The organism is Prevotella heparinolytica (assembly GCF_002998535.1).
In the GTDB taxonomy this organism is placed as follows: domain Bacteria; phylum Bacteroidota; class Bacteroidia; order Bacteroidales; family Bacteroidaceae; genus Bacteroides; species Bacteroides heparinolyticus.
This window is the reverse complement of record NZ_CP027234.1, coordinates 759,730-990,415: the sequence shown is the minus strand read 5'-3', so window position 1 is coordinate 990,415 and position 230,686 is coordinate 759,730. Positions and strand designations below refer to the sequence as shown.

Annotated in this window: 182 protein-coding genes, 6 tRNA genes and 5 pseudogenes (2 of these 193 running past the window's edge); 85 read left to right on the top strand and 108 right to left on the bottom strand. The window is 45.6% G+C overall.

Annotation, left to right across the window (positions count from 1 at the left end):
* From C3V43_RS04110 to C3V43_RS04085, 5 genes are all read right to left on the bottom strand, one after another.
* Positions 1 to 1,473, bottom strand: partial view of a fimbrillin family protein gene (locus C3V43_RS04110; protein ID WP_106068719.1) — the 5' portion only. The gene continues 1,227 nt to the left of window position 1, outside the view; the window shows 1,473 of its 2,700 coding nt (coding positions 1–1,473); the start codon lies at positions 1,471 to 1,473; the stop codon falls past the left edge of the window.
* A 297-nt stretch (positions 1,474 to 1,770) separates the two neighbouring features.
* Positions 1,771 to 2,904 carry a fimbrillin family protein gene (locus C3V43_RS04105; RefSeq protein ID WP_235655861.1) on the bottom strand — a complete coding sequence of 378 codons (1,134 nt, stop codon included), beginning with the start codon at positions 2,902 to 2,904 and terminating at the stop codon, positions 1,771 to 1,773.
* A gap of 89 nt (positions 2,905 to 2,993) precedes the next feature.
* Complete coding sequence (locus tag C3V43_RS04100; protein ID WP_106068717.1) at positions 2,994 to 3,983, bottom strand: DUF5119 domain-containing protein; 990 nt, start codon at positions 3,981 to 3,983, stop codon at positions 2,994 to 2,996.
* Positions 3,980 to 5,293 (bottom strand): DUF3575 domain-containing protein, encoded by a 1,314-nt coding sequence (locus C3V43_RS04095; protein ID WP_106068716.1) that lies wholly within the window; start codon positions 5,291 to 5,293, stop codon positions 3,980 to 3,982. The genes C3V43_RS04100 and C3V43_RS04095 overlap by 4 nt, the downstream gene beginning before the upstream one ends.
* 316 nt (positions 5,294 to 5,609) lie before the next feature.
* Positions 5,610 to 6,632, bottom strand: a complete 1,023-nt coding sequence (locus C3V43_RS04085) for a tyrosine-type recombinase/integrase (RefSeq protein ID WP_106068714.1) — start codon at positions 6,630 to 6,632, stop codon at positions 5,610 to 5,612.
* A gap of 163 nt (positions 6,633 to 6,795) precedes the next feature.
* Here C3V43_RS04085 and cobJ point away from each other — a divergent pair, with 163 nt between their 5' ends.
* Genes cobJ through C3V43_RS04060 form a run of 5 tightly spaced genes read left to right on the top strand, consistent with a single transcriptional unit; the run spans position 6,796 to position 13,984 of the window.
* Positions 6,796 to 8,226, top strand: a complete 1,431-nt coding sequence (gene cobJ / locus C3V43_RS04080; RefSeq protein ID WP_106068713.1) for a precorrin-3B C(17)-methyltransferase — start codon at positions 6,796 to 6,798, stop codon at positions 8,224 to 8,226.
* Positions 8,227 to 8,253: 27 nt separating this feature from the next.
* The gene (cbiE, locus tag C3V43_RS04075) at positions 8,254 to 9,504 is read left to right on the top strand and encodes a precorrin-6y C5,15-methyltransferase (decarboxylating) subunit CbiE (RefSeq protein WP_106068712.1); all 1,251 of its coding nucleotides are present in this window, start codon (positions 8,254 to 8,256) and stop codon (positions 9,502 to 9,504) included.
* 17 nt (positions 9,505 to 9,521) lie between these two features.
* Complete coding sequence (cobM, locus tag C3V43_RS04070; RefSeq protein WP_106068711.1) at positions 9,522 to 11,375, top strand: precorrin-4 C(11)-methyltransferase; 1,854 nt, start codon at positions 9,522 to 9,524, stop codon at positions 11,373 to 11,375.
* 15 nt (positions 11,376 to 11,390) lie between these two features.
* The gene (gene cbiD, locus C3V43_RS04065; protein WP_106068710.1) at positions 11,391 to 13,322 is read left to right on the top strand and encodes a cobalt-precorrin-5B (C(1))-methyltransferase CbiD; all 1,932 of its coding nucleotides are present in this window, start codon (positions 11,391 to 11,393) and stop codon (positions 13,320 to 13,322) included.
* Positions 13,319 to 13,984, top strand: a complete 666-nt coding sequence (locus C3V43_RS04060) for an outer membrane beta-barrel protein (protein ID WP_106068709.1) — start codon at positions 13,319 to 13,321, stop codon at positions 13,982 to 13,984. Before cbiD ends, C3V43_RS04060 begins: the two co-directional genes overlap by 4 nt.
* 381 nt (positions 13,985 to 14,365) lie before the next feature.
* On the opposite strand, the gene C3V43_RS04055 is transcribed toward C3V43_RS04060, so the two are convergent.
* The 11 genes from C3V43_RS04055 to C3V43_RS04000 all read right to left on the bottom strand — a co-directional run bounded on the left by C3V43_RS04055 (position 14,366) and on the right by C3V43_RS04000 (position 26,324).
* Positions 14,366 to 15,238 (bottom strand): fimbrillin family protein, encoded by an 873-nt coding sequence (locus C3V43_RS04055; protein WP_106068708.1) that lies wholly within the window; start codon positions 15,236 to 15,238, stop codon positions 14,366 to 14,368.
* Between the two features lie 13 nt (positions 15,239 to 15,251).
* Entirely contained in the window at positions 15,252 to 16,250 is a 999-nt protein-coding gene (locus C3V43_RS04050) for a fimbrillin family protein (RefSeq protein WP_106068707.1), read from the bottom strand.
* 72 nt (positions 16,251 to 16,322) lie between these two features.
* Positions 16,323 to 16,790, bottom strand: a complete 468-nt coding sequence (locus tag C3V43_RS04045; RefSeq protein WP_106068706.1) for an HU family DNA-binding protein — start codon at positions 16,788 to 16,790, stop codon at positions 16,323 to 16,325.
* Positions 16,791 to 17,043: 253 nt separating this feature from the next.
* Positions 17,044 to 17,919, bottom strand: a complete 876-nt coding sequence (locus tag C3V43_RS04040; protein ID WP_106068705.1) for a fimbrillin family protein — start codon at positions 17,917 to 17,919, stop codon at positions 17,044 to 17,046.
* A 44-nt stretch (positions 17,920 to 17,963) separates the two neighbouring features.
* Positions 17,964 to 18,857 carry a fimbrillin family protein gene (locus C3V43_RS04035; RefSeq protein WP_106068704.1) on the bottom strand — a complete coding sequence of 298 codons (894 nt, stop codon included), beginning with the start codon at positions 18,855 to 18,857 and terminating at the stop codon, positions 17,964 to 17,966.
* An 863-nt stretch (positions 18,858 to 19,720) separates the two neighbouring features.
* Positions 19,721 to 19,912: a hypothetical protein gene (locus C3V43_RS04025; protein WP_131926168.1), complete on the bottom strand. Its 192-nt coding sequence runs from the start codon at positions 19,910 to 19,912 to the stop codon at positions 19,721 to 19,723.
* Between the two features lie 180 nt (positions 19,913 to 20,092).
* Positions 20,093 to 21,808 carry a helix-turn-helix domain-containing protein gene (locus tag C3V43_RS04020; protein ID WP_106068702.1) on the bottom strand — a complete coding sequence of 572 codons (1,716 nt, stop codon included), beginning with the start codon at positions 21,806 to 21,808 and terminating at the stop codon, positions 20,093 to 20,095.
* Positions 21,809 to 21,816: 8 nt separating this feature from the next.
* On the bottom strand, positions 21,817 to 22,839 hold the full coding sequence (locus C3V43_RS04015; RefSeq protein WP_106068701.1) for an ABC transporter ATP-binding protein: 1,023 nt from the start codon (positions 22,837 to 22,839) through the stop codon (positions 21,817 to 21,819).
* Between the two features lie 58 nt (positions 22,840 to 22,897).
* Positions 22,898 to 23,935, bottom strand: a complete 1,038-nt coding sequence (locus tag C3V43_RS04010) for an iron ABC transporter permease (protein ID WP_106068700.1) — start codon at positions 23,933 to 23,935, stop codon at positions 22,898 to 22,900.
* Entirely contained in the window at positions 23,932 to 25,104 is a 1,173-nt protein-coding gene (locus tag C3V43_RS04005) for an ABC transporter substrate-binding protein (RefSeq protein WP_106070451.1), read from the bottom strand. Before C3V43_RS04005 ends, C3V43_RS04010 begins: the two co-directional genes overlap by 4 nt.
* A 623-nt stretch (positions 25,105 to 25,727) precedes the next feature.
* A complete protein-coding gene (locus C3V43_RS04000; RefSeq protein ID WP_106068699.1) occupies positions 25,728 to 26,324 on the bottom strand; it encodes a DUF417 family protein in 597 nt (198 codons plus the stop codon).
* 170 nt (positions 26,325 to 26,494) lie between these two features.
* Here C3V43_RS04000 and C3V43_RS03995 point away from each other — a divergent pair, with 170 nt between their 5' ends.
* From C3V43_RS03995 to C3V43_RS03975, 5 genes are all read left to right on the top strand, one after another.
* Positions 26,495 to 27,247, top strand: coding sequence for a precorrin-2 C(20)-methyltransferase (locus C3V43_RS03995; RefSeq protein ID WP_106068698.1), 753 nt, complete (start codon positions 26,495 to 26,497; stop codon positions 27,245 to 27,247).
* A 65-nt stretch (positions 27,248 to 27,312) separates the two neighbouring features.
* The gene (locus tag C3V43_RS03990) at positions 27,313 to 27,702 is read left to right on the top strand and encodes a DUF1573 domain-containing protein (RefSeq protein ID WP_106068697.1); all 390 of its coding nucleotides are present in this window, start codon (positions 27,313 to 27,315) and stop codon (positions 27,700 to 27,702) included.
* Between the two features lie 104 nt (positions 27,703 to 27,806).
* Positions 27,807 to 29,801 (top strand): OPT family oligopeptide transporter, encoded by a 1,995-nt coding sequence (locus C3V43_RS03985; protein ID WP_106068696.1) that lies wholly within the window; start codon positions 27,807 to 27,809, stop codon positions 29,799 to 29,801.
* A gap of 33 nt (positions 29,802 to 29,834) precedes the next feature.
* Entirely contained in the window at positions 29,835 to 33,056 is a 3,222-nt protein-coding gene (locus C3V43_RS03980; RefSeq protein WP_106068695.1) for a glycoside hydrolase family 2 TIM barrel-domain containing protein, read from the top strand.
* A 176-nt stretch (positions 33,057 to 33,232) separates the two neighbouring features.
* The gene (locus tag C3V43_RS03975; RefSeq protein ID WP_106068694.1) at positions 33,233 to 34,021 is read left to right on the top strand and encodes an N-acetylmuramoyl-L-alanine amidase-like domain-containing protein; all 789 of its coding nucleotides are present in this window, start codon (positions 33,233 to 33,235) and stop codon (positions 34,019 to 34,021) included.
* Positions 34,022 to 34,157: 136 nt separating this feature from the next.
* On the opposite strand, the gene C3V43_RS03970 is transcribed toward C3V43_RS03975, so the two are convergent.
* Together C3V43_RS03970 and C3V43_RS03965 are read right to left on the bottom strand one after the other, a co-directional pair.
* Positions 34,158 to 35,270: a PspC domain-containing protein gene (locus C3V43_RS03970; RefSeq protein WP_106068693.1), complete on the bottom strand. Its 1,113-nt coding sequence runs from the start codon at positions 35,268 to 35,270 to the stop codon at positions 34,158 to 34,160.
* A gap of 299 nt (positions 35,271 to 35,569) precedes the next feature.
* On the bottom strand, positions 35,570 to 35,896 hold the full coding sequence (locus tag C3V43_RS03965) for a PadR family transcriptional regulator (protein ID WP_106068692.1): 327 nt from the start codon (positions 35,894 to 35,896) through the stop codon (positions 35,570 to 35,572).
* A 284-nt stretch (positions 35,897 to 36,180) separates the two neighbouring features.
* Here C3V43_RS03965 and C3V43_RS03960 point away from each other — a divergent pair, with 284 nt between their 5' ends.
* The 3 genes from C3V43_RS03960 to nuoE are packed head-to-tail and all read left to right on the top strand — an operon-like array spanning position 36,181 to position 40,377.
* Positions 36,181 to 38,088 carry an NADH-quinone oxidoreductase subunit NuoF gene (locus tag C3V43_RS03960; protein WP_106068691.1) on the top strand — a complete coding sequence of 636 codons (1,908 nt, stop codon included), beginning with the start codon at positions 36,181 to 36,183 and terminating at the stop codon, positions 38,086 to 38,088.
* A 14-nt stretch (positions 38,089 to 38,102) separates the two neighbouring features.
* A complete protein-coding gene (locus tag C3V43_RS03955; RefSeq protein ID WP_106068690.1) occupies positions 38,103 to 39,869 on the top strand; it encodes an NADH-dependent [FeFe] hydrogenase, group A6 in 1,767 nt (588 codons plus the stop codon).
* A gap of 19 nt (positions 39,870 to 39,888) precedes the next feature.
* The gene (gene nuoE, locus C3V43_RS03950; RefSeq protein WP_106068689.1) at positions 39,889 to 40,377 is read left to right on the top strand and encodes an NADH-quinone oxidoreductase subunit NuoE; all 489 of its coding nucleotides are present in this window, start codon (positions 39,889 to 39,891) and stop codon (positions 40,375 to 40,377) included.
* Positions 40,378 to 40,757: 380 nt separating this feature from the next.
* On the opposite strand, the gene hydF is transcribed toward nuoE, so the two are convergent.
* The 4 genes from hydF to C3V43_RS03930 form a co-directional block, all read right to left on the bottom strand.
* Positions 40,758 to 41,957, bottom strand: a complete 1,200-nt coding sequence (gene hydF / locus C3V43_RS03945) for a [FeFe] hydrogenase H-cluster maturation GTPase HydF (RefSeq protein ID WP_106068688.1) — start codon at positions 41,955 to 41,957, stop codon at positions 40,758 to 40,760.
* 16 nt (positions 41,958 to 41,973) lie between these two features.
* Positions 41,974 to 43,383: a [FeFe] hydrogenase H-cluster radical SAM maturase HydG gene (gene hydG, locus C3V43_RS03940; protein ID WP_394336161.1), complete on the bottom strand. Its 1,410-nt coding sequence runs from the start codon at positions 43,381 to 43,383 to the stop codon at positions 41,974 to 41,976.
* A 19-nt stretch (positions 43,384 to 43,402) separates the two neighbouring features.
* Complete coding sequence (gene hydE / locus C3V43_RS03935) at positions 43,403 to 44,467, bottom strand: [FeFe] hydrogenase H-cluster radical SAM maturase HydE (RefSeq protein WP_106068687.1); 1,065 nt, start codon at positions 44,465 to 44,467, stop codon at positions 43,403 to 43,405.
* A gap of 64 nt (positions 44,468 to 44,531) precedes the next feature.
* The gene (locus C3V43_RS03930) at positions 44,532 to 45,992 is read right to left on the bottom strand and encodes a monomeric [FeFe] hydrogenase (protein WP_106068686.1); all 1,461 of its coding nucleotides are present in this window, start codon (positions 45,990 to 45,992) and stop codon (positions 44,532 to 44,534) included.
* Positions 45,993 to 46,577: 585 nt separating this feature from the next.
* Here C3V43_RS03930 and C3V43_RS03925 point away from each other — a divergent pair.
* Positions 46,578 to 47,075 (top strand): GNAT family N-acetyltransferase, encoded by a 498-nt coding sequence (locus tag C3V43_RS03925; protein ID WP_106068685.1) that lies wholly within the window; start codon positions 46,578 to 46,580, stop codon positions 47,073 to 47,075.
* A gap of 80 nt (positions 47,076 to 47,155) precedes the next feature.
* Here C3V43_RS03925 and C3V43_RS03920 read toward each other — a convergent pair whose 3' ends face one another.
* The 3 genes from C3V43_RS03920 to uvrA all read right to left on the bottom strand — a co-directional run bounded on the left by C3V43_RS03920 (position 47,156) and on the right by uvrA (position 52,177).
* Positions 47,156 to 48,718: a peptide MFS transporter gene (locus C3V43_RS03920; RefSeq protein WP_106068684.1), complete on the bottom strand. Its 1,563-nt coding sequence runs from the start codon at positions 48,716 to 48,718 to the stop codon at positions 47,156 to 47,158.
* 94 nt (positions 48,719 to 48,812) lie between these two features.
* The gene (ybaK, locus tag C3V43_RS03915) at positions 48,813 to 49,292 is read right to left on the bottom strand and encodes a Cys-tRNA(Pro) deacylase (protein ID WP_106068683.1); all 480 of its coding nucleotides are present in this window, start codon (positions 49,290 to 49,292) and stop codon (positions 48,813 to 48,815) included.
* Positions 49,293 to 49,351: 59 nt separating this feature from the next.
* Positions 49,352 to 52,177, bottom strand: a complete 2,826-nt coding sequence (gene uvrA / locus C3V43_RS03910) for an excinuclease ABC subunit UvrA (RefSeq protein ID WP_106068682.1) — start codon at positions 52,175 to 52,177, stop codon at positions 49,352 to 49,354.
* A gap of 463 nt (positions 52,178 to 52,640) precedes the next feature.
* Between uvrA and C3V43_RS03905 the strand changes: the two genes are divergently transcribed.
* A complete protein-coding gene (locus C3V43_RS03905) occupies positions 52,641 to 54,428 on the top strand; it encodes a muramidase family protein (RefSeq protein WP_106068681.1) in 1,788 nt (595 codons plus the stop codon).
* Positions 54,429 to 54,464: 36 nt separating this feature from the next.
* Positions 54,465 to 55,160 carry a porin family protein gene (locus C3V43_RS03900; RefSeq protein ID WP_106068680.1) on the top strand — a complete coding sequence of 232 codons (696 nt, stop codon included), beginning with the start codon at positions 54,465 to 54,467 and terminating at the stop codon, positions 55,158 to 55,160.
* 99 nt (positions 55,161 to 55,259) lie between these two features.
* Here the strand turns inward: C3V43_RS03900 and C3V43_RS03895 are convergent, their stop codons facing one another.
* The 5 genes from C3V43_RS03895 to C3V43_RS03875 form a co-directional block, all read right to left on the bottom strand.
* The gene (locus C3V43_RS03895) at positions 55,260 to 55,721 is read right to left on the bottom strand and encodes a DUF4293 domain-containing protein (RefSeq protein ID WP_106068679.1); all 462 of its coding nucleotides are present in this window, start codon (positions 55,719 to 55,721) and stop codon (positions 55,260 to 55,262) included.
* Positions 55,722 to 55,725: 4 nt separating this feature from the next.
* Positions 55,726 to 56,061 (bottom strand): DNA-directed RNA polymerase subunit omega, encoded by a 336-nt coding sequence (locus C3V43_RS03890; RefSeq protein ID WP_106068678.1) that lies wholly within the window; start codon positions 56,059 to 56,061, stop codon positions 55,726 to 55,728.
* 51 nt (positions 56,062 to 56,112) lie between these two features.
* On the bottom strand, positions 56,113 to 56,916 hold the full coding sequence (locus C3V43_RS03885) for an outer membrane protein assembly factor BamD (protein ID WP_106068677.1): 804 nt from the start codon (positions 56,914 to 56,916) through the stop codon (positions 56,113 to 56,115).
* Between the two features lie 178 nt (positions 56,917 to 57,094).
* Positions 57,095 to 57,520 carry an amino acid-binding protein gene (locus C3V43_RS03880; protein WP_057098070.1) on the bottom strand — a complete coding sequence of 142 codons (426 nt, stop codon included), beginning with the start codon at positions 57,518 to 57,520 and terminating at the stop codon, positions 57,095 to 57,097.
* Between the two features lie 26 nt (positions 57,521 to 57,546).
* Positions 57,547 to 58,845 (bottom strand): phenylacetate--CoA ligase family protein, encoded by a 1,299-nt coding sequence (locus C3V43_RS03875; protein WP_106070449.1) that lies wholly within the window; start codon positions 58,843 to 58,845, stop codon positions 57,547 to 57,549.
* Positions 58,846 to 58,958: 113 nt separating this feature from the next.
* On the opposite strand from C3V43_RS03875, the gene uvrB reads away from it, so the two are divergent.
* Positions 58,959 to 61,019, top strand: coding sequence for an excinuclease ABC subunit UvrB (uvrB, locus tag C3V43_RS03865; RefSeq protein ID WP_106068676.1), 2,061 nt, complete (start codon positions 58,959 to 58,961; stop codon positions 61,017 to 61,019).
* 625 nt (positions 61,020 to 61,644) lie between these two features.
* On the opposite strand, the gene C3V43_RS03860 is transcribed toward uvrB, so the two are convergent.
* The 6 genes from C3V43_RS03860 to C3V43_RS03835 all read right to left on the bottom strand — a co-directional run bounded on the left by C3V43_RS03860 (position 61,645) and on the right by C3V43_RS03835 (position 71,513).
* Positions 61,645 to 63,147, bottom strand: coding sequence for a glutamine synthetase family protein (locus C3V43_RS03860; RefSeq protein WP_106068675.1), 1,503 nt, complete (start codon positions 63,145 to 63,147; stop codon positions 61,645 to 61,647).
* A gap of 237 nt (positions 63,148 to 63,384) precedes the next feature.
* Positions 63,385 to 64,044, bottom strand: a complete 660-nt coding sequence (lipB, locus tag C3V43_RS03855) for a lipoyl(octanoyl) transferase LipB (protein WP_106068674.1) — start codon at positions 64,042 to 64,044, stop codon at positions 63,385 to 63,387.
* Positions 64,045 to 64,092: 48 nt separating this feature from the next.
* The gene (locus tag C3V43_RS03850) at positions 64,093 to 65,727 is read right to left on the bottom strand and encodes a RagB/SusD family nutrient uptake outer membrane protein (protein WP_106068673.1); all 1,635 of its coding nucleotides are present in this window, start codon (positions 65,725 to 65,727) and stop codon (positions 64,093 to 64,095) included.
* A gap of 12 nt (positions 65,728 to 65,739) precedes the next feature.
* A complete protein-coding gene (locus C3V43_RS03845; RefSeq protein ID WP_106070448.1) occupies positions 65,740 to 68,472 on the bottom strand; it encodes a SusC/RagA family TonB-linked outer membrane protein in 2,733 nt (910 codons plus the stop codon).
* Positions 68,473 to 68,600: 128 nt separating this feature from the next.
* Positions 68,601 to 68,912, bottom strand: coding sequence for a heavy-metal-associated domain-containing protein (locus C3V43_RS03840; RefSeq protein ID WP_106068672.1), 312 nt, complete (start codon positions 68,910 to 68,912; stop codon positions 68,601 to 68,603).
* A 405-nt stretch (positions 68,913 to 69,317) separates the two neighbouring features.
* Positions 69,318 to 71,513 (bottom strand): TonB-dependent receptor, encoded by a 2,196-nt coding sequence (locus C3V43_RS03835; protein ID WP_394336160.1) that lies wholly within the window; start codon positions 71,511 to 71,513, stop codon positions 69,318 to 69,320.
* A gap of 845 nt (positions 71,514 to 72,358) precedes the next feature.
* Between C3V43_RS03835 and C3V43_RS03825 the strand changes: the two genes are divergently transcribed.
* Genes C3V43_RS03825 through trhA form a run of 5 tightly spaced genes read left to right on the top strand, consistent with a single transcriptional unit; the run spans position 72,359 to position 78,083 of the window.
* Positions 72,359 to 73,216 (top strand): DUF3298 and DUF4163 domain-containing protein, encoded by an 858-nt coding sequence (locus C3V43_RS03825; RefSeq protein WP_106068670.1) that lies wholly within the window; start codon positions 72,359 to 72,361, stop codon positions 73,214 to 73,216.
* Positions 73,217 to 73,258: 42 nt separating this feature from the next.
* Positions 73,259 to 73,879 carry a 16S rRNA (guanine(527)-N(7))-methyltransferase RsmG gene (gene rsmG / locus C3V43_RS03820; RefSeq protein ID WP_106068669.1) on the top strand — a complete coding sequence of 207 codons (621 nt, stop codon included), beginning with the start codon at positions 73,259 to 73,261 and terminating at the stop codon, positions 73,877 to 73,879.
* Positions 73,880 to 73,914: 35 nt separating this feature from the next.
* Positions 73,915 to 74,556: an MBL fold metallo-hydrolase gene (locus tag C3V43_RS03815; RefSeq protein ID WP_106068668.1), complete on the top strand. Its 642-nt coding sequence runs from the start codon at positions 73,915 to 73,917 to the stop codon at positions 74,554 to 74,556.
* Positions 74,557 to 74,577: 21 nt separating this feature from the next.
* A complete protein-coding gene (gene gcvP / locus C3V43_RS03810) occupies positions 74,578 to 77,427 on the top strand; it encodes an aminomethyl-transferring glycine dehydrogenase (RefSeq protein ID WP_106068667.1) in 2,850 nt (949 codons plus the stop codon).
* A complete protein-coding gene (gene trhA / locus C3V43_RS03805) occupies positions 77,427 to 78,083 on the top strand; it encodes a PAQR family membrane homeostasis protein TrhA (RefSeq protein ID WP_106068666.1) in 657 nt (218 codons plus the stop codon). Before gcvP ends, trhA begins: the two co-directional genes overlap by 1 nt.
* Before the next feature lie 267 nt (positions 78,084 to 78,350).
* Here trhA and C3V43_RS03800 read toward each other — a convergent pair.
* The 3 genes and pseudogenes from C3V43_RS03800 to C3V43_RS03790 all read right to left on the bottom strand — a co-directional run.
* Positions 78,351 to 78,563 (bottom strand): annotated as a pseudogene (locus C3V43_RS03800) (CatA-like O-acetyltransferase); the annotation flags it as partial.
* A 146-nt stretch (positions 78,564 to 78,709) separates the two neighbouring features.
* Positions 78,710 to 80,746: a protein-disulfide reductase DsbD family protein gene (locus C3V43_RS03795; RefSeq protein WP_106068665.1), complete on the bottom strand. Its 2,037-nt coding sequence runs from the start codon at positions 80,744 to 80,746 to the stop codon at positions 78,710 to 78,712.
* Positions 80,747 to 80,786: 40 nt separating this feature from the next.
* Positions 80,787 to 81,086: a Dabb family protein gene (locus tag C3V43_RS03790; protein WP_106070446.1), complete on the bottom strand. Its 300-nt coding sequence runs from the start codon at positions 81,084 to 81,086 to the stop codon at positions 80,787 to 80,789.
* A 189-nt stretch (positions 81,087 to 81,275) separates the two neighbouring features.
* On the opposite strand from C3V43_RS03790, the gene udk reads away from it, so the two are divergent.
* Complete coding sequence (udk, locus tag C3V43_RS03785) at positions 81,276 to 81,884, top strand: uridine kinase (protein WP_106068664.1); 609 nt, start codon at positions 81,276 to 81,278, stop codon at positions 81,882 to 81,884.
* A gap of 93 nt (positions 81,885 to 81,977) precedes the next feature.
* Positions 81,978 to 83,387 carry an MltF family protein gene (locus tag C3V43_RS03780; protein WP_106068663.1) on the top strand — a complete coding sequence of 470 codons (1,410 nt, stop codon included), beginning with the start codon at positions 81,978 to 81,980 and terminating at the stop codon, positions 83,385 to 83,387.
* A 216-nt stretch (positions 83,388 to 83,603) separates the two neighbouring features.
* On the opposite strand, the gene metH is transcribed toward C3V43_RS03780, so the two are convergent.
* From metH to C3V43_RS03755, 5 genes are all read right to left on the bottom strand, one after another.
* Complete coding sequence (gene metH, locus C3V43_RS03775) at positions 83,604 to 86,369, bottom strand: methionine synthase (RefSeq protein ID WP_106068662.1); 2,766 nt, start codon at positions 86,367 to 86,369, stop codon at positions 83,604 to 83,606.
* A gap of 54 nt (positions 86,370 to 86,423) precedes the next feature.
* Complete coding sequence (smpB, locus tag C3V43_RS03770; protein ID WP_106040353.1) at positions 86,424 to 86,876, bottom strand: SsrA-binding protein; 453 nt, start codon at positions 86,874 to 86,876, stop codon at positions 86,424 to 86,426.
* Between the two features lie 59 nt (positions 86,877 to 86,935).
* A complete protein-coding gene (locus tag C3V43_RS03765) occupies positions 86,936 to 87,508 on the bottom strand; it encodes a Yip1 family protein (RefSeq protein ID WP_106068661.1) in 573 nt (190 codons plus the stop codon).
* Between the two features lies 1 nt (position 87,509).
* The gene (locus C3V43_RS03760; RefSeq protein ID WP_235655883.1) at positions 87,510 to 88,382 is read right to left on the bottom strand and encodes a hypothetical protein; all 873 of its coding nucleotides are present in this window, start codon (positions 88,380 to 88,382) and stop codon (positions 87,510 to 87,512) included.
* 148 nt (positions 88,383 to 88,530) lie between these two features.
* Positions 88,531 to 89,034 carry a DMP19 family protein gene (locus tag C3V43_RS03755; RefSeq protein WP_106068659.1) on the bottom strand — a complete coding sequence of 168 codons (504 nt, stop codon included), beginning with the start codon at positions 89,032 to 89,034 and terminating at the stop codon, positions 88,531 to 88,533.
* Between the two features lie 805 nt (positions 89,035 to 89,839).
* Between C3V43_RS03755 and C3V43_RS03750 the strand changes: the two genes are divergently transcribed.
* The 3 genes from C3V43_RS03750 (at position 89,840) to C3V43_RS03740 (ending at position 92,949) form a co-directional block, all read left to right on the top strand.
* Complete coding sequence (locus C3V43_RS03750) at positions 89,840 to 90,541, top strand: iron-sulfur cluster assembly scaffold protein (RefSeq protein ID WP_106068658.1); 702 nt, start codon at positions 89,840 to 89,842, stop codon at positions 90,539 to 90,541.
* A gap of 19 nt (positions 90,542 to 90,560) precedes the next feature.
* Positions 90,561 to 91,571, top strand: coding sequence for a GGGtGRT protein (locus C3V43_RS03745; protein ID WP_106068657.1), 1,011 nt, complete (start codon positions 90,561 to 90,563; stop codon positions 91,569 to 91,571).
* Between the two features lie 208 nt (positions 91,572 to 91,779).
* The gene (locus C3V43_RS03740; protein WP_106068085.1) at positions 91,780 to 92,949 is read left to right on the top strand and encodes an IS4 family transposase; all 1,170 of its coding nucleotides are present in this window, start codon (positions 91,780 to 91,782) and stop codon (positions 92,947 to 92,949) included.
* 54 nt (positions 92,950 to 93,003) lie between these two features.
* Here C3V43_RS03740 and C3V43_RS03735 read toward each other — a convergent pair whose 3' ends face one another.
* Together C3V43_RS03735 and yihA are read right to left on the bottom strand one after the other, a co-directional pair.
* The gene (locus C3V43_RS03735; RefSeq protein ID WP_106068656.1) at positions 93,004 to 93,594 is read right to left on the bottom strand and encodes a DUF4923 family protein; all 591 of its coding nucleotides are present in this window, start codon (positions 93,592 to 93,594) and stop codon (positions 93,004 to 93,006) included.
* 23 nt (positions 93,595 to 93,617) lie between these two features.
* Positions 93,618 to 94,220 carry a ribosome biogenesis GTP-binding protein YihA/YsxC gene (yihA, locus tag C3V43_RS03730; RefSeq protein ID WP_106068655.1) on the bottom strand — a complete coding sequence of 201 codons (603 nt, stop codon included), beginning with the start codon at positions 94,218 to 94,220 and terminating at the stop codon, positions 93,618 to 93,620.
* Positions 94,221 to 94,313: 93 nt separating this feature from the next.
* Between yihA and recR the strand changes: the two genes are divergently transcribed.
* Genes recR through C3V43_RS03715 form a run of 3 tightly spaced genes read left to right on the top strand, consistent with a single transcriptional unit; the run spans position 94,314 to position 95,970 of the window.
* The gene (recR, locus tag C3V43_RS03725) at positions 94,314 to 94,931 is read left to right on the top strand and encodes a recombination mediator RecR (protein ID WP_106068654.1); all 618 of its coding nucleotides are present in this window, start codon (positions 94,314 to 94,316) and stop codon (positions 94,929 to 94,931) included.
* 36 nt (positions 94,932 to 94,967) lie between these two features.
* Positions 94,968 to 95,414, top strand: a complete 447-nt coding sequence (locus C3V43_RS03720; RefSeq protein WP_106068653.1) for a hypothetical protein — start codon at positions 94,968 to 94,970, stop codon at positions 95,412 to 95,414.
* Between the two features lie 19 nt (positions 95,415 to 95,433).
* On the top strand, positions 95,434 to 95,970 hold the full coding sequence (locus C3V43_RS03715) for a GNAT family N-acetyltransferase (RefSeq protein ID WP_106068652.1): 537 nt from the start codon (positions 95,434 to 95,436) through the stop codon (positions 95,968 to 95,970).
* Here C3V43_RS03715 and C3V43_RS03710 read toward each other — a convergent pair.
* Both C3V43_RS03710 and C3V43_RS03705 read right to left on the bottom strand, forming a co-directional pair.
* A complete protein-coding gene (locus tag C3V43_RS03710) occupies positions 95,963 to 96,556 on the bottom strand; it encodes a YqgE/AlgH family protein (protein WP_106068651.1) in 594 nt (197 codons plus the stop codon). The two genes, C3V43_RS03715 and C3V43_RS03710, sit on opposite strands and share 8 nt — an antisense overlap.
* A 180-nt stretch (positions 96,557 to 96,736) precedes the next feature.
* Positions 96,737 to 98,053, bottom strand: coding sequence for an aminotransferase class I/II-fold pyridoxal phosphate-dependent enzyme (locus tag C3V43_RS03705; RefSeq protein WP_106068650.1), 1,317 nt, complete (start codon positions 98,051 to 98,053; stop codon positions 96,737 to 96,739).
* 160 nt (positions 98,054 to 98,213) lie between these two features.
* On the opposite strand from C3V43_RS03705, the gene C3V43_RS03700 reads away from it, so the two are divergent.
* Both C3V43_RS03700 and C3V43_RS03695 read left to right on the top strand, forming a co-directional pair.
* Positions 98,214 to 98,287: transfer RNA gene (locus tag C3V43_RS03700), tRNA-Asp, on the top strand.
* 106 nt (positions 98,288 to 98,393) lie between these two features.
* Positions 98,394 to 98,645 carry a hypothetical protein gene (locus C3V43_RS03695; protein ID WP_106068649.1) on the top strand — a complete coding sequence of 84 codons (252 nt, stop codon included), beginning with the start codon at positions 98,394 to 98,396 and terminating at the stop codon, positions 98,643 to 98,645.
* Positions 98,646 to 99,018: 373 nt separating this feature from the next.
* Here the strand turns inward: C3V43_RS03695 and C3V43_RS03690 are convergent.
* Both C3V43_RS03690 and C3V43_RS03680 read right to left on the bottom strand, forming a co-directional pair.
* Positions 99,019 to 99,270 (bottom strand): annotated as a pseudogene (locus tag C3V43_RS03690) (transposase); the annotation flags it as partial.
* A 225-nt stretch (positions 99,271 to 99,495) separates the two neighbouring features.
* Positions 99,496 to 99,568, bottom strand: a tRNA-Gly gene (locus C3V43_RS03680).
* 281 nt (positions 99,569 to 99,849) lie between these two features.
* Between C3V43_RS03680 and cobU the strand changes: the two genes are divergently transcribed.
* The 4 genes from cobU (at position 99,850) to cobC (ending at position 102,926) form a co-directional block, all read left to right on the top strand.
* Positions 99,850 to 100,362, top strand: coding sequence for a bifunctional adenosylcobinamide kinase/adenosylcobinamide-phosphate guanylyltransferase (gene cobU / locus C3V43_RS03675; RefSeq protein WP_106068648.1), 513 nt, complete (start codon positions 99,850 to 99,852; stop codon positions 100,360 to 100,362).
* 76 nt (positions 100,363 to 100,438) lie between these two features.
* Positions 100,439 to 101,476, top strand: coding sequence for a nicotinate-nucleotide--dimethylbenzimidazole phosphoribosyltransferase (cobT, locus tag C3V43_RS03670; RefSeq protein WP_106068647.1), 1,038 nt, complete (start codon positions 100,439 to 100,441; stop codon positions 101,474 to 101,476).
* 66 nt (positions 101,477 to 101,542) lie between these two features.
* Positions 101,543 to 102,301, top strand: coding sequence for an adenosylcobinamide-GDP ribazoletransferase (locus tag C3V43_RS03665; RefSeq protein ID WP_106068646.1), 759 nt, complete (start codon positions 101,543 to 101,545; stop codon positions 102,299 to 102,301).
* 85 nt (positions 102,302 to 102,386) lie between these two features.
* Positions 102,387 to 102,926, top strand: a complete 540-nt coding sequence (cobC, locus tag C3V43_RS03660; RefSeq protein WP_106068645.1) for an alpha-ribazole phosphatase — start codon at positions 102,387 to 102,389, stop codon at positions 102,924 to 102,926.
* Between the two features lie 93 nt (positions 102,927 to 103,019).
* On the opposite strand, the gene C3V43_RS03655 is transcribed toward cobC, so the two are convergent.
* The 4 genes from C3V43_RS03655 to C3V43_RS03640 form a co-directional block, all read right to left on the bottom strand.
* Positions 103,020 to 103,853, bottom strand: coding sequence for a zinc ribbon domain-containing protein (locus C3V43_RS03655; RefSeq protein WP_106068644.1), 834 nt, complete (start codon positions 103,851 to 103,853; stop codon positions 103,020 to 103,022).
* 5 nt (positions 103,854 to 103,858) lie between these two features.
* Positions 103,859 to 104,953, bottom strand: coding sequence for a Nif3-like dinuclear metal center hexameric protein (locus tag C3V43_RS03650; RefSeq protein WP_106068643.1), 1,095 nt, complete (start codon positions 104,951 to 104,953; stop codon positions 103,859 to 103,861).
* A gap of 100 nt (positions 104,954 to 105,053) precedes the next feature.
* Positions 105,054 to 105,854, bottom strand: a complete 801-nt coding sequence (locus tag C3V43_RS03645) for an ABC transporter permease (RefSeq protein WP_106068642.1) — start codon at positions 105,852 to 105,854, stop codon at positions 105,054 to 105,056.
* Positions 105,855 to 105,890: 36 nt separating this feature from the next.
* Positions 105,891 to 106,514, bottom strand: a complete 624-nt coding sequence (locus tag C3V43_RS03640; protein ID WP_106068641.1) for an ABC transporter ATP-binding protein — start codon at positions 106,512 to 106,514, stop codon at positions 105,891 to 105,893.
* Between the two features lie 93 nt (positions 106,515 to 106,607).
* Between C3V43_RS03640 and C3V43_RS03635 the strand changes: the two genes are divergently transcribed.
* The 3 genes from C3V43_RS03635 to C3V43_RS03625 all read left to right on the top strand — a co-directional run bounded on the left by C3V43_RS03635 (position 106,608) and on the right by C3V43_RS03625 (position 109,293).
* Positions 106,608 to 107,150, top strand: coding sequence for a ferredoxin domain-containing protein (locus C3V43_RS03635; RefSeq protein WP_106068640.1), 543 nt, complete (start codon positions 106,608 to 106,610; stop codon positions 107,148 to 107,150).
* 86 nt (positions 107,151 to 107,236) lie between these two features.
* Positions 107,237 to 108,346: an agmatine deiminase family protein gene (locus tag C3V43_RS03630; RefSeq protein WP_106068639.1), complete on the top strand. Its 1,110-nt coding sequence runs from the start codon at positions 107,237 to 107,239 to the stop codon at positions 108,344 to 108,346.
* Between the two features lie 62 nt (positions 108,347 to 108,408).
* Entirely contained in the window at positions 108,409 to 109,293 is an 885-nt protein-coding gene (locus C3V43_RS03625; RefSeq protein WP_106068638.1) for a carbon-nitrogen hydrolase, read from the top strand.
* 116 nt (positions 109,294 to 109,409) lie between these two features.
* On the opposite strand, the gene aspS is transcribed toward C3V43_RS03625, so the two are convergent.
* A complete protein-coding gene (gene aspS, locus C3V43_RS03620) occupies positions 109,410 to 111,167 on the bottom strand; it encodes an aspartate--tRNA ligase (RefSeq protein ID WP_106068637.1) in 1,758 nt (585 codons plus the stop codon).
* A 165-nt stretch (positions 111,168 to 111,332) separates the two neighbouring features.
* The gene (locus tag C3V43_RS03615) at positions 111,333 to 112,376 is read right to left on the bottom strand and encodes a diacylglycerol/lipid kinase family protein (RefSeq protein WP_106068636.1); all 1,044 of its coding nucleotides are present in this window, start codon (positions 112,374 to 112,376) and stop codon (positions 111,333 to 111,335) included.
* Between the two features lie 206 nt (positions 112,377 to 112,582).
* On the opposite strand from C3V43_RS03615, the gene spt reads away from it, so the two are divergent.
* On the top strand, positions 112,583 to 113,770 hold the full coding sequence (spt, locus tag C3V43_RS03605) for a serine palmitoyltransferase (RefSeq protein ID WP_106068634.1): 1,188 nt from the start codon (positions 112,583 to 112,585) through the stop codon (positions 113,768 to 113,770).
* A 236-nt stretch (positions 113,771 to 114,006) separates the two neighbouring features.
* On the opposite strand, the gene C3V43_RS03600 is transcribed toward spt, so the two are convergent.
* A complete protein-coding gene (locus C3V43_RS03600) occupies positions 114,007 to 116,895 on the bottom strand; it encodes a triple tyrosine motif-containing protein (protein ID WP_106068633.1) in 2,889 nt (962 codons plus the stop codon).
* Positions 116,896 to 117,654: 759 nt separating this feature from the next.
* On the opposite strand from C3V43_RS03600, the gene C3V43_RS03590 reads away from it, so the two are divergent.
* The 7 genes from C3V43_RS03590 to C3V43_RS03560 all read left to right on the top strand — a co-directional run bounded on the left by C3V43_RS03590 (position 117,655) and on the right by C3V43_RS03560 (position 122,280).
* Positions 117,655 to 117,728 (top strand) — tRNA-Thr (locus C3V43_RS03590).
* 145 nt (positions 117,729 to 117,873) lie between these two features.
* A complete protein-coding gene (locus tag C3V43_RS03585) occupies positions 117,874 to 118,410 on the top strand; it encodes a DUF4199 domain-containing protein (RefSeq protein WP_106068631.1) in 537 nt (178 codons plus the stop codon).
* Positions 118,411 to 118,481: 71 nt separating this feature from the next.
* Complete coding sequence (locus C3V43_RS03580; RefSeq protein WP_106068630.1) at positions 118,482 to 119,435, top strand: glycosyltransferase family 2 protein; 954 nt, start codon at positions 118,482 to 118,484, stop codon at positions 119,433 to 119,435.
* A 2-nt stretch (positions 119,436 to 119,437) separates the two neighbouring features.
* Complete coding sequence (locus C3V43_RS03575) at positions 119,438 to 119,923, top strand: DUF6452 family protein (protein WP_106068629.1); 486 nt, start codon at positions 119,438 to 119,440, stop codon at positions 119,921 to 119,923.
* Positions 119,892 to 120,653 carry a DUF6048 family protein gene (locus C3V43_RS03570; protein WP_106068628.1) on the top strand — a complete coding sequence of 254 codons (762 nt, stop codon included), beginning with the start codon at positions 119,892 to 119,894 and terminating at the stop codon, positions 120,651 to 120,653. The genes C3V43_RS03575 and C3V43_RS03570 overlap by 32 nt, the downstream gene beginning before the upstream one ends.
* Positions 120,654 to 120,658: 5 nt before the next feature.
* Positions 120,659 to 121,240 carry a manganese efflux pump MntP gene (locus C3V43_RS03565; protein ID WP_106068627.1) on the top strand — a complete coding sequence of 194 codons (582 nt, stop codon included), beginning with the start codon at positions 120,659 to 120,661 and terminating at the stop codon, positions 121,238 to 121,240.
* A gap of 26 nt (positions 121,241 to 121,266) precedes the next feature.
* Positions 121,267 to 122,280 (top strand): FAD:protein FMN transferase, encoded by a 1,014-nt coding sequence (locus tag C3V43_RS03560; RefSeq protein WP_106068626.1) that lies wholly within the window; start codon positions 121,267 to 121,269, stop codon positions 122,278 to 122,280.
* Positions 122,281 to 122,672: 392 nt separating this feature from the next.
* On the opposite strand, the gene C3V43_RS03555 is transcribed toward C3V43_RS03560, so the two are convergent.
* Both C3V43_RS03555 and C3V43_RS03550 read right to left on the bottom strand, forming a co-directional pair.
* Entirely contained in the window at positions 122,673 to 123,041 is a 369-nt protein-coding gene (locus tag C3V43_RS03555) for a DMT family protein (RefSeq protein ID WP_106068625.1), read from the bottom strand.
* Positions 123,042 to 123,054: 13 nt separating this feature from the next.
* Complete coding sequence (locus C3V43_RS03550; RefSeq protein ID WP_106068624.1) at positions 123,055 to 123,810, bottom strand: PP-loop family protein; 756 nt, start codon at positions 123,808 to 123,810, stop codon at positions 123,055 to 123,057.
* A gap of 159 nt (positions 123,811 to 123,969) precedes the next feature.
* Here C3V43_RS03550 and C3V43_RS03545 point away from each other — a divergent pair, with 159 nt between their 5' ends.
* The 5 genes from C3V43_RS03545 (at position 123,970) to mnmE (ending at position 129,585) form a co-directional block, all read left to right on the top strand.
* The gene (locus C3V43_RS03545) at positions 123,970 to 125,400 is read left to right on the top strand and encodes a tetratricopeptide repeat protein (protein WP_106068623.1); all 1,431 of its coding nucleotides are present in this window, start codon (positions 123,970 to 123,972) and stop codon (positions 125,398 to 125,400) included.
* Between the two features lie 10 nt (positions 125,401 to 125,410).
* Complete coding sequence (locus C3V43_RS03540) at positions 125,411 to 125,881, top strand: NfeD family protein (RefSeq protein WP_106068622.1); 471 nt, start codon at positions 125,411 to 125,413, stop codon at positions 125,879 to 125,881.
* A 24-nt stretch (positions 125,882 to 125,905) separates the two neighbouring features.
* Entirely contained in the window at positions 125,906 to 126,907 is a 1,002-nt protein-coding gene (gene floA, locus C3V43_RS03535; protein ID WP_106068621.1) for a flotillin-like protein FloA, read from the top strand.
* 34 nt (positions 126,908 to 126,941) lie between these two features.
* A complete protein-coding gene (locus C3V43_RS03530; RefSeq protein ID WP_106068620.1) occupies positions 126,942 to 127,820 on the top strand; it encodes a nucleoside phosphorylase in 879 nt (292 codons plus the stop codon).
* 376 nt (positions 127,821 to 128,196) lie between these two features.
* Positions 128,197 to 129,585: a tRNA uridine-5-carboxymethylaminomethyl(34) synthesis GTPase MnmE gene (gene mnmE / locus C3V43_RS03525; protein WP_106068619.1), complete on the top strand. Its 1,389-nt coding sequence runs from the start codon at positions 128,197 to 128,199 to the stop codon at positions 129,583 to 129,585.
* Positions 129,586 to 129,862: 277 nt separating this feature from the next.
* On the opposite strand, the gene C3V43_RS03520 is transcribed toward mnmE, so the two are convergent.
* From C3V43_RS03520 to C3V43_RS03510, 3 genes and pseudogenes are all read right to left on the bottom strand, one after another.
* The gene (locus C3V43_RS03520) at positions 129,863 to 130,771 is read right to left on the bottom strand and encodes a transposase (protein ID WP_234878149.1); all 909 of its coding nucleotides are present in this window, start codon (positions 130,769 to 130,771) and stop codon (positions 129,863 to 129,865) included.
* 170 nt (positions 130,772 to 130,941) lie between these two features.
* Positions 130,942 to 131,160 (bottom strand): annotated as a pseudogene (locus tag C3V43_RS03515) (hypothetical protein); the annotation flags it as partial.
* Positions 131,161 to 131,248: 88 nt separating this feature from the next.
* A complete protein-coding gene (locus C3V43_RS03510; RefSeq protein ID WP_106068618.1) occupies positions 131,249 to 131,458 on the bottom strand; it encodes a helix-turn-helix domain-containing protein in 210 nt (69 codons plus the stop codon).
* Positions 131,459 to 131,581: 123 nt separating this feature from the next.
* On the opposite strand from C3V43_RS03510, the gene C3V43_RS03505 reads away from it, so the two are divergent.
* A complete protein-coding gene (locus C3V43_RS03505) occupies positions 131,582 to 132,409 on the top strand; it encodes a GIY-YIG nuclease family protein (RefSeq protein WP_106068617.1) in 828 nt (275 codons plus the stop codon).
* Positions 132,410 to 132,500: 91 nt separating this feature from the next.
* Entirely contained in the window at positions 132,501 to 133,013 is a 513-nt protein-coding gene (locus C3V43_RS03500; protein ID WP_106068616.1) for a DUF6155 family protein, read from the top strand.
* Between the two features lie 124 nt (positions 133,014 to 133,137).
* Here C3V43_RS03500 and C3V43_RS03495 read toward each other — a convergent pair whose 3' ends face one another.
* Positions 133,138 to 134,451, bottom strand: coding sequence for a UDP-glucose dehydrogenase family protein (locus C3V43_RS03495; RefSeq protein WP_106068615.1), 1,314 nt, complete (start codon positions 134,449 to 134,451; stop codon positions 133,138 to 133,140).
* A gap of 3 nt (positions 134,452 to 134,454) precedes the next feature.
* On the bottom strand, positions 134,455 to 135,003 hold the full coding sequence (gene rfbC / locus C3V43_RS03490; protein ID WP_106068614.1) for a dTDP-4-dehydrorhamnose 3,5-epimerase: 549 nt from the start codon (positions 135,001 to 135,003) through the stop codon (positions 134,455 to 134,457).
* 263 nt (positions 135,004 to 135,266) lie between these two features.
* On the opposite strand from rfbC, the gene C3V43_RS03485 reads away from it, so the two are divergent.
* A complete protein-coding gene (locus tag C3V43_RS03485; RefSeq protein WP_106068613.1) occupies positions 135,267 to 136,319 on the top strand; it encodes an HU domain-containing protein in 1,053 nt (350 codons plus the stop codon).
* Between the two features lie 39 nt (positions 136,320 to 136,358).
* Complete coding sequence (locus C3V43_RS03480; RefSeq protein ID WP_106068612.1) at positions 136,359 to 136,880, top strand: FHA domain-containing protein; 522 nt, start codon at positions 136,359 to 136,361, stop codon at positions 136,878 to 136,880.
* A 46-nt stretch (positions 136,881 to 136,926) separates the two neighbouring features.
* On the opposite strand, the gene C3V43_RS03475 is transcribed toward C3V43_RS03480, so the two are convergent.
* Both C3V43_RS03475 and C3V43_RS03470 read right to left on the bottom strand, forming a co-directional pair.
* Positions 136,927 to 138,366 carry a tagaturonate reductase gene (locus C3V43_RS03475; protein ID WP_106068611.1) on the bottom strand — a complete coding sequence of 480 codons (1,440 nt, stop codon included), beginning with the start codon at positions 138,364 to 138,366 and terminating at the stop codon, positions 136,927 to 136,929.
* A 68-nt stretch (positions 138,367 to 138,434) separates the two neighbouring features.
* A complete protein-coding gene (locus C3V43_RS03470; RefSeq protein ID WP_106068610.1) occupies positions 138,435 to 139,496 on the bottom strand; it encodes a LacI family DNA-binding transcriptional regulator in 1,062 nt (353 codons plus the stop codon).
* A gap of 233 nt (positions 139,497 to 139,729) precedes the next feature.
* Here C3V43_RS03470 and uxaC point away from each other — a divergent pair, with 233 nt between their 5' ends.
* The 9 genes and pseudogenes from uxaC (at position 139,730) to C3V43_RS03425 (ending at position 149,286) form a co-directional block, all read left to right on the top strand.
* Positions 139,730 to 141,136, top strand: coding sequence for a glucuronate isomerase (gene uxaC, locus C3V43_RS03465; RefSeq protein WP_106068609.1), 1,407 nt, complete (start codon positions 139,730 to 139,732; stop codon positions 141,134 to 141,136).
* Positions 141,137 to 141,506: 370 nt separating this feature from the next.
* Entirely contained in the window at positions 141,507 to 142,889 is a 1,383-nt protein-coding gene (locus tag C3V43_RS03460) for a peptide MFS transporter (protein ID WP_106068608.1), read from the top strand.
* A gap of 105 nt (positions 142,890 to 142,994) precedes the next feature.
* A complete protein-coding gene (locus C3V43_RS03455; RefSeq protein ID WP_106068607.1) occupies positions 142,995 to 143,798 on the top strand; it encodes an MBL fold metallo-hydrolase in 804 nt (267 codons plus the stop codon).
* A 94-nt stretch (positions 143,799 to 143,892) separates the two neighbouring features.
* A tRNA-Lys gene (locus tag C3V43_RS03450) sits at positions 143,893 to 143,965 on the top strand.
* Positions 143,966 to 144,075: 110 nt separating this feature from the next.
* Positions 144,076 to 145,098 (top strand): sensor histidine kinase, encoded by a 1,023-nt coding sequence (locus C3V43_RS03445; protein ID WP_106068606.1) that lies wholly within the window; start codon positions 144,076 to 144,078, stop codon positions 145,096 to 145,098.
* A gap of 7 nt (positions 145,099 to 145,105) precedes the next feature.
* Positions 145,106 to 145,861, top strand: coding sequence for a LytR/AlgR family response regulator transcription factor (locus C3V43_RS03440; protein WP_106068605.1), 756 nt, complete (start codon positions 145,106 to 145,108; stop codon positions 145,859 to 145,861).
* A 32-nt stretch (positions 145,862 to 145,893) separates the two neighbouring features.
* Positions 145,894 to 147,441, top strand: a pseudogene (locus C3V43_RS03435) (4Fe-4S dicluster domain-containing protein).
* 20 nt (positions 147,442 to 147,461) lie between these two features.
* Positions 147,462 to 148,859, top strand: a complete 1,398-nt coding sequence (locus tag C3V43_RS03430; RefSeq protein WP_106068604.1) for an aldo/keto reductase — start codon at positions 147,462 to 147,464, stop codon at positions 148,857 to 148,859.
* A gap of 1 nt (position 148,860) precedes the next feature.
* Positions 148,861 to 149,286, top strand: coding sequence for a DUF1893 domain-containing protein (locus C3V43_RS03425; protein ID WP_106068603.1), 426 nt, complete (start codon positions 148,861 to 148,863; stop codon positions 149,284 to 149,286).
* Between the two features lie 1,548 nt (positions 149,287 to 150,834).
* On the opposite strand, the gene C3V43_RS03415 is transcribed toward C3V43_RS03425, so the two are convergent.
* Both C3V43_RS03415 and C3V43_RS03410 read right to left on the bottom strand, forming a co-directional pair.
* Positions 150,835 to 153,483, bottom strand: coding sequence for a hybrid sensor histidine kinase/response regulator transcription factor (locus C3V43_RS03415; protein WP_235655882.1), 2,649 nt, complete (start codon positions 153,481 to 153,483; stop codon positions 150,835 to 150,837).
* A gap of 517 nt (positions 153,484 to 154,000) precedes the next feature.
* On the bottom strand, positions 154,001 to 155,170 hold the full coding sequence (locus tag C3V43_RS03410) for an IS4 family transposase (RefSeq protein ID WP_106068085.1): 1,170 nt from the start codon (positions 155,168 to 155,170) through the stop codon (positions 154,001 to 154,003).
* A gap of 161 nt (positions 155,171 to 155,331) precedes the next feature.
* Here C3V43_RS03410 and C3V43_RS03405 point away from each other — a divergent pair, with 161 nt between their 5' ends.
* From C3V43_RS03405 to C3V43_RS03395, 3 genes are all read left to right on the top strand, one after another.
* Positions 155,332 to 155,766, top strand: coding sequence for a DoxX family protein (locus C3V43_RS03405; RefSeq protein ID WP_106068600.1), 435 nt, complete (start codon positions 155,332 to 155,334; stop codon positions 155,764 to 155,766).
* A 150-nt stretch (positions 155,767 to 155,916) separates the two neighbouring features.
* Positions 155,917 to 156,471, top strand: a complete 555-nt coding sequence (locus tag C3V43_RS03400; protein ID WP_106070445.1) for a DUF3332 domain-containing protein — start codon at positions 155,917 to 155,919, stop codon at positions 156,469 to 156,471.
* Positions 156,472 to 156,744: 273 nt separating this feature from the next.
* Entirely contained in the window at positions 156,745 to 158,409 is a 1,665-nt protein-coding gene (locus C3V43_RS03395; RefSeq protein WP_106068183.1) for an IS1182 family transposase, read from the top strand.
* A 252-nt stretch (positions 158,410 to 158,661) separates the two neighbouring features.
* Here the strand turns inward: C3V43_RS03395 and galE are convergent, their stop codons facing one another.
* From galE to C3V43_RS03350, 9 genes are all read right to left on the bottom strand, one after another.
* Positions 158,662 to 159,696: a UDP-glucose 4-epimerase GalE gene (gene galE, locus C3V43_RS03390; protein WP_106068599.1), complete on the bottom strand. Its 1,035-nt coding sequence runs from the start codon at positions 159,694 to 159,696 to the stop codon at positions 158,662 to 158,664.
* A 133-nt stretch (positions 159,697 to 159,829) separates the two neighbouring features.
* Positions 159,830 to 160,408: an electron transport complex subunit RsxA gene (rsxA, locus tag C3V43_RS03385; protein ID WP_106068598.1), complete on the bottom strand. Its 579-nt coding sequence runs from the start codon at positions 160,406 to 160,408 to the stop codon at positions 159,830 to 159,832.
* Between the two features lie 38 nt (positions 160,409 to 160,446).
* On the bottom strand, positions 160,447 to 161,034 hold the full coding sequence (gene rsxE / locus C3V43_RS03380) for an electron transport complex subunit RsxE (protein ID WP_106068597.1): 588 nt from the start codon (positions 161,032 to 161,034) through the stop codon (positions 160,447 to 160,449).
* Between the two features lie 15 nt (positions 161,035 to 161,049).
* Positions 161,050 to 161,715 carry an RnfABCDGE type electron transport complex subunit G gene (locus C3V43_RS03375; RefSeq protein WP_106068596.1) on the bottom strand — a complete coding sequence of 222 codons (666 nt, stop codon included), beginning with the start codon at positions 161,713 to 161,715 and terminating at the stop codon, positions 161,050 to 161,052.
* Entirely contained in the window at positions 161,712 to 162,704 is a 993-nt protein-coding gene (locus C3V43_RS03370) for an RnfABCDGE type electron transport complex subunit D (RefSeq protein WP_106068595.1), read from the bottom strand. The genes C3V43_RS03375 and C3V43_RS03370 overlap by 4 nt, the downstream gene beginning before the upstream one ends.
* Before the next feature lie 18 nt (positions 162,705 to 162,722).
* Entirely contained in the window at positions 162,723 to 164,060 is a 1,338-nt protein-coding gene (rsxC, locus tag C3V43_RS03365; RefSeq protein WP_106068594.1) for an electron transport complex subunit RsxC, read from the bottom strand.
* Between the two features lie 38 nt (positions 164,061 to 164,098).
* Positions 164,099 to 165,064 (bottom strand): Fe-S cluster domain-containing protein, encoded by a 966-nt coding sequence (locus C3V43_RS03360; RefSeq protein WP_106068593.1) that lies wholly within the window; start codon positions 165,062 to 165,064, stop codon positions 164,099 to 164,101.
* Between the two features lie 36 nt (positions 165,065 to 165,100).
* The gene (locus C3V43_RS03355) at positions 165,101 to 165,523 is read right to left on the bottom strand and encodes a SoxR reducing system RseC family protein (RefSeq protein WP_106068592.1); all 423 of its coding nucleotides are present in this window, start codon (positions 165,521 to 165,523) and stop codon (positions 165,101 to 165,103) included.
* A 583-nt stretch (positions 165,524 to 166,106) separates the two neighbouring features.
* Positions 166,107 to 167,546 (bottom strand): DUF3078 domain-containing protein, encoded by a 1,440-nt coding sequence (locus C3V43_RS03350; RefSeq protein ID WP_164996214.1) that lies wholly within the window; start codon positions 167,544 to 167,546, stop codon positions 166,107 to 166,109.
* A 351-nt stretch (positions 167,547 to 167,897) separates the two neighbouring features.
* On the opposite strand from C3V43_RS03350, the gene C3V43_RS03345 reads away from it, so the two are divergent.
* The 4 genes from C3V43_RS03345 (at position 167,898) to C3V43_RS03330 (ending at position 175,474) form a co-directional block, all read left to right on the top strand.
* Positions 167,898 to 169,526: a CTP synthase gene (locus C3V43_RS03345; RefSeq protein ID WP_106068591.1), complete on the top strand. Its 1,629-nt coding sequence runs from the start codon at positions 167,898 to 167,900 to the stop codon at positions 169,524 to 169,526.
* 53 nt (positions 169,527 to 169,579) lie between these two features.
* Positions 169,580 to 171,433 carry a membrane protein insertase YidC gene (gene yidC, locus C3V43_RS03340; protein ID WP_106068590.1) on the top strand — a complete coding sequence of 618 codons (1,854 nt, stop codon included), beginning with the start codon at positions 169,580 to 169,582 and terminating at the stop codon, positions 171,431 to 171,433.
* A 104-nt stretch (positions 171,434 to 171,537) separates the two neighbouring features.
* Positions 171,538 to 172,869: an MATE family efflux transporter gene (locus C3V43_RS03335; RefSeq protein WP_106068589.1), complete on the top strand. Its 1,332-nt coding sequence runs from the start codon at positions 171,538 to 171,540 to the stop codon at positions 172,867 to 172,869.
* Positions 172,870 to 173,353: 484 nt separating this feature from the next.
* Entirely contained in the window at positions 173,354 to 175,474 is a 2,121-nt protein-coding gene (locus C3V43_RS03330) for a dipeptidyl-peptidase Dpp5 (RefSeq protein ID WP_235655881.1), read from the top strand.
* A 226-nt stretch (positions 175,475 to 175,700) separates the two neighbouring features.
* On the opposite strand, the gene C3V43_RS03325 is transcribed toward C3V43_RS03330, so the two are convergent.
* A complete protein-coding gene (locus tag C3V43_RS03325) occupies positions 175,701 to 176,945 on the bottom strand; it encodes a tetratricopeptide repeat protein (protein ID WP_106068588.1) in 1,245 nt (414 codons plus the stop codon).
* Positions 176,946 to 176,975: 30 nt separating this feature from the next.
* Positions 176,976 to 179,501 (bottom strand): DNA gyrase subunit A, encoded by a 2,526-nt coding sequence (gyrA, locus tag C3V43_RS03320; RefSeq protein WP_106068587.1) that lies wholly within the window; start codon positions 179,499 to 179,501, stop codon positions 176,976 to 176,978.
* Between the two features lie 565 nt (positions 179,502 to 180,066).
* Between gyrA and C3V43_RS03315 the strand changes: the two genes are divergently transcribed.
* The 5 genes from C3V43_RS03315 to C3V43_RS03295 all read left to right on the top strand — a co-directional run bounded on the left by C3V43_RS03315 (position 180,067) and on the right by C3V43_RS03295 (position 187,466).
* A complete protein-coding gene (locus C3V43_RS03315) occupies positions 180,067 to 182,595 on the top strand; it encodes an ATP-dependent Clp protease ATP-binding subunit (protein WP_106068586.1) in 2,529 nt (842 codons plus the stop codon).
* Positions 182,596 to 182,709: 114 nt separating this feature from the next.
* On the top strand, positions 182,710 to 184,758 hold the full coding sequence (gene htpG / locus C3V43_RS03310) for a molecular chaperone HtpG (RefSeq protein ID WP_106068585.1): 2,049 nt from the start codon (positions 182,710 to 182,712) through the stop codon (positions 184,756 to 184,758).
* A 172-nt stretch (positions 184,759 to 184,930) separates the two neighbouring features.
* A complete protein-coding gene (locus C3V43_RS03305; protein WP_106070442.1) occupies positions 184,931 to 187,222 on the top strand; it encodes a patatin-like phospholipase family protein in 2,292 nt (763 codons plus the stop codon).
* Positions 187,223 to 187,296: 74 nt separating this feature from the next.
* Positions 187,297 to 187,370, top strand: a tRNA-Arg gene (locus C3V43_RS03300).
* Positions 187,371 to 187,392: 22 nt separating this feature from the next.
* A tRNA-Arg gene (locus tag C3V43_RS03295) sits at positions 187,393 to 187,466 on the top strand.
* 278 nt (positions 187,467 to 187,744) lie between these two features.
* Here C3V43_RS03295 and dapA read toward each other — a convergent pair.
* Together dapA and ligA are read right to left on the bottom strand one after the other, a co-directional pair.
* A complete protein-coding gene (dapA, locus tag C3V43_RS03290; protein ID WP_106070441.1) occupies positions 187,745 to 188,638 on the bottom strand; it encodes a 4-hydroxy-tetrahydrodipicolinate synthase in 894 nt (297 codons plus the stop codon).
* A gap of 103 nt (positions 188,639 to 188,741) precedes the next feature.
* Positions 188,742 to 190,739 carry an NAD-dependent DNA ligase LigA gene (gene ligA, locus C3V43_RS03285; protein ID WP_106068584.1) on the bottom strand — a complete coding sequence of 666 codons (1,998 nt, stop codon included), beginning with the start codon at positions 190,737 to 190,739 and terminating at the stop codon, positions 188,742 to 188,744.
* Positions 190,740 to 190,955: 216 nt separating this feature from the next.
* Between ligA and trmD the strand changes: the two genes are divergently transcribed.
* Entirely contained in the window at positions 190,956 to 191,633 is a 678-nt protein-coding gene (gene trmD / locus C3V43_RS03280) for a tRNA (guanosine(37)-N1)-methyltransferase TrmD (protein ID WP_106068583.1), read from the top strand.
* A 92-nt stretch (positions 191,634 to 191,725) separates the two neighbouring features.
* Here trmD and C3V43_RS03275 read toward each other — a convergent pair whose 3' ends face one another.
* The 5 genes from C3V43_RS03275 to C3V43_RS03255 form a co-directional block, all read right to left on the bottom strand.
* Positions 191,726 to 192,637 (bottom strand): dihydroorotate dehydrogenase, encoded by a 912-nt coding sequence (locus C3V43_RS03275; RefSeq protein ID WP_106068582.1) that lies wholly within the window; start codon positions 192,635 to 192,637, stop codon positions 191,726 to 191,728.
* On the bottom strand, positions 192,625 to 193,401 hold the full coding sequence (locus C3V43_RS03270) for a dihydroorotate dehydrogenase electron transfer subunit (protein WP_106068581.1): 777 nt from the start codon (positions 193,399 to 193,401) through the stop codon (positions 192,625 to 192,627). Before C3V43_RS03270 ends, C3V43_RS03275 begins: the two co-directional genes overlap by 13 nt.
* Positions 193,402 to 193,495: 94 nt before the next feature.
* Entirely contained in the window at positions 193,496 to 193,960 is a 465-nt protein-coding gene (locus tag C3V43_RS03265; protein ID WP_106068580.1) for a helix-turn-helix domain-containing protein, read from the bottom strand.
* A gap of 1,300 nt (positions 193,961 to 195,260) precedes the next feature.
* Entirely contained in the window at positions 195,261 to 196,280 is a 1,020-nt protein-coding gene (holA, locus tag C3V43_RS03260) for a DNA polymerase III subunit delta (RefSeq protein ID WP_106068579.1), read from the bottom strand.
* Between the two features lie 48 nt (positions 196,281 to 196,328).
* On the bottom strand, positions 196,329 to 197,105 hold the full coding sequence (locus tag C3V43_RS03255) for an AMP nucleosidase (protein WP_106068578.1): 777 nt from the start codon (positions 197,103 to 197,105) through the stop codon (positions 196,329 to 196,331).
* 128 nt (positions 197,106 to 197,233) lie between these two features.
* Between C3V43_RS03255 and C3V43_RS03250 the strand changes: the two genes are divergently transcribed.
* Positions 197,234 to 197,683 carry a type I restriction enzyme HsdR N-terminal domain-containing protein gene (locus tag C3V43_RS03250; RefSeq protein WP_106068577.1) on the top strand — a complete coding sequence of 150 codons (450 nt, stop codon included), beginning with the start codon at positions 197,234 to 197,236 and terminating at the stop codon, positions 197,681 to 197,683.
* Between the two features lie 48 nt (positions 197,684 to 197,731).
* Here the strand turns inward: C3V43_RS03250 and C3V43_RS03245 are convergent, their stop codons facing one another.
* Together C3V43_RS03245 and C3V43_RS03240 are read right to left on the bottom strand one after the other, a co-directional pair.
* Positions 197,732 to 198,994, bottom strand: a complete 1,263-nt coding sequence (locus C3V43_RS03245; protein ID WP_106068576.1) for an outer membrane beta-barrel protein — start codon at positions 198,992 to 198,994, stop codon at positions 197,732 to 197,734.
* An 11-nt stretch (positions 198,995 to 199,005) separates the two neighbouring features.
* Entirely contained in the window at positions 199,006 to 199,554 is a 549-nt protein-coding gene (locus C3V43_RS03240) for an RNA polymerase sigma factor (RefSeq protein ID WP_106068575.1), read from the bottom strand.
* A gap of 160 nt (positions 199,555 to 199,714) precedes the next feature.
* Between C3V43_RS03240 and C3V43_RS03235 the strand changes: the two genes are divergently transcribed.
* Positions 199,715 to 200,431, top strand: a complete 717-nt coding sequence (locus C3V43_RS03235; RefSeq protein WP_106068574.1) for a NigD1/NigD2 family lipoprotein — start codon at positions 199,715 to 199,717, stop codon at positions 200,429 to 200,431.
* A 79-nt stretch (positions 200,432 to 200,510) separates the two neighbouring features.
* Here the strand turns inward: C3V43_RS03235 and C3V43_RS03230 are convergent, their stop codons facing one another.
* The 3 genes from C3V43_RS03230 to C3V43_RS03220 form a co-directional block, all read right to left on the bottom strand.
* Positions 200,511 to 201,587, bottom strand: coding sequence for a YeiH family protein (locus C3V43_RS03230; RefSeq protein WP_106068573.1), 1,077 nt, complete (start codon positions 201,585 to 201,587; stop codon positions 200,511 to 200,513).
* 117 nt (positions 201,588 to 201,704) lie between these two features.
* A complete protein-coding gene (locus C3V43_RS03225; RefSeq protein ID WP_106070440.1) occupies positions 201,705 to 202,604 on the bottom strand; it encodes a LysR family transcriptional regulator in 900 nt (299 codons plus the stop codon).
* 4 nt (positions 202,605 to 202,608) lie between these two features.
* Positions 202,609 to 203,205, bottom strand: coding sequence for a DUF6621 family protein (locus C3V43_RS03220; protein ID WP_106068572.1), 597 nt, complete (start codon positions 203,203 to 203,205; stop codon positions 202,609 to 202,611).
* Positions 203,206 to 203,519: 314 nt separating this feature from the next.
* On the opposite strand from C3V43_RS03220, the gene clpB reads away from it, so the two are divergent.
* Positions 203,520 to 206,114, top strand: coding sequence for an ATP-dependent chaperone ClpB (gene clpB, locus C3V43_RS03215; RefSeq protein ID WP_106068571.1), 2,595 nt, complete (start codon positions 203,520 to 203,522; stop codon positions 206,112 to 206,114).
* Positions 206,115 to 206,547: 433 nt separating this feature from the next.
* Here clpB and C3V43_RS03210 read toward each other — a convergent pair.
* From C3V43_RS03210 to C3V43_RS03200, 3 genes and pseudogenes are all read right to left on the bottom strand, one after another.
* A pseudogene (locus C3V43_RS03210) lies at positions 206,548 to 207,090 on the bottom strand (DUF4738 domain-containing protein); the annotation flags it as partial.
* Between the two features lie 404 nt (positions 207,091 to 207,494).
* The gene (locus tag C3V43_RS03205) at positions 207,495 to 208,580 is read right to left on the bottom strand and encodes an IS110 family RNA-guided transposase (RefSeq protein ID WP_106039978.1); all 1,086 of its coding nucleotides are present in this window, start codon (positions 208,578 to 208,580) and stop codon (positions 207,495 to 207,497) included.
* A 209-nt stretch (positions 208,581 to 208,789) separates the two neighbouring features.
* A complete protein-coding gene (locus tag C3V43_RS03200) occupies positions 208,790 to 210,007 on the bottom strand; it encodes a dicarboxylate/amino acid:cation symporter (protein WP_106068570.1) in 1,218 nt (405 codons plus the stop codon).
* A gap of 133 nt (positions 210,008 to 210,140) precedes the next feature.
* Here C3V43_RS03200 and C3V43_RS03195 point away from each other — a divergent pair, with 133 nt between their 5' ends.
* On the top strand, positions 210,141 to 211,499 hold the full coding sequence (locus C3V43_RS03195; protein WP_106068569.1) for a TrpB-like pyridoxal phosphate-dependent enzyme: 1,359 nt from the start codon (positions 210,141 to 210,143) through the stop codon (positions 211,497 to 211,499).
* 89 nt (positions 211,500 to 211,588) lie between these two features.
* On the opposite strand, the gene C3V43_RS03190 is transcribed toward C3V43_RS03195, so the two are convergent.
* The 7 genes from C3V43_RS03190 to C3V43_RS03160 form a co-directional block, all read right to left on the bottom strand.
* Entirely contained in the window at positions 211,589 to 211,765 is a 177-nt protein-coding gene (locus C3V43_RS03190) for a DUF4250 domain-containing protein (RefSeq protein ID WP_106068568.1), read from the bottom strand.
* Positions 211,766 to 211,878: 113 nt separating this feature from the next.
* The gene (locus tag C3V43_RS03185; RefSeq protein ID WP_394336159.1) at positions 211,879 to 213,384 is read right to left on the bottom strand and encodes a carboxypeptidase-like regulatory domain-containing protein; all 1,506 of its coding nucleotides are present in this window, start codon (positions 213,382 to 213,384) and stop codon (positions 211,879 to 211,881) included.
* Between the two features lie 47 nt (positions 213,385 to 213,431).
* Positions 213,432 to 214,289, bottom strand: a complete 858-nt coding sequence (locus tag C3V43_RS03180; protein WP_106068567.1) for a FecR family protein — start codon at positions 214,287 to 214,289, stop codon at positions 213,432 to 213,434.
* Positions 214,286 to 214,837 carry an RNA polymerase sigma-70 factor gene (locus C3V43_RS03175; RefSeq protein WP_106068566.1) on the bottom strand — a complete coding sequence of 184 codons (552 nt, stop codon included), beginning with the start codon at positions 214,835 to 214,837 and terminating at the stop codon, positions 214,286 to 214,288. Before C3V43_RS03175 ends, C3V43_RS03180 begins: the two co-directional genes overlap by 4 nt.
* A gap of 102 nt (positions 214,838 to 214,939) precedes the next feature.
* On the bottom strand, positions 214,940 to 216,202 hold the full coding sequence (locus tag C3V43_RS03170) for a carboxypeptidase-like regulatory domain-containing protein (RefSeq protein ID WP_106068565.1): 1,263 nt from the start codon (positions 216,200 to 216,202) through the stop codon (positions 214,940 to 214,942).
* A gap of 418 nt (positions 216,203 to 216,620) precedes the next feature.
* Complete coding sequence (locus C3V43_RS03165; protein WP_106068564.1) at positions 216,621 to 217,385, bottom strand: nucleotidyltransferase family protein; 765 nt, start codon at positions 217,383 to 217,385, stop codon at positions 216,621 to 216,623.
* 5 nt (positions 217,386 to 217,390) lie between these two features.
* Positions 217,391 to 218,821: a RapZ C-terminal domain-containing protein gene (locus C3V43_RS03160; RefSeq protein WP_106068563.1), complete on the bottom strand. Its 1,431-nt coding sequence runs from the start codon at positions 218,819 to 218,821 to the stop codon at positions 217,391 to 217,393.
* Between the two features lie 113 nt (positions 218,822 to 218,934).
* On the opposite strand from C3V43_RS03160, the gene C3V43_RS03155 reads away from it, so the two are divergent.
* Complete coding sequence (locus C3V43_RS03155; RefSeq protein ID WP_106070437.1) at positions 218,935 to 220,338, top strand: cobyrinic acid a,c-diamide synthase CobB; 1,404 nt, start codon at positions 218,935 to 218,937, stop codon at positions 220,336 to 220,338.
* Between the two features lie 41 nt (positions 220,339 to 220,379).
* Positions 220,380 to 220,958 (top strand): cob(I)yrinic acid a,c-diamide adenosyltransferase, encoded by a 579-nt coding sequence (locus C3V43_RS03150; RefSeq protein ID WP_106068562.1) that lies wholly within the window; start codon positions 220,380 to 220,382, stop codon positions 220,956 to 220,958.
* An 8-nt stretch (positions 220,959 to 220,966) separates the two neighbouring features.
* Here C3V43_RS03150 and pncB read toward each other — a convergent pair whose 3' ends face one another.
* On the bottom strand, positions 220,967 to 222,136 hold the full coding sequence (gene pncB, locus C3V43_RS03145) for a nicotinate phosphoribosyltransferase (RefSeq protein ID WP_106068561.1): 1,170 nt from the start codon (positions 222,134 to 222,136) through the stop codon (positions 220,967 to 220,969).
* A 323-nt stretch (positions 222,137 to 222,459) separates the two neighbouring features.
* Positions 222,460 to 224,772, bottom strand: a complete 2,313-nt coding sequence (gene tamL / locus C3V43_RS03140; protein ID WP_106068560.1) for a translocation and assembly module lipoprotein TamL — start codon at positions 224,770 to 224,772, stop codon at positions 222,460 to 222,462.
* A 165-nt stretch (positions 224,773 to 224,937) separates the two neighbouring features.
* Between tamL and C3V43_RS03135 the strand changes: the two genes are divergently transcribed.
* Positions 224,938 to 225,699: an RNA methyltransferase gene (locus tag C3V43_RS03135; RefSeq protein ID WP_106070436.1), complete on the top strand. Its 762-nt coding sequence runs from the start codon at positions 224,938 to 224,940 to the stop codon at positions 225,697 to 225,699.
* Here the strand turns inward: C3V43_RS03135 and C3V43_RS03130 are convergent.
* The 5 genes from C3V43_RS03130 to ileS all read right to left on the bottom strand — a co-directional run.
* The gene (locus C3V43_RS03130; protein ID WP_106068559.1) at positions 225,650 to 225,976 is read right to left on the bottom strand and encodes a hypothetical protein; all 327 of its coding nucleotides are present in this window, start codon (positions 225,974 to 225,976) and stop codon (positions 225,650 to 225,652) included. The two genes, C3V43_RS03135 and C3V43_RS03130, sit on opposite strands and share 50 nt — an antisense overlap.
* Before the next feature lie 31 nt (positions 225,977 to 226,007).
* Entirely contained in the window at positions 226,008 to 226,979 is a 972-nt protein-coding gene (locus tag C3V43_RS03125; RefSeq protein WP_106068558.1) for a DUF4296 domain-containing protein, read from the bottom strand.
* Positions 226,976 to 227,608, bottom strand: coding sequence for a lipoprotein signal peptidase (locus C3V43_RS03120; protein WP_106068557.1), 633 nt, complete (start codon positions 227,606 to 227,608; stop codon positions 226,976 to 226,978). The genes C3V43_RS03125 and C3V43_RS03120 overlap by 4 nt, the downstream gene beginning before the upstream one ends.
* Before the next feature lie 2 nt (positions 227,609 to 227,610).
* Positions 227,611 to 227,991: a TraR/DksA family transcriptional regulator gene (locus C3V43_RS03115; protein WP_106068556.1), complete on the bottom strand. Its 381-nt coding sequence runs from the start codon at positions 227,989 to 227,991 to the stop codon at positions 227,611 to 227,613.
* A gap of 71 nt (positions 227,992 to 228,062) precedes the next feature.
* On the bottom strand, positions 228,063 to 230,686 hold the 3' portion of the coding sequence (gene ileS / locus C3V43_RS03110) for an isoleucine--tRNA ligase (RefSeq protein WP_106068555.1). The gene runs 862 nt beyond the window's last position; the window shows 2,624 of its 3,486 coding nt (coding positions 863–3,486); its start codon lies off the right edge, out of view; the stop codon is at positions 228,063 to 228,065.

The following is a 230,686-nucleotide window of genomic DNA, read 5'->3' as shown; positions in this document are numbered from 1 at the left end:
CCCGTCGTGGGTGGAGAGGTCGTATATGTTGGTGTTTGTCCCGTCGTTCACCGGTGAGGCATTCTTCAGTGCTTCGGTGTGCGGGTTGGCCGAGGCGCTGTTCACCTGTGCCGCCACGGTGGCGGTGTATGTAGAGGGCGAGGTTCCGCCCGCGCCGCTTTCGGTGAATGTCGTGAGCCATGTGGGCTTGGTGCTGTTCCAGCTCACCCCGTCTTCGGAGTATTCCACTTCCCAGGCTATGGGCACGTTCGCCGTGCTCCCTCCGCCCGACACGGAGGCGTAGCTCTTCACGGTGTAGCTGCCGTTTCCCCCTTGGTAGGTGTAGTCAGCCGGCGGTGTCACCTCCAATGTGGATGTAATCACGATGCTGCTCGTGCTGATGCGGTAGGTCACCGTCTTTCCCATGGGCCAGGTCTTTCCGGCAATATTCGCCGTAAGGGTGCGCTGCGTGTTGGTCAGGCCGTCGGTGTACCTCACCTCTATCTTCGCCCCGGCAGGCAGCGTTTGCGGCAGCATCATAAAAGTGGCCGTTTCGGGCGTCAGAGGCGTATCCGGCGCTTGCGGGTCGGGCGCCACGGCCTCGGGCGAGAACGTCTGTGCGAAGTCCCTCGCCCCGCCCAAATCATACCATGCGGCCGAAGCCTGCAGGGGCAGCCTGCCCGTACTATGCACGCCTTTCAGCGTGATCTTCGATACCGTTCCGGCCAGCATGTCGTCGCCCGTGACGAAGCGCACGGCCGTCAGCGCATGCTTCATCGTCAGCGGCTCGGCGGCGTTCGTGTTCCCCGGTTTGTCGGTCGAGGCAGCCACCAAGAGGTCTTTCTGGTCGGCAACATCGGCAGGCACAGCATAGCTCAGGTAGGGCAGCGTGCTTCCCGAGCCGTCGGTCAGCCTTGTCAGCCCCGGGCTGTCGTAGGGCGCCACGGCGAAGAAGGAGATTCTGCGCGCAGCTCCCGGCCAGCGGTACTCGGTGCTCCAGGCATCGCTCTTCTTCACCCTGACGGTGCGCATGTAGCTTGTGGCGCTGCCGCCCGTAAAGGCCGCCGGCCAGCTCTGCACCACCGGATAGACGAAGGCCGTGACGCACATCTCGTCGTACATCGTGGCATTGTCCACGGGTGCGGCCTTGGTACGTGCACCGCCGGTTTGCGGGGTTGCGTCGTCCCCGATGCCGTCCGTAGTCACGGCGTGCAGGTAGAGCGGCTCCATCTGCCCGGAGCCGTCATCTTCCAGGGCGATGACGCTCACGGCGGGCAGCGTGTCCGGCTGCGTTGCACCGCCTTTTGTCTGTGCACCCTTTGTCAGTGCGGCCTGCGCCGCATCCCCATCTTTCCGGAGGTCGACCGCAAACCCTATCCTCCCTCCCGGGGAGGGAATCTCATCCCGCCCGTCCGTGCAGCCGGCAGGAAGCGTCGAGAACAGCAATGCCGCCGCACCCGCGGCAAGCATACCCATGAAATGTTTCTTTTCCATATTATTTGGCGTTAATGATTAGTGATTAGTGATTAACGGTTAGTGATTAGTGGTTAGTGATTAACGGTTAGCAGTTAGTGATTAGTTGTTCACGGTTGGCAGGGCGCAGCCCGCCGGCCACTCATCGCTGACCACTAACCGCTATATTACGTGGACGGAAAGGTATGGAGGGCTTGCGCGCATTCCCTGCGCCGCGCCCTCCCCGGAAAGACTCACAAAGGTCATCGGATAAGAAGAAGTCCGTTCCGGTCCCGACCTTTCCGCCCGGTTTCGTGATGCGGGTTACTCACGCGGCCTTTACATGTTCACGCTCTCCGACTGGTCTGTCCAGTTATCCACGGTAACGGTGAACTTGATGGGCTTGTCCAGGATGGGGTCGCCCGGCGTGCTCGGGTTGGGAGGCGTCGGAGGCGTAGGAGGAGTAATCGTCGGGTCGTTCGGGTTTTCCTGGTTGGGCGGAACGATACCGCCGCCGTCGCCGAAGGTCAGCGTATAGATGTACTTCTTGCCCGGCAGCCACTCGGTGTCGATGCCCACGGCAGTAAAGGCGTAGGCGTTGGCATTTCCGCCCGGATAAATCTGCGTGAGGTTGCCCTCGCCGTCGTCGCTGGAGATCTGGCAGAACACACCGATGTACGCCCCTCCGAGCTTGGTCTTGCTGAAGGCCTCCAGCTGCTGGGGAATCATCAGGAAGTTGTCCGAACCGAACATGATGCTTTGTGCAGCAGCAGTCAGCGTCAATCCGGTGCCGGCAGCGTCTTCGGCCAGATAGTCCTTTGGAGTGGACAAGTTCGACCAATTGGCGCGAGGTACGACGTAAGCTGCGGCTGTCTCCGTCTGCGGGAAAGCGAAGTCCGCCTTCGAGTTGACCGCTCCCAGCTTCACGCCCATCACCTTCACCTTGAGGTTGCCGTTGGTACATTTGGCCTTCACCTCTATCTGCGAGAGGGCATGCTTGAAGTTCATCGGCACGCCCGTGGCTCCGTAGGTGGTCTTGCCTCCGGCGTTGAAGGCCACCACGATGTCCTTCTGGTCGGCCACTTTCTGCACGGGCGAGTAGGCGGCTATCTTCTGCCCGTCTTTGTCGATGGTCACCAGCGTTTTGATGTCGACCGGTGCGTAGGCCGTGAAGTTCAGTGTCCCTGCGGGCCAGTAGTAGGTAGCAGCGGTGTTCCAGGTGGTTCCGTTGTCGGGCGAGGCCACCTCCAAGTTGGTGAAGTAGTTGGTCCCTCCGGTGGGGAAGGCCGTCACGTTGAACTTACCCATGTTGGCCTTGGTGGTCACGGCACGGGTGGCTTTTCCCAGCATGGTGCGGAAGCCGATGGCACCGCTTCGATCCGCCCGGGTGGTTTCGTCCTGCGAGCAGGCGGCCAGCGCCAGAAGCGCGAGGCCCGCGCAGAACAGTTGTCTCATTGTCTTTATAGTTTTCATACTTTCATTCATTTAGAGTTAGTTGATTGATTATTTATTTATTCACTTATTATCGGGCCGGAGGCCCGCATCACGATCTTGTTTATCTTTTACATCTTCAGCTCTTCGTTTTCCGTCTCCCACTCGTCCACGTCGGGATGGAACCCTCCTCCGTTGACGATGGGCTTGGGCAGCGTGAGGCCCTCGAGCAGGATGTGCACGTTGCGTTTGTCGGGCGCATTGTTCACCCGGTCGCTCACGTCGAAGCGGTAGTAGTGCTTGCTGCCGTCGGCCAGGATGAAGACGAGGGTGAGGGCGCGCGAGGTGTCCGTACCCGTGGATGCCCCGAAGACGAACGTACGGCCCGTGACCGTCTCCTTGCCGTCCGATGCCGCGGGAAAAGGAACCATGCTCCGCCCTTCGGCGGGCTTATCCCCGCCAAGGAAGAGCGAGCCGGCCGTTCCGGAGAAGGCGGCGCTCACGGCAGAGGCGTATTTCAGGTTCTTTATCCCCTTCAGCTCGAAGCTGTAAGTGCACACCCGCGGGTAGACGGGCAGCACCAGCGTGTAGGTCTCCGCCCCGGGCTGCAGGTCGATGTCTGTGCGGCTCCCTCCCCACACGGCTTCGGGAGCCAGTACCACGGGTTCGCCCGCCGGGTTGGCACCCTCGGGCAGCGTCCCCGGGAGGTTGAGCGGTTCGAGCAGCCTGCTCGGGCGTGTGTACAGCTCGAAGGTGGCGTACTTCTCCGTCCCCCGCATCAGGATGGTCTCTGTGTCGTTGTTGATGTAGAGCGCCCGGTAGCGTCCCCACGGAACGGTGACGGTTCCGCCCTGCGGGTTGTCGAAGTCGTAGGGGATGGGCTTCCCGCCCTCTTCGGGGAAGAGCCAGAGGGCCATTCCCGAGACTTGGGCTCCCGTAGCCCCGCTCCAGTCGAAGCGTACGCTCACCTGCGCCCCTTCTGCGGCGGGTATGCCCAGCTCCTTGTGCTCGCACGAGCAGAGCGTGCAGGCAACGAATGCGGCGACGAGCGCCGCGCAGGCCGTCAGTATGGCGGCGGCAGCCACGGCCTTCATTGTTTCCATCATTTCCTTCGTTTTCATCGTTTGCCTCCTTTCTTTTTGTTTACGTTATCGTGCCCCAGCAGCCACACCAATGACACCTCGGCCTTGGTGGGGCCGAACCAGCGCCTCTTCTTGGTGGCTTTCCACACGTAATGCCCCTCCTGCGGGACGTACTCGTAATACTCCCCGTCCAGATAGCCGATGCCGAGGGTGAAGTCGAGGTTGAGACGGCGTCCGACAGGCGCGGAGTAGCCGTAGGAGATGCCGCCTCCGTAGCTCCAGCGGTCGCCTAAGTAGCCCTTGCCGCCCCATTCGAGGTCGTAGGTCAGCAGCAGGCCGTAGACGCCCATGTGGTGCCCCGTCAGCGGCTTGCGGCCGTAGCTCAGCCAGCGGCGCACCTCGAGGTCGCCGCCGTAGACGCGGTGGTAGCGGTAGCGGTTGTCATCCTTGAGCCATGTGTACATCCAGTTGCCCGCTACGGACCAGCCGCGGCCTAAGTAGAACTCCAGCCCGAGGTTGGGAACCACGACGGCGTCGTAGAGCAGGTTCGTCTTCACGGCCATGTGGAAAGGCTTGCGCGGGGCGGGGAGCGGGCTGTCCTGCGCGGCGGGCGCCGTGCCGTAGAAGCTGTTGTTGACGGCCGTGTTCCCCCCGGCGGGCACGGGCACGTACACCGTGTCACGCTGCCTCTCCGGCTCGCGGGCAGGCAGGGAGATATAGAGCGTGTCGCGCGCCGCGGCCGGCTGTCTGTCCGACTCGTACCACACGTGCAGGGTGGAGGCGCGCAGTTCGGGGAAGAACCACCTGTCGAGGTATCTCCACACGGAGCCTCCGTTCATCAGCATCAGGCGGTGCTTGCGACCGTCCGTCACGACGCCTCCCTGCGTGATCCACTCGGGCGTGTGGCGGAGCATTTCCAGCACCTCGTAGCGGTAGGGGATGGAGTGGTCGGCATCCACCAGCCGTTCCAGCCCTTCCCAGTCGATGCCTTTGGGAACGGTGGCAAGCCAGCCCACCTCACGGGGGAAGTAGTCGTACACCAACCTTCGGATGGCTTCCGCCCTCTCCTCGGAGAGACGGCGGTTGATGACCGTGCTCCCTTCAGGGGAAGCCCCGGCCGTGACGCGCAGGCCGAGGATGCGACGCGAGGGGTCCTGAAGCAGGGTTCGGAAACGTTCGGTGAAGGCATGCAGTCGCGTACCGTTCTCCCGGAAAAGCGGGTCGAGGGTCGATTCGCCCTGACGGAAATAGACACGGACGGAGTCCGTACCCCGGCGAGTGCCGGGCTCCTGACCATGGGAATGCCCCAGGGTAAGCAGGAGAAGCAGAAGAATAAAGGGTCTTTTCATTGCCTGTGAATAAAGGGTTAATACATGTATTACAGAGACTTGCCTCTTGCTAAGAGGTGTGGCAGGAAGGGCCAAAGCGGGAGAAGGAAGGCCTTACAGACAGGCGGAACAAGCCGGAACGATGGTGGAGAAAGCGGTCGGGCCTCCAAGGAAAGAAGGTCGGATGCACAGGCGAAAGGAGGGGAATGGAAAAGGGTATGGGGATACTCGGATATGGGTACCCGTGTGAAAGAATATACAAGTTTCTGTCAAAAAGCTTGCTTGTATGGAATAAAAGACGTTAATTTGCAGGCGCTTACAAAGATTGGTACACCTCTTAGCAAGAGGTGGCATCGGAAAGCCTGTTCAGCAGTTCACGGTTGGCCTCCGCCAGCCGTTCGTCTTTTATCCCTTCGATATATATGAGCGTGGTCTTGGTATCGGTATGTCCCAGCGCCTTGGAGATGACGGGCAGGTCGACGCCTTGTTCGTAGGCGATGCTCGCCCACGAGTGGCGCGCCACGTAGGAGGTGAGGTTGACCGTAATCCCCGCCCGGCGAGCCAGCTGCTTCAACGAGCGGTTGTAGCGGTTCAGGGCGCAGGGATAGGAGACGGGGCATATCCGTCCGTCCTTCACCTTATATAATATGGGGAAGAGATAGTCAGTGCCCTCCGCCTTGTACTTCTCCAATATGTCGAGCATGCACTTTTCAAGTTTCACCCTCACCTGCCGTCCCGTCTTGCAGCGCCGGTAGGTAAGCACCCCGTCCTTTACCTGCCGCTTCCTCAAGTGCGCCAGGTCGGTGAAGGGCATGCCCATGGCGTAGAAGGAGAAGAGGAAGAGGTCGAGGGCCGACGCCCCCGGAGCCGGTGCGGCCTCTTTCCCGGAGCCTCCCCCGCAGGGAGGGGGAAAGGAGGAAAGGACCAGCCTGCGCATCTCCTCCGCCCCGATGCTACGCTTGACGGTGCGCTCGTTGCCCGTGAACACGCCCTTGAACGGCGCCCTGTCCTTCACGAGCCGCTTTGCCGCCGCCTTGTTGTAGATGGCGCGCAGGGAGCGCAGGTAGCACGAGGAGGTGTTGGGGCATACGCCACCTTCGCGAAGCCAACGCTCGTAGCGGCGCAGGGTGTCGGCATCGAGTGCGGATAGCGGCAGGTCCCTGCCGCCGTTGAAGCGGACGAACGAGCGCACCGCCGTGCGGTAGTTCTCGGCAGTGGAACGGCTCACGCCACGGGATGCCGCACCGGTGAAACCCGAAAGCGTGGGGACGGCGTTCCGCTCTTTACTTGCTCTTGACTTTTTTGTACTGCTCTCCTTTGCAATCTCTGCTCTCTTGAATTTGAATAGGAATCCTAACATCTGTATTATGATTTATGTGATTAGCATGCAAAAATACGGATTATGCATAAAGGCATCTCGGATTAAAACTTTATCTTTGTCTGCCATAACGGGGTAAGAACGTGAAGGCGAGGATTACACCGCCAACCTGCACGATACCTCAATTAATAGAATACACATAGATATGAAACAACCTAAAATAATAGTTGCCGGTATCGGTCCGGGCAGCGAGGCAGACATAACGCCTGCCGTGATTTCGGCCTTGCAGGAATCGGATGCCGTAGTAGGGTATAAATATTATTTCCGCTTCGTAACTCCCCACCTCCGCCCCGGAACAGAATGTATAGACACCGGCATGAAGCGCGAACGCACCCGTGCCGAGCAGGCTTTCGAACTGGCTGAGCAGGGCAAAACGGTTTGCGTCATCAGTTCCGGCGATGCCGGCATCTACGGCATGACGCCCCTGATTTACGAGATGAAGCGCAAACGGAACAGCCGGGTAGAAGTGGTTTCGTTGCCGGGCATCAGCGCTTTTCAGAAAGCGGCGTCGCTGCTGGGTGCTCCGGTGGGGCACGACTTCTGCGTAATCTCCCTGTCCGACCTGATGACGCCGTGGGAACGCATTGAAAAGCGCATCCTCGCGGCAGCCACAGCCGACTTTGTCACAGCCGTCTATAATCCCAAAAGCGAAGGCCGCTACTGGCAGCTCTACCGCCTGAAAGAGCTTTTTCTGAAGGAAGGCCGCTCGCCCGAAACGCCCGTAGGCTATGTACGTCAGGCAGGACGTCCGGAACAAGAGGTGCACATCACCACACTTCAAGATTTCAATCCCGAAGAGGCGGACATGTTCACCGTGATACTGATAGGCAACTCGCAATCGTACGAGTGGAACGGCTGCTTCATCACTCCGCGAGGATATTATCCGGAGGAAAACGGAAAGGAAAGAACAGGAAATGAAGAGCCTGCGAACAAGGGGCAGGATATCATGATCCGCAGTTTCCGCACCATCGAGAAGGAACTGAAGAATAAAGAGATTACGCCCGACCATAAATGGGCGTTGCTGCATGCCATACACACCACGGCCGATTTTGATATGGAGCATCTGCTGCACACGGACAAGGGTGCTGTGGCGTCGCTCTATCAAAGCATAGAGGCAGGCAAAGTAAAAACCATCGTGACCGATGTGACAATGGCCGCCAGCGGCATCCGCAAGGGAGCCTTGCAACGTCTGGGCATAGAAGTGAAATGTTATCTCGGCGATCCCCGCACGGCGGAGATGGCAACGGAAAAAGGCATCACCCGCACACAGGCAGGCATCCGTCTGGCCGTAGAAGAGCACCCCGACGCAATGTTCGTATTCGGCAATGCACCGACAGCACTCATGGAGCTTTGCGAACTGATACGGAAGGACAAGGCACATCCGGCCGGCATCATCGCCGCGCCTGTAGGATTCGTGCACGTGCAGGAATCCAAACACATGGTGAAGCCTTTCGTGCATATCCCCAAGATAATCGTAGAAGGACGCAAAGGCGGAAGCAACCTCGCGGCAACGCTGGTCAACGCCGTGTTGTGCTATAACGATGCGGAGCAGTTGTGGCCGGGACGAGATGTCTGAATCTCCGCATTCAAACAATCAAACTGTATGGAACGAAAATTCATAATCATAGGAACGGACGACAACCGGAAACCTTTTTTCCCGCCGGAAGCATTGGCATGGATAAGGCAGGGAAAAGTGTTTTCGGGCGGCATACGCCATAAGGAGATTGTCAATGACTTGCTGCCGGAGCAAGCCGAGTGGATTTCCATCACCGTCCCTATAAATAATGTATTCGCGCAATATGAAGAGGCCTTCGCCCGTTTGGAAAATATGTCTTCAGACCGATTCATTGTTGTATTCGCTTCGGGTGACCCACTCTTCTTCGGTTTTGCCAATACTGTCAGAAGAAAGATTCCCGAAGCAGAGATACGCCTTTATCCGGCATTCAACTCGTTACAGACGCTGGCGCATCGGCTCGTCATACCCTACGACGATATGCGTACGGTTTCGCTTACGGGGCGGCCGTGGCAGGAGTTCGACCGCGCACTGATGGAGCGTGCTCCCAAGATAGGCGTCCTTACCGACCGCGAGCATACCCCGTCGGCCATTGCCGCCCGCATGCTGGAGTACGGTTATTCGTATTATACCATGTACGTAGGCGAACACCTCGGTCATCCCGAAAAGGAACGTGTGCGCAAGTTCTCTCTCGAGGAAGCCGTGCAAGAGACGTTCCGGCATCCCAATAACCTGTTGCTGCACTCCACTGTGCCCGCCGGCTCTTCGATGATCAGTACGCCCCGTCCTCCCCGCCCCTTCGGAATTCCGGACGAAGCCTTCGCACACCTTGACGGGCGCGCCCGGATGATAACCAAAGCCCCCATCCGCCTGCTCACCTTGCAGGCGCTGGAGCTGAATCGCCGGCGCGTGTTCTGGGACATCGGTTTCTGTACGGGTTCTGTCTCCATCGAAGCCCGATTACAGTTTCCCCATCTCACGGTCGTCTCGTTCGAGATACGTCCCGAAGGCGAAGACCTGATGAAGACAAACAGCCGTCGTTTCGGCGCTCCGGGCATTACGGCAGTGACAGGCGACTTCCTGCAAACCGATACTGCCTCTCTGCCCCGTCCCGATGCCGCGTTCATCGGGGGACACGGCGGACATCTGGAAGAGATGGTGGGCAAGCTGAAGGAGGTGTTACTGCCCGGGGGATGCATCGTATTCAATTCTGTTTCCGCAGAAAGCAAGGAGGCATTCAGCCAAGCCGTAAAAAGGCATGGAATGTTGCTCCAACCTTCCATCCGCATCACGCTGAACGAATATAATCCCATAGAAATAATGAAAGCCACGCTTTCTTAGAATAAATATCATTGATTATGAAGACAGCCATTATCCTGATTTCCGAAGCCGGTCTGCATGTGGCCCGAACGCTGCTTGCCGAACTTCCCGCATCCGGGGTTTTCACCCTCAGGCACGAAGAAGGATGTACTCATATAGATTCTGCCGCCGACTTTACGGCCGAGAACTTCAGCCGCTACGACGCTTTTATCTTTATCGGCGCCATGGGCATCTGCATCCGTTCCATCGCCCCCTGCATCAAGGACAAATATACCGACCCCGCCGTATTGTGTGTGGACAGCACAGGACGGTATGTCGTATCCGTACTGTCGGGACACATCGGAGGTGCCAACGAACTGACTCTCGAAACGGCCGGCATCCTCGGAGCCGAGCCGGTGGTGACCACACAGAGCGACCGTACCGGATTATGGGCCCTCGACACCCTGCCTCAACGCTTCGGATGGACGCCCGTGGTCATTGCGCCCGTCTCTTCCTCTTCTGTTCCGTCATCCCCCCTCCCCTCCGGTGAAAAAGAAAGAGCATGTATGAATAGACACATAAGTTTGTTTGTGTCCGGCAAACCCACAGCCCTGTTGCTCACCGTGCGCAATGAAGGTACCGACTGGATGGAGGCTCACCTGCCGTCGCACGTAACGGTGTTTTATCGTCTGGAAGAAATCGAGCCTTCGCGCTTCGAACTGATTCTGTGCGTATCTCCTCAAGTGCCCCGCTTCACGGAAACGCCCATGATATGCTACGTGCCCCGTGCGGTACACCTCGGCATCGGCCTTGCCCGCCAGGCCGGCCCCACGGAGGAAGTGCAGGCTGCCATCGAAGAGACGCTGAGAGAACATGGCATTGTGCCGGCAGCCATTGCCTCCATCTCCACCATCGACGCCAAGAGCGAAGAACCGGTGGTAAAAGCCTTTCAACGGGAGTATGCGGTAAACTTCCATACAGCCGAAGAGCTGGCCTCGATAGAAGTCCCCCACCCCAGCCCGACCGTGATGAAGCACATGGGTACGGCCAGTGTCTGCGAAGCCGCCGCACTGCTGGCGGCGGCAACCTCCCGATTGTTGCTGACCAAAGTGAAAGGAGAAAACTATACCGTAGCGGCTGCTATCGATAGTGGTGTACTGCGTCAAGGGCATATCGAAATAGTAGGAGCCGGGCCGGGCGACCCCGAACTGATTTCCGTGCGCGGACACCGATTATTAGAGAAAGCCGACCTCATTCTATATGCCGGCAGCCTCGTGCCCCGCGAACTGACACACTGCGCCAAACCGGGCGCCACCGTGCTTAGTTCGGCTTCCATGGATTTGGAAGAACAATTCCGGGTGATGAAAAGCTGCTATGACAAAGGGGGCTTCATCGTGCGCCTGCATACGGGCGACCCTTGCATCTACGGCGCCATTCAGGAACAGATGAATTATTTCGACAAGTACGGGATGAGCTATCGCATCACTCCCGGCATATCTTCTTTCCAAGCCGCCGCCGCCGCTTTGCGGTCGCAGTTCACCATCCCCGAGAAGGTGCAAAGCATCATCCTGACCCGCGGCGAAGGGCGTACCCCCATGCCCGAACGAGAAAAGCTGCACCTCATGGCACGCTCGCAAAGCACCATGTGCATCTTCCTCAGTGCCGGCATAGCCGAACAGGTGCAGGAAGAGCTGCTTCAGGAATATCCTGAAAACACGCCCGTGGCCGTCTGCTACCACCTGACGTGGAAAGACGAGCGGATTTTCCGCGGCGAGCTGAAAGACCTTGCCCGGATAGTGAAAGAGAATAAGCTGACGCTGACCACGATGATTGTAGTGGGTGAAGCCATCGGCAACCGCGAAGGACTGTCACGCCTCTATGCGCACGAGTTCAAGCATTTGTTCCGACAATAAAAAACACTGCGCGTTATGATATTGATATTTGGCGGAACCACCGAAGGACGCATCTCCATCCAAACGCTCGAAGAGGCCGGAAAACCCTTCTACTACTCCACCAAAGGAGATGAGCAGGAAGTGTTTCTGCACAACGGCATCCGCCTGCATGGAGCCATGGATGCGGAACAAATCGTCGCGTTCTGCCACCTCCAAGACATCAAACTGATAGTAGATGCCGCACATCCTTTTGCCACCCAACTGCACCATACGCTGGAGCAAGTCTCATCGGAAACCCGCATTCCCGTTATCCGTTTTGAACGCATCTTTCCCGAACGTGATGAACGGCACATCACTTGGTGCAGGGATTACGACGATGCCATGCAACGGATAGAGGCGGCAGGTGTCTCTACCCTGCTCGTGCTTAGCGGCGTGCAAAGCATCGGTAAGCTGAAACCGCTTTGGCAGAAACAGGATGGAGTCTGCTTCCGCATCCTCGACCGCGACAGTTCGCGTCGGCTGGCACGTGAACAAGGTTTTCCTTCGGAACGCCTCTTCTACTACCGTCAGGGCGAAGACGAGCGCATCTTGCTGCAACAACTTCGCCCCGAAGCCATCCTCACCAAAGAGAGCGGAATGTCCGGCGGATTCAGTGAGAAAGTAGAAGCTGCCCGCCAAATGGGCGTACGTGTCTTTGCTCTCTGTCGCCCCGATACATCCTCCAACTTTATCTATGTGAACGGCGAGCACGGACTGCGCCGCATCATCGAGAAACTCCTGCCTGACTTCTTCCCGCTGCACAGCGGACTGACCACCGGCACGTGTGCTACCGCTGCGGCTGTGGCCGCTACATGGCGTCTCTTCAACAGCAATACAGAAAAACGCCCGGAAGAGTTTCCGGTGGTCTTGCCCAACGGGGAAACCATTTATGTGCCCGTGGAACCTCAAGAAAATACTCCTCGACCGATATTGCAGGATAATGGGGAAAGTTATTGCGGAATAAGTGCTACCGTCGTCAAAGATGCCGGCGACGACCCAGACATCACCAACGGGATGAAAATCAGGGCTCATGTGGCCGTACCTCTACGGATAATGGATGCCTTGCAAAAAAACAGGCCTCAAGGAAACGTCTTGCCCAAAGGCGCTTCTCGGAAAGAGTATCATGACATCATCATCCGCGGCGGAGAAGGCATAGGCACAGTCACCCTGCCGGGCTTGGGACTGGAACCGGGTGCACCTGCCATCAACAGCACGCCGTGCGAAATGATAAAGCAGAACGTCCGGCTCTGCCTTGAGCGTCTTCATATGGCCGAACCGCCTCTTCCGTTGGTCGTCACCATTTCCATTCCCGGAGGAGAAGAGATAGCCCGACGTACCTTCAATCCTCGCCTCGGCATAGAAGGAGGCATCTCCATCATCGGCACATCAGGCATCGTGAAACCATTCTCTTCGGAAGCCTTCATCCACTCCATCCGCAAATCCATGGAGGTGGCCAAAGCAACGAAGAGCCCTCGCATCGTCATCACCTCCGGAGCAAAGAGCGAGCGATACATCAAAGCCCTCTACCCCGACCTCCCTCCTCAAGCATTTGTCCATTACGGCAACTTCATCGGCGAGACACTGAAGATTGCGGACGAGGAAGAGGTGACGTGCGTCTCCCTCGGCGTGATGATAGGCAAGGCCGTGAAACTGGCGGAAGGAAATCTGGACACCCACAGCAAGAAAGTGACCATGAACAAAACGTTCATTCAGAACATAGCCCGTCAAGCCGGATGCCGAAGCGAAACACTTGCCGCCATCGGACAAATGACGCTGGCACGCGAACTGTGGGACATCATACCCGAAGAATCATTAAACAAGTTCGGAAAGATACTGGTAGCACATTGCCATCGGCATTGCGCTCCTCTGTTGCCAAACGGAGAACTGACCGTATTACTTATAACCGAAAACGGAGAAATTTACTTATGAAGAAGCTAATATCCATTCTTTGCATGGCAGTCATTGCTTTGAACAGTACGGCACAAAGCCCCCTATCCTTTCATGCCAAGGCAGGGATAGGAACGTCGCGCTTCCACGGGAAAGGCGCAAACAGCGAAACCAAGATAGCCTGCAAGGCGGGCATCGGCGCGGAATATACCCTGAACAGGACATGGGTGATGCAGTCGGCATTGGAGTTTGTTTCCATTGGCGGACAAGACGAGATAGGACATATACATGACGCCCGGATGAACGAGTTGTACCTGCAAGTGCCCGTCACTTTGGCAGCCCGCCTCCACTTGGACAAGAACTATCATGCCTCCTTGGCTGCGGGGCCATATGCAGCCATCGGCGTGGGCGGTAAAACATCGGGCGAAATATACAATCCCAGCAGCAGTCGTCCCGCCTCTCGTTTCAAGGCAGAGACTTTCGGCAAGATGATAGACGGCAAGATAGGTAATAATCGTTTCGATGCCGGCATTGCCGTGAGCTTCGCACTGGAATGCAGGCGGCTGGTGTTCGGTGCGGAAGCGCAGGTGGGGCTGGTGACGGTGAACAGGCAGATGAACCGGCTGCCGGAACTGTCGGGAGCAAGGGAATACCTGCCCAAGAACTTCGCTTCTTTCTTCACGTTAGGATACCGGTTTCGGTAAACGGTAAGCGGTGACCGGCGACGGTCATGCGTACCGACTGACGGCAATCAGCACCATCGACCGGCGACGGGCATGCGTACCGACTGACGGCAATCAGCACCACCGACCGGCGACGGGCACCGTTTAACTGCAGATGATAACTGCAAAACCAAAGAAAGAGTCGTACCAAGCGCTGTTTCGAGCAATGGTACGACTCTTTCTTTTGGGGCCTTTAAGGAGGTTCAGGTTTCAAACCGGGAAGCGGGCTGAAGCGAGTTTTCTCCGGCCACGCTGCCTGTAACGCTGTTCCCGCCGGAAAGGGAGAGGAGCGCGGGGAACTCCGACCGAGGCCGCACTGCAACTCCGACCGAAGCCGCACGGCAACTCCGGCGCGAGGGTGCCTTAGTCCGCCTCGGCTTCTCCGCCCTGGATGACTGTGCTGCCTGTCCAGTCGGCCACGGTCACTTCGCCCGGCTCGAGTTTCTCCTTGCCCACGGTGAGGTGGTAGGTGTAGCTCTTGCCCCGATCAGGCGTATAATCCCGCAGCTTGGCGGTCATCGTCTTGTCGCCTACGGTAAGGGAAACCGTATGGTCCGAAGCATTATCGGGAACAAGCACCGTGTAGGTGCTGCCCGCCTCGCCCCGGCCCTCGGCATAGGGTGTGTATGTTACCAGAGGGCCGCTTGAGCCTATCTTGTTAAGGAACCTGACGTTATCCACCTTGGTTCCGGCAGGAAATTCGGAGTTGAAGCCGGCTATCTTGACAATAAGGCGTGCCATCCAGCGTTGCATCGTAAAGTGCAACGGTTCTTTCGTCTTTGCTTGGTGATTAAGATCCCCTACCATTAGGTCTGCTTTAGCGATGTTTTCTTCAGTACTCTGGTCTGTTTGATAATCATATGGCGCCCCACTTATATGTACCGAGCCCCATTCGGCGGGATAAAAGGCTCTGAAATCCTCCTGGTCGCTTTTCCAAAGGAGGTACTCGCCGTCTCTGGGCTTCCAGGCAGTGCCATCGAAACGATAGGTGGCATGCTGGTCGCTGTTGGGAGCGTACACTAAGATTTCGTCTCCCGCCTTGAACTTGGCTTGCTCGTCCTCCGTGCCTGTCGGCATGGAGCGGGTGGCGGCAAACGGGTTGTGGATACTTGCCGTAATCCGCACGGCATTTTCGGGAACTCGGTCTGCCTGCGGCTCGCCAAGTTCGTTGTTGCAGGCGGCCAGCCCCCCGAGGAGGGCAGCCGCTGCAAGTGTTATTGTTACTTTAAGTCTCATTGCATCAAAAAGTTTATTCCGTTTCGATATTCTCCGTGCCGCCCTCGGTCCATGGGGTGGCTGAGAAGCCGCCGACGATTACTACGTCCTTGCCCACGGTGAGGGTGAGTTCGTACTGCTTGTCGGACGCAAGGTTGACTTCGGCCAGGGACTTCCATGTATACGTTTTGCCTGCTATGGCAATCTTCACCTGGAAGCCGTTGGCTCCGATGGTCTGCGGCACGAGGATGCATTCGTACTTCGCCACGGCACTCTTCGTTTCGCCCTGGCCGGGGGTGTAGATACCCGTCAGGGGTTTGACGGGGGTCGCACTGCCCTGTTCGGTCATGGCATCTTCAATGAGTTTCCATGTGGCCTCGGTCTTCGTGCCTTCCACGCTCACTGCGGTGATGGGGTTGGCGGCGGTGCCGGCGCCGTTCAGGTTGAACTGCGTGCCGAGCTGCACGGTGAGGTTGAGCTTGGCCAGGCGGTGCTTGAGTTCCACTTTCATCTTGCCTTGCGGGGTCAGGTCGTTGGCAGGGTCTACCTCGTGGTTCTTCATCGCGAGGAGGTCGCTTTTGTTCAGCCGGTCGGCATTGCTCTGGTCGGCTTCTACCTTGATGTTCACGGGTACGATGCTGCCGGTGGCCAGCCAATTCTCGTCGAGCAGCGTGATGTCGGAGGGGATGCATACGGCGGCTACGTTCACCTTCTGGGTCTTGTTCTGCCAGAGCATCTTCAGTTTATCGGTGCCGGCGTTATCGTAACTCACCCATTCGCCGTTTTCCAGCTTCATCAGGGCGTTGTAGCAATAGTTGGCGTTGGCGGTGTTCTCTACCCGCAGCCGGAACGCCTGAAGGTTGGCTGTTTCCATTCCCGCACGGGTTTGCGGGCGGGTTACGTCGGTAGCTACGCGGATGATGCCGTCGGCCGGGAAGTGGTCGGCGGGAGCAACGATGTTTTCGTCGTGGCTGCACGAAGCAGCGGTCAGTGCGGCAACGGCAAGCATTGCCAGATTCTTTATTGTCTTCATTTTCTTTGTTATTTTATTGTTATTGAATGATTACTGTTGATGAACGAAAAATGTTTTCCCTCCTTCGGGGTTTCAACCCAAGGGGTTTTCGGGCGTGGGCGAAGGTGTTTCGCCGGGCGTGGGCGTGGTGCCGGGTTGTTCGGGTACGCTCTCGCCGCTGCGCAGCACGATGCGCTGTATGCTCTTGGTCTGATTGCGCATCTCCATTTTGGGGAAGAACTGTATGCGGGGCGCTTTCAGCGTGTCGGCTGTGACTTCTTTCTCCGTCATCACGCGTTTGCCTATCGAAACGACTTTGAACGAGCCGAGGTCGGCGAGGTCTACCGCCCGTCCTGCAAACATCTCTTCGCGCACGATTTCGGCAAGGGCGGTGATGGCACTGCGCACGTCGGCGCGCGACAGCGCCGTGGCGTTGATGATGCGGTCTTCCACCTGGCGGGTGGTAATCTTGTCCTGTACAATGGGGGCCGCGTAGTAAACGGTCTTACCCTTGTTCTTGCCTATATAGGCAGTCTCTTTTTTAATTTGATGAATCAACATAATTTTTACTGTTTTTTGGTGATTAATATAGTTGTTTTTCTTTACTGTAAGTTCGACTGTTGCCGTACTGTAAGTTCGACTGTTGCCGTACTGTAAGTTCGACCGTTGCCGTACTGTAAGTTCGACTGTTGCCGTACTGTAAGTTCGACTGTTGCCGTACTGTAAGTTCGACTGTTGCCGTACTGTAAGTTCGACCGTTGCCGTACTGTAAGTTCGACTGTAGCCGTACTGTAAGTGCCGGCGCGAGGGTGCCTTAATCCGCCTTGGCTTCTCCGCCCGTGATGACTGCGCTGCCGCTCCAGTCGGCCACCGTCACTTCGCCCACCTCGAGTTTCTCCTTGCCCACGGTGAGGCGGTAGGTGTAGCTCTTGCCGACATCATACGAATATTGGTACAGCTTGGCGGTCATCGTCTTGCCGTTTACGGTAAGGGAAACCGTATGGTTCGCAGCATCACTGGGAACAAGCACCGTGTAGGTGCTGCCCGCCTTGCCCTCGCCCTCGGCATAGGGTGTGTATGTTACTTGAGGGGCGCTTGCGTTGCTCTTGTTATGAAACTCGACGTTCTCCACCTTGGCATCGGCAGGAAATTCGGAGTTGAAGCCGGCTATCTTGACAATAAGGCGTGCCGTGAAGCGCCACATCGTAAAGTGCAACACCTCTTTCGTTTTTGTTTGGTTAAGATTCGTTTGCATCAGGTCTGCTTTAGCGATTTTGTCTTTACTGCTCTGGTCTGTTGGAAAAACATATAGTGCCCCACCAACACTTGCCAAGGCCCATTCGGCGGGATAAAAGGCTACGAAAGTCTCCGTCTGGTAGTCGTCTTGCCAAAGGAGGTACTTGCCGTCTTTGGGCGTCCAGGCAGAGCCATCGAAACGATAGGTGGCACGCTGGCTGCTGAAAGTGTGCACAAAGATTTCGTCTCCCGCCTTAAACTTGGTTTGCTCTTCGGCCGTGCCTAACGGCATGGAGCGGGTGGCGGCAAACGGGTTGTAGATACTTGCCGTAATCCGCACGGCATTTTCGGGAACTCGGTCTGCCTGCGGCTCGCCAAGTTCGTTGTTGCAGGCGGTCAGCCCCCCGAGGAGGGCCGCCGCTGCAAGCATCGAGATGAAAAAGAGTTTCTTCATGTTCTTTTCTTTGAAATTGGTTTCTTAATCGGCGCTTATCCCATTCAATCTACCGCTTCTCCGCCCGTGATGTCCTCGGCAGCTCCCCAGTCGTTTATCACCACTTGGTCCAGCTCTATGCGGTTGCGCCCCACAATGAGCTTCACGGTCTGCTTCTTTCCCTTTACGAGGGCGAGCGGTGCGGGATGGGTGTAGACGTAGTTCTTGCCGTCGATGGCTATCGTGAACTTCTGCACCTCCTGCGGCATGATGACGGAGGCGTATACCTCGTTGGCCTTCTGCGCCTGCAGGCCGAAGGTTTCGGCAGTCCCGCCGAGCGTAATCACACCCTTGAGGTAGTCGATGGTGCCTTCGTTCTTTGCCTCCGTGCTTACCGAAGCCACGGCGGGTGTTCCGTCGAACTCGTTGCGGTAGGTCAGTTCCAGAACGAGCTTGGACATCATGTGGTCGAAGCGGAGCTGCACGGGGTTATCGGTGGCTTTCAGTCCGGCTTTGCTCTCGCCGGTATTGACGGCCACGAGCAGGTCGCTCTCCATCTGCTTCGCAGGGTCTACCGTTACGGGGTCGGCCTTGAAGTCGGCCACGTTGCGTGCAGGATAAACGGAGAGGAAGAAGTGAGGCGTGGCCATGTCCACCCACTTCATGAGGGGCGTAGGCAGCCATTTGCCGCCTTTCAGCTCGTTGACGGAATTGTTCACTACGAGGTTGGTGGCGGCCACCTCGTCGGCAGTGCCCGTCCAGGCATAGACGCTGATTTTGTCGCCTTCGTCGAAGCGGGAGGCGTTTCCCGTGGTGGAAACGCGGGTCAGGTTGTCGATGGAGGTGCTCACGGTGATGTACTCAGGCTTGGTCTGCGACTGCGCCTGTTCGTTGTCGTTGTTGCAGCTTGTCAGTGCAACGGCTGCCAGTGCGGCAGCGAAAAGAGTCTTTTTCTTCATGTTCGTTAATTTTATAGGGTTGAATAACTAAAGTTGTTTCTTTATTGGTTTCATTGGTCTCATTGGGTAATCCCGAACCGTAGTCGGTTCTTTCAGAACCTCCTGTGCATAGGCTTGGAGAATCGCTCCTCCGAGCAGCACCGCCGGCATGATTCTTTTATAATTCATATCTTGTTTTAATTTAGAATGTTTGCTTCTCATGTTTGCTTCTCATCATAACTTAATTTAGAATGTTTGCTTCTCATCATAATTAATTAAAAGTCTGTCGCGACATCGCTTTGTCTCCGCCTGATAGGTTCGTATAAATCTCCTGATTGTTTTTAATGAGAGAGCCTCAAGCAGATGTTTATGTGCCAAAGCATCGAATGGAATGGAAAAGGAACGGAGATAGGAAAAGTTTCCTCCTCGCGCGGAAAGTTCAAAGAACGTCTTGTTCATTTCAGCAGAAAAACCAATGGTTATTTTGCCTTCGTTATCTTCCGTTATATATACCCAATACATTATCTTCATTCTTCTTCTCCTCCTCCATTGATGACGATATAAATCTGAAAATATCTCCCCTCCAAAGTATCGCCCGATTTTATGGGCAATACTATTAAAGGAGAGAACCTAACACCAGTTTTTCTGTAAAATCCGATTTTACAATCAGAAGTTCATTGAAGTTTCATGAAAACTTATTTCACAGGGCACATTGCCCTTTTATCAAAAGATATTATCAATTCCGGCCTGTCAGCATAGACCCCGCCAACGAATAAGCGATTAAACCATCCTCTCTCTGGCGTTGAAGAGGTTTGTAGTCTGCACAAATCATAAAAAAAGAGGGAGATGCAACCTTAAGCTATTAACTCAAACAAAACAAAACGTTATAAGGCCATCTCCCCCCACAAAAAAATCCACCTTCTCAGGCTTTCTAAAAGCGAAATGATATGTACACATCTTGCATGACTTTTTAAAGTCAGTGCAAGATGATTTATCTGTTGTTTTTGTGCTTCAACCATCAGCGGACAGAATACCATCATCACTAAGGATGCTTTGACTCGCTTTTTCATTTTCATATTATTAGTTACATCAAAATATCCCGACATGTTATTTTTCAATTCTTGTCTCGTTTGATGATGACGCAAAATTAGAGAACTAATTTACAGGAGATGTATCATATTTGAAAATAATGTGTATCATATATGGAAAACGCTGCAAAACAAGAAGATATAAGAAGATATAAGAAGATATAATTGTTACTTTTCTACCTTTTTTTCTTTGGCGATGGCTTTGTATTCGGAGGGCGACATGCCGTAACAGGCCCGGAAGCATCGGTTGAAGGTGGCACGGGAGTTGAATCCCGACTGGAATTCCACCTCATTGATGTTCAGATTGAGATTGCCGGTCAGCAAGGAGGCTGCACGGCGCAGGCGGTAGCTATTGATAAACTCGTTGACGGTGGCGCCGTCGGCATATTTGCGCACGGCATCGGCAAGGTAAACGGAGTTCGTGCCGAGTCGTTCGGCCAAAACGTCGCGATTCAAGGCTGCATCCTTGAAAACCTCCTCAGTCCTCATCAATTCGCACAATTGACGATAAATCCTGCCTTCTCGGTCGAGTTGTTCTTCGGGGATAGCTCTTGCCGAACTCTCCACTTCGTCCTGCACACGCCGGTATTGCAGAATGGAGTCGTACAAAGCTCTGTTCTTACGGCGCAGCCTGCGCGTATATACAATGTATAGAATGACGGCAAGCAACAACAACGCTCCGATGGCGAGGGACAGGTAAAAACGTGTGGTGATGACTTCGTTGCGCAGCGTGAGCTTATCCACCTCGAAGATGGTATGCAGTTCGTCAAGCTGATTGGCAAGTTCCGTGGTGCGCAGCCTGTCCTTGTGTGGAAGTATCTCATTGTAGAGTTCGGCAGCCTCTTTATAGCGCCCGGCTTTCAGGAGAAATTCCGCCTGCTGGGTCTGCACGGTGAGCAGGCTCACGGAGTCGCCCGAGGCAGCGATGATTTCCATGTTCTTGCGGTTGCAGGCTATCGCCTTGTCATATTGTCTTGTCGCCGCATAGTAGCGCGCCTTCACTTGCAGGAGCTTGAACCGTGCGACAGCCTTGCGTCCCTCGGCGTATATCTCTGCTTGTTTCAGCAGTTTGTCGGCCTTTGAATAATTTGCCGTCTCTATCTCGGCAACGGCGGCAGCCAGTGTGCAGTAGAGGTAACGCCCGTTCAGCGGCGGGGTATCGCCCTTGCGCAGTGCCTCCTCCCGATATTTGTCGATGACGGATTTCCATTTCCCGGCTGTTGCCCGCAGTCTGTCATACTCGCCCAATCCGTCGAGGGTTTCGCCCAAGGCATTGTAGGCGGAGAGCAGCTGCGTGATGTTTTCTTCCTTAGACAGCGCGGCAATACTTTCCGTTAAGGATTTTTCGGCCTCGCGAAAGCGTCCCATCGTCTGGTAGATGCTGCCCATATCGTATGAGGAAACGCCCAGTCCGTAGTTGCTATTGGCAGTGTGCGCATCGGCATACATCTTCCGTGCCTCGAGCAAGGCGGTCTGCAGTTTTTCCTCGTAAATATACCTCTCCACCAAGACGCTCCACGCATTGTAGTAATAGTCCCACGTCTTGTTTTTCTTCAGAGACTTGAGCGACTCCGGCAGGTAGAAGAGGATGCTGTCCGGTTCGTCGTAGTTGTAGTAGCAATACAGCTGCCTGACACGTGCCATCCCTTCGGCTTCCGCGTCCTTTTGTTTCAGGGCCTCCGCAAGATATTCGCGGATGCAGCGCAACTCATACTGCATATCGTCTTGGATGGCCGCCAAGCGGCAAAGGTCGCTGTGCGCCTGCAAGAGTTCTTTTCCCCCGAGGCGTTTCATCTCCCGGCGTATGGAGTCGGCGGGACTATCGGCACATACACTTCCTGCCGAAAGTATAAGAATAAACAAGATGGATGCGATTCTTTTCATCAGTATATCTATTTAATGTCTACAGTCTGTATCACGAGTTCAAGCAATTCTTCGATGGAACGTGCGGTGGCCGGCTCCTTGTCCGGTCTGTGCAACACAAAGCTGCCGTCGTCTTTCAAGTCTCCGGTTTCGATGTACGTTGCCGACTCCACGTTACGGTTTGCCAGGATGCCGTTTCGTTGCAGCGCCTTGCGCACCATGGCGTACTTCTGTCCGTGCCCCGCCAGACGTATCTCATCGGTGTATTCGTTGTCCACCCTGAAGAGTCCCGTCTCCAAATCGAACACGATGCCCTTGCGGGCGAAGAAATGGCTCAGGCTGCCGTTCAGCGAGAGGTCTTCGGGCGTGCCGATAGTCACTCCGTTCACCTTGTCCATCAGCCAGATTTTATCGGCAATCTGCAAGGCAAGCTCCAAGTCGTGCGTGGAGAGGAAGATGGTCTTATGAGTCTGCCGGCTGAGCCGGTGCAGCAGTTGCATCATCTCCACCTTGCTGGGGAAATCGAGGAAAGCCGTCGGTTCGTCCAGGTAGATGACGGGCGTCTGCTGTGCAAGCGCTTTGGCTATCATCACCTTCTGCCGCTCGCCGTCGCTCAGGGTGTGCACCATGCGGTGTGCCAGATGAGAAATGCCCACCAGCGAGACGGAGTCGCCCACCACCGCCTTGTCTTCTTTCGAGAGCGTTCCCCAGAAACCGGTATAAGGGCTTCGCCCCAAGCCTATCAGCTCGGTGACAGTCATATTGCGTATGTCGCATTTCTCCGTCAGTACCACACTGATGACACGCGAGAGTTGCTTGTCGGTATAAGTGTCTATCTCTTTTCCTTGGATGAATATCTCCCCGCCCAGCTTCGGCTGGAAGGCGGACAGCGTGCGCAGCAAGGTAGACTTCCCCACCCCGTTTGCACCCAACAGGCAGGTCAGCTCTCCGCTGTTGATTCCGGCGCAGATGCCCTCCGCCACCACCTTGACATCCCCTTTGCCGGAATAGCCAATCGAAAGCCTCTCTATCTGTATCGTCTCATTCTTCATTCTCATTTCCTTTTTTCCACTTATCCTAATTCATTCTTATTTCCTTTTTCCACTTATCCTATTCATGCTCCTCCCCTTTCCTCTTCCTGAACAACACGGAAGCCACAACCGGCGCCCCCACCAGTGCCGTAACCGAGTTTACCGGCAAAGCGCCCTCGAATCCCGGCATACGGGCTATCAGGTTGCAGGCCAGCGCCAGGGCTGCACCCGTCAATAGGCTGGCAGGCATCAGTATCCGATGGTCGGAAGAGTGAAAAATGGCACGGCACAGATGCGGCACAGCCAGCCCGATGAACATTATCGGACCGCAATAGGCCGTCACAATGGCCACCAGCACACCGGAGCACGAGATGACCAGCAACCGCGCCCGCTTGATGTTCAACCCCAGATTGCGCGCATAGCCGTCGCCCAGCAGCAACAGGTTCATGGTCTTTATCAGCAAGAACGACAGCGGGAGCAATGCCGCCATGATACATACGAACAGTATCATCTGGTCGCCCGAGACACGGGCAAAGCTGCCCAAGCCCCAGATGACATACGCACGGATGTCTTCCTCCACGCTGAAATATTTCAGCACGCCGATGACCGCATTCGCCACATAGCCTATCATCACGCCGATAATCAACAGTGTGACGTTTCCCTTCACTTTCCGGGATACGTAGACGATGAGCGCCATGACGGCCAGCGCACCGACAATGGCGGCAACGGACAATGCCACCTCGCCCATATATCCCAACCGGCTCAATGCCGCACCGCCCATGGCACCGGACAACAATACCACGCAAGCCACTCCCAGGCTGGCTCCCGAACTGATGCCCAGCACCGAAGGCCCTGCCAACGGATTGCGAAACACGGTCTGCATCTGCAACCCGCTGACCGAGAGCCCCGCCCCTGCCACCAAGGCCGTCAGCGCCTGCGGCACGCGCGACTTCCAGATGATGTTCTGCCAAACCACAGATTCGTCCGTGCTTCCACACAAAATTCTCCATATCGAGCGGAACGGGATGTGTACGGAACCCAACAACAGATTCAGCAGGAAAAACAGGAGAATCGACGCGAATATCAGCAGCATCGACAGCAGTACAGGTCTTTTCATTCTTTCAGCAGTTCGTAGTAGGCAGGTTTGTAATCGGGCAGCAAATGGGGATGGAAAGCATGTATCAAATCTTCGAGCACCACTTCGGGCTGCATGGGCATGCTCTCGTAGAAAGGTTTATCGCTCATGTTGCAGTAGACGACTTTTTTTTCGCGGAAGGCCCGGAAATCGGCATAGCGCGGATCGAGCGACTTCAAGGCATCGTAAGAGAACTTACCGTCGTAGCTGTTCACTATGCGCCAGAAGTCGGCACTTTCCGCTTGGCTGTACACCGTTTCAAAGTCCAATGTCACACCGCCCGAACGGGGGTCGTCTTTCAGGAAATAGTCCGCACCGGCATCACGAAACAACTCTGCAAGGAAGCTCTTCCCTCCCACGGCATACCAGTTTCCTCCCCTTATCTCTCCGCTGAACACCACCGGGCGTCTCTTCACGCCGGCAGCCAGTTGTTTCAATTCGGTATATCGTTTCTCTATCGCGGCGAACACCTCGTTCGCTTCCGCCTCCCTCCCGATAAACATGCCGATAAATTTAATCCATTCGGCTTGTCCCAACGGAGTCATCTCCTTATATCCCAAATGTGGAACGAGCGGAATGCCGGTTTCGCGCATGGCGTCATACCCTCCCCGTTTGAAGGGAGAGATAAAGATAACGTCCGGATTCATGCTTATTATCACCTCATTGTCAAAATTCCCCTCGATGCCGATTTTAGCAGTCTTGCCCGTCTTCAGGCGTTCGTTCATCTCTTTGTTGAAAAGATGCCGGGTACTGGTGATGCCTGCCACGCAATCGCAGGCATTCAGGCGGATGAAGTTGGAGAGTTGCAACGAGGTCATGCAGATGACGTGCCGCACCGGTGTTTCGATGACCGTATAGTCATCGGGAATGCCGGCAGGCTTCGTCCCTTTGGGCACCAAAGCATAGTGAAAAGTATTGCTGCTCTCTTTCTGAGGGTCGTGTATATCGACCAAACGCACATTTCCCGGAAGATGTTTCACCACATACCCCTTTGCATAAACGGGAGTAACAATGACTGCCGTGTCTGTCGCAGCAACGAGATAATCTGTAGCGGCGGTATCTTGTCCGGAAGCATGTTTTGATTTTGATCCACAGGAAGTTATACATAAAATACTGCAAAAAGCAATGCCTATGGCCGATATTCGCATCATGATTATGAGAGCTTTATAAAATTCGAGTACAATATTCGTCATTTTTGAGGAAATACGCAAGTGCTTTCCTTATAAAAACGACTAATATTCGGCTTTCTCCAGCAAAAGCCATTCCCGATGGAATGCGGGAAAAACGGGTAAAGAGATACCTTGAACCCACTATAAGCAACATGGGAAACAACCTACTACCTGTGCCTGTTTCGTGCATCCGGCAATGAGTTTTTGTCAATAAGAGCAATAAAGATTATGCCAAAAGAAAGAGATGATTATCTTTTCGGGAAATCCTACGAAAGAATCAATATTTTTCCGTAGAACTAAAGGATGCGGGCAGGCGCTTTTACGCATGTGAAATAGCACTTGTACAAGCGTAAAGTTACACTTGTACAAGTGAGAGGATACGCCTGTATGAGTGAAGGCTTACGGTTGTACAAGTGAGAAGCAACACTTGTACAAGTGTAAAACCCTCATTTTCAATGCAACTTTTTAAGGGCATTATCGTCTTGGGTTATTTTCTTCATAGGAGAACTCCATGTGATTTATAACTATTTCGTCCGAAAAAATCATCGATTTTCTCCGAACTCTAATGACATCATATCAATTTTACGATGGAGAAGCTGGACAAATCAACTGTTCCGCTTCATCTTACCCAACACGCTTTTTGCATTATCAGACAAGGCAACGATGGCGCCGGCAAGTATGGCTGTATCTTTAATGACCAGACGCCCTGCCCCGGTCAGCAAAGGAAAACCGTGCTCCCCGCTTCCCAAATCGGGCACCCATACTTCGGGGGTCGTAATCAGGAAAGAGAGCGTGCCGATGGTCATGACAATGGCTAATATGGCTCCTACCAAACCTATTTTAGGAAAGAATATTCCCAAGAAAGTTAAAACGCCGATAGTCATGATAAGAATACCCAAGCCATAAGAAAAACCGTAAGTGTTGTTTTCCACATGCCAATGGTATTTTACTTCGTCAAACTCACCTTCTCGCAATTTATAATTCTTGTATTCCGGCGCATCCTGCGTATAAAAGAAATTCATAAAGGGACTGTTGGCTACGAAAGGCACAATACCTTCCGCCTCATAATTCCAGAATTTCAGTCCGCCAATCCACACAAAGATGACCAAAATGGCCACACGAATCAAGTTGATACCTGTTTTTTGTGCCGAAGCAGCCCAAGTCAACGCAGTTACAAACAAATTTTGCAATTTTTCTTTCATCTTTCTTTTACTTTTAGTGATACATCTTTTTTATTTCCCCATCAAACAGCAAGTTAGCATATTTTGTTCATGATAACCATGCCACATTTTGTTTTCTATGAATTATTTCACCACTTTTGTAGCCGTTTTTAAGATTTCGTTTCATTTAATTTTCAATCCATCAAGACAAAATGTATCCTGTTCTATTCGTATCTCTCGGCCCCGGCGATCCGGAACTGATTACCGTAAAAGGGCTGAAAGCCTTGCAAGCCGCCGACAGCATCTTCTGTCCGGAGACAATGAATAAAAACTCCGCAACATCCCCGGCCAGCTCGCGTGCGGCCGCCATCCTTCACCGACTGGAAATCGAGGCAAAGTGTATCATCCGCTTTGATATTCCGATGAGCAGGCAGCGTGACAAAGCCTTATCGGCTTACGACAGTCTTTATGCGGAAATACTGAAACAGCATGCCGATGGAAAGAAAATATGCGTAGCCGCCGAAGGCGATGCGGGCTTCTACGCTTCTATACATTACGTGTACGAGCGACTGCGAAAAAGAGGCATCCCGGTAGAGCATATTGCCGGCGTGCCTGCATTTATTGCAGCCGGAGCACGGGCAGGAATCCACCTCGTGAGCAGAACTGAAACGCTGACCGTACTTCCCGGCACAGCCACAGCCGGTGAAGTGACCCGCTGCATAGAACGAGAAGGCGCCGTCGTCATCATGAAACTCTCCAAGTGCGCGCAAAACATGCACGAACTCATCAGGCTGCATCCGGAATACGATTATCACTATTTCGAAAACGTGGGCACTGCTGACGATGTGTATCTCAAATGCCCCGACCAGATTCTTTCTCGTCCGTTCCCCTACTTCTCCATGCTCATTGTCCGTCGATCGGAAAACACCGATAAGGAACAAGCTATTAATACATTTTCGCAATAATAAAAAACATTTTTCGAGAAAAAGGTTTACCTTTGCCGCGTATAATCATTAAAAGGAATAAGAATATGAAGAAAATCGCTTTTTATATAATGTTGTTAGTGATGAGTATCGGCCATGCTCATGCACAAGGTCAGGCAGACATCAAATTTGAGAAGACTGAACATAATTTCGGTACATTCTCCGAAAACAACCCGGTGGTAAACTATACTTTTAAATTCACCAACATAGGTGATGCACCATTGGTCATCCATCAAGCAGTAGCTTCCTGCGGATGCACGGTTCCCGAATATTCGCAAGAACCGATATTGCCCGGAAAAACAGGAACTGTAAAAGTGACGTACAACGGAGCCGGAAGATTCCCCGGACACTTCAAAAAGTCCATCACTTTGCGCACCAATGCCAAAACTGAAATCATGCGACTGTTTATTGAAGGAGACATGACCGCGAAAGAATGAGAAATAATACACTTTGCGACATTGAATGAAGGAGATTTTTTTAAATCTCCTTTTTTTTTGCTTTCTTTGGAGGCTTAAAAGAAAAACATCAAACTACAAAACCTATGAAACAAGAACAAGAAGAACCGATTACCGGATTGCCGGAAAATGCGTTCCGTGAATTGAAGCCGGGAGAAGTGTACAATCCGTTGATGAGTCCCGAAAAGAAGTATGCAGAAGTCAATGTATGGTCGGTGACGTGGGGCATCCTGATGGCAGTCCTCTTCTCGGCCGCAGCCGCTTATCTGGGATTAAAAGTGGGACAAGTATTTGAAGCAGCCATCCCCATTGCCATTATCGCCGTAGGCGTATCAGGCGCGGCCAAGCGCAAGAATGCTTTGGGCGAGAATGTGATCATACAGTCTATCGGTGCAAGTTCGGGTGTCATCGTAGCAGGAGCCATCTTCACCCTTCCGGCACTTTATATTCTCCAAGAGACATATCCCCAAGAGATTACAGTGACTTTTGCTCAAGTATTCGTCAGTTCTTTGCTGGGAGGTATACTGGGCATACTTTTTCTCATTCCGTTCCGTAAGTATTTCGTTAGCGACATGCACGGCAAATATCCTTTTCCGGAGGCCACGGCCACCACACAGGTACTTGTATCCGGCGAAAAAGGCGGCAACCAGGCCAAGCCATTGTTGATGGCAGGTATCATCGGAGGCTTGTACGACTTCGTAGTGGCCACTTTCGGTTGGTGGAACGAGAATTTCACCACCCGCGTATGCGGTTTCGGCGAAATGATGGCCGAAAAAGCCAAGCTGGTATTCAAAGTCAATACTGGTGCTGCCGTACTGGGTCTGGGTTACATCGTCGGACTGAAATATGCTTCCATCATCTGCGCCGGTTCGCTGGCTGTCTGGTGGATCATCATCCCTGGTATGTCTCTGCTTTGGGGAGACTCAGTGCTGAACCAATGGAATCCTGAAATCACGACTACCGTAGCTTCAATGTCTCCCGAAGAGATATTCAAGTATTACGCCAAGAGCATCGGCATCGGCGGCATTGTCATGGCGGGTATCATCGGCATCATCAAGTCGTGGGGCATCATCAAGAGTGCCGTAGGGTTGGCCGCAAAGGAAATGGGCGGAAAAGCAGATGCGGAGGCCGGAGTAAAACGCACGCAGCGAGATATTTCCATGAAGATTATTGCCATCGGCTCCATCATCACCTTGCTGCTGGTTGTTCTGTTCTTTTATTTCGACGTGATGCAAGGCAATCTGACACATACCGTCGTTGCCATCCTGCTTGTGGCAGGCATTGCATTCCTGTTCACCACCGTGGCAGCCAACGCCATTGCCATTGTGGGTACTAACCCCGTTTCCGGCATGACGCTGATGACACTTATTCTGGCATCGGTAGTAATGGTTTCCGTCGGACTGAAAGGACCTGAAGGAATGGTGGCAGCCCTTGTAATGGGCGGTGTTGTCTGTACGGCCCTGTCTATGGCGGGAGGTTTCATCACCGACCTGAAGATTGGTTACTGGCTGGGCAGCACACCTGCCAAGCAGGAGACATGGAAATTCCTCGGTACTCTTGTTTCAGCTGCTACCGTAGGCGGTGTGATGATTATTCTGAACAAGACATACGGCTTTACCAGCGGACAGTTGGCTGCTCCTCAAGCTAACGCCATGGCTGCCGTTATCGAACCGTTGATGAACGGTGTGGGCGCTCCATGGCTACTCTACGCCATCGGAGCCGTACTTGCCGTTATTTTGAACTTCTTCAAGATTCCGGCACTGGCCTTTGCATTAGGCATGTTCATCCCTCTGGAACTAAACGTTCCGCTTGTTGTGGGCGGTGCTGTCAACTGGTACGTGACCGGTCGCAGCAAAGACACTGCTCTCAATGCTGAACGTGGAGAAAAAGGAACATTGCTTGCCTCCGGCTTCATTGCAGGCGGTGCTCTGATGGGCGTGGTAAGTGCAGCCATGCGCTTCGGAGGAATCAATCTGGTGAATGAGGCATGGGTGCAGAACACATGGTCGGAAGTGCTGGCATTGGGCGCATACGCCATCCTGATATGCTACTTTATAAAATCTTCCATGAAAACCAAATAATAGTTTTTCCATTAACTTAACAACATTATTTCTATGAGAATGCATCATTTACTATTTGGTTTCCTCGCAGTAATTCCGCTTGCCTTATCAGCACAGAGCAGCAATCGCTACGACGACATAACCAATCCTAATCTGACAAGCATCAACAGAGAGCCTGCACGAAGCACATTCACTTCTTACATTACAGAAGCCGATGCTGTCATCAATGACCGTAAGAACGGTACATTCCGTTTATCTCTTAACGGAAAATGGAAATTCAACTATGTGGAGAACTTTACTGACCGTCCTACGGATTTTATGGCAGAACGGGCAGATGTAGGTCGCTGGCTCGAGATCAATGTTCCCGGTAACTGGGAACTGCAAGGTTTCGGCACTCCCATTTATGTGAACCTGCCTTATGAGTTTTGCTCGGCAGGCTATGCTCCTTATTGGGATAAACCCAATCCTCCTTATGTCCCCAAGGAATGGAATCCTACCGGAACTTATCGTCGTGAATTCACGCTGCCGAACGATTGGGAGAACAAATCCATTTTCCTGAGTGCCGATGGCGTACGTGGAGCCGCTTTCTATTACCTCAACGGCAAGTTCGTAGGCATGAGCAAAGATGCCAAGACACCGGCACGCTTCAATGTCAGCACCATTGTTAAAAAGGGGAAAAACACCATAGCCATACAAGTACATCGTTTTTCCGATGCCAATTACTTGGAATGTCAGGATTTTTGGCGCATCAGTGGTATAGAACGGGACATCTATCTCTATGCCCAGCCTCAAGTTCATCTTACGAATTTCAAAGTGGAAACTCCTTTGGACGAACACTATAAAAATGGAGTCCTGAAGGTTAAGGCACAGTTTACCAACGAAAGCGGACAAAACTCTCCTTTGATCGTATCCTACCGGTTGCTGGACAACAAAGACCAACAGGTAGCACAGTCTTCCATACAGACGGGCATCGGACAAACCGAAGTGGAGTTTGCCACAAAGAGTATTAAAGAGCCTTTGCAATGGACTGCCGAGACTCCCAATCTATACACTTTCATCATAAGCCTGAAGCGTCCGAACGGTGACGTGATTGAAGCCACCAGCTGCAAAGTGGGATTCCGCACCGTGGAAATAAAAAACAGGCAATTGTTGATAAACGGGCAGCCCATTCTCGTGAAAGGAGTGAACTATCATGAGCACAACGAGTATACAGGACATTATGTCACGGAGGATTTGATGAAAAAGGACTTTGAGCTTTGGAAGAGATATAACATCAATACCATACGTACCTGCCACTATCCACAACAAGAGCGCTTCTACGAGCTTTGCGACGAATATGGCATGTACGTAATCGACGAAGCCAACATTGAAAGTCACGGCATGGGTTACGACCTTCGTCTTGGAGGAACTCTGGGAAATAACTCACTCTTCATGAATGCGCACATCGATCGTACACTGAACATGTACGAACGAGACAAGAATCATCCGTCAGTCATCATCTGGTCATTAGGAAACGAAGCCGGAAACGGATTGAATTTCTACGTTACCTACAATACTTTGAAATCGCTCGACAGCCGTCCTATTCAGTATGAACGTGCGCTGATGGAGTGGAACACGGATATCTATTGCCCTATGTATGCTTCGCCCGCAGCTTTGGAGGAGTATGCTCTGAACAAGGACATGACACGCCCCCTTATTCTTTGCGAATATGCTCACGCCATGGGTAACAGTCTCGGCAACTTCCAAGATTATTGGGACATCATAGAGAAATATCCCATCCTGCAAGGGGGATGTATTTGGGACTGGGTAGATCAGGGATTGGCTGCTAAGACCACAGACGGACGTAAATACTGGAAATATGGAGGAGACTATGGAGAATACGGTACGCCTTCCGATGGAAATTTCTGTATCAACGGAGTGGTGTATCCCGATCGCAGCATCAAGCCACAAACGGAGGAGATGGGAAAAGTTTATCAGAACATCAAATTCATGGATTTCGATAAGCAGACCTGCACCGTGAAAATCCGCAATGATTTTTCCTTTACCAATCTGGAAAAATATGATTTTTATTACATCATTCGCGATGCCGGAAAGGAAATTTATCGTGGCAAGATAGAGAACATCAAAGCTGCACCGGGCAAGGCTGTAACTTCCGGATTCCTGAATGGCATTCCTAAGGAAAAAAAGACTACTGGAGACGTACGCATAGAATTCTATGCAGCCATAAAGACAGCCGAACCTTTCCTGCCGGTTGGTACAGTTATTGCACGCGAACAGACTTATATCCATACTTTCTTCAAGAAAGAAGCGCAGCTGGAGAAACTTGCAGCATCCAAAGACGAAGATGGCAAAATAGAATTCTCGGGTACCGATTTCAAGGCTACTTTCGATAAGACAAGTGGTCTGCTCACATCTTATTTGTATAAAAAACAAGAGTATATCCTGGATGGTCAAGGTCTCCGACCTTTCTTCTGGCGTGCCCCGACAGATAATGATTACGGAGCACAATTACCCCTCCACCTCAAAGCATGGAAAGATGCAAGCTATCAGGAGCCGAAAGCCGAAAGCTTCCGCGTATTGCAGGGCAACGACTCTACCACAGTAAAGGTGACTTATCGTTTTGCGCAGACAGATGCTCGCTGGGACATTACCTACCGGATATATGCCAACGGAATAATCAAAGTGGACAATCGTTTCGTGACTGAGAATGAGAAAGCGCCAATGATTCCGCGTGTAGGCTTGCGGATGCAGCTGCAGAACTCTTTCAAAAACTTGACTTATTATGGCCGGGGACCGAAAGAGAATTATCGCGACCGTCGAACCTCACAGTTCATCGGAGAATATACTACTCCGCTGAAAACGATGTACGAACCCTATATACGTCCGCAAGAGAACAATCACCGGACGGACATTTATTGGTGTGCACTCACTGACAAAGCTTACCGGGGCTTGCTGTTCATTGCCGACAGCACTTTCGAGATGAATGCTTCCAACTATCCGCTGGAGAGTTTGGATAGCGGTGACTCTATTGACAATGGTGCTCCGCGTACAGCGAAGAGCAATCATCGTCATCTCACCGACCCGCAACCCAAAGAGATGGTGGACTTATTCATCGACTACCGCATGATGGGGCTTGGAGGAGATGATAGCTGGGGAGCGATACCTCACGAGGCTTACTTGATTCGTCCGGGCAGAGCCAACGCTATCGAATATGGTTTCTCGATTGTTCCGTTCGACAAAAAAGAGGATTATAAATCATTAATCCTGCAATATTAAGAGGTCTTTTGAATTTTACTCCCTCCTGATGAGGCATTTATAAAAAGGATGTAGTACATTTGCTGCATCCTTTTTCACCTTTTTGCAAAAGGAGGGAAAAAGAGTTGGCCATTCGTCATCAAACGCAATGGCTTTCAATAAAACAAAAAGAATAACTAATCAAAAGACTTAAGAGTATGAAAACAATGAGTAAACTTATGTTCTGCATCCTTTGTGCCACAGGCGTGCTGACCTCGGCTTCTGCACAAGTAGGGAAAGAGATGTTGAGTAACGGAATAAAGTATCTGGATATTCCTTATGTGGCTCACACACTCGAAGCGGAAGGTCCGGAAGAACTTATCATCAATTGTGATGAAGTAGATTGCACCACTTTCGTGGAATATGTGCTAGCTGAAACCCTAACTCCGAAAATGGAAGATGGAGACGTATCTGAAACGGCATTCGGCGAGAAGTTGCAAAATATCCGTTATCGCAACGGCAAGATTGACGGATATGCCTCCAGACTGCACTACAATACAGACTGGGTAGACAACGGGATACGCAAAGGATTCCTCGAAGATATCACGGCGAAGATGAGTTCCGATACCGAGAAACTATCCATTTTCTATATGTCATCCCGCCCCCAGCAATACATGCATCTGGCCAATTCGGCAGAAAATGTAGCTAAAATAAAAGAAACGGAGCGCGCATTGTCAGGCAAAATCATCCATTACCTGCCTAAACAGAAACTTCCGGCTGAAGGATTGCCTTGGATTAAAGACGGCGATATCATTGCCATCACAACGAATATTCCGGGATTGGATGTAGTCCACATGGGCATTGCTTTCTATGCCGACGGAAAACTTACTCTGCTGCATGCCTCTTCTACCGAGAAAAAAGTGGTAGTATCTAAAGTCACCTTGTCACAATTGCTGAAAGAAAATGACAAGTGGACCGGAATCCGGGTGATAAGGGCAAAGAAATAAAGACTGAAGGCTTACAGCTGATATCGTTTCATAATGAATGAACGGAGGCGCATAGACTACCATCAGTAATGGTAGCTTATGCGCCTCCGTTCATTGGATGTCAGTGCAGGGCTCTTTATCTCGAACCTGCATCAGTTTATATGTTGTGCAACAAACCGATTTCAGGGAAAGTGCTCCCTTGCATCAGATAACAGATGCCGAAACAGGCCGCACTCACAATCCATAGAATGACCAGCGTCCACTTCAGACCTGTATTCATAGGTTGCCACTTGAACATCTGGCTGAAAATACCCCACACAAGGCTGATCAAAGGAATACCCACCACCAAAATTCCGGCAATGTACATCACAATAGCCACTAACGGAGAATCGGGTAATACCACATCGGCCATCGGAAAGAGAGCAATCAGAGCGGCACCACCACCTATGGCCACCATGACTGCGGCAAACAACAGTGTCACAAACAGCACTCCGAATACAAACAATATCGGACTGCAAATGATAGCAAAAATAACCAGACAAATCTTCAAAAACCAACCTGCAACCATTACCAATGCATCACCGATCTTTTGAAATAGAGTACGGGGCTTGTCCGACTTCATATAATCGTTCACACCATTAGCCATCTTTTCGAAACCGTCCGTCACAGTCTTACCTATATTCTCTACCGTCACGGCTTCGCCACGCATGTTCAGTTTCTCAGCTGCCGTATGGGCTTCGGGTATAAGCAGCCAACATACGATATAAACCGGAATCAACGTCCCTACCCCACACACCAGAACGACAAGCAGCAACAGGCGAAGCAAAGTTACATCCCATCCCAAATAGGCTGCCAATCCACCGACAACACCTCCCAGCATTTTATCGTCCGGATTTCGGTAAAGACGACGACGAGCAGCACCGTATGCCGCATCGCCGCTCCAAGCACCGGAGCCATAGCTCTTGCCGGCATTCGCAGCACCCGAATCGAAACTGCTGCTTTCTTTCTCGGTCTCCATATCTTCCGGTTTCCCCATACGGGCAATCACTTCTTCCACATCGGCAATCGTAATTACTTGCAAACCGGTTGACAGTTTCTCTGCAAAAAGCTCGGAAATGCGACGTTCAATATCATCTACAATTTCATCGGCACCTGCTTCTTTGCTAAAGTGCATCTTGAGATTACTCAGATAATTATCCAAAAGGCGGTATGCATCATCGTCTATGTTGAAAACGGTTCCACCCAAATTTACTGTTAATGTCTTTTTCATAAAACCTAATTCTATTTATTGTTTAACTATTTACTATTTTATTTATACGCCAATTCAGGTTCACTCCTCCACACAAGGGCCATTTGTATATATAAAATACTTCATGAAAACCCTCAATTTTATGCTTACTAAAAACTCTCCGGATTTTTACTAATTTTCCAGCGAATTTTTACTAAAAATCCGGTGAGTTTTTAGTAAAAATCGCCGTGCTGATTCTCAGAATGATTTGGGACGTTTTTCTTGTCAAATATTATTATCACGAACCCACATCTTTTATATCAGTCTTGGCATTTGCGACCTCAGGAGTTACTGATGTGGTTGACTGTATCATTGAGTTCTTTCCAAGATACTTCCAATTCGCCGAGAAAGACTTCACCCTCCGCCGTCAACCGGTAATACTTGCGAGGAGGACCTTGCGTAGATTCAATCCACTCATAACTCAAAAGATCGTCGTTCTTCAGACGGGTGAGCAACGGATAAAGCGTTCCTTCCACTACTATCAATCTGGCTTCTTTCAGCTTCTGAATGATGTCCGAAGCGTAAGCCGGTTCCTTGTGAAGCAGCAGCATGATACAATATTCAAGCATGCCCTTGCGCATTTGCGACTTTACATTGTTTACATCCATGATGACATTTATTATTTGACTATTTATTATTCTATTTTCCTCATTGTTTTTATCTTCCTCAGGTCGTTTTCTCGATAAACTGTCATTATACCAACCTTCTTTGTTTGGTACAAATATATGCATTGCATCAATACCATGTATTACATAGTACTATCTATTATTAATTATTAACAGACTAAAGAAGCATAATTACATATCAATGTAAGCGCTCTTCCTTTTTTCTCTTTATTTTTGCTATTTTTAAATATTTTCATATCTTTGTTTCCGACCTAATCCATTACGTAATGAAAATACTGACTAATCATGATCTGGAAGCTATCAGGAAGAGGGCGGAAAATGCGCTTCGGCTACGCAAGCAAAGCAATGAGTTGCGAACGGAACAATGCTGCGGACTGGCATCGGGCACAAAGCATCTGCAAATCCTGATTTGTGGCGGTACAGGATGCAAAGCCTCTGCCAGCCATGTCATTGCCGAGAGACTGCGGCAGGCACTCGAAAAAAACAAAATTACCGACAAGGTAGACGTGATTACAACCGGCTGCTTCGGCTTTTGCGAGAAAGGGCCTATTGTCAAGATTATCCCCGACAATACGTTCTATACACAAGTCGCTCCGGAAGATGCCGATGAAATCATCGGCAAGCATATCATCGGCGGGCAAAAAGTAGAACGACTGCTCTACGTAGACCCTAAGACGGAAAAGGCTGTCAGCGACTCCAAGCACATGGACTTCTATCGGAAGCAAATGCGCATAGCTTTACGCAACTGTGGCTTCATCGACCCTGAAAACATAGAAGAATACATCGCCCTGAATGGTTACAGAGCATTGGCAGAGAGTTTGCTTACCAAGAAACCGGAAGAAGTGATGGAAGTAATAAAGTGTTCCGGACTGCGCGGACGCGGCGGAGGCGGTTTCCCCACCGGAAAGAAATGGGAATTTGCCGCCCATCAGCAAGCGGATATAAAATATGTAGTGTGCAATGCCGATGAAGGCGACCCCGGCGCATTCATGGACCGCTCCATCATGGAAGGCGACCCGCACTCTATTGTAGAGGCGATGGCCATCTGCGGCTACTCCATAGGTTCGTCGAAAGGATTGGTTTACATCCGTGCCGAATACCCGCTTGCCATCCAACGCTTGAAGACAGCCATTGCGCAAGCTCGCGAATACGGGCTATTGGGCAACAACATTTTCTGTACAGACTTCTGTTTCGACATCGAAATCCGTTATGGCGCAGGAGCGTTTGTCTGTGGCGAAGAGACGGCGCTTATTCACTCCATGGAAGGAAAACGCGGCGAACCTACCCTGAAACCACCCTTCCCGGCAGAAACCGGATACTTGGGAAAGCCCACCAACGTGAACAATGTGGAGACACTTGCCAACATACCGATTATACTTACAAAAGGAGCCGAATGGTTTTCGTCCATCGGAACGGAACATTCTAAAGGAACCAAAGTTTTCGCCCTTGCCGGAAAAATCAATAACGTAGGGTTGATAGAGGTTCCTATGGGTACGACACTTCGCGAAGTCATCTACGAAATCGGCGGCGGCATAAAGGGGGGCAAGAAGTTCAAAGCCGTGCAGACAGGCGGCCCCTCCGGAGGCTGCCTGACAGAGAAGCATCTGGACACCCCGATAGACTTCGACAACCTGCTTGCAGAAGGCTCCATGATGGGTTCGGGCGGCATGATTGTGATGGATGAAGACGACTGCATGGTGTCAGTAGCCCGTTTCTACCTCGAATTCACCGTAGAAGAGTCTTGTGGGAAATGTACTCCATGCCGCATCGGCAACAAGCGGTTGCTTGAGATTCTGAACAAGATAACCCAAGGTTGCGGAACGGAAAAGGACTTGAAAAAACTCTCCACGCTGGGGCAGGTGATAAAGGATACCGCCCTCTGCGGATTAGGACAGACCTCACCCAATCCGGTGCTCTCCACGCTCAACAACTTCTACGATGAATATCTGGAACACGTAAAGGACAGAGTGTGCCGGGCACGGCAATGTAAGTCGCTGCTCACCTACACCATCAATCCGGAATTATGTATCGGGTGCCACCTCTGCTTCAAACATTGCCCGGCAGATGCTATCTTGGGAGATGTGCGCAAACCGCATGTCATCAATCCGGACAAATGTATCAAATGCGGCATGTGCATGGCGCGCTGCAAATTCAAAGCAATATCTGTATGCTAAAAACCTAACCCGTCATGGAAGAGAAACAAATAACCTTGCAAATAGACCGCCACTATATCACCGTACCTCAAGGAACCACCATTCTGGAAGCGGCACGGAAAACAGGCATCGACATCCCTACCCTTTGCCACATAAACCTGAAGGGTACTTGCATCAAGAATAATCCGGCATCGTGCCGCATCTGTGTGGTGGAAGTAGAAGGACGACGCAACCTTGCTCCTGCCTGTGCCACGCGTTGCACGGAAGGAATGGTGGTGCGCACCAGCACGTTGCGTGTAATGAATGCCCGTAAAGTGGTGGCCGAGCTGATATTATCCGACCATCCCAATGATTGCCTCACCTGCCCCAAATGCGGTGATTGCGAATTGCAGACATTGGCACTGCGCTTCAATATTCGTGCCATGCCGTTCAACGGAGGCGAACTCTCTCCCCGCAAACGTGAAGTAACTTCATCCATCGTGCGAAACATGGATAAATGTATCTTCTGCCGTCGTTGCGAAAGTGTATGCAACGAAGTGCAGACCGTGGGCGCATTGGGTGCCATCCGCCGCGGATTCAACACGACCATTGCTCCGGCCTTCGACAAGATGATGACGGACAGCGAATGTACCTATTGCGGACAATGCGTTGCCGTCTGCCCCGTAGGAGCACTGACCGAACGCGACCACACCAATCGTCTGCTCGAAGATTTGGAGAACCCCGACAAAGTGGTCATCGTGCAAACAGCCCCTGCCGTACGTGCCGCTTTGGGCGAAGAATTCGGATTGCCTCCCGGCACACTGGTGACGGGGAAAATGGTATATGCCTTGCGCGAACTGGGATTCGACTATGTGTTCGACACAGATTTTGCAGCCGACCTCACCATCATGGAAGAAGGGGCCGAAATTCTGAAACGACTGACCGCTTATCTGAACGGCGACAAGTCTGTACGCCTGCCCATTCTCACCTCCTGCTGCCCGGCATGGGTCAACTTCTTCGAGCATCATTTCCCCGATCTGCTCGATATCCCCTCCACAGCACGTTCGCCACAGCAAATGTTCGGCTCCATCGCCAAAACATACTGGGCGGAGAAGATGGGCATTCCGCGCGAAAAACTGGTGGTGGTATCCATCATGCCCTGTCTGGCCAAAAAATACGAATGTGACCGGGAGGAGTTCAAGACGAACGGTAATCCCGACGTAGACTACTCCATTTCAACCCGCGAACTGGCCCGTCTCACCAAACGTGCCAACATAGGCTTCACACTGCTGACCGATAAAGAGTTCGATCTGCCTATGGGAGCATCGACGGGTGCCGGTGTCATCTTCGGAACCACCGGAGGCGTGATGGAAGCCGCCTTGCGCTCGGTCTGCGAAATCTACACCGGAAACACATTGGAGAACGTGAACTTCGAGCAAGTACGCGGATTGGCAGGTGTGCGGCGGGCAACCATTGATCTGAACGGCTTTGAACTGAAAGTGGGCATTGCCCACGGGTTGGGAAACGCACGCCGGCTGCTGGAGGATATCCGCAACGGTCGGAACGAGTATCATGCCATTGAAATCATGGCATGCCCCGGCGGTTGCATAGGCGGTGGCGGACAACCGTTGCACCACGGCCATTCGGATGTGCTTTATGCACGTGCCAATGCTCTCTATCGTGAGGATGCCGCCAAGCCGTTGCGCAAATCGCACGAAAACCCATACATCAAGACATTGTATGAAGAGTATCTGGGCAAGCCTCTGAGTGAAACGGCAGAACATCTGCTGCATACACGTTATTTCAACAAATCCATTGATTAAACCGCTAAAAAGAAGAGCTATGTCAGAGATGAAACTGCCCTGCGACGTTGCCGAACAAGTACGTGCCATTTGCGACAAGCATGGCAATCGGCCGGGCGAACTTATCAACATATTGCACGAGGCCCAACACTTGCATGGATATCTGCCCGAAGAGATGCAACGCATCATCGCCTCCAAACTGAATATTCCGGTATCCCGCGTGTATGGGGTCGTGACTTTTTACACGTTTTTCACCATGCAACCCAAAGGCAAGCATCCCATTTCGGTATGTATGGGAACAGCTTGTTATGTACGAGGCTCGGAAAAACTGCTCGAAGAGTTCAAACGCGTATTGGGCATCGATGTGGGCGAAACAACTCCTGACGGGAAATATTCCCTCGACTGCCTCCGATGCGTGGGGGCCTGCGGATTAGCCCCCGTAGTAATGGTAGGAGATAAAGTTTACGGAAGGTTGCAACCGATAGACGTGAAGAAAATATTGGAAGAAGAGGATGAAAAGGGGGATTAGCGGTTAGTGGCAAGCAATCCGGGTTCGATATAAGGCTTTGGATATGGGTTTCATCCGTGCAAGAAAAACTCTTCATCAGCGGATAAAACCTGTCTCTGCCTTGTCTGAAACAGGAAGAGATTAGGAGGAAAGTTCTATCTTAGCGCTTGCGTTATATATCGCAGGCGCTAAGATATATATCGCAAGGCGCAAGATATATAACGCAAGCGCTAAGATAGAGTTTTCTCCCCTTGACGGTGAATGTTTTCAAGTGCGTCTCATCATCTTTCGGACGGCATCTCGTCTACTTCTTCTCTTAATATCGAATTCGGGTTAAGCAACAAGTGGTCAGCGATTGTGTGAAATCACGGCACAGCATGCCTTCCGCTTATCATTGACCGCTAACCGCCAATCACAACTTCTTTTCCGTGAATCTTCATTCCGCTCAAATAGGCGATTGCCACTCCGTAGTTCGTCATCGGAACTTGTTGCGAACGGGCATTTGCAATGCGGCCGAGCACATACTTCCGGTTAAACATGCAGGCACCGCAATGGATAATCAAATCATATCCGGAAAGGGAATCGGGAAAGTCATCTCCTGAGACAATATCAATCTGTAGATTCGGACCGACATGCCGACGCAACAGGCGGGGGAGTTTCACCCTTCCTATGTCTTCCGTAAGCGGAGCATGCGTACAGGCTTCCGCTATCAACACGCGCGATTGTTCCGTCAAACGATCAATGGCGGCCGCCCCTTCGACAAAACAGTCGATATCGCCTTTATATGCGGCAAAAAGTACGGAGAAAGAGGTCAGCCGGCTTTCCGCCGGCTTTTGCCGGCAGACTATGGGAAGCACCTGTGAGTCGGTAATAATCAGTTTCGGAGGATGTGCAAGCGTCCGCAAAGTGCCTGCAAGTTTGTCCGTGGTACAACATGTCACTATACATTTCTTGTCCAACAATTCACGGAGTGTCTGCACCTGCGGAAGGATAAGGCGGCCTTTAGGAGCTTGTATATCCTGCGGCATCACCAGAAGAACCGTATCTCCCTCTCGAACCAAATCTCCCGTGATACTTTCTCCACCAAAATCCTCCGGGATTTTCTTCAGGATAGCCTGATAGATTTCAGTTACACCGATACCCTCTTTGGCACAGACAATCAAAGGACGTTGGCCGCAATTATTCTCGATTTGAGAGGCCAGTGCGCCGGCATCCGGACGAAGGTCGGACTTGTTCAGAATAAGCACTGTCGGAATGTGATGCGCCTGCAGGCACTCCACCCACTGCTTCTCCTCCGCTCCGCCGTCTTCGCAAAGCAGCAGGGCGATATCTGCTTTCTCCACCACTTTTAAGGTTCGCTCCACGCGCATATTTCCCAGTTCATTTTCATTGTCGTCGAAACCGGGAGTGTCAATGAACAGGCATGCGCCGAGAGGATGTACTTCCATGGCCTTTGCCACAGGGTCGGTCGTAGTACCCGGTACGGCCGACACAAGTGCAATGTCCTGTCCGGTCAAAGCATTGATAAGACTGGATTTTCCACTGTTCCGCCTTCCGAAGAGAGCGATGTGCAGGCGGGTCGAACGAGGAATCTGATTCATCTTTTATTCTTTGTTTCTAAAACCTGAAGTCTCTTTTCCCTTTTTCTATCTCTTGCAGATTATTTAAAGCTATCCCCTTTATTTTCGGATTAGGAATGCGGTTTATTTCTTCTTGAATCACGCGTATTCCTTTCTCTCTTGTATCGGGCGAAGCATAATCTTCCAGATACTCTTTCAGCGTCATCAAAGCATTTGGTTGGCAGCAATTCGCTATCTGTCCGTTCTTCAGAAGCGACATAAAGCGGTCGCCGGTACGCCCTTCGCGATAGCAAGCGGTGCAGAAGCTGGGAATATGCCCCAGTTCGAGCAGCCAGTTCACCACTTCGTCCAACGTACGCCTGTCGCTCACATCAAACTGCGAAGCGCCTTGTTCTTCTTTTTCGGGTATGGCATATCCCCCTACACTGGTGCGCGAACCTCCGCTGATTTGCGAAATACCCAACTCAAGCACCCTGCGGCGCACAGCTTCCGTCTCGCGGGTAGAGATAATCATGCCGGTATAGGGCACCGCAATACGCGTAACCGCCACTATGCGGCAAAACACCTCATCCGAGATGGCATTCGGAAAATCTTCCGTCGAAATATCATCCGCCGGACAAATGCGCGGAACGCTGACGGTATGCGGCCCTACTCCGAAAGCGGCCTCCAGATGCTCGGCATGCATCAGCAGTCCCACGAAATCGTAACGATAGGTATTCAGTCCGAAAAGTACTCCCATACCCACATCATCTATACCACCTTCCATGGCACGGTCCATCGCTTCGGTATGATAGGCATAGTTGCTCTTAGGTCCTGTAGGATGCAACGCCTCATAGTTTTCCTTGTGATAAGTCTCCTGAAAAAGGATATAAGTACCGATGCCCGCCTCTTTCAGACGACGGTAATTCTCTACCGTGGTAGCAGCTATATTCACGTTGACCCTGCGGATGGCTCCGTTTTTATGACGGATGCCGTAAATCGTACGGATGGATTCAAGGATATAGTCGATAGGATTACGTAGCGGATCTTCTCCCGCCTCCAATGCCAGACGCTTGTGTCCCATATCCTGTAAAGCAATCACCTCTTGCCGTATCTCTTCCTGCGACAGCTTCTTGCGCAAAATAGTGCGATTCTTGGCATGATAGGGACAATATACGCAACCGTTCACACAATAATTGGACAGATACAGTGGAGCAAACATCACGATGCGATTGCCGTAGAACTTCTGCTTGATTTCCTTTGCCAGACGAAAAACACGCTCAGTCAAGTCGGGCTCGTCACACTCCAATAACACGGCAGCCTCCCGATGCGAGAGCCCCCCGCACAAACCCGCCTTTTCAATCAAGCTTTCTATCAGCCGGCGATTGTTTCGATTGGCCTGCGCATATTCCAGTGTATCCAATATCTCTTGATGATGGATAAACTCCTCCGCCCGTTTTGAGTTCATATTATACTTCACCGTACATTCATCCCTCATTTCCCACTTTCCTTTTTCCATTTTCATAATCTCCCCTTTCTCCCGACACTTCATACCCTATCCTTTCCAACCGTTCTTTCAATTCCCGTAATCCCTCGGCCGCTTCCGCCCCCGCAAACGCCTTATTGTCGTAAAGCAAATAGTCTGCCCGCCGCTTCTGCGGAGAGAGATTGGGCATCACCACATTCGCACCTGCCAGTATACCCCGTTCCCTCTCGTCCGGAGCAAGCGTTGCCAACGCAGTGGTAGCGGGTATTAATGCTGCCGGCAGCATCAGCCTGAAGATAGAAATAAGTTTCAGGCACAATCCGGCATTGCCCGGTGCAAAAGCAGCAAAAGGTGTGTCATGATGAGGAATAAAAGGACCAAGACCTATCATCTCCGGGCGAAACCGTTCGATGAAAAGAATATCTTCCACCAAATGGTGGATATTCTGATACGGACTTCCTACCATGATGCCCGTCCCCACCTGATAGCCAATCTCCTTCAGCCAATCCAGACACTGCAACCGATAAGCAAGCGACATGTCAGCAGGATGCAACTTACGATAGTGTTGTATATTGCAAGTTTCATGTCGAAGCAGATAGCGGTTAGCTCCTGCCCGGAAAAAACGTTCGTACGTTCCGTAAGACTTTTCGCCCAACGACAATGTTATGGCACATTCCGGAAAACTCCGGCGGATGCAAGCAACAATATTCTCCATCCATTCATCTTTTATATCCGGCATCTCACCACCTTGCAATACAAAAGTGCGAAAGCCCAACCTATATCCTTCGCAGCAACACTCAAGAATCTCCTCTTGTGTCAACTCATAGCGGTTTATACGGCTGTTTGACTTTCGTATTCCGCAATAATAGCAATTATTGCGACATCTGTTTGTAATTTCTATCAGTCCACGAATGAAAATCTTATTACCGAAACGGGCAAACGTCTCTTCCCGTGCCTGTCTATGCAGATAATCCGTCACCTCGGCATCACGGCAAAGCAATAGTTGTTTATATTCTTCAACGGTCAGCGTACGTCTGCAGCGCAATCTGTCAACCAAATTCTTCATTACGATTTCTTTGGAGAGAGGAATATCGGCTCTTGTTTCATCCGCTTCTAAAATATAAATATCATCAATAAGTCTTCTCTTGTTTGGCCAACTTCTGCACCAACTGCCGTTTGCCGGCCACTACCTCGTTGTGCGCACACGGTCCGGTAATACACCCTCCTTCGCATGCCATTACCTCGACAAACTGTCCCGGAACCTTGCCGGTCTTGGCATAAGCCCGCAGTGTTCCGATGTTTTTCTTATCCAGATTAGCCACCTGAATAGCATTGATATCGGCCGCTTCTTCTTTCAAATAAGATATTACAGCTCCCATCACGCCGCCTGCCTGTGCAAAACCATGCGCTTCGCGCACGGAAGCGAATGTCATCGGATAAGGTTTGGCTTCTTTAATACGAATGTCGAGACCGGCCAAGACAGAAGCCATTTCCTCAAAGGTCAGGACAAAATCCACCGCTTCGTCCCATTGAGCCTCTTTGCGCTTGGCCAAACAAGGACCAATGAATACGACACTCGCATCAGGATGCTTCTTCTTCGCGATACGTGCGGCATAATACATCGGCGACCCGGTGCCCGATACATAAGGCTTCATTGCAGGAATATGCTTGTTCACCAGTTCGATGTACGACGGGCAACAAGAAGTCGTCATAAACTTCTGCCCCTCCTCCAGTTTCTCAACCAGTTCGTGCGCCTCGTTGCTCATGGTATCCATTGCTCCTTGAGCCACCTCGATAACATCGGCGAAACCCACTTCCTTCAGTGCACCGTACACTTGCTCGATGGTTGTATCGAACTGACCTAAGATAGAAGGTGCCACAATAGCCACCATTTGTTCGCCCTTGCGGATGCGATGTAGCACATCGAATACTTGGGATATTTCAAAAATGGCGCCGAACGGACAGGCATTGAGACATTTTCCGCAATAGATACATTTGCTCTCGTCAATGTGCTCTATCCCTTCTTCGTCTTTACTGATTGCCTTTACCGGACAAGCCTCTTCGCAAGGTACGGGAATATATACGATGGCGTGGTAGGGACAGCTTTTGTGGCAAATGCCGCAACTGATACACACATCGTGGTCGATGCGTGCCTGACTGTTTTCTTTCAGCGACACCGCATTCTTGGGACAATTAGTCAAACAACTTCGTGCTATACATCCGCGACAAAGGTTTGTTATTTCGTAGTTTATCTGCACACAAGCCGAACAGGCTTCATCTATCACGCACATGATGCGCTCTTTCGGCCTGCCGTTCTCCGCCCTGTTCAGCGCACGAGCCGCATATTCCGACAACGGAGTCAACTCATTCGTTTCATCCTCCATATCCAGCCCCAGCAACGGCAATGATTTGTATTTCCATACAGCCCGCTCTTTGTGTATGCAACAGCGTCCTGCATGTTTCGACTTTTTCGGGGTCAGCTCAATAGGTAGACGATCTATTTTCTCTACGAGTTCATTGTTTTTCCACAGACTTACCAGCTCTTTCAGCAATCTGTGACGCACGATCATAGTGTTGTTGGTAAATGCCATAATAATTGTAAGGTTCAGAATCAGTTAGTTTGTGACGTTTGCAAAGATAATATTTTTAGCATAATTAGCATGGTTTTACAAATAAGTTTACGTAAATAAATCCGAGCAAACTCATCACATGAATTCTATATGCCGTCCACCAAAACTATTCTCGGATATTCAGGATTCGCTCTGCTTTATGCTTTCTATTGAGCCATCATCTCCATCCTTCCTATCTTCCAACGAATTTATTTACACACTTCAACTTGCGAGACTCTCTTCACTTTTACTTTCGAATCTTTGTTCGCAGTGCGCGAATATCTGTTCGCACGGCGCGAACGTTTGTCCGCAGCGTGCGGATTTGTATTCGCACGGTGCGAACAGAGATTTATTCAGGCTGAAAACAAGTTTACTCTACACCACACACGATTTTATTCTATGGATACACGAAGTTTATTCCATAGATGCAATACATCCGTGTTATCAACTATTTCTGCTAATATTTTATCTTGCTTTTGTCACATGAAAATAACCGTCGCCAATTCAGTCTTTACAAAAAAACATATAACTTTGTATCAAATAATGTTTTAAAGCATTTTATCCCTTATGTTCAGCATCAGAAAAGCAACGACTGCCGACTGTGAATTGATACACCGATTGGCACAACAAGTTTTCCCTGTAACGTACAAAGACATCCTCACTCATGAACAAACAGAATACATGATGGAATGGATGTACTCGACAGAGAACCTGCGTAAACAAATGGAAGAGGAAGGACACGTCTATCTCCTTGCCTGCGAGGGAGAAGAAACCGCAGGATATGCCTCCGTGGAACAGCAAGGTGAGGCACTGTTCCATCTGCAGAAAATCTACGTGCTGCCTCGTTATCAGGGTGCACATTGCGGTAGCTTTCTGTTTCGTGAGGCCATTCGGTATATCAAAGCTATCCATCCCTCTCCTTGTATGCTGGAGTTAAATGTGAATCGCAACAACAAAGCTGTGCACTTTTACGAGCACATGGGAATGCGTAAACTGCGCGAAGGAGATTTCCCGATAGGAAACGGGTACTATATGAATGATTATATCATGGGAATGGAAATATAAAAAAAGACTGTGCATTCTCTTCGCAAGCATCCCTACTTGTTCAGACTGCACAGTCCTTATATTTTATTATAACCTCAAGCTTATTTTGTCACCCGTTCCAGCCACTTCACCATGGCCAGCATCACGCCCATGGACACAAGGCAAACCACAAAGAACACGGTCCAGCATTGCCAAATAGGAATTTTGTTGTACATCAACGGGCCAACCCAAAGGAAGAGGTTTCCTATCGCCGTCGCACCAAGCCACAATCCCTGACATAAGCCCTGAATATGTTTCGGGGCTACCTTTGAAACAAAAGAGAGGCCAAGCGGTGAAATAAAGAGTTCCGCAACTGTCAAAAAGAAATAGATAACAATCAGCACCCAAGGTCCTGCCTTCATTCCTGCCTTGGCGGAATCTGCCATAGCCTTGAAGTCGGTAGCCGAAGGATAATCTTGCATAGCCGAATATAGGGCAAGGAACAAGAAGGCAATACCTGCGATTCCCATACCGATAGCTATCTTCTTCGGAGTAGAAATCTCCTTGCCGCGACGAGTGAGAGCACCGAAGAAAAGCATGATGAGCGGAGTAAGTGCAATGACAAAGAAAGGATTCACGGCCTGCCAGATTTCGGGCGCAATGCTGTCCGTAACAACAAAGTCACGCGCAAAGAGCGAGAGCGATTGTCCGTTCTGGTGGAATGAGAACCAGAAGAAAATCACGATACCCAGCACTGCGAACAAGGCATACAAGCGTTGCTTGATTTCCTTGGCCATAGCCACTTTCTCTTCGGGTGTATAATCTACGGATTCCTGTTTTGTCTTTTTACCCGGCGTGGGGAATACTTTCCGGCATACTACGAAAACAAGCAGAGAAATCAGCATGGCACCCACAGAAGCAATAAATGAGTAGTGGATACCTGTATTGAATACATCGAGATACTGTGTACAGAATGAAGTCATATCCGGAGTAACGGTTCCGCCTACTTTTACAACCAATTCCGTAAGATTCTGCAAATGATCGGAAGCCATCTTTCCACCTTCCTTGATGTATTGATGACACAGTGCCGGCAAGTCGGCATTATATGCCAAACTGTGGGCTTTCAGCCACCACTCTCTAAGCAGAGGAGCCACAAACGGGGCAATCAGACCACCAATATTAATGAATACATAGAATATCTGGAAACCTGAATCACGACGGCTTTTTGCCAACTTAACGGCTTCCGGCCCTTGTTTTTCAGCTTCCTTTTCAAAGTTGTCGTACATTTGCCCCACAATGGCTTGCAGATTTCCCTTAAAAAGTCCGTTGCCGAATGCTATAAGAAACAGAGCCATACAGGTCAGAGGAAGCAGCCAGCCGATATTTCCGGCAGTAGACAGGATGGGGATGGAAAGAATAATATAACCCAATGACATCACTATCAATCCGGACATGATTGTTCCTTTATAGTTTTGTGTCCTATCGGCAATGATACCGCCTACCAAACTTAATACATAAATTCCGCAGTAGAAAACCGAATAAATAATGGAACTACTCTCGTCGCTCAAACCGAATTTAGAGCAAAGGAACAACACCAGTACCGCATTCATGATGTAGTAGCCGAACCGTTCGCCCATGTTAGAGATAGCAGCCGCCAACAAACCTTTAGGGTGATTCTTGAACATAAAAATTAGTTTTTAAAGTTAGTAATAGAATTCATATCTTGAATAATTCCTGCAAATATATAATTTCTTCCGAATATTTTCTTAAAACAGGTTCTTATTCATTAAAAAGAATGCAAACTTCCGCCCGGATTTCCTTTATCAAATCTTTCGGATTCAATTTGAGCTGCAACCCGCGTTGTCCGGCACTGATATAGATATAGGGAAAGCAAAGGCATGTTTCGTGGATATAGGTAGGGAAAGATTTCTTCATGCCGATGGGCGAACAACCGCCACGGATATATCCCGTCAGAGGAAGGAGTTCCTTCATGGGAATCAAGTCGCATTTCTTATTGCCGGACACCTTGGCCGCTAACTTCAAGTCCACTTCATGCTCACCGGGAATCACGCAGACAAAATATCCGTTCTTGTCTCCATGGAGAATCAATGTTTTAAATACACAGTTGATGTCTTCGCCCAAACCGGCAGCCACATGAACCGCACTCAAATCGTGCTCGTCCACTTCATAGGGAATGAGTTCATAAGCTATTTTTGCTTTATCGAGCAGCCTCGCTGCATTTGTCTTATTTATTTTCATCGTCAGACGATTTGTGGATGGAATAAGCGATTTTATATTATTTCTCGTAAGATTCTCGGTTAGCCAAGCTCTGCACGCAGGAACTTAGGTGTGTATCCTTTCTCACTCCTTGCCACTTCTTCGGGTGTACCGCAGGAAAGGAGTTCTCCCCCGCCCTTTCCGCCTTCAGGTCCCATATCGATGATATAATCGGCCATCTTAATGACGTCGAGATTATGTTCGATGACTATAACGGTATTTCCTTTGTCAACAAGCCTGTTCAGAACATTCATCAGAACACGGATGTCTTCGAAATGAAGCCCGGTGGTAGGTTCGTCGAGGATATAAAGAGTTTTGCCCGTATCGCGTTTCGACAGTTCGGTGGCCAACTTCACGCGTTGGCTTTCTCCTCCGGAAAGCGTAGTGGATGACTGCCCCAGCTTGATATACCCCAATCCTACCTCCTGAATCACCTTAATCTTGTTCAATATTTGAGGAATATTTTCAAAGAACTCCACCGCACGGTTGATGGTCATGTCAAGCACATCGGCAATAGACTTTCCTTTAAAGCGCACCTCCAGCGTCTCGCGGTTATAGCGTTTACCGTGACACACTTCGCAAGGCACATACACATCGGGCAGGAAGTTCATTTCAATGGTTTTATAGCCGTTTCCCTGACAAGCTTCGCAACGTCCGCCACTGACGTTGAATGAGAAACGTCCCGGTTTATACCCGCGTATCTTCGCTTCGGGTAATCCGACAAACAAGTTGCGTATATCGGAGAAAACTCCTGTGTAGGTGGCCGGATTGGAGCGCGGTGTACGGCCTAAAGGCGATTGGTCTACATTCACCACTTTGTCAATGTATTCCAGCCCTTCTATACTGCCGTATTCCAAAGGGTCTTGAAGGGAGTGATAAAATCTTTGTGAAAGTATGGGCTGCAGTGTTTCGTTGATGAGCGTTGATTTGCCGCTGCCCGAAACTCCGGTAACACAAATCAGCTTGCCGAGCGGAAATTCCACATTTACATTTTTCAGGTTATTACCTTTTGCGCCACGCAACCACAAACTATGTCCGTTTCCCTCACGGCGTTTGGCAGGCACTTCAATGCCCCGTTCGCCATTCAGGTATTGAGAGGTCAGCGTGTGTGTCTGCAACATCTCGCGGGGAGTGCCAGCAAAAACCACCTCTCCTCCCATACGTCCGGCTGTCGGCCCCATGTCAATCACATAGTCGGCGGCCAGCATCATATCCTTGTCATGCTCCACAACAATGACAGAGTTGCCTATATCGCGCAGCTCTTTTAAAGAATGAATCAAGCGTTGGTTGTCACGCTGATGCAAACCAATACTTGGTTCGTCCAGAATATACAGCACATTCACCAGTTGAGAGCCTATTTGCGTAGCCAGGCGGATGCGCTGGCTCTCACCTCCGGAAAGACTGACGGCTGTACGGTTCAACGAAAGATAATCCAATCCCACATCGAGCAGAAATTTAAGACGCGTGCGGATTTCTTTCAGTATCTCCCCGGCAATTTGCCGTTGCTTGCTGCTGAGGAATGAATCTACATTTGTCAGCCAAGCATACAGCTCGCTGATATCCATAGTGGACAGTTCGTATATATTCTTGTCGTGAATGCGAAACGAAAGAGCCTCCTTGTTAAGTTTTGCTCCATGACACTCCGGACAAACCGCAGTCTTGGCAAACTGGTCGGCCCATTTTTGTGCCGTGGCCGAGAGATCCTTCTCCTGCAACATTTGAATATATTTCACGACCCCTTCAAACGTCACAAAATAATCGGAAGTAGTACCTATCAACGAGCTTTTTATCTTGATGCGTTCGTCCGAACCATACAGTATCTCGTCGAGTGCATCGTCCGGCAGTTCCTTGACCGGTGTTTTAAGTGTTGCTTCATACTTTTCTAACAGGGCATCAATCTGCCAGAAAATCATGCTGTTCTTATATTTCCCCAACGGAGCTATTGCACCTCCCGCGATGGACAGCTCGCGATCGGGAATTACTTTGTCCATATCGATTTGGCTGACGATTCCCAATCCTTTGCATTTGGGACATGCTCCCTGCGGCGAGTTGAATGAAAAGTTGTGCGGTGCCGGTTCCCGATAAGACAGCCCGGTGACGGGACACATCAACTGCTTGCTGTAATGTCGCAGGTCGTCGGTTTGGACATCGAGTATCATCAACAACCCATCTCCCTGCCGCATGGCGGCTGCCACGCTGTTCTTCAGACGCGTATCATCCTTATCAGCAACCACCAGTTTGTCTACCACCACTTCCACATCGTGATTTTTGTAGCGATCCAGCTTCATGCCCGGCAATGCCTCACGCACCTCTCCATCCACACGCACATATAGATAGCCTTTCTTGCGCACCTGTTCGAAAAGTTCCTTATAGTGCCCCTTACGGCTGCGCACCAACGGAGCAAGAATATAGATTCGTTTCCCTTTATAATCTTTCAAGATGAGTTCGAGTATCTGTTCTTCGGTATACTTCACCATCTTTTCTCCGGACAGATAGGAATAGGCTTCGCCGGCACGGGCATAGAGCAAACGAAGGTAGTCGTAAACTTCGGTCGTAGTCCCCACCGTGGAACGGGGATTCTTGTTCGTCGTCTTCTGTTCGATGGAAATAACGGGACTCAACCCGGTTATCTTATCCACATCCGGACGCTCCAGATTGCCCAGAAAGTTACGGGCATAAGCCGAAAAAGTCTCGATATAGCGCCGTTGCCCTTCGGCAAAAATCGTATCGAATGCCAACGATGATTTGCCGCTTCCGCTCAAACCGGTAATCACCGTAAGGCTGTTACGGGGAATTTCAACGTCGATATTCTTGAGATTGTGCACACGTGCACCATATACATTGATATATTCTGTTTCCTCCTGCATAATCTTTGGTTCTGTTTTGGTCTCTCCTTTTTCTTATCAAAGCCGTATCAGAACCGTGTCTACTCCGTATGTTCTTCGTACCTATAGATACGGACTTAATGCGGAGATGATACGGAACAGATACGAATTTTATCTGCCGAAAAAACGTCTTGTGTTTTCGGCTCCATGCTTCATAAGGGGACAAAAATAAGTTTTTTCCTCCGAATATCAACCTAAAAATAGTTAGAAACTACCCTGATTTTTATTTTATAGGCTGCTCGGACGCCTGTTCTGATATTAGTCACTATTATTGGAAGAGTTCTTTGTGAGAGACGGCATTCATAAAAAGTGAAAGGGTAAATTCAAGAACAGCTTCCAAAGAAGCAATATTATTTCTTAACGCAATCCGTTGGCTAATATAAGCCAATATTCTTATCTTTGCAACTACTTTGGGAAATTGTAAATATAAACCAACGATTACTGAATGAAAACTATAAACTGCATTATCTGCTCACTGCTGCTTGCCGGTGCATACAGTTTAGGAGCAATGGCACAAGAAAATCAGTCATATTTTCTGCATACCATCGAGAAAGGACAAAGTCTTTATTCCATAGCCAGCATGTATGGTGTCAGCCAATCGGACATTATCAAGCTGAATCCCGGAAGCGATGAGAAGATATATATCGGACGTACGATACGTATCCCTCGCAGTGTTGCCAATGTTCAAAAAGAAACCTATCATACCATCGAAGCTGGAGAAACGCTCTATCGCCTGACCATAAAATACAGTGTGTCAGCCAAAGCCATTTGTGATGCCAATCCTGGATTAAGTGCAGAGAACTTCCGTACCGGACAAGTTATACGCATCCCTTCTGCTTCCGAAGCCACCGTCGGTCTCTCCGAAACCAAAGGTAATACAACGATAACCGGAGTCACTATTCCGGGTCCTGTAGAATCTCGCTGTCGCGAAATGCATAAGGTGAAACGAAAAGAAACTATCTTCAGCATCAGCCGCGAATATGGAATCAGCGAAGCCGAACTGATCGCCGCTAACCCCGAACTGAAAGGTGAAAAACATATCAAGAAAGGTTCATTTCTTTGCATCCCATACGCAAAAGCACAGGCTGTTCAAGCGATTTCAAGCAATATGACTCCCACCGACAACGAATTGTTCAATGAGAACAGAAAAAAAGTCCAACGGTTCAATACCATCAAAGCAGCTTTGGTTCTTCCTTTCTTGGATGGCGTTTCAAAAAGCGAATCGTCTCGCATGGTGGAATATTATGAAGGGTTGCTCATGGCTGTAGATAGCTTGAAGCGCACCGGTACTTCCATAGATTTATATACCTACAACTCCGGCCCGGAAGACGCTTCATTGAATGCAGTGCTTGATAAAAGCGAAATGAAGGAAATGGATATCATCTTCGGTCCTTTATATCAACAGCACATCATGCCTTTGGCTGAATTTGCCAAGAAGCATAACACCCGTCTGGTGATACCCTTCACTTCAAAAGACAATACCGTATTCAGAAACCCTGCCGTGTATCAGATCAATACTCCTCAATCATACTTGTATTCCGAAGTGTACGATCATTTTGTACGCCAGTTTCTCAATGCCAACGTTATTTTTATCGAGGCGAGCCAAGGAACTAAAGATAAGGCAGAATTCATCAAAGGCTTGAAAGATGAATTGCGCAATCGCGCCATCCCCATGAAAAGCTTGAAAGAAGATGCCACGATAGAAACTTTGAAAACCGTATTGCGCGCTGATCGCGAAAACATCTTCATCCCGACCTCCGGTAGCAACCTGACGCTTATTAAAATTCTTCCTCAACTGACATTGTTGGTGCGTGAGCAGCCGGAAAGCCGTATCCACTTGTTCGGCTATCCGGAATGGCAGACCTATACCAAGGATCATCTGGATGCTTTCTTTGAATTAAGCACCTATTTCTATTCATCTTTCTATACCAACAACTTGTTGCCTGCTGCCATCAATTTCACAAAGAACTACCGCAAATGGTACAGTAAAGATATGGACGAACGTTATCCCAAATTCGGAATGCTGGGATTCGACACTGGCTACTTCTTCTTGAAAGGTCTGGTACGCTATGGTTCGGCATTTGAGGATAATATGCAACGGATGGACTTGACTCCGATACAAACCGGTTTTAAGTTTCAACGGGTAAACAACTGGGGCGGTTTCATCAACAAGAAGGTATTTTTTGTACACTTCACAAAAAATTATGAGTTGATGAAATTGGATTTCGACTGATAAGAGAAGTTGTACGGTCATTAAAGCTTGAAAAAAATGAAAATAAAAGCACTAATAGGAGTCGCCTTGCTTGCAGGCGCATGTGTATTGCCGGCAAATGCACAAGTGGGTGAACAACGTCATAATCTTGCCATCGGCATCAATGGAGGGATCAATCTGAACAAAGCCAGCTTCTCTCCTACCGTAAAACAAAAGAATCTGATGGGTATCAATGGCGGCATTACAGCTCGGTATATATCAGAAAGATACTTCAAAATGATTTGCGGTGCACAGCTTGAAATAAATCTCTCGCAACACGGATGGGACGAATACTACGAAGATTACCCCGCATTGAGCTATACACGCAACATGAATTATGTGGAAATACCTTTTCTAGCACATTTGGCTTTTGGTAAAGACCGTGGCATGCAACTTTTCATACATGCCGGCCCACAAATAGGCTTTTTGCTCAACAACAGCGAGAAAATAGATGGAGACTGGACAACCGCAGCTTCCGAGTCGTACATAACAGTAGAACAACATGGTAAACCTATTGATAATAAATTTGATTATGGTCTTACCGGAGGACTTGGTATAGAAGTGCGTACCAAGGCCGGCCATTTTTTAGTAGAAGGGAGATACTATTATGCTTTATCCGATTTCTATAACAGTGCCAAAAAAGACTTCTTTGCTCGCTCTGCACACGAAGTCATTACCGCCAAGATAACCTACCTGTTCGATTTGAAAAAATAAGATCCTACCAATAAATCGGAAACCTATAAAAAGAAAAGACAGACCAAGCATCCATTAAACACGTAGTCTGTCTTTATCATAAATCAGAATGTTATTTGCTTATCTTCTTAATCGATCTGCTGCCTTGACCATCAACTCATCTTTATAAATGGCGCGAAAAGCCAAATAGTTCAGTATTATAGAAACAGCAGGCAAACAAAGTGCCCACCCCAATCGGAAAGAAGCGGTCTCTGCACCATCTTTCAGCATAAAAGCGAACACGGTAAAAGCAATATAAAAACCTATCAGCAAAACACTGCTGAAAACAGTCATGCGTACTTGCAGCATCCGGTTGCGGAATAGAAAAATAGTGCCAAACACAATAATTGCACTCAGCAATAAAATACCGAACAATCCCCACGTAGAACGGAAACTTCCGTCGGCCATATACAGCCCTAAAGATTTAAAGGTACTTACAGTTACTCCATCCGCTCCGATGAAGTGTCCCATAGGCATGCACATGGCAACTACCAGCAATACAGTCACCAACAACAAATAAACGGATTGAATGCGCTGTATCATTATATTACTGCAATTTTTCTTTTTCCTTAGCCGGATTGCGATAATAAACCTTACCCTCAATATATTCTTGAGTAGCGATCAGAGTCGGTTTCGGCAATTTCTCATAATAACGGGAGATCTCGATTTGTTCCCGGTTCTCAAATACTTCTTCCAGATTGTCATTATAAGAGGCAAACTCAGCAAGTTTCTTGGAGAGGTCATTCTTGATCTCTACACTGATCTGGTTGGCACGCTTTCCAATGATTGCCACAGATTCGTATACATTATTGGTATCCTCACACAACTCCATCATATCACGAGTTACCGTACTGGCAGGAGCATTCGTTTTTCTGTAATCCATAATTTTATCCGTCTAATTTAAATTCTATATTGATATCTTTTTCCGGTTTCTTTAATCCTTTAATATTTTCTGCGCTTCCTTGAAGATACGGTCGGCCTCTTTCAGATATTTACTTTCAGGAAACTCATTCTTGAAAGCATAGTATTCATCTACCGCTTCACGGTAACGTTCAAGCTTTTTATCTTCCACGCTGTATATGGCCAATTCATGTTTGGCACGCAGTACGAGGATAGACAAATCTTCGCGTAGGTTAGTATATGGATAATCTTTCAAGGCGTTTTGTGCCGTAATGACACAAGCCTGATAGTTGTTACCCATGTAATTCCCCATATTATAATAAAGTTTAGCTGAAAGATATTCTTTCATCACCAGCTTGTCTTGCAATGCAAAAATCATATTCTGCGCTTCTTCTTTTCTGGTACTTTGGGGAAAGTATTCCATAAACATCTGCAATTGCTGAATGGCACTGTATGTTCCGGACTGATCCAAACGGGACTCAGGAGTATCCAAGAACAAAGCTTTACCGGCATGAAAACGAGCCAATTCAGCGAACGTACCACGGGGATAAACGTTGTAGTATTGAATAAAAGTCTGCGCCGCAGTCTGATAATCCTTCTGATTATAATAACTCATCCCCAACATGTAGAGAGATTCTTCAGCTTTATCAGTACCTTTAAGAATGGCAATCAGTTCGTTGAGAAGGGTTGCTGTACGGCTATACTGACCTTTTGCGAAGTAATTTTTTGCCGCTTCATACTTATATTCATAATCCGTGCTTTTCAGCAATTTGTTGTATTCTCCACACGAGGAGAGCAGCAAGGCTGCAAGCAGAGTTATCAGGGTATTTTTCTTCATTACTTTTATTCAAATAATGTGCAAAGATAGAGGTTCGCATCGAATTAAACAACGATACGGAACTTAAATTTTCAAAAACGGGTAATTAGATATTAGCGGTTAACGGTTAGTCGATTAGCAGATTGTGCTGTCATGCTGCATGCTCGCTAATCGCTAATCGTTACCCTCTAACCACTAATCAGAGTTTATATAAGTCGCTTGCCGCAAGCAAATCGACTTTCTTTTCTGTCAACACGCGAATGCAGTTGTCCATGTCATTCGGACGAATGATGACATTGGCTGTCTCACCGTTGGCAAAGGAATACATGTATTCGATAAACACGCCCTCGTCAGAAAGGAAACGAAGTACTTTGGCTAACGAACCGGGAATGTTGGGGCAACTAATACCCACCACATCGGTTACATTAACGGCAAAATGATTGTCCTTTAAAGCCTTGTATGCTTTATCCGGTTCAGATACAATGCCACGAAGAATACCGAAGTCGGCATTCTCTGCAATACACAGGGCAGAAAGGTTGACACCTTCCTTGGCAAGCACTTCCGTCACCTCCGTCAGGCGACCGGATTTGTTCTCTAAGAAAATGGAAAGTTGTTTTGCTACCATAGTAATATATTTACGGGGTATACTAATTATAATTTTCTGTTGTCGATGACACGCTTGGCCTTACCGACACTTCGCTCGATACTGCGAGGCTCAACCAAACGTACATCTACACCCAATCCGAGTACACTTTGCAAACGGACGACAAGTTTTTTCTTCAAATCCAACATCTTGTTGATTTCATCGGAATAATATTCCGGACGGACTTCAACCCGAAGTTCCATCGTATCGGTATTGTTCTTTCTATCGACCAGCAACAGATAGTGAGGTTCGAACTCAGGCATCTCAAGAACGACAGACTCGATTTGTGTCGGGAATACGTTCACTCCGTGAATAATCAGCATATCGTCACTGCGTCCGAGAATGCGATCCATACGCACCAATGTACGGCCACAGGTACATTTATCATAATGAAGAGCTGTGAGATCTTTGGTACGATAGCGCAGCAACGGCATTCCCTCTTTGGTGAGATGCGTAAACACCAATTCACCCGTCTCGCCGGGAGCAACCGGCTCAAGGGTTTTCGGGTCGACGATTTCGGGGAAATAATGGTCTTCATTAAGATGCGTGCCGTTTTGGCATTCACACTCATAGCCGACACCGGGACCGGCAATTTCACTCAAACCGTATATGTCGTATGCTTTGATGCCCAGTTTGGTTTCGATGTCACGACGCATGTTCTCAGTCCACGGTTCGGCACCGAAAGCACCGGCTTTCAACTTGAAGTCTTCGCGGGGAAAGCCGGAATCCTTGATGGCATCTGCCAGATAGAGCGCATAAGAAGGTGTGCAGCAAAGCACGGTCGAACCGAAATCGTGCATCAGCGTGATTTGCTTTTCGGTGTTACCGCTGGACATCGGAATAACGGATGCCCCGATATTCTCGGCACCGGCATGAGCGCCCAGACCACCGGTAAAAAGTCCGTAACCGTAAGATATCTGAAATACATCCGAACGTCCTGCTCCATAGGCCGTAAAAGCACGTGCAAGGCATTCGGCCCAAGCCGAGAGGTCTTTACGGGTGTAGCCCACCACAGTAGGCTTGCCTGTTGTCCCCGACGAAGCGTGGATACGTACAATCTGGCTCATCGGCACGGCACACAGGCCGAAAGGATAGTTGTCACGCAAATCATACTTTGTGGTAAAGGGAAGTTTCACGATATCGTCTATGCTGTTTATGTCATCGGGAGTGATGCCTAATTCCTGCATCTTCTTACGATAGAAAGGAGTGTCGTGATACACACGCTCCACGGTCTTTTTGAGACGAATGCTCTGGATTTTGCGAAGACTTTCGCGATCCATGCACTCGATGCTTTCATTCCAAATCATGTTCTTCGTTGTACTGTTCTTAGTGATTATTATCAAATAGCTGCAAAGTAAACAAAATATTTTGTTTATTTCGAAGATTTTGCCGAATATTGCCACTCATTAAGAAAAGAAAAATGAGCAAATTCGAGCTGACATCTGCCTATCGTCCCACGGGAGACCAACCTGAGGCCATCGCACAACTGACCGAAGGCATACGCGAGGGGCTTCCCGCACAAACTCTTCTCGGTGTCACCGGTTCGGGAAAGACATTCACCATAGCCAATGTTATTGCCAACATCAATAAACCGACCTTGATATTGAGCCACAATAAAACGTTGGCCGCACAACTATACAGTGAGTTCAAGAGCTTCTTCCCCAACAATGCGGTGGAGTATTATGTATCGTATTACGATTATTACCAACCGGAAGCCTACCTGCCTTCTTCGGACACCTATATAGAGAAGGACCTTGCCATCAACGACGAGATAGACAAACTGCGGCTTGCCGCCACCTCTGCCCTGCTTTCCGGCAGGAAAGACGTGGTGGTGGTATCGTCTGTTTCGTGCATCTACGGTATGGGAAATCCTGCCGACTTCTACAACAATGTCATTGAAGTGCAGCAAGGCAGAAATTTCAGCCGGAACGTATTCTTGCGACGCTTGGTGGATAGTCTCTATGTGCGCAACGACATAGACCTGAACCGTGGCAACTTCCGTGTGAAAGGAGATACCGTGGACATCTATCTGGCATACGCCGACAATCTGTTGCGCATTGTTTTTTGGGGCGATGAGATAGACAGCATCGAAGAGGTAGACCCCATCAGCGGTGTGACAGTCGGTAAATTCGATGCCTATAAGATTTATCCCGCCAACCTCTTCATGACAACCAAAGAAGCTACTTTGCGCGCCATCCACGAGATAGAGGACGACTTGCACAAACAGGTGCAATGGTTTGAAAGTGAAGGGCGTACCTTTGAAGCCAAACGCTTGCAGGAACGGGTGACTTATGATATGGAGATGATACGGGAGCTGGGACATTGTTCGGGCATAGAGAATTATTCGCGCTACTTCGACGGGCGGGCCGCCGGTACTCGCCCCTACTGCCTGCTGGACTTCTTTCCCGAAGATTTCCTGATAGTTATTGACGAAAGCCACGTCAGCGTTCCGCAGATACGTGCCATGTATGGAGGCGACCGTGCCCGCAAGGAGAATCTGGTGGAATACGGCTTCCGGCTGCCTGCTGCTAAAGATAACCGTCCGTTGAAGTTCGACGAGTTCGAAGAGATGGCCAAACAAGTGATTTACGTCAGCGCCACACCTGCCGATTATGAGCTGATGAAGTCGGAAGGCATTGTGGTAGAGCAGGTCATTCGTCCCACAGGATTGCTCGACCCTATCATTGAGGTGCGTCCCAGCCACAACCAGATAGACGACTTGATGGAAGAGATACAACTACGCATCGAGAAGAACGAACGCACTCTCGTAACCACCCTCACCAAACGAATGGCGGAGGAGCTGACCGAATATTTGCTGAACAATCAGGTGAGATGTAACTATATACACAGCGATGTAGATACGCTGGAACGAGTGAAAATCATGAGCGACCTTCGCGAAGGATTGTATGACGTACTGATTGGCGTGAATCTGTTGCGCGAAGGACTTGATTTGCCGGAGGTTTCTCTTGTGGCCATCCTTGATGCCGACAAAGAGGGCTTTCTCCGCTCCCACCGTTCGCTGACGCAGACTGCCGGCCGTGCTGCCCGCAACGTGAACGGAATGGTCATCATGTATGCCGACAAAATAACGGAAAGCATGCAAATGACTATTGATGAAACCAACCGACGCCGCGAGAAACAGTTGAAATACAACGAAGAGAACGGTATCACACCCCAGCAGATAAAAAAAGCGAAGAATCTCAATGTTTTTGCCACCGGCGAACCTTCTGCCCCGCCTGCTTCCGAGAATGAAAACCGGACCGGCAGTACTCCTCGTCCCTATGTGGAACAAGAACCAACGTCTTCTGTTGCCGCCGACCCGATTGTCCGGTACATGAACCGCGCGCAACTGGAAAAGAGCATCGAACGTACCAGAAAACTCATGCAGGAAGCAGCCAAGAAGCTCGACTTCATCGAAGCTGCCCAATATCGCGACGAGGTGTTGAAAATGGAAGAGTTGCTGAAAGAAAAAGCGAAATAGATCTCTAAAAAGGCTATAATATCAGAAGGAAAATCATAACAAGTGTTATAAAACTACAGTTTATTCCTCTTGCCTCTTGCAAGTTTCAAGAAAGTCCGTATATTTGCACTGTGTTTTTCATAGTATTAGATTTAAGGTTAACAAAGGTTGGAGTACAGCGGTACTCCTTTTTTTATGTCTAAAAGTTCTAAAAGTGAGAAAGGGAAGCCCTGTCTTCAAGAACAATCCTGAAAATCCGCTGAAGAGAATTCTCCATATCTACAATTCAAAGCAAATCAGTATTTTACGATTAAGCAATCGTAAGCTTACATCGGGGAAAACGTATGCCCACACTTTAGCAGTCACAAGCCCACACCTTAATGAACACAAGCCCACACTTTAAGAGGCGTAAGCCCACACTTCAGGAAGCATAACCCCACACCATAGGGAAGATGAGTCCACACTTTAGGGAAGTTATTCCCACACTTCAAGACAAGGTAAGTTTTAAAGGAGTTATAAGAAAAGCAAACACAGAGACAAGGAAGCACAAGAATACGGGAAATCAAATCCGCCTGAAACCATATTCAAACTATGATTTTCAGGCGCAATGTCCCTTGCACTTCAATGTCTCTGCGCTTCGCCGAATTTAGCCGCAGTGGAAGTACCGCTCCACCAGTTTCAGCATTTCATCCTGATTATTCTGTATCTCGCTACGCAAAGTTTTGTCTCCGTATGAACGCAGCTTGGCGACAATTCCGTCAATCATTGCAGGACTGAATACCTGATGTTGCTCGAATATGGCACGCTGTTTTTCCAAACAATCGGCAGAAGCCGAGCAACTATCCGGCAATTGTGCCAACTCTTTCAGTTTATCCTCATTTTCTTTCTGATGAATGTTCACGTTCACATAAGTCTTTTCCGCAACAGCCAACGCATCTTCCATCTCAAAACCATGACGACATGCCACGGCCAGCCCCGCTATCAATTGATACAAGTCGGCCGACCCGTCCGGTGAACGCATCTCTACCGTCTGTTTCTGCGTGGTGTCATAATGGCTCGGAGTCTCCAATGGGTTGGCCAGCATACACATGTCTGTTTTGGCAGACCATCCCAACGGGACACGTACCAACACGGAACGGTTTCTATCGCCCCAGCATACATTGGTAGGTGCTTCCTGATGAGGTACAAGACGGAAATAAGACGTAGGATTCGTATTGCCGAAAGCCGTAATGGAAGGTGCCAAAACCATCATTCCTGCAATGGCTTTGCGAGCCGTTTCAGAGAGTACACCATCTTTCAGCATCTGATTTTTCCCGTCTTTCATGATGCGCATATGGATATGCAGTCCCGAACCGGCTTTCCCGGCTGTTATTTTAGGCGCGAAAGTAATGTTGTAACCATATTGTGAAGCCAGATTGCGAATCACCCATTTGGCTATCATCAACTGGTCGGCAGCCTGCTCGGCAGGCACGGGCAAGAATTCTATCTCGTTTTGTTCGTATATTTTATTGTCGAGCGTGAAGTTTCCCACCTCGGAATGACCGTATTTTATCTGTCCCCCTGCCTGTGCTATACATGACATGCACTCCGTGCGGAATTCATTGAATTTGGCATACGGGGCCGATTCATGGTAGCCGCGCTGGTCGGTGGCGGGAAACATGCCGTCGTTTTCCGAAATCACATAATACTCCAATTCGCCCATAGCCTGAAATTCCATTCCCGTTACATCCTTGAATGCCTGACAAGCCTTGCGTAAAGTATATTCAGGCGAACTCTCCAACGGTTCTCCATCTTTATTGAAATAAGAGCATAGCATAGAGAGTGTGGGTAACTCTGCAAAAGGGTCGATAAAAGCGGTTCGGAAGCGGGGCACTACATACAAATCGCTACTGCCGGCCTCTATAAACGGGAAGAGACTCGACCCATCCACACGCTCCCCGCAAGTAAGGATTGCATCCAGATAAGTAGCGTCTTTAATAACGAAATTCAGTGTTTTCAATCGTCCGTCTGCAGCCGGATACATGAAATTTATCATACGGATATCATTCTTTTTAATATAAGAAATGATGTCTGCTTTCGTAAATTCAGAAGCCGGTTTCTGAAGCTCAGCAACCAACGAATTGGAGCTCATTGACAATTCTTGATTCATAATACGCCAATCTTTTTTTAGTTTATTATATGGTTAACAAAAAGGAAAGTGTGCCGCACACAGAATTCTGTTATTATTCCATTATCAGTATCTCGACACACTTCACTAACACAAAGATAGTAAAAATTACATTACCACAACCATATCCCTTGTTTTATTAACAATAAAACAAGCAAGACTTCTTATTTTAATAGAAAAAAGTCAAACCCTCCCTAACAAGGATGTATCTAATGACGCTTACGACAACCTATTCGTCAACTCCTCGCAAAGGCGCTCTTTTACCTCTGTCATGGATACTTCGTTTCCCAACTCTTTTTGCAGGGAAGTGACTCCTTTATCTATAAATCCGCAAGGATGGATATAACTGAAATAGCGCAAATCGGTGTTTACATTCAGGGCCAATCCGTGCATGGTGACAAAATGACTGCTGCGTACCCCGATAGCGCAGATTTTACGGGCACGGGGAGTATCGCCTTCCAGCCATACGCCGGTAGCCTTTTCCAAACGTCCGGCCGTGATACCATACGAAGCACATACACCGATTACCGCCTCTTCCAACAAATGCACATACTCTTTCAACCCTAAAGAATAATCTTCAAGGTTCAATATGGGATAGCAAACCAATTGCCCCTGACCATGATAAGTGATGTCTCCGCCACGGTCTATATGATAGAGTGTAGCTCCTATCCTATGAAGCTGTTCATCGCTTAGCAGCATATTCCCGTCTTTCCCGCTACGGCCCAAAGTATAGACATGAGGATGTTCGCAGAGCACAATATGGTTTACATACCCTATCCCCGCCTGTTTGGCTTGCACAAGTGCATCAAACCATTCCGTCTGCCGCTTCCATGCCTCGGCATAAGGAATTACATTCCAATCTGATATTTTCGGTTTCATGAGGGCAAATATAGCACTTTTCCGATAATAGCCAAGCATCCGTCTCTATCAATAGCCTTTGTTCTGCACCAATCTTCCATTCATCTTCAGCACATTTCCCGGAATGGGAAATACAGTGGTATATCCGTTTGCTTCCTCAGGCAATTGAGGGCGGCTGTCATAGGCACGGGTAAACCTCCCGAAGCGTATAAGATCTTGGCGTCTCCATCCCTCCCAAGCAAGCTCCAATTGCCGTTCATCCAGCAAAGTCGCTAATGTGGCCGGACGGAAAGCAGCCCCTACACGACTGCGGACTTTCGCCAGCTCTTCGTCTCCGCTTTCTCCGTTACGCACCTTTGCCTCGCTCTTCATCAGCAACACATCCGCATATCGAAACAATACGATATCATTCTCCATCAGTTTACCATCTTTGGTGGCATTCACATCTATCTCATACTTCTTCATACGTGCCCCCGCCGTCTTTTCATAAGGCGTATCGGATATGTCCACCGACACTTTCCACGGATGATATTCCAAAATCGTGCCATTATCCAACCTGACAACATTCCCTTGCAAGTCATATACCACATCGGCATAATAACATTTATCAAAACGCGGATCTACCTCATCCGTATCATAGCCGAACACGTGCAATGCATCTACCGTCGCACTGGAACCATTTTCACCGCCCAATCCGTAAGCCTTGGCATGATTATAGTGCCGGGAGCGGAACAAATATTGCATCTGGTTGGTATATAAAGTTTTGTTCATGGGAATAGTGAATATATTCTCCACCGATGATTCGTTATATACGGCAAAGTTTGTTTCATACCGGGCTTCCAATTGATAACCCAATGCAGTGATACTATCACAATAGGCCATCGCAGTTTGCCAAGCGTTCAACAACCGCCCGTCTACCGTAAAATAAAGGTTCTTTCCGTCAGGACGTACACCGTCAGTCCAATCATTGTCGGCATAAACTTCGGCGTTTAGTGCCAATTTCGCAAGCAAAAAATAGGCGACCGGACGCGTGATGCGTCCATAATAATCTCCCGGCAGGTTACTATGCGCCCCGGGCAATAAAGGAGCTGCCTGCTGTAATTCTTTCACCACGAAATCAAAAATTTCCTTCCGGTCCTTTTGTACCACTTTTTCCATAGTAACAGAAGAAGAAAGTACCAAAGGCACACGCCCGAACAAATCCATCAGATAATAGTAATACATGGCACGCAACGCACGCACCTCTGCATCATACTCCGCTAATTCCGGTTCATCATGAGTGGCCTGAAACTTTTCAATTCTCTCTACCGACCTGTTGCTCAGCATCACCACTTTATAGAGATACTCCCATGTGGCTTGAATGGCATCATTATTCACTCCCCATCGATGTAGAAACAATCCTTGCCAGAAACCTCCATCATACCAATCGCCGCCGCGAGTAGGCAGAATGGCTTCATCGGTGGTAAACGTGTTCAAGTCATAGACACCGCGTCCCGTTCCTTGCAACCCCTGACTGTCGGCACATCCACCCACATAATTATAAAGCGACGCCACCGCGTTCAAATATAAATCGGGAAGTGTACGATAAGCTTCCTCTTTATCTATCTTGTCACGAGGTTCTTCCTTTAAAAAAGTATCACAAGCCGCCAACAGAAAGAAACAGCAAGATGCCGTCAGCCAATATTGAATCCGATAGTTCTTCATAGCCTTTTCTCTTTAGAAATTAATACTCACCCCCAATGTATAGGTTCTGGCAAGCGGATAATTACGTTTATCATCCAGACCTAACGTTTTGTTGACCGTAGAACTGTTTATCATAGGCGAAACTCCAGAATAACCGGTAATCGTCGCCAAATTATTCACTGTGAAAGTAAGTCGCAGATTCTGAATATACTTTTTCGTCCCCCGCAAAGGCACGTTCCATCCGGCCGTCACATAATCGAAGTTCACATAATCTCCCCGTTCCAGCCAATAATCGGTAGCCGTCTGGTCCTTGATATTAGCCTGCGGAGCCTCCTTCATTACGTTATAATCGGGAAATATCCCCATATTCATGTAAGTCAGCGAAGTTCCATTGTAAATTTTATGCCCGAAAGCCCCATTGATTTGTACCGCCAGATCGAAATCCTTATAACGAAAACTGATATTGGAACCGACAATGGTTTTCGGCATGGCTTGTCCGGCTATGTAACGGTCTTCCCCATCCTCCAAGCTTATGCCTCCACCGTTCAAATCAACAACTCCATATTTATAACCGCCATTCCCGTCAGCCACCAATCCGGCATTGCGCGGAAGATAGAATACCCCCAGCGGTTGCCCCACAATCTGATATACAATGTGATTGTATCCTCCATGAAAGCCGGCTCCATCTAAACCGGAAATACTGTTATACGCTGCCGCACTGAGATATTCGCCATCATACATGCCGCTTAAAGAGAGCAGCTTGTTTTGTTGGAAAGAAACGTTGGCATTAACGTTAAGTTCCATGTCTTCGGTTTTCAGAGGAGTTACTCCCACAGCTATTTCCAAACCGCTGTTACGCATCGAGCCGATATTTGCCACTAATGTGCTATAAGTGAATGGTGGAACACTGACATTATAAGTATAAAGCATGTCGTTTGTTTTGGAAAGATAATAGTTGGCAGAAAGCAATAGGCGATTACCGAATAAAGCCAAATCGACCCCGGCATTCAGATTATGTTTTACTTCCCATTTCAGATTTGGATTTGTATTGCGTAATTCGGTAAGAGAAACTACTTGTGAGCTGCCTACGGGCACTACTCCGTTGGGCTGTGCCAACCGAAGGGTAGTATAGGAATCAATTCCGCTTTGGTTTCCCGCCAATCCATATCCGATACGGATTTTCAGATTATTCACCTGAGAGAGTTGCTTCATAAAGTTCTCCTGAGACACATTCCAAGCTGCTGAAATGGAAGGAAAAAATCCCCATTTATGATTATTTCCGAATTTAGAAGAAGCATCCGCACGGGCATTCACGGTCAGGATATAACGATCGGCATACGTATAATTGATGCGTCCCATACAGGAGACCAGACGAGGGCGCTCGTAATATGAGTTCGTGCCTTCCCAAGGGCGTAGAGCGCCGGCTTGCAGATTATCGTATCCGAACAGGTCGGAACTGAAGTTGGTGACCGTTGTATAAAAACCGGTATAGCATTCCTGTTGAACTTCAGCCAATGCCAACGCATCGATAAAATGGCGCTTCATATGCTTGCGATATGTCAGTATAGCATTTCCAACCAATGCCTCCGATTTACGTACACCGCGATAAGCCTGCCCATGTGCCCACACGCAGGTAGGAAGATATTGGGCGTTTTCAATCATATTATAAGAATAAGAACCGAAAAGCTGCAAACTCAAATCCGGCATAAGATTAAACTTCAGTTTGGCATAGGTACTGATATGTGAGGTCGATTCTTTATCTTTCACCTCCATCCAAGCCAAAGGATGGGTGATTTGGCTTGCATTGGTCACTCCATCCCACGCCCCTTCCTTATTTTTATGATTAGGATAAGTGGGGTTGAATGCGGCAGCCGAATAAAAAGTCTTTTGCCCGTCTACTATATTACGATTCTTCTGTACAGAACCGAACATTCCCACATCACACTGCACAAATCCATCGAACAGCTTCTGAGTCATATTCATGTTCGATGTGAAGTTGGTCATTTTCTCATTGATTATAACTCCTTCCCTACGCATAAAACCAAGAGACACGCGATAGCTGGATTCATCCCTTCCTCCATAGAAGGCCACATGATGATCTTGCTGCAAACCGGCTTGTTGTATCTCTTTCAAGAACTCGGTGTCATTGCCTAAATCTACGATGGATATGCCTTCCCTTTGCGCCACTTTGCGATATTCGTCGGCCGACAACATTTTAAGACTCTTATAAACAGCCGGAACGCCGAAATTGCCGTTATAGCTTACCTGCGTTCTACCCTTCATTCCCTTTTTCGTTGTGATTTCAATAACACCGGATGCACCACGCGAACCATATTGGGCAGTTTCCGAAGCATCTTTCAGAATGGTAAAGCTTTCTATATCCGTAGGATAAATGGAGGTAAGCAAAGAGATGTCTCCGAACACTCCGTCAATGATAATCAGTGGGTCATTGCCACTGGTCAGTGAAGTCGTTCCGCGAAGACGAACCGCATCCAAAGCTGCCGTTCCATTCGCCGCACGATGTATCGTCAATCCCGGCACTTTACCGTAAATGGCTTCCAAAGGATTGGTAATCTGGTCGACCTTCAGTTGCTTTCCGGTGACTTTTTCAACAAGGGAAGATACGTTTTTCTCATGCCCTACGGTATATCCGATGGTTATCAAGGAGTCGGGCACTGTATGCGGCGTTTCTTGCGCACGCATACATAATCCCGCTCCAAAAACACAAAAACATCCGGTGACGATAATTTTATGAAACTGTTTCATCATTCTGTCTATTAGATAAGGTTAACTCTTCTTTTCTTAATAACAACCAAAAGTAAGAAATTCCTTCCACTTTTCCAAGAAAGATTGAATAACAGATTCCTTTTACAAAAGGAATAAAACAGTGAAAATTACTTCTTGTCCCCCTGTTTGGCTTCTTTGATAAACTCTGCTTCGTAATTAAACTTCTTAAAACCTTCTTTCAACTTATCGACACTGGTTTTCTCGGCATCATATGTGATGGTGACCGTCTTTGTTTTCAGGTCTGTATGGAAGTTCTTCAGCCCTTTCTCAAAGCGAATGTTATTGTTTATCTTCCTGACACAATTATCGCACTTCATCTGCGCCACTTTAAACACAGCTGTACGAATATCTTTCGCCACCACAAAGGTGAAACTGAACAGCATTGCTGCCACAATCATCAAACATCTTTTTGTTTTCATTCTTTCCTGATTTTAACCTGAATTCGGTATAAAACAAGATGTTATATGCCTGTTAAATACTTGTATATATCTTGCCGTTTTCCTCGCATATATGAGGTGCCGAACGTCGCATATACGAGACTGCGCACGTCGCATATACGAGACCGTGCACGTCGCATATACGAGACCGCGCACGTCGCATATACGAGACTTGGCACCACTGATTGACCCCTCCGGGAATGCCTCCGGGAGCGTTTTTTTGTATAGGCGGAGTCTCTTTTTACATCGAACTCAGGTTGATTTTATTTACATATTAAAGTTATTAAATGTCCTATGATTGAAATATAGAGATACGGAAATCCGGTACATCTTCTCACAGGAAATACCGGACTTGTCTGAACGACATTCCATGTCTTTTATAAATCTTCATACTCCCGGCAGATTAAAACGAATACCTATATAGGCTTTCGCTCCATGCATCGGCCCCCAGATCATTGTTGCGTCAAAGCGATTGCCCCACGGATTGGCAGCGTCAATAATGGGACTCTTTTGTTTGAAATTCGTCAGATTTTCGCCGCCAATGTATACAGACCAATAACGGAAATAGCGGGTCACTTGCGCACTCAACTGTTCAAAACTACCGTAGCGATTCTCCCACGCCCAATCGCCGTTTTCCAATTTATATGGTGCAGGCATTCGTCCGCCCCCATTCATCTGCAATGTCACATCAAATTGCCATAATGCCAAAGGCGTCTGGTAAGATGCTGTCAGCAGCCCTTTATACTTACCCGTAAGAGGCTTTTCCATCAATCGACCATTGTAATTTGTCTGGACATCCGTCCAGCGATAGGCAGCCGTGAAAGTAAAGCCCGGGAAAAACGGATAGGTGGCTTCTATCTGGAAGACCTGCGAATATGAACGTCCGTTCAGATTATAAAACAGAACGGCATGCGGATCGGTATCCATATCTACTACCACTTGCTTGCGAAAGTCTGTATAATAGAATTCGGCATTCAGATTCAGTGTTTTGCCAAATACCGGTATATAGGCAGAAGTACTTGCCCCGTAATTCCAAGCCTCGTCTTGCTCAAGGTTTCGGGCGATATCCATCCTTCGGCTGCTTGCCAGCAAGTAATTGTTTTCAGCCAAGACGTGATTGGAACGATAGCCCTTCCCGGCAGAAAGACGGAAATGGATATATTCATTCGGATTGTATTTTACGTGGAAGCGAGGTGTGATAAAATAACCGTATTCACTGCTGTGATCTCCTCGAAGTCCTCCCATTAGGATAAGCCTATCGTTCCAATTATAAGTGTACTGTACATAAGCCCCGGGAACAGCTTCTTTTACAAAATCATTTACAAGAGGATATTCCACATCATTATACAGCCGATAAGCTTGACCGTAAGAGTCATAATTGAAGCTCAATCCTGCAGAAAGACTATGGCGTTTGCTAAATTCCGTTTCAAACAACAAAGAAGCATACATATTATGCTGGTCTACGTCATACCTTTTTCGTCCGTACACCGCATCCTGCTGATGCAAAGAGCCCGAAAGAATCAGTGCCAGATTGGTATTTTTATCTTTGTCGAATATATAGGCGTTTTTGGTAAATGCCTCGTAACGGTCTGTTCCGATATTTATTTTGTACGGATCGGAAGAATGATTTATCCCATGACCTACCTGACCACTATACCGGTCTTCGGAAAGAGCCTTGATGCCGGCCTGAAAAACATAGCGGTCGCCCATATATGCCCAACGGTTCCACAGATTATACTGCTCCACTTGAGGTATATCGGCAAAACCGTCATTGTTGCTGTCATGGGCTTTGGTCTCATTCTCGTAATGAGCCAACAGTGATGTACTCCAGCGTTTGGAAAGCTTTATGGTGACATCTGCATTGGCCTCATACCGATTGGTGCTGCTCACGAAGAGATTAGCCGATAACCTGTCCGCTTCGGAAAGTTGAGGTTTCTTGAACTCCACATTAATTTGCCCCGTAATAGCTTCGTAACCGTTCTTTACAGATGAGCTACCTTTACTCACTTGAATGCTTTGCATCCACGGGCCGGGCACGTATCCCAATCCATAAGCGGCAGCCGCACCACGATAATTCGGAATATTTTCCGTCAGCATCTGTACATACGTGCCTGACAAACCCAATAGTTTGATTTGTTTGGCACCGGTAGCCGCATCGGAATAGCTGACATCGACCGAAGGATTCGTCACAAAACTCTCTCCAAGATTGCAACATGCTGCACGACTCAACTCGGCACTGCTTATCATGTCTTCGTTCATCACGCTATTGCGCAACTTCATGGTGCCCAACTTACGACCTACCACATTCACTTCTCTGAGTTCAATTCCCTCGCGAAGAACGATGTCCAGCCGTTCGTGCCGTCCTTCCACGTTTATCGTATCATTTTCAAAGCCAATAAAGCTGACCACGAGACTGTGATTATTCCGGAGTTTAGCCAAAGAAAAAGTTCCGTCGGCCTTAGTCGTAGTACCTTGCGCGGTGCCCTGCCAGAATAGATTGGCTCCGGCAATGGGAACACCTGCATTATCTTTCACTATTCCCTCTATCTGCGCATGCAATATCGCAAAAGGGAACAACATCATCCATATGGTTATTGGTAGTATTTTATTTCTCATTTTCTTTTTTATTTTCAGGTAAAGCATTTCATGATCCGGAGTACTCCCTGTTTTCTCCGCAGTTGCCCCGTAAGAGGTTCGTATCAACTCCGTATATTATGGAGGAAGTACAGCCCAGATACGGTTCAGGTATAACCCAAATACAAATGCAACAGTATGAAATGATTTGTGAATATTTAAATATAGCACAGACTTAAAGACATGGAACGAACCGTTTTTTGCATCGCGAACCCATCGCCCAGCATAACCGAACCGTTTGTCTTTGCCTCGACTACTAAATGAGAAGTACTGAATAGAGTGCCAAATATTGGCGTGAGCCACCCGAGTGTGGTGGCACTTCGAAAACAAAATCTGAAAAAGAATCGGCTACGGACATCAAGTATCCCGGTAAGAACAGTTGTTCGCAAAGAAGCATGATGGGGGGTATGGCCGGAGAAGAATCCTGCGCATGTTTTACCATATCTACTTTATAATGAACAACTGTACAACCCGTATCCTTACATGTATTTTCGGACGTCCGATGCTTTTGCTCACATTTGGAACAATCGGAAGAGCAGCAACTTTGCATTGTCTCGCATCCGGTACAGCAATAATGGATAATAGAAACCCCTACTCCACTCACAATGATGAAAGAGGAAAAAAGTACCGCGAATATGTAACGTAGTTCCTTCATAAGTAAGGGTAAAGATAGAAAGTTTTAACCGTTCGTCGGATTTAATTTTCCTTTTTTTATGCCTACAGTTCGTTAATAAGTTCTATATTTGTCGATAAAGTATTTTGGTTGAAATATTGAATTATAAATAAAATCGAATATGAAAAAGCAAACTGTCAGCCTACTTGTCTTTCTACTTGCGACAAGCAGTTATTTCTCTTCCTGCAATAACACCGTGAACAAAAATACCGGCGCATTAGAGTTTGACAGTATACGAGTAAATGAAACCTCTCACCTTTTCGGAGATACTGCCAAACCAGCCTGCAACCTTATTGTAAGATTCACCTATGCTGCTAAATCATCTGACATAAAATTAAGGGATAGCCTCAATAGTTTTCTTGTTTCCGCTTTCTTCGGAGACAAATACATAAACATGAAGCCTGAAGAAGCCATCAAGAAGTACACGGAGAAATATATCAACGATTATCGCAATGATCTGGAACCGATGTATAAGAAAGACGAACAGGAACAGGAAGAAGGCATGAACTTGGAAGGATGGTATTCTTTTTATAGAAGTGTAGAAGGCCGTGTAAAAAACTACTTCAAGCATCTGTTGGTCTATCGCATCGACTATAACGAATATACCGGCGGCGCACACGGCATTTACATGGCCACATTCCTCAACATGGACTTACATACATTAAGCCCCGTCCGTCTGGACGACTTGTTTGCCAATGACTACAAAGAAGCACTGACCGACTTACTGTGGAACCAGTTGATGGCTGATAATAAGGTAAAGACCCGTCAAGAGCTGGAAGATATAGGCTATGCCACCACCGGAGAACTGGCACCAACAGAGAATTTCTACCTCACTCCTCAAGGCATCATATTTTATTATAATGTCTACGACATAGCTCCTTACGTAATGGGACCGATAGAAATAACTCTTCCATACGAAATAATGCAGCACTTACTGAAAGACGATTGTATGGTGCTGAATGAAATAAGAAACTCATAATTAAAAACAACCCGTCATACATTGTAATTAATTCATAATTAAATGGAACTAATCCTGAAGTATTTTCCTGATCTGACAGAGAAGCAGAAAGAGCAGTTCGCTGCCCTCTACGACCTCTATTTGGATTGGAACTCCAAGATAAACGTCATCTCACGTAAAGATATCGAGAATCTCTACGAACACCATGTACTCCATTCCTTGGGTATAGCTAAAGTGGTCTGTTTTAAACCGGGAACTCAGATCATGGATCTCGGGACAGGAGGAGGTTTTCCTGGCATACCATTGGCTATTCTTTTTCCTGAAGTGGAGTTTCATCTGGTGGACAGTATTGGCAAGAAAGTACGTGTGGCCACTGAAATAGCCAATAGCATCGGATTGGAAAATGTCACGTCCCGCCATGCCCGTGCAGAAGAGGAAAAAAGAATCTTTGATTTCGTAGTGAGTCGTGCTGTGATGCCGCTGTCCAACTTACTCAAGATCATCCGCAAGAATATTTCTGCCAAACAACAAAATGCCTTGCCCAACGGGCTGATTTGTCTTAAAGGAGGTGAATTGGAACAAGAATCGATGCCTTTTAAGAATAAAACTACCATGTGGGATTTGAAAGACATCTTTGAAGAAGATTTTTTCAGTACGAAGAAGGTAGTGCACGTAGCTGTCTGAAAAACGTAACAAATAACTTTGTAGTCTCATACAAAATGAAAATAAAGAAATTTGAATTCAACATGTTCCCGGAAAACAGCTATGTGCTGTGGGATGAAACCAATGAAGCAGTTGTCATTGATCCGGGCTGTTTCTACGAAGAAGAGAAACAGACATTGAAAAACTTCATTATAAAAAATGGACTGAACGTAAAACACTTGCTGAATACGCACCTACATCTGGATCATATATTCGGCAACCCGTTCATGCTGAAAGAGTTCGGACTGAAAGCTGAAGCTAATCAGGCAGATGAGTTCTGGATTGACGAGGCTCCCAAGCAAAGTCGCATGTTCGGCTTTCAGCTGCAAGAAGCCCCCGTGCCTTTGGGCACATATCTGCACGATGGAGACATTATCAGCTTCGGCAACACGAAGCTGGAAGCCATTCACGTACCGGGACATTCACCGGGCAGTTTGGTGTATTATTGTGCGGCAGACCATTGCATGTTTTCGGGTGACGTATTGTTTCAAGGCAGCATCGGTCGCGCCGACCTTGCCGGTGGGAACTTCGATGAACTGATAGAGCATATCTGCAGTCGTCTGTTTGTTTTGCCAAATGAAACCGTTGTCTATCCGGGACATGGCGCTCCCACAACAATTGGAATTGAAAAAGCAGAAAATCCTTTCTTCAGAAAATAAACTTTAAAATCACTATAAATTATGAAAAACGACGTATTCTCCTGCCGTCACATCGGTATCAGTGAACAAGATGAGGAACAAATGCTCCGAAAAATCGGAGTGAAAAGTCTGGACGAACTGATTGACAAGACCATTCCTGCCAATATTCGCCTAAAAGAGCAGTTGGCACTCCCAAAAGCCATGACGGAATATGAGTTTGGACAACACATTGCCGAACTGGCTGCAAAAAACAAGCTTTACACCACTTACATTGGTATGGGATGGTACAATACCATCACTCCTGCCGTTATCCAACGTAATGTATTCGAGAACCCCGTTTGGTACACCTCTTATACTCCTTATCAGGCTGAAGTATCACAAGGACGATTGGAAGCCTTGATGAACTTCCAGACTGCTGTGTGCGACCTTACAGGGATGCCCCTTTCCAACTGTTCCTTGCTGGACGAGGCTACCGCAGCCGCCGAGGCCGTGACAATGATGTATGCCCTGCGACCACGCGACATGCAAAAATCCGGAGCGAACATTGTATTCGTAGATGAAAACATATTCCCGCAAACCTTGGCAGTCATGACCACCCGCGCCCTTCCGCAAGGCATCGAACTGCGTACAGGCAAATGGAATGAAATGGAATTTACCCCGGGCATCTTTGCCTGCATACTTCAATATCCTGACACCAATGGTAATGTGGAAGATTATCGGGATTTTGTGGAAAAAGCACATGCGGCAAACTGCAAAGTGGCTGTTGCTGCCGACATCTTAAGCCTTGCTTTGCTTACTCCTCCGGGAGAATGGGGAGCAGACATTGTTTTCGGTACGACACAACGGTTGGGCACACCGATGTTCTACGGTGGACCGTCGGCTGCTTACTTTGCCACACGCGATGAATATAAACGCAATATGCCGGGACGTATCATCGGCTGGTCGAAAGACAAATATGGTAAACTCTGTTACCGCATGGCCTTGCAAACCCGCGAACAACACATCAAGAGGGAAAAGGCCACTTCCAACATCTGTACCGCACAAGCGTTGTTGGCCACAATGGCCGGATTCTATGCCGTATATCACGGCCCGAAAGGCATCCATACCATAGCAGAGCGTATCCACAGCATTGCCGTATTTTTGGAAAAGAGCATCTGCAAGCTGGGATACAAGCAAGTGAACACACAGTATTTCGACACTTTGCGTTTCGCACTGCCCGATACCATATCAGCGCAACAAATCCGCACCATTGCACTTAGCAAAGAAGTGAACCTACGCTACTTCAAGAACGGTGATGTGGGTATGAGTATTGATGAGACCACAGATGTGCCGGCCGTCAACATACTACTATCCATCTTTGCCATTGCTGCCGGAAAAGATTGGGAGAAGATCTGCGAAATTCCGATGGGCAACAATATCAATAAAAGCCTGAAGCGCCAAAGTGCCTATCTGACTCATGAAGTGTTCAACAAGTATCATACGGAAACGGAAATGATGCGCTATATCAAGCGCCTTGACCGCAAGGATGTCTCTTTGGCACATTCCATGATCTCACTCGGTTCGTGCACCATGAAGCTGAATGCAGCCGCAGAGATGCTGCCGCTCAGCCGTCCCGAATTCATGAACATACACCCTCTGGTACCCGAAGATCAGGCAGAAGGTTACCGGAAGCTGATTGACAATCTTAGCGACGAACTGAAAACGATAACCGGATTTGCAGGTGTCAGCCTACAACCGAACTCCGGTGCCGCAGGTGAGTATGCCGGATTGCGCGTCATCCGTGCTTATCTGGAGCATATCGGACAGGGACACCGCAACAAAGTGCTGATACCGGCATCTGCACACGGAACCAATCCGGCATCGGCCATACAGGCGGGCTTTGCCACCGTGACATGTGCTTGCGATGCACATGGTAATGTAGACATGGAGGATCTTCGCGCCAAAGCGGAAGAAAACAAGAACGAACTTGCCGCCCTGATGATCACCTATCCATCAACACACGGTATCTTTGAAACGGAAATCGTAGAGATCTGTAACATTATCCATGCTTGTGGGGCACAAGTGTATATGGACGGTGCCAACATGAATGCGCAGGTAGGCTTGACCAACCCCGGCTTTATCGGTGCCGACGTATGCCACCTGAACCTGCACAAGACATTCGCTTCACCCCACGGTGGAGGCGGTCCCGGCGTAGGCCCTATTTGTGTGGCCGAACATCTGGTTCCGTTCCTGCCGGGACACGTTTCATTTGGCAATGCCTCCAATGAAGTATCTGCCGCTCCATTCGGCAGCGCCGGCATCCTGCCCATCACGTATGGTTACATCCGCATGATGGGAGCGGAAGGACTGACACGCGCCACCAAAACAGCCATCCTCAGCGCCAACTATCTGGCTGCTTGCCTACAAGACACATACAGCACTGTTTATCGAGGAGTGAACGGCTACGTGGGACACGAAATGATATTGGAATGCCGCAATGTTCACGAGGAAACGGGCATCAGCGAGAATGATATCGCCAAACGTCTGATGGACTATGGTTATCATGCCCCCACCCTGTCCTTCCCCGTGCACGGCACATTGATGATTGAGCCCACAGAAAGCGAAAGTCTGGCCGAACTTGACAATTTCATCCATGTGATGCTGAATATCTGGAATGAAATTCAGGAAGTAAAAGAGGGTAAAGCCGACAAAACAGACAATGTACTGGTCAATGCACCGCATCCCGAATATGAGATTGTGTCCGACAAATGGGAACACAGCTATACACGCGAGAAAGCGGCCTATCCGATAGAAAGCGTACGGGACAACAAGTTCTGGGTAAACGTGGCACGTGTAGACAACACATTGGGCGACCGTAACCTGTTGCCTACCTGCTACGGATGTTTCGACTGATGAAAAACAAACGTAGCGGACTGTTCTACAGCCAAAAAGAAGAAACCGTCAATTCAATCTCCCATGGCATAGGCTTTGCCATGGGAGTGATTGTCGGAATCGTTTTCCTGATAAAAAGCTATCAAAGCGGCAATCTGCCGGCTATCTTCGGAGTATGGCTTTATCTCTTCGGCATGGGTGGTTCCTACCTTGCCTCTACCCTTTATCATGCACTGAAGCACCACAATCCATGGAAGCGACGCCTGCGTCATTGGGATCATGCAGCCATCTATTGGCATATTGCGGGAAGCTATTCGCCCATTACGCTCGTTGCACTGAAAGACGAGTCCGGATGGGGACTATTTGGTTTCGTATGGCTGTGCGCCCTCATCGGCACCGTTGTCAGCTTCCGAAAAATGAAAGAACACAGCCATGTGGAAACAGCATGCTACATTCTGATGGGGTTATCCGTGCTGGCAGTATTCAAGCAACTCTTTGCCATTTCTCCTGCAGCCTGCTACTGGATTATTGCCGAAGGGATATGCTATATAACGGGAGCCGCTTTCTACTCACTACACAAAGCGCGATATATGCACTCTGTCTTTCATTTCTTCGTGTTAGGCGGTTCGGCTTGTCACATGACAGCAATATGGAAGATACTGAATCTTTTACTCTAAAAGGGAGGTTGCGTTAAATAGCCGGATAATCCCCCTATTTTTCCATCGGTTTCCCTACACGCTTCAACTTACAGGAATCGCTTCACTTTTGTGCAAACCTTTGTTCGCAGTGCGCGGATGTCTGTTCGCACAGCGCGACCGTTTATCCGCAGGTTGCGATTTTGTATTCGCACGGCGCGAACAGAGAAACAAGTTTACTGTTTGCAACAAACGATTTTATTCTATGGATTCAAGAGGTTTATTCTATGAGTGGTGTTTAAGTGCATCTCATCCTTGTGCAATCTCTTTCAGATGCTCCTCTATTTTTCCGAAGAAAACCGATAAATGCGAACCATCCACAAAAGCATGGTTTACATATATGGAGAGAGGAAAATACAGCTTTCCTTCACGAGTGATAACTTTGCCGGAAGTCATCAACGGGTAGTTACAGCCATTCCCGATTTCGGCAAGCGTATACGTGGTAGCCGTGAAATACATTTGTAAATGGAATACCACGAATTTGCAAAGCCGCGGAAAAATACATAATTATCCCGTCGCTCCCATTTTTCGATGTCGATAATATGTTTCATCTTAAAAGAAAGTCAGCTTAACGAGCGGGTTTATTACTCAATTAAGCTGACTCATGTTTATTTTTTCGTTTTGTAATTCTCTAAACCGGTCTGCAAGAACTCGATGTATTTGGGTATATCCTCATTATAAGAATATGACTTCTCGAGAGGTTTCCCCTCGTTGTCAATCAGCACATAGAAAGGCTGCGCATTGGCACCGAACTTCACACGTTGCAGATAGCTCCACTTATCGCCCACTGTACGCAGAGTGCGTTCCGTACCGTTTTCCACGATCTTCACAGGTGCAGGAAGCGGTGTTTTATTGTCCACATAAAGGGTGATAAGTACGTATCCGTTATTGATGATATCGCTCACCTTCGGGTTTGTCCATACGGAAAGCTCCATCTTACGACAGTTTACGCAGCCATAACCGGTAAAATCGAGCATCACCGGTTTGCCATGCTGACGCGCATACTCCATACCAAGGTCATAATCATCGAACTTGGCATGTACTTCATTATTATAGAGATTGAAATCCTGCGTCTGCATGGGTGGCGCAAAAGCACTGACCGCTTTCAACGGTGCTCCCCACAAACCGGGAACCATGTAAACGGCAAATGCCAATGATGCCAGAGCCATGAAAAAGCGTGGTACGCTGACTTTCGTATCGTCGTCATCGTGCGGGAACTTGATTTTACCCAACAAATAAAAGCCAAGCAAGGCAAACAGCACAATCCACAATGCGAGGAATGTTTCACGGTCAAGAATACGCCAGCCATAAGCCAAATCAGCCACTGAGAGGAACTTCAAGGCAAACGCCAATTCCAGAAAACCAAGAGTCACCTTGATTATATTCATCCACCCTCCTGACTTGGGCATGGACTTCAGCCAAGACGGGAACAGTGCAAACAATGTAAATGGCAATGCCAAAGCTACTGCAAAGCCAAGCATGCCGATGGCCGGAGCCACCACACTGCCCGTAGTAGAAACTTGTACCAAAAGGAAGCCGATAATAGGCCCTGTGCAGGAGAAAGAAACCAATGAGAGCGTAAACGCCATCAAGAAAATGCTGAGCAGGCCACTCGTTGCTTCCGCCTTGCTGTCTACAGCCGTGCTCCACTTGGAAGGCAGAGTAATCTCGAAAGCCCCGAAAAAAGAAGCGGCAAACACAACCAACATCAAGCAGAACAGGATATTGAACACGGCATTGGTGGAAAGCGCATTCAGTGCACTGGCGCCGAAAATAAGCGTAATGGCCAGACCGAGCGTAACATAAATAACGACGATTGATGCACCATACGTCCAAGCGTCACGAATACCTTTCTTCTTGTCTTTGCTTCGCTTCAGGAAAAAGCTGACCGTCATCGGGATAATAGGCCATACGCATGGGGTGAACAATGCCAGAAGTCCTCCGACAAATCCGGTAATGAAAATGTAAAACCATGACATATCCTCGTGAGAAGTAGACTCCCCCAAGGCTTTCAATTCGTCGATTACCGGTTTCCACAAGTCAGACTTATTCGGCACATCCCCTCCTGCGAGGACTCCCACTCCATCAACATTTGCAGCAGAAACCGTATCGGCTGCAACGGCTTCTTGCGGTGCCGATACATCAGCAACGTTTGTTTCCGACACAGAAGCGACATTTTCCCTGGCAACACCCTCCGCTTCTCCGGAAAACTTAAAGGGCACTTGGGTGGGAGGTAAGCAATTCTCGTCATTGCAGGCACCATATTCCAAATAACCTTCCACTTGATAGGTACTGCTTGTGAGCTTTAATTTCTGCACAAACCGGGCAGTATGCTCAAAGTACCGCACCTTCATCTCGAACAAGCGGTCGAATGCGGAAATCTCCTTACCTGCCGGTCTCAATTTACCCACAGTTTCCACTCCCGAAAGTCTCTCCACATTGAAAGTAGCCGAAATAGGACCGCCATCGCCCAAATCGGTAGAATAAACGTGCCAGCCTTTATCAATGGATGCAGTGAACACAACCTCTGCCTCATCGCCCGGTAAAGTCTTCCATTCCGACTTAAACTTAACGGGGTCTTGTATCTGTGCTTGCGCCATCATGGCGAAGAGCAACAGAAAAAAAGAGAGCGATATATTCTTCATGTTTCGTCTAAAGCTTTTAATTAATTGAAAAGAGATTTGTTTACAATTCATAATCCACACAGGCGCGACTTTCCTTCACTGTGGCAAGGAGTCTCCCGGCGGCCACATGGTCGGGATGGACAGCATAGAACTTCACATCATCCAATGTATCGAACTCACTGTAAAGAGCAATGTTCCAAGTCTCGCCCGGATTCATGTTCAATCCGACTTCTATCTTACGGATAACAGGTATCTTTGCCGGAAGCGCTTCAATAGCTGCTTTAAAATTATTCATTGCCGCTAACTTTTCGTCAGCTGAAACCTCATCTTTCAATTTAAATAATACAATGTGCTTTACCATAAATTGTTGTTTTAATGATTTATGTCTATATTTGTCAGCCGAAACGGCTGTTTTTCTCAAGAACAGCAAAATTTATAACGACAGAGAACAAAAGAATGTTCATCTTCTTTTGCCGAAACGTTTGGCGGAATAATGCCGGTTTTCGTGCTACAAAAATACAGGTTTTGTTTTAAATATATACTTAAACGGATGTTAATAATAGGAATTGCAGGAGGAACCGGTTCGGGAAAAACCACCGTAGTACGTAAGATTATTGAAAGCCTACCGGCCGGTGAAGTGGTATTACTGCCACAAGACTCTTATTATAAAGACAGCAGCCACGTGCCTGTGGAAGAAAGGCAGAACATCAACTTCGACCATCCGGACGCATTTGAATGGAGTCTGCTTTCCAAACACGTAGCCATGCTGCGCGAAGGGAAGAGCATTGAACAGCCCACTTATTCTTACCTGACGTGTACCCGGCAGCCCGAAACCATCCATATCGAACCTCGCGAAGTCATCATCATCGAAGGAATCTTAGCCTTGTGCGACAAGAAATTGCGCAACATGATGGACCTCAAAATATTTGTAGACGCCGATCCCGACGAACGCTTGATTCGCGTAATACAACGTGACGTGGTGGAACGAGGACGTACAGCCGAAGCGGTAATGGAACGTTACACCCGTATTCTGAAACCGATGCACCAGCAATTCATCGAACCCTGCAAACGATATGCCGACCTCATTGTGCCCGAAGGTGGAAATAACCGGATAGCCATTGACATATTGACCATGTATATCAAGAAGCATTTGAAGTGATACGAGAAGATTGAGGTTCCAAAAACAGATTGACGATCAACACAATAACATAGTATGATTGACATAGTTTGCTTCCGGAAACTTTGGTCATTAATGAGCAATCATTCATTATCGGTCATTCTTGCACTGTTGCTTTGTTGCATTTCGGGATGCCGTGGAAGCCACGGTAAAGAAGAAAGACAATACGACGGCTTGCAACAGATAAAAGACAGTGGTGAACTGGTGGCGTTGACCTTATACAGCTCCACGTCCTATTTCATCTATCGCGGTCAGGATATGGGATTCCAGTATGAGTTGAGCGAACAGTTTGCCAAAAGCCTGGGAGTAAAGCTGAGGATAGAAGTTGTCCGGAGCGTGCACGAACTTATCGAACAATTGCAAGCCGGCAAGGGAGACCTTATAGCCTATAACCTGCCCATCACCAAGGAATGGAAAGACAGCCTGATTTATTGCGGCGAGGAAATCATCACCCACCAAGTCATCGTGCAACGGAACGGTGGAGGCAGCAAGCCCCTGAAAGACGTTACGGAACTCATCGGAAAAGACATATATGTGAAACCGGGGAAATATTATGAACGTCTGGTCAATCTGGACGACGAACTTGGAGGAGGCATTCGCATCCATCAGGTCACCAACGATAGCATCAGCACCGAAGACCTGATTACGCAAGTAGCGCAAGGAAAAATTCCCTATACGGTGGCCGATAATGATGTAGCACAACTGAATGCCACCTATTATCCTAACCTAAACATCGGATTATCCATCAGCTTCGATCAGCGTGCTTCATGGGCTGTACGCAAAGATAGTCCGCAATTGGCTGCCATTGCCGACAAGTGGCACGCAGAGAACGTGACCTCGCCTGCCTACACGGCGAGTATGAAGCGTTACTTTGAAATCAGCAAAATCTTTCCGCACTCCCCTATTCTCTCGTTACGCGAAGGCAAAATATCTCATTACGATGATTTGTTTAAGAAATATGCGCCCGATATTAATTGGGACTGGCGCCTGCTGGCTTCCTTGGCCTACACGGAGTCGAACTTTGACACCACTGCCGTGTCATGGGCAGGAGCCAAAGGGTTGATGCAGCTAATGCCGTCCACGGCAAGAGCAATGGGAGTACCTGCAGGCAAGGAACAAAATCCGGAGGAAAGCATCAAAGCAGCCACAAAATATATAGCTGCTATGGATAAAAGCTTTACACTGGTTCCCCAAGAGGAGCGCATCAACTTCATATTAGCTGCTTACAACTCAGGAATCGGACACGTACAAGACGCCATGGCTCTGGCCGAAAAGTACGGCAAAAACAAGTATGTGTGGAAAGACCATGTAGAGACTTTCATTCTGCTAAAAAGTAATGAAGAATACTTCACCGATCCCGTTTGTAAGAATGGATATTTCCGGGGTATCGAGACATATAATTTTGTGAGGGATATTACTTCACGATTTGATCAATATAAGAATAAGATACAGGATACTTCGCGCCCTTCTGCAAGGAAGAAATAATCATCCCCTAATCTGTAAATTGAGTGGTTATACTTATAGATGTGAGAGGCTACACTTGTGCAATCGCAAGCCCACACTTTACGAGAAGTATGCCCGCACTTGCCGAAGCGTATGCCCACACCTTAAGCAACATTAGCCCACACTTTGAGGAAGGTCTGCCCACACTATAGGAGCGACCAAGTGTGGGCTGACAACCGGAGAGATAAAAACTGCTGTTTAAAACAAATTCAGCTTATTCTTTTGCGCTTCTTCCAACGAAACGGTCTCTACTTTTCTTTCCTGATTCTTTTTGCACAATTGCGCATACTGCTCGTTAAGTTCCTTCTTTAGTTCCTCTTTTGTTGCAGGATTCATTAGTTTCACTGCTACCGTGGCATTCTGCGAAGCATCTTTCAGATGGACAACCGGAGCATGATACACCGGAGCAATCTTCAATGCCGTATGAAGCTGCGAAGTCGTAGCTCCCCCTATCAGCAAAGGAATATTCAGGCCCGCCTTCTCCAACTCGATGGCCACATGCACCATCTCATCCAAGGAAGGAGTTATCAGGCCGCTCAGTCCTATCATGTCGACTTGTTCCTCTACGGCACGCTGCACGATGGTTTCGGCAGGCACCATTACGCCAAGGTCTATGATTTCATATCCGTTGCAGGCCATAACCACCGAAACGATATTCTTGCCGATATCATGTACATCTCCTTTCACCGTGGCAAGCAATACCTTGCCGGCAGATACCGCCCCTTTTTCCTTTTCGGATTCAATCACCGGCTGAAGTATGGCCACCGCTTTCTTCATGGTGCGCGCCGTTTTCACCACTTGCGGCAAAAACATCTTACCAGCTCCGAACAAATCGCCTACATGATTCATACCTGCCATCAAAGGGCCTTCAATGATAGACACTGCTGTGGGATAGAGCTTTAACGCCTCGGCAAGGTCTTCCTCCAGATAATCGCTGATACCTTTGGTCAAAGCATATTTCAAGCGGTCTTCCACAACGGTTCCCTCTCTCCATGCCAGTTGCGAATGGGGGGAAGCCGTACTCTTACCACCTGCCCCCTTAGCTTCCTCGGCTTCTGCTTTCAGGCGTTCGGCTGTTTCTATCAGCCGCTCGGCAGCGTCAGGGCGCCTGTTCAGCACCACATCTTCAATGCGTTCCAAAATGTCGGCAGGAATATCCGTATAAAGAACAGAAGTTGCCGAATTCACAATACCCATATCCATCCCTTCGCGAATAGCATGATAAAGAAACACGGCATGCATTGCTTCACGGATATAATTATTGCCACGGAATGAGAAAGAGAGATTACTTACTCCTCCGCTGACATGCGCACCCGGCAGATTGTTCCTAATCCAACCGGTGGCACGAATAAAGTCCACGGCATAGTTGTTATGCTCGTCCATCCCCGTAGCTACGGCAAGCACATTCGGGTCGAAAATAATATCATGAGGATTGAAGTTGATCTTATCGACCAAAAGGCGATATGCACGTTCGCAAACTTCAATTTTGCGTTCAAAAGTATCAGCTTGCCCCTTCTCGTCGAAAGCCATCACTACGACTGCCGCTCCATATTGCTTGATGATGCGTGCATGCTCCAGAAACTTCTCCTCACCTTCTTTCAAAGAAATGGAGTTGACTACAGATTTACCTTGCAGGCATTTCAACCCCGCAACAATCACTTCCCACTTGGAAGAGTCTATCATCACGGGAACGCGCGCGATCTCAGGCTCGGAAGCTATCAGATTCAAAAAAGTAGTCATTTCTGCACAAGCATCCAGCAAGCCGTCATCCATATTGATGTCGATGAGTTGGGCGCCATCTTCCACTTGCCGACGGGCAATGCCAAGCGCCTCATCGTATTTCTTCTCGTTGATCAAGCGCAGGAACATACGCGAGCCCGCCACATTGCAACGCTCACCCACATTTACAAAGTTGTTCTCCGGTTTCACCTCCAGAAGTTCAAGTCCCGAAAGCCACAAGTTGGCAGGTTTCGGGGCGGGACGACGAGGCGACACACCTTCTATTAAAGCAGCATAACGAGCAATGTATTCGTCCGTGGTTCCGCAACATCCTCCAATAATGTTCACCAGGCCTTCATGAATATATTCTTTTATTTCATGTGCCATGTCGTCAGGGCTTTGGTCATATTTCCCCAGACTATTGGGTAAACCGGCATTGGGGTAGGCACTGATATAATAAGGAGCACGGGCGGCAAGTTGTTCCAGAAAAGGTTTCAATTGCCGGGCTCCGAAAGAACAGTTCAGCCCCACGGAGAAGAGGTCGGCATGTTGCACGGAAGCTAAGAAAGCGTCCAGCGTCTGCCCCGAAAGCGTACGTCCGGCTATATCAGAAACCGTGACGGAAAGCATCAGAGGAACGCGTATGCCGACAGTCTCCATAGCTTGCTCTGCGGCAAAAATAGCAGCCTTTGCATTCAGCGTATCAAAGATGGTTTCTATTAATAAGGCATCTACTCCACCTTCAAGCAAAGCCTCCATCTGCTCTTGATAGGCAGCGGCCAGTTGGTCGTAGGCCAGAGCACGGAAAGCCGGATTGTTGACATCGGGACTCATGGAGCACGTTTTGTTTGTAGGCCCCACGGCACCTGCCACAAAACGAGGTTTATCAGGAGTAAGAGCGGTAAACTCGTCGGCCACCTCGCGAGCCAGCCTTACAGCCGCAAGATTCATTTCACGCACATATTCCTGCACATGATAATCGGCCATACTGACGCAAGTGGAACTGAACGTGTTTGTCTCAATGATGTCTGCCCCTGCTTCCAGATATTTGCGATGGATATCTTGTATCACATCTGGCCTTGTCAGACAGAGTAAATCATTGTTGCCTCTCATCTGTCCGGCAATGTGTGCAAAACGTTCGCCCCGGAAATCTTTCTCCGTTAAGTTGTATTGTTGTATCATGGTACCCATGGCACCATCCAGAATAAGGATGTGCTCACGCACCAACTCGTTCAGCTGTTTCATAATGTTTGTAGAAAAAAAGAGCCTTGTAATCTGTGGTTCGCTGTTTGATAATTATCATCGTTTGAACATCCGCGCCATATCGCGTTTGTCCTCTTTTTCTTTCAAAGACTGGCGTTTGTCGAATTCTTTTTTACCCTTGGCAAGGGCCACCACTACTTTGGCCAAGCCTTTCTCGTTGATGAACAAACGAACCGGGACAATGGTAAAGCCGGGAGTTTTCGTGTCGCGTGCCAACTTATCCAGTTCTTTCTTGTTTAGCAGAAGCTTACGTTCCCTGCGTGCCGAATGATTGTTGTACGACCCGTAAAAATATTCGGCAATATGCATATTCTTCACCCATAGTTCGCCGTTTGCAAAATAACAAAAAGTATCGACCAGACTTGCTTTTCCCAAGCGAATGGACTTAATCTCCGTACCCGTAAGCACGATACCGGCCGTATAGGTGTCTATCAGTTCGTAATCGAATGTGGCACGTTTGTTCTTTATATTTACAGGAGCTTGTTTCATGATTCTATTCACCCTTTCAAATAACTCTTTACCTTAAAAACTCTACACATTGAAAGCGCTCAGTTCAGCACTGTCGTCAATTGATTGAATATCCACTCCACCATTGCCGGACAGACAATCAGCAAAACTGAAGAAAGAATGGTGAAACGCAAACGTTCTTTCTCAGCTACCCGCATCACTTTGTCGCTTCCTTCCCACACCACATACACGATGTAAAACTGAAGCAGCAAAGCTATGACATAGAAATCGGGCAGTATGCCGATAACCATTTTCATCAGAAACACTACCACTAAGGCATAGCCTGCAAATTGTTGTGCCAACGGAATGTCGCTCTCCATTCCAAGCATGCGGGCACGCAACCCGTTGATGAGATAAGCCGCCAGAAAGTATCCTCCGAACAAAGAAACAGCCACAGCGCAACATCGCGTCATGGCATATTGAAAACTTTGCGGCTCGCCCCACCCCATTCTTATCAACGAACCAATGAAGACGGACAACCCGCATAAACCAATCATAGGATAGACAAAGGCCGTAAAGACCTTTCGTCTATCCTCTAAACTAATTTCCTCCCACGTACGAGCCGGAGAGGTAATCAGTCGCAGAGCTATGTGAAATAAATCTTTATAGTTCAAATTATTTCAGTTTATTAAGTGCGCTGCTGTCTATCTCAAAATCCGTATAAGTATCAGGCATCGTCCCGCCATCGGCAGCAACTTTGGCTTTGATTATAATTTTCTCAGGATATTTTTGGGTACTGCTCTTGATGGCACTCATGATGCTTTTGATATCATAAGCCTTATTCCGGTAAGCATTCGCTTCTGTTTTGGTATCCGTTCCCTTATTATGTTGCAAATAAAGCACCAGCTCCGATGCACTCTTCTGCATATCTTTTACATATATCAATTCGAATGAATGTTGTGCCAATGCTTCCGTTTTATTTTCCATCTTCCAGTTGATAGGCAAAACCACCATTTCAGGACCATAAATAAACGGCTTGTAGGTATCACCGTACTGAGCAGCAGGATTCAAGGTCACAATAGGTGCATCCCCAAGAGGCATATCGGCCTCGGTAGCTACGGTTCGAGTTTCATAAGAATCTATAGCCACGGCTCCCACAAGTTGAATAGTGCGATTGGTAGTTTTAGCCGTTTCTTTCCCTGCCTGCGTTTCTACGTTTTTGTATTGAAGCAAGACTAAATCGCTTTTTGTTATATCAAAGCCATTGTTAGCCTTTACCGTGGCAAGTGAACTTTCAGTGGGGAAATATTTATTTCCTCCCAAATCTTCAAACCAAGAACTTCCTAAATAGTGTTTTACACGCATATAGCCATAGCCGTCAAAAGAACTTTCATTATCACCACTATTCAGACAAGAGGTTAACGAAACACCCAACAAGAGGGTAAAGGCAATCATCAAAAAATTCAAATGTTTCATTTTCTTTAATATTAGGGTTTGCAAATTTAGATAAAAGAATCGAGTAACGAGATACCCCACTCTTTTTTTCATTGTTTTTAAGAGTAAACGGAAAACACGCCCGAATACTGCAAATGCTTCTGCTTTTTTAACACTTCGTCATCCCAACCGGCACAACCAGCCTGCCCGTTTCGTGCTTTTTGCGAACGGCATTATCTGTCGGTGGGAAAACGCCCCGGAATCATACAATCGTGGCAAACAAATCGATATGCTCATCCACATATCCGGCCACGGCAGCGGTATATTCTTCTTCCTTTTCCAGGAATTCGTCTTCCAAATCGTCGAAAGCTTCGTATTCTTCGTACATTGCCATAAACTCTTCGTCTGTACGCTCGCGCTCCAAGTCCCCACGATGAGCATCATATATCTTCTTGGCGGCGTAAATCAACTTGCTCAAATCGCCAATTCCCCACAGACGCATCACCTTGGCAAACGGATTATCAAAGATATATCCGCCATAGCCATTCTGAATCAATTGGCAAAACCCTCCTTCCATCACTTCATCGCGAAAAATCCGATAGGCCAGCAATGAATGTTGTTCAGCTGTGAGCATACTCATCGTATCGGCTGCCAAATTGCCATTGCTTTCTATCTCTTGTTCATAAGCCTCGGTAAATACATGGATAAAGGCATCCATCCCGTCGGCAGCCGCTTGACGCAAAGCAGCATCTGTCACTTTTATCATATTGAGTAGTTTTTTTAGAAGCTTGTTTGAATTTAGCACTCCACTCTTTCCAATCTTCTTGATTTACAGAAGAATTCTTTCTGCTTTTGCAAGAAGCATAGCGGAACATGCGACGGCAAAGTTAAGAGTTTGATTCAATAATTACGCCTGAAAAGACAAAATATCGACAAAAACCAGCCTTGAAACAATCTCAATGGAGAAAATATGAGGAGATACAGTGACCCCACAATCAAGCAGTTTGAGCGGATAGCAATCATGAATAGATGTGTTGTACTTATGGAATAAACCTCTTAAATCCATGGAATAAAATTGTTTGCTGTAAACAGTAAACTTGTTCGCAACTTGGATAAATCTCTGTTCGCACGGTGCGAATACAAAAACGCAACCTGCGGACAGATGTTCACAACGTGCGAACAGACATCCGCGCAGTGCGAACAAAGCTTTGAGCATAAAAAAACTGCAGCGAATTCCATAAGTTGGAGTGTGTAGGTAAATCAGTAAAGGCAGAGGATTGAGGTGATGGCGCATCAGCAAGAACAGCAGTATAATATAATAAGGAGAGATGTCGGTCAAAAATGAAGAGGCCGTAGTGCCGACGTATGTTCTATCTCCGATTGAGGCTAGGAGTCCTAATACTTAATTGGGGAAAACAAAGAGGAAAAAACGAAAAAGGAGATTAAAACAAACTCTTAGTAAAAAAGTCAAATTGAAGAGTTGGCAAAAACGAAGAAAAGAACTAACTTTGCGCCGACTAATAAAAGTGGATTACATTTTTCTTAATTATATCACTTAAAAAGAGCTAATTATGACTTATTCACACGAAGTGGAACACATGTGTGTTGTGAAGAAAGGTCCTAACCACGGGCCGGCTCCTATTCCCGAAGAAGGTAAATGGGTAAAAGCTAAAGAATTTGTTGACATCTCTGGTTTGACACACGGCATCGGCTGGTGTGCTCCTCAGCAAGGTGCGTGTAAATTAACCCTCAACGTAAAAGAAGGTGTTATTCAGGAAGCTTTGGTTGAGACTATCGGTTGCTCCGGTATGACTCACTCTGCTGCCATGGCATCAGAAATTCTCCCGGGAAAGACTATTCTCGAAGCATTGAACACCGACCTCGTTTGCGACGCTATCAACACAGCCATGCGCGAACTCTTCCTGCAAATCGTTTACGGCCGCACACAATCTGCTTTCTCTGAAGGCGGTTTGATGATCGGTGCCGGTCTGGAAGACTTGGGTAAAGGTCTGCGTAGCCAGGTAGGTACATTGTATGGTACTCTGGCCAAAGGTTCTCGTTATCTTGAAATGGCAGAGGGTTACATCAAGACCATCGCTTTGGACAAGAACGATGAAATCTGCGGATACGAATTCGTTCACCTTGGCAAGTTCATGGATGAGATCAAGAAAGGTACGGACGCCAACGAAGCTTTGAAGAAAGTAACCGGCACATACGGTCGCTTCACTGCCGAGCAAGGTGCAGTTAAACACATTGACCCACGTCACGAATAATATAAGGAGGAAAGACATTATGATTAGAGAAGTAAAATTTGAAAGCCAAGACCGTCGTATCAAACAGATTCTTGCTGCTTTGAACGCTAACGGTATCAAAGACATCGAAGAAGCTAACGCTATCTGCGAAGCTCATGGTCTCGATCCTTATAAGACTTGTGAAGAAACCCAGCCCATCTGTTTCGAAAATGCGAAATGGGCTTATGTGGTAGGTTGTGCCATCGCCATTAAGAAAGGTTGTAAAAATGCAGCCGAAGCAGCCGAAGCAATCGGTATCGGTCTGCAAGCATTCTGTATTCCGGGTTCCGTAGCCGACGACCGTAAGGTTGGTATCGGTCATGGCAATCTGGCTGCGATGTTGTTGCGCGAAGAAACCAAATGTTTCGCATTTTTGGCCGGCCACGAATCATTCGCTGCCGCCGAAGGTGCCATCAAGATTGCAGCCAAAGCCGACAAGGTGCGCAAAGAACCTCTGCGCTGCATCCTGAACGGTTTGGGCAAAGATGCCGCACAGATCATCTCTCGTATCAACGGTTTCACTTACGTACAGACTCAATTCGATTACTATACAGGCGAACTGAAAGTTGTTCGCGAAATAGCATACAGCGACGGTCCTCGCGCCAAAGTAAAATGCTACGGTGCCGATGATGTTCGTGAAGGTGTTGCCATCATGTGGAAAGAAGGCGTAGATGTTTCCATTACCGGTAACTCTACCAACCCGACCCGCTTCCAACACCCCGTTGCAGGAACTTACAAGAAAGAACGCGTACTTGCCGGCAAGCCTTATTTTTCTGTAGCATCGGGTGGCGGTACAGGCCGTACACTCCATCCGGACAACATGGCGGCCGGCCCTGCATCTTACGGTATGACGGACACGATGGGCCGCATGCACAGCGATGCCCAATTCGCCGGTTCTTCATCCGTTCCCGCTCACGTGGAAATGATGGGATTCCTCGGTATCGGTAACAACCCGATGGTAGGATGTACAGTGGCTTGCGCTGTAGACGTGGCTCAGGCTTTGGGTAAATAAATTAAAGTTTCCCACATAAAAAACTCCCGTAACCAGATAAAATTACGGGAGTTTTTCTTTATGGCAACTTTGAATAATACCACTAGTGGGCACTTTAAATTAAACATCGTTCTTTGAAATCTTTGATAATCGCATAGTTATGTATCTTTTTGTAGCGTGACGATTTGAATTGAAAAGTTGTTTTAGCTTTGTCCAAAAGCTCAAAACAATGAATCAAGGCAAATATATCTTCGCTCAACTTACAGATTTTCTTCCCCGTCGTGTCTTTGACCGTTTGGTAGAGAAGTATTCCGGGAATAAGAAAATCAGAACATTCACCTGTTGGAATCAGATGCTGTGCATGATCTTCGGACAACTGACCGCCCGAGACAGTATGCGTGACCTTATGCTCAGCCTTGAGGCACACAAGAACAAGTATTATCACTTGGGATTCGGTCCAACAGTTAGCCGTACCAATCTGGGGAAAGCAAACCGGAATAGAGATTATCGTATCTACGAAGAATTTGCTTATACCCTGATTGCGGAAGCCCGTAATAGCTACAACAAAAATGACTTCGAGGTGAAAGTTGACGGTAATGTTTATGCCTTTGATTCCTCCACCATAGACCTTTGTCTGAATGTTTTTTGGTGGGCGGAATTTAAGAAACACAAAGGAGGCATCAAACTTCATACCTTGTATGATGTAAAGACTTCCATACCGACAATCGTACTGGTAACCAATGCTAAAGTACATGACGTAAACATGCTGGATGAGTTGAGTTATGAAAAGGGAAGTTTCTATATCATGGATAAAGGATATGTTGACTTCACCCGTTTGCATAAGCTTCACACCAGTGGTGCTTACTTCGTTACACGTGCAAAAGATAATATGAGATTCCGTAGAATGTATTCCCGTGAAGTCGATAAAACAACCGGAATAAAATGTGATCAGATTGGAATGCTTGAAACGTATAAATCGCTCAAAGCATATCCGGACAAACTCCGGCGGGTTAAATACTACGATGAAGAACTGGACAGAGAATTTGTGTTCATCACCAACAACATGGAACTATCAGCAGAGGAAATTGCTTTGCTATACAAGAACCGTTGGCAGGTGGAACTATTTTTCAAATGGATAAAGCAACACCTGAAAGTAAAATCTTTTTGGGGCACCACGATGAATGCAGTCAAGATACAAGTGTACTGTGCCATCATAACATACTGTCTGGTTGCCATTGTCGCTTACAGATTGAAAGTTAACCGTCCAATCTACGAAATTCTACAAATTTTGAGCTTTTCTCTACTGGATAAAACGTCTGTAAGAGAGATACTTACCGATTGCGATTACAAAAATGTCAAAGAACTAAATTATAAACAATTGAAAATCAGATGGGATTAAGTGCCCAGCAGTGGAATAATACCTAAGATTCAATGATAGAAAAAGGGGAGGTGATCAAGATTTCTTCTTCAAGGTAAATCCTGTCATCATACCATCATAGCTGCTTGCCAAAGAGCTGACACTTTTGATAGCTGTATTATTACTTTTACTTCCAAAGAAAATCAGTAACTTCAGCAATTTATCCGAGTCGAACAACAAATCCATGCCGGCAGAAGAATAATCTATTTTTGCATTCATACCTATCAATCTGGCAAATTTGAGATTTACTTTTTGTGTAGTACTGTTGTAAGAATAGGTTCCACTCATTTTTTTACGTCCTATTTGGGCATTGAAAGTACTATCGGCATTGAAAGTAAAACTCATCTGTCCTTCCTTGATGCCGACTTTGGCCAATTGCTCATCCAACTTACTTTCAGCAGCAGACGCAGCAACGAGGCCTCCAGCTTTTTTCAGTAAATTGTCTGATTTAAAGTCCACAGCTGCTCCTGTATAACTCCACGTTCCTACCATATCTACTATGGCGGTATTTTTCCCGGTCACTGTTTCTACAGCTTTATTGAACAGATCTGAAAGAGCTTGTGCCCGACCGCAAGTGGGCATGAACATAGCGGCAATAAGTAATTGCCCAAGAATAATTTTTTTCATTGTTTTGTTTGAGTTTATATTATTTACTTATTCAAATCTTTGTTAATACTTTCCATGTAATCTAATAATTCCTTCTTTCCCAATCGGTTTTCGGAAGAGGTCACGAAATAAGGTGGTAATTCCTCCCATTGTTCCTGCAATTTTTGAAGATACTGACTGATATTGTTATTCAGTCTGCCTCCTTTCAACTTATCGGCTTTGGTAAACACAATGGCAAAAGGAATGGCATTCTCACCCAGCCACTCTATGAATTGAAGGTCGATGGCCTGAGGTGCCAGCCTACTGTCTATCAGGACAAACAGATTGGTCATCTGTTGACGTTGCAAGATATAGCTTTCGATGATATTTCTTATTTGCTCCTTGCCTTTCTGTCCCCGCTTGGCATATCCATAACCCGGAAGGTCTACAATGTACCAGCTCTTATTGATAAGAAAATGATTGATGAGCATCGTCTTCCCGGGAGTAGCAGAGGTCATAGCAAGGCCTTTCCGCCCGGTGAGCATATTGATCAGGCTGGATTTTCCTACATTAGAACGTCCGATAAAAGCATATTCGGGGAAAGACCCTTCCGGACATTTTTGCACATCTGTATTACTGATGGTAAATTCCGCACTTGTAATATCCATGATTGTTTCTGCTTTTTTATGTTACAAGCGACAAAGGTAGCACTTATTTCATAAGATTACACTATCTTTGCGTCCAATAGGAAGATTTTAAGTATGAATGGACAATTTCCCTCGACATTATTGGAAAAGGCGGTAAGCGAGTTTGCCAAGTTGCCCGGAGTGGGACGTAAAACGGCTATGAGGCTGGTTCTTCATTTACTACGGCAGGATACGGCTACAGTAGAAGCGTTCGGTAACGCAATCGTCACATTAAAACACGAGGTAAAGTATTGCAAGGTCTGTCATAACATCTCTGATACGGAAACGTGCCGCATCTGTTCCAATCCTCAGCGAGATGCTTCGGTGATTTGTGTAGTGGAGAATATCCGTGATGTGATGGCAGTGGAAGCTACACAGCAGTTTCGTGGGCTGTATCATGTATTAGGAGGTGTCATCTCACCGATGGACGGTATAGGCCCCGGAGATTTGCAGATAGAAAGCCTGGTGCAGCGAGTACTTGCCGGTGGCATTGACGAAGTTATCCTGGCACTGAGCACAACGATGGAAGGAGATACAACCAACTTTTATATTTATCGTAAACTGGAGAAACTCGGAGTGAAGCTTTCTATCATAGCCCGTGGCATTTCGGTGGGCGATGAATTGGAGTATGCCGATGAGGTAACTTTAGGGCGTAGTATTGTAAACCGTACTCCATTTTCAGGAACTGTATAAAACTCTTTGAGAATCTATAAATTATCACAATCATATATGGAAAAAGAAATAAAAAAGACTACAGCACACGTCAAAGTAGCTTTTGCCTGTTTTTGGATGATTTCCATTCTGCTTGTCATATCCGGAGAGATGGGAAGTAGCTGGGTGGGACTGTATGTAGGGAATATTTCTGCAACTTATATGGCCGAAACGATAACCATTTTACTGACCGCATCTTGTGTGCCAATCTCCTTGAAACTTTTCTCGTGGGTTCTGACCCGAAAAATAGATATCGCAGCTCTTCCCAAAGCTCTTCGCCTCTATGCTTTGTGGAGTGATATTCGGTTGGTCTTGCTAAGTTTACCGGTTTTAACCGGTTTTTTCACCTACTATATGATGTTGAGCACCACAGGGGTACTCTGCGGTATGATAGGCTTGACTGCCTCCCTTTTCTGTTTACCCGGTGAAGAGCGTTTGCGTAAAGAACTGCATATTGACAAGTAAGAATGTGACTGATTTAGCAATGAATAAATCTTATTTTCGTAGTGAACGAGTATGTCTCCGAGCCATGGAGCCGGAAGATCTGGAAGTAATGTATGAAATGGAAAACGACCCAGAAATGTGGGATGTGACCAATTTCACCGTGCCCTACTCAAAGTTTATATTAAAGCAATATATAGAGCACTCCGAATGCGACATGTTTGCCGACCGTCAGCTACGCATGATGATTGTACGTATGGAAGACAATGCTGTGATGGGCACCATAGACATCACCGAGTTTGTTCCCATGCATGCCCGCGCAGAAGTGGGCATTGCGATGCGAAGAGAGTATAAAGGGAACGGCTATGCCAAAGAAGCATTGGAATTACTGTGTAATTATGTCTTTAACTTCCTGCACCTGAAGCAGCTGATTGCTCATATCACCACTGACAACAAAGCAAGTATACACCTTTTTGAGTCATGTGGTTTCGTGTCATGCGGACTTCTGAAAGAATGGTGGCGTGTTGGCGGCGTATACAAGGACGTAGTATTGCTGCAATGTCTTCGAAGAACTAATTGAATATGGGGATTTGCGGAAAACGTGACCAAATTTCATACTTCCCTCCCAACTTGCAGAGTGCTTTTTTCCAAAGTTCGTCACTGGCTTCTTCATCCATCAGTGAAGCGATATTCTCTTTGCTCACCAACCATGTGTTCTCGTGAATCTCTTGGCACAATTGTTTATGCTCCCATCCGGAGTATCCCAAGAAAAATCTGATTTTACCTTTTATGGGATATCCCTGCATAATATATGCCTTAATAGCTTCAAAATCGCCATTCAGATAAAAATTTTTGTCTATAGGAAGCGCACCCTTAATGCCGTCGAGAGTATGTAGATAAAATAAAGTATCCATACTGATCGGGCCACCTTTGTAAATCGGAATGTTTTCCCTACAATGAAATCCTTCGAGAATATCATTCAAGCATACGGGAAGCGGCTTATTCATGACAAGCCCCATTGTGCCATCGTGTGTATGGTCTACCAATAAAATAACAGAGCGACCAAATACATGATCACACAAAAAAGGTTCGGAAATTAAAACCTTTCCTTGCGCTGGAACAACGTGGTTTGTCTCTATTTTGAAAATATCGATATTAGTATACATGCCACTAATATACAAAATACTTCACAACGAGCAACCAAAATCAGTTATTTTTTTTAACCAAGCACGCTTTTCTTAACAGATTATTATTTTAAGAGCCTATTTTATTTTTACTCAAGATTCCTTGTAAGTAAATCCTAAATAGGCTCTGATATGACGGAAATATTCCTTGTGTCCTCCACCTTATTCAATGGGATGATTTGCTGCAAAAACAGCCATTCGCTCATCCAATAGAGCATATTGGTGATCGTATATAAAAGAAGTACATGCACGCAGTCCTTCCTGATTACTTCCTGTAGTGACCAAAGAGATGGCACTAACTCCGTAATACATCAATTCTTTGGCAAGTTCGCCACTGCTCATTCCCGGATAACCAATGGTAAAGTAGAATCCATCGGCAATAGGGTCACCAAGGTCATTATCGTATACCAAATGGAAACCATGGCGCAAAAAAATCTGTTTGAGACGGTTCGCACGGTCACCATATACTTTCACCTCATCAAGGAAATTATATTTCCCCTCATTGGCAGCCTTCAACATTGCGGCCAAGGCATATTGTGCCGAATGGCTGGTTCCTGAGGAGAGCGCATACAATACCCGGTGGATGAACACCGTACCGAAAGTACCGCCGCCATATCGTTTAGTCAGTCCGGGGTAGGTACGATTATAAAGTTTATCAGAAATACAACTCACTCCGATACGCTGCCCCGCATAGCTGAATGCCTTGGAACCAGAGATAAGCAGCACATAATAATCGGTATAGTGTGCCACAGAAAGTTGATAAGGTGCCTGGAAAGGTTGGCTCAGGTCTTGACGGAAGTCCATGGCAAAATACGCAAGATCTTCTAAAACAATGGTATCATACAAGGTGGCAAGTTCGCCAATGATACGCAATTCTTCTTCTTTTAGGCAGATCCAGCTGGGATTATTCGGATTGGAGTAAATAATCGCTGCAATATTACCTTTGCGGAGATAACTTTCAAGTTTATACTTTAGTTTATCTCCACGATATTCATACACATCGAAAGTCTCAAATTTATATCCCATTACTACCAATTGCTGCTTTTGTACCGGAAAGCCGGGATCAATGAAGAGAATGGTATCTTTCTTTTCGTCACACTGACAAGAAGTGAGGAACGAAGCAAAAGTCCCCTGCATAGAGCCGGTCACGGGTACGCACCCTTCGGCAGCTACATCTACATTGATAAAAGCTTTGATGAAGCGTGAGGCTTCTTCTTTCAAGGAAGGTAATCCATTAATATCCGGATAAAGACTGGCAATACCATTCTTTAAGGCCTCGATTTCAGCTTTCACTCCAACGCTGGAAGGTGGCAGGCCTGGTACTCCCATCTCCATTTTAATAAATTCCACCCCCGATGTGGCTTCCACTTTAGCAGCAATGGCTTTCACTTCGCGTATGGTTGCTTTTGCAAAATCTGCAATATGAAAATCTTCGATAGCTTTATCTACTAACTGACGTTCGATAGGAGTATTTTTCATAATTTTCAATATTAATTTAGCTTCGCAAAGGTAATATAAATCTCACATAATCAATCGATATAAAAAATAAAGATATTTTTTTCTTTCAAGCTATTGCAGATTTCAAAGAAATATCTACCTTTGCAACCGCAATCGAGAGAGATACCGAAAAGCAATAAATGGTGCGTTAGTTCAGTTGGTTAGAATACATGCCTGTCACGCATGGGGTCACGGGTTCGAGTCCCGTACGCACCGCAATAAATATTGAAAATCAATAATTTATAAAACAATACCCAATTTTACACCCTATATGTAAAGTTGGGTATTGTTTTTTATAAGATTCAAATAGCAGAAAGCGGAAGTGTCAAAGAAAAATACTGCCAAGAGAGAAGCGGAAGAAGAGGAGGTGATGACGGATAGGATGAAGGTTGCCGAAGAGACACAACCGATGCCCGAAGAAACAGGGCCGCTTGCCGAAAAAGCAAGCTCGCTTGTAGAAGAAGACGGGGATTTTCAGGCGGCAGCTTCCCCTGCCACTACTACGGAAGTGTCCGAAGCTTGCGCGGCGACTCCGGACAAACTTGTAGCCGACTGCTTGCCGACTGCGAGCTGACTCGCAGTCGGCAAGCAGCCCGAAAAGAGGCAAAAAGCGAGATAACAAGCAGTTCCTTAGCGAGTTACCACACCTATCTCCCCTCGCGCGCGCGAGAGAAGAAAAGAATAGAGAAGAAGAGAATAGAAAATACCTCCTCCATATAATTCCTCCTCTTAAGGTGGAGGAGGTGGAGAAACGCCACACCGCATGAGCCATAACGTGAGGGCGCAACGGGTGCGAGGTGTGAGATTGCAGACGGTGAAGTGCGGGGCTACGGAAGCCGAAGTGCGGGCTTACGGGTGACAAAGTGCGGAGTTGCGGACGATGAAGTGTGGAGGGGATGAGGGACATGGATGAACTTATACGCCGGTTCGGGATAAGAACCTCTCCTTCTCTTGCACAGCATGACCTTGTCATATATCGGCATTGGTTTGTTCTTCATCTTTGCTTTCAATCCGTGTAGAAGATGTATCCCCCGTTGAAAGAGTTCCTCAAAAAGTTCCTGTTTGATATAGCCCCTGTCGACAAAAACCTTTCCGTACAGGACTTTTGTAAAAACAGGCCACACCCGTTTGTCCCTGTCATCCACGCTGGCCGGTGTGAGACAGAAAGTTATGAGCTCTCCCGTGTTATTGCAGAGAACATCAAACGAATCGGCTTACTCGGGCGACCATCGTTCTGACAAGACAAAGGGCTGAAAGCCGTATCGAATTTCTCCCAATCTATTTTGTCGGCCAATTTGTAGAGTGGGTACGATGGGGTCAGCATATCTGATTAACTGCTGAATAATGAAGGGGTATTATGGGACTTTTTTTATTATGAAAGAGGTTGTGTCAAAACGTTGGCACAACCTCACATTCTCAGACAGAGCGGCAAGCGAGACTCGAACTCGTGACCCTCAGCTTGGGAAGCTGATGCTCTACCAACTGAGCTACTGCCGCATTCTTTATATCTACTTAAGTGGCTGCAAAGGTAATAAAATCTTCCCGAAAGAAACAAGCATTTTCTTAAATATTTCGTGTTTCTAAATTATCTTCCCCATAAGTTCCTATGTTTGTAATTGAAAAACAGGAACTAATATCATACAAGATAAAAACGAGAGTATTCTCTATAAAACCTACTCCTATCTTTAAAAGGTTAATTCCATAATATCATGAGACATCCTTGCCTTTGCCATAGAAATCATATATATTTGCTCCATAAATCAAGCAGATGCAGCATTATGAAGCGAATCATACTAATCACCGGAGGGTCCCGTTCCGGTAAAAGCACGTATGCCGAGAAATTGGCACTCAGCCTTTCGCCCACCCCTGTGTATATTGCCACGGCACGCATTTGGGATGACGATTTTAGGAAAAGAGTGGAACAGCATCAGAAACGGCGGGGAGCGGAATGGATCAATATTGAAGAAGAGAAAGAACTCAGTCGCCACCGATTGGCTGAAAAGGTGGTTTTGATAGACTGCGTCACTCTATGGTGCACCAACTTCTTTTTTGATATGAATTCCGATACCGAGCAGGCACTTGCCGCAGCTAAAGAGGAGTTCAACCGTTTCACCGAGCAAGAGGCTACTTTCATTTTCGTAACCAATGAGATTGGTATGGGTGGGGTTTCCGAGAACAAACTACAACAGAAGTTCACGGATATGCAGGGATGGATGAATCAATATATTGCCTCCCGCGCCGATGAGGTGATATTGATGGTGGCAGGCATTCCGATGCAAGTAAAAAAATGACGAGATAACCAACTGCAAATAGTAATCAAATAATGAATAAACAAACCTTATTAGGGTTTTAAACAAGAAAATACTAATGAAAACATTCCATATCACTCATCCGGACGAATCTATCCGTGCCGCATTGACAGACAAAATCAACAACCTTACCAAACCCAAAGGTTCTCTGGGCATGTTGGAGGAATTGGCACTGCAAATCGGTCTTATACAGCAAACCTTATCCCCTACCCTGAGACATCCACAGAACATTATCTTTGCGGCCGACCATGGCATTGTAGAAGAAGGAGTGAGCTTGTCGCCCAAAGAAATCACTTGGCAACAAATCAGCAACTTCCTACACGGAGGGGCAGGTGTAAACTTTCTTTGCCGGCAACATGGATTCGTATTGAAAATAGTAGATGCCGGCGTGGACTACGACCTGCCGTATGAAAAGGGCATTATCAATATGAAAGTGCGCAAAAGTTCGCGAAATTATCTACACGAAGCCGCTATGACCGAAGAAGAAATGGAACAATGTATGGAACGAGGCGCCGAGGTGGTGCGCCTATGTCACAACGAAGGCAGCAACATCCTCAGTTTCGGTGAAATGGGTATAGGAAATACCTCTTCGTCTTCTTTATGGATGAGTTGCTTTACCGACATTCCGTTAGAGCAATGTGTAGGAGCAGGCAGCGGCCTCGACCATATGGGCATCCGTCACAAATACGAAGTATTAAAGCAATCAATGGATAATTATAAAGGAAACGGCTCCGTACGCGACATCATGCGTCACTTCGGCGGTTTGGAAATGGTGATGGCCGTAGGTGCCATGCTGCAAGCGGCAGAATTGAAAATGATTATATTGGTGGACGGATTCATCATGACCAATTGCCTCCTTGCCGCTTCCATGCTCCATCCGGAAGTGAAAGACTATGCCATCTTCGGGCATTGCGGAAACGAAACAGGACACAGGCTTGTACTCGATTCTTTGCACGCCAAACCGTTACTGAATCTGGACTTGCGTTTGGGAGAAGGTACGGGAGCAATATGTGCATATCCCATTGTAGACTCCGCCGTAAGGATGATTAATGAAATGGATAATTTTGCACATGCTTCTATTACGAAATATTTTTAATCCGACACATCCTGGACAAACAATTTTTAATAAAGAATAGATTACCATAGATTCTCAACGTAAACCATGAACAACATTCTGGCAGCATTCATATTACTCACCCGATTACCTTTCTGGAGAATAAAAGAAGTACCGACCGATAGTTTCAAACACATAGTCCCCTATTGGCCGCTCGTGGGTTGGTTGACGGGTGGCATAATGGTGACAACATTATGGTTGACAGCTCAGGTTTTGCCGCTGCCGACAGCATGGGGAATAGCTATTGTGAGCCGCCTGCTCGTCAGCGGATGTTTGCACGAAGATGGTCTGGCCGATTTCTTCGATGGTTTTGGCGGAGGAAAGACACGCGAGCATACACTTTCCATCATGAAAGATTCTCATATTGGCAGTTACGGAGTCATCGGACTGATTTGCTATTTCCTGCTTTTATGGCAATTGCATCATCTTCCGCTCCACAGCCTTTGTATCCTTGTATTCTGCGGAGACTGCTGGAGCAAATGTTGCGCTTCTCAGATTGTCAACTTCTTACCTTACGCCCGCAATGAAGGAGAAAGTAAAACCGGAGTTTTATACAATCGTATGACTATCGGCGAATTATTCGTTTGTCTCATTGTCGGCCTGCTACCACTTGCGGTACTATTGCCTGCAAAGATATGGGTTGCCGCTTTCTTCCCCATATTCACCTTTGCCTTGTTATGCCTACTGATGAAACGACGCTTGCAAGGATATACGGGTGACTGTTGCGGAGCCACTTTTCTGCTTTGCGAACTATCGTTCTATATAGGAAGTCTGATACTGATAAACCTTACATATATAAATGGTTGATTGGTATGATTTGTCATTCTACATAAGGTAAAGTTCCTTTTATCAGTGACACAGTAACAATTCAACAATAGAAGCTACCTATACAATGGAAATAATCTTGATTCGCCACACTTCGGTAGATGTGCCGCCGGGTGTATGTTACGGGCAGACAGATGTACCCTTAAAAGCAACGTTTAAAGAAGAAGCCTCCGTGACAGCGGAAAATCTGAAGGAGTATTTTCCCTTCGAACATGTCTACACAAGTCCGTTGACACGGTGTGTCCGCCTCGCCTCATTTTGCGGTTATCCCGATGCCGAACACGACAATCGCCTCATGGAGATAAACTTCGGCAGTTGGGAAATGAAGCCTTTTGACCATAATAACGACCCTCGCTTGAAGGAGTGGTATGCTGACTATCTGAACGTGGCTGCCACAGGCGGAGAGTCATTTGCCATGCAATATCAACGCGTCAGTGGTTTTCTGGACGAACTTAAACAGAAACCATACAAGAAAGTAGCCATCTTTGCACATGGAGGCGTACTGATTTGCGCACAAATTTATGCCGGAATCATCCATGTAGAAGAGGCTTTCAGGGCATTAACTCCCTATGGAGGCATCATACGTATCCATCTGAATAAGAAATGAAGAAAATAATTGTCCTCCCAAACTTACGCCATCGAACAAAAAAGCGGCACAGAATTCTATCTGTCACCGCTTTTACATTATTTACAGGGGCAATTATTCTTCGGAGTTTGCCGCTTTCTTTCTTGTTCTTGTCGGCTTTTCCTTTGCTGTCTCAGTTTTTTGTTCGGAAGTTATGCCCGCCAATTCAGGGTCAATCATAATGCGTCCGCAGTATTCGCAAACGATGATTTTCTTGCGCGAACGAATATCCAATTGTCTCTGAGGTGGAATCTTGTTGAAGCAACCGCCGCAGGCATCGCGCTGTACATATACAATGCCAAGTCCGTTACGTGAGTTTTTACGAATGCGCTTGAATGACTGAAGCAACCTCGGTTCTATTCTGGTTTCAAGATCTTTGGCTTTGTCTCTCAACTTTTCTTCTTCCTGCTTCGTCTCAGAAATGATTTCGTCCAATTCGCTTTTCTTCACCTCAAGGTCTTTTTGTCTTTCCTCCAAAGCGGCAGAACTATCGGCCACTTCCTTGGATTTTTCCACTTCCTGTTCGGCAAACTCTTTGATACGCTTTTCGCATAACTCTATTTCCAAAGTCTGGAACTCAATTTCTTTACTCAAGAAATCATACTCCCGATTATTACGTACATTATCTTGCTGGTCTTTATATTTTGCAACAGAAGCCTTTGCTGCTTCAATTTCGACTTTTTTCCCGGCGATGGATGATTTCAGTTCGGAAACTTCTGCTTTGATTCTGTCAATACGTGTACTGAGACCGGCAATCTCATCTTCCAAGTCTTGCACCTCCAGCGGAAGCTCACCTCTCAACGTCTTTATTTCATCAATCTTAGACAACATAGTCTGCAATTGGAACAAAGCTTTCAGCTTTTGTTCCACGGTCAATTCCTGAGGATCTTTCTTTGCTTCTTTAGCCATTTTACTTATAAGTATTTTATGGGATTTGTATTTACTTTGGTTATTTGAATATCAAAATAAGGAAACGCATCCCTGATTATCGTATAAAAAATTTCTTTCGTATATTGTTCACTTTCATAATGTCCTATCTCTGCCAGCAGTATATCAGAATCATGCCCGAAGTAATCGTGATACATTATTTCGCCCGTAATAAAGACATCTGCCCCGTTGCGTATGGCAAGCGGCATTAAAAAGGCGCCCGCACCTCCACATAACGCAACTGTCCTGATTTCTCTTCCGAACAGTTTGTTATACCTCAGACATTCTACTTCAAAGGTTTTCTTGATTCGTTTCAGAAACTCTAGTTCCGTTTCCGATGCTTCAAGTTCTCCTATGACACCGGCTCCGGCTTGCGTCCACGAATTTTGAAGAGGATATAGATCGAAAGCCGGTTCTTCATATGGATGCACTGCCATCAAAGCCTTGACAACTTCCGTTTTTTTATAGACCGGAAGTATCGTTTCAATGCGCATTTCTTTCTCCGTATGCAATTTCCCTATCTCCCCACAATAAGGATGCGTACCCTCTTGTGCACGGAACGTTCCCTCTCCTTCCAAATTATAACTGCAAGAATCATAGTTGCCGATATGTCCGCATCCGGCCTCGAACAAGGCTTTTCGCACCGTTTCCGCCTGCGCCTCTGGAACAAATGTAACCAACTTTATCAAAGCGTTTTCCTTTGCCTCCAAAATTCGTACATTCTTCAATCCTATCTTCTCGGCCATTTTGAAATTCACCCCTCCCGGCGAATTATCCAAGTTGGTATGGGCTGCATAGATAACAATATCATTCTTGATAGCTTTCAAGATGCATCGCTCTACATAATCTCTGCCCGTGATGGATTTATACCCTTTAAAGATGAGGGGATGATGGGCGATGACAAAGTTGTATCCCAATGAAATCGCTTCATCCAATACGGCTTCGGTAACGTCAAGACACAACAAAGCCCCTGTTGCTTCCGCATCTGTCAATCCGATTTGCACGCCGGCATTATCAAATCCGTCTTGCAATGGCAGAGGCGCGAACCGTTCAAGGGCGCTTACTATTTCTTTAATTTTCATTGTAACCAGAAAACTTGGCCGCAAATATAGGAAAAATCAACGGATTAAAAAAAGTTCCGGATAAAAAAGTCATACCTATAAATATTTATGCAGTTTGCAACTATTTATGTTCTTTCTTTTCCACCATCACCGACAGCAGTTTGCCATAGGCGTCGAAAGACTTTCGAGAGGCCAAAGAGATGGTAATCATCAGAGAAAGCATGGATGCGGTGAAGGTGATGACCATAATCATCATTTGATATTTGATGGCTACATTCGGACTGCTGCCTCCCAATATCTGTCCTATCATGGTTCCGGGAAAAGCAACCAATCCCATTACAGAGATGTTGGCAATCAGTGGGCTGAAGGCTTTGATGATGGCTTGACGAATGAAGGGGGCTTGCGCTTCTGCTCTTGTAGCTCCATTCCCAAGAAGATAACGGTAAAGTTGCTGTTCGCGTTTCAAGCCACTATAATAGGCATTGAGAGCAATTACGTTGCTGGACAACATATTGCCCATAAGAATACCGAAAATGGGAATAAAATATCTGGCGCTGAACACTTTTTCTATCTGCAAAACAATTCCGATAAAAAATAATCCCACGCACACTACACTGCATAGAAATCCTGCGGAGATAGGAAGAAGCAGTATTTTTCGTTTCAACTGTGTGCGTGCCAATGCCGTTTGCGACGCGACGAATATCATGACAATCACCCACAGAAAATTTATCCACGGATTGTCCCACAGAAAAAGATAATTCAAATATACTCCTATAAAGAACAATTGTACAATCATACGAACCGTACCTATCACGGTAGCATGCAATAGTCCTGTCTTGAACTTCCAAATGTAAAACAGCGGTATCAACAACAGCAATAATCCGATGCCTAAACTGAGATATGAGATGTCTATTGTTTCCAATTTTTTATATACGTGCTGTTTGATAACAGTAATAAATTACATTATGATAATGTGCCGGTCGCATCCATCGGCAAATCTTTTGTCGTGAGACACTGTCAATACGGCACTTCCTTTTTCCGCTTGCTTTCGGAAAAAAGAAATCACCTTCTCCGAAGAACCTGAATCAAGAGCAGAAGTCGGTTCGTCGACAATAATCAAAGGCTTGCCAATCATGGAGGCCACGGCTATCATCATGCGTTGACGCTGTCCGCCGGATATTTCATTAACCCGTTTATCGTACAACTCCCGTTCCAACCCCAAGTCTTCAAAACAAGCAAACAATCGAGATTCGGAAAAAGGAGTACTTCGATTTGCCTTCAAGCCGAAAGGTAGTTGTACCATGTCTCTCACCCACTCCAACGGTAATGCCAGCTCTTGAGGAATCCAAGCTATCTGTTTACGCACCTTGTCAACACTTTCTTTATTCAGCAAAATGCCATTCAATATGATACGCCCTTCTTTCAACGGGACAAATCCGAGGATGGCATTGAGCAGTGAAGTCTTTCCACATCCCGACGGACCGGATATACTGACTATCTCTCCCTTGTTCAATAACAGATTAAATCCTGAAAAAAGCACGTTGTTACCATAAGCGATACCGGCATTTTCTATTTGCAACATGGGCCTTCTTTTTATCTTTCTATATTGCAAAGATAGTGCAAAAAAATATTTGTGCTATCTTTGACGCACTAATTAATTCAGGAAGGAAAGATTATGATACAGAATGAACGTGATTGTCGGCACGAGCACGTGCTTGATGTGGCTCGTCAAATGATGACTGCCGCACGTACCGCACCTAAAGGAAAAGGTATCGATGTGCTTGAAGCAGCCTTGGTGACGGGTGAAGACCTTAAAAAACTTTCGGCAAAAATGGTCGAAATGGCAGAAGAGCTTGGCATGAAATTCTTTCTTCGGGATGCAGAAAACATTTTGCAGGCCGAATGTACCATAATAATAGGTACGAACGAGCAAGCTCAAGGACTAAACTGCGGACATTGCGGCTTCCCCACTTGCGGAGAACGTATAAAAGGAATTCCATGCGCATTGAACACGATAGATGTAGGTATTGCCATAGGTTCGGCTTGTGCTATGGCGGCCGATATGCGTGTCGATACTCGTGTAATGTTTTCGGCCGGACTTGCCGTCCAACGTTTGGACTGGCTGAAGGGATGCAAAACGGTATTCGCCATTCCGATAAGCGCATCTTCAAAGAATCCGTTCTTCGACCGAAAGCCTAATGAGAAACCCGCTAAATGACAATGATTTACACTTGTACAAGTGTGAGCCTACGCTTGTATAACTGTATAAAGAGATAGATTTTAAAGACTTCAACAGACAAATAAATGGGAATTACAGTAGGCCTTCCAAATGGAAGTGCATCAGAAAAAGATTATCAAGTACGGTTTGCCCAAAACGCTGTTGTGGAGACTTACGCTCCTCTATTACCTGCCGAATGGGCACTTCAAAGCGGGGTTCAATTGACCTGGCCACACGCCGGAACCGACTGGGCATACATGCTCGAAGAGGTGAGGAAATGCTTCATGGAGATAGCCCGTGAGGTAGCCCGACGAGAAAAACTGCTGATTGTTACCCCCGAACCAGAGATCGTTGAAAAGCAAATAGCAGCCACGGTCAATATGGAAAACGTCCGCTTTCTGAAGTGTGAAACAAATGATACGTGGGCGCGCGACCACGGAGCCGTAAGCATGTTGGATACTGACGGCGTTTCCCTGCTCGACTTCAAGTTCAATGGTTGGGGACTGAAGTTTGCGTCTGACAAGGATAACTTGATTACACGCCATGCCGTAAAAGCCGGTATGCTGAAAGGAAGGTATGTCAATCGCTTAGGATTCGTGCTCGAAGGTGGTTCCTTTGAAAGTGACGGCATGGGCACTTTGCTCACAACTTCCGAATGTCTTCTTTCTCCCAACCGCAACGGACAGATGAACCGGACGGAAATAGAAGAATATCTCCGTTCCGTTTTTCATTTGCAACGTGTGCTTTGGCTGAATTATGGTTATCTTGCAGGTGACGATACAGACAGCCATATCGACACTTTGGCCCGTTTCTGTTCACCGGACACCATAGCCTATGTGAAGTGCGACGATACCGAAGACGAACATTACGAAGCACTTTACAAAATGGAAGAAGAATTGAAAGCCTTTCGTACTCTGAAAGGCGAGCCATATCGTCTGCTGGCATTGCCCATGGCCGATAAGATTGAAGAAGGGGGTGAGCGTCTTCCTGCCACATACGCCAACTTCTTGATTATAAACGAAGCTGTACTTTATCCTACCTATCGCCAACCGGAAAACGATATACGTGCCGGAGAGATACTGCAAGAAGCCTTTCCTGATCGTGAAATCATAGGTATAGATTGTCGAGCTTTGATTAAACAGCACGGATCTCTGCACTGCGTCACCATGCAATATCCTGCAAGCGTGTTAAAATAAACATAGACAGACGTGTTAGAATAATAGAGCAAGTTGAGTAATCATCTAAAAAATAAATATATATGAGAAAGATTAAAGTGGGTGTCATTCAGCAAAATAATGTTGCAGACCTGCGAACAAATCTGATGAATCTGGCCAAGAATATTGAAGAGTGCGTTGCACACGGTGCTCAAATGGTGGTATTGCAAGAGCTACACAACTCTTTATACTTCTGCCAGACAGAGGATACGAAACTATTTGACTTGGCAGAACCTATTCCGGGACCTTCTACGGGATTCTATTCGGAATTGGCTACCGCCAACCATATTGTGTTGGTGACCTCTTTGTTTGAGAAACGCGCCCCCGGTTTATACCACAATACAGCCGTTGTTTTCGACACCGACGGAAGCATCGCCGGCAAGTATCGGAAAATGCATATCCCCGACGATCCGGCTTATTACGAAAAATTCTATTTTACGTCCGGAGATATCGGATTCGAGCCTATACAGACCTCTTTGGGTAAACTCGGCGTATTGGTCTGCTGGGATCAATGGTATCCGGAAGCTGCCCGCATCATGGCACTGAAAGGTGCGGAGATATTGATATATCCCACCGCCATTGGCTGGGATAGTAATGATACGAAAGAAGAACAAGACCGCCAACTTAATGCATGGATTATATCGCAACGCGGCCATGCCGTAGCCAATGGTTTGCCGGTTGTTTCCGTGAATCGTGTTGGGCACGAACCCGATCTTTCCGGCGCAACGGGAGGAATTTTGTTTTGGGGAAACAGTTTCGTTGTAGGACCGCAAGGCGAGTTTCTGGCACAAGCAGGAAACGAACGTTCAGAAAACATGATTGTTGAAGTCGATTTGGAGCGTTCGGAAAACGTGCGTCGCTGGTGGCCGTTTTTGCGCGATCGCAGGATTGATGCCTACGAAGGGTTAACAAAAAGATTTTTAGATTAAAAAAGCATCTGAGTCAGAAAATATTTAGGCACGAATTACGTGGATCATGCATGGATAAAAACATGAAATTCCACATAATTCGTACCTAAAAGAAACATAAAATGCCTGACTCACTTTTATTCTTTGATTTCGACAATCAGGTTCAGTTCGTTCAATTGTTTTTGATCAATGACGGACGGAGCATCCAGCATGACATCGCGTCCGCTGTTGTTCTTCGGGAATGCAATACAGTCACGAATACTGTCAAGTCCGGCGAAAATGCTAACCCAACGGTCCAGACCATAAGCCAAACCACCATGGGGAGGTGCGCCATATTTAAAGGCATTCATCAAGAAGCCGAACTGTTCCTGAGCCTTTTCGGGTGTGAATCCCAAAATTTCGAACATCTTCGCTTGCAGCTGCGCATCATGAATACGAATAGATCCACCGCCTAATTCGATACCGTTGCACACCATATCGTATGCATCGGCACGAACAACAGCCGGATTAGTATCCAACAAAGGTATATCCTCATCTTTAGGATGTGTAAATGGGTGATGCATGGCCATCAACCTGCCTTCTTCTTCACTCCACTCAAACATCGGGAAATCTACTACCCACAAAAGAGAGAATTTATTCTTATCACGTAATCCAAGCTGGTTACCCATCTCAAGGCGCAATTCGTTCAGCTGCTTGCGCGTCTTCATTACATCATCGCCGCTCAAAATCAACATCAAGTCACCCGGTTTGGCACCGAAAGCGGCCTTCATTTCTTGTAATATATCTTGAGAATAGAATTTATCTACACTCGATTTCACATTGCCATCTGCCTCTACACGGGCATATACCATGCCTTTTGCTCCGATTTGCGGTCTTTTCACGAATTCGGTCAAGGCATCCAATTGCTTGCGTGTATAGTGCGCAGCTCCCTCTGCACAAATACCACCGATATAGGCAGCATCATCAAACACAGAGAAGCCATGTCCTTTCAAGATGTCCATCAACTCCACGAATTTCATACCGAAACGCAGGTCAGGCTTATCGCTACCATAATACTTCATGGCATCTGCCCACGGCATACGTACGAAAGGTTCGGTTATTTCCACATCACGGATTTCCTTAAACAGATATTTTGCCATACCTTCGAAAAGGTTGATAATGTCATCTTGCTCCACGAAAGACATCTCACAGTCTATTTGCGTAAATTCCGGCTGACGGTCGGCACGCAAATCTTCATCACGGAAACATTTGGCAATCTGGAAATAACGATCAAAACCGGAAACCATCAACAACTGTTTCAATGTTTGCGGGCTTTGCGGCAAAGCATAGAATTGCCCCGGATTCATGCGTGAAGGAACAACAAAGTCACGGGCACCTTCAGGAGTAGATCCTACCAAAATCGGAGTTTCAACTTCAATAAATCCCTGATTATCCAAGTATTTGCGAACTTCAATCGTCATCTTATGACGGAGTTCCAGGTTACTACGCACGTTGGCACGGCGAAGATCCAGATAGCGATACTTCATCCGAATATCATCGCCTCCATCAGTGTTTTCTTCAATAGTGAAAGGAGGAGTCAGAGATGAGTTCAGAACATTCAGTTCCGACACGATGATTTCGATGTCACCGGTGGGGATATTGCTGTTTTTACTGAAGCGTTCGTTTACAGTTCCTCTCACCTGAATCACAAATTCACGCCCCAAACGGTTGGCACGTTCACAAAGTTCAGCATTCACTTCTTCATTGAACACCAATTGAGTGATTCCGTAACGGTCGCGAAGATCGACAAAAGTCATACCGCCCATCTTACGACTACGCTGTACCCATCCTGCCAATATCACTTGGTTATTAACATCGGAGATACGAAGTTCTCCGCAGGTGTGTGATCTATACATCTTTATATACTATTATAGTTTACCAATCTTATTTCTTTCCGCATACCGGATTAAAGACGTTGCAAAAATATCGTGCAAAAATACACAAAACATCTTTCAAATGACTTATCGCAGCAGAAAAGTTTCTGAAAAACACTTCCTACAAAATGATAATATAAGAAAAATTCACTTTTTTGTCAGTTTCTTGAATTGTTCCTTTCCCTTATCCAATATCATTTTATTTTTATGTGCAATGTCTTCCACAAAAGCATCATTGATTTGTTTCAATCCGTTGATATAGTCTTGTGCTCGCTGCAACACGTTTGTCGTCTCTTTCTCCACATCCCGAGGAACAATGACTTGCAAGCCTTTCTTTACTATTTTCACATCAATGTTTTCTCCGGCCATCATCGGATCGCCATCGAAATGAACAACTCCCGGCTTGGAGCGATGGATTTGCAACGTTTGGCAACGAAAAGTTTTGATACGACTATTCTGATTGATGGTCTTGTTGAATAACTGGAAAGACAATGAAGGAACATCAAGGACCGTAAAAGGTTCAAGTATAGTTACATCCAGCAGTCCGTCATTTAATGTGGCCTGAGGAGTGATGTATGCGTTATTTCCATATTGCGAAGCGTTTCCGCAGGCTATTAAGAACGCCTTATAGCGTAAAGTGCTGCCATCCATTTCCAGCTCATAAGTTTCCGGCCGATACTTCAGGCTCTCAAGCAAAGTCTTCTCCAAATAAGTGAGCGGCCCCCTCTTTCCCGCTTTGGAGAATTGCAGGCTTACAAAAGCATCAAACCCTACACCGCAGGTACAGAAAAAGGGCAATTCATTGATTTTTCCATAATCAATGAGTTCTATCACCCCCTCATTGATGATGTCGACTGCTTTTTTAGCTTCCATCGGAATTTGCAGATGACGGGCAAGCCCATTACCGGAACCGCAAGGAATTATGCCCAACGCCGTTTTAGTATGTACCAATGAACGGGCGATTTCGTTTATCGTACCGTCTCCCCCGATTGCAATGACCGCATGCACTCCTTCTTTCGCCTTTTGCGCAGCTATCTCTACTGCATGCCCTGCCCGCTCAGTATAAAGAACCTCTTGTACATACTTCTCCTTATCCAGCTTCTCGCCAATCCATTTCAGAATCGCTTCTTTGTTTTGGGTACCAGATATAGGGTTTATAATAAATACTATTTTCTCTTTGTTTTCGCTCATGCAAGAGTTGTGCTATGCAGATTTTCTAACCGGCAAATGTACTACAAATATCTGAGAAAATAATAATATGACATGTCTTAAAATGAATACAAATAGTTTTTTGAAACAAATAGCACAATATACCGACATATTTTGCTATCTTTGCCCCCTGTTTTTTAAGACTCGTATTTAATCGGATTAAATATTCATAATATAAAAGATATTTCATGGGTTTATTACAAGACAAATTTGCGAAATACGACTTGCCGCAACAGTTTATGGCAAAAGGTGTATATCCTTATTTCCGCACTATTAACAGCCATCAGGATACAGAAGTTATGATGGATGGTAAAAAAGTCCTGATGTTTGGTTCTAATGCGTATATGGGACTGACATACGACAAACGTATTATTGACGCTTCAATAGCCGCTACGGAAAAATATGGCACAGGCTGTGCCGGTTCCCGCTTTCTTAACGGCACCCTTGATATTCATGTGGAACTGGAAAAAGAGTTAGCCGAGTTCGTTGGAAAAGATGAGGCACTTTGTTTCTCTACCGGATTTACCGTAAACGAAGGTATCATTCCTGCAGTTGTGGGACGTGGAGATTATATCATCTGTGATGACCGTGATCATGCCTCTATCGTGGATGGACGTCGTCTGACATTTGCCACACAGTTAAAATACAAGCATAATGATATGGAAGCTCTTGAGAAAGAACTTCAAAAATGTGAGCCCGATGCTGTAAAATTAATCGTTGTCGATGGAGTCTTTTCTATGGAAGGAGACTTGGCCAATTTACCTGAAATTGTTCGTTTGAAGAAAAAATATAATGCCAGTATTTATGTAGACGAGGCTCATGGTTTGGGAGTATTCGGAAGACAAGGTCGTGGCGTTTGCGACCATTTCGGCGTTACAGACGATGTTGACTTGATAATGGGTACATTCAGTAAGTCATTGGCTTCCATCGGCGGTTTTATTGCCGGAGACAAAGATGTTATCAATTGGCTACGCCACAATGCCCGCTCCTATATATTCCAAGCAAGCAGCACTCCGGCGGCAACCGCTGCCGCCCGTGAGGCTCTTCACATTATAAAATCCGAACCGGAACGTATTCAACGTTTGTGGGATATAACCAATTATGCCTTAAAGAAATTCCGTGATGCAGGTTTTGAAATCGGCGAAACAGAGTCTCCTATCATTCCTCTTTATGTACGTGATACGGAAAAAACCTTTATTGTGACAAAGTTAGCCTTTGATGAAGGTATATTCATTAATCCGGTTATTCCACCCGCATGTGCTCCTCAAGACACATTGGTGCGCGTAGCATTAATGGCTACCCACACAGTAGAACAAGTGGATTATGCCGTAGAAAAATTGACTAAATGTTTTAAGGCATTGGAGATCATCAAATAAGAACGAGCATAAAAAGCTTAATAATTTTAAAGAACCATATCATTACTCTAATGTCGAGTATGATATGGTTCTTTGTATTTCCTCATATAAGAAGCTATTTATTGAATGTCCCTAAATGTTCACATAGTAATTATTTTAATTCATTTTTAAACAGCTTCGGAAATACTTAAGGTTATAAAAAGGAGGAACACCGTTCGCGGAATTTCGGGACTGCCCCCGTCAAAAACGGCGATAGTCTACAATTGATTTTCCAGATAATCCGTCAGATTGTCTTCCCTTTCCAGGCCAAACTTCTTGCGCAGACGGTAGCGAATGGTCTCCACACCGCGCACGGAGAGGTTCAGTAAAGGCGCTATCTCTTTGGTGGAAAGGTTCATCTTCAAATAAGCACACATCATGCGTTCGTTATTCGAGAGTTCGGGATGCTTTTCGTGAAGACGTTTCATAAAATTGTTGTGTATCAAGTCGAACTGTTCTTCAATACGTTTCAAGACTTCATCGCTTTGAATGTTCGAATCTATCTTGCTATTGATAAGGATGAGTTGCTGCTTGCTTTCACGGACTCCTTCCCCCTTGAGCATGGCAGCCACCTTGATGATTTCCGACTTGATTTCAGTAAGCATTTCATTCTTGCGGACAAAGTTTATCATCAGATTGGCCATTTCCTGGCTCTTATGCTTGAGGTCATACTCCAACCTTTCTTTTTCCAGCTGCATGATTTGCTTTTCTTGGCGAGCTTTCTCTGCTTCGTACTCCTTCTCCATTTCATGAAGCTCCTTGTCTTTTTCCACAACAGCCTGCTGTTTCTTACGCTTCACGCGGACATCGTCCCAGCGATACACATAGAGCAAGACGAACAACAACAGGATGAAGTAACAGATGTAAGCAGTAACGCTGCGATACCACGGAGGAAGTATGCGAAACTCAATCATGTCCATGGCCGTTGTTCCATCCGGGAAAATAGCTTTCACCTCGAACACATAATCACCCTCGGACAAATTGCTATATTCTTTGGTATGTACCGTAGTAAAGTCCGACCAACTCCCTTTGTTCAAACGATACTGGAAGCGAACGTCATCACCCATTGCCATAAAAGGAAGTGCATACTCAAAACGGACGGAATTCAACGAATAGGTAATGACAGGAACGGTCTTCTCTCCTAAAAAATTAGCTGTATACACCAACGAGTCCTTAGGATAGGACAAATACATATTCTTTATATGTAGGGAGTGGCTGTGATCTTGCCGTTCTCTTGCCGTCGGAATACTGAACAGGGCGAACCCCTCTTCGGAAGGAATCACCATCAACGAATCGGACAGGGGGATCACCGCTTCATAACCGGGAACAAGCTCCATCAACGATTGACGAATGGGATTGATGCTTGTATTCGCTCCCCGTTTATACGTCCCCAGATTGGCAATGCAGATTTCATGTGGACTGAGACTTATCAACCGGTCATTATGCTCCAACAGCCGCAAATAAGAAGATGATCCGTTCAGCAGATTGTTCATGTCGGGCCAAGACTCCATGATATCCTTATGAGGATTGTATTTGTAGATGCCCTGCGACGTGGCAAAACAAATGCGTCCTTCAATCTTCGACACATACATGTCATGCCCTGCCGGAAAGCCGTCTTTAAATCCATACTCTCTTATGCTTATTGATTTTTTCAGTTCATTGTCCAGCTCCACACGGGTCACATGATCTGTGTTATATATCCAAATCACCTTTTCGCTCTCTTGCTCAAAAAGGCGACATGAGCCATTCACTCCTTCAATTCTGCAAACCACCTGCCACTCACCATTCTTTCTGGCAACTAAATAAAGACCATTGTACACCCCGATATACATCATGTCCTGATGCCCCTCTACAAGTTGACAACACCATGCGCCGGCAATGTCCGTGATACGCCTCATCGATGTTCCCTCAATCAGGAATATGCCCCGGTCGTGCAAGCAGAAAAGTTCACCACCTATACGACAAAGATTCCACACTTGTCCGCTGGACTGAGGTATAGAGCGAATATCAGGCAAATTCCCATTCATCTTCACCGGATAACGGGTGTAATACAACCCGCGATTGGTTCCCAAATAAAGAAACTCCTTATCGACAGCTGCCGTATAACCCGTTCCATATGAGTACGGATAAGAATAAAGATTGGTAAAGGGAGAACTGAGACAAACGTAGTCTATACCGCTATCAAGGCCCGCCCAAAGATTTCCGATGGCATCGAAAGAAACGGAAAGCACCGTATTGTTCCGAAGACCATTATTTTCATTGAAAAACTCCAATTGTCCGGTGCTGCAGTCTATCAGCAACAAACCTTTATGAATAGTCCCCAAAGCAATCCTATCATCTTTCTTGGCCACACAAAACACCTCATTCTCGCGCATAAAGTCTTCGACTCCGGTGACGAGCTGCTCCATGCTACGTCCGTCGCAATAATACAAGCCGCTATATGCCGTCACCACCAAAACTCCTTTTTTATATGGAATTATACCACGTATACGTTTAGAAGCCAATTCATCAGCACCCTGCAAAGGGAAAAAAGTGTTTCCCACCAAAAGCCATACTCCCCTATCCGTGCCAATATACAAAATGCCATTCACCATATTGGAGCAGTCTATCTTGGCATTCATCTCAATAACCGTGTACTTCCCGTTCAGATACTTCACCACGCATTCATCCCCTTGAAAATACAAGATATTATCCACCTCGTGTATCCCCCATACGTTTCCTAGCAGACGGACAGAACTATCCAGTGTATCGGACATGCAGTGATACTTCAAAGAACCGTCGACACTCGGCTCATAATATCCAAACTCATTGATTCCCCCTGCATAAATGCGTTTTTGGGTAGCCGAAGCCAGTACGGAACGTACATCCGAAGCATTATTCATGGGAAATACATTCCATACGTTACCGTCAAATTGCAGCATACCGTTTTTATTGGCAAAATAAGTCCAGTTCTCATTATAAGGAGCTATCTGCCACGTCTGGGCACCTTTACCGTAGACGTTTTTATCGAAATTGATGATGAAATTGTTCCATCTGGCGGCAACTCCCGCTAAAGGCAGAAAAAGTAAGAGCAGAAAGATATGATATGATAATGCTGAGTTTTTCATGAGTATTTTGTTTTCAAGTTTATTTGTACAAAAATAGTGTTTATTTTCAAGCTATTTCCCATCACTCTTCATTTTTTCATAGGTTTTCCGCCGCTTCCTTTTATCATCTCCGTGTCCGAGGTATACTAACTCCGTAGCTACTCCGTACATATAACATTATACCAGAATTCGGGATAGACGGTTTCTTCTTCTAAAGATGAGGGGCTGCATCCTATCGGGCGGATATTTCTTGAATGCACCGGTTTACAATGGTCAGGCAGAAGAGAAGAAAGCCTTTTACGTCGAGCGCCCCCTGTTTGACAGCTGCAAGCCTTTGTCATGACAGACACAAGTGTCCAAGCCGACAGACACAAGTTCCTGACGTGACAGACACTGGTGTTTGAGCCGTCAGACACTTGTGTCTGACAGGGCAGGAGTAAACATCTGTTAACCAATGGGATTCTACTTTAAAATACAAGTATCCGTGTGAGGTTATCGTCCTGCTTCTTATCCCGAACCCGGATATATTATAGTTACGGAGATGACAAGAAAAAGATAAGAAGCAAATATGTTCTCGACCCTACCTCCCCAGGAAAGCCCTTTTCCGAAAAATAAATGCAAAAAACACTCGAAGCCTATTGCTCATTTCAAAAAAAAGCGTACCTTTGCAACCGCAAAACGGGTAAGTCCTATACGGCCAGCTCCCTTCGAATCCTCCAGGGCTTGATCGCAGCAAAGGTAGTTGGTTGTAGCGGCGCGATATAGTAAGCTTACCCACCCGCCTCTTTAGCTCAGTTGGCCAGAGCACGTGATTTGTAATCTCGGGGTCGTTGGTTCGAATCCGACAAGAGGCTCAAAAGAAAGCAGGTGATACGAAAGTGTCGGCTGCTTTCTTTTTTTTCGTCCCTACCCCAATCCTCTAATTTATTAAAAAACTACACATTCGCTTGCTTTCGAATCCAACTATATTTATACCTTTGCATATTATTTCTAAAAAGAATGACAGAGAATAAAGGACACATGCAGAGATATGCAATGCTATTCGGTACCTATATAGGAATGTATTGGATATTGAAATTCATACTCTTTCCCATAGGATTGACAGTTCCCTTTTTAGCCCTTCTCTTCATGGGGCTTACGTTCTGCGTCCCTTTCATGGGGTACTACTATGTACGGATGTATCGCAATGTGGCGTGTGGAGGGAGCATCAGTTTTCTACATGCATGGGTATTTACCGTTTTCATGTACATGTTCGCCGCCCTACTTACTGCCGTGGCGCATTATATCTATTTCCGTTTCATTGATCATGGTTATATCATCACTGCCTGCGAGACAGTGATTGACGCACTTGCACAAAGCAATGCGCCGGGAATGGACGAGTATATCGCTACATACCGGGAAGCATTAGAGGCTGCCCGACTACTTACGCCTATAGACATCACGATGCAGTTGGTGTCATGGAATGTCTTTATAGGATCGATATTGGCTCTTCCCATTTCTTTATTCGTGATGAGACGGAAGAGAGGAGACAAATAGAGAAGATGAGAGTGAAACCTAAGCAGTAATGCTGCCTCAACCGTAAATTGTTAATATCAAAATAAAGAAAAATGGATATTTCAGTTGTCGTACCTCTATACAATGAGGAGGAATCCCTTCCGGAATTGTTCGCATGGATTGAACGGGTGATGAAAGCCAACGGTTTTTCGTATGAGGTGATTTTTGTGAACGATGGAAGCACCGACCACTCGTGGCAAGTGATAGAACAATTACAGGCACAAGCACCGGACAGAGTAAGAGGCATTAAGTTCCGCCGTAACTACGGAAAGTCTCCGGCACTGTTTTGTGGCTTCGAACAAGCATTGGGCGATGTAGTAATAACGATGGATGCAGACTTGCAAGACAGTCCGGACGAAATACCCGAACTCTACCGGATGATCACGGAAGAAGGATATGACCTTGTATCCGGCTGGAAACAAAAGCGCTACGACCCGCTGTCGAAAACGCTACCTACCAAACTTTTCAACGCCACTGCCCGCAGCGTATCAGGCATCAAGAACCTGCACGACTTTAATTGTGGATTGAAAGCATACCGCAAGGATGTAGTAAAGAACATAGAAGTATATGGTGAAATGCATCGCTATATCCCCTATTTGGCCAAAAATGCTGGTTTCCGGAAAATCGGCGAGAAGGTGGTACACCATCAGGCAAGAAAATATGGAAAGACCAAATTCGGACTGAATCGTTTCATAAACGGATATCTGGATTTGCTTTCTCTTTGGTTCCTCTCTACGTTTGGAATAAAACCAATGCACTTCTTCGGCTTGCTAGGTTCGTTGATGTTTATCTTTGGATTCATTGCCGTCATCATTGTAGGTGCCAGTAAGCTGTATTATATGCACAACGGCATGCCCTACCGCCTAGTGACAGACTCTCCCTACTTCTTCCTGTCGCTGACATTGATGATTATCGGCACCCAACTTTTTGTAGCAGGATTTCTCGGAGAACTGATTTCACGCAATGCACCCGAACGCAACAAGTATCAAATAGAAAAAACAATTTAACGATGAAAAATCTAGTCAGATTTATAATACTCGGTGGTATCCTATGTCCTTTACTTGGCATAGTGCTTTCCTGCTCGGAAGAAGCCGATTGCTCCATGGCAGCACGCAGCATGGTGCAATGCTATCTATATAAGATAGACAAGGATACCCAAATAGCACAAAACGACACGCTTGATTCCCTTACAGTAACTGCTTATGGAACAGACTCTATCATCATCAATAATCAAAAGAAAGTACACGATATTTCGTTGCCATTAAGATATACGGTCGATTCCACCAAACTGATATTCAAATACAGCAAAACAAAAAGGGATACCGTGGTCATCCGCCATACCAATACCCCCTATTTCTTGTCAATGGATTGTGGTTACCAGATGAAACAAGCCATCACAAGCGTGCATTATACCCGTACTTCTCTCGACTCGATCTTTATAGCAAATAATGAAGCAGGCATATATGGAAAGGAAAATCTTAAATTATTCTATTAGCCTTGTACTCTGCCTGCTGACAGTCTTTCCGCTATGGGCGCAGAATGCACCGGCATCCTCTAAAGGTAAAGCGCCTCGGAAAGAGAAAAAGGATAAAAAAGAAGAAGCTGTATATCCACTCTACAACGGTGTATCTATGGGGGTTGAACTATGGGGGCTCGGCAGTGCTGCCCTTGGAGGCGACTTCCTGAGTTCCGAAGTATCAGTGGACATCAATCTGAAAAACCGCTTTTTCCCCATTCTCGAACTTGGGTATGGAAGCACCGATTCTTGGAGCGAGAAAGGGATACATTATAAAAGTTCTTCTCCCTACCTTCGCATAGGAATGGACTATAATGCACTGTACAAGAAAAAACATGGGCACATGCTGCTTGTAGGCTTGCGTTATGGTGCAAGTAGCTTCAAATACGACATAGCAGCAGCACAACTGGACGACCCTGTATATGGCGGCACAGTGGGTAACCCGAACTTGGAAGATAATATCTGGGGAGGTAGCCACCCTTATGTGCATAAAGACATGAAAAGCGCCATGCAATGGGCGGAATTATGCGTAGGTATCAAGGCTCATATATGGAAGGCCTTCTATATGGGATGGTCCTTACGCTTCAAATTCAAATTATCTACCACACCCGATGAACATGGTGATCCATGGTATGTGCCGGGTTTTGGGAAATACGGTTCCAGCACAATGGGAGTATCTTATACGATAACTTATAAATTGCCTCTTTAAGATTTATGACAGGATTAGATATCTGGCTACTGGCTATAGGACTTGCAATGGATTGCTTTGCCGTTTCTATAGCCAGTGGAATAATATTGAAACGCACCCGACCGAAGCCCATGCTGATCATGGCATTCTTCTTCGGCTTCTTTCAGGCACTTATGCCACTGCTCGGCTGGATGGGAACCGGTTTTTTCAGCCATCTGATAGAGAGTGTAGATCATTGGATTGCTTTCGGCATCTTGTTTTTTCTGGGAGGAAGAATGGTGATAGAATCTTTTAAGGATGAAGATTGCAGGCAAGAATATGACCCCACCCGCCTGAAAGTTGTGTTGACATTGGCCTTGGCAACAAGTATCGATGCTTTGGCGGTAGGCATCTCGTTCGCTCTGCTGGATATCAAAAGTTTCCAGACACTGCTACCATCCATCAGCATCATAGGTTTTGTATCGTTCATCCTGTCGATGGTGGGTTTGATGTTTGGCATCCGTTTTGGTTGCGGCATAGCCCGCAAGCTGCGCGCCGAGCTTTTCGGTGGTTTTATTCTTATCGCCATCGGTGCCAAGATTCTGATTGAGCATTTGTTTTTCACTTAAAGAGTTCTTTTCAAACAACTACGACAATGGACAAAAGAGTACAACGAAATTTCTTATGGATTGCCTTGCTCTTATTAGGCACCATCTGGATATTGGCACGCCACAACCGCCCAATCCCCTATCAGACCGACAGCGGACTGATATTCGGTACAATATATAAGGTGACCTATCAACATGACAGAAGCCTGAAAGAGGAGATAGAAGCAGAACTTAAACGCTTCGACGGTTCGCTTTCACCCTTCAACGATACGGCAATCATCACCCGTATCAACCGAAACGAAGACATCATTGCCGACAGTTTTTTTATCAACGTATTTCATCGCAGCATGGAAATATCCAAAGAGACCAACGGCGCTTTCGACATCACCATTGCCCCATTGGCCAATGCATGGGGATTTGGATTCAAGAAAGGAGCATTCCCCGACTCTGTCGTGATAGACAGTCTGCTGGAAATTACAGGATATAATAAAGTGCAAATATCCACAAAAGGAAAAGTGGTGAAGCAAGACCCACGTATCATGCTTTCGTGTAGTGCCGTGGCCAAAGGTTATGCCGTAGACGTCGTAGCACATCTATTAGAAAAAAAAGGAATCGGCAACTTCATGGTAGATATCGGAGGAGAAGTGGTTGTCCGTGGAAAGAATCCGCAGGACGGGCTTTGGCGCATCGGCATAAACAAACCCGTAGACGATTCGTTAGCAGTAAACCAAGAATTGCAAACCATCTTGAAAGTCACGAACTTGGGCATAGCCACTTCCGGAAACTACCGTAACTACTATTACAAAGACGGGAAAAAATATGCACATACCATCGACCCGCGTACCGGCTATCCCGTACAGCACAATATCTTGTCGGCAACGGTCATTGCCAAAGATTGCATGAGCGCAGATGCCTATGCCACAGCATTCATGGTGATGGGGCTGGAAGAAGCGGAGCGTTTTGCGGACATGCACCCTGACATTGACGCATGTTTTATCTATGCAGATAAAAAAGGCAAACTGCAAATGTTCCTGACCAAGGGCATGAAGAAGTATATGTGAGCAACCTCTTCGTTGCTTACCGGAGCTTCTACTTATTGCATACCGCTTCTCGCTGATGTAACATCGCCTCGGTACTCCCTCTCTTCCTGCTGATTTCCCCACATACGTCAACTTACGGGAATCACCCCACGTTTTATACTCGAACCTTTATTCGCAGTGCGCGGATATTCGTTCGCACATTGCGGATATTTGTCCGCAGTGTGCGTTTTTGTATCCGCACGGTGCGAACAGAGATTTATCCAAGCATCGAACAAGTTTACTGTTTACCTCAAACGTTTTTATTCTGTACAGCCAACAGATTTTTTATATAGATACACCTTTGTTACTGCAAGCGTTCTTTCCACTCTCACAAAAAGGCCGAGACAAGACGACGAGGGTAAAACACCACGGAATCACTTATAGAACACGAAATACACTGCCAAAACCAAACAGATAAAAGCTGCAAAATGATTCCAATGCAACGTTTCTCCCTTGAAAAGGACTGTGGTGAATACAGTAAAAATAATCAAAGTAATCACTTCCTGAATCACTTTCAACTGCATCAGAGAAAACGGTCCCCCATTTCCCATGAAACCGATACGGTTGGCCGGCACTTGACAGGAATACTCTGCCAAAGCAATCGCCCATGAAAACAGGACGACAGCATACAGTGGCCAACTGGAAATAACTTTTGTTTCCTGCAATTTCAAATGGCCATACCAGGCAAACGTCATAAAAATGTTGGATACGATCAACAATAGAATGGTATAAAATGCTTTCATAAACGGTTAGGGGTTAGTGATCAGTGGTTCGTTTTTGGGGGAGCAATTCTTCCTGCACGTTCGCCATACTGCCCCACAAACTATAGCGCGCCTCGGGGTTCATTGCTTCCAATTGCTTCAGAATGCCTTTCATCGTACTACGGCTGGACTGCGACTCGTAAGGACAATTCTTCACTTGTTTACGATAGCCTCTGGCCTTTGACAATTCTATCAAATCTGCTTCATGAACCAGACACATCGGACGGATGATTGTCATATCAAATTTCTTCATGACAAGCCGGGGAGGCATTGTGCTGAATGCTCCTTGATAGGTGGCATTCATCAACAACGTCTCCAAGATGTCATCCATGTGATGCCCCAATGCTATTTTATTGCATCCCTGCTCTTTGGCCACAGTAAACAGCGCTTTGCGCCGATTCCAGGAACAAAGGAAACAAGGAGACTTACGAGTATCGGTAGAAGCATCGAATTCCGTTTCGCAAAAGACGAAAGGTATGCCCCATGACTCGACATATTCTTTCAGATAGGCCACATCACTCTGATATGGGATATTCTTCATCACCACATGAGCAGCAACGACAGAGAACCTCGGCTTGAACACCCGAGCACGTTTGGCCAAAAGTTCGACCAATGCCAAAGAGTCCTTGCCGCCGGAAAGACCGATGAGTATCTTATCTCCTTCCTCGATCAGGCCATACTCCACCACCCCTTTACTGAACCGCTTCTCTATGCGACGCAGCAGCTTTTCTTCTTCGGAAAATTGCGCCATAAATACAATGATTGTTTTTGGGTTGTTGAATAAACGGCTGCAAAAGTAAGAGAAAAGAACGATTTAAAGAAGAATTAACATAATAGAATTAAGGAAACAGGCTTTATTCCCGATAAATTTGTATTTTTGAAATCCTGAACAAATTCAGCAGACTACAAGATGAAAAAGATATATATATTTTTCTTTCTATTCGGCTTTCTGGACATGACAGTTTCGGCACAGACTTTGGCTGAAGCAAAAGCTCTATATGAAAAGAAAGAATACGAAAAAGCCAGACCGGCATTTAAGAAACTTGTAAGGACACAACCGGCAAACGGCAACTATAATTTGTGGTACGGCGTGTGTTGCCTGGAAACCGGAGAAGCAACCGAAGCCTTGAAATATCTGGAAACAGCTGTGAAGAAACGCATTCCGAGCGGACAACTGTATTTAGCACGGGCATACAATGACTTATATCGTTTTGAAGATGCCGTCGAAACCTACGAAACCTATATCTCGGACTTAAACAAGAGGAAACGCCCCACGCAAGAAGCCGAAAAGTTATTGGAAAAGAGCAGAAGCAACCTACGCATGCTGAAAGGCGTGGAGGAGGTCTGCTTTGTGGACAGTTTCGTCGTGGACAAAGAAAACTTTCTGGAAGCATACAAGCTCAGTCATGAATCAGGCAAACTTTTCATGTACAACAGTTACTTCAAAGACTCCGACACACAAGGGGGAACCGTATATGAAACAGAGTTGGGCAACAAGCTATACTACAGCGAACTGCAACCGGACGGTACGCTCAGCATACTTTCACGCAACAAACTGCTGGATGCGTGGAGCAACGGCAATCTCCTGCCCGAAAGCATCAATGAAGGTATAAATGCGAGTTATCCATACGTACTCACAGACGGAATTACCATCTATTATGCATCGGACGGTTTTCATTCGATGGGGGGCTATGACATCTTTGTCACACGATACAATACAAATACGGATTCCTATCTGACACCGGAAAATGTAGGCATGCCTTTCAACTCCCCCTATAATGATTATATGTACGTAATAGATGAATTCAACAATCTGGGATGGTTTGCCTCCGACAGATACCAACCGGAAGATAAAGTCTGCATTTATGTGTTTATCCCTAATACCTCAAAACAGGTGTACAATTATGAGGCTATGCAACAGGATAAATTAGTTGCATTGGCACAAATCCACTCCATAAAAGACACATGGACAAATACTGACGCCGTTACGGCTGCTCGGGAAAGATTGCAGAAGTCGGTCGATGAGAAACCGAAAACGTCCCAACAACACGAGTTCCGATTCATCATTGACGATAACAACACGTATTACCGGTCAGACGATTTCCGGTCTCCGCAGGCCAAAGCCCTGCACAACCAATACGTCCTATTGGAAAAAAGCTACAAGCAGCAACAGGAAAAGCTGGCAAAGATGCGCTCGGAATATGCCAATGCCGGTAAAAACGAAAAAGACGGAATGTCTGCCGCTATTCTCGATTTGGAGAAAAGGGTTCAACAATTGTCGGCAGAATTGGAGCAAGCCATCGTCAAAGTGAGAAATACCGAAAAACAAGTCATCAAATAAATAAAGAATCATGGACATATTAATCATCGCAGTATTGGTCATTGCAGCTATCATTCTGTTTTTAGTGGAGCTATTCATTGTTCCGGGCATCAGTATTGCCGGTTTCTTGGCAGGAGGATGCATTGTCGTTGCCAATTATTATGCTTTTGTACAAATGGGAACAACAGCAGGCTTCATAACACTGGCCATATCTGCCGTGGCCTGCATCGGCTCATTAATCGGATTTATGCGTTCAAAAACATTGGACAGGCTTTCGCTTAAAAAAGATATCACTTCCAAAGTAGACCGCACAGCCGAAGAACGGGTAAAGGTGGGCGACGTAGGCGTCACTACCACTCGCCTGGCTCTTATCGGTTATGCCGAAATCAACGGTGACATTGTAGAAGTTAAATCCATCGACGGTTTTCTGGATGAAAAGACTTCCATCGTAGTGAACCGCATTACGAACGGGGTACTTATGGTTGAAAAGCTAAAAAACTAATATTCACTTAATACTTGATAACTTATGGATCCAAACACAATGTATCTGACCGCCTTTCTTATCATAGGAGGCATTATTTTTCTGGTACTGTTCTTCCACTACGTACCGTTCTTCTTGTGGCTTTCTGCCAAGGTGTCGGGAGTCAACATTTCGCTAGTGCAGCTTTTCCTGATGCGTATTCGTAATGTTCCTCCCTATATCATTGTTCCGGGAATGATCGAAGCACATAAAGCCGGCCTAAAAGATATCACCCGAGACGAATTGGAAGCGCACTACCTTGCCGGAGGACATGTGGAAAGAGTAGTACATGCATTGGTTTCTGCCTCCAAAGCCAACATTGAGTTGCCATTTCAAATGGCCACTGCCATTGACCTTGCCGGTCGTGATGTGTTTGAAGCTGTGCAAATGTCAGTAAATCCCAAAGTGATAGATACACCTCCTGTAACTGCCGTTGCCAAAGATGGCATCCAATTGATAGCCAAAGCCCGCGTCACTGTACGCGCCAATATCCGCCAATTGGTGGGTGGAGCCGGAGAAGACACCATCTTGGCCCGTGTAGGCGAAGGTATCGTATCGTCCATTGGCTCGTCCGAGAACCATAAAACCGTATTAGAGAACCCCGATTCTATTTCCAAATTGGTATTGCGCAAAGGTCTGGATGCCGGAACAGCTTTCGAAATTCTTTCTATTGATATAGCCGATATCGATATAGGCAAGAACATTGGTGCCGCCCTGCAAATAGATCAGGCAAATGCTGACAAGAACATAGCTCAAGCCAAAGCTGAAGAACGCCGTGCCATGGCAGTGGCCAGCGAACAGGAAATGAAAGCCAAAGCACAGGAAGCCCGCGCCAAAGTAATCGAGGCCGAAGCTGAAGTGCCTAAAGCTATGGCCGAAGCATTCCGCAGCGGCAATCTCGGCATCATGGATTATTATCGCATGAAGAACATCGAAGCCGACACTTCCATGCGTGAAAATATAGCCAAGCCCGCAACCGGCAACAACAATCAACCGTTAAGTAAATAACCTCTAAAAGAGATAAGTTCAAGCATCTACGAAAATGAAAAAATATTTTGCTTCTTCCGAACTGATAATCAATGAAGATGGTTCAGTCTTCCATCTGCACGTAAAGCCGGAATGGCTGGCAGACAAAGTAATCCTGGTAGGCGACCCCGGGCGGGTGGCATTAGTAGCTTCTCATTTCGAGCACAAAGAATGCGAAGTGGAAAGCCGTGAGTTCAGAACCGCGACCGGTACTTATAAAGGAAAACGCATTACCGTAGTTTCCACCGGCATCGGTTGTGACAACATCGACATAGTAATGAACGAATTGGATGCTCTTGCCAACATCGATTTCCATACGCGCGAAGAGAAGCCTCAACTGCGTCAGCTTGAAGTAGTGCGCATCGGCACCTGTGGCGGTCTGCAACCCGACACGCCGGTAGGTACATTCGTATGTTCCGAGAAGTCCATCGGCTTTGATGGCCTGCTGAACTTTTATGCTGGACGCAACTCTGTTTGCGACCTGCCCTTTGAGCGTGCCTTCCTGAACCATATGGGATGGTCGGGCAATATCTGCGCACCTGCTCCTTATGTCATTGACGCAGACACCGAATTGATAAATCGTATTGCGCAAGACGACATGGTGCGCGGTGTAACCATTGCCGCCGGAGGCTTCTTCGGCCCGCAAGGCCGGGAGCTTCGTATTCCATTGGCCGACCCGCACCAAAATGAGAAAATTGAAAAATTTGAATACGACGGATATCGCATTACCAACTTCGAAATGGAGAGTTCTGCACTGGCCGGACTAAGCCGCCTGATGGGACACAAGGCGATGACCGTATGCATGGTCATTGCCAACCGGTTGATAAAAGAAGCCAATACCGGATACAAGAATACAATCGATACGCTCATCAAAACCGTACTCGATCGTATCTAACAAGTACGGCATTGGTTCAGCTTCAACGCCTCTCTCCATTCAACCGATAGCCGTTATAGCACACCCCTCTAAAAGGTCATTTCAAACTCTACATCGGAGTATTGATATGACCTTTCTTTGTTAAGCCCCACACTTCAGTGAGCCTATGCCCACACTTAACGAGCCGTAACCCCACACTTTAGGAAACGTATGCCCACACTTCAAAGGAGTTCTCCCCACACTTCAGGAGACACAATCCCACACTTTGGAAAGTATAAGCCCACACCTTAGGAACGATAAGTCGGGAGAAAAAATAAAACAAGTAACGGACTTTTCAGACGAACCTTTTTTGCAAAGAAAACATTATATTTGCAAAAGGTAAAATATACAGAACAAAATGAATCAAGATACTATTTGTGCCATAGCCACCGCCCAAGGAGGTGCCATAGGTTGCATCCGTGTTTCCGGACCGAAAGCAATAGAAATAACCTCGCTCATCTTCACCCCTGCCTCCCCCGGCAAGATATTGGAAGAAAGTAAACCATACACACTCACCTTCGGTCGTATTCACGAAGAAGAAACAATCATCGACGAAGTGTTGATCAGTTTATTCCGTGCTCCACATTCATACACCGGAGAGAATAGCACCGAAATCACCTGCCATGGTTCCGGCTATATCATGCAAAAGATACTGCAACTACTCATTAAAAAAGGTTGTCGCATGGCACAACCCGGAGAATATACCCAACGCGCATTCCTCAATGGCAAAATGGATTTAAGTCAAGCAGAAGCTGTAGCCGACCTGATAGCTTCCTCCTCCGCCTCAACCCATCGTCTTGCCATGAACCAGATGAGAGGTGGTTTCAGTAAAGAACTTACCGCATTGCGTAATCAGCTATTACATTTCACCTCCCTTATAGAACTGGAATTGGACTTCAGCGACCACGAAGAGCTGGAGTTTGCCGACCGATCCGAGCTCTGCCAACTGGCCGACGGCATAGAAAAAGTTATTTCCCGCCTAGTACACTCTTTTAGTGTGGGGAATGCTATAAAGAACGGTATCCCCGTAGCCATAATAGGTGAAACAAATGCCGGCAAGTCCACCCTACTGAACACACTGTTGAATGAAGAAAAGGCGATTGTCAGCGATATCCACGGAACGACACGCGATGTAATAGAAGATACAGTCAACATTGGTGGTATCACTTTCCGTTTCATTGATACGGCAGGCATCCGCGAGACAAGTGATACTATTGAAAGTATTGGTATCGAACGTACTTTCCAAAAACTAGAACAAGCAGAAATTGTTCTATGGATGATTGATGCAACTGACACTGCATCTCAGATATCACAGCTATCCCTGCAAATACTCCCTCGTTGCGAAGGAAAACAACTTATTCTTGTATTCAACAAAGCCGATTTAGTAGAAAACCCTTCGGACATTTCCTCTACCCTCCCCTTTCCGGAAAAGATACAATCCATTGCGATTTCCGCCAAAAAACAAACCAATATCGATGCCTTGAAACAGATGTTAGTTTCTACCGCCAATCTGCCGATCGTAACTCAGAACGATGTCATTGTCACAAACCTCCGCCACTACGAGGCCCTAACCCATGCTCTCGAAGCCATCCAACGAGTTCAGCAAGGTCTGACCGATAATCTTTCCGGAGATTTCATTTCACAAGATATCCGAGAGTGCATCTTCCACTTGAGCGACATTGCAGGAGAAGTCACAAACGATATGGTACTTAAGAATATCTTTGAGAACTTTTGCATCGGCAAGTAAAGTGGTGATTACCAACGATTAGCATATCTCATCAACGATTATCAAGGCGTTCATTTTGAGTGCCTTTCTTTTTAGCCTTATAAGCGATGGTTATCGTTTATAGGGCTTTTTCAGCTCATTTTTGTACCGCATTTGTTGCTCGCTTGTTACTCTCCGATTTTAGGTCGGAAAGGTCGTGGACACACTGGTACGTCATGGTACGTGGTGGTACGCGATGAAACAGATTTGGCGAAATAAACGGATAATGCGAATCAGTAGTTGGTCTCTGATTCTTGTTTTAAAAAATTAGATAAATGAATGCGATGGCAATTTTTCCCATCGTATGTACTAAAAGTCCGGATGTTGATCTGACTTTCATCGCTCTTTGAATATTTGTTTTCTCATTCAGCCAGTTGAAAAACGACTCTATGGGTTGTCTGACCTTTGAAACAGCAGTAGAGAACAGGTCTCTTCCGGCTTTCTCTCTTTGAGTAATAACCGGAGCCTCCCCTTTTATTGCTTTTACGGGAGTTAGCATAGTTACTCCTTGTTCTTGCTGCTTATTCCTCCAGTAAGAGAAATCCGAGTATATCTTATCAGCGAAGATTTTTCTTTTTATAAGGATGTCAGCAGCTTCTCTTTTAAGAACCGTCAGATCATTCTCTTCTGCCGATGATAAGATAATCATTTCAGGAAATGGAATAGTTCCTTCCCTACGAAAGGCTAAAGCATGGATTTTTAGACCGAAATAATAAATGTTCTTTGTAGAACAGTATCCTTTGGTTGCAATTTCAGTAGCTACCTTTCCTGTTTTATTCTTTCCTGCACAGGTAATAATGGGCATAGAGTCAATAAGTGATGTCATAGAATCGCAATCCTCCGGTTTAAAGAATGTAATGAGATGCTTTACAAGTTCACCAATTGCCTCACTCATCAGGTTTAACCGATAGTTGAATGTCTGATAAGAAGGTAGGTTGGGGAACCATGAGAGCAAATATTCTTCAGTGAATGTATGTATCTCTTTGATTTGGAAGTATCGCTGATAGGCTCCGCAAAACAGATATACGGTAAGCAGTTCCTGGTCTGTAAAGATAGGATTTGCATTATTACTGAATCTCTGGCAGTAAAACTTCAGTGAAGACTGGTAAATATCGCAGATGTACATATATATTTTTATAAGTTTTAGCTCTTTCTCCTTGGGAATCATAATTAGAACAATGAGTGGTTTTATTCTTCTAATATACTGATTTCCAAGGAGATTAAGAAACAAACAGACAAGATAATTAATTGAATAATAACATTTTAACTAACTGAATCAAGTAGGGATTTCAACTACTGATTCGCATGGATAAATAATGAGTAGTAAAATCGACATTCAGCAAATGCGTCTGTTTCTTCACGCTTAGCTTCAAGTACCCCTACTGCTTTTCCATTAATGAAAAGGAAATAATCTGCTTCAAGATTTCCTTTCAATAAACCTTCTCTTATGGCTACAGCTGTACAAGTAGGTTCATAATCCTCCCTGTTGACTACTTTCCAACCAGCATCGGCAAACCACTGGTCTATCTTTATTCTTGCTTTTTCTTCAGGAGTCATGTTCTTGATATTGTATATTATCGGAAGTTCATAGGCACATCTGCAACAGGTTACAAAAGAAACCTGAACCTCCTAACCGTATTAAATACTATTGTAATCTTTCTTTTTTATCGGTTATCAAATCCTTCAAATCGACTTGTAATATCTCCGCAATCTGTTGCAAGGTTTCCAAATTTGGCTGAATCCGATTACAAGCATAGGCATTTACCATACTGAAACTCTTGTCTAGTTTTTTTGCCAACCATGTTTGAGAGATACCTTTTTCAGATAATACAGCCTTTATTCTATTCAGTTTCATTCTTTGATATGATTTTATAATGCAAATATAGCGAATTATATTCTATAATAGTGTATATTTGCATTAAGAAAAGTCAGTTCTTAAATGAGTTATACCTCAAAGTAATTGAATTTTGACATATTTATGGGAAAGACTGTAACAACATATTTAATTGACGGAGATCCTAAAGGAACTCAATACGCATTCATTAGCAACAAAATTTGCCAAATGTTTGTCGTACCACGTTCTAATCTCTCCTATTTGAATACACAAGAGAAGTTACAAAAACCTGCATTCTATATATTACTGGGGGAAGATGAATCAACAAAACCGCAGGCATATATAGGTGAAACGGAAAATTTCAAAGAACGTGTAAAAGACCACGACAGCAAAAAAGCGTTTTGGCAAAAAGCACTCATATTCGTATCGAAAGACGCCGATATGACTAAAGTTGATGTGCAATACCTAGAACATAAAGCGATAGCCGAAGCCAAGAAAGCAAACGCTTTTGTTTTAAGCGATAATAAACAAATTTCTAAAGCACCGAATCTACCAGAGCATCAACAGGACTCAATGGATGAATTTTTCGAAGATGTGAAGTTTCTGGCATCATTTATCGGTTGCAATATTTTTGATGTATCACAACCCAAAGAAGAACATCTATTCTACACCAAAGGTAGAGGATGCAATGCAAAAGGCTTCTATAGTTCCGATGGCTTTACAGTCCTAAAAGGAAGTACTGTTGCCAAAACAATGGTTCCGTCTTTCAACTGGAAAGAAAAACGAGAAAAGATGCTTCAAGATTACACTTCTACTGAGAACGGAATATTGGTATTGACATCAGATAAAACTTTTTCAAGTCCCAGTACTGCTGCAGATTTCTGTATTGGTAGCAGTAATAATGGCTGGTTGATATGGAAAGACAAAGATGGAAACACATTGGATTCAGTTTATAGAAAACAGCTGGATTAATAACATATCAATTGGAAGCATATATGGAAGAAAAAGGATTGTTTGGAAATTAGCAAGAATGTAAAATACACAATTAATTGAAAATCAATCTATGTCAAAAGCAAAGCTAAAAAAACACTTGTTTTCACTTACAAAAGAACAGATAACCGATATTGTTCTTGAACTATACGATGCACGTAAAGAGGCAAAAGATTATCTGGAGTTTTATCTTGCCCCAGATTGCAACGCTGAATTAGAAAAGAGCAAGAAAGCTATCAGAAACGAGTTCTTCCCAACTCGTGGATTTTCCGAAAAGCCGTCATTTGCCAAATGTCGAAAAGTCATTTCCGATTTTCAAAAACTAAAACCGGAGCCAACCACTGTTGCCGATTTAATGTTGTTCTATATCGAACAAGGATGCGAATACACACTTGAATTTGGCGATATGTGGGAACAGTTCTATACAACACTGGAGGGAAATTTCAACAAGGCTATGCGCTTTATCTTTCTCAACGGATTGTTAGCCTGTTATTACGAACGGATTGAAAAGCTTATTGATAGCGTATCGAATTGTGGCTGGGGATTTTATTACACATTACAAGATATTTATTCTGAATATCGGTAGTGGTTTTTAAGCTTTGATAGGCAGTATCCATAATTTTGTGTAAAATAAAAATAAGAAAGACGGAGTGATTTCCACCTTTCTTATTTTTATATTTCCATCGACTCCAATAATCATATTCTGTAACTTATTTGCCGATACAGTGATATGTAAAGCCCTGTTCTTCCAGTTCTTTTTTGTCATAAATATTACGGCCATCCAGTATTAGCAACTGCTTCATAGCCTTCTTGATGACTGCCCATGATGGTAAACGAAACTCGTTCCATTCGGTAATCAGCATCAATGCGTCTGCATCCAATGTGGCATCATACATATCTGTTGCATAATATACGCTATCACCGATGCGGCGACGGCATTCATTGATGGCAGCGGGATCGTATGCCCGTATGCTGCATCCGGCTTTCGATAGCTTGTCGATCAAGACCAAAGCCGGCGCTTCACGCATATCATCTGTTTCCGGTTTAAACGATAATCCCCAAAGAGCAATGGTTTTTCCTTTCAGGTTGTTATTGAAATGCTTCTGGAGTTTCTCAAACAAGATGTTTTTTTGGTTTTCGTTGACTTCCTCTACTGCTCGAAGTACCCTCATTTTATACCCATTCAGTTCGGCAGTCTTTATCAAAGCCTTTACGTCTTTTGGAAAACAAGAGCCACCATAGCCGATGCCCGGATATAGGAACTTACGTCCAATACGAGTATCAGAGCCTATACCACTACGTACCATATTGACATCTGCTCCTACCAATTCGCACAAATTGGCAATGTCATTCATGAAGCTGATACGAGTGGCCAACATGGAATTAGCGGCATATTTGGTCATCTCGGCAGAAGGTATATCCATAAAAATGACACGGAAATTATTTAGCAAGAAAGGTTTGTAAAGTTTACTCATTATCACCTTTGCACGTTCCGATTCCACTCCCACTACCACACGGTCAGGACTCATAAAATCATTGATGGCATTGCCTTCCTTCAAAAATTCCGGATTTGAAGCCACATCAAATTCAAGGTCTGCTCCTCTCTTGTCCAACTCAGTCTGAATGGCTGCACGCACTTTCTGAGCAGTACCTACAGGTACGGTACTTTTTGTGACCACCAATACATACTTCTGCATATTTCGTCCAATAGTGCGAGCAACTTCCAATACATAACTCAGGTCAGCACTACCATCCTCATCGGGAGGTGTTCCTACGGCACTAAATACAACGTCCACTTCGTTTAGACAACTCTCTAAAGAAGTTGTGAATTGCAGGCGACCTGCCTTCACATTACGGCTTACCATTTCCTCCAGTCCATTTTCGTAGATGGGGATAATGCCTTTTTCCAGTGCTTTTATTTTTTCACTGTTAGTGTCTACGCAAATCACATTGACACCAATTTCTGCAAAACAGGTGCCGGTCACTAAACCGACGTACCCTGTACCAACGATGGCTATTTTCATAGTTTATTTATAATAAACCGCATCTTTGAATGATACGGCATGTCTGTCTTTTTCTGATAATATGAGTAACTCTTCAGCAATGGGCCATTCAATGCCGATCGTTTCGTCATTATAGCGAATAGATGCTTCGGATTGAGGGGTATAGGCATTGTCTACTTTATAAGTAAAAACAGCTTCATCGCTCAGTACCAAAAAACCATGTGCAAAGCCCCTCGGGATGAAAAACTGTCGTTTGTTTTCTTCACTTAACTCCATGCTGACGTGTTTTCCGAATGTAGAAGATGATTTCCTTAAGTCGACAGCGACATCCAAAACCTTTCCACTCAGAACGCGTACCAGCTTGGCCTGACTATATTCTGCTTTTTGATAATGCAAACCACGCAATACTCCGAAAGACGATTTAGATTCATTGTCCTGAATAAAGTGAACATCTCCTATATGGATACGAAACTCTTCTTCTTTAAATGCCTCCATGAAATATCCGCGTGTATCATGAAAAACTTTTGGTTCAATCAGCCATACACCATCAATCTCTGTCTGTATGTAGTTCATTCTTTCAAAATGATTTATGTATTTTCTTTTTTATTCTATATTATAGCTTGGTCTGGTTCTGATTTATAGAACACTAAGCTTCTATCTTTCTACATTGGAAATGTATATAAAACATTGCAAATGTATAAAAAAAAACTGATTCTTTCTCGTCTGGCTTGAAAAAGCTTTTCCTATACTATAAGAGGGGGTATTGTTTATAAATTGTTGATAAGAAAAAACGCCGGGAACTGGTTTATATCCGATATTTCAGTTATTTTTGTTGCATGATTGAGTTGTCACAACATATAGAAGCGTTATTATTGGAAAATGATTGTGTCATTGTTCCTGGATTAGGCGGCTTTGTTGCTCACTATACCTCAGCGACACGAATTGAAGAAGAGAATCTCTTCCTACCCCCTACCCGCATCATCGGTTTCAATCCTCAACTGAAGATGAATGATGGAGTGTTGGTGCAATCTTATATGGCTGTTTATAACACCAGTTTTGCAGATGCTACCCGGATGATAGAAAGAAAAGTGGAGGGGATTTTTGCTACTCTTCATGAAGAAGGAAAAGTGGGTTTGTCTAATGTAGGAGAACTTCGTTATTCTATTCATGGCACTTATGAATTTATCCCTTACGATGATAAAATCACCAGCCCTTATTTGTATGGCTTGGATAGTTTTGAAATGAAAGAACTATCTGTTTTGACGCAATTTACCGGAGGGAAGATTATCCCAATGATTCCTACAATAGAGAAGAATAAGAAAAAGAACTTTGAAATCAAGGTTAACCGTTCATACTTGTCGAATGCTGTAGCTATGATAGCGGTCATTGTTCTATTCTTCCTGCTATCCACTCCGCTGGAAAACACGGAAGTGTTAGAAGGAAACTATGCGCAGCTACTTCCTGAGGAGCTTTTTGAGAAGATAGAAAAGCAATCTCTGGCTTTTACTCCGGTTGTCGTTTCGAAGATAGCAGAAAACAAAAAGAATCCGGCGGCTTCTGTTGCGCCCGTAAAGCCCAAAGTCGTAGCAAATGTTCCTCGTCCGACAATAGCCGCTACGATGAAAGTGGATGTTCCAGAGGGTGTCAATCCCGTTTCTCCTACCCTACCCTATCATATCATTGTTGCAAGTGTGGGAACAGAAAACGATGCACATCTGATGGCAGAGCGCCTGATACAAAAAGGCTTCTCTGGCGCAAAAGCCATTATTGGCGACGGAAAGATGCGTGTCTGCATTCAGTCGTGCAGTACTGAAACAGAAGCTTATCAGGCTTTAAATGAAATTCGTAAGCATGAAGCTTATCAGAATGCGTGGGTACTGAAGAAATAAGTATACCTCTCCATATCAATTATAATATTTTGATAATCAATGAAACGAATCCGTTGTCCTAAATGTGAGAGTTATTTAACGTTCGATGAAACAAAGTATAGCGAAGGCCAGTCATTGGTCTTTGTTTGCGAGCAATGTAAAAAGCAATTCAGCATTCGCTTAGGCAAGACAAAAATGCAAGCTCCTCAAAAAGAGGAGCTACCCAATGAAGAAGAATACAAAAATGCTTTCGGTAGCATTACGGTTATAGAAAATGTATTCGGATTCAAACAGGTACTACCTCTCAAGGAGGGGGATAATGTGATAGGGCGTCGTTGTGTGGGAACAGTAATTCATGCGCCTATAGAAAGCTCGGACATGAGCATGGATCGCAGGCATTGCATTATCAATGTAAAACGCGGCAAGCAAGGCGGACTGGTATATACACTGCGCGATGCTCCCAGCCTGACAGGGACTTTCCTGAACAATGAACTTTTAGGTGACAAAGATCGTGTCCGCATTAAGGATGGAGCAATTGTAACTATTGGCGCCACCACATTTATTCTGCGTACGGCAGAATAGAAATAGGTAACCCCAAGGGCCTCATGACTCTTGGGGCTACTTATTTTTAAAGGATACCTTTCACTGTTTCCAGCATTCCCTTAGATAGAATCGAGTCCAAGTTAGCTTTCACAGCTGTGCTAAGTCCGGGAATGGAATTCAGGTTTTCTCCCCAAATAAACGTTGCACCCAATACCCCTTCTGTTACTTTTTGGGTATCGCCGGTTGCCCATAAATCTTTCAGAAGTTCTATGATTTCCGGAGCATCGTTTGGAACGATTTCAGCACCGTCTTCGCGAACACCACCTTTGTAATATGTAATGATGGCTGCAAGGCCGAGCACCAATCCTTTGGGCAGTTCGCCTTTGCGTTGCAAATAGGTCTTCAATCCCGGAAGATCTCGAGTCTGGTATTTGGGAAATGAATTCAGCATGATACTGGTTACGACATGATCGACAAACGGATTATTGAAACGCTCCAATACGTCTTCGGCAAACTTCTTCAGCTCGTTTTTAGGCAAGTTTAATGTTTCCATTAATTCGTCGAACATCACTTTATTGATGTATTTACCGATTACCGGATGTTGGCAAGCGTCACGAACGATATTGATTCCGGATAGGTAGGATACCGGAGACAGAACAGTGTGAGGACCATTCAGCAGTGTTACCTTTCTTTCGTGGTAAGGTTCTTCGGATGGAACAAACAGCACGTTCAGTCCGGCCTTGTCTGCGGGGAACTCTTTTGCCACTTCTTGCGGCGCTTCAATTACCCACAAATGGAAAATCTCAGCCTGAACCACGAGGTTGTCGTCGTATTGCAGTTTTTCTTTAATGGCGGCAATATCTTTACGGGGAAATCCCGGTACAATGCGGTCGACCAATGTAGCATACACACCACAAGCCTCTTCGAACCAGGCTTTGAACTCGTTGCCCAACTGCCATAATTCGATGTATTGATAAATCGTCTCTTTCAGTTTGTGCCCGTTCAGGAATATCAGTTCGCAGGGGAAGATGATAAGTCCCTTGCTCTTGTCGCCATTGAATGTTTTGAAACGATGATACAGCAATTGTGTCAGCTTGCCCGGATAGGAAGCAGCGGGGGCATCGGTAAGTTTGCACGAGGGATCGAAGGCAATACCGGCTTCCGTAGTGTTGGAGATAACAAAGCGCATTTCCGGCTGCTCTGCCAATTTCAGGAACTCCTCGTTTTGTGTATAAGGATTCAATGCGCGGCTGATTACGTCAATCAAAGTCAGACTGTTGACTGTTTCGCCTTTGTCCAGGCCTTGCAGGTTGACATGATAAAGATTATCTTGCGCATTCAGCATATCCACCATACCTTTGTCGATGGGTTGCACTACTACTACGCTGCTATCAAAATCTGTCTTTTGATTCATGTTGTAGATAATCCAATCCACAAACGCACGCAGGAAGTTTCCTTCACCAAACTGGATGATGCGTTCCGGACGTTGTACTTTGGTAGCTGTTTCTCTGTTTAATGCTTTCATTTCAAAAAAATGGTTTAAATGATTGATATGGTTATTTATGTTACTTGTCATTGAAGAAAAGACTGGCATTACTCGAACTCAAAATAAAAATCAATGTTTTCTTTCATCATCACATCAATAGGCATGTATTTCACGGCTGTGACCGTTTTCTTGAAGACAATATGATTACACAAGGCTTTTACGCCGCAATAACCTTGCAGGCCGGGACGTTGGCCGATGAGATAGTTCACTTCGCCTGTTCTCAGGTATTCCACGTTCTTTTGCAGAAGGTCGTAACCTAACAGATTCTTCAACTTCTGCCCTTTCTGCTGCAAATAGTGCGCCACTTGATATACGCGGGAATTGAATACCACTCCTAAAACAGCCTTTGGGTGTTCATTAAAGAACGCGTCTAATATTTGCAGATTGGTATCTGCGTCTTCTTTGTGCAGAACGATGTCGTGAATGGGCAGGTTGTAATGTCTCTCGGCAAGATATTGCATGAATCCTTCCAAGCGGCGCTGCATCTGTATCTCGGCCGGATTGTTCTTCTGGTTGTTGAGGAAAAGCACAAGCTCCTGCCCTGCTTCGTAGCTGCTCATCAGGATTTTGGCAGCAATGTATCCGCTGGTTCTGGAATCTTGCCCGATATAGCATAAGGCATGTGTGTGCTCAATGTTGAAATCGACAAATACATATGGAATATCGTTCTTTTCCAGATAAGATGTAAGCTTCAATGTCTCTTCCTCGAAGTTCGGTGCAATCAATACCGCATCGGCCGATTCTTGTTGGAGAAGCCGGCACGCTTCTTCGTATGACTGCTTGTCGGCATGCGAATAGTATAAATAATCCACCCCTACATTAATAAGATGGAGTTCTTGCGCAGCACGCCCAACCCCTTGAGCTACGGCATGCCAATAATCGTGCTCTATATAATAAGGTATAATGCAAACAATGCGATAGCGCTTCTTGGCAGCCAGCCCAATGGCAAACACGTTAGGTTGATAGTCTATCTCATCGAGTACTTTCTGAACCTTCTCCATACTGGCATGGGATACGTCTCCGCGATTGTGCAATACGCGATCCACGGTTCCGGCAGAGACGCCTGCCATACGTGCGATGTCTTTAATGGTATAGATTTTATTTTCCATTTTTAAGGTGTATTCCTGAGTCGATAAAGGTGTGACGTTTAATACTTAAATATTATAAATATTTGCCGCAAAGATACGAATTATTTTGTTTCTCCAAGTAAAAATTCTACTTTTGTGTTCGATAACGGTTAATAAAAATAAAAAGGGTAATCAGTCTTATATGCCTTACAATCAATGCTATATGCGTATTATGTCAGTCAAGTAATATTTTTAGATATTTAAAACACAGAAAGATGAAGAACTTTATGGATGAGAACTTCTTGTTGCAAACAGAAACTGCGCAGAAGTTATATCATGAGCATGCGGCTAAAATGCCGATTATCGACTATCACTGCCACTTGATTCCTCAAATGGTGGCAGATGACTATCAGTTTAAGTCCTTGACGGAAATCTGGTTGGGTGGAGACCATTATAAATGGCGTGCCATGCGTACCAATGGCGTAGATGAACGTTTCTGTACGGGCAAAGACACCACCGATTGGGAGAAATTCGAGAAATGGGCGGAAACCGTACCCTACACTTTCCGCAACCCGTTGTACCATTGGACTCATCTTGAACTGAAAACAGCTTTTGGCATTGACAAGATTCTGAATCCTAAAACCGCCCGTGAAATCTATGAGGAGTGCAACGAGAAACTGAAGCAGCCGGAATATTCGGCACGCGGCATGATGCGGCGTTATCATGTGGAAGTAGTTTGCACGACCGATGATCCGGTTGATTCTTTGGAGTATCACATCAAGACCCGCAAAAGCGGTTTTGAGATCAAGATGTTGCCTACTTGGCGTCCCGACAAGGCTATGGCAGTGGAAAGTCCTGCCGACTTTCGCGCTTACGTAGAAAAGCTGGCAGAGGTGAGCGGTGTTACCATTTCGGGTTTTGACGACATGATTGCCGCTTTGCGTAAGCGTCATGACTTCTTTGCCGAACAAGGTTGCAAATTGTCCGATCATGGCATCGAGGAGTTCTATGCCGAAGATTATACAGATGCGGAAATCAAAGCGATATTCAATAAAGTATATGGCGGTAAGATGCTGACCATAGAAGAGGCCTTGAAATTCAAGTCGGCCATGTTGGTAGTGTTTGGAGAGATGGATTGGGAAAAGGGCTGGACGCAACAGTTCCATTATGGAGCCATCCGCAACAACAACAGCAAGATGTTTAAATTGTTGGGGCCTGATACAGGCTTTGATTCCATCGGCGAATTTACTACGGCGAAGGCAATGGCTAAGTTCCTCGACCGTCTGAACTCGGAAGGAAAGCTTACAAAGACCATCCTCTACAACCTGAATCCATGCGCAAATGAGGTGATTGCTACTATGTTGGGTAACTTTCAGGATGGAACGGTTGCCGGTAAGATACAGTTCGGCTCCGGTTGGTGGTTCCTCGACCAAAAAGACGGTATGGAGAAACAGATGAACGCGCTTTCCGTGTTGGGATTACTGAGCCGTTTTGTGGGTATGCTGACCGATTCCCGCTCTTTCCTCTCCTATCCTCGTCATGAATACTTCCGTCGCACATTGTGCAACCTTGTGGGACGTGACGTGGAAAACGGTGAAATTCCCGCATCCGAAATGGAACGTGTAAATCAGATGATTGAAGATATCAGCTATCATAACGCTAAGAACTTCTTCCGATTCTGACAGTGGGCCAATCATAACCGCCGGGCAAAGCACCCGTAAGCCCACACCATATCGTTCCTGAAGTGTGGGATTACAGCTTCTGAAGTGTGGGCGGACGCTTGCTGAAGTGTGGGGTTACGGTTGTACAACTGCAAGCTTTCACTTGTACAAGCGCAAGCTCACACTTGTATAAGTGTAAAACACCTATTTTCAGTAAGTTACCAAACGCTTCCTTTTCCGGTAACTTTTGCATCCAAGCCCCGCTCCTCTTCTGATTAATAGCCTTGCCATAAATAATCAATCGGTAAGAATAAGAGGGATTTGCTTCTTTTATTCTAAAAATGTATTTTTGCGTTTATTTTTTTATCAACCCAACAAAATATACATTAGGATGATGCAATCACCTCAAGCCACCTCCAAAGGCTTCAGTAAAGCCTTTTGGGTAAGTACCACAGTCGAGCTTTTTGAACGTATGGCATATTATGCCGTATTTATTGTTCTCACCATTTATCTTTCCAGCATTTTAGGTTTCAATGATTTTGAAGCGAGTATGATTTCTGGTTTGTTTTCGGGCGGCCTCTATTTATTACCAATCTTTTCCGGAGCATATGCCGATAAAATAGGTTTCAGAAAATCGATGCTTATAGCTTTTTCGTTGCTTTCCGTAGGATATTTGGGACTGGGCTTGCTCCCTACTCTGCTGGAAGCTGCCGGATTGGTGGAATATGGTGAGGTGACTCGTTTCTCCGGATTACCGGAGAGTAACGACAAGTGGATGATTGTTCCCATTTTGTTTGTTATCATGGTAGGAGGCTCATTTATCAAATCCATCATATCAGGGTCGGTAGCCAAAGAAACAACAGAAGCTACCCGGGCACGGGGATATTCCATTTTCTATATGATGGTCAACATAGGAGCCTTCACCGGAAAAACCGTTGTCGACCCATTGCGGAATCTCATTGGCGAGCAAGCCTATATCTATATCAATTATTTCTCGGCTGCAATGACAATTCTGGCTTTATTGTCCGTCATCTTATTGTATAAATCGGCACATACGGCCGGCGAAGGAAAGAGTATGCGCGAAATAGGCCGGGGATTTATGCGCATCATCACTAACTGGCGTTTGCTGATTCTTATTCTTATCGTCACGGGCTTCTGGATGGTACAGCAGCAATTGTATGCCACCATGCCCAAATACGTGATTCGCATGGCAGGCGAAACCGCCAAGCCGGGATGGATAGCCAATGTGAATCCGTTTGTCGTGGTCTGCTGCGTAAGCTTCATCACCCGGCTGATGGCAAAACGTTCGGCCATCTTATCCATGAATATAGGCATGTTTCTGATTCCCATCTCGGCATTGCTGATGGCATGTGGCAATCTATTGGGTAATGAGGTGATCGGTGGCATGAGCAACATCACGCTGATGATGGTACTCGGCATCGTGGTGCAGGCTCTGGCAGAATGCTTCATCTCCCCCCGCTATCTCGAATATTTCTCTTTGCAAGCTCCTAAGGGAGAGGAGGGCATGTATCTCGGCTTCAGCCATCTCCACTCGTTCTTGTCATCCATTTTCGGATTCGGTATAGCCGGTGTGCTTCTGACAAAATACTGTCCCGACCCGGTTTTATTTGAAACACGCGAAGCGTGGGAGGCCGCCAGCACTAATGCGCATTATATCTGGTATTACTTTGCCGGCATCGGACTGGTTGCCGCGGTTGCACTGTCTGTTTTTGCCAAAACCACAGAATTCATTGACAAAAAGAAGAATGCATAAATTCCATATCGCATAGTTTTCGTATATTTGTTCCCTCAAAGCAAAGATGAGTTCAGAGCGACTTTTCTGAGATAACTCTCTATTTTTGCAATTAAGGAGATAAAAATGAAAATAAAATTCATAAGCCTTGCCAGCGGAAGTAGCGGCAACTGCTATTATATAGGAACAGAAAAATACGGAATACTCATTGATGCAGGTATTGCAGTACGAACCATTAAGAAAGGGCTGAAAGAAGCCGGCATCAGTATGGATATGGTACGTGCCGTATTCGTCACACACGACCATGCCGATCATATTAAGGCGGTAGGCGGATTGGGCGAAAAATTGAATATACCCATTTATACTACTGCACGGATTCATGAAGGCATCAACCGGAGCTATTGCATGACGGAAAAACTACATTCGTCTGCCCGTAACTTGGAGAAACAGCAACCCATGCAATTAGAAGATTTTACCATCGAGTCTTTCGAAGTGCCCCATGACGGCACGGACAATGTGGGCTATTGCATCCAAATAGACGGTAAGGTGTTTTCATTCCTCACCGACCTTGGCGAAATCACTCCTACTGCGGCGGAATATATTAAAAAGGCCAATTATCTCATACTGGAAGCCAATTATGATGATGAGATGTTGCGCATGGGCAGTTATCCTCCCTATCTAAAGGAGCGTATAACCAGCCGTACCGGACACATGAGCAACATAGCTACCGCCGAATTTATTTCGGAAAACATGACGGGACATTTGCAATACATTTGGCTTTGTCATTTGAGTAAGGACAATAATCATCCGGAATTGGCATACAAAACAGTGGAGTGGAAGTTAAAAGAAAAAGGAATTGTTGTAGGAAAAGACGTACATCTTTGTGCATTGAAACGTACAACACCTTCCGATTTGTATGAATTTGAGTAAAAACCACCCTCCTTTCGCAAAAACATAAACATTTGTTTGGCTAAATAAATTCAAAAGACTACTTTTGCACCCGCAAAATTAGAAAAAACAGAATGCACTCTTAGCTCAGTTGGTAGAGCAACTGACTCTTAATCAGTGGGTCCAGGGTTCGAATCCCTGAGGGTGTACAACGATTGAGTAAATTCGCTTTTATCCTCTTTTCTTTCGTTTTAATTCCCACCGAATCATAGCTTCCTCCTTTTTTTGTGTACATTTATGAAGAACTATCAGTTATTCCATGAATTCATTCGCAGCACACATTTCCCGGAGGATTTTACTTATCGGATTGATAGGGGCTATGCTCATTATCTATCCCAACGTAATATGTCTGCCATGGGAATTTTACTCTCCTGCTGCACAAAGTCATCGGATCGTTTTCAGCTTGTTTTTTATCTTCCGCTATCTTTATATCGCCGGTTTATTCACTTTATTACTTCGTTTCAATTTACGCAAGGCCACGTTATATCAACTCAAACGTAGGTTTTTCTACAATTTCATGATTGCAGTGGCAGCCTATGTCATTTTTGTTCCTATCTCGTTGAATTTTAAATTTTGTGGGGCACGCGATGCGATAGGAAGCATACTCATCTTTCAATTCTTTGTGGTTTGTTGTATATCCACTTTGTTGGGACATATCATTATGCTATACAAAACCCAGCAGGAAAAGGAAATAGAGATAGAACGCTTGCGCACGGAGAATCTGCAAAGCCGTTGTGACGCTTTGACTAATCAGATCAATCCTCACTTCTTTTTCAATTCACTCAGTGGAATCTCATCATTGATCCGTAAAAAGGACGATAAAAAAACACTGGAATATGTAGACCAGCTGTCGGACATGTTCCGGTATATTTTGCAGAGCGACCGTAAAGGAGTGGTCTCTCTTCGCGAAGAACTGGAATTTATTGAAGCCTTTCAATTTGTCGCCGAAGTACGTTTTGCCAATAAACTCGTTTTTTTAATCGACATAGATAATGCTGCGAAAGATTCCTTGACCTTGCCGGTCCTTTCCTTGCTCCCACTGGTAGATAATGTAATAGTACATAATAAAATAGATGCGGATCATAAAATGGAAATCTCCATATTTATGAATGAGTGCGACGAATTGATTGTTTCTAACCCGATACATCCCAAACTGTCCGTTCCATTGACAAACGGCACCGGTTTGAAAAACCTGGAAAACAGATTCCTATTGTTGGCCAATCGAAAAATCAGGGTTGAAATGACAGAGAAAAGGTTTACTGTTTATCTACCTCTAAAATGAAGTGGCAATGAAAGTATTGATTGTTGAGGATGAGACATCATCGTATGAAAATCTGAGGGAAATTCTGCGTGAAATAGATCCGGATATTGAAGTTGTGGGCAATACGGAAAGTGTGGTGCAGACCATCAATTGGTTAAAAACCGGAATTGCTCCCGATTTAATATTTATGGATATACATCTTTCCGATGATTCAGCCTTTGCCATATTTGATAAAATGGAGGTGGAAACTCCCATTATATTTACTACGGCTTATGACCAGTATGCCATTGAGGCCTTTAAAGTGAATAGTATAGATTATTTGCTGAAGCCTATCAAAGTCTGCGAAGTGAAACACGCCATTGATAAGTTCAAGAGACTAAGCCACACTGATGTTAGCCATTATTTATCGCAGTTGCTGCAACTTGCTCCCTCTTCAATGCATAAAAGCAAGATGCTGATACCTTATAAAGATAAATTGATTCCGATAGGTTTCAGCGATATTGCATTCTTTTATACTGCCGATAAGAATTCTTTTATATATTTGAAAAACGGTACTCATTATCCTTATTCCAAAACATTGGATCAAATAATGACAACACTTGATTCCAATAACTTTTTTCGTGCCAACAAGCAATTTATAATCAGACGAGACAATGTGGTCAATATAACAATCTGGTTTGATAATCGCTTGCTTGTCACTCTTGATACAGAAGTGCCTGAACGAATTTATATCAGTAAAAATAAAGCAGCAGAATTTAAGACATGGCTCACCGCCGGTTATTGATACCCTTGTAGAAACCCTAAAATCAAAATATCATGTTACGGAAGATTAGACTAACTCTTGCATTGATTTTCTTTGCACTTATCACCTTATTGTTCCTCGACTTTACAGGGACATTGCACGGGTGGTTCGGATGGCTGGCCAAAATTCAGTTCCTCCCCGCCGTATTGGCGTTAAACGTGGGAGTGATACTGTTGCTCGTTATCCTCACATTGGTATGCGGACGTATTTATTGCTCCGTCATTTGTCCTTAGGGTGTCCTTCAGGACGTCATGGCATGGCTGGGACGAAGAATCCCGAAACGCAGAAAACTCCCCTACTCTTACTCGCCCGCCTTGTCATGGTTGCGCTACGGTGTACTGGGAGTGTTTGTAATTGCATTGATTGCCGGTGTTGGCTCGTTCGTTGCCTTACTTGCACCTTACAGTTCGTATGGACGCATAGCCAATAACCTGTTCCAACCGATATGGCAATGGGCTAATAACGGATTAGCTTACTTGGCCGAGCGTGCAGACAGCTATGCCTTTTATGAAACAGAGGTCTGGATAAAGAGTTTGCCTACATTGCTCATTGCCGTTGCAACTTTCGTTTTACTCATCATTTTGGCCGTGCGCAACGGGAGAACCTATTGTAATACAATCTGTCCTGTGGGCACCGTCTTGGGATTTATTTCACGATATTCTCTTTTTCGTATCACGATAGATCCGGAGAAATGTAACAAGTGTAGTCTATGTTCCCGTCGTTGCAAGGCTGCATGCATTGATTTTAAATCATATCGCATAGACAACAGCCGTTGCGTGACGTGTATGGATTGCATCGGAACATGCAATCACGGTGCTATCTCTTATAAGTATCACCCCATAGGCAGCTATCATGCAGCCGGGAGTCAAAAAGGAGAAAGCATTGTAACGGCAGCTTCTTCTGCCACGAATATATCTTCAGATAATAATATGGATAATACTCGTCGCAGCTTCTTCACGGCTACAGCTTTGGTTGCCGCCACCTCTCTCGTAAAAGCTCAGGAGAAGAAAGTTGATGGCGGACTGGCTACAATTGAAGATAAAGCAATTCCCCATCGCAATACGCCCATCACTCCTCCGGGGGCGTTGAGTGCACATAATATGGCGCAGCATTGTACGGCCTGCCAACTCTGCGTATCAGTCTGTCCCAATCAAGTTCTTCGTCCTTCTACTGACTTGATGAAGTTGATGCAGCCGGAGATGTCGTATGAACGTGGTTATTGTAGGCCGGAGTGCGTGAAGTGCTCTGAAGTTTGTCCGGCAGGGGCTATATTACCCATTAGCAGGGTTGATAAATCGTCTGTTCAGATAGGCCATGCCGTATGGGTGAAGAGAAACTGCATCCCGCTGACGGATGGTGTGGAGTGTGGCAATTGTGCCCGTCATTGCCCCGTGGGAGCTATACAAATGGTGCCGAATGTGGCGGAAGACAGAAATTCCACGAAAATACCGGCGATTAATGTCGAGCGCTGTATTGGTTGTGGCGCATGCGAGAATCTTTGTCCGGCCCGTCCGTTCACAGCCATCTATGTGGAAGGGCATGAAAGACATCGGATTGTATAATCTTTAGAACTTTTATCGTTATGGAAGAACAGAACAAAAATATGAATCGTCGTGATTTCCTGAAAATCGTAGGTATTACGACCGTTAGCTCTACCGCCGCTCTCTATGGTTGCAAATCTGAAGAAGGAAGTAATAAAAGCAACAAAGTATTGGGACCCATCCCTACGGATAAAATGACCTACCGAAGCTTCTCGGGCTTGGGAGATGACAAAGTTTCCATCTTGGGATATGGATGCATGCGTTGGCCCACCGTTCCGGCTTCGGACGGTAAGGGTGATATGATAGATCAGGATGCTGTTAATGAACTGGTGGATTATGCCATTGCCCATGGTGTGAATTATTTTGATACATCTCCGGTATATGTACAGGGATGGAGCGAAAAGTCTACGGGAATTGCATTGAAACGTCATCCGCGGGAGTCTTTCTATATAGCAACCAAACTCTCCAATTTTCATCCCGACACTTGGAGCCGCGAGAACTCTATTGCCATGTATCGCAAGTCGTTCAAAGAATTGCAGGTGGATTATATTGACTATTACTTGCTGCACATGATTGGCGGTGGTGGAATGGAACAATTCAAAAAACGCTATATTGACAACGGCATGATTGATTTTCTTGTCAAAGAGCGTGAAGCAGGACGCATCCGTCGTTTGGGGTGGTCGTTTCATGGAGATATCAAGGCGTATGACTATGCTTTGCAAATGCACGACCGTGGAGAGGTGCATTGGGATTTTGTGCAAATCCAGTTGAATTATATAGACTGGAAACATGCTTCGGGCAGCAATTTCAAGGCCGAATACCTTTATAACGAATTGGCTAAACGCAATATCCCGGCTGTCGTAATGGAACCTCTATTGGGAGGACGGCTTTCCAAAGTGCCCGATCACATTGTGGCACGGCTGAAGCAACGCGAACCGGACAACAGTGTGGCTTCTTGGGCGTTCCGTTATGCCGGTTCGCCTGAAGATGTGCTTACGGTGTTGAGCGGGATGACCTATATGGAGCATCTGCAAGATAATATACGCACCTACTCGCCATTGGTGTCGCTGACTGACGAAGAAACCCAATTTCTGTATGATACGGCAGACTTGATGATGGAATATCCAACCATAACCTGCAATGACTGCAAGTATTGTATGCCTTGTCCGTATGGCATCGACATTCCGGCAGTACTGCTTCATTATAACAAATGCGTCAACGAAGGAAATATACCCGAAAGCAGTCAGGACGAAAACTATCGGCAAGCACGCCGGGCATTTCTTGTGGGCTACGACCGTAGTGTACCCAAACTGAGGCAGGCCAACCATTGCATTGGTTGCAATCAGTGCACCCCTCATTGTCCGCAAACAATTGACATTCCCAAGGAGTTACATCGCATAGACAGGTTTGTAGAACATTTGAAACAAGAAACGCTGTAAGATGGAATGCACCATCGACATGCTTCATAAAGGAGGATACTCTTGTGTGATGAGAAATGATAAGGAAATTCGCACCTTTACCCGACGAGGGGTGATGGATTTATACGATTTGTATCAGGCAGACCCTGCATTTATGCGTGGGGCTGCCATTGCCGACAAGATAATAGGAAAAGGGGCGGCTGCTCTGATAGTATTGGGAGGAATCAAAAAAGTTTATGCCGATGTCATCAGTAGCCCGGCATTGGGGCTGTTGCGCAAAGCAGATATAGATGTGGCTTTTGCAGAAGAAGTGCCGCATATTATAAACCGAATGGGTACAGGGCAATGTCCTTTGGAGGCTGCTTGCAGCGGGTTAAAATCTGCAGAAGAGATGTTTCCTGTGATACGAAGCTTTATATCCGGAATTCGCTCTATTCCTAATACCTAAAATATAATCTCTCCTCCAGAGCCATTGCTCAAAGTTGAGAAATGTTACTGAAGGAGAGAACCCAACACCAGTTTTCATTAAAAATCTGATTTCACAATCAGGAGTATCTTGAAGTCTTATGACTGTTTACTCTTCAGAATAAAGATATGCTTTTCTTACGCGAAGAAAAAGCTGTTTTTTTGATTGAGAGCCTGTTTAATAGTTTCTTCTATTTAATCGGAGTTTCTTTATATTTCATCAAGAGAGAGTGCCGGACAATATTAAACAGGCTCCATTCAATCAATACCTTTGAGAACATTTGAATTGAAGAATCTACCACTGATGTTGCCGCAGCGGCAGACCTTCATTCACAGAGCTTATGCCCTTATCGAGAGAATTAGAATAAAAGAACTCTCTGTTAACGTTATACCGAATGTCTAGTCTAGCTCACCAAGTTATATTTCAATTTCACTTTCTACTTCCCTTACGAAAAAATAAAGAGGGAGATGGAGCCTTAGTATATAACTCAAACAAAACAAAACGTTATAAGGACATCTCCCTCAAGAAAAAATGTTCACCTTCACAGGCTTCCTAAAAAGCAAGATGTGCTATACATCATTGCGAATATCTAATACCTAAAATTATAGTTCGCTTTTTTATTTAATAGAGGTTCTTTTTAGCTTTCGCCTATAACCTATCTTATTGTTGAGAACGATTCCTGAAGAATATTTTCCAAAACTGTCGTAGGCATAGGCGCAACCTCCTGCTCCACTTTCTTCTCATATTCTTATGTTCAAGTTCCTCCGCTGCTTTTTCAACCCGTACTATACGCTCATCACATGCATCGTCTTCATCACATGAAATGCGCTCGTCAATTATATCTACCACTTGTTCGTATGTCAGTAATGGTTTTTTCTTTTTATCCATATTCTGAATAACGGTTGAGTAAAACATCGGTTTTTCTGTTGGCAAAGGTAGCCTATAGCCCCTATCAATGTTTGCATCTGATACGCAATAATTGGTATCTACTGCGCATTTTTCATTGAAAGCATTTGACTAATATGCGCAATAATACAAGATAATCGTTTGATTTACAGACGTTGTTTTAAACAAAAATAAAAATACAATAAAAGTACCATCTATCATTTTTAGATTGCAATAATCAAGATGTCGTATGATTGCTGTCAACTAAAACTATTCTTGGATAATCCGCTTCATTCTATTTTATGCTTTCCATACAGAGTGTTTTTAACGTGCTTTCAAGCAGCCCGCAAGACCATGACATTCATAAATCACACATTGGCACTATGACCTCTTCGTGTTGACCGGGGTTTTGTTCGTTCGCAGCCTGCGGATATACGTTCGCACGGCGCGAACAGAGATTTGTTCAGGCTTCGAACAAGTTTACTGTTTGCCACAAACGGTTTTATTCTATGAATCCGGCAGATTTATCCTATAAGTACAATACACAACTCAATGATTACTGTTCACTCAAACTGCTTGATTTAGTATGCACAGTATTTATGAACAGGCATTGCGGATGCATTCATGAGAAAGGAAAATGGACTTTTATCCTCGACTGAGATATTCTTTGTTACTTTTGCGATACTGCGAAGGTGTCATTTGGAATGTCTGCTTGAATATACGTGAAAAGTAAGATATTTCCGGAAATCCACATTTCAAGGCAATGTCCCCTATCGGTGTTTCGGTGGAGGCCAATAGACGTTTCGATTTGTCCAACCGCATTTGAAGGACATACCCCGAAGTACTGAAACCTGTGATGATCTTTACCTTACGGTTTAGTTGTGAAAGACTCATACACATACGGTCTGCCACGATGTCCGAACTCAAATCGTGATTACTTAGCATGGAGTAGATCACATCATTCAAGCGCATTAAAAAGTTCTTGTCGTTAAGGCTTAGTTCTACAGCTTGTTTCTCGCATTCGTTTGTTGCGCGTGAATACTTTTCGCGCAGCATGCGGCGTTGTTCCAGCAGATGCTGAACATGAATGTGCAGTTCGTCGGGGTTGAAAGGCTTTTGCAAATAAGCGTCCGCTCCGGCATCAAGCCCTTCGATACGGTCGCTGTCATTATTTTTGGCAGTAACGATAATGATGGGAATATGGTTTAGCAGTTCCGATTTGCGCACTTCCCGGCATAATTCATAACCGTCTTTTTGGGGCATCATTAGGTCTGTAATTATCAAGTCGGGAATAAACTCATTTGCCTTTTCCAACCCTTCTTCGCCGTCGCGGGCATACAGCAGGCGATATTTCTCCTTTAGCAACCTTCCAATGTAGTAAGAGATATCTTCATTATCTTCCACTATCAGGACAAGCGGCGATTCCGAAGTTTCGGATGTGGCCTGTATATCAGAAAAATTGTTTGTATCAAAACACTCTGCCATACAACCTTTTTCTTCTGACAGTTCTTCTGTAGTCCATGCTTTCCAAGCTGTGCTTCCATGCCTCAAAGGCAGAGAAACTGTAAATGTAGTCCCTTTTCCAGGCATACTTTCCACGTTGATATCGCCGCCCATACTTTCTACTATCTGCCGTACCAATGGAAGACCTATTCCGGTACTAAGGCCTTCTTTGCTGTTCACTCCTTGGTAGAAAGGGTTGAATATATTAGGAATATCTTCTTTGCTGATTCCCATACCGGAATCTGTAACACATAGCATAAGCCGTTCTTCCTTTTGCTTCATAGTTACAAGAATGCTTCCTCCTTTGGGAGTGTACTTGAAGGCATTAGAAAGCAGGTTACGAGTTATTTTACAAAAATATTCGGGAACGAAATCCATCATAATCACGGTTTCGGCAGGAATAAAACGCAACTCTATCTGTTTTTGTCGCGAATAAGCACGATAGTTCTCCATAACCATACGCATATATGCTACCGAATCACCATTGCGCCATTCCGGAGTGCCTAATTCTGATTTTATTTTAGAGATATCCAATAATTGGTTCACCAGTTCAAGCAGGCTTTTGCCTTGACGTACAATGGTGGCCAACCCCTGCTTTTGCTCTTCCTGTGTCAGCTTTCCCTTCTGTAATTGTTCCGATAGCCCCAATATCACCGTCAATGGTGTGCGAAACTCGTGGGTAATATTAGTAAAAAAACTGTTACGTACGTTTTCCATGTGCCGCATAACCCGTTGGCTACGCGATTTCATGCGAAAAGCATACCACAAAAAGCCAAGTGCCACCAGCATAATGAACAAGATAAAGAACGTGCTATTCAAAATAATGTTTTTTGTGCGCTGTTCCATTCGATAGTTTTCACGAACCGACAATAATTCCCTGTTATTCTTCTCTCGTTCATAATCAATACGCAAATTCTGTATATGATTTTGGTTCTTGGCATTTTTTATACTATCAGCATAAGTCCTATTCAGGATATAGCTGTCTAGGGCACGACGGCAATCTCCCGTTTCTTCATGATAAAGATAATTCAACAGATACACTTCGGACAAATGTTCCCAGGAATTCATTTCTTTTGCTGCTTTCTTAGCACGTTCTAAGTAAGACCGTGCGTCCGGCAGATTCTTTTTCGACAGATTTACTCGCGCCAATGCCAAACAAGCTTCCAGCCAATGATAGAGGTCACTTTTATCCACCATCAGATTGTAAGCATTGCGATATTCACGCAAAGCGTCGTCCCAACGCTTCTCTTTCTCATACAAGCGTCCGAAATGATTGTGGCAAAGAGAAATCCCCACAATGGATTTGGCCATGCGGTTATGCTCCATTGAATGCTGATAATAAACCAATGCGGAGTCCAGCATCCCTTTCTGCTCAAAAATATACCCCAGATTGGCATAATTCATGGCCAGTCCGAGATTACTATTCAGCTTTTTTTCTTCCATCAATGCTACCCGGAAAATGCTGTCTGCCGTATCTCGATTATCTAATGTCAGGTGTATATTCCCAATGCCACTCAATGTGATAACCCTATTCTTTCTGGCTTGAACACTGCTTTTGTCTTTAAATTGTTCACATAGCAGCAACGCGTGATAATGATAAGTGGATGCTTCGTCCAGAATACCTAAACGGCGAAAGTTTGTACCAATATTATTCAAAGCTCGCACAATTGCAAATGTATCCTTAAGATGCATTGCTATTTGCAATCCTTTGCGATGGCATTCGATGGCTTCATTGAAACGTGCATGCTCGCGATAGCGCACACCTTGTACCTCTAAACTATCTATATCCAAATGTTCCTGAGTAATAAGCCTGCTTTTATCAGTATCCCAGCACGAAAGTAACAATAAACCTGTTATAGCTAGAATTGCTAGTTTATATATAGTCTTTTTCCTCATAACACAATCGGATATGAAATCAAAAGTGATTATTATAAGAGAACGTTGCAAATATACATTTTTTTCAATAAATTACACTTCCTATAGCTGTTTATTTATATTTACTTTCTGCTAACTACAATGAAACAGACATATTCTTCCGTGACAAGGTTCATTCATGAATCCTCCTCACGGATGCTGCTGCTAAGAATGTGCACTATGTATTCTGTATTTGGACCGAACATAATAATTCAAATGTACGACATTAACAGGAGAATCTATACCTTGTGGTTACAAAGCGAAAGACAAATAAGTCAAGGAAAGAGCAATTGCTGAAAACAAAAGAATACCGATTCGATTCATCTTTCATTTATTGAAACAGGAATAAACTTTTCAGAATTATTTTTTGTTACACTCTCTCACTGCTGGGCACTTAATCCCATCTGATTTTCAATTGTTTATAATTTAGTTCTTTGACATTTTTGTAATCGCAATCGGTAAGTATCTCTCTTACAGACGTTTTATCCAGTAGAGAAAAGCTCAAAATTTGTAGAATTTCGTAGATTGGACGGTTAACTTTCAATCTGTAAGCGACAATGGCAACCAGACAGTATGTTATGATGGCACAGTACACTTGTATCTTGACTGCATTCATCGTGGTGCCCCAAAAAGATTTTACTTTCAGGTGTTGCTTTATCCATTTGAAAAATAGTTCCACCTGCCAACGGTTCTTGTATAGCAAAGCAATTTCCTCTGCTGATAGTTCCATGTTGTTGGTGATGAACACAAATTCTCTGTCCAGTTCTTCATCGTAGTATTTAACCCGCCGGAGTTTGTCCGGATATGCTTTGAGCGATTTATACGTTTCAAGCATTCCAATCTGATCACATTTTATTCCGGTTGTTTTATCGACTTCACGGGAATACATTCTACGGAATCTCATATTATCTTTTGCACGTGTAACGAAGTAAGCACCACTGGTGTGAAGCTTATGCAAACGGGTGAAGTCAACATATCCTTTATCCATGATATAGAAACTTCCCTTTTCATAACTCAACTCATCCAGCATGTTTACGTCATGTACTTTAGCATTGGTTACCAGTACGATTGTCGGTATGGAAGTCTTTACATCATACAAGGTATGAAGTTTGATGCCTCCTTTGTGTTTCTTAAATTCCGCCCACCAAAAAACATTCAGACAAAGGTCTATGGTGGAGGAATCAAAGGCATAAACATTACCGTCAACTTTCACCTCGAAGTCATTTTTGTTGTAGCTATTACGGGCTTCCGCAATCAGGGTATAAGCAAATTCTTCGTAGATACGATAATCTCTATTCCGGTTTGCTTTCCCCAGATTGGTACGGCTAACTGTTGGACCGAATCCCAAGTGATAATACTTGTTCTTGTGTGCCTCAAGGCTGAGCATAAGGTCACGCATACTGTCTCGGGCGGTCAGTTGTCCGAAGATCATGCACAGCATCTGATTCCAACAGGTGAATGTTCTGATTTTCTTATTCCCGGAATACTTCTCTACCAAACGGTCAAAGACACGACGGGGAAGAAAATCTGTAAGTTGAGCGAAGATATATTTGCCTTGATTCATTGTTTTGAGCTTTTGGACAAAGCTAAAACAACTTTTCAATTCAAATCGTCACGCTACAAAAAGATACATAACTATGCGATTATCAAAGATTTCAAAGAACGATGTTTAATTTAAAGTGCCCACTAGTGACACTCTCTATATAAACCAAAAAAGAGAAAATTATGTTTAGACAATTATTATTTCCTACTCAACCGGATGGAAAAATCGTATCTGTTATACTGCTAATGGCAAGAATAGTGTTTGGTATATTAATGATGACTCATGGTATCCGGAAATGGACAGATTTTCAAGAGTTATCCGCAGTTTTTCCCGATCCCTTAAGGGTAGGCTCTTCCCTTTCTTTAAGTTTAGCCATTTTTGGAGAATTGGCATGTTCCATTGCTTTTATTTTAGGTTTCTTATACCGTTTGTCAATGATCCCCATGATATTCACAATGATAGTCGCTTTCTTCATCATTCATGCTAACGACCCTTTTGCCGCCAAAGAACTTGCTTTTATCTATTTGGCAGTATTTATCCTGATGTATATTGTGGGTTCGGGGAAGTATGCAATAGACAGTTGGCTTGAGAAGTTTATATATCAAAAAAAGAGATAAATAGTTGTTATTTATTTTTAATAAACAGTTTTTTTTCAAGAGTTATATACTTTTTATTTGAAAAAGTATATATTTGCAGGTAATTAACAATGGCTCTCTCAAAGAGCTATCCATAATAAAATATCATTAAACTTTAAAAAAAGAATGATTATGAAAAAGCTTAATTTCAAGATGGCTGCCACTGTAATGGTTTGTGGTGCTTTCCTTTTGAGTTCCTGCATTGGCTCTTTTGCTTTGCATGGTAAATTGGTAAATTGGAATCAAAATGTCAGCAACAAGTTTGTGAACGAATTGATTTTCCTTGCATTCAACATTGTTCCGGTATATGGTGTATGTTATGTAGCCGATGCTTTGGTTATCAACTCCATCGAATTCTGGAGTGGTAACAATCCTATAGCCAGTGTAGGTGATGTAAAAAAAGTAAAAGGTGAAAACGGCAATTACTTAGTACAAACTCTTGAGAATGGTTACTCTATCACAAAAGAAGGTGAAAGTACTTCTATGGAGTTGATATACAACAAAGAATTAAATACTTGGAATATTGTGACCGAAGGTGTCAGCACCGAACTTTTGCAGATGAACAATGACGGTACTGCACAGATCACTCTCCCTAACGGTGAAGAAATGACGGTTACATTGGATGCTAATGGTGTGGCAGCAGCTCATCAGGCAACAATGATCAACACTTATTATGCAGCAAGATAATTCCCGATAGGAAAGAGAGTAAGAATAAAAACTCTCATTTTTTTAAGTACAGATTGCACAGAAAACGCATGCTTCTATATAATTTTAAGCATGTCAATTCTGTGAGATCTGTATTTTTTATAGCCATACTTACAGAGCCTATTTCTCATATAAAAAATGAGGGTGTGTCAAAATAGACACATCCTCTTTTTTTGCACAAAGCCCCGACTTTCTCAAGCCAGGGCTTTGCTATTTCCTAAAGTTTTTGTAACTTTAGGCATACAAAATTACGTTATGTCAAAGTTACACTTTCGCCCTTACACTTGCAACCAAACGGTGCTTTTTCCACAACGGCTTGATGAAAATATTGCGGAGAACGACCCTGTCCGCATGGTCAACGCCATTGTTGACGGTCTTAATTTGGATAATTTCCGCAAGCTCTACAAGGAAAGCGGTCGTAGTCCATACCACCCGAAGATGATGCTCAAGGTTATCCTCTATGCCTATATGAATAATATCTATTCTTGCCGCAAGATAGAGCAATTGCTCCTGCGTGACATACACTTCATTTGGCTTGCAGGATATGAGAAACCTGATTTTATTACTATCAACCGATTCCGTAATCGTGTCAAGGACGAACTCAACAATGTATTTACCCGGTTGGTTCTTCTGCTCGCGGAGCGTGGCTTTGTAACGCTCGATGTGGAATATATCGATGGTACGAAGATAGAGTCAAAAGCCAACAAATACACTTTTGTATGGCGCAGGACAATAGAAAAGAATCGCACTAAACTGATAGAGAAGATACGCATCCTCCTGCAGCAGGTCGATGATACCATTGCGCAAGAGAAATCCTCGGAGAAAGAGCATGTGGAGTTCACGCCCGCAACATTGAGCGAACTGTCTGCCGAACTTAGAGAAGCCCTTGCCACGCCCCCTGCCGCTACCACCAAAGAAGAGAAAGCACAGTGCAAGAAAAAGGAGAAACAGATAAAGGAACTGGATAAGTACCGTGAGAAACTGCAGGAGTATGACAGCCGTCTTGAACAGATTGGCAGTCGCAATTCCATGTCCAAGACAGACCCTGACGCCACGTTCATGCACATGAAAGAGGATGCCATGAACAACGGGCAGACCAAGCCCGGCTATAATCTCCAGATAGCGACGGAGAACCAGTTCATCACCGACTTTGCCCTGTTTCCCAATCCCACCGACACGCTCACGTTTATCCCCTTTATGGATTCTTTCTTCCGGCGCTATCACCGTCATCCTTCCACCGCCGTTGCCGACTCGGGGTACGGCTCGGAGGAGAACTACCGTTTCATGGAGGATGCCGGCGTGGAGGCATACGTCAAGTACAACCGTTTCCACATGGAACAGCGTCCACATTATACACCGGCCCCGTTCCATCAGGACAGCCTGTACTATAATAAGGAGGAGGATTATTACGTCTGTCCCATGGGGCAGCACATGGAGCGCGTCGGGACAACCCGTGGAAAGACCGCAGGCGGATACCTCACCGAAAGCGCACGCTACCGGGCGCAGAACTGCAAAGGATGCCCGCTCAGATGCAGATGCTACGGGGCAAGGACGGACAGACGCATCATGGAGGTCAACCACAGGCTGAACGAATACAAGGGAAAGGCACGGGAAAGGCTCACTTCCCGGGAAGGCATCAGGCACAGGGGACGGCGGTGCATTGAACCTGAAGCCGTCTTCGGACAGATGAAGTTCGATATGGCATACCGACGCTTCCGGCACTTTGGAAAAGACAAGGTTTTGATGGACTTTGCCTTCTTCGCCATGGCCTTCAACATCAAGAAAATGTGCGCAAAGATGCTCAAGGGGGGGATATCGGGGCTGTCAGACGCATTTACAGCCTTGATTTGTGTCCTGATACGCCTTTTCCGGCCCAATGGAGGCCGTCATGGAAGAAAAACAGAGTTGATTGCGGCATAAGGGAAATCGAGCAGGGAAGACGCGAAAAAACAAAAAAAGAGGATGTGTCTATTTTGACACACCCTCACTCACAACACAAACACAAAATAAAACACGACAAAACTACTATGCAATCGCACCTGTCTATGTCGGGGAGACATACGTACTACCTTATGGATATTCACATATACATCGATAGCTTCAGGCGGATTGTCTCTTTATAAACAAATGTAGAGAACATTTGTTCATAGTCAGTTTAAACTATATATACATTTATTGTATTCCTCTTTCACGAAGCTTTAACTGCCACTTCCATGCGGAAAGCAATGTATCTTCGATTCCGGTTTCCGCTTTCCATCCCAATTCATTGTTGGCCAATTCCGGATTTGCCCATACCTTCTCTATATCACCGGCACGACGACCCACAATTTGATAGTTCAACTTCACTCCGGTAGCTTTTTCAAAAGCGTTTATCAATTCCAAAACTGAAAGTCCACGTCCCGTACCGATATTAAACACTTCTACTTTTTCTTTCTGTTTGTTCTCCAATATGCGGCGGATGGCCACTACGTGCGCCTTTGCCAAATCTACCACATTGATGAAGTCGCGGATGCAAGAACCATCGGGAGTATTGTAATCATCACCAAATACACTCAATTTCTCGCGAATGCCGATGGCCGTCTGGGTTAGATATGGTATCAGGTTCTGCGGCACACCGTTAGGTAACTCACCCAATAATGCAGTGGGGTGTGCACCAATCGGATTGAAGTAACGCAACAAGACAGCCTTGACAGGAGCGCCCGAAGCAACTGTGTCACGAACAATTTCTTCGTTTATCTGCTTCGTGTTGCCATAAGGAGACTCTGCTTTCTTGATAGGTGCTTTTTCCGTTACCGGAAGTTCGTCCGGCTGGCCATAGACCGTACAAGATGAGGAGAACACGATACCTTCTACTCCATATTTCGGCATTAATTCCAGCAGGTTTATCAATGACACCAAGTTATTGCGATAATACATCAACGGCTTTTGAACAGATTCGCCCACAGCCTTGCTGGCTGCGAAATGAATGATGGCCTTGATTCCTTTGTGCTTTGCAAACAAAGCATCGAGACCTTCAAAGTTCAGACAGTCCAGTTTCTCGAACACAGGACGTATGCCGGACACTTTTTCTATATTATCTACGACGTCTGCGGAAGAGTTCGACAGGTTATCGATGATAACCACTTCGTAACCGGCGCTCTGAAGCTCTACCACAGTATGTGAACCGATGTATCCGGTTCCTCCCGTAACTAATATCTTTTCTTTCATATTCAAATTAAGCGATTTAGCCTTTAGAGTTATGAATTACGATGCAAATGTACGAAAATATTTTAATATAAAAGATAGAAGAGGAGATAAAATTTTGTTTATCTCCTCTTCTATCTTTTATAGTTTCTGTTTCTCAGATTTTTACGACCCCAGAGAAACCCATGAATGCCATTGCCAGCAGACCGGCAGTTATCAGGGCTATGGGAGTGCCTCGCATGCCTTTGGGGATATCCACCAAGCTCATCTGCTCGCGCAAGCCGGCAAACAGGGTCAACGCCAACCCAAAGCCGAGCGCGGTAGAGAAAGCATAAACCACACCCGTAAGCAGGTCATAGTCTTTCTGGATAACGAGGATAGCCACACCGAGAATACAACAGTTGGTGGTTATCAACGGGAGGAATACACCCAATGCCTGATACAATGATGGAGAAACTTTCTTCAGAATGATTTCCACCATCTGTACCAAAGCGGCAATCACCAGAATGAAAGTAATTGTCTGCAAATATCCCAATCCGAAGGCATCGAGTACATACTTCTGAATAAGAAATGTGACAATAGTAGCAATGGTTAGCACAAATGCCACTGCCGCCGACATGCCCAATGCCGTCTCTACTTTCTTGGAAACGCCCAGAAACGGGCAGATTCCCAAAAATTGCGACAATACGATGTTGTTTACAAAGATTGCCGAGATAAATATCAATATATATTCCATAATTCTAATTGTTTATTTCGTTCTTTCAATCCTTCACTTTAATTGCTCTTCTTCAGGCTGTTAATCAAGGCTATCAGATATCCCAGAGCAATAAATGCACCCGGGGCAAGGACAAAAACCAACATACCGTATTCTTCGGGCAGAATGGAGAAGTTGAAAATTTTTCCGGTACCGAGGAATTCGCGAACGGCTCCCAGCAACGTCAGTGCAAGCGTAAAACCAAGTCCCATACCCAAACCATCGAACATGGATGCCACAGGACCGTTCTTCGCTGCAAAAGCTTCGGCACGCCCCAGCACAATGCAGTTCACCACAATCAGCGGAATGAAAAGCCCCAGTGTGGCATACAGTGCCGGCACATAGGCCTGCATCACCATTTGAAGCAATGTCACGAAAGAGGCGATTACCACAATGAAAGAAGGGATACGCACCATGTCGGGAATCAGATTCTTGATGGCAGAAATCACTATATTGGAACAAATCAGTACGAACATGGTGGCAAGTCCCATGCCCATACCATTGATGGCCGAGGAGGTAGTACCAAGTGTAGGACACATGCCCAACAGGAGCACAAATGTGGGATTTTCTTTCACAATCCCGTTCATCATCACTTTAAAATTATTCATATCTCTACTCCTTTCTTATTTAGCACCGAGCGTATCCGCAGCTTGGGTAGCTACGGTGTCGGCGGGTTGTTCAACATTCTTTTGAGTAGCGCTCGTAGTGCCGTCGGCCGTGTTTTGTCCGGCATAAGCGGCATAGGCAGCATTCACGGCTTTAAGGAAAGCACGCGAGGTTATGGTAGAAGCCGTGATTGCATCTACCTTACCTCCGTCTTTGCTGACTGTCAGCGGCGTTTCACCCGGATTCATACCGGTGATATCGCCCTTATTGCCTTTCTTGAACCAATCGGAGGCCTTGGAACCCAATCCCGGTGTCTCTACATGCGACAACAAGGAATAGTCTATAACCTTTCCATCGGCATCGAAGCCTACCAGTACCTTCAGCTCACCACCGAAGCCCATGCTTGTAGCTTCGATGGCCGCACCGATATATTGGCCGGCTTTAGTGGCCGGATATACGGCATATTCCACTCCATCCACTTCCTGCATTTTCTTTTCGGCTATGGGGTCGTTGTCGAATCCCGGCACTACTGCACTGACCGCATCGCTCAGGGTTTTGGCGTTGGCCTTCGCAATGGGTTCTTTGGTGAGTTCGTTCACATAAGCCAGCAACGCTACGGAGATGACAGTGACACCCGTAAGCACCAGCAACATATTCTTCAAGGATGATTCTAACTTTTTCATTTCTTCTTCGCTACCTCCCCAAAGCGTTTAGGTTTGACATACGTATTAATTAACGGAGTAAACGCATTCATTATCAGAATGGCGAACGACATACCTTCTGGATAAGCTCCGAAAAGACGGATAACGACTGTCAGCAAGCCGATGCATACACCATAAATCAACATTCCTTTGTGGCTCATCGGAGAAGTGACATAGTCCGTTGCCATGAAGACGGCTCCCAGCATCAAACCACCTGAGAGCAGCTGTACAAACGGAGATACATAAAGACCGGGATTCACCAAATGCATGATGCCGGAAAAAACAAACACTGTTGCAAGAATAGACACGGGAATATGCCAAGAAATAATTCTTTTCCATAACATATAGACCAGTCCTAACAGTAAGGCCAATGCGCTGACTTCGCCGAGGCAACCGCCATTGTTACCAATCAGCAGGTCGAAAGCTCCCGGAAGGTCGCTCAACGACATGCCCGGAGCACCATTGATGACTCCTTTCATTATGGCCAGAGGAGTGGCGGCCGTGGTGGCATCGGTATATGCGGTTAGTTGACCAACTACCGGCCAAGTAGTCATCTGCACGGGAAATGAGAGCAAGAGGAACACACGCCCGGCCAATGCGGGGTTGAACGGATTGGCTCCCAAACCGCCGAAAGACATCTTACCTACACCGATAGCAAACAGTGCACCTAAGATGATAATCCAGACAGGAAGATTGGAAGGTAGGTTGAATGCCAGCAATACACCAGTGATAACGGCAGACCCGTCGGTGATAGTTGCGGTTTCTTTCTTTAAAAGATATTTGCCGATGGCCCATTCAAAAAACAGGCAGGCTGCTACGGAAGTGGCCGTAACAATCAGCGCACCCAGTCCGAAAAAGTAGAGCGACACGAGGAAGGCCGGCATCAATGCCACGAGTACGCCGTACATATTCTTCTTCACGCTGTCGCCTCCATGAACGTGGGGCGAAAGGGATACGATTAATTTATTCATAAGGATAAAATTCTACTTTCATTTTTTTACTTGACGCGCGCGAATCATAGCTCCTACTTTGCCCTTGCCCAAACGGATATAGTCCAGCAACGGACGGTTGGAAGGACATGTAAACTGGCACGAACCGCATTCTATGCACGACATGACGTCTTCTTTCTCTACTTTCTCGAAATCTCCGTGAGCCGACACAGTGGCAAGCAGGTAAGGTTCCAGTCCCATAGGGCAGGCCGATACACACTTGGCACAACGAATACAGGGCTGCACTTCGCTTCGCTTGGCCTCCTTGTCGTTCATGATAAGGATGCCCGAACTGCCTTTTGCGGTGGGCACGTCTGTATTCACCAACGCTTTGCCCATCATGGGGCCGCCGCCGATAATCTTTCCCGTATCTTCGGGCAGACCTCCGCAGGCATCAATCAATTGCTTCATGGGCGTGCCGATACGGGCAAGGAAATTGGAAGGCTTTGAGAGAGATTTACCGGTGACAGTGATGACACGCTCAAACAATGGCTTATTCTTTTGGACGGCCTGATATACGGCAAATGCCGTACCCACGTTCTGCACAACGGCTCCGGTGGAAATGGGCAACGCTCCGGCTGCCACCTGACGACTGATGACGGCATCAATCAGTTGTTTTTCGCCTCCTTGCGGATACTGCACTTTTAAAGGTACTACTTCGATACCTGCATAGGCAGATGCCACTTTGCCCATCAACTGAATGGCATCAGGCTTGTTGTTCTCAATACCAATAAAGGCTTTGTTCACTTTCACGGCTTTCATCAGGATGGACACTCCCACCATGATTTCTTCGGCATGCTCCAGCATCAGCTGGTGGTCGGCAGTAAGATAAGGTTCGCACTCCACGGCATTGATGATGACGCAGTCGGCCTTGAATGCGGGAGGAGGACACAGCTTCACTTGCGTGGGAAAACAGGCTCCGCCCAATCCCACGATACCGGCATCGGTTATCTTCTTCACAATCTCCTCCGCACCGAGGGCGCATTCCTTTACCAGCGTCTCGCTACGGTCGATGGATTCTTCCCATTCATCTCCTTCCACATCGATGAAGATGGCGGGTTTGGCATAACCACTGGCATCGATAATCGTATCAATCTTAGCCACTTTTCCACTGACCGACGAGTGGATGGCTGCCGATACAAAACCGCCTGGTTCGGCAATCTTCGTACCTACTTTCACTGCATCGCCTTTGGCTACTATGGGCTTGGCAGGAGCGCCGATGTGTTGTCCAAGCAAGATGACGGCCTTTGCCGGGACATCTGCCTTGACAATGGGCTGATGAGCTGAAAGTTTATTTTCGTGTGGATGAACTCCACCGATTGAAAATGTCTTCAACATACAATTCTGTATTTTTAGTCGTTTATTTACTCATTAATTCATGCCTCCGGTTTCGGGGCTTCTACAACTTCGGTCACTTTTGCCGTTTTCGGAGTTTCGGCTGTTTCAAGAGCGGCTTCGGCAGCCTTAGGGGAAGTTTCGGCAACCTTCTCAACAGGTGGAGCAACCGATTCTGTTTTGGGTTTACGTGGCGGGAAGTTCAGCGCGATAATGGTGTCTTGCGGACATGCCTCTTCGCACTTGCGGCAGAGCTTGCACTTGTAAGGGTCGATGTAGGCCAGATTGTTTTCCAACGTGATGGCATCGAAAGCACACGCCTTGACACACTTGCCGCAGCCGATACATGCCACGGTGCAAGCCTTGCGCGCCACGGCACCCTTGTCTTTGTTTACGCACTGCACATAGATGCGGCGCGATTTTTTGCCTTGGGGACGTAGTTCGATGATGGTTTTGGGACATGCCTTGACGCATGCGCCACAAGCTGTACATTTCTCTTCGTCCACCTCAGGAAGTCCGGTTTCCGGATTCATGTGGATGGCATCGAACCGGCAGGCAGCTACACAGTCGCCACATCCCAAGCATCCATAGCTACAACCTGTTTCACCACCGTAAAGTGAAGCGGCGATGGCACAACTCATGACACCGTCGTATTGGTTCAGGCGGGGACGGTTGGCACATGTCCCGTTACACCTCACCACCGCAACCAAAGGTTCGGAAGCAACGGCGTCCAACCCTAAAATACCGGCAATCTTGTCCATGACAGGCTGTCCGCCTACGGGGCAAAACTTACCTTCCAGCGAACCAGCCTTCACACAAGCATCTGCAAATCCGCTACAACCGGGGTAACCACATCCACCGCAATTAGCCTGCGGAAGCACTTCGCCTACCCGGGCACTTCGCGGATCTTCATACACGGCGAATTTCTTGGAAGCAACGTAAAGGATAGCGGCTGACACCAGCGCTATGGCTCCCAGCGAAATCACTGCAATCAGAATTACATTCATAAATTAGTCATTTATTAATTATTGTTTTGTTATTAGTCAGTTCATAGGTTGCACCGAAAACGAGAATTTCTTCCCTATGCGTGCCTTGTTCAGCCACAGTATATAATAATAAGGTATAAGAAGAGCCAACGAGCCGAGCGCGGCAAACAGTTCGTCATTTCGGACAGCCATAAGGACGAATAGCGAGACGATTAAAACGAGGAAAGGAAGGATAAAGGCCAATAATACGGCCATTGCCCCCATAGAGAGTCGACCTGCCACCCATACTCGGTCTCCGGGGCTGTAGGATGCGGCGTTCACATCATACACATCGACAAGTTTCTCTTTTGTTTCGGCAGCGGTGCAATGTCCTTTGGCGCTACACGAAGCGCATGCCGAGGTTTGAACAATTCTCACTTGAAGATGAGAATCACTTATGTTTTCCACAATACCTTGATGTCTTATGATAGTATTCGCCATTTTGCAAAGTGTGCATTACAAATCGCGGCAAATTTACATATAATTTATGAACTACAAGGGAGAAAGGGATTTTTTATGTGTGCGATAACGTTCTTTTTTCATTTTTGCACATTTTTTCTGTCATATTTCCACTCGAAGAAATGAAGGGACAGTCTTGATACGCGGGCGGCGGGATAAATTATATTTCAGAACAGCTCCATGAATCCGTCCTTCTATTTAAGTACGGAAAAGTCTCCGGCCTGCACAAACATCCATGATAAAATTGTGTGACAGAAAGGTTGATATGTAATAATATTTCCAAGTCATATTTTCCCTCAATCCGACCGTCGGGCTATAAGTCGTCACCTACGCCAGAATACCTTCTGGCAAGGGGGTGGATCAGTATACGACTGATTCCACATCAGTATACGACAGAGGGTACATCAGTCGTATACTGATCTACCCTCTGTATAGGAGTGAGAAAAGACAACTCTGTTTTTGATCCCAAATGAAAAGGAATAAAGGCGTAGTTTGTAAAATTATTCTCCTGTATTCCATCCGCACATTGATTGCTATCCGCATATAAGACACCAACTTTTCGCTTCTACCACTTATAATTTATACCGAAGCTGAGTAATTCCTTTACTTGAAAGTAACTGTTGCCCGATTTCGGTTTGGAACTGTCGTCGTAGCGGGCATGCACATAGAGCTTGGTGGAGAGATAGCGGTTCAGCACGAAATTCACGGTGTTTTCCCATTCCACACGCGTCCACTCATAGCTAGTTTGGAAGTCCATGCGGGAATCCAATACGATGGATGGAATGATAATCCACGAGAGTGTGGGTTGCACCTGCGAACCGAAGTTATGCTTCAACCTCCGGCCCTTGTCCAAACCGAAACTTACCTCGTCCACCTTGTCGTTACCCACATAGCGCAGCATGTAGGTCAGCGGACCGATGAATACGGAAAGATTGAACCGTTTCTTTTTCAACTTATAGTCCATACCGATACTGGTAGTCCAGTCGAGCGGCGCAAGGAAAGACGTCACCAAATCATTGGTGTTTTTCTTGTAACTGCGGAAGAGCTGTGTCCGCATATCCGTAGACACCGTGTAATACCAATTGTGTGCGGCCTGGATACCCAGCTTACTGTAAAGACGAATCTGGTCGGTGCTCACCATATATTTATGGCAAGTGTCCGAAGGAGCCGAACTGAATCCCAGCTTCACGTCCAGCAGATTCTCCCACTGCAGCATCTCTTTGTCATTGTAGTTGGCAAAGAGCTGTAAATTGGCAAACAATGCGTTCGTGCTCTCGCCTCCTTTATACCAGTTATCGGAAATATAGTTCTGAGTGAATTGCAACGAGCCGTTTCCACCGAACAACCACCAATTGGGTTTATGTATAATCACGTCGGCCTCTTCCCTCACCCCTACCGCGTCTTCTTGAGCAAAGAGCTTCAGTACCGAAGGTTTCGAGGAGACTTCTTTTTCTATGTTATCTCGGAAAATCCGTCCTTTCATGACTTCGCGCTCGGTATTGACTACGAGTTCCGGACGATTCACATAGGTATTCAACAACGTATGGTCTACCAATCGGTTGACACGCTCCTTGGAAGTGAAACTCAAGGTATCGAACGGCAACAAAGCAGAAGCTTCCTCCCGTCCCGTATCGTCTGCTGAAAACTTCCAATCCACCTCGGAAAGCCGCCCCATAGGTGCGTAATAATAAGTAAGAGGAACGAATAGCCGGTAATAATCCGGATTAAAAGCTATATACCGTTCGGGCGTGGAAGGATCGTTCAAATAGTCCAGCACTCCGATGTACTTCTCGTATAAAATGGAAACCGTATCCATTTTATAACGTCCTTCCTCCGGTTTCAGCTTCAATATCATGTAATCCTTCATGATTCCCGTCAGCGTATCAATCGGAGCGGCTATCTCTTGCCGCATGTTTTTAGGAGCAACATCCCATGTGTTATGTGCCGCTATCGGCATTGAAAACAAGGCGGCAATCACCCCAACAGTGATATGTCTATTCTTCATAAGTCTCTAAAATCTCTGATTTGTGCGCAAAATTAGCCCAAAAACTCCAGAATACATAAAAAACACGCAAGAAAAAGCAATGTCCGGTTCTTCGATGAAATCGCATTTTTTTAGATTTGTTTCACCGAAACTTTCTCTACTTCTTCTTTTTTTCTTAATTTTGCGCTTTTTAAGGGGCGGCTCAAACAAAAAAGCACCATTTCTTTCGATGGTGTTTTTCCGGCAAACCGGTGTGCTCTCCGCGCATTTATAAAGAGAATGGACGTTTTACACATCTTTCTGAATGACTGAAAGTTGACAGTATAAAAACATTTTAATCACATACTTAACGATTAATAAAACAATATAGTTGTGGGAGAAACAAAGTATATTTTCGTCACCGGTGGCGTTGCCTCTTCATTAGGCAAGGGCATTATATCATCCTCCATCGGCAAATTGCTGCAAGCAAGAGGTTACAAAGTAACCATCCAGAAATTCGATCCGTATATCAACATCGACCCGGGCACGCTGAACCCTTATGAGCATGGCGAGTGCTACGTCACGGTAGACGGTCACGAGGCCGACCTCGATTTAGGACACTACGAGCGCTTTTTGGGTATTCAGACCACCAAAGCAAACAACATCACGACCGGACGCATATACAAAAGTGTCATCGACAAGGAACGCCGGGGCGACTATTTGGGAAAAACCATTCAGGTGATTCCTCACATCACGGATGAAATCAAGCGTAACGTGAAACTGTTGGGCAACAAACATAAGTTCGATTTCGTCATCACCGAAATAGGCGGTACGGTAGGAGACATCGAGTCGCTGCCTTATCTTGAAAGCATTCGTCAGCTCAAATGGGAGTTGGGCAAAGACGCCTTGTGCGTACACCTTACTTATGTGCCCTACCTTGCCGCAGCCGGCGAACTTAAAACCAAACCTACCCAGCATTCGGTGAAAGAGTTGCAGAGCGCCGGTATACAGCCCGACATTCTTGTGCTGCGCACCGAACACGAACTTGGTTCGGGATTGCGCAAGAAAGTGGCTCTTTTTTGTAATGTCGACGAAAACGCCGTGGTGCAAAGCATCGATGCGCCCACCATATACGAAGTACCCATTCTGATGCAGGCGCAAGGCCTTGATGTCACTATCCTGAAAAAGATGGGACTGCCCGTAGGCGAACTTCCGGCACTGGGGCCGTGGCACACTTTCCTCGAACGTCGGCACAAAGCTGAAAAGACAGCACCCTTGCACATCGCCCTCGTGGGAAAATACGATCTGCAAGATGCCTACAAATCCATCCGTGAAGCCCTTTCGCAGGCCGGAACCTACAACGACCGCAAGGTGTCGGTAGACTTCGTGAACAGCGAGAAACTGACCGAAGAGAATGTGGCCGAAGCCTTGAAAGGCATGTCGGGCGTACTCATCGGACCGGGATTCGGCGAAAGAGGCATCCCCGGAAAGTTTATCGCCATCAAATATGCCCGCACGCACGATATTCCTACTTTCGGCATCTGTCTGGGCATGCAATGCATCGCCATCGAGTTCGCGCGCAACGTGCTGAGCTATGCCGACGCCAACAGCCGCGAGATGGACGAGAAGACACCTCACAACGTTATCGACATCATGGAAGAGCAGAAATCTATCACCAACATGGGCGGAACCATGCGCCTGGGCGCTTACGAGTGTGTATTGCAGAAAGGCAGTAAAGCCTACGAGGCATACGGCACCGAGCACATTCAGGAACGACACCGGCATCGCTACGAGTTCAACAATGCCTATAAGGAACAATACGAAGCTGCCGGCATGAAATGTACAGGTATCAATCCCGAATCGGACTTGGTGGAAATCGTCGAGATACCGAAACTGAAATGGTTTGTCGGCACGCAGTTCCATCCCGAATACAGCAGCACGGTGCTCAATCCTCATCCGTTGTTCGTATCTTTCGTGAAGGCCGCCATCGAGAATGAGAAAAACGACAAAACGTCTGAATAGTAAACCGTAATCGAAACAGTTAAATCATAAATAGCCAAACAGTAAAAACTCTTATGGATAAAAATACCATCACAGGGCTCGTTCTGATAGCGATATTGTTAGTGGGATTCAGTTTCCTGAGCCGTCCCAGCCAAGAACAACTGGAGGCACAGCAGCGTTACTACGATTCCATCGCTCAAGTGCAGCAACGCCAAGAGGCGCTTAAAGCAAAGTCGGAAGCCGCACTGGCCAACGAGAAGGAAGCCGAAGCAAGCGTCGACTCCGCCGCCATCTTCTTCAATGCCCGCCAAGGCACCGACTCGCAAGTCATCATCAGCAACAATCTGGCGGAGATTGCCATTGACGCCAAGGGCGGACGCATTGCCTCGGCCACGCTGAAAGAGTATATGGGGCAAGACAAAACCACCCCCGTCACCCTCTTCAGCGGCAACGACGCCTCCATGAATTTCTTGTTTTATAATAAGAAAGAGACCATTCAGACGAAGGATTATTACTTCACGGCGGTTGAGCGCACGGATAGCAGCGTCACCATGCGTCTGTTGGCCGACAGCGCCGGATACATCGACTTCACCTACACCATGCGTCGCGACTCTTATCTGGTGGATTTTACCATTCAAGCCGTCGGCATGGGCGACAAGCTGGCATCTGCCAACAACTCGGTGGATATAGAGTGGTGGCAGCGTGCCCGTCAGATAGAAAAGGGATATACGTATGAAAATCGTCTGTCCGAGCTGACCTATAAAATCAGCGGCGATGGAGCCGACCACCTTTCAGCCAATAAAGACGACAGTAAGGATGTGCCCGAACGACTGGAATGGATAGCCTTCAAGAACCAGTTCTTCTCGTCCGTGTTCCTTGCCGATGCCGACTTTGAAAAGACGAAGCTGGTATCCAAGATGGATGCTCAAGGAAGCGGCTACATAAAAGACTATTCGGCCGAGATGAGCACCAAGTTCGACCCGAGCGGACAAGAACCCACCAAACTCTATTTCTACTTCGGCCCCAACCACTACAAGACACTCAGTGCCGCAGGCAACGAGCTTGACAAGGAATGGGAACTGAACCGGCTGGTTTATCTGGGTTGGCCTCTCATCCGCTGGATAAACAAGTGGTTCACCATCAACATTTTCGACTGGCTGTCGGGCTGGGGTTTGAGCATGGGCATCGTACTGCTGCTGATGACGCTGATTGTAAAAATCGTGGTATTCCCGGCAACGTGGAAGACCTATATTTCATCCGCCAGGATGCGAGTGCTGAAGCCTAAAATCGACGAGATAAACAAGAAATATCCCAAGCAGGAAGATGCCATGAAGAAGCAACAGGAGGTCATGGGGCTGTATAGCCAATACGGTGTCAGTCCGATGGGCGGCTGTTTGCCCATGCTGATACAGTTCCCTATCCTGATGGCGTTGTTCATGTTCGTACCGAGCGCCATCGAACTCCGTCAGCAGAGTTTCTTGTGGGCCGACGACCTCTCCACCTACGATGCCATAATAAACTTCCCGTTCCATATTCCGTTCATGGGAAGCCATCTCAGCTTGTTTTGCCTGCTGATGACGGTTACCAACATTCTGAACACGAAGTACATGATGCAGCAGCAAGACACGGGAGCCAATCCGCAAATGGCAGCCATGAAGTGGATGTCCTACCTGATGCCTGTCATGTTCCTGTTTATCTTGAACGACTATCCATCGGGGCTGAACTATTATTACTTCCTCTCTACGCTGATTAGCGTGGCAACCACGCTGGTTATGCGCAAGATGACCGATGAAGAAGCGCTTCTTGCCCAATTGGAAGCCAATAAGAAAGACCCGAAGAAAATGAAGAAGACAGGATTTGCCGCCCGTCTGGAAGCCATGCAGAAGCAACAGGAGCAGATGATGAAGGAACGGCAGAACAGGAAATAACAGTAAAGGACCGATAAATGAAGGGCTGCGCCATGAAGGAACAACAAAGCGCGGCCCTTCGTCGCCTCTATTATCATTGAAACATGCCGTCAACACCCCGCCGTATGCAAACCCAATACAGTTATAAGCAAATCTGGCTCATCGCCTACCCCATCCTAATCAGCCTGCTCATGGAGCAGATGATAGGAATGACGGACACCGCTTTTTTAGGACGTGTGGGAGAAGTGGAGTTGGGGGCATCCGCCATTGCCGGAATCTTCTATCTGGTCATTTTCATGTTGGCTTTCGGCTTCAGCATCGGCACTCAGATACTTATGGCCCGCCGCAACGGTGAAGGACAATACAAGGAGATAGGGAACTTGTTCTATCAGGGCATCTACTTTCAGGTGGGACTGGCGGCGGTTATTTTTCTACTGTCATATTGCTGTTCGCCTCTTATCCTGAAACGCATTGTGGCTTCCGAGCAGATTTACGAAGCCGCGGCCGACTATTTGCATTGGCGGGTGTTCGGCGCACTGTTCTCTTTCAGTGCGGTGATATTCCGCGCTTTCTTCTTGGGAACCACACAGACAAGAACGCTTACGCTGAACTCGGTTGTGATGGTGCTGGGCAATGTGGTGTTCAACTATATTCTCATCTTCGGCAAGTTGGGATTGCCTGCACTCGGCATCGCCGGAGCCGCCATAGGGTCGTCGCTGGCCGAAGCGGTTTCGCTGCTGTTCTTCGTTCTTTACACACGCAGTCGCATCGACTGCCGCAAGTACGGGCTGGACAGCATACCCCGGATAGACTTCGGGGTGCTGAAACGTATGTTGAACATCTCGCTTTGGACCATGATACAGAACTTTGTCTCACACTCCACTTGGTTTTTGTTCTTCCTTTATGTGGAACATTTGGGCGAACGTCCGCTGGCCGTCACCAACCTTGTGCGCAATGTATCCGGCATTTTGTTTATGGTGCTCATAGCTTTTGCCTCCACCTGCGGCTCGCTGGTAAGCAACCAGATTGGCGCAGGCCATTCCGACAGCGTCATACCCACTGTCCGCCGGCACATATACATAGCCTATCTCTTCGTCCTCCCTTTGGCTCTGTTTTTCGCCCTTTTCCCCCGGCTCATTCTGAGCATCTATACCGACATGCCCGACTTGCAGCAGGCTGCCGTGCATTCGTTGTGGGTGTTGTGTGCCTCCTATCTGGTGATGGTGCCTGCCAACGTCTATTTCCAAGCGGTATCCGGAACGGGAAATACGCGCACCGCCTTGGGTTTGGAAATGGCGGTACTGGTCATCTACGTGGGATACATCACCTACATTGTTCTCTATCTGCAACTCGATGTAGCCGTCTGCTGGACCGGGGAGATTCTCTACGCCTCTCTCATGTTGTTGTTTTCGCGGATATACATGAGGAGAGGAAACTGGAGAGAAAGAAAGATATAGCACTTCGGGCCGCCTTTGGCGGAATGTTGCCGCAAAGGAGGCTATAGTCTCACTGCGGTGTCATCACATGCTTCACTGCGGTGTCATCGCATGCCTCACTGCGGTGTCATCACACGCCTCACTGCGGTGTCATCACATGCTTCACTGCGGTGTCATCACATGCCTCACTGCGGTGTCATCACATGCCTCACTGCGGTGTCATCGCATGCCTCACTATGATGTCGTTGCGTGCCTCACTATGATGTCGTTGCGTGCCTCACTATGATGTCGTTGCCTGCCTCGTATATGCGACACCGCCTGCTTCGTATATGCGACACCACCTGCTTCGTATATGCGACACCACCAGCCTCGTATATGCGACACCGCCTGCCTCGTATATGCGACGCATGCCCCTCATCCGAAGATAACAAAGCCCCCCTCAACTTGTTTCAAACATTTCTTTATTATATCTTTGCGGTAAATAACCCTGAAACCAAAACTCAGTATGAAACAAGTAAATCTTTTGCTTATGTCAGCAGCAATGACATTGGCCTCCTGCGGAGGAACAAAGAATGCCGGAGGGCAAGACGCATCGACGCTTATCCGTCGCTCCGACATCAAGATTGAAGGCAGGCGCATGACGCCCGAAGCCCTGTGGGCAATGGGAAGAATCGGCAGTGTGGCCGTTTCGACCGATGAAAAGCAGATAGCCTACACGGTGTCTTATTACAGCGTGCCCCAGAACAAAAGCAACAGCGAAGTCTTCGTGATGGACGCCGACGGTAGCGCAAACACCCAAATCACCCAAAGCACATGGAAAGAAGCACAGCCCGTATGGTTCAAGGACGGCAAGAAACTGGCATTCCTGAGTAGCGAAAGCGGCAGCAACCAAGTATGGGAGATGAACCCAAATGGGACAGAGCGTAAGCAACTGACTCAATATGACGGCGACATCGAGGGATTCTCTTTCTCGCCCGACGGGAAGAAACTGCTTTTCATCGCTCAAGTGAAAACCGTGAAGAGCACCGCCGACAAACATCCCGACCTGCCTAAAGCAACCGGTATCATCGTCAACGACCTGATGTATAAACATTGGGATGAATGGGTGACCACCGCTCCCCACCCCTTTGTGGCCGACTTCGACGGAAACGGCATCAGCAATGTAACCGATATTCTCGAAGGCGAACCCTACGAAAGCCCGATGAAGCCTTGGGGCGGCATTGAGCAGTTGGCATGGAGTCCCGCTTCGGACAAAGTGGCCTATACCTGCCGCAAAAAAACAGGTCTGGCATACGCCATTTCTACCAACTCGGATATCTACATCTACGACCTCGCCACAAAGAAAACAATCAACATCACCGAAGAGAACAAGGGCTACGACACCAATCCCCAATACTCTCCCGACGGCAAATACATCGCTTGGCAAAGCATGGAGCGCGACGGTTACGAAGCCGACCTCAACCGTCTCTTCATCATGAACCTCGAAACCGGCGAGAAACGTTTTGTCAGCAAAGCCTTCGAATCCAACGTCGATGCCTTCTTGTGGAACAAGGATTCGCAAAGCATCTTCTTCATCGGCGTGTGGCACGGCGAGACACATATATATCGGCTTTCTCTGACCGATGGCGACAAGCTGACCCGGCTTACCGACGGTGTGTACGACTACGCCTCGCTTGCCCTCTGCGGCGACAAGCTCATAGCCAAACGCCACTCCATGAGCATGGCTGATGAAATATATGCAGTGAATACCAGTCGCAACGGTGCTGATTTTTCTGATGTCCGTCAACTGACTTTCGAGAACAAACACATCTACGACCAATTAGATATGGGTAAGGTGGAACCCCGTTGGATGACGACCACCGACGGAAAACAGATGCTGACGTGGGTCATTTATCCGCCCCGGTTCGACCCGAACAAGAAATACCCCACCCTGCTCTTCTGCGAAGGCGGCCCGCAAAGTCCCGTCAGCCAGTTCTGGAGCTATCGCTGGAACTTCCAGATTATGGCCGCCAACGATTACATCATCGTAGCTCCCAACCGTCGCGGATTGCCCGGCTTCGGTGTAGAGTGGAACGAAGCCATCAGCGGCGATTACGGCGGACAATGCATGAAAGACTACTTCACCGCCATCGACGAAATATCGAAAGAGCCTTTCGTAAACAAAGACCATCTTGGCTGTGTGGGTGCCAGCTTCGGAGGCTTCTCCGTCTATTGGCTTGCCGGACACCACGACAAACGTTTCAAAGCATTCATCGCCCACGACGGCATCTTCAATATGGAAATGCAGTATCTGGAAACAGAAGAGAAATGGTTTGCCAACTGGGACATGGGTGGCGCTTATTGGGAAAAAAACAATGCCACGGCACAACGGACTTTTGCCAATTCACCGCATCTCTTCGTCGATAAATGGGATACCCCCATCCTCTGTATCCACGGAGAAAAGGATTTCCGCATCCTTGCCAATCAGGCTATGGCCGCTTTCGATGCTGCCGTGATGCGCGGTGTACCTGCCGAACTGCTTATCTATCCCGATGAAAACCATTGGGTGCTGAAACCCCAAAACGGCGTGCTTTGGCAACGCACGTTCTTTGAATGGCTGGATAAATGGTTGAAAACGGACAAATAATGTGTTCTCTGTTCTCTTATAAAACAGGGAATAAGCCTAAAAAGATGTAAGCATAAAACAGCACTTTGAGCATCATACGGGGATGGTAGCTGCTGGTGCCTCCTCCTTTATATGCCCAGAGCAGACAACTAAACGGTAAGATACTACTTTCAACCGAAATAAACAATAGAAAAAGGGGCTGTCACACTTTTGGAACAGCCCCTTTGGTTTTGTATACGGATTTATATTATTGCATCAATTTCTCAATTTCTTCAAATTCAGAACCGAGTTGTAAGTTATAGTACACTCTGTATAAACCATTCAACCATAATTCTCTTTGGTCGGGTTTTAGTTCTCTTGCCTTCTCATAGTTGGGTCTTGCTTTTTCGTAGAAAGCCCTCAAAGTAACTTGATCAGCCTTATATTTGGAGTCGTTTACATCAGTTGTTGCTGTTTCGGAAAAATCTTGAGCTTGCAGACAATATATTAAACCAAGATTAGAATATGCTTCTGCATAATTGGGGTCTACTTCTATTGTCTTTGTATAGAACTCAATTGCTTTATCATAGTCCTTCATGTTATGATAAAGATAGCCTTTTACGTATAGATAGAATGTGTTATTGGGATTTTTAGCCAACATATCATCAGCAAATTGCATTGCTTCATCATATTTGTTGTTATTGCTATAATAATCAATCAAATGTCCAAAGAAGAAAGAATGATCAGGATATTTTTGAATACCCTCTTTTAAAGATGCAATCCAATTAATCGTGTCACCTTGAGCCTTCAATGCAGTGGAAATAAACTCCATGGCATATTTCCCAACTTCCTTGTCATTTTTTGCATACGGGGCGTATTTCAAGACATTAGGATAATCCTCCATCTTTGCTGCAGTTAAGCTTGCATAATAAGCTATTTGAGGCAATACAGTATCTGTTTGGAGTAAGTTTTCCTTCTCAAACATCTGATTTGTTGCTATATTGATGTATGTTGCAAAGAATTCCAGTGCCTTCTTATTATCTTCTGTGGCAGCAGCACCTTCTTTTTGTGAGGCCGAATTGAAATATTGAATACCGCCGTTGATTAAATTTCCACGTTCGGCCAAAATAGATGCGGCATTTGCCTTTCTATATTTATTTTTTATTTTACCTTTTTCGTTTGGAATTTGTGCCAATTCGTCACATTTGAAGTAATATTTGCACATGTTCAATGCGCTGTTGTAAACTTGAAGCGTGTCGTAAGGTTTTCTTAAATAAGCATTTTCCATTTCCTTTTCACTTCTGCGTCTCTGTATAAATCCCGCTACATCCCATGCATCGGCATTGTCTTTTGTTTCAGGATTAGTTAAGGCCTGATTAATCAATGACTCTGCTTTAGCAAAGTCCGGCTTTACTTCGTTAGCGATACTCTTGGCTTCCTTTATATTTTTTTCTTGAGCAAAAATAAAGCTTGCGGCAAGTAGTAAAACCATTGAAAATAGTACTCTTTTCATGATTGTTGAAAATTTAAATTAATATTATGTCTATTCTTCTATCTCGTTATTTATCTCATCATTGGTAGGATTATCAAGAAGATTCTCTTCTTCAATGAATTCTTCTTCATTTTCTGAGGTGACTTTACATACGGAACCTATTTCATCATTACGTTTTTCAAGGTTGATAAGGCGTACACCTTGTGTAGCACGTCCCATGATACGTACATCGGCAACTTTCAGACGGATGGTGATGCCGGACTTATTGATAATCATCAAATCGTTCTCGTCGGTCACAGATTTGATAGTTACTAATTTTCCGGTTTTATCAGTGATATTCATTGTCTTTACCCCCTTACCTCCACGATTGGTCTTGCGATAATCTTCAATATCAGAACGCTTACCGTATCCTTGTTCGGAAACTACCATAATTGTTTCTGTTTCGGGATCTGTTATGCATATCATACCAACGACTTCGTCTTGACCGTCTTCATCCAATGTCATACCACGTACACCGGTAGCAGTACGCCCCATAACACGCACTGCACTCTCATGGAAGCGAATGGCACGTCCATTACGATTGGCAATGATTATTTCATTGTCTCCGTTTGTCATACGTACTTCGATAACGCGGTCATCTTCTCGAATCGTAATGGCATTTACACCATTTTGACGGGGACGTGAGTATTGTTCGAGCAATGTCTTCTTGATAACGCCATTTTTGGTACAGAAAAGCACGTAATGACTGTTGATGAAGTCTTGGTCATTCAGATTTTTTACACGTAAATAAGCATTCACTGCGTCGTCAGAGTCGATATTCAGAAGATTCTGGATAGCGCGTCCTTTGGAGTTCTTTGTACCTTCAGGTATTTCGTATACTTTCAGCCAATAGCATTTACCTTTTTGTGTGAAGAACATCATGGTGTTATGCATAGTGGCGGGATAAATATGTTCTACGAAATCTTCATCACGGGTTTCTGTGCCTTTGGAGCCTACCCCACCCCGGTTTTGTGCACGGAACTCACTTAACGGAGTACGTTTGATATAGCCCAAATGAGAAATCGTGATGATCATTTCATCGTCTGCATAGAAGTCTTCAGGATTGAATTCTTCTGAAGAATAGACGATTTCCGAACGGCGTTCATCTCCATATTTATCTTTAACTTCGATCAATTCGTCTTTGATGACTTTGCGGCAAAGATCATCATTAACCAGAATTTCTTCCAAATACGCAATTTGCTTTTGGATTTCTTCGTATTCGGCATGAAGCTGATCTTGCATCAGTCCGGTGAGTTGACGTAAACGCATTTCAACAATGGCACGTGATTGTATTTCACTTAATTGGAAACGTTCCATCAAGTTTGCTATGGCATCGTTGGGTGTTTTCGCAGCACGAATAATCCTTATTACTTCGTCGATGTTATCAGATGCGATAATCAATCCTTCCAATATGTGCGCACGTTCTTTGGCTTTACGCAAATCATATTGTGTACGACGAATTACTACATCATGCCTATGCTCGATAAAGTACTTTATGAGTTCTTTTAAATTTAAAATACGAGGGCGTCCGTGCACCAATGCTACATTGTTGACACCAAATGATGTTTGCAGCATAGTCATCTTATAAAGCTTGTTAAGCACAATGCTTGCGTTGGCGTCACGCTTCACATCAATGACGATGCGCATGCCTTCACGGTCGGATTCATCGTTGGCATTAGAAATGCCTTCTATTCTTTTTTCATTGGCCAAATCTGCGATATTCTTTATCAGTTCGGCTTTATTAACCCCATATGGAATCTCTGTTACGACTATTTTATCGTGTGTTGCTCCAGATTCAATTTCCGCTCGGGCACGCATCACTACACGTCCGCGCCCCGTGAGATAGGCTTCACGAACCCCGCTCATACCATATATATATCCTCCGGTTGGGAAGTCGGGAGCTTTGACGTAGGTCATTAACTCTTCTATGTCGATGTCGTTGTTTTCGATGTATGCAATACAAGCATCAATTACCTCGGACAAGTTGTGAGTCGGCATATTGGTTGCCATACCTACCGCAATTCCTGATGCTCCGTTTACCAAAAGATTCGGAATACGGGTTGGCATGACTGTGGGCTCTTGCAAGGAGTCGTCGAAATTGTTCTGCATATCAACGGTTTCCTTATCAAGGTCTGTCATCATGTCTTCGCCAATTTTACGCAGGCGGCATTCCGTATAACGCATAGCAGCTGCACTGTCGCCATCGACGGAACCGTAGTTACCTTGTCCGTCTACCAACATGTAACGCATTGCCCAAGGCTGAGCCATGCGGACTAAGGCGCCATAAACAGATGAGTCGCCATGTGGGTGGTATTTTCCCAACACTTCACCTACAACTCTGGCTGATTTCTTATAGGGTTTATCTGAAGTATTTCCTAACCCCATCATTCCGAAAAGAATTCTTCGGTGAACGGGTTTAAAACCATCTCTAACATCCGGAAGGGCACGCGAAACAATGACTGACATAGAGTAGTCAATGTACGATGACTTCATTTCCTCCTCGATGTTAATCTTTATAATTCTGTCTTGTTCAAGCATTTAAAAAGATTATTAATTACACATTTTCGAGTTCGTGAAAAACCATGCTAAAGTACAGCTTTTTTATAACATACGAAAGTTTATGAACAAAAACTTTTGAGAACGCTTACTAAACTGACTTGTTTCGTGGATTCAGAATTAGTATAAAGAGTCCGTAGGCCATTTGTTTTCTCATGCCGATTTGCCTCCCCAAACTGTGGGCTAATGTCCCCTGAGGTGTGGGCTTATCCCTTACAAAGTGTGGAGTTACTTCCCTTCAAGTGTGGGGTTACTGCTCATTAAGTGTGGGCATGGGTTTGCTAAAGTGTGGACATACTTTGTGTTCTCTTCCTCTGTGTCTTTTATAAAAGGACTTTTGATGTGGAGATTATAGGAAAATAGGTGGCCACTTAATGTCATTGCAGGTTTGCCTTAATAATTAATGTGTAAACGGCATGGCTCATCGGATAAATCGTGGCACGAGATTTGTATATTGTTAAATCAGGTAACTGAATGATACGTTGAAAGATAATAATTACGTATATTTGTAGTGAATAACCTTATTTATAGAGGAGAATTATAGAATATGAACAGTCAATTTTCACAAAGAGTTTCTGATATTATTGCTTATAGTAAGGAGGAAGCTAATCGTTTGAGAAATAGATATATTGGTCCGGAGCACATTCTGCTCGGCATGTTGCGAGACGGAGGAGGAAAGGCTATTGAGATTTTAATCAGATTGGATATAGACTTGCAAAGGATAAAGAACCGTTTGGAGGGATTGCTGAAAGATGTCGAAGACGAAACTCTCTTACCGGACGGAGACATTCCCTTGTCTCCTATAGCTGCTAAAATCCTGAAAATGTGTATGCTGGAAGCGCGTCTACTAAAAAGCGCAACGGCGGATACAGAGCATGTCCTGTTGGCTATCCTAAAGGATGGAGATAATTTGGCTGCCACTATATTGGAAGAGAATCAGGTGGATTATCAAATTGTATTTGAGCAGATTTCGATGAAATCTCCTAACCCGAATGCAGGAATGGGGCTTCCTCAAGATGATGAAGAAGAGGAAGATGATATGAGTTTCTCTCGTGAATCTCATGGTGCCAAAAGCGCATCTTCGTCGACAACCCAGACTACTTCCAGAAAATCATCCAATAGCACCCCTGTATTGGATAACTTTGGTATGGATATGACTATGGCGGCCGAGGAAGGCAAGCTGGATCCGGTTGTGGGGCGTGAACGTGAGATTGAGCGCCTGGCTCAGATTTTGAGCCGCCGCAAAAAGAATAATCCGGTACTGATCGGTGAACCGGGTGTGGGAAAATCTGCCATTGTGGAAGGTCTGGCCTTACGCATTGTTCAGAAGAAAGTGTCGCGCATCTTGTTTGAGAAACGTGTTGTGATGCTTGATATGGCTTCGGTGGTGGCCGGAACGAAATATCGCGGTCAGTTCGAAGAGCGCCTTCGCTCTATTATCAATGAATTGCAGAAGAATCCGGATATCATTCTATTCATTGATGAAATCCATACCATTGTGGGAGCCGGTGCTGCTGCCGGTTCCATGGATGCGGCTAATATGTTGAAGCCGGCTTTGGCACGTGGCGAGATTCAATGCATCGGAGCCACTACGCTTGATGAGTATAGGAAGAACATTGAAAAGGACGGTGCTTTGGAACGTCGTTTCCAGAAGGTGGTGGTTGAGCCTACAACAGCAGAAGAGACACTGCAAATATTGAAAAATATCAAGGACAAATACGAAGATCATCATAACGTGACTTATACGGAAGAAGCGTTGGAAGCTTGTGTCAAGTTGTCGGGACGCTATATTACGGATCGTAATTTCCCTGATAAGGCCATTGATGCCATGGATGAAGCCGGTTCGCGTATGCATTTGACGAATATCAGCGTTCCCAAAGAAGTGGAGGAACAAGAGGAACTGATTGAGAAAGCGCGTAATCTGAAAGCCGAAGCGGTGAAATCGCAAAATTTTGAGTTGGCAGCAAGTTATCGTGACCGTGAGAAAGAACTTTCTGTCCGCTTGGATGAGATGAAAGCTGAGTGGGAAGCACGTTTGAAGGACGACCGACAGATGGTGGGAGAAGAGGAAATAGCGAATGTCATTTCCATGATGTCCGGTGTGCCCGTACAGCGTATGGCACAGGCCGAAGGACTTAAATTGGCGAATATGAAGGAGGAATTGCAGTCGAAAGTAATAGCTCAAGATGAAGCTATCGAGAAGCTGACCAAGGCCATTTTGCGTAGCCGCGTGGGTTTGAAAGATCCTAACCGTCCTATCGGAACATTCATGTTCCTTGGCCCTACAGGGGTTGGAAAAACGCACTTAGCCAAACAATTGGCCAAGTATATGTTCGGTTCCACCGATGCTTTGATACGTATCGACATGAGTGAATATATGGAGAAATACACCGTATCTCGTATGATTGGTGCGGCTCCGGGCTACGTTGGATATGAAGAAGGAGGACAATTGACAGAGAAAGTGCGCCGTAAACCATATTCTATAGTTTTGTTGGACGAGATTGAAAAAGCGCATTCGGATGTGTTCAATATCTTGTTGCAAGTATTGGATGAAGGACGCTTGACTGACAATTATGGCAGAACCGTTGATTTTAAGAATACCGTAATCATCATGACTTCTAATATCGGTACCCGCCAATTGAAGGAGTTCGGGCGTGGTGTTGGTTTCACTACCCAAAGCCGCATGAGCGACAACGAGCATTCTCGCAGTGTGATACAGAAAGCTTTAAATAAAACCTTTGCTCCGGAATTTCTGAATCGTTTGGACGAAATCATCACTTTTGACCAACTTTCATTGGAAGCCATAACCAAGATAGTGGATATTGAGCTGAAAAGCTTATATGAAAGGATTGAAGCAATAGAATATAAGTTGATGGTAGATGAGGATGCGAAGAAGTTTCTTGCTTCGAAAGGTTATGATGTTCAATTCGGAGCACGTCCGTTGAAGCGTGCCATCCAAAGTTATCTGGAAGATGGATTGTCCGAGTTGATCGTTTCTGCCGGTTTACAACCCGGAGATACGGTGAATGTTTCTGTAGATGCGGAAAAAGACGCATTGAGTATTAAAAAAGTATAGGTTGCTATTGAACGGCAACCGCCAAAATGTCAGTCTTCAAAGGCTGGCATTTTTTTTGTCCGCTCTCTGCCGAAACGATAAAAAATATAAAACCTCAAAATATAATTTATTAGTATGAAGAAAGGAAATATAGGGGTAACTACCGAGAATATCTTCCCCGTCATTAAAAAGTTTTTGTACAGTGATCATGAAATTTTTCTTCGTGAGTTGGTCTCTAATGCAGTTGATGCCACACAAAAGTTGAAGACTCTTTCCTCTATTGGGGAGTACAAAGGTGAAGTCGGCGATTTGACAGTGCACGTTTCATTGGGAAAAGATACAATTACCGTATCCGACCGTGGCATTGGACTTACGGCCGAAGAAATAGATAAATACATCAACCAAATAGCCTTTTCCGGTGCCAATGACTTTTTGGAGAAATACAAGAATGACGCAAATGCGATTATAGGTCATTTCGGACTTGGATTTTATTCGGCTTTCATGGTGGCCAAGAAAGTTGAGATTGTTACTAAATCCTATCAAGAAGGTGCTCAGGCGGTGAAGTGGACATGCGATGGCAGCCCTGAGTTCGTGATTGAAGAGGTGGATAAGCCAGAGCGCGGTACGGATATCATCCTCTATATCGACAATGATTGTAAAGAATTTCTTGAAGAAACGCGAATCTCTTCTTTGCTGAATAAATATTGCAGTTTCCTCCCTATTCCAGTTGCATTCGGCAAGAAAAAGGAGTGGAAAGACGGCAAGCAAGTTGAGACATCCGAAGACAACGTCGTTAATAATACAAATCCGCTGTGGACACTTAAACCCAGTGAACTGAAAGATGAAGACTATAAGAACTTCTATCGCAATCTATATCCGATGTCTGACGAGCCATTATTCTGGATTCATCTGAATGTAGATTACCCGTTCCATCTTACCGGTATCTTATACTTTCCCAAAGTGAAGAGCAATATTGAACTCAATAAGAATAAGATTCAACTCTATTGCAACCAAGTGTATGTGACGGATTCTGTGGAGGGTATTGTTCCCGACTTCTTGACCCTGCTACACGGTGTGCTCGATTCGCCTGATATCCCCTTAAATGTGTCTCGCTCCTATTTGCAAAGCGATGCTAATGTGAAAAAGATATCCACATATATCACTAAAAAAGTCTCTGATCGTTTGCAATCCATATTCAAGAATGACCGCAAACAGTTTGAAGAAAAGTGGAATGACTTGAAAATCTTCATCAATTATGGGATGCTTACGCAAGAAGATTTCTATGACAGAGCAAAAGAGTTCTCTCTTTTCAGCGACACCGACGGTAAGTACTATACCTTCGAAGAGTATAAAACTTTGGTCAAAGACAATCAGACGGATAAAGACGGCAACCTGATTTATCTGTATGCCAACAATAAAGACGAGCAATACAGCTACATCGAATCTGCCAAAAACAAGGGGTATAATGTATTGTTGATGGATGGGCAACTGGATATTGCTGTGGTAAGTATGCTGGAGCAGAAGCTGGAAAAGACGCGCTTTACTCGTGTGGATAGTGACGTGATTGATAATTTGATTCTTAAAGAAGACAAGAAACATGAAGCATTGGAAGCCGATAAGCAAGAGGCTCTTTCTGTTATCTTCAAAAGCCAGTTACCTAAACTTGAAAAAACCGAATTCAATATTATGACTCAGGCTTTGGGAGAACGTGCTTTCCCGGTGATGATTGTTCAAAGCGAGTATATGCGCCGCATGAAAGAAATGACCACTATCCAAGCAGGAATGAGTTTTTATGGTGAAATGCCGGATATGTATAGTTTGGTGCTGAATTCCGACCATGAATTGGTGAAAGAGATTGTGGCCGATGAAGACAAGGAATGCAATTCGCTTGTAACCCCGATTCAAAAAGAAATAGATGAGATCGGCAAGCAACGTAATGAATTGAAAAAGCAACAAGAAAGCAAGAAAGACGAGGATACTACAACGGCTGAAAAGGATAAAATAGCCGGGCTGGATAAGAAATGGAATGAACTGAAAACACAGAAAGAAGACGTTTATACCACCTATGCAGCCAAAAACAAGGTAGTTCGTCAGTTGATAGATCTGGCACTGCTTCAGAATGGAATGCTGAAAGGCGAAGCTTTGAATAATTTTGTCAAAAGAAGTATTGAGTTGATAAAATAACCCCTTTTCATTACTTATGTATGGTAGGGCATTACGATTTGAAAAAGAGTCGTGATGCCCTTATTTTGTTTTTATGGGTTTAGGGATGTTTTTTTCGTTGAATACGGCATTTTTGGAAACTATTTTTTATATTTGGAGCACGAATATTTGTCTTACCCGGAATGGCATAGCTATGAAAAGATTTTTATTATTTTGGTCGTTTCTTTTATGTATCCTTATGGCACAAGCTCAGAAAGTGGGACTTGTATTGAGTGGCGGTGGAGCAAAAGGTATGACTCATATAGGCGTCATCCGCGCTTTGGAAGAGAACAATATCCCCATTGACTATATAACAGGAACATCTATGGGAGCCATTATCGGCTCTTTGTATGCTATGGGCTATTCTCCTGACGATATGGAGGTCTTGCTGCGCTCGCCCGATTTCAAGCGTTGGTATTCGGGTAAGGTAGAATCCAAATATGAGTATTATTTTAAGAAGAACCGTCCTTCACCGGAGTTCTTCAATATTCGTTTTTCGTTTAGGGATTCTCTGAATATAAAGCCGCAGATACTTCCAGCGAGTATGGTTAATCCGATACAGATGAATCTGGTTTTTGTAGAATTGTTTGCACGTGCTACAGCTACTTGCAACGGCAATTTTAATAAACTGTTCGTCCCATTTCGTTGTATAGCTTCCGATGTATACAATAAAAAGCCGTTGGTGCTAAGTAAAGGGGACTTAGGAGATGCTGTGCGTGCTTCTATGAGTTTCCCTTTTGTCTTCAAGCCGATAGAGATAGACAGTGTACTTGCTTATGACGGTGGTATCTATAATAATTTTCCTACTGACGTGATGCGTGAGAATTTTCATCCAGATGTTATTATCGGTAGTGTGGTGGCCGGAAATCCCGGAAAGCCGAAGGAAAATGATTTGATGAGCCAGTTGGAAAATATGATAATGCAAAAGACCGACTATTCCATTCCCGATTCATTGGGCATTGTGATGACTTTCAAATATAATGATGTTAATCTATTGGATTTTGACCGTTTGCAGGAATTGCATGACATTGGCTATAACCGGACATTGAATATGATGGATTCCATCAAAAGTCGCATTCGCCGCAGGGTAAATGCGGATAACGTACGTTTGCGACGTTTGGTATTCAGGAGCAACCTACCTCAGTTCCGCTTTCGAGATATATTCATAGAAGGGGCTAACGAACGACAGCAATCCTATATAAAGAAAGAGTTTCATGATGAAAACTATGAGATTTTTACCTATGAAGACTTGAAGCGGGGCTATTTTCGCTTGCTGACAGATAATATGATATCAGAAATTGTTCCTCATGCGGTTTATAATCCTGACGCAGGACTGTATGAACTGCATTTGAGAGTGAAGATGGAGGATAATCTCTCTGCAAAATTAGGTGGAAGCGTGTCTACCACCAGTTCGAACCAGATCTATTTTGGAGTGGGATATCAAAATCTGAATTACTACTCCAAAGAAATAACTTTTGACGGTCAGCTGGGAAAAATTTATAATAATGCCCAATTGATGGCTAAGATAGACCTGCCCACCCGTATTCCTACCTCTTATCGCTTTATAGCTTCGGTGAGCACGTTTGATTACTACAAAAAGGATAAGTTGTTTTCGAAGAATGATAAGCCATCGTTTAACTCAAAAGAAGAGCGTTTTGCAAAGCTCATGGTTGCTGTGCCTTTTTTAGCGAATAAGCGTGCGGAATTTAGTTTCGGGTACGGCAAATTGGAGGATAATTATTTTCAGTCCAGCCTCATAGACTTTGATAAGGATCGTTCCGACAAGAGTACATATAAGCTTTGGGGAGGTTCCATCGGCTTTTATGGAAGCACTTTGAATACACGCCAATATGCAACAAAAGGATATTGGGAGAAATTGATAGCTCAGATTTTTACGGGTAGAGAAACCTTTCTGTCAGGCAATACACCGGAAAAAAATACTATAAAGGAACGTCAATCGTGGCTGCAAATCTCTTATATGAAAGAGGCTTATCACACAATGACGTCCAAGTTCACGTTAGGATGGATGGTGGAAGCGCTGTATTCATCGAAGAACTTTTCCGAAAATTATGCGGCAACAATGATGCAGGCCGGAGAATTTGCACCTACTCCACACAGCCAATTGATGTACAACGAGGCTTTCCGTGCCAATCAGTACATGGCAGCCGGCATCAAGCCTATTTATATTCTAAACGATATGTTTCAGTTTCGTGCCGAGTTTTATGGATTTTCTCCGATTTTCCCGATAAGGAAGAATGCCTTAAACAAGGCTTTTTATGGAAAAACGCTTTCTCGTTTTGAGTACATGGGAGAGATTTCTGTTATATGTCATTTACCTTTCGGTGCCATATCTGCCTATTTAAATCATTATAGCTCACCGAAAAGGGAGTGGAATGTGGGGATGACCATAGGTTGGCAACTGTTTAATTATCGTTTTGTCGAATAAAAATTCTTCAAAAAACTCCTTTATCGTTTGCTAATTCAGAAAAAGTGCGTATCTTTGCACCCGTTAAAACCAAAGGCCGCGTAGCTCAACTGAATAGAGTAGCTGACTACGGATCAGCCGGTTACAGGTTTGAATCCTGTCGCGGTCACAGTTTATACATTACAACAAAGGGTCGCGTAGCTCAACTGAATAGAGTAGCTGACTACGGATCAGCCGGTTACAGGTTTGAATCCTGTCGCGATCACAAAGAACCTCTGCAATTGCAGAGGTTCTTTTGTTTCTTCCCTTCTTTTCCGGAGCATCCCAGAGAAAATTTCAGGGAGTTTTCGAAACATTCTGAGAATGTGTAGACGGAATCTTTTTATAACATGTGGAATTTCAGGCTTTTACACTTGTACAAGTATCACCTCACACTTGTACAAGCGCAAGCTTACACATGTACAAGTAGATAAAACCAACTGACTGTCTGGTTTTGTTTTCTATCCATGCCTCTTGAAGATAACTCTTGTTCGTTATACGTTTTTAGCATTTGATGTTTAACTCATTAAGAATCTTACGCATGGCCTCAAAGGTTGTGATTCGGGTTGGGACTAATGGGAGTCGGAGCTTGTTCTCAATCATGCCCATGGCATTGAGCATTGCTTTTACGCCAGCCGGATTTCCATCGACAAACAAAAGTTTGAATAGTTCTGCAAATCTGTGATGAATGGTCAACGCATTTGCATAATCCCCTTGTAGTGCCAAACGTACCATACGACTGAATTCACGGGGAAATGCGTTTCCAATAACAGAAATGATGCCGACAGCCCCTAAGGTGATGAGGGGGAAAGTTATACCGTCGTCACCGGAGATGACATCAAAATTAGCGGGTTTATCCTTGATGATATCATCCATCTGCGTGATGTCTCCTGAGGCTTCTTTAATAGCTATTACATTTTTGAAGTCACGGGCAATGCGCAGAGTCGTTTCTGCTTTCATATTTACTCCGGTACGACCGGGGACATTATAGAGCACGATAGGCAGTTCCGTAGCTTCTGAGATGGCTTTGTAATGTTGGTAAATACCTTCTTGCGAGGGCTTGTTATAGTATGGCACAACAGAAAGGATGGCGTCTACCCCGGTGAAATCGTCTGTTTTCAGCGTTTCTACAATGGAACGGGTGTTATTCCCACCTACACCAAGCAGAATGGGTATCCTTCCGTTTACACGCTCGATGACCATTTTCTTGATTTTTTTCTTCTCCTCCTCTGTTAAAGTCGGGGTTTCTGCTGTGGTGCCAAGCACGCATAGGAAATCTGTATTGTTTTGAAGTTGATAGTCTACCAAACGCATTAATGCATCGTAATCAACGCTCTCATCCTCTTTAAACGGAGTAATCAGTGCTACCCCCATTCCTTTCAATTTGGCCTGTATCATGAGTATTATAAAGTAATCTCTAATTAAATGATACGCAAAAGTACGTTTTTTTTTCATTTAGCCTATAAATATAAGCTATAAAAAAACATTTTGTGGAAAATAGTTAGGAAATCAGCGTCAAAAACTCATCTTCGCTCACTATCCTTACTCCTAATTTCTGTGCTTTTTCTAATTTAGCAGGTCCCATATTGTCACCGGCCAATATGAAACTGGTCTTGGATGAGATGCTACCAACATTTTTCCCTCCATTTTTCTCAATCAGCTCTTTGTACTCGTCTCTTGAATGGTGAGTGAATACACCGCTGATTACAATGGATTGCCCGGACAGTTTATCAGTATGTTCGCTCATATCCTCTTCTTTTCGGCAGAACTGTAAGCCACTTTCTCTCAGGTGTTCTACCAGCTCTCTGTTTGATGGGCTGGAGAAGTAAGCAACAATGCTTCGGGCTATTTTTTCACCGATTTCATCGATGTTTTTCAGTTTTTCAAGATCGGCATTCTCCAATTCTTCAATGTCTGCAAACGATTTGGCTATTTTCTTGGCTACTGTTTCGCCCACAAACCGTATACCCAATGCAAAGAGTACTCTTTCAAAAGGAACTTCTTTGCTTGCCGCGATGCCATTGATGATGTTCTCTGCTGATTTCTCGCCCATCCGTTCGAGGTTCTTTATGTCGTCAATCCGAAGGCTGTATAGGTCGGCAGTATCTTTTATCAATCCCAATCGATAGAACGCATCTACGGTTTCCGGCCCTAACCCGTCTATATCCATGGCTTTACGACTGATAAAATGCTCTATTTTCCCTTTAATCTGTGGTAGGCAAGCTGTTTCATTAGGGCAATAGTGGGCAGCTTCGCCTTCATAGCGTATCAATTTGCTGCCACATTCGGGGCAATGGGTGATAAATTTCACTTTTTCACCGATAAGCATGCTGCGGGCATCTTTATCAACTCCGGTTATTTTGGGAATAATTTCACCGCCTTTTTCCACGTACACCATATCACCTATGTGTAAATCCAATCCATCAATAATGTCTGCATTATGTAGAGAAGCCCTTTTTACAATGGTGCCTGATAGCAGTACCGGGTCAAGATTGGCTACCGGAGTCACAGCACCGGTACGCCCCACCTGATAGCTGACTTTATTCAAGCGTGTCAGGGCGCGTTCTGCCTGGAATTTATAGGCTATGGCCCAACGGGGAGATTTTGCCGTGAAACCAAGATTTCTTTGTTGTCTCAAACTGTTGACCTTTAGCACAATACCATCCGTAGCTACAGGGAGGTTTTTACGTTCGGTGTTCCAATAATCGATGTATTCAAAGATTTCATTCAAGCTACGCACCTTTTTCGTGTGTTCAGACGTTTTAAATCCCCACTCAGATGCAGCTTGCAGATTTTCATAATGACCGTCGGAAGGCAGATCTTCTCCTAAGAGATAGTAAAGGTAGGCGTCCAGCTTACGAGAAGCCACAATGGTAGAGTTTTGTAGCTTCAGAGTGCCCGAAGCCGCATTGCGCGGATTGGCGAAAAGAGGTTCTTCGCGAGCTTCTTTCTCACGGTTTAATTCTTCAAAAACCATCCATGGCATTAGAATTTCCCCTCTGATTTCGAATGTTCTCGGATAATTGCCATGAAGAACCAACGGAATGGTGCGGATTGTTTTTACATTATCTGTCACATCATCGCCTTTTTCTCCGTCACCTCGGGTGACGGCACGTATCAACTTGCCATCTTCGTAGGTCAGCGAGATGGAAGTGCCGTCGTATTTCAATTCACAGCATATTTCGAAATCTTCGTTCAGCAACTTTTTCACTCTTTCGTAAAAATCGGTTACTTCACCTTTGGAGTATGTATTGCCTAATGAAAGCATAGGATATTTATGCACCACCTGCAAGAAGTTCTTGTTTAAGTCGCTCCCTACACGCATTGTAGGTGAGTTATCGTCTTGATATTCAGGATATCTTTGCTCCATATCTTGTAGCTCGCGCATCATATCATCAAACTCTTTATCTGAAATTTCCGGAGCATTGAGTACATAATAATTATAGTTATGCCGATGCAGTTCGGCACGAAGGCTGTCTATTTTTTCTTTTGCAGTCATAAGTGTACAATTCGTATTGTTTGAATGCAAAATTACGGGTTTCTCCTCGAATATTTGTGTTTTATTATTCAAAATCGGACTGTATTCCGGTAAAAACAACATTATTTTTGTTTTTACTTTCAACTTGCACTATTTTTGCATTCAAAATGATATATCGGTTTGAGCAATTGATTTGTCTTATCTACTTTTCGAGCTAAATTAATAGAAAAACAGTATATGCGTATCGACATTATTACAGTCTTGCCGGAGATGATTGAGGGATTTTTTAATTGCTCTATCATGAAACGTGCTCAAAATAAAGGTCTTGCCGAGATATATATCCACAATCTTCGCGATTATACGGATGATAAATACCGGCGTGTGGACGATTATCCGTTTGGAGGTTTTGCCGGAATGGTTATGAAAATAGAGCCTATTGAGCGTTGCATTAATGCGTTGAAGGCCGAACGGGATTATGATGAAGTAATCTTCACCACCCCTGATGGAGAGCAGTTTGATCAACCGATGGCCAATACATTGTCTCTTGCCCAAAATCTCATCATTCTTTGCGGGCATTTTAAGGGGATTGATTTCCGGATTCGCGAGCATCTGATAACGAAAGAAGTCAGTATCGGAGATTATGTATTGACCGGTGGAGAATTAGCGGCTGCTGTGATGGCAGACGCCATTGTGCGTATTATACCGGGGGTGATTTCCGATGAGCAGTCTGCACTTTCCGATTCTTTTCAGGACAATCTGCTGGCGGCGCCGGTGTATACACGTCCTGCTGATTACAAAGGATGGAAGGTTCCGGATATTTTACTATCAGGACACGAGGCCAAGATTAAGGAGTGGGAACTGCAACAGTCATTGGAAAGAACTCGCAGGTTACGTCCTGATTTATTGGAAGAATAATTTGTCAAGTGTAAATAAAAAGAAAAAGGGCATTCGGATGGAATGTCCTTTTTTATGAATAAGAAATGCGAATGGGCGCTATTTGTTATTATTCACACCTCAAGTGCGCCTATTATGTCTTTTACAGATGTATAATTATGCCTATTTAGATAATCATCGATACCCTCTGCAACCTTCACGGTTACTGTGGGATCTATGAAATTTGCCGTACCTATTTGAATAGCAGTGGCACCTGCAAGCATAAACTCCACCGCATCTTTCCAATTCATAATCCCCCCCATACCTATGACGGGTATTTTTACTGCTTTAGATACTTGCCATACCATGCGTAGAGCAATAGGTTTTACAGCAGCTCCGGACAATCCACCGGTCACGGTGGATAGTATAGGGCGCCTGTGTTCCGCATCAATAGCCATTCCTAGGAGGGTATTGATAAGAGAAACACTGTCTGCACCTCCATTTTCAACGGCACGGGCGATTTCTGTAATATCAGTGACATTGGGCGAAAGTTTCACAATAAGCGTCTTTTTATAAACTGAACGGACGGCCTTTACCACTTCTTCAGCTCCTTTGGCAGTGACACCAAATGCCATTCCTCCCTGCTTTACATTTGGGCAGGAAATGTTCAATTCTATGGCAGAAATTTTGTCAAGTTCATTAATGATTGCAGCAGTTTCAACATAATCTTCGATGGCAGATCCCGAAACATTCACAATCATATTGGTTTGTATGTCTTTAATAGATGGATAAATGTGCTCAACAAAGTGATGAACGCCCTTATTTTGCAGTCCTACAGCATTTAACATGCCCGAAGGAGTCTCTGCCATACGAGGATATGGATTACCTTCACGTTTGTGAAGGGTAGTACCCTTTACAATTATACCGCCTATTCGCGCTAATTCAATAAAATCGGCAAATTCCAAACCATAGCCAAATGTTCCGGATGCCGTCATGACCGGATTCTTCATTTGTAGTTCACCAATATTTACATTTAAATCTGCCATAATAGTTTGTTTATATTAAAAATAGGACCTTCTTTACATACGCATAAATGCCCCTCGGTGGTATTTTCCACGCAACATAAGCAGGCGCCTATGCCGCATGCCATCATATTTTCCAAAGACACTTCGCAATTGATTCCTTTACTCTTGGCATATTTTGCCACAGCTATCATCATGGGTTTTGGGCCACAAGTGTATATTTGTTCAAAATCCACCTTATTTAATATGGAGTGCTGGGTCACGTAGCCTCTTTCTCCATGGCTACCATCTTCTGTGGTAGTGTATACATCGCCGTACGTGGTAAACTGTTCTAATTGAAGCAGGTCTTTATCGCTTCTGGCACCTAACAAAAAGGTCGGTTTATGGCCTTTTGCCGCTAGCTGTTGGCCTAAATATAGCATCGGCGCTGTTCCTACGCCTCCGCCTACCAATAGAAGCTTATTTGAAGTCTTCTGAGGCATTGTGAAGCTATTTCCTAACGGCAGTATGACATTGATCTTATCGCCAATTTTAGCTTCTCCTAAATGCTTGGTTCCCTCGCCAACGAGTTGAATTAAGAACCAGACTTCATTACGCTCTTTGGCTATATAGTTGATAGAGATGGGGCGGCGTAAGAAAGTGGCTGGTGAGCCGTCCACGCGAATCTCGGCAAATTGTCCCGGCAGCATTTCCGGAAGTAAGGAAGAAGAAGTAAGCTTCAGCAATACATAATTGGCATGTAAGCGAAGGTTCTCTGTCACTGTCAGATCTAAAATGTATTTTTTCATATCTATAAAAGAGGAGTATTTCTTTCGAATGCAAAGATAGCACAAAACAAAATTATCCTTTTAAAAGGTCAGAAGAAACTTCGAGCTGTTTTGCTTACTTAATTTCAGGTTTGAAAGTCTCATATGTATTGTCATCGAAGAAAATTCTTATTTCGGTAATTTTTCTAGGAGGCCTTTCTTTATAGATAACTTCTTGTTTTACAGTTTCTTTATTTACTTTTTGAGGCATTCCTACTGGTGTTTCCTTGTGATTTTCGGATTCAATCGGCCTATCGGACGGATTTTCTCGATTCTCAGCAAATAATGGATAGTCAAATTGGTTGTCTGCTGATGCATTGGATTCATTGCTCATGCTGCCTTTTCCGGTAAGCAACCAATCCAGACTGATGTCACTATATCGTTCATGTAATCGGAGAATTATATCCATGCTTGGATATTTGTTCCGTGGACCTAAGATGTGAGAAATGGTAGATTGAGCTACACCTATACTTTCGGCAAAGGCAACTGCCGTTAGTTTCTCCCGATCCATAACCATCTTGAATCTGTCTTTTATGCTCATGACATAGCTGTTATTACAATTGTGCTTATTTTTTATCTGATTACAAAGGTAAACGAAATGGATCACAAAAGCAAATTTTCGACTCACATTGTGAAAGTTCACGAATGAAATGCGAAGCCTCGTGCGTATGACGAATGTAAATACCGGCGTGTCAGATTCGTAAATTTACACAGATGTTTTTGTTTAACAAATATCGTTATATATCTTATTTTCATATAATTATCATCTATATTATCGGCTTTGTGCTGTAGTATTACATTTGTTTGGATGATACTGTACCCCAATTATAACTCATAACTTTATTAGAATTAATTATTTATTTGATTAGCACTGTTTTATTTGGTTTAATTTTGCTGTTTAACTTATGGTAGAACACTTTTGTAAATATAAGGTTTACATTATTGAAGCTGTATATCTACAATTGTATTGGCAAATTTATATGTATTATTGCGATATTAATATTATGCGTTGATTACAATTGTGTACCCCTCTTATTTCAAAATTGTTATTATATAATTGCAATTTACAACTATATAGTTTAATTGAAAAGCGAGTAACTCCTCTTTGTTTGGGAGTACGGACGGACAGAGAGTATACGGGGAATTTTTATATAAAAGACTTGAGTTCGGTATAAAATATTAAAGGTAGATCATTCTGCTAAGCTCAGTTAGTTATTCTTCTATTTTGAAAAATATTATCATTTTTATCTTTTAAGGAACCGATAAAAAAGGTAAGTTATGTTCGTCTTCGTATTGAGGGTGCATTAGTCGTATACTGATGTAGGATCAGTCGTATACTGATGTAGGATCAGTCGTATACTGATGTAGGATCAGTCGTATACTGAAGGTACATCAGTCGTATACTGATCTTACCCCTCTCAGAAGTACTTCCTGCAGGGGTATATCTGCCTTCGAACTCGTTACTGAAAGTGAATTCTAAAAAGTAAGCGATTATTACATCCTTGTGTTTTTGCAATCAATATTCAATACATTTGCCTCTTTAAAAGACAAATGAGAAAAAGAGTTTATTATATAGAAACCGGTGCATAGTAGGAATTTTACTCTTTGTGAAAAGCTTATGAATTGCAGAATCCTTGCTATATTTATGTATAAGGGCACAGTTTGGTCTGAATAAAAGATTCTCAGAGATTTAAATTTATCATATATATTTGAATTACAGGCTATTATTGCTATTTTTTAGATATGTAAAAAGGATGCTAATAGAGAAAATGGAAAGGATATGGAGAAGATGGAATAATAGAAGCTGTTTCTGTATTTTTATGATTTTGAGCAAGCTTGGATTAATGTAGGATCTTAAAAACTAATTCCCGAAGAATATCTCCGTCGCTTAGAGAAGCATTTTTTACGCCTTTGGATTTCGCATCGGCATATCGAATCTCCCCGATTATTTGCATGGTCTTTACTCCACTGTAACGACGCATTGCTGTTAGATATTCACGAGATTGCCAGGGAGTTTTCAATCCGATGAAGCCGGCTATTCCTTGCTCTGACTTTTCCGGAGCATAATAGGCCAACATGAGGTTGGAGAAGAAACCAAAAAGTAAAGATAAAGTCATTTGAATCGGATTGGTCTTGGGATTTTCTTCAAAATATTTTACTGTTCTATTGGCCTTTAGTATGTCTTTCTCTACTATGGCACTGCGAAGTTCGAAATTATTATAATCTTTACTGATTCCGATATTACGCTCTATCTGTTCAGGAGTGACCCGTGTCTGATTTTTGGGAAGAGTTATTATTAGTTTTTCCAGTTCTCCGGTAAGGCGGCTAAGGTCGGTTCCAACAAAATCGGCAAGCATGGAGGTAGCTTTAGGTTCGAGATCTACTCCTTTGCTTTTCATATATGAGGTGATAAATGCAGGTAGTTGAGCCTCTTTGACCTTTTTTGATTCAAATAAAATGCCAACTTTTTCTATTTCGGCAGTCAGTTTCTTCCTTCTATCCAGTGCACCATGTTTATGGCACATGACCAGAATAGTAGAGTTTAATGGCTTCTGCAAGTAGTATGAAAGCTCCTCCATGTTACGGATGGCCTGTGCCTCTTTTACAACTACAACCTGCCGTTCGGACATCATTGGATACCGCTTAGCCGCATTGATGACCGTGGCAATATCTACGTCTGCTCCATAAACAATGCTCAGATTAAATTCTTTTTCGGTTTCTGTGAGAACATTGTCTATGATATAATCAGAGATAAGGTCTATATAATATGCTTCCTCACCCATTAGATAATAGATGGGGCGATATTGTCCGGCTCTTAATTCTTTTAAAATATCATCACAGGTTGTTTCTTGCTTTGCCATATATAGGGGGGGGATACTCCACCAAGAGAGGTGATTATTTTTTGGGGGTTACCAATCAAATTTCAGGTGCTTCACTGTTTTCTTTTCATCAAGAATCATACGCAGGGAGGCAATACCTATTTCAACGTGCTCGGTAACATAATTTTGAGTTACCATGCTGTCGCTTTTATCGGTTTTCACTCCTTCGGGAATCATGGGCTGATCGGATACCAATAAAAGGGCTCCGGTAGGAATGTGATTGGCAAAACCACAGCTGAACAAGGTTGCTGTCTCCATATCAACGGCCATGGCACGGGTTTTCTTGAGGTATTTTTTAAAGTCCTCGTCATGCTCCCATATTCTGCGGTTGGTCGTGTAGACAGTGCCCGTCCAATAGTCGCGGGCATAATCGCGAATAGCCGAAGAAACGGCACGCTGTAGCATAAATGCCGGCAATGAGGGAACCTCGGGGGGGAAATAGTCATTCGAAGTTCCTTCGCCCCGGATGGCAGCGATGGGAAGGATCAAGTCCCCTATTCTATTTTTCTTATCTATACCTCCGCATTTACCAAGAAACAGACATGCTTTGGGATGAATGGCGCTTAATAAATCCATGATAATGGCTGCATTAGGGCTGCCCATTCCAAAGTTGATGATCGTCATTCCTTCGGCACTGGCAGATATCATATTGGCATCTTTGCCTAGAATAGGAACATTGAATTTCTCTGCAAAGATCTCCACGTATTTATTGAAATTGGTCAACAAGATGTACTCTCCAAAATCCTCTAACGCACGTTTGGTATAGCGAGGGAGCCAGTTAGCTACTATTTCTTGCTTTGTTTTCATAAGATTTTATTAAATTTGTTCCCAAACAATGAGGAACGGGTTGTTTAACCCACAAAAATACAATAAAAAAGTAGATTAGAAAATTAAAATTAGATGAAACAACAATTACCGGTGTTCTCTTTTTAAATATGATGGTACTGAACTTGCCTCCTTTTGATATAAAAATAGCCGTTAAAGATGGAAAGAATACGGTTTTTGATGTGATACGCCGTCGGTATGTCGCTCTAACTCCCGAAGAATGGGTGCGCCAGCATTTTGTCCATTTTTTGTTGGAGCATAAGGGGTATCCGCAGGCGCTTATGGCAAACGAGGTACAGGTGCAACTGAATGGAACTAAAAAACGCTGTGACACCGTGCTTTACAGAAGAGACCTCACGGCCCGTATGATCGTGGAATATAAAGCTCCCGATATTGCCATTACGCAGAAAGTGTTCGATCAGATTACACGGTATAATATAGTATTGAAAGTTGATTACCTGATAGTGACGAATGGGCTTCAGCACTATTGTTGTCGTATGGATTATGAACGTGGTAGTTATAACTTCCTGCAAGATATCCCCGATTATCAATCACTATGAATCAAAAAGCAAAGAGTTCATGAGAAACGCCGGTGCTACTCCATAACGTTAATAAGTCAGGCGGATTCCTGCGTGTAGTGTAAAGTTACAAGGATTTTCTTTTCTTATGGTTTGTATCATAGAACCATCATCGAAGAAATAAGATATTCCCGGTTCCACATACAAACCAATTCTTCTGTTTACATTGTATTGCGCTCCCACGGCACCCGTCACAGATAGCTGTAAAGGCTCTACCGTTTCATTTTCACTTCCAATCTTGCCATAAACACACTTTTCTACACTGCCACCGGCTGAAATATATGCAGTGAAGTGCTTACTATTGACAAAGCTCCAGTTGGCTCGTATCGGGATGCCGATATAATGTAGCTTCTGCTTCAATTTATCCAAGCTTCCCTCGAAGGTTACGTCGGAAGAAAGATATGTATAAGTCACACCGCTTTCTACCGAAAAACCTTTGTAAAGTTCTTTCCTGACCGAAATGCCCAAACTAAGCGGTTGTTTGTGGTCAATGGATACTATGTTTCTTGCATTGTGCTGCAAGTAAGGCATTCCGTCCTTAAATATCAGACTTTGTCCTTTGGGAATAGCGAGCACATTAGTGGCAGTGAATGATAAGGCCATTCTGTCTGCATTAATGACATTGTGTGGATGAACCTGCATATAGTCTCTGCTATTTACCGAATTGTTTAGGGAGAGCCCTCCGGTATATAATCCTACTGCCCATCCTTTATTGCTTCTGCGCGATGCGGACTTTTTATCGGGCTGAATATGCATCTTATCTTTGCCTGACGGATGATAGCGTTCCGCTTTTTCTTCTTTTATCCTCGATTCGGGCATTTGCCCGTCGCTTATAGGGGTGTTATTTCTTTCAAAGGATACAGTTTCTTCTCTTTCTTTGCTATCGATTGAGTTTTTTATTTGTTGTGCCGATATGGCCGATTGCTCTGTTTGCTTCATCGTCATCAGGTTTTTAGCCATCCGATAAGCGGGTGTTGATGAACCGGTTTGAGTTGCAGGTTTTGTTTGTTTGGGCAAGAAATCAGGCCTGAAGGCTAAAGTCGGTGTCGATGTCTGCCGTATCTCCTCTCCCACAGAACTTCTCAACAGCCATAAACTGATAGAAGAAACCGTCAACAGTAATGCTGCCGCGGCTACCATAATCCAACGATGAACAAGAAACATCTTCTTCATTGGCGAACCGCTGTAGGCAGACAATTCTTTTTCCAACCGTTCCCACCCGGAAGCAGGCAGAGGCTCGGAATAATCATCCAGCCTGTCTTTTATCTTTTTTATCCATAAATCATCTTCCATATCTTTTTCCTTTATTTATTCGTTTTTATCCATTCGCGTACCTTGGTTGCCAAAGATGCTTTTGCACGGGCCAACTGCGAAGCAGAAGACTTTTCGTTAATACCCAAAAGCCGGGCTATCTCCTTATGAGACATTTCTTCAAAAATATATAGATTAAATACGGTGCGATAACCTGCAGGCAGCTCACTGATAAATTGCATCAATACTTTCTGAGGAATGGTATCTATTGATGAACTCTCCGGCTCTTCGTAAACCTCCGGAATATTTTCTAAGGCCGATGCCTGATTCATCACATCGTTTTTCCTTAGATATTGTAATACCGTATTTATCATAATACGCTCCATCCATGCTCTCAGAGAACCTTGTCCCCTATAGGAAAACTTGTCAAAAGAGTTGAATATTTTCAGAAAGCCGTCATGCATCAAATCTCTGGCTGTCTCTCGGTTGCCTGTATAACGAAGGCATATACCGAGCATACGTCCCGCAAACAACTCATATAGCTCTTTGCGGGCAGCGTTCTCTCCCAGCCTACACCGTTCTGCCAGTTCTTTTTCTTCCATTACATTTTCTTCAACACGTGTTTGTTCAGTAAATGATGTTGGTACAAAAATACTGCATATAGTAGAGAGAAAAACGCGTATTTCATTTCTTTTAACAGAACCTTGTGCAGTATTCTACTTTAGAGAGTGTTTCTTATAAAGAATAAAAATAAACTTATTTATGAAGAAAAAGCACAAAAAAATAATGGCGGCATGGATGCTCTTGTTTCTTTTCATCCCTGCCTTACAGTCTTGCATGAATGATTCGGATATGACTGACCGGCATCATTTGGGCAACGATGGAGGTGCTTCTTTATTGGCCATCGGTACAGTGAAAGTGATTGGGGGAAAAGAATACTATTTTGCGTTGGACGAAGGAAGCAAACTCTATCCGGGAGATACAACCTATATCCATAACTACGTTGTTGTGGATGGACAACGAGTTTTTGTGAACTTCAGCAAGTTGAATGAAACCATAAAAGGATATCATTACAACGGAAAGATTCATCGCATTGAGAATATCCTGACCAAGGATATTTATTTCATGCCTGCTGCGAAAGCTGACAGTATTGGCGACGATCGTATCAATATTACAGATTTATGGATTGCGGGGAATTATCTGAATATCAAATATCAGTTTTATCGTAGTAACCACGCGAATAAGCACATGCTGAGTTTGATTGTCAACGAAGTTTCTACCGATGAAAAAGAAAAGTCGGATTACGTTAATGTTGAATTTCGCCATAATGCGTACAAGGATAATCAACAGATTTTGGCCAGCGGATTAGTTTCTTTCAAGTTAGACAAAATATCCGGTTTACTAAAAGGCAAGAAAGGACTGAATATCCGAATAAACAGTCTGTATGATGGCGAGCGTTTCAGGACTATAAACTATTAGTTCAATGTCTTTCCTTGTTCAGTCTTTGAGTTGGACTGTGTGTGAGTTCATCCACAAAAAAGGGAATGAACTCATTTCTTTATGCTAAAAGCGGAATCAGATATTTTGCTTGCAGATATCCTCCAACCACTAACCAAATATAAAGCAAGAAGGCCAGAACGAATGGCTTTGCGCCGGCTTGCCTGAATTTATCGATACTGGTGTCAGTACCCAATGCAGTCATCGCCATTGTAAGCATAAAAGTATCAATATATTCAATGGCACCATTCAAAGGAATATCCTTTACGGTTTCCGCTCCGCAGAGATACTGTAAGAGTGAATTAAGACAAATTATTCCGATAAAGCCAAAGGCAAACCAAGGAATCATTATTTTACTCTTTACAATGCGCCCACCGGCTTCGGCTTTTTTACGCCCGGCCAACGCAAAACTCATGATAATCAATGCCGGAGCCAGCATCATCACACGAATCATTTTAGTTATAGTGGCCGGTCCGGCAATGCCAAGAGCATCCATGGGGTCCATTGCATTTCCCGCACCTGCCACATGCGCCACTTCATGTAAAGTGCTTCCTGTATAAATGGCAACTTCCATATTGCTCAGACCATTCAATAATCCCGCGTGATACATTATCGGGTAAAGAAACATGGATATTGTACCGAAGATGACAACAGTAGATACGGCAATGGCCGTCTTGTGTCCTTCGAATCTGATTACCGGCTCTGCAGCCAATACGGCAGCCGCTCCACAAATGGCACTGCCGGTAGATGTTATCAGTGCAGTATCTTTGTCTGTTTTCAGAAGTTTTCCCAAGCCAATGCCAATGAGAATGGTTCCGGCTACAATAATCGTATCGATGACCACTGCCGGTAATCCTACTTCTGCAACCTGTGTCAAAGTCAAACGGAAACCATACAGCACAATACCTGCGCGCAAAACCTGCTTGGAGCAGAATTTAATGCCGGGTACCCAAGTTTTCGGCAAACGGTTTCGCAAACTGTTGGCATAGCCCATACCCAAAATGATGCCCACAATGAGAGGGCTGAAAGAAAGGCTTTTCACAAAGGGAATTTCAGCAATATAAAAAGCTGAAAAAGAGAATAAAGCAATCAGCAAAATGCCATGCATCGTATTGCTTCTGTTTTCACGACTGAACATAGATTCTAATTTTGTTGTTTATACCTTCGCTTAAAAAACGTGGCAAAGGTACATTCTTCAAATGTTTCGTCCTATTTAATTTTTCTTATGCGTAATAACGAAAAGTAATAAGTCTTGTTATAGCCGATTGTTATGGTGCATGGCAAACTGCATAAATACTTGGGCCAATCCACTTTCCTGTCCTTGCGGCAAGACAAAACTGAAATCGCGGGTCATCGGCATTCCGTTTATATCCACAACACGTAATTGTCCGGAACTTAGTTCACGGATAACGGAGCGTATGGAAACAATGCCGAGACAATCCGTGTGTTCCAAAAACAGTTTGATGCTTTCCGTACTGCCCAAATACATCAGTACACGAAGTGACGATAGTTTTATATCATGTCGTTGCAGGGATTTCTCAAAAACATCCAATGTGCCGGAACCTCTCTCACGAAGTACCAAAGGATAATTCAACAATTCTTCCGGAGTAAGTTCATCTCCTATGGGTAGCTTGCTACCGGTACGGACTACGGCTACAAGTTCGTCCTCAAGCAAGGTAGTGTATCTCATGTTCGGAAGACGAGCTACACCTTCTACCAATCCTAAATCTATGCGATGTTCCTGCAAAGCTGCCTCTATTTCTCGGGAATTACCATTCATCAAGGATAGACTGACTTGTGGAAACTTCCCAATGAAGCTTCCCAACAGTGGAGGAAGTACATACTGGGCTATTGTGGTGCTGGCTCCAAGCTTCAGTTCACCGGTATATTCATTATGAAGCAGGTGCATCTCATATTCCAATCGCTTATAATCTTCCAGAATGCGCTCGCAATGTTCCAAAAGAATTTTTCCCGATTCTGTCAGACATATTCTATTCCCTTGACGACGGTCAAACAACCTTGTTTGATAGGTCGTTTCCAATTCTTGCACATGCTTGGTTATGGCAGGCTGGCTGATAAACAATTCTTGCGAGGCCTTTGTAAAACTCAGGTTCTTTGCTACCGACCGGAATACTTTTAGACGGAAGTCGCTCATGTTATTATAGGTCGTCAGAGTTAATGCCGAAAGCATGTGCCAAAGAATAAAATACCCGTTCGCACTGGCAACAGACGGATTTCAGAGGTTCCTCCATCGTGAAATATACGGCCTTTTTACGTTCTTCCTCATTTTTGCCTTTAAAAAAATCATATAACGTATCCTCCACCTTTTCACTATATGCCGGGTGAAAAGGCAATAGCATTAGGCATTTCACGTCAGCAGAGTCAAGTGCCAGATTCATTAAGTCAAGAAATAGATTTTCTGTGGAAACGAGCCCGGAAGAAGAAACGGAAGAGAATAAAAACTCACCAAGCGACGTACGGCAAGCCATGTTGTCCAAACTCTTCAAGTCAGACGGCTCACAGCTATTTAATATCTGCGAAATTGGTTCATGCACCAATATTACTTCCACTTCATTGTTTTTCCCTCTTAGTCCGGAATCCAATGCCAGATAGCTTAACCATGCCGGCAAATCAAGATGAGGTAATTTACGGTTCAGCTTCATTTCCAAAGCATTTTTTATACTATAAACGATTTCATTCAGAAATGTAACATCTACCAATATCACATTCTCTGAGAACTTTATGTTGTCTCCCATTGCTTATTAGTTTACAATTTAAATTGTAAAGGTAAGAAAAAGTTTTGTTCAGAGTCTTGATATACCACTCTTTTTTAACCTAAGCAAAAAGCCTTGTAGATAATAGGGTAAAGAAAATTAAACATATCATGCACATACACTCCAGATATAAATGGATGATATACCAATATATATTAAATCATAATTGGCAGATTATCAGACAATTTGTCAATCCTTTTATCAGATAACTGAAAAAATGTCCGGAATATGCCATTGGCAATTCTTTTGCATCTCCCCTTGTGTTATAAAACTGATAATAGAAAGGAGAACAATATATGAATTTCAACAATTTTACCATTAAAGCACAAGAAGCAGTACAAGAAGCTGTGAATCTGGTACAGAACCGTAGACAGCAATCCATTGAACCGGTACATTTGCTTCAGAGTGTGATGAAAGTTGGCGAAAACGTAACCAATTTCATTTTTCAGAAACTTAGTTTGAATGGGCAACAGATTGCACTCGTGGTCGACAAACAGATCGATTCTTTGCCCAAAGTATCAGGTGGAGAGCCATATTTGAGCCGTGAAGCTAACGAAGTATTACAAAAAGCTACACAATACTCAAAGGAAATGGGAGATGAATTCGTTTCTCTGGAACCGGTATTACTGGCATTGCTCAACGTAAAAAGTACCGCTTCTTCCATTTTGAAAGATGCCGGAATGACGGAAAAAGAATTGCGTGCAGCCATTAATGAGCTGAGGAAAGGAGAAAAAGTAACTTCACCATCTAGTGATGAGAACTATCAGTCGTTGGAAAAGTATGCTCTTAATCTGAATGAGGCTGCGCGTAGCGGCAAACTGGATCCTGTGATTGGCCGCGATGAAGAAATTCGTCGTGTATTGCAAATTCTGAGTCGACGTACTAAGAACAACCCTATTCTTATCGGAGAACCGGGTACAGGTAAAACGGCTATCGTAGAAGGGCTTGCCCACCGTATTCTCCGTGGTGACGTACCCGAAAACTTGAAAGACAAACAAGTCTATTCATTGGATATGGGGGCATTGGTTGCCGGTGCCAAGTATAAGGGAGAGTTTGAGGAACGTCTGAAAGCCGTCGTCAACGAAGTGAAAAAGTCAGAAGGGAATATTATCCTCTTTATTGATGAAATCCATACGTTGGTAGGAGCCGGAAAGAGTGAAGGAGCCATGGATGCCGCCAATATATTGAAGCCGGCTTTAGCTCGTGGTGAACTAAGAAGCATCGGAGCCACTACCCTTGATGAGTATCAAAAATATTTTGAAAAAGACAAAGCGTTGGAACGGCGTTTCCAAATAGTTATGGTGAACGAGCCGGACACACTCAGCACTATTTCCATTCTGCGTGGACTGAAAGAGCGTTACGAGAATCATCACCACGTACGAATTAAGGATGATGCCATCATTGCGGCTGTAGAACTAAGCAATCGTTATATTACCGACCGTTTTCTGCCGGATAAGGCCATCGACCTGATGGATGAAGCTGCCGCCAAGTTACGTATGGAGGTTGATTCCGTTCCGGAAGAATTGGATGAGATTACACGTAAAATCAAACAGTTGGAAATTGAGCGTGAAGCCATTAAGCGCGAGAACGACAAACCTAAACTGGAACAAATAGGTAAGGAACTTGCGGAACTGAAAGAACAGGAAAACTCTTACAAAGCTAAATGGCAGAGTGAAAAAACATTGGTCAACAAGATTCAGCAAAATAAAGTGGAAATTGAAAACTTGAAGTTTGAAGCTGACAAGGCAGAACGGGAAGGTGATTATGGAAAAGTTGCTGAAATTCGTTATGGCAAACTGCAGGCATTGAACAAAGAAATTGAGGAAACGCAACGGAAGCTGCACGAAATGCAAGGAGATAAGGCCATGATTAAAGAGGAAGTGGATGCAGAGGATATTGCTGACGTGGTATCGCGCTGGACAGGTATCCCGGTGAGCAAGATGCTGCAAAGCGAAAAAAACAAACTGTTGCATTTGGAGGCAGAATTGCATAAACGGGTCATCGGACAAGATGAAGGCATTGAAGCCGTGGCCGATGCTGTGCGTCGCAGTCGTGCAGGATTGCAAGACCCCAAACGCCCTATCGGTTCGTTCCTTTTCTTAGGTACCACAGGAGTCGGTAAGACCGAATTGGCAAAGGCTTTGGCTGAATTTCTGTTCGATGACGAAACGATGATGACACGCATTGACATGAGCGAGTATCAAGAAAAGCATAGTGTTTCTCGTCTGGTTGGAGCACCTCCGGGATATGTAGGTTACGATGAAGGCGGACAGTTGACTGAAGCTGTAAGACATAAGCCATATTCCGTGGTGCTGTTCGACGAAATAGAAAAAGCGCATCCGGACGTATTCAACATATTGTTGCAAGTGCTTGATGACGGTCGTCTGACAGATAATAAGGGGCGTACAGTGAATTTCAAGAATACGATTATCATCATGACTTCCAATATGGGTAGTGCTTACATTCAAAGTCAGATGGAAAGGCTTAACAGCACTAATAAGGAGGAAGTGATTGAGGAAACGAAGAAAGAAGTGATGAACATGCTGAAGAAGACCATTCGTCCTGAATTCCTGAATCGTATTGACGAAACAATCATGTTTATGCCTTTGACGGAGAAGGAAATTAAACAGATTGTCACTCTTCAAATCAAAAGCGTACAGAAGATGCTTTCCGATAATGGCGTCGGATTGATATTGACAGATGCCGGTATTGATTTTCTTGCTAACGTTGGGTATGATCCTGAATTTGGCGCTCGTCCGGTGAAACGTGCTATCCAGCATTACTTGCTGAACGATTTGTCGAAGAAGCTGTTGGCTCAGGAAGTGGATCGTAGCAAACCGATTATGGTAGATGTCAATCAGATGAGAACCGGCCTGGAATTCAGAAACTGATATCTGCCGGTTCCATAAAAAAAGACATACTTCTAAGCTAAAGCATATTTTTTAGAGATATTCTTTTGAACATATAACTCATGAAAGTTGGGGCAATAGCTCTTTCTTTCATGAGTTATTTTGGTTCAATCCTGAAAGTTCTATAATTTCCCCAAAGCCACTTTTCCTTAAAGTGAGGGCTCATCTTTCCTAAAGTGTGGGGGCAGCTTCCCTAAGGTGCGGGCATACGTCTCTTAAAGTGCGGACATACGCCTTCTAAGGTGTGGGCATACGCTCGTTGAAGTGTGGGCATACGCCTCCCCCAATGTGGGCTTATGATTGTACAAGCGTAAATGCCGGATTATTTTGAATTACAGACATGGAAGAATTCTTCCGTCGTATTTTCGGATTGTTCAGTTATGTCAGTAATTGCGGATACGAGCAATGTGTCAATTATACTGGTCGTTTGATAATCCTCCATCAGCTCCTCTTTTGTCATGGATATCTTTCCGTCGGTTGTGACGACTAACCGGGTGGGTACATACAAGTCTGATTGCGGATAACAGATGCTGGCCGCATATATCATTCCCTCCGGGGTGGTTTTGTCATAGACCAGTCCTTCGAGAATAGAGTTTTTCATAAACTCGGCATCTATCAATGATGCAAAACTTTCCTTTGTGAATGCTTTGTCTACCAATTGCTTACCTTCACAACTGATGCGTAACGTTATACGATTGTCCACAAACTTCTCTCCTTGCTCATTCTTCACAATAGGCAGTGTTTCGTCAGGGATACGAAGTACAGAAGATTGGTACTCTTTTCCTTTATATGTGAAAGTTGTTTTTATATCAGACACTTGCATACGTTGCGGTGCAGACACCTCTGTGCTGTCTTGTTGCAGTGTTTGCAAGTCTTCTTTCTTGTTCTTATCTTGCGACGAACATGCAGCGAGTGAGATTATTGATGCGCATGCCAGTGTATAAACTATCTTCTTCATCATTACTTTTTCCATTTAAAATCCAAACAAAGTTGGATAATTCATTAATAATTAACTTTAGTTTCATATCTTTTTGTCAGGATGTTAAGAGGAAGTAGGCTCTGCTGAGGAGCAACCTACCAGCAATAAGCATCCTAACGGTACGCAGTAATGCTACTTTGGGAGGCGGTTACACGCCTCTCTTTTTGTATTACTGATATCGTCTGATATGGCTAAGAAAACCTAACCATAATCCTATGGTAAAACAAACTTTCCACAGCAGACACCACACAAGGGGCTGCAAGTTCCTTTATCAGTCAAACCATTAATGAGGATTACAAACTTTTTTAAGCGGACTTCAAAGCCGCAAAGTAATGATAGTATTTTCCTCAAAAGAAAGTTGTTTTACCTTATAGGATTCTGTATCATTTGACAACACACGGTATATATTCCTTTTCATGTTTGAGTACATAATATATTCTGTTTACAAGCCGTCTGGCAATCTTTATGATTGACTTCTGGGGATTCATACGTTTACGGTATTCCGTATAGGCTACAGTCATTGCAGGATCCTTACGGATTGCAATCCATGCAGCTTCCACCAACAGGCAGCGGAGCATGAAATGGCGACGTACCGTTATATCCCCTGTGCCGTTACTCTCACCGCTCGAATGGCACATGGGTACCAGACCGATGAAAGAAGCCAGATGGTCCTCATTCCTGAAACGGACTATACCGTCAAGTTCAACCATCAGGGTAGCAGCTGTAGTAACGCCTATTCCGGGAACAGAAGTCAGAAGACGTATCGGCCTCTCAAAAGGTGCGTTACGTGATATCTCACGGATGGCACGTGTTTCCTGAAGAAGCATCTTACGCAAACGCACGAACTGCTCCAAGTGCAGTTCCAAAGTCTTCTTGCCATACTCTGTTGAGAGTTCGAGAGAATGAAGCCAAGTCAGGAAACGTTTTGACCAACATCCTATCGAGCATCGGGTAAACTCTTCGGGTATATCCACTCCATGAAAACGAAGCAATGACTTGATGCGGTTCTTCGCACGGGTGCTGTCTTTTACAATCAGGTTTCTCATCCTTATCAAAGAGCGCATTTCCAGGACATCCGCCTTGGGAACGTATATTCCTACCAGCGAACCGGAACGTAATTCACGAGCCAGCTTGTTACAATCCACGGCATCCGTCTTACGAAGTTTTTCCTTACTCATGGTCGGAACGTCGGCTGGATTGACCACGATGTTGGTTATTCCTAAATCCATCAGTTTCTCGTGTATCCAAAAGCCGCAGAATCCGGCTTCATACACAGAGAAGTAATTGGCGCCCGGATAATTGCTGACAAGATACTTGTGCAATGCTTCCGGTTCCGGAATTTGGCTGAATCGATTCAGAACACTATGCTCTGATAAAATTGCAACCGACCAACTCTTCAGGTGGACATCAATTCCTACATAAATATTTTGACCACTGAAATCTAATGTGTTACTTTGTACACGTTTCATAAGCTATATCGTTATGAGTTAATATTGTTGTTATCACTTACAAAGTTAACTATAATGGTATAGCTTTTTTAGGGCTATATTATGTTATCCGTCACTTCCGATTTTAAACATAGGAACTTTTTTAGATTGACGGAGCAAAAATAGCGTAAATTGTACGTAATATAAAATTTATTCTCTCTTTTGATAGTGGTTACCTCTAATTCAATTGATTAAGACAAGCATTGTTCATGCTTTCCTGCTATTCTGTCCACTATCACCGAAATGGCTCCGTCGCCCGTTACGTTGCAGGCTGTGCCAAAGCTGTCCATGGCTATGTAGAGCGCAATCATTAATGCCTGCAACTGTTCGTTGAAACCCAAAATACTGCTCAATAATCCCAAGGCAGCCATGATACTGCCACCGGGCACACCGGGAGCAGCCACCATCGTAATGCCCAACATGAAGATAAACCGGCTGATCGTCCCGAATTCAACAGGCATATTGCCCATATACATGATAGCCAACGCACAAGCTGTGATTTTCATGGTGCTTCCGGCCATATGAATCGTAGCACAAAGAGGCACGGTAAAACCGGCGATGTTTTCCTGCACTCCGTTTTTGATGGTTTGTTTCAGTGTCACGGGAATGGTGGCAGCCGAAGACGAAGTACCCAATGCCGTGGCATAAGCGGGCAACATGGTGCGCAAAAGCTTCAACGGATTCTTGCGCCCTATCACACCGGCTATCGTGAACTGAAGGAGAAGAAGCAAGATGTGAAGCGTGAATATTACGACAATCACCTTAGAAAATTGTGCCAATACAGCAAATGCCTCTCCATTTCGGATCATATTCAAGAAAATGCCGAAAATATAGAATGGAAGCAGTGGAATAATAACGTTTTCAATAACAATTGAGACTATGTCTCTGAAGTCATCGAATGTATTCTGCAAATACTTTGTTTTCAGTAAAGCCATGCCCAGCCCAAATGTGAAAGCAAGTACCAGGGCAGTCATCACCTGAAAGGCAGGGGGCATCTGCACCACAAAAAAAGGTTGCAGCCCCGTTACGGTTTCTTTGCCTATACCGTCCGGTATCGCTTCGCGGGAAATGATGTCTGGAAAAAGTTCCATACAAGAGAAATAGGTGAAATAGCCTGAGAATACAGTGGAGGCGTAGGCTATGGCAGCTGTAAGTACCAACAGTTTGCCTGCACCTCGTCCTAAATGAGCTATGGCAGGAGCCACAAGTCCCAAGATAATCAGCGGTATGGAGAAAGAAAGGAATTCTCCGAACAAAGAATTGAATGTGATGAACACGCGACCCACCGATTCGGGTAACAGTCGCCCCAGAATAAGCCCCAATATAATGGCTACAACCACTCGTAGAAGCAATGGAAATCTCTGAATCCGATAATTCTTATTCAATAGGAGTTTATGGTGGCTTTTCATAAAACATGGTTTAACAAATCGAGACAAACTTAGGCAAATCTTACGTCATATACAAAAAACAAAAAGAAAAAAAGGTGGGTGAAAAAAATAATGGCTACATTTGGGGCTTTGAATTATTAATCATAAAACCACTATGAGCAACAAAACAAAAAGATTTATCCTGCCTGAAGAGGAAATTCCACATTATTGGTATAACATACAGGCCGATATGGTGAATAAGCCCTTGCCTCCTCTTAACCCCCGGACGAAACAACCACTAAAAGCTGAAGACATGTATCCTATCTTTGCCGAGGAACTCTGTCGGCAGGAACTTAACCAGACGGACGCATGGATTGAGATTCCTGAAGAGGTGCGCGAGATGTACAAATACTACCGGAGTACTCCGTTGGTACGTGCCTACGGACTGGAGAAAGCGCTTGGCACACCGGCCCATATTTATTTTAAGAACGAAAGTGTCAGTCCGATGGGGTCGCATAAGCTGAATTCGGCCATTCCGCAAGCATACTATTGCAAGAAAGAAGGGGTCACCAATGTCACCACTGAGACCGGTGCGGGACAATGGGGAGCTTCCTTGGCCTATGCAGCACGTCTTTTCGGTTTGGAAGCCGCTGTTTATCAAGTGAAAATCAGCTATGAGCAGAAACCATATCGACGCAGCATCATGCAGACATTCGGCGCACAAGTCACGCCGTCACCGTCTATGTCAACTCGTGCCGGAAAAGACATCCTGACGGCTCATCCCAATCATCAAGGCTCATTGGGGACTGCTATCTCCGAAGCTATCGAATTGGCACAAACCACTCCCAACTGCAAATATACGCTTGGTTCTGTGTTGAGCCACGTAACGTTGCATCAGACCGTCATCGGTCAGGAAGCCGAAAAGCAGATGGCTATGGCGGGCGAGTATCCGGATGTGGTGATAGCCTGTTTCGGTGGAGGTTCCAATTTCGGTGGCATCACTTTCCCGTTTCTGCGGCACAATATCCTTGAAGGAAAGAAGACCCGTTTCGTCGCTGCCGAGCCGGCTTCTTGCCCGAAGCTTACACGCGGTAAATTTCAATACGATTTCGGTGATGAAGCCGGATATACCCCTTTGCTACCCATGTTCACGTTGGGGCATAATTTTACTCCTGCCAATATCCATGCCGGAGGGTTGCGTTATCACGGTGCAGGTGTCATTGTCTCGCAACTGTTGAAGGACGGTTATATAGAAGCTGTTGACATCAAGCAACTCGAATCATTTGATGCCGGTTGTCTTTTTGCGCAGGCAGAAGGTATTATCCCAGCTCCCGAATCGTGTCATGCCATTGCCGCCACCATTCGCGAGGCCAACATGTGCAAGGAAACGGGTGAGGAAAAGGTGATTCTGTTCAATCTTTCCGGACACGGACTGATTGACATGGCTTCTTATGATAAGTACTTATCCGGAGATTTGGTGAACTACGAACTTACAGATGCTGACATTCAAAAGAATCTGGGTGAATCAAAGTAATCCGGCTTAATAAAACAAAAAACTCCCGTTGAATTGTGCTTTACGGCAACAAACAACGGGAGTTGTTATTACTTATACAATGACATTATTTACCAAAATCTGTTCTTTACAGGGTTATATTCAAATCCCACCAACTTCAGTTTTCTAACAATGTCCTCTTTCTCTACATTCATATCCTCACAAAGAGCATCCAATGAAGGATAGAAATCACGCAGTTTTGTGTTGATGAAGCTATACAGCATCACCGGATCTTCAGGTAATTTCATTGTCACAATCTTTTTAATTAAAACTAATATCGTGGCAAAATTACAATAAAAAGCACGAAAACGATATATTCTCCTGCTAAAATATGCACTTTCTACCTGCAAACGATTGAGGATTAAAAGCCGGAACCATCGGTCCGTTCTATTTTTAAAGAAACTTTCTCAATAATCTTTTCAAGTTCCTCTTCCAATGGAATCACGTTGAAATCACCCCAGAAATCTGTATCATATTGAAAGTTCGTTTCTGCAAACACTGTGTGCATAGGTAGTCTTTCGGCACGTGGAAAGCGTGTCACATTCTCGTTATCAATCCGGCAGGTTGCCATCTCAAACCAAGTGTGCAGCATGGGGTTGCTGAATGATATGCGCTTGCGCTTCATCTTGAAATAGAGATCGCCACGGATATGATGAATATGATAGATGCCGTTCCAAGGTTTATATGAGACGGTATAAACGATCTTTTCCGTTGTCAGCCGTACTTCCTGCGCCTGACGCATTACATAAGCAGCTGTAGCCTCTTTGACGTATCGGGGCTGAATTTCGAAACGGGCGCGTAACAAAGCTTTGTTCTCCGGGTCTATGTAGAGTTCGCCACAGAATAAAGGGCCTTTTACTCCTCTCCTTTGCTCAAAGCTGACTACATTGGCCGTGCGGTCGCCTACAGAAACGATGTCACCGGAAGTATACGTATAAAGCTTGTCACTCGTTTCGGGAGAAAGGAAGTCGGGAATGTGTTTCATGATGTCCAGCCGCAAGCAAGCCTCTACCCCCGACCTGATTTTGGCTATCACGCTGTCCGTTTGCTCCCTGTTGTCTATCTTGCTCATCTTAAGCAACTTCACCTGATCATTGAAAACCGGTTCCAGCATCGATGCCTTATAGACTTTAAAGACAGCTTCCGTGAAGCTTTGAAACTTGTTTTTCAGATATACTCCTTCTCTGTAAAAGGTAGTCAGGTAAACCGGATTCGAGGAATGATTCTTGCTTCGGCATTCCATCATTTCGCGAAGAAGTTTTTTAGGTTCCGTCAAACGGATAAGCACCTCCTGCAAAGGAATGATTTTAGGTTCGAGACTCAGGACATTGTTGCGGCCTTCCAAGGCAACCACCGCTACCGTTTGCCCCACATAGCCCAGATGAGAGAAAGAGAGTGTGCCGTGCCTTAAGGAATCAGGCAGTTGGAGTCTGAATTCTCCGTTCTGATTGGTGATGTTGCCCAACGAAGTGCCCTGAACATGGACGGATGCGCTGACCACCGGTTCTCCGGTTTCTTTATCCTGTAGTCGGCCGGTGATGGCGGAATGGAATGATAAAGGTGTTTCCTTTATTGCAAGCTTCTTTTCTGCCTGTGTTATCAATATATGACGTCCCAATACCTTTAATTCAAGATTCCGGTTGCCGGTTATCTCGTAGACGGCTTGCCGTACAGAGCATTCTTTCTTTCTGAACTTAACAATAGAATCATTGTTGATAACCTTGCTGTCGTAAATAAACAGATAGCCGGACTGTTCTGATATTTTTCCTAATAAAGAATAGACGGTTCCTTTTGCTTTGGGCATGCGGATGATACGCTCCAGGACATCATCTCCTGTTGCCTTTACATTGCCCGTAATGAAAAGCATCCATGAGAAAACGATTATGAAGCGAACTGTATTCATGTATTCCTCATTCAAAACAATACCAATTTATTTTCTTTGCGCTCACACTGCAAGTTGAATGTCAGACAAATGAGTTCGGCCACAAATTCCGGTGAGTTGTTGGAAAATTCCACCGTCAGCCGTTTCTTACCTAATGCGGGAGAGGCCGTTTCAATTTGCCAGTAGGAAGATGTTTTATTGATGACCCGCAACACATCTTCTAAACACTCGTCCTTGAAGCGGATGTTCTTGACATACCGATCGAAGGCATTCGGATGTGCCGTTTCACTCAGAAGCAGTCTGTCCGATTGCAGAGTCACGGTTTCACCGGCTCTTACCAAAGCGGTTTCACCGTTTTCTTTCAGCAGAACCTTCACACTACCTCTCTGTACCGATAAGCTGAAAGGCGCCGTTGCATTGCTCCGTATATCAAAAGCCGTTCCCAGCACTTCCACACGCGCTTTGTCGGTTTCAATCATAAACGTTTTTCCGGGTTTCCGGGCCACGTCGAAGAAGGCCTCGCCTTGCAAATTTACCGTTCGTTTGTCATCTGCAAAATGCTTGGGATACTGTAACTGGCTTTCTTGGGCAAGATATACTATCGAACCGTCTTCCAATGTTTTCACCAAAGTTGCTTGCTCCTTATTCTCCTGCGTCAGGAGGATAAGGTTTTTTTCGTTTCCTCCCGGCCATCCCCACCATGCCATGCAAAAAATAATTCCGGCAATCAGGGCTGCTGCCGGTATTCCCCATTTCAGATAGCGTGACGGGCGTTTAGCCACATGCCTCCCTTCTTTTTCGCCGTTCAGCAAACCCTCGCCTTCCAGACGTGCATACAAGCGTTTCCACGCTTCATCGGTCTTTCTATTCTTGTTGTTTATTTCCATTATCTTGTTCGGGTGTAATTATCAATTTCTTTTCTCAATGTTCGGAGCGCCTTAGTCATTTCCGCCTCTACTGTCTTGACGGATAACGAGAGGACTGTGGCAATATCCGTGTACTTCATTCCCTGCATGCGGTGCATCCTGAATATCTGCTGTCGGCGCGAAGGCATTTGGCCGAGCGTTTTCCGAATCAGACTTTGAAGTTCCTTGTATTCCATTTCCTGTTGAGGGTCTGCCAGACTGCCCCACCCGCTCTTTCTGTCTGCGGTGGAGGCATACCGCTCTCTCACTTCACGATGCTCACAGTATTGCAGTGCTTCGTTTCTGACCGCACGATAAAGATAACTCTTGATGGAATGGGATATTTCCAGTTTCTCTCTATCCTTCCACAGCACATAGAAGAGTTCTTCTACAATTTCCTCGCCTGCCCGCGCGCAATCCGTAATACTTGCGGCATACCAGCAAAGAGGCATATAGTATTGGCGGAACAGCGCTTCGAACGTCTTGATGTCCCCTTCTCTCACTTTGCTCCATATCGTCGGTTCATTCGGCATAATCTATGGCTTTAATCACTTGATTTCTCCAAATATAAGTAAAAACACGGAAAACAAAGCCTGAGGGTATCAATAAAACTTATTCAAGTGCTTGGCTAATTGTCAGTTGGACTGTTTTCTCAATTTATTGACGGCATTCTCCAGCGATTCCGTCGGTTCTATGATATTATAGTTCTTCCAAAAATCCTCGTTCCAATACTCGTCCACCAAGTCGTAGAACACTTGCTTCTGTTTGAAAGCGTTCCGTCCGGAGATACCCGTCTGCGGATTATCGTCCCGGTCGGTGATCACCATTTCGGAAAAAGCGGTGTAGGTGGAAGAGAACAGCCGTTTCTGCCAATCGCATTTAAAGCGGATGATATTTCGTATATAGTTCAGATAAGTACGGTCGCCCTGCTGCTTATAAGTCACCAAATAACTGACTTCCTGCGGGCGGAATCTCAACCCGACAGGTTTTTTGTGAAGAATGGCCTCTACTGCTTTCACTTTGTTGGCCATGTCCAGTTCAAATTCGGCACGGGTAAAGGAGAGGCGTTCATAGTCGATGTAGAGCTTCCCGATGAAGAGTGCGTACATCAGGCTGACCCGCGGGCGGAAACTGACGACATACTGCATCCGGTTGTCCAGATTCACCGGTTCCTCCATCCGAAAATCATAGTAATTCAGATTGTCCGGGCTGAGCAAGGCGTCGCCGTTCTTCACCACGTCCAGATAGAGAGAAAGATTGGGGCCTCCCACTACTTTAACAGCCAGCGTGTCGCTTAGTTTCTGGCTCATCAAGCGGCGTCCTTTGAGGAGTTGTACCCTATCACGATTGACGTCACGCTCGTCATATGCCGTTTTGTAGACATTCATCACGGCTTCGGAGACACCGATATAACGGCGACGCTTTTGCACGGTTTCCCGGTAGAAAGCAGTCAGCATATTGTCTGTGGCCGCATAGTTGACGGGGATTTTCCTGATGGCTTCCTCCACAATGATGCGAGGATTGTTTCCGTAGACCACAATCTCGCTCAGCAGGTTGGGAGCCGGTATCATCCAGATGGTCAGTTCGTCCGGCTTTTCCAATTCTTCAAGAGACAGGTGCGTATTGAGATAGCCGATGTGGGAGAATTCCACTCCACGAAAGCCTTCGGTGGTGCTTACTTTGAGAGAAAAAGTGCCGTCTTGGTTGGTCACTGTACCTATGTTGGTGCCGATGACCGATATATTCACATTTTCCAACCGCTTCCGGTTTTCCTTGTTCCTTACTACACCGGTTATGGTAAGGTCGTTTACGGCGGCATCTTGTGCTGCCAGCGGGGTGAAGCTTCCAAACATGCAGAGCAGCAAACACCCGATTGTAAATCCGGCAAAGTTTTTCATAAGGCAAGAGCTTTTAAAGGGTTTCTACCAATAAGAGCGCTCCGGAAAGAAAAACCCTACACTTTTTTGCCCCGAATCAGATTTTGTTTTGATTTTATTTCCACTTTCTTCTGCGCATTGTTTCAGGGATATCTTTATCTGTTTTCAGGAAGAGTATGGCGGGCTGTCGGTTTAATGGAAAAAACCTTTCGAGTCCTTATGAAAAGATTGTTCGTAGCAAGCAGTAAACTTTGTCCGAAGCCGGGATGAATCTCTGTTCGCGCACTGCGGACACAAAAACGCAACCTGCGGACACATATCCGCACCGTGCGAACACATATCCGCGCACTGCGAACAAAGATCCGAGTATAAGGAAAGCAAAACTTGTCCTGTAAGTTGAAGTGTGTTGCGAAAGGAGCTGCTTGGAAGTTCCGACTGCTTACAGGGGATTTTCGGCTGAATCGTGGTTCATATACAACCACTCTTCCGCTTTCTTCAGCGTCTCTATTTTCCCCACATCAAACCATTGTTCTCCTTGCGGCACGTATCCCTGCACACATGCTTCGCGGCAAACGGAGAGGTAAAAAGGTATGATGGAAAACTTTCCCGTCCACCGCTCATCGTCCATGAAGCGGAAAAGAGAGGGAGAAATGACGTGAATACCGCCGAAAGCCAGTTCGCGAAACTCCTTTTCCCCGTAGTCGAAGCCCTCCGGCTTCACCTCTCCGGTAGACTTGTTGACCCACCCCTTCAACCGGAGGTTGTCGTCGAAGAGCAGATAGCGCGAGGTTTCCCGCTCGCTGACAAGCAAAGTAGCCTCTGCCCCGCTCTTCACATGATGGCGATAGAAAGCGGCAAGGTCTGTTTCTGAAAGGATGTCGGCATTGTGGACAAGAAAAGGTTCGCTGCCATCGAGAAACGGACGTGCTTTGCCGATACCTCCACCGGTATCGAGCAGCATATCACGCTCGTCACTGATGTGGATGTTCGTCCCGAAATTGTCATGAGCACGGAGGTAGTCGATGATTTGCCCGCCGAAGTGATGGATATTGACCGTTATATCGTTGAATCCTGCATCTTTCAGCCGCAGTATCACCCGTTCCAACATAGGTTTTCCCGCTACGGGAACAAGCGCTTTGGGTGTATGGTCGGTCAGCGGACGCAGGCGTGTGCCCAAACCGGCAGCAAATATCATTGCTTTCATAAGCACTAATTCTTTGCTTTGAATGTTTGTTCGATATTCTGTTCGCGATGCATCAGGTTCACCTGTACGCCGAATTTCTCATTCAGATGTTCGGCCAGATGCTGTGCCGAATATACGGAACGGTGCTGTCCGCCCGTGCAGCCGAAGCAGACTGACAGGCTGGTGAATCCGCGTTCCATGTACCGTTTTACAGAGGCGTCGACCAAAGCGTATGCGTGTTCCAGAAAGTCAGTTATCTCCCCATCGTCTTCGAGAAAACGAATGACAGGTTCATCCAATCCCGTAAAAGGCTTGTAACGGTCGTATTTACCCGGGTTGTTCACCGCACGACAGTCGAATACAAATCCCCCTCCGTTGCCCGAAGGGTCTTCGGGAATACCTTTCTTATAAGCAAAGCTGGTGACTTTTACTACCAGCCGGCGTTTTTGCAGGTCGTCCGTAAACTGTTTCAATTCGGTAAGTTCACGCAATATCCGGCAGAGATAGGGATATTCGGGATATGGCTCTTGCAACAATTGGCGCAGATTCTCGATGGCAAAGGGAACACTCTGGATAAAATGCGGCTTCTTCTCGAAATATCCCCGGAAACCATAGGCTCCCAGCACCTGCATGGTACGAAACAGTACGAAATGACGAAGTTGGGCGTAAAAATAAGCCTCATCTACGGGCCGGTATTTGCACAGTGCATCAAGATACTCTTTCAGAAGTTCCTTGCGAAGGCTGTCCGGATAGTTGGCTTTGGCCTGCCACAAGAACGAAGCCACATCATAATAGACCGGACCTTTCCGCCCGCCCTGAAAGTCGATGAGCCACGGCTCTCCATTCTTTATCATAACATTGCGGCTCTGGAAATCGCGATACATGAAGGTGGCCGAGCTGCTACGCAGCAGTACGTCCGCCATCTTCTGGAAATCATCCTCCAAACGGTCTTCCTGAAACTCCATTCCCGTGGCCTTGAGAAAACAATATTTAAAATAGTTCAAATCCCACAGGATGGAACGGCTGTTGAACTCTGCTTGCGGATGGCAGTATGAGAAGTCCATCCCGTCGGCGCCGGCAAATTGTATGGCCGGTAGCAGTCGGATGGTTTTACGCAACAGTTGCTTTTCGTCCTCACCGAAGACACTGGTCTTGCGTCCTTTTTCGATGGCATTGAACAGCAAGGTGTCTCCCAAATCCTCTTGCAGATAATATATCTCGTCTTCGGAGTGAATAACGACTTGCGGCACCGGCAATCCTTTTTGGCGGAAATGCCCGGCCATGTATAGGAAAGCGCGGTTCTCTTCCACCGATTCGCCGCTCACGCCAATCAATGTGAGGTTTCCCGTAAGACGGAAGTAACGGCGGTTGGAGCCGGAAGAAGGAAGTTCGTCAATGTGTTCCGGCTCGTATCCGGTATGCGTGATGTAGAGTTTTCTCAGTTCTTCGGTTATCATAGCGTATGTTTATTTTGGCAGCTAAGATAAGGTTTTTGTCGGAGATATGTTTACCTTTGTGGAAGGAAAAAAGAAAATGCAGGATGTCGTGCCTGCCGAAGCGGTTAGAAAGGATGAGAAGCATACCCCAATTTTTAATAGCTGCACCTGCATCGGGCAGCGGAAAGACCACCGTCAGTCGCGGACTTATGGCGTTGCTGGTGAGGAAAGGCTTTAAGGTGCAGCCTTTCAAGTGCGGTCCGGACTACATAGATACCAAATATCACACCGCCATGTGTCACCGTCCCTCCATCAATCTGGACACTTTCATGGCATCCGAAGAACACGTGCAAGAACTGTATGCCCGTTATTCGGCAGATGCCGACGTAGTGGTTGCGGAAGGAATGATGGGTATGTTCGATGGCTACGACCGCAGTCGGGGATCCTCTGCCGAGATAGCGGAACTGCTTCATCTTCCCGTGGTGCTGGTCGTCGATGCCAAGTCTGCCGCTTATTCCATGGCTCCTTTACTATCCGGTTTTATTCATTTCCGTCCGGAAGTAAAGATAGCAGGCATACTGTTCAATCGGGTGGGTTCGCCCAGACATTATGAGATGTTGCAAGAAGTCTGTTCCGACCTTAATGTGACCTGCCTCGGCTATCTGCCCAAACAAAAACTTTTGGAACAAGATACGCGCTATCTGGGGCTCGACTTCAGCCACTTGAAAGATATGGAGGTGAACACTCTTGCCGACCTTCTGGAACAATACGTAGACTGGCAATTGCTGCTGAATGCAACCATGCGTCCCTTGCCGGAGAGGAAGAATGAAAAAACGGAAACGGACAACAGAAAACTACACATTACCGTAGCTTGTAACGAAGAATCTTTTTCTTTTCTATATGCCGAGCATTTGGATATACTGCAACGTATGGGCACTGTCACTCTTTTCAATCCGGAAGAGAACCTCCCCTTGCCTCAAGATACCGACTTGCTTTATTTACCCGGAGGATATCCCGAAAAGCATGCGGATAGACTGTCGGCAGCTCGTTGTACCTTAAAATCCATCCGAGAATACATAGAAGCCGGAGGCAAAGCTTTGGCCGAGTGTGGCGGAATGATGTATCTGTCTCAAGCCATCTCCTGCGACGCGGAAAGCATGCAATCTGCCGACAGACGCATGGTACACCGAATGGTTGGCGTCTTTCCTTTTTACATTTCGGCCGAAACCCATGACAAAAAACTGTCGTTGGGCTATCGGCAATTTCAATACAACGGAAAGCAACTGCGAGGGCATGAGTTCCACTATACCCAATTCGGTAAGAAAGGACTGGCCTACACCGAGTGTTTCAAGGACTACGAAGGCGACTGTCTGCCGGAAGATGAAGGAAACTGCATGCTGAATTTGCCTGATTCTGTCGCACAAGTGTACAACGCCAAAGGACAGCCGGTAACCACTCTTGTTTTCCGATACAAGAACGTCATTGCCAGCTATACACACCTCTATTGGGGAGAGACCGACCCATTGTCTCTGTTCTGAAAAAACAAATAACTGATAACATAAATTTTTAATCCTTTTTTATGAAAAGAATTTATACCAGAACCGGCGATAAAGGCACCACAGGCATTCATGGCGGTGCCCGTGTTCCCAAAGACGATATACGCATCGAAGCCAACGGATGTCTTGATGAGTTGAACGCCATTATTGGCATTGTACGCTCTATGCTTCCTTCGGGAGATGAGCGATATAACCTGCTGCATGCCATTCAATGCGAATTGATGACGGTGATGAGCCATGTAGCCACTCCTTCGGGTACGGTAAATCCCAATCCGCTTTCAGTTGCCGAGCTCACTTTGCGTTGCGAGCAAGAAATGGATGCCATGACCGTCTTGCTACATGATAACGGCTATTTCCTTTTACCCGGTGGCACTCCCCTATCTGCCCATCTGCAATATGCCCGCACCATCGCTCGTCGTGCCGAACGCCGCTTATGGACACTCCATCGACAAGATTCCGTGAACAAGGATATACTATGTTTCGTCAATCGTCTATCCGACCTCTTCTTCGTGATGGCACGCATGGAGATGCAACGGCAAAACTGGCCGGAGGAGAAATGGAAAGAGTTTGCGTATAAGAGGAAAAGAGAGACGGAAAAATAGAGAAGGGATTAATGCTCATTCAACCTCAAGTCATACAAGCATGCTCTGACTTCCGCCTCACTACCGATATGTTTTCCCGCATCATCCGACAACTTTACGCATTCGCGCCATTCCTGATTGGTATTCATCTTGCATCGGGTCAGTTTCATTACAATGTTTGAAGGCTTGAATCCGGTGTCGTTCGTCAGATTGGTACCGATGCCGAAGGCACAACGGATTCTGCCTTTGCAGTATTCTTGAATGTCGAGTGCTTTGCCAAAGTCCAGCGCATTGCTGAATACGATGGTTTTGGTAGTAGAGTCAATACCCAATTCGTTGTAGCGTGCCACTAACTTATCGGTGAAAAGAAATTCATTGCCCGAATCACAGCGTACACCGTCAAACAGTTTGGCTTGTTTACGGCTCAGATTGTTCAAAAAGATATCCGATGTATAAGTGTCGGACAAAGCAATGCCTAAATCTCCGTCATACACATTCACCCAGTTTTCCAACGCCATATAGTTGGCATGTTTGTAGCCGAACTGGGCACCGTGGAACATAAACCATTCGTGCGGATGTGTCCCCATCGGCTTCATGCCGTGTTTCATGGCAAAATAGCAGTTGGATGTTCCTGTACAATACAACGAAGCCTCTTTCAGATAGCCGATGACTCTATCCTGTACATCGAACGAAAAGCGCCGACGCGTACCGAACTCCGAAAAACTGATACGATGTTCATTGGACAAGATCACCTTTTCGGACAGCTTGCAGAGGATATCTTTCATATCAGGTACATTACCCAATGTACGATTCTTCAACTCCGAAACAAGAGCAAGCAGAGGAACCTCATAAAGGGTGGCCTTGTACAGATAGTCCGTGATTTCAATGTTCAAATGCTGTTCCTCGTCCAAATGTATTTTGACTTTCTCTGGGTGGAATCGGAAAGAAGAAAGCCATTCCCAATAAACTCTCGGTAAGAAACGGCAGTGATGCACCATATACTCCAATTCTTCATCGGACAAAGCAATCAATGCCATGTCGTTCACAGCTTGACGCAATTTCGCGAGGAACTCAGTTGTATAGACTGTTTCGTCCCTGTCTCTGAAACTGAAAGTTCCCACAGCATAAGGAAACAACTTGATGTAGGCATACGAAGTTGTGAATTTGTAAAGATCTGTATCGAGTATGGTATGAATCATTACGGGATTTTTTTATAATCTTTGAGTTTTCAGTACTTTAGAAGCTGAAATAAATGCAAACAAGCTCCTATTTATATTCATAAAAACATTTTCTCTATTCAGGGCATGAAGATAGTGATTTTTTTTGTTTTTCGGGCACAAAACTGTTAATAACGGGATATTCTTATTAAACCGTGTTATAAATTAAGCCATTACACTCCGTTCTTTTGGAGATATGCAGAAAGTACGTATATTTGCAATGTGTTTTTCATAGTATTAGATTTAAGGTTAACAAAAGATTGGCTGTCTGGGATAGATAGCCTTTTTTTATGCCCTCTCCGTTCTCAGAACGGATACCCTACTGCAAAATGAAAAGCAAAATCACGGCTGAATCTCGGATGTATAATCGGATAATGCTCTTTTTTATTTGTATATGCCGGGTTCACAGCTTTCATACCTCCGTCAAAGCGCAATACAAAGAAGTCTAAATCGAGACGCAATCCCAAGCCGTAGGCTACGGCAATCTGCTTGTGGAATTTATCTATTTCGAATTTACCTCCCGGCTGATCTTTGTAATTTCGTATGGTCCATATATTTCCGGCATCTACGAAAAGCGCTCCTCTGAGTTTCCAGAACAAACGTGTACGATACTCAATACTTGCATCCAATTTAATGTCTCCGGTTTTATTCAAAAAGTTTTTGCCATCCCCACTGTAAGTCCCCGGACCCAGATCGCGTACCGACCAACCGCGCACACTGTTTGCACCACCGGAAAAGTAACGTTTTTCAAAAGGAACGATAGATGCATTTCCGTAAGGCATAGCAATGCCGGCACCTAAATGAAATGTCAGAGAGTTACGGTAATCAATCGTCCAGTTTTTGGCAAAATCGAAATCACCTTTAAGATATTGTGCAAAAGGAATATTCAGTAAAGTATATTCTCCCTCGTCGTTTTTCTTCATCCCTCCTACCTTCGCCAAAGCATAGAGCAGATTTCCCGCCGATTCAAGGTTCAGACGAACGGCATAAGAGTTACCGGTCAGGGAATTATTGATAAATCCCCTTCCGGCACTGTGATAAGTATAGCTGTATCCGGTTCGTACAATGAAACGGTCTTCATAATTATACCTTAGGATGTAGTTTTCATCTTGTTCCAGATATGTTTCTCTGAATTCCTCATCTATCCAAGGCATGTACAGATAATTAATATCCAGCAAGTCAATGCGATGTTGCGAGCGTTGTTGCTGTACCCCCCATTTGTAACTCCAACCGGCAGAGGCCACGATACGAGTGAACTCAGGTCGCATTTGGTAGTTGTACTGTAAGCCGAACTCCGTAGTGGCTCTTATTCTCCGCTTGAAATCGTTGGAGATGAACGGGAACATGAAACGCGGAAAATTGATGGTAGCCTCTGCGCCCAGCTCAATGTAATTCTGATTCAAATCGTTTTGCAAGCCCGATACGGCTTCGTATGCTCCACGCAATTTGAGCATAAACGCTTCCGAACCCCTGAAGACATTACGGTTCTGAAATGACACGGATGCCGCCGCACCCAAATCACCGGCAGAATTAGTTCCTTCTACTTCGAATGAGACAGCCTGATGCTTGCTTTTTGTCAGCATTACGTATGCATCCAGCGTAGGATGATTATTCTGTTGTGTCTCGAAAAAACGGATATTCGTATATTTCAATACTTGCAGACGTCCGAAATTGGAATAAGTGCGTTGCACATCCCGCTCTTTATATAAATCTCCGGGAGTGATGTACAAATTGTTGGTCAGTACCTTGGGACGTAGATACAATTTATCTTTATAGTAAATAGGAAAGCCTTTGTAGTGCAATGAGTCATTCACTTCGATACTGTTTAGAGCGGGCGATTGCAACATGTTATAATCCGTAATGAAACTGACCTTATTTACGGTATATTGCCGATGAGGTTGCGGTTTATCTTCGCTGTGTTGTCTATATGGAATCAAGGATAAGGTCAGGTCAACATAATAGCTGTTCCGCACAGTATCGGCGGTGTACGAGATGTATTCCTTATTGAATTTATAATATCCGTTTTGCAACAAGATGTCCGTAATGCGCTGGCGTTCCGCATCCAATACATTGACATCAAAGCGCATGCCTTCAGATAAAAGGGTCAATACAGAGTCTTGCCGGACGTACTGTTTTATTTTATCGTCTTGAATATCATATTTTATAGAACGCACGATATAAGGCTTTCCGGTAATAACCTGATAAGTCAACTTCATTTTCTTCTTCTTAGTTTGGCGCACAGGAATTACCGTGGCTCTCATATAACCCATGTTCTGCACCGCTTTAGTGATTTCCTCTCCGGTACGGCTGGTTTCTTCTTCGCTATAAATGACAGGGGCGTCTCCTAATCTTCGCAAAGTGCGGTTGATGCTGCGCGTAGAGTCGCGTCCCGACCAATTGTATATGTACAGTTGAGTTTTTATTAAGCTGAACCACTTGGAGTTAGGGGTCTGACGAAGGTATATGGACAGATTGGAAGGTTTCACTTCTTTGTTGTCGGTGTGTATGCGCACTTCGTCCAATAAATACGAACCGTCCGGCACATATTTGGTAGATGAACAAGAAGCCAATAGGAGTAAAACAGTGGCAAGTATCGTGTAGCAGAAGCCTTTATCCATATCAATTGATTGATTGCACATAAACAAATGCAAATATACTTGTATTTTTTCTCACCTGAGTCAAGTGTCCGCTTAAATTCTCTCTTTTCTTTCTCTTTCATTTCCACACAGTTTGTTATGTTCCACGAAAAAGAGTATTTTTGTCCGAATAATAACATTGATTTCATGGCACTGAGTAAGAACCGCATAAAATATATCCACTCTTTGGAGTTGAAGAAGAACCGCAAATCCGATAAGGTTTTTCTGGCCGAAGGGCCTAAACTTGTCGGCGATTTGTTGGGGCATTTTCCCTGCCTTTTTCTCTTGGCAACTGCCGAATGGCTTTCTCAAAACAGACCTCTCTCGGTAGCAGATGTCACCGTGGTTTCTGAAGAAGAGTTGTCGCGCGCCAGTTTGTTGAAAGCCCCCCAGCAAGTATTGGCGGTGTTTCGGCAACCGGATGACGAATGGGATGCTTCCGTCATCAACCATTCGCTTTGTCTGGCTTTGGACGATGTGCAAGATCCCGGTAATTTGGGTACTATTATCCGTCTTGCCGATTGGTTTGGGATAGAGCATATTTTCTGTTCACCCAATACGGTGGATGCTTATAATCCTAAGACGGTACAGGCAACGATGGGAGGAATTGCACGTGTAAAATTGCATTACACTTCTCTGCCCGAGCTGATCGGTTCGCTGAAAGACGTACCCGTTTACGGTACTTTTTTGGATGGTGAAAACATGTATTCTCTTCCTCTCTCCTCTTGCGGATTGATCGTGATGGGCAACGAAGGAAACGGGATAGGAAAAGAAGTGGAGAAACTTATCAACCGAAAACTATACATTCCGAATTATCCGGCAGAGCGCGAGACTTCCGACTCACTGAATGTAGCCATTGCTACCGCAGTGGTTTGCGCTGAGTTTCGGCGCAGGGACGCATCGTTGTAAAATCAAAAGGAGAGAAAAGAAATGCTGTCAGAGAGGGAAGCTTTTCTGTTATATCAGCAGGAACTGTTGTAAGCTTGTTTCCGCATTTGTCAAAATCCGACAGATCGGAATCTTTGTCGGAAAGCAATGCGATGACACCCGGCAGCCATTCGGTATTTTCTATTTCTTCAGTCAATGGGAAGATACGTACCACGTGTCCCTCACACATTTCTACGACATGCCGGCTCAAACAGCCATAGCCGGGGAAAAACAGAAAATGAGAGGCATACCGTTTCATCTTTCTTTTTATTCAGAGGAGATACTTCCCTTTAAGGGGAAACTCTTTCAACTTCTTTTAGTGTGGGACGGGGACGTACGTTTCTGCGTCCTGCATTCTCATTAACACCTGTTTCTTCATTTCCCGGAGTTTTCAAGTCAGCAGGTTGCTGCTCGATGCTGTCCTTGTGCGTAGAGTCGGGAACTTGTTGGAGACTGTCTGTTGGGGCAATTGTCAAGCTGTCCTTGGCATGATAGCGCATCAAAGAAATACGGTCTGCCAATAATGAGCGTCCATTTTTCTGGACCGGATAATAGATGAATCCACGTATTTCTTTTATTTTGCCCAGCTTATCTGCGTACAGGCTGATTGTGTTGACGCCTTCTTTTATTATTCTCCGGCCAAAGCCAATCACACTATCATTTTTCTCATACGATACCTGCATTGCCATAAAAGGAGCATACGTACTGTCTTGTATTTCATTAGGCACACCTTTATGAAAACAGAAACGGACACTCCAACGCAATGTATCTCTGTCGCGGAAGTTAGTGTCCGACGGCAAAACAAATACCACCTTGTTGTCCAAAGGCATTCCTGTCAGCCGGTAGACTTGCCGCCAAGCCCATACATCGATGCTGTCGCCGGGAAGAGATTCCTTCGGTTTGTGGTCGCGCATGGCAATCAAATGATTGATACCGTCTCTTTCAACTTTCAACCGCAGGTTTACCTTTTCATATATCTTTGCGAGAACTTCCGGATTGCGGGCAAACCAAACCATGGAAGAGTCGAAGTCGGCTTGTGTGATACCATGTTTTTTAAAAACCGATTCAATGTACAGCACCCGTTTATATTTCTCATTATACGGTACTTCCTCACCCATAGCTTTTGCTATGTGGTAGTCATAAAGCACCTCCTCCATCCGGTCATCCTGCAATACATAGTCAGGCCTTTTTACCTGACAAGCCGTCAAGCAGCACGTCAAAAGGAGTACGCCATACCATTGAATTCGATTTTTTCTTTTCATGATTTCTTTATAGCAGCATGATATGCATCATTGAAGTCCTTGCCATAAAACAGCAACAAAGCAATGATGCCACAGCTGATTGCCGCATCCGCAAAGTTAAATATCGGACTAAAGAATATGAAGTGTTGTCCACCGACAAACGGCATCCATTCCGGCCAATTGGTATCAATGATAGGAAAATAGAACATGTCTACTACTTTGCCATAGAGCCATGGAGCGTACCCGCCCCCTTCGGGCATGAAAGAGGCTATCTGTGAATGAGTGCTCTCATTGAATAGTACCCCATAAAACACACTATCGATTATATTTCCTAATGCTCCGGTAAAGACTAAAGAGACACAGATGATGAATCCGGTTTTCAGTCCCAGTTTAACAAACCTGTGCAGAAACCAACCAATCGCCGTAACAGCAGCGATACGGAATAGCGTTAAAAACAGCTTTGCAAATATTTCCATGCCGAATGCCATACCGCTATTTTCTGTGAAATAGATATAAAACCAATCGGTGATACGGATGCTTTCATGCCAATACATGTGGGTCTTGATCCAAATCTTGATTATTTGGTCTATAATCAGTACCGAGAAAATAATAAGTAGGGCTATCCGGCCTTTTGTGAAAAATTTGCTCATCTTTATTTCTTACCGTTGTTTTTGGCTTCGATGCTTAATGTAGCATGAGGCACAGCACGTAAACGCTCTGCCGGGATCAATTTACCGGTCTCGCGGCAAATACCGTACGTTTTGTTTTCAATGCGCACCAAAGCCGCTTGTAATCCTTGGATAAACTTCAATTGGCGTTGTGCCAGGCGCGTAGTTTCTTCCTTAGACAAAGTATTGGCTCCTTCTTCCAGCACTTTGTAGGTTGGAGACGTATCATCCGTATCATTTCCATCCTGTCCATTCAAGCTGGATCTCAACAAATCGTAATCACGTTGCGCCAATTCCAACTTCTCCATAATAATGGTGCGGAATTCTTCTAACTCAGCATCCGAGTATCTCGTCTTCTCTGTCATAATATGTGTTTTTTAGTGATTAGTTGCCGGCAGGAGGCAGAAAACCACCGTGCTGCCGACTTGTTAAACAATTATTTTTTTACGATGCTTGCATACAACGAAAAATCGTCAAAATTAAGTTCCGTTCCGTTTTCCACTTCGTCTATAAGCATCAGTGAAGTTCCTAAAACCTGGTTGCAAATATAGTCTTTATATTCATTTACCGCATCATCCGTTTGGGGATTTTTTGATAACGTAATATTTATTTTATCCGTTATCTCAAAGCCACTCGACTTGCGGATGTTTTGAATGCGATTCACCAACTCGCGCGCAATACCTTCGCGACGCAACTCCTCGGTTACGATCACTTCAAGAGCTACTGTCAGTTTGCCTTCGTTGGCTACCAACCAGCCGGGGATGTCTTCACTGAATATTTCCACATCGGTGGTTTCAATCACAGCTTCCTCTCCGTTCAAATTCAGCGTATAAGAACCGTTGTTCTCCAACTGCGCGATGGCTTCTTGTGACAATTCAGCCACGGCAGCAGCCACAGCCTTCATCTGCTTTCCGAATTTAGGTCCCAGTTTCTTGAAGTCGCACTTCACTTTCTTCACCAATATACCGGCGGTACCGTCAACGAACTTAATCTCTTTTACATTGACCTCGTTCATAACAAGTGCTTTTACTGCCTCGATGTGTGCATGTTGCTTGTCGTCTGTCACCGGTATCATGATGCACTGCAAGGGTTGGCGCACTTTAATGTTTACCTTGCGACGGAGTGCCAATACCATGGATGTCACGTCTTGTGCCATCTGCATGCGATCTTCCAATTCCTTGTCTATCAGTTCTTCTTTGCATTCGGGAAACTTGGATAAATGAACCGAAACTACTTTATCGCGTCCGGTCGCTGCAATCAAATCCATATACAGTTTGTCCGCATAGAACGGAGCGATGGGGGCCATCAGCTTAGCTACGGTTTCCAAACACGTATAGAGGGTTTGGAATGCTGACAGCTTATCTTGTGTCATACCGCCACCCCAGAAGCGTTTGCGATTCAGGCGGACATACCAGTTTGACAGGTTGTCGTTTACGAATTCCGAAATCAAACGACCGGCTTTGGTAGGTTCGTATTCATTGTAGCAAGTGTCTACATTTCTCACCAGCGTGTTCAGTACGGACAGAATCCAGCGGTCTATTTCCGGACGTTCGTCCTGCACGTCGGCTTCTTTGTATTCAAAACCGTCCACGTTGGCATAAAGAGCGAAGAATGAATAAGTATTATACAGCGTTCCGAAGAATTTGCGGCGAACCTCTTCTATTCCCTCCACATCGAACTTCAGGTTGTCCCATGGAGAAGAGTTGGTAATCATGTACCATCTTAATGGGTCGGAACCGTATTTTTCGATGGTAGAGAATGGATCGATGGCGTTTCCCAAACGTTTGGACATCTTGTTCCCGTTCTTATCCAACACCAGTCCGTTGGAAATAACGGCTTTGTATGAAACACTGTCGAACACCATAGTGGCAATGGCGTGTAGCGTGAAAAACCATCCGCGAGTCTGATCCACACCTTCGGCGATGAAGTCGGCGGGATATACTTGGTGGCTGTCCAGCAATTCCTTGTTTTCGAACGGGTAATGTATCTGTGCATACGGCATGGCACCTGAGTCGAACCATACGTCAATCAAGTCGCTTTCACGCTTCATCGGCAATCCGTCTTTAGATACAAGTACGATATCGTCTACGTAGGGACGATGCAAGTCTATCTTATCGTAATTCTCCTCCGTATAAAGTTCGGGTTTGAAATTCATCTCCTTATAAGGATTGGACGTCATCAAGCCGGCGGCCACAGATTTCTCTATTTCGTTATAAAGTTCTTCTACCGATTCGATGCACTTCTCATCGCTGCCGTCTTCCGTGCGCCAGATGGGCAGTGGAGTGCCCCAATATCGAGAACGGCTCAAGTTCCAGTCGTTCAAGTTTTCCAGCCACTTGCCGAAACGTCCTGTACCGGTGCTTTCCGGCTTCCAGTTGATGGTCTTATTCAGTTCCATCATGCGCTCCTTGCAGGCTGTGCTTCGGATGAACCAGCTGTCCAACGGATAATACAATACCGGTTTGTCCGTACGCCAGCAGTGCGGGTAATTGTGCACGTGCTTCTCTATCTTGAACGCTTGGTTGGCAGCCTTCATCATCATGCAGATATAGATGTCGAGCGACTCGGCAGTTCCGGCTGCTTTTTCATCATATTTACCATCAATGGTGAATTGCGGGTCGTATGCGTTTTTCACCCAACGGCCTTCGTATTCTTTATATAAATCGATATTGACACATTCGGCAATAAATCTTTCGTCCAATTCGTCAAGCAGGTAGAATTTACCTGTAAGATCCACCATCGGACGGGTTTCCCCTTTTTTATTGATCATAAACAACGAAGGAATACCTGCGGCACGTGCTACGAAAGCATCATCGGCACCGAAAGTAGGTGCAATGTGCACAATACCGGTACCGTCTTCTGTGGTGACATAATCGCCGGGGATGACACGGAAACCGTTCGCACTGGCTTTCCAGTTGCCGTCATTGTCCACGTCCACCGGTTTTACCCACGGAATGAGTTGTTCGTATTCCATACCTACCAAGTCCGTACCCTTATACTCGCCTACCACTTTGAAAGGAATGAGCTTGTCTCCGGGTTTATAGTCCTCTAATGCAATAT

Coding starts and splice junctions, on each gene's coding strand:
- cobJ (WP_106068713.1), top strand. CDS start 6,796: ATGAAACAACCTAAAATAATAGTTGCCGGTATCGGTCCGGGCAGCGAG.
- C3V43_RS03480 (WP_106068612.1), top strand. CDS start 136,359: ATGAAACGAATCCGTTGTCCTAAATGTGAGAGTTATTTAACGTTCGAT.
- C3V43_RS03570 (WP_106068628.1), top strand. CDS start 119,892: ATGGAAAGGAAAATCTTAAATTATTCTATTAGCCTTGTACTCTGCCTG.
- C3V43_RS03395 (WP_106068183.1), top strand. CDS start 156,745: ATGTCAAAGTTACACTTTCGCCCTTACACTTGCAACCAAACGGTGCTT.
- C3V43_RS03160 (WP_106068563.1), bottom strand. CDS start 218,821: ATGATAACCGAAGAACTGAGAAAACTCTACATCACGCATACCGGATAC.
- C3V43_RS03445 (WP_106068606.1), top strand. CDS start 144,076: ATGAATTCATTCGCAGCACACATTTCCCGGAGGATTTTACTTATCGGA.
- cobC (WP_106068645.1), top strand. CDS start 102,387: ATGGAAATAATCTTGATTCGCCACACTTCGGTAGATGTGCCGCCGGGT.
- C3V43_RS03120 (WP_106068557.1), bottom strand. CDS start 227,608: ATGAGCAAATTTTTCACAAAAGGCCGGATAGCCCTACTTATTATTTTC.
- C3V43_RS03370 (WP_106068595.1), bottom strand. CDS start 162,704: ATGAATAAATTAATCGTATCCCTTTCGCCCCACGTTCATGGAGGCGAC.
- C3V43_RS03625 (WP_106068638.1), top strand. CDS start 108,409: ATGAGAAAGATTAAAGTGGGTGTCATTCAGCAAAATAATGTTGCAGAC.
- rfbC (WP_106068614.1), bottom strand. CDS start 135,003: ATGAACTACATACAGACAGAGATTGATGGTGTATGGCTGATTGAACCA.
- pncB (WP_106068561.1), bottom strand. CDS start 222,136: ATGATTCATACCATACTCGATACAGATCTTTACAAATTCACAACTTCG.
- C3V43_RS03550 (WP_106068624.1), bottom strand. CDS start 123,810: ATGGCGCAATTTTCCGAAGAAGAAAAGCTGCTGCGTCGCATAGAGAAG.
- C3V43_RS03315 (WP_106068586.1), top strand. CDS start 180,067: ATGAACAGTCAATTTTCACAAAGAGTTTCTGATATTATTGCTTATAGT.
- C3V43_RS03165 (WP_106068564.1), bottom strand. CDS start 217,385: ATGAAAGCAATGATATTTGCTGCCGGTTTGGGCACACGCCTGCGTCCG.
- C3V43_RS03890 (WP_106068678.1), bottom strand. CDS start 56,061: ATGGATTACAGAAAAACGAATGCTCCTGCCAGTACGGTAACTCGTGAT.
- C3V43_RS04105 (WP_235655861.1), bottom strand. CDS start 2,904: ATGAAAACTATAAAGACAATGAGACAACTGTTCTGCGCGGGCCTCGCG.
- C3V43_RS03155 (WP_106070437.1), top strand. CDS start 218,935: ATGAGAAGCATACCCCAATTTTTAATAGCTGCACCTGCATCGGGCAGC.
- metH (WP_106068662.1), bottom strand. CDS start 86,369: ATGAAACAGCTGAACGAGTTGGTGCGTGAGCACATCCTTATTCTGGAT.
- C3V43_RS03985 (WP_106068696.1), top strand. CDS start 27,807: ATGAAACAAGAACAAGAAGAACCGATTACCGGATTGCCGGAAAATGCG.
- C3V43_RS03630 (WP_106068639.1), top strand. CDS start 107,237: ATGGGAATTACAGTAGGCCTTCCAAATGGAAGTGCATCAGAAAAAGAT.
- C3V43_RS03540 (WP_106068622.1), top strand. CDS start 125,411: ATGGACATATTAATCATCGCAGTATTGGTCATTGCAGCTATCATTCTG.
- C3V43_RS03715 (WP_106068652.1), top strand. CDS start 95,434: ATGAATAAATCTTATTTTCGTAGTGAACGAGTATGTCTCCGAGCCATG.
- C3V43_RS03265 (WP_106068580.1), bottom strand. CDS start 193,960: ATGAGCATAAAAGACAGATTCAAGATGGTTATGGATCGGGAGAAACTA.
- C3V43_RS03130 (WP_106068559.1), bottom strand. CDS start 225,976: ATGAAACGGTATGCCTCTCATTTTCTGTTTTTCCCCGGCTATGGCTGT.
- C3V43_RS03305 (WP_106070442.1), top strand. CDS start 184,931: ATGAAAAGATTTTTATTATTTTGGTCGTTTCTTTTATGTATCCTTATG.
- galE (WP_106068599.1), bottom strand. CDS start 159,696: ATGAAAGAAAAGATATTAGTTACGGGAGGAACCGGATACATCGGTTCA.
- C3V43_RS03600 (WP_106068633.1), bottom strand. CDS start 116,895: ATGAAAAACTCAGCATTATCATATCATATCTTTCTGCTCTTACTTTTT.
- C3V43_RS03790 (WP_106070446.1), bottom strand. CDS start 81,086: ATGGTAAAGCACATTGTATTATTTAAATTGAAAGATGAGGTTTCAGCT.
- C3V43_RS03650 (WP_106068643.1), bottom strand. CDS start 104,953: ATGAAAATTAAAGAAATAGTAAGCGCCCTTGAACGGTTCGCGCCTCTG.
- C3V43_RS03655 (WP_106068644.1), bottom strand. CDS start 103,853: ATGGCTAAAGAAGCAAAGAAAGATCCTCAGGAATTGACCGTGGAACAA.
- C3V43_RS04010 (WP_106068700.1), bottom strand. CDS start 23,935: ATGAAAAGACCTGTACTGCTGTCGATGCTGCTGATATTCGCGTCGATT.
- C3V43_RS03185 (WP_394336159.1), bottom strand. CDS start 213,384: ATGCTTTTCATTACGGGCAATGTAAAGGCAACAGGAGATGATGTCCTG.
- C3V43_RS03530 (WP_106068620.1), top strand. CDS start 126,942: ATGAAAAAATATTTTGCTTCTTCCGAACTGATAATCAATGAAGATGGT.
- uxaC (WP_106068609.1), top strand. CDS start 139,730: ATGAAGAACTTTATGGATGAGAACTTCTTGTTGCAAACAGAAACTGCG.
- C3V43_RS03750 (WP_106068658.1), top strand. CDS start 89,840: ATGACTTATTCACACGAAGTGGAACACATGTGTGTTGTGAAGAAAGGT.
- C3V43_RS03755 (WP_106068659.1), bottom strand. CDS start 89,034: ATGATAAAAGTGACAGATGCTGCTTTGCGTCAAGCGGCTGCCGACGGG.
- C3V43_RS03840 (WP_106068672.1), bottom strand. CDS start 68,912: ATGAAAACAAAAAGATGTTTGATGATTGTGGCAGCAATGCTGTTCAGT.
- C3V43_RS03615 (WP_106068636.1), bottom strand. CDS start 112,376: ATGAGCGAAAACAAAGAGAAAATAGTATTTATTATAAACCCTATATCT.
- C3V43_RS04025 (WP_131926168.1), bottom strand. CDS start 19,912: ATGAAAATGAAAAAGCGAGTCAAAGCATCCTTAGTGATGATGGTATTC.
- cbiD (WP_106068710.1), top strand. CDS start 11,391: ATGATATTGATATTTGGCGGAACCACCGAAGGACGCATCTCCATCCAA.
- uvrB (WP_106068676.1), top strand. CDS start 58,959: ATGAGCAAATTCGAGCTGACATCTGCCTATCGTCCCACGGGAGACCAA.
- C3V43_RS04085 (WP_106068714.1), bottom strand. CDS start 6,632: ATGTTAGGATTCCTATTCAAATTCAAGAGAGCAGAGATTGCAAAGGAG.
- C3V43_RS03195 (WP_106068569.1), top strand. CDS start 210,141: ATGAGCAACAAAACAAAAAGATTTATCCTGCCTGAAGAGGAAATTCCA.
- C3V43_RS03245 (WP_106068576.1), bottom strand. CDS start 198,994: ATGGAAGATGATTTATGGATAAAAAAGATAAAAGACAGGCTGGATGAT.
- C3V43_RS03375 (WP_106068596.1), bottom strand. CDS start 161,715: ATGAAAAAGTTAGAATCATCCTTGAAGAATATGTTGCTGGTGCTTACG.
- lipB (WP_106068674.1), bottom strand. CDS start 64,044: ATGAAACCGAAAATATCAGATTGGAATGTAATTCCTTATGCCGAGGCA.
- rsmG (WP_106068669.1), top strand. CDS start 73,259: ATGGAACTAATCCTGAAGTATTTTCCTGATCTGACAGAGAAGCAGAAA.
- tamL (WP_106068560.1), bottom strand. CDS start 224,772: ATGGATAAAGGCTTCTGCTACACGATACTTGCCACTGTTTTACTCCTA.
- C3V43_RS03635 (WP_106068640.1), top strand. CDS start 106,608: ATGATACAGAATGAACGTGATTGTCGGCACGAGCACGTGCTTGATGTG.
- C3V43_RS04055 (WP_106068708.1), bottom strand. CDS start 15,238: ATGAGACTTAAAGTAACAATAACACTTGCAGCGGCTGCCCTCCTCGGG.
- yidC (WP_106068590.1), top strand. CDS start 169,580: ATGGATAAAAATACCATCACAGGGCTCGTTCTGATAGCGATATTGTTA.
- C3V43_RS03255 (WP_106068578.1), bottom strand. CDS start 197,105: ATGAAAACAAAGCAAGAAATAGTAGCTAACTGGCTCCCTCGCTATACC.
- C3V43_RS03900 (WP_106068680.1), top strand. CDS start 54,465: ATGAAAATAAAAGCACTAATAGGAGTCGCCTTGCTTGCAGGCGCATGT.
- C3V43_RS03500 (WP_106068616.1), top strand. CDS start 132,501: ATGTCAAAAGCAAAGCTAAAAAAACACTTGTTTTCACTTACAAAAGAA.
- C3V43_RS04005 (WP_106070451.1), bottom strand. CDS start 25,104: ATGATGCGAATATCGGCCATAGGCATTGCTTTTTGCAGTATTTTATGT.
- C3V43_RS03135 (WP_106070436.1), top strand. CDS start 224,938: ATGGCACTGAGTAAGAACCGCATAAAATATATCCACTCTTTGGAGTTG.
- C3V43_RS03455 (WP_106068607.1), top strand. CDS start 142,995: ATGAAAATAAAATTCATAAGCCTTGCCAGCGGAAGTAGCGGCAACTGC.
- C3V43_RS03275 (WP_106068582.1), bottom strand. CDS start 192,637: ATGGCAGATTTAAATGTAAATATTGGTGAACTACAAATGAAGAATCCG.
- nuoE (WP_106068689.1), top strand. CDS start 39,889: ATGTCAGAGATGAAACTGCCCTGCGACGTTGCCGAACAAGTACGTGCC.
- ligA (WP_106068584.1), bottom strand. CDS start 190,739: ATGACTGCAAAAGAAAAAATAGACAGCCTTCGTGCCGAACTGCATCGG.
- C3V43_RS03545 (WP_106068623.1), top strand. CDS start 123,970: ATGAAAAAGATATATATATTTTTCTTTCTATTCGGCTTTCTGGACATG.
- C3V43_RS03350 (WP_164996214.1), bottom strand. CDS start 167,546: ATGAAGAATAGACATATCACTGTTGGGGTGATTGCCGCCTTGTTTTCA.
- C3V43_RS03585 (WP_106068631.1), top strand. CDS start 117,874: ATGACAGAGAATAAAGGACACATGCAGAGATATGCAATGCTATTCGGT.
- C3V43_RS03125 (WP_106068558.1), bottom strand. CDS start 226,979: ATGAAAAGAAAAAATCGAATTCAATGGTATGGCGTACTCCTTTTGACG.
- gyrA (WP_106068587.1), bottom strand. CDS start 179,501: ATGCTTGAACAAGACAGAATTATAAAGATTAACATCGAGGAGGAAATG.
- C3V43_RS03405 (WP_106068600.1), top strand. CDS start 155,332: ATGTTTAGACAATTATTATTTCCTACTCAACCGGATGGAAAAATCGTA.
- C3V43_RS03975 (WP_106068694.1), top strand. CDS start 33,233: ATGAAAACAATGAGTAAACTTATGTTCTGCATCCTTTGTGCCACAGGC.
- C3V43_RS03560 (WP_106068626.1), top strand. CDS start 121,267: ATGGACAAAAGAGTACAACGAAATTTCTTATGGATTGCCTTGCTCTTA.
- clpB (WP_106068571.1), top strand. CDS start 203,520: ATGAATTTCAACAATTTTACCATTAAAGCACAAGAAGCAGTACAAGAA.
- C3V43_RS04015 (WP_106068701.1), bottom strand. CDS start 22,839: ATGAAGAATGAGACGATACAGATAGAGAGGCTTTCGATTGGCTATTCC.
- C3V43_RS03430 (WP_106068604.1), top strand. CDS start 147,462: ATGGAAGAACAGAACAAAAATATGAATCGTCGTGATTTCCTGAAAATC.
- C3V43_RS03410 (WP_106068085.1), bottom strand. CDS start 155,170: ATGAATCAAGGCAAATATATCTTCGCTCAACTTACAGATTTTCTTCCC.
- aspS (WP_106068637.1), bottom strand. CDS start 111,167: ATGTATAGATCACACACCTGCGGAGAACTTCGTATCTCCGATGTTAAT.
- C3V43_RS03200 (WP_106068570.1), bottom strand. CDS start 210,007: ATGAAAAGCCACCATAAACTCCTATTGAATAAGAATTATCGGATTCAG.
- C3V43_RS03360 (WP_106068593.1), bottom strand. CDS start 165,064: ATGAATGTAATTCTGATTGCAGTGATTTCGCTGGGAGCCATAGCGCTG.
- trhA (WP_106068666.1), top strand. CDS start 77,427: ATGAAAAACAAACGTAGCGGACTGTTCTACAGCCAAAAAGAAGAAACC.
- C3V43_RS03780 (WP_106068663.1), top strand. CDS start 81,978: ATGAGCAATCATTCATTATCGGTCATTCTTGCACTGTTGCTTTGTTGC.
- C3V43_RS04095 (WP_106068716.1), bottom strand. CDS start 5,293: ATGAAAAGACCCTTTATTCTTCTGCTTCTCCTGCTTACCCTGGGGCAT.
- C3V43_RS03235 (WP_106068574.1), top strand. CDS start 199,715: ATGAAGAAAAAGCACAAAAAAATAATGGCGGCATGGATGCTCTTGTTT.
- C3V43_RS03835 (WP_394336160.1), bottom strand. CDS start 71,513: ATGATGTTGTTCCCTTTTGCGATATTGCATGCGCAGATAGAGGGAATA.
- C3V43_RS03825 (WP_106068670.1), top strand. CDS start 72,359: ATGAAAAAGCAAACTGTCAGCCTACTTGTCTTTCTACTTGCGACAAGC.
- C3V43_RS03955 (WP_106068690.1), top strand. CDS start 38,103: ATGGAAGAGAAACAAATAACCTTGCAAATAGACCGCCACTATATCACC.
- spt (WP_106068634.1), top strand. CDS start 112,583: ATGGGTTTATTACAAGACAAATTTGCGAAATACGACTTGCCGCAACAG.
- C3V43_RS03240 (WP_106068575.1), bottom strand. CDS start 199,554: ATGGAAGAAAAAGAACTGGCAGAACGGTGTAGGCTGGGAGAGAACGCT.
- C3V43_RS04100 (WP_106068717.1), bottom strand. CDS start 3,983: ATGAAAACGAAGGAAATGATGGAAACAATGAAGGCCGTGGCTGCCGCC.
- rsxC (WP_106068594.1), bottom strand. CDS start 164,060: ATGTTGAAGACATTTTCAATCGGTGGAGTTCATCCACACGAAAATAAA.
- uvrA (WP_106068682.1), bottom strand. CDS start 52,177: ATGCAGGAGGAAACAGAATATATCAATGTATATGGTGCACGTGTGCAC.
- C3V43_RS03205 (WP_106039978.1), bottom strand. CDS start 208,580: ATGAAACGTGTACAAAGTAACACATTAGATTTCAGTGGTCAAAATATT.
- cbiE (WP_106068712.1), top strand. CDS start 8,254: ATGGAACGAAAATTCATAATCATAGGAACGGACGACAACCGGAAACCT.
- C3V43_RS03735 (WP_106068656.1), bottom strand. CDS start 93,594: ATGAAAAAAATTATTCTTGGGCAATTACTTATTGCCGCTATGTTCATG.
- C3V43_RS03425 (WP_106068603.1), top strand. CDS start 148,861: ATGGAATGCACCATCGACATGCTTCATAAAGGAGGATACTCTTGTGTG.
- C3V43_RS04045 (WP_106068706.1), bottom strand. CDS start 16,790: ATGTTGATTCATCAAATTAAAAAAGAGACTGCCTATATAGGCAAGAAC.
- C3V43_RS03220 (WP_106068572.1), bottom strand. CDS start 203,205: ATGGGAGACAACATAAAGTTCTCAGAGAATGTGATATTGGTAGATGTT.
- C3V43_RS03930 (WP_106068686.1), bottom strand. CDS start 45,992: ATGGCATTTACCAACAACACTATGATCGTGCGTCACAGATTGCTGAAA.
- trmD (WP_106068583.1), top strand. CDS start 190,956: ATGCGTATCGACATTATTACAGTCTTGCCGGAGATGATTGAGGGATTT.
- C3V43_RS03740 (WP_106068085.1), top strand. CDS start 91,780: ATGAATCAAGGCAAATATATCTTCGCTCAACTTACAGATTTTCTTCCC.
- C3V43_RS03230 (WP_106068573.1), bottom strand. CDS start 201,587: ATGTTCAGTCGTGAAAACAGAAGCAATACGATGCATGGCATTTTGCTG.
- C3V43_RS03665 (WP_106068646.1), top strand. CDS start 101,543: ATGAACAACATTCTGGCAGCATTCATATTACTCACCCGATTACCTTTC.
- C3V43_RS03440 (WP_106068605.1), top strand. CDS start 145,106: ATGAAAGTATTGATTGTTGAGGATGAGACATCATCGTATGAAAATCTG.
- C3V43_RS03270 (WP_106068581.1), bottom strand. CDS start 193,401: ATGAAAAAATACATTTTAGATCTGACAGTGACAGAGAACCTTCGCTTA.
- smpB (WP_106040353.1), bottom strand. CDS start 86,876: ATGAAACAAGCTCCTGTAAATATAAAGAACAAACGTGCCACATTCGAT.
- C3V43_RS03115 (WP_106068556.1), bottom strand. CDS start 227,991: ATGACAGAGAAGACGAGATACTCGGATGCTGAGTTAGAAGAATTCCGC.
- C3V43_RS03175 (WP_106068566.1), bottom strand. CDS start 214,837: ATGCCGAATGAACCGACGATATGGAGCAAAGTGAGAGAAGGGGACATC.
- C3V43_RS03850 (WP_106068673.1), bottom strand. CDS start 65,727: ATGAAGAACTATCGGATTCAATATTGGCTGACGGCATCTTGCTGTTTC.
- dapA (WP_106070441.1), bottom strand. CDS start 188,638: ATGATACAGGCCAAATTGAAAGGAATGGGGGTAGCACTGATTACTCCG.
- holA (WP_106068579.1), bottom strand. CDS start 196,280: ATGGCAAAGCAAGAAACAACCTGTGATGATATTTTAAAAGAATTAAGA.
- C3V43_RS04040 (WP_106068705.1), bottom strand. CDS start 17,919: ATGAAGAAACTCTTTTTCATCTCGATGCTTGCAGCGGCGGCCCTCCTC.
- hydG (WP_394336161.1), bottom strand. CDS start 43,383: ATGAACTCAAAACGGGCGGAGGAGTTTATCCATCATCAAGAGATATTG.
- C3V43_RS04050 (WP_106068707.1), bottom strand. CDS start 16,250: ATGAAGACAATAAAGAATCTGGCAATGCTTGCCGTTGCCGCACTGACC.
- C3V43_RS03895 (WP_106068679.1), bottom strand. CDS start 55,721: ATGATACAGCGCATTCAATCCGTTTATTTGTTGTTGGTGACTGTATTG.
- C3V43_RS03475 (WP_106068611.1), bottom strand. CDS start 138,366: ATGAAAGCATTAAACAGAGAAACAGCTACCAAAGTACAACGTCCGGAA.
- C3V43_RS04000 (WP_106068699.1), bottom strand. CDS start 26,324: ATGAAAGAAAAATTGCAAAATTTGTTTGTAACTGCGTTGACTTGGGCT.
- C3V43_RS03225 (WP_106070440.1), bottom strand. CDS start 202,604: ATGAGCGACTTCCGTCTAAAAGTATTCCGGTCGGTAGCAAAGAACCTG.
- ybaK (WP_106068683.1), bottom strand. CDS start 49,292: ATGAAAATAAATAAGACAAATGCAGCGAGGCTGCTCGATAAAGCAAAA.
- C3V43_RS03885 (WP_106068677.1), bottom strand. CDS start 56,916: ATGAAGAAAAATACCCTGATAACTCTGCTTGCAGCCTTGCTGCTCTCC.
- C3V43_RS03335 (WP_106068589.1), top strand. CDS start 171,538: ATGCAAACCCAATACAGTTATAAGCAAATCTGGCTCATCGCCTACCCC.
- hydE (WP_106068687.1), bottom strand. CDS start 44,467: ATGAAGAATTTGGTTGACAGATTGCGCTGCAGACGTACGCTGACCGTT.
- C3V43_RS04020 (WP_106068702.1), bottom strand. CDS start 21,808: ATGAAAAGAATCGCATCCATCTTGTTTATTCTTATACTTTCGGCAGGA.
- C3V43_RS03190 (WP_106068568.1), bottom strand. CDS start 211,765: ATGAAATTACCTGAAGATCCGGTGATGCTGTATAGCTTCATCAACACA.
- C3V43_RS03575 (WP_106068629.1), top strand. CDS start 119,438: ATGAAAAATCTAGTCAGATTTATAATACTCGGTGGTATCCTATGTCCT.
- C3V43_RS03920 (WP_106068684.1), bottom strand. CDS start 48,718: ATGTTCAAGAATCACCCTAAAGGTTTGTTGGCGGCTGCTATCTCTAAC.
- mnmE (WP_106068619.1), top strand. CDS start 128,197: ATGAATCAAGATACTATTTGTGCCATAGCCACCGCCCAAGGAGGTGCC.
- C3V43_RS03485 (WP_106068613.1), top strand. CDS start 135,267: ATGATTGAGTTGTCACAACATATAGAAGCGTTATTATTGGAAAATGAT.
- C3V43_RS03510 (WP_106068618.1), bottom strand. CDS start 131,458: ATGAAACTGAATAGAATAAAGGCTGTATTATCTGAAAAAGGTATCTCT.
- cobM (WP_106068711.1), top strand. CDS start 9,522: ATGAAGACAGCCATTATCCTGATTTCCGAAGCCGGTCTGCATGTGGCC.
- htpG (WP_106068585.1), top strand. CDS start 182,710: ATGAAGAAAGGAAATATAGGGGTAACTACCGAGAATATCTTCCCCGTC.
- C3V43_RS03970 (WP_106068693.1), bottom strand. CDS start 35,270: ATGAAAAAGACATTAACAGTAAATTTGGGTGGAACCGTTTTCAACATA.
- C3V43_RS03880 (WP_057098070.1), bottom strand. CDS start 57,520: ATGGTAGCAAAACAACTTTCCATTTTCTTAGAGAACAAATCCGGTCGC.
- recR (WP_106068654.1), top strand. CDS start 94,314: ATGAATGGACAATTTCCCTCGACATTATTGGAAAAGGCGGTAAGCGAG.
- C3V43_RS03150 (WP_106068562.1), top strand. CDS start 220,380: ATGAAAAGAATTTATACCAGAACCGGCGATAAAGGCACCACAGGCATT.
- C3V43_RS03505 (WP_106068617.1), top strand. CDS start 131,582: ATGGGAAAGACTGTAACAACATATTTAATTGACGGAGATCCTAAAGGA.
- C3V43_RS04035 (WP_106068704.1), bottom strand. CDS start 18,857: ATGAAGAAAAAGACTCTTTTCGCTGCCGCACTGGCAGCCGTTGCACTG.
- C3V43_RS03980 (WP_106068695.1), top strand. CDS start 29,835: ATGAGAATGCATCATTTACTATTTGGTTTCCTCGCAGTAATTCCGCTT.
- C3V43_RS03400 (WP_106070445.1), top strand. CDS start 155,917: ATGAAAAAGCTTAATTTCAAGATGGCTGCCACTGTAATGGTTTGTGGT.
- C3V43_RS03845 (WP_106070448.1), bottom strand. CDS start 68,472: ATGAAACAGTTTCATAAAATTATCGTCACCGGATGTTTTTGTGTTTTT.
- udk (WP_106068664.1), top strand. CDS start 81,276: ATGTTAATAATAGGAATTGCAGGAGGAACCGGTTCGGGAAAAACCACC.
- C3V43_RS03640 (WP_106068641.1), bottom strand. CDS start 106,514: ATGTTGCAAATAGAAAATGCCGGTATCGCTTATGGTAACAACGTGCTT.
- C3V43_RS03325 (WP_106068588.1), bottom strand. CDS start 176,945: ATGAAAAGAGTACTATTTTCAATGGTTTTACTACTTGCCGCAAGCTTT.
- C3V43_RS03905 (WP_106068681.1), top strand. CDS start 52,641: ATGAAAACTATAAACTGCATTATCTGCTCACTGCTGCTTGCCGGTGCA.
- C3V43_RS03760 (WP_235655883.1), bottom strand. CDS start 88,382: ATGAAAAAAAGAGTGGGGTATCTCGTTACTCGATTCTTTTATCTAAAT.
- C3V43_RS03555 (WP_106068625.1), bottom strand. CDS start 123,041: ATGAAAGCATTTTATACCATTCTATTGTTGATCGTATCCAACATTTTT.
- C3V43_RS03925 (WP_106068685.1), top strand. CDS start 46,578: ATGTTCAGCATCAGAAAAGCAACGACTGCCGACTGTGAATTGATACAC.
- rsxA (WP_106068598.1), bottom strand. CDS start 160,408: ATGGAATATATATTGATATTTATCTCGGCAATCTTTGTAAACAACATC.
- C3V43_RS03745 (WP_106068657.1), top strand. CDS start 90,561: ATGATTAGAGAAGTAAAATTTGAAAGCCAAGACCGTCGTATCAAACAG.
- C3V43_RS03720 (WP_106068653.1), top strand. CDS start 94,968: ATGGAAAAAGAAATAAAAAAGACTACAGCACACGTCAAAGTAGCTTTT.
- hydF (WP_106068688.1), bottom strand. CDS start 41,957: ATGAATCAGATTCCTCGTTCGACCCGCCTGCACATCGCTCTCTTCGGA.
- C3V43_RS03965 (WP_106068692.1), bottom strand. CDS start 35,896: ATGGATGTAAACAATGTAAAGTCGCAAATGCGCAAGGGCATGCTTGAA.
- C3V43_RS03990 (WP_106068697.1), top strand. CDS start 27,313: ATGAAGAAAATCGCTTTTTATATAATGTTGTTAGTGATGAGTATCGGC.
- rsxE (WP_106068597.1), bottom strand. CDS start 161,034: ATGAATAATTTTAAAGTGATGATGAACGGGATTGTGAAAGAAAATCCC.
- C3V43_RS03565 (WP_106068627.1), top strand. CDS start 120,659: ATGACAGGATTAGATATCTGGCTACTGGCTATAGGACTTGCAATGGAT.
- C3V43_RS03580 (WP_106068630.1), top strand. CDS start 118,482: ATGGATATTTCAGTTGTCGTACCTCTATACAATGAGGAGGAATCCCTT.
- floA (WP_106068621.1), top strand. CDS start 125,906: ATGGATCCAAACACAATGTATCTGACCGCCTTTCTTATCATAGGAGGC.
- C3V43_RS03460 (WP_106068608.1), top strand. CDS start 141,507: ATGATGCAATCACCTCAAGCCACCTCCAAAGGCTTCAGTAAAGCCTTT.
- C3V43_RS03355 (WP_106068592.1), bottom strand. CDS start 165,523: ATGGCGAATACTATCATAAGACATCAAGGTATTGTGGAAAACATAAGT.
- C3V43_RS03710 (WP_106068651.1), bottom strand. CDS start 96,556: ATGTATACTAATATCGATATTTTCAAAATAGAGACAAACCACGTTGTT.
- cobT (WP_106068647.1), top strand. CDS start 100,439: ATGAAAACATTCCATATCACTCATCCGGACGAATCTATCCGTGCCGCA.
- C3V43_RS03875 (WP_106070449.1), bottom strand. CDS start 58,845: ATGATTTGGAATGAAAGCATCGAGTGCATGGATCGCGAAAGTCTTCGC.
- yihA (WP_106068655.1), bottom strand. CDS start 94,220: ATGGATATTACAAGTGCGGAATTTACCATCAGTAATACAGATGTGCAA.
- C3V43_RS03170 (WP_106068565.1), bottom strand. CDS start 216,202: ATGAAAAACTTTGCCGGATTTACAATCGGGTGTTTGCTGCTCTGCATG.
- C3V43_RS03705 (WP_106068650.1), bottom strand. CDS start 98,053: ATGAAAAATACTCCTATCGAACGTCAGTTAGTAGATAAAGCTATCGAA.
- C3V43_RS03330 (WP_235655881.1), top strand. CDS start 173,354: ATGAAACAAGTAAATCTTTTGCTTATGTCAGCAGCAATGACATTGGCC.
- C3V43_RS03470 (WP_106068610.1), bottom strand. CDS start 139,496: ATGGAAAATAAAATCTATACCATTAAAGACATCGCACGTATGGCAGGC.
- C3V43_RS03795 (WP_106068665.1), bottom strand. CDS start 80,746: ATGAAGAATATATCGCTCTCTTTTTTTCTGTTGCTCTTCGCCATGATG.
- C3V43_RS03520 (WP_234878149.1), bottom strand. CDS start 130,771: ATGATTCCCAAGGAGAAAGAGCTAAAACTTATAAAAATATATATGTAC.
- C3V43_RS03815 (WP_106068668.1), top strand. CDS start 73,915: ATGAAAATAAAGAAATTTGAATTCAACATGTTCCCGGAAAACAGCTAT.
- cobU (WP_106068648.1), top strand. CDS start 99,850: ATGAAGCGAATCATACTAATCACCGGAGGGTCCCGTTCCGGTAAAAGC.
- C3V43_RS04060 (WP_106068709.1), top strand. CDS start 13,319: ATGAAGAAGCTAATATCCATTCTTTGCATGGCAGTCATTGCTTTGAAC.
- C3V43_RS03960 (WP_106068691.1), top strand. CDS start 36,181: ATGAAAATACTGACTAATCATGATCTGGAAGCTATCAGGAAGAGGGCG.
- C3V43_RS03860 (WP_106068675.1), bottom strand. CDS start 63,147: ATGAATCAAGAATTGTCAATGAGCTCCAATTCGTTGGTTGCTGAGCTT.
- C3V43_RS03995 (WP_106068698.1), top strand. CDS start 26,495: ATGTATCCTGTTCTATTCGTATCTCTCGGCCCCGGCGATCCGGAACTG.
- gcvP (WP_106068667.1), top strand. CDS start 74,578: ATGAAAAACGACGTATTCTCCTGCCGTCACATCGGTATCAGTGAACAA.
- C3V43_RS03495 (WP_106068615.1), bottom strand. CDS start 134,451: ATGAAAATAGCCATCGTTGGTACAGGGTACGTCGGTTTAGTGACCGGC.
- C3V43_RS03250 (WP_106068577.1), top strand. CDS start 197,234: ATGATGGTACTGAACTTGCCTCCTTTTGATATAAAAATAGCCGTTAAA.